Origin of the sequence: Aeromonas sp. 5HA1 (assembly GCF_029237245.1) — a bacterium.
GTDB lineage: Bacteria > Pseudomonadota > Gammaproteobacteria > Enterobacterales > Aeromonadaceae > Aeromonas > Aeromonas salmonicida.
The window spans coordinates 1-230,686 of the sequence record NZ_JAACFW010000002.1 but is presented as its reverse complement, the minus strand read 5'-3'; the positions used below and the strand labels follow the sequence as shown (position 1 = coordinate 230,686).

At 57.8% G+C, this 230,686-nt stretch carries 199 protein-coding genes, 2 tRNA genes, 3 pseudogenes and 2 riboswitches (1 of these 206 cut by a window edge); of the genes and pseudogenes, 108 read left to right on the top strand and 96 right to left on the bottom strand.

Annotated features, from left to right (window positions below):
- The 3 genes from rtxA to GWQ27_RS03260 all read right to left on the bottom strand — a co-directional run.
- Positions 1-14,456, bottom strand: the 5' portion of a protein-coding gene (rtxA, locus tag GWQ27_RS03270) for an MARTX multifunctional-autoprocessing repeats-in-toxin holotoxin RtxA (RefSeq protein WP_275906664.1). Its footprint begins 70 nt before the window's first position; the window shows 14,456 of its 14,526 coding nt (coding positions 1-14,456); it begins with the start codon at positions 14,454-14,456; its stop codon lies off the left edge, out of view.
- Positions 14,457-14,473: 17 nt separating this feature from the next.
- Positions 14,474-14,869, bottom strand: coding sequence for a toxin-activating lysine-acyltransferase (locus tag GWQ27_RS03265; protein ID WP_275906663.1), 396 nt, complete (start codon positions 14,867-14,869; stop codon positions 14,474-14,476).
- An 85-nt stretch (positions 14,870-14,954) separates the two neighbouring features.
- A complete protein-coding gene (locus GWQ27_RS03260) occupies positions 14,955-15,353 on the bottom strand; it encodes a peptide chain release factor 1 (RefSeq protein WP_113721692.1) in 399 nt (132 codons plus the stop codon).
- A 317-nt stretch (positions 15,354-15,670) separates the two neighbouring features.
- Between GWQ27_RS03260 and GWQ27_RS03255 the strand changes: the two genes are divergently transcribed.
- The 5 genes from GWQ27_RS03255 (at position 15,671) to GWQ27_RS03235 (ending at position 23,488) form a co-directional block, all read left to right on the top strand.
- On the top strand, positions 15,671-17,758 hold the full coding sequence (locus GWQ27_RS03255) for a type I secretion system permease/ATPase (protein WP_275906662.1): 2,088 nt from the start codon (positions 15,671-15,673) through the stop codon (positions 17,756-17,758).
- Positions 17,755-19,119 carry an HlyD family type I secretion periplasmic adaptor subunit gene (locus tag GWQ27_RS03250; protein WP_275906661.1) on the top strand — a complete coding sequence of 455 codons (1,365 nt, stop codon included), beginning with the start codon at positions 17,755-17,757 and terminating at the stop codon, positions 19,117-19,119. The genes GWQ27_RS03255 and GWQ27_RS03250 overlap by 4 nt, the downstream gene beginning before the upstream one ends.
- A 2-nt stretch (positions 19,120-19,121) precedes the next feature.
- The gene (locus tag GWQ27_RS03245) at positions 19,122-21,299 is read left to right on the top strand and encodes a type I secretion system permease/ATPase (RefSeq protein ID WP_275906660.1); all 2,178 of its coding nucleotides are present in this window, start codon (positions 19,122-19,124) and stop codon (positions 21,297-21,299) included.
- Positions 21,300-21,428: 129 nt separating this feature from the next.
- On the top strand, positions 21,429-22,103 hold the full coding sequence (locus tag GWQ27_RS03240; protein WP_005319361.1) for a response regulator: 675 nt from the start codon (positions 21,429-21,431) through the stop codon (positions 22,101-22,103).
- Positions 22,103-23,488, top strand: coding sequence for an ATP-binding protein (locus GWQ27_RS03235; protein WP_275906659.1), 1,386 nt, complete (start codon positions 22,103-22,105; stop codon positions 23,486-23,488). Before GWQ27_RS03240 ends, GWQ27_RS03235 begins: the two co-directional genes overlap by 1 nt.
- Before the next feature lie 362 nt (positions 23,489-23,850).
- Here the strand turns inward: GWQ27_RS03235 and glk are convergent, their stop codons facing one another.
- Positions 23,851-24,819 (bottom strand): glucokinase, encoded by a 969-nt coding sequence (gene glk, locus GWQ27_RS03230; RefSeq protein WP_005319365.1) that lies wholly within the window; start codon positions 24,817-24,819, stop codon positions 23,851-23,853.
- 349 nt (positions 24,820-25,168) lie between these two features.
- On the opposite strand from glk, the gene GWQ27_RS03225 reads away from it, so the two are divergent.
- Both GWQ27_RS03225 and pyk read left to right on the top strand, forming a co-directional pair.
- Positions 25,169-26,023: a MurR/RpiR family transcriptional regulator gene (locus GWQ27_RS03225; protein WP_165484139.1), complete on the top strand. Its 855-nt coding sequence runs from the start codon at positions 25,169-25,171 to the stop codon at positions 26,021-26,023.
- A gap of 163 nt (positions 26,024-26,186) precedes the next feature.
- Positions 26,187-27,626 (top strand): pyruvate kinase, encoded by a 1,440-nt coding sequence (gene pyk, locus GWQ27_RS03220; protein ID WP_017412636.1) that lies wholly within the window; start codon positions 26,187-26,189, stop codon positions 27,624-27,626.
- A 60-nt stretch (positions 27,627-27,686) separates the two neighbouring features.
- On the opposite strand, the gene GWQ27_RS03215 is transcribed toward pyk, so the two are convergent.
- The 4 genes from GWQ27_RS03215 to GWQ27_RS03200 form a co-directional block, all read right to left on the bottom strand.
- Positions 27,687-28,733: an efflux RND transporter periplasmic adaptor subunit gene (locus GWQ27_RS03215; RefSeq protein ID WP_275906658.1), complete on the bottom strand. Its 1,047-nt coding sequence runs from the start codon at positions 28,731-28,733 to the stop codon at positions 27,687-27,689.
- Between the two features lie 15 nt (positions 28,734-28,748).
- Complete coding sequence (locus GWQ27_RS03210; RefSeq protein WP_275906657.1) at positions 28,749-31,814, bottom strand: efflux RND transporter permease subunit; 3,066 nt, start codon at positions 31,812-31,814, stop codon at positions 28,749-28,751.
- Positions 31,815-31,986: 172 nt separating this feature from the next.
- The gene (locus GWQ27_RS03205; RefSeq protein WP_125607569.1) at positions 31,987-34,311 is read right to left on the bottom strand and encodes an acyl-CoA dehydrogenase; all 2,325 of its coding nucleotides are present in this window, start codon (positions 34,309-34,311) and stop codon (positions 31,987-31,989) included.
- Between the two features lie 48 nt (positions 34,312-34,359).
- Complete coding sequence (locus GWQ27_RS03200; protein WP_021138409.1) at positions 34,360-35,013, bottom strand: TetR/AcrR family transcriptional regulator; 654 nt, start codon at positions 35,011-35,013, stop codon at positions 34,360-34,362.
- A 466-nt stretch (positions 35,014-35,479) separates the two neighbouring features.
- Between GWQ27_RS03200 and GWQ27_RS03195 the strand changes: the two genes are divergently transcribed.
- The 3 genes from GWQ27_RS03195 (at position 35,480) to GWQ27_RS03185 (ending at position 37,999) form a co-directional block, all read left to right on the top strand.
- Complete coding sequence (locus GWQ27_RS03195) at positions 35,480-36,220, top strand: phosphatase (protein WP_275906656.1); 741 nt, start codon at positions 35,480-35,482, stop codon at positions 36,218-36,220.
- Positions 36,221-36,307: 87 nt separating this feature from the next.
- A tRNA-Thr gene (locus GWQ27_RS03190) sits at positions 36,308-36,383 on the top strand.
- Positions 36,384-36,790: 407 nt separating this feature from the next.
- Complete coding sequence (locus GWQ27_RS03185) at positions 36,791-37,999, top strand: tyrosine-type recombinase/integrase (protein WP_275906655.1); 1,209 nt, start codon at positions 36,791-36,793, stop codon at positions 37,997-37,999.
- A 44-nt stretch (positions 38,000-38,043) separates the two neighbouring features.
- Here GWQ27_RS03185 and GWQ27_RS03180 read toward each other — a convergent pair whose 3' ends face one another.
- From GWQ27_RS03180 to GWQ27_RS03170, 3 genes are all read right to left on the bottom strand, one after another.
- Positions 38,044-39,411, bottom strand: coding sequence for an SEL1-like repeat protein (locus GWQ27_RS03180; protein ID WP_275906654.1), 1,368 nt, complete (start codon positions 39,409-39,411; stop codon positions 38,044-38,046).
- Between the two features lie 246 nt (positions 39,412-39,657).
- Positions 39,658-40,044, bottom strand: coding sequence for a hypothetical protein (locus GWQ27_RS03175; RefSeq protein WP_275906653.1), 387 nt, complete (start codon positions 40,042-40,044; stop codon positions 39,658-39,660).
- Between the two features lie 99 nt (positions 40,045-40,143).
- Positions 40,144-40,728, bottom strand: coding sequence for a hypothetical protein (locus tag GWQ27_RS03170; RefSeq protein ID WP_275906652.1), 585 nt, complete (start codon positions 40,726-40,728; stop codon positions 40,144-40,146).
- Positions 40,729-41,028: 300 nt separating this feature from the next.
- Here GWQ27_RS03170 and GWQ27_RS03165 point away from each other — a divergent pair.
- Positions 41,029-42,059: pseudogene (locus GWQ27_RS03165) on the top strand (IS630 family transposase).
- 76 nt (positions 42,060-42,135) lie between these two features.
- Here GWQ27_RS03165 and GWQ27_RS03160 read toward each other — a convergent pair.
- The 6 genes from GWQ27_RS03160 to GWQ27_RS03135 all read right to left on the bottom strand — a co-directional run bounded on the left by GWQ27_RS03160 (position 42,136) and on the right by GWQ27_RS03135 (position 48,993).
- Positions 42,136-42,576 carry an SMI1/KNR4 family protein gene (locus tag GWQ27_RS03160; protein WP_275906651.1) on the bottom strand — a complete coding sequence of 147 codons (441 nt, stop codon included), beginning with the start codon at positions 42,574-42,576 and terminating at the stop codon, positions 42,136-42,138.
- 169 nt (positions 42,577-42,745) lie between these two features.
- Entirely contained in the window at positions 42,746-43,231 is a 486-nt protein-coding gene (gene comJ, locus GWQ27_RS03155) for a competence protein ComJ (protein ID WP_275906650.1), read from the bottom strand.
- Between the two features lies 1 nt (position 43,232).
- Positions 43,233-43,631: a NucA/NucB deoxyribonuclease domain-containing protein gene (locus GWQ27_RS03150; protein WP_275906649.1), complete on the bottom strand. Its 399-nt coding sequence runs from the start codon at positions 43,629-43,631 to the stop codon at positions 43,233-43,235.
- A 14-nt stretch (positions 43,632-43,645) separates the two neighbouring features.
- On the bottom strand, positions 43,646-44,269 hold the full coding sequence (locus GWQ27_RS03145) for an RHS repeat-associated core domain-containing protein (protein ID WP_275906648.1): 624 nt from the start codon (positions 44,267-44,269) through the stop codon (positions 43,646-43,648).
- 337 nt (positions 44,270-44,606) lie between these two features.
- On the bottom strand, positions 44,607-45,143 hold the full coding sequence (locus tag GWQ27_RS03140) for a DUF1629 domain-containing protein (protein WP_275906647.1): 537 nt from the start codon (positions 45,141-45,143) through the stop codon (positions 44,607-44,609).
- A gap of 16 nt (positions 45,144-45,159) precedes the next feature.
- Complete coding sequence (locus GWQ27_RS03135) at positions 45,160-48,993, bottom strand: RHS repeat-associated core domain-containing protein (protein ID WP_275906698.1); 3,834 nt, start codon at positions 48,991-48,993, stop codon at positions 45,160-45,162.
- On the opposite strand from GWQ27_RS03135, the gene GWQ27_RS03130 reads away from it, so the two are divergent.
- Positions 48,964-49,671 carry a hypothetical protein gene (locus tag GWQ27_RS03130; protein WP_275906700.1) on the top strand — a complete coding sequence of 236 codons (708 nt, stop codon included), beginning with the start codon at positions 48,964-48,966 and terminating at the stop codon, positions 49,669-49,671. The two genes, GWQ27_RS03135 and GWQ27_RS03130, sit on opposite strands and share 30 nt — an antisense overlap.
- Before the next feature lie 378 nt (positions 49,672-50,049).
- Here the strand turns inward: GWQ27_RS03130 and GWQ27_RS03125 are convergent, their stop codons facing one another.
- The 8 genes from GWQ27_RS03125 to GWQ27_RS03090 form a co-directional block, all read right to left on the bottom strand.
- A complete protein-coding gene (locus GWQ27_RS03125; RefSeq protein ID WP_275906646.1) occupies positions 50,050-50,967 on the bottom strand; it encodes a DUF4123 domain-containing protein in 918 nt (305 codons plus the stop codon).
- Between the two features lie 3 nt (positions 50,968-50,970).
- A complete protein-coding gene (locus GWQ27_RS03120) occupies positions 50,971-51,912 on the bottom strand; it encodes a hypothetical protein (RefSeq protein ID WP_275906645.1) in 942 nt (313 codons plus the stop codon).
- A 181-nt stretch (positions 51,913-52,093) separates the two neighbouring features.
- Complete coding sequence (locus GWQ27_RS03115) at positions 52,094-52,873, bottom strand: ankyrin repeat domain-containing protein (RefSeq protein ID WP_275906644.1); 780 nt, start codon at positions 52,871-52,873, stop codon at positions 52,094-52,096.
- Entirely contained in the window at positions 52,870-54,258 is a 1,389-nt protein-coding gene (locus GWQ27_RS03110; RefSeq protein ID WP_275906643.1) for a PAAR domain-containing protein, read from the bottom strand. Before GWQ27_RS03110 ends, GWQ27_RS03115 begins: the two co-directional genes overlap by 4 nt.
- Before the next feature lie 9 nt (positions 54,259-54,267).
- Complete coding sequence (locus GWQ27_RS03105; protein WP_275906642.1) at positions 54,268-56,304, bottom strand: type VI secretion system tip protein VgrG; 2,037 nt, start codon at positions 56,302-56,304, stop codon at positions 54,268-54,270.
- A gap of 327 nt (positions 56,305-56,631) precedes the next feature.
- Positions 56,632-57,150 carry a type VI secretion system effector Hcp1 gene (hcp1, locus tag GWQ27_RS03100; RefSeq protein ID WP_265434871.1) on the bottom strand — a complete coding sequence of 173 codons (519 nt, stop codon included), beginning with the start codon at positions 57,148-57,150 and terminating at the stop codon, positions 56,632-56,634.
- 229 nt (positions 57,151-57,379) lie between these two features.
- A complete protein-coding gene (locus GWQ27_RS03095) occupies positions 57,380-57,919 on the bottom strand; it encodes a LuxR family transcriptional regulator (RefSeq protein ID WP_275906641.1) in 540 nt (179 codons plus the stop codon).
- Positions 57,920-58,049: 130 nt separating this feature from the next.
- Positions 58,050-59,426, bottom strand: coding sequence for a hypothetical protein (locus tag GWQ27_RS03090; RefSeq protein WP_275906640.1), 1,377 nt, complete (start codon positions 59,424-59,426; stop codon positions 58,050-58,052).
- 335 nt (positions 59,427-59,761) lie between these two features.
- On the opposite strand from GWQ27_RS03090, the gene GWQ27_RS03085 reads away from it, so the two are divergent.
- Together GWQ27_RS03085 and GWQ27_RS03080 are read left to right on the top strand one after the other, a co-directional pair.
- Positions 59,762-59,974, top strand: coding sequence for an AlpA family transcriptional regulator (locus GWQ27_RS03085; RefSeq protein WP_275906639.1), 213 nt, complete (start codon positions 59,762-59,764; stop codon positions 59,972-59,974).
- A gap of 258 nt (positions 59,975-60,232) precedes the next feature.
- On the top strand, positions 60,233-61,111 hold the full coding sequence (locus tag GWQ27_RS03080) for an inovirus-type Gp2 protein (protein ID WP_275906638.1): 879 nt from the start codon (positions 60,233-60,235) through the stop codon (positions 61,109-61,111).
- A 143-nt stretch (positions 61,112-61,254) separates the two neighbouring features.
- On the opposite strand, the pseudogene GWQ27_RS03075 reads toward GWQ27_RS03080, so the two are convergent.
- Positions 61,255-62,470: pseudogene (locus tag GWQ27_RS03075) on the bottom strand (IS256 family transposase).
- A gap of 462 nt (positions 62,471-62,932) precedes the next feature.
- On the opposite strand from GWQ27_RS03075, the gene GWQ27_RS03070 reads away from it, so the two are divergent.
- From GWQ27_RS03070 to GWQ27_RS02985, 18 genes are all read left to right on the top strand, one after another.
- Positions 62,933-63,505 carry a TetR/AcrR family transcriptional regulator gene (locus GWQ27_RS03070; protein WP_059169814.1) on the top strand — a complete coding sequence of 191 codons (573 nt, stop codon included), beginning with the start codon at positions 62,933-62,935 and terminating at the stop codon, positions 63,503-63,505.
- A 21-nt stretch (positions 63,506-63,526) separates the two neighbouring features.
- The gene (locus GWQ27_RS03065; protein ID WP_265434643.1) at positions 63,527-64,336 is read left to right on the top strand and encodes a winged helix-turn-helix domain-containing protein; all 810 of its coding nucleotides are present in this window, start codon (positions 63,527-63,529) and stop codon (positions 64,334-64,336) included.
- A complete protein-coding gene (locus GWQ27_RS03060; RefSeq protein WP_059169812.1) occupies positions 64,336-64,842 on the top strand; it encodes a FidL-like protein in 507 nt (168 codons plus the stop codon). Before GWQ27_RS03065 ends, GWQ27_RS03060 begins: the two co-directional genes overlap by 1 nt.
- A gap of 774 nt (positions 64,843-65,616) precedes the next feature.
- Complete coding sequence (locus GWQ27_RS03055; protein WP_010634659.1) at positions 65,617-65,895, top strand: BMC domain-containing protein; 279 nt, start codon at positions 65,617-65,619, stop codon at positions 65,893-65,895.
- A 16-nt stretch (positions 65,896-65,911) separates the two neighbouring features.
- Positions 65,912-66,196, top strand: coding sequence for a BMC domain-containing protein (locus GWQ27_RS03050; RefSeq protein WP_011705244.1), 285 nt, complete (start codon positions 65,912-65,914; stop codon positions 66,194-66,196).
- A gap of 14 nt (positions 66,197-66,210) precedes the next feature.
- On the top strand, positions 66,211-66,489 hold the full coding sequence (locus tag GWQ27_RS03045) for a BMC domain-containing protein (RefSeq protein WP_042658414.1): 279 nt from the start codon (positions 66,211-66,213) through the stop codon (positions 66,487-66,489).
- A 53-nt stretch (positions 66,490-66,542) separates the two neighbouring features.
- Positions 66,543-68,126 carry an acetaldehyde dehydrogenase (acetylating) gene (locus GWQ27_RS03040; RefSeq protein WP_265434799.1) on the top strand — a complete coding sequence of 528 codons (1,584 nt, stop codon included), beginning with the start codon at positions 66,543-66,545 and terminating at the stop codon, positions 68,124-68,126.
- Positions 68,127-68,152: 26 nt separating this feature from the next.
- A complete protein-coding gene (locus GWQ27_RS03035; RefSeq protein WP_059169809.1) occupies positions 68,153-68,410 on the top strand; it encodes a EutN/CcmL family microcompartment protein in 258 nt (85 codons plus the stop codon).
- A gap of 15 nt (positions 68,411-68,425) precedes the next feature.
- On the top strand, positions 68,426-69,580 hold the full coding sequence (locus GWQ27_RS03030; protein WP_059169808.1) for a 1-propanol dehydrogenase PduQ: 1,155 nt from the start codon (positions 68,426-68,428) through the stop codon (positions 69,578-69,580).
- A gap of 21 nt (positions 69,581-69,601) precedes the next feature.
- On the top strand, positions 69,602-72,991 hold the full coding sequence (gene cutC / locus GWQ27_RS03025; protein ID WP_275906637.1) for a choline trimethylamine-lyase: 3,390 nt from the start codon (positions 69,602-69,604) through the stop codon (positions 72,989-72,991).
- Between the two features lie 113 nt (positions 72,992-73,104).
- On the top strand, positions 73,105-74,052 hold the full coding sequence (gene cutD, locus GWQ27_RS03020; RefSeq protein WP_275906636.1) for a choline TMA-lyase-activating enzyme: 948 nt from the start codon (positions 73,105-73,107) through the stop codon (positions 74,050-74,052).
- Between the two features lie 12 nt (positions 74,053-74,064).
- Positions 74,065-74,517: a BMC domain-containing protein gene (locus tag GWQ27_RS03015; RefSeq protein WP_275906635.1), complete on the top strand. Its 453-nt coding sequence runs from the start codon at positions 74,065-74,067 to the stop codon at positions 74,515-74,517.
- Complete coding sequence (locus GWQ27_RS03010; RefSeq protein WP_265434803.1) at positions 74,514-75,134, top strand: phosphate propanoyltransferase; 621 nt, start codon at positions 74,514-74,516, stop codon at positions 75,132-75,134. Before GWQ27_RS03015 ends, GWQ27_RS03010 begins: the two co-directional genes overlap by 4 nt.
- A gap of 11 nt (positions 75,135-75,145) precedes the next feature.
- Entirely contained in the window at positions 75,146-75,850 is a 705-nt protein-coding gene (locus GWQ27_RS03005) for a hypothetical protein (protein ID WP_265434804.1), read from the top strand.
- A gap of 20 nt (positions 75,851-75,870) precedes the next feature.
- Positions 75,871-76,224 (top strand): multidrug efflux SMR transporter, encoded by a 354-nt coding sequence (locus tag GWQ27_RS03000; protein ID WP_265434805.1) that lies wholly within the window; start codon positions 75,871-75,873, stop codon positions 76,222-76,224.
- A gap of 73 nt (positions 76,225-76,297) precedes the next feature.
- The gene (locus tag GWQ27_RS02995; protein WP_275906634.1) at positions 76,298-76,627 is read left to right on the top strand and encodes a multidrug efflux SMR transporter; all 330 of its coding nucleotides are present in this window, start codon (positions 76,298-76,300) and stop codon (positions 76,625-76,627) included.
- Between the two features lie 193 nt (positions 76,628-76,820).
- Positions 76,821-77,771, top strand: coding sequence for a DUF932 domain-containing protein (locus tag GWQ27_RS02990; protein WP_275906633.1), 951 nt, complete (start codon positions 76,821-76,823; stop codon positions 77,769-77,771).
- Positions 77,772-77,782: 11 nt separating this feature from the next.
- Positions 77,783-78,352 (top strand): lecithin retinol acyltransferase family protein, encoded by a 570-nt coding sequence (locus tag GWQ27_RS02985; protein WP_275906632.1) that lies wholly within the window; start codon positions 77,783-77,785, stop codon positions 78,350-78,352.
- Here GWQ27_RS02985 and GWQ27_RS02980 read toward each other — a convergent pair.
- Positions 78,341-78,685 (bottom strand): helix-turn-helix transcriptional regulator, encoded by a 345-nt coding sequence (locus GWQ27_RS02980; RefSeq protein ID WP_275906631.1) that lies wholly within the window; start codon positions 78,683-78,685, stop codon positions 78,341-78,343. The two genes, GWQ27_RS02985 and GWQ27_RS02980, sit on opposite strands and share 12 nt — an antisense overlap.
- Positions 78,686-78,832: 147 nt before the next feature.
- Here GWQ27_RS02980 and GWQ27_RS02975 point away from each other — a divergent pair, with 147 nt between their 5' ends.
- The 20 genes and pseudogenes from GWQ27_RS02975 (at position 78,833) to GWQ27_RS22245 (ending at position 93,410) form a co-directional block, all read left to right on the top strand.
- On the top strand, positions 78,833-79,624 hold the full coding sequence (locus GWQ27_RS02975) for a hypothetical protein (RefSeq protein ID WP_275906630.1): 792 nt from the start codon (positions 78,833-78,835) through the stop codon (positions 79,622-79,624).
- Positions 79,625-79,843: 219 nt separating this feature from the next.
- The gene (locus tag GWQ27_RS02970; RefSeq protein ID WP_275906629.1) at positions 79,844-80,122 is read left to right on the top strand and encodes a hypothetical protein; all 279 of its coding nucleotides are present in this window, start codon (positions 79,844-79,846) and stop codon (positions 80,120-80,122) included.
- Positions 80,123-80,206: 84 nt separating this feature from the next.
- The gene (locus tag GWQ27_RS02965; RefSeq protein ID WP_263685710.1) at positions 80,207-80,632 is read left to right on the top strand and encodes a DUF2787 domain-containing protein; all 426 of its coding nucleotides are present in this window, start codon (positions 80,207-80,209) and stop codon (positions 80,630-80,632) included.
- Positions 80,633-80,642: 10 nt separating this feature from the next.
- Positions 80,643-81,035: a hypothetical protein gene (locus GWQ27_RS02960; protein WP_275906628.1), complete on the top strand. Its 393-nt coding sequence runs from the start codon at positions 80,643-80,645 to the stop codon at positions 81,033-81,035.
- Between the two features lie 10 nt (positions 81,036-81,045).
- The gene (locus GWQ27_RS02955) at positions 81,046-81,348 is read left to right on the top strand and encodes a hypothetical protein (RefSeq protein ID WP_275906627.1); all 303 of its coding nucleotides are present in this window, start codon (positions 81,046-81,048) and stop codon (positions 81,346-81,348) included.
- A gap of 87 nt (positions 81,349-81,435) precedes the next feature.
- Positions 81,436-81,933 carry a DNA repair protein RadC gene (radC, locus tag GWQ27_RS02950; RefSeq protein WP_275906626.1) on the top strand — a complete coding sequence of 166 codons (498 nt, stop codon included), beginning with the start codon at positions 81,436-81,438 and terminating at the stop codon, positions 81,931-81,933.
- Complete coding sequence (locus GWQ27_RS02945; RefSeq protein ID WP_275906625.1) at positions 81,930-82,070, top strand: hypothetical protein; 141 nt, start codon at positions 81,930-81,932, stop codon at positions 82,068-82,070. Before radC ends, GWQ27_RS02945 begins: the two co-directional genes overlap by 4 nt.
- A 76-nt stretch (positions 82,071-82,146) precedes the next feature.
- The gene (locus GWQ27_RS02940) at positions 82,147-82,485 is read left to right on the top strand and encodes a hypothetical protein (protein WP_275906624.1); all 339 of its coding nucleotides are present in this window, start codon (positions 82,147-82,149) and stop codon (positions 82,483-82,485) included.
- A gap of 116 nt (positions 82,486-82,601) precedes the next feature.
- Entirely contained in the window at positions 82,602-83,108 is a 507-nt protein-coding gene (locus GWQ27_RS02935) for a hypothetical protein (RefSeq protein ID WP_275906623.1), read from the top strand.
- A complete protein-coding gene (locus tag GWQ27_RS02930; protein ID WP_275906622.1) occupies positions 83,108-83,323 on the top strand; it encodes a hypothetical protein in 216 nt (71 codons plus the stop codon). The genes GWQ27_RS02935 and GWQ27_RS02930 overlap by 1 nt, the downstream gene beginning before the upstream one ends.
- The gene (locus GWQ27_RS02925) at positions 83,320-83,682 is read left to right on the top strand and encodes a hypothetical protein (RefSeq protein ID WP_275906621.1); all 363 of its coding nucleotides are present in this window, start codon (positions 83,320-83,322) and stop codon (positions 83,680-83,682) included. Before GWQ27_RS02930 ends, GWQ27_RS02925 begins: the two co-directional genes overlap by 4 nt.
- Positions 83,683-83,760: 78 nt before the next feature.
- The gene (locus GWQ27_RS02920) at positions 83,761-84,303 is read left to right on the top strand and encodes a hypothetical protein (RefSeq protein ID WP_275906620.1); all 543 of its coding nucleotides are present in this window, start codon (positions 83,761-83,763) and stop codon (positions 84,301-84,303) included.
- A gap of 1 nt (position 84,304) precedes the next feature.
- On the top strand, positions 84,305-84,661 hold the full coding sequence (locus tag GWQ27_RS02915; protein WP_275906619.1) for a hypothetical protein: 357 nt from the start codon (positions 84,305-84,307) through the stop codon (positions 84,659-84,661).
- An 84-nt stretch (positions 84,662-84,745) separates the two neighbouring features.
- Positions 84,746-85,060: a hypothetical protein gene (locus GWQ27_RS02910; RefSeq protein WP_275906618.1), complete on the top strand. Its 315-nt coding sequence runs from the start codon at positions 84,746-84,748 to the stop codon at positions 85,058-85,060.
- Positions 85,061-85,062: 2 nt separating this feature from the next.
- Complete coding sequence (locus tag GWQ27_RS02905; RefSeq protein ID WP_275906617.1) at positions 85,063-85,470, top strand: type IV toxin-antitoxin system YeeU family antitoxin; 408 nt, start codon at positions 85,063-85,065, stop codon at positions 85,468-85,470.
- 370 nt (positions 85,471-85,840) lie between these two features.
- On the top strand, positions 85,841-88,234 hold the full coding sequence (locus GWQ27_RS02900) for a class I SAM-dependent DNA methyltransferase (RefSeq protein ID WP_275906616.1): 2,394 nt from the start codon (positions 85,841-85,843) through the stop codon (positions 88,232-88,234).
- Between the two features lie 16 nt (positions 88,235-88,250).
- Positions 88,251-89,567, top strand: coding sequence for a restriction endonuclease subunit S (locus tag GWQ27_RS02895; RefSeq protein ID WP_275906615.1), 1,317 nt, complete (start codon positions 88,251-88,253; stop codon positions 89,565-89,567).
- A 142-nt stretch (positions 89,568-89,709) separates the two neighbouring features.
- On the top strand, positions 89,710-92,742 hold the full coding sequence (locus GWQ27_RS02890) for a type I restriction endonuclease subunit R (protein WP_275906614.1): 3,033 nt from the start codon (positions 89,710-89,712) through the stop codon (positions 92,740-92,742).
- A pseudogene (locus GWQ27_RS02885) lies at positions 92,742-93,275 on the top strand (UPF0149 family protein); the annotation flags it as partial. The gene GWQ27_RS02890 and the pseudogene GWQ27_RS02885, both read left to right, overlap by 1 nt.
- 51 nt (positions 93,276-93,326) lie before the next feature.
- Positions 93,327-93,410 (top strand): SEC-C metal-binding domain-containing protein, encoded by an 84-nt coding sequence (locus GWQ27_RS22245; protein ID WP_345893530.1) that lies wholly within the window; start codon positions 93,327-93,329, stop codon positions 93,408-93,410.
- A 198-nt stretch (positions 93,411-93,608) separates the two neighbouring features.
- Here the strand turns inward: GWQ27_RS22245 and GWQ27_RS02875 are convergent.
- Positions 93,609-93,698: transfer RNA gene (locus GWQ27_RS02875), tRNA-Ser, on the bottom strand.
- Positions 93,699-94,140: 442 nt separating this feature from the next.
- Between GWQ27_RS02875 and GWQ27_RS02870 the strand changes: the two genes are divergently transcribed.
- A complete protein-coding gene (locus GWQ27_RS02870; protein ID WP_275906613.1) occupies positions 94,141-95,058 on the top strand; it encodes a L,D-transpeptidase family protein in 918 nt (305 codons plus the stop codon).
- Positions 95,059-95,088: 30 nt separating this feature from the next.
- Complete coding sequence (locus GWQ27_RS02865; protein ID WP_275906612.1) at positions 95,089-96,087, top strand: DUF481 domain-containing protein; 999 nt, start codon at positions 95,089-95,091, stop codon at positions 96,085-96,087.
- A gap of 136 nt (positions 96,088-96,223) precedes the next feature.
- Here GWQ27_RS02865 and GWQ27_RS02860 read toward each other — a convergent pair whose 3' ends face one another.
- From GWQ27_RS02860 to GWQ27_RS02850, 3 genes are all read right to left on the bottom strand, one after another.
- Positions 96,224-96,931, bottom strand: a complete 708-nt coding sequence (locus tag GWQ27_RS02860) for a MaoC family dehydratase (protein WP_021138405.1) — start codon at positions 96,929-96,931, stop codon at positions 96,224-96,226.
- 243 nt (positions 96,932-97,174) lie between these two features.
- Positions 97,175-98,131, bottom strand: a complete 957-nt coding sequence (gene rlmF / locus GWQ27_RS02855; protein WP_275906611.1) for a 23S rRNA (adenine(1618)-N(6))-methyltransferase RlmF — start codon at positions 98,129-98,131, stop codon at positions 97,175-97,177.
- A gap of 150 nt (positions 98,132-98,281) precedes the next feature.
- The gene (locus tag GWQ27_RS02850) at positions 98,282-98,746 is read right to left on the bottom strand and encodes an NlpC/P60 family protein (protein WP_059113016.1); all 465 of its coding nucleotides are present in this window, start codon (positions 98,744-98,746) and stop codon (positions 98,282-98,284) included.
- Between the two features lie 298 nt (positions 98,747-99,044).
- Between GWQ27_RS02850 and GWQ27_RS02845 the strand changes: the two genes are divergently transcribed.
- Positions 99,045-99,767 (top strand): 4'-phosphopantetheinyl transferase superfamily protein, encoded by a 723-nt coding sequence (locus GWQ27_RS02845; protein WP_275906610.1) that lies wholly within the window; start codon positions 99,045-99,047, stop codon positions 99,765-99,767.
- Positions 99,764-100,612 carry a tetratricopeptide repeat protein gene (locus GWQ27_RS02840; RefSeq protein WP_275906609.1) on the top strand — a complete coding sequence of 283 codons (849 nt, stop codon included), beginning with the start codon at positions 99,764-99,766 and terminating at the stop codon, positions 100,610-100,612. The genes GWQ27_RS02845 and GWQ27_RS02840 overlap by 4 nt, the downstream gene beginning before the upstream one ends.
- A 143-nt stretch (positions 100,613-100,755) precedes the next feature.
- On the opposite strand, the gene GWQ27_RS02835 is transcribed toward GWQ27_RS02840, so the two are convergent.
- Both GWQ27_RS02835 and ribB read right to left on the bottom strand, forming a co-directional pair.
- Positions 100,756-100,998: an Lpp/OprI family alanine-zipper lipoprotein gene (locus tag GWQ27_RS02835; protein ID WP_005334342.1), complete on the bottom strand. Its 243-nt coding sequence runs from the start codon at positions 100,996-100,998 to the stop codon at positions 100,756-100,758.
- Positions 100,999-101,223: 225 nt separating this feature from the next.
- Positions 101,224-101,877, bottom strand: a complete 654-nt coding sequence (gene ribB / locus GWQ27_RS02830) for a 3,4-dihydroxy-2-butanone-4-phosphate synthase (RefSeq protein WP_021138400.1) — start codon at positions 101,875-101,877, stop codon at positions 101,224-101,226.
- A gap of 104 nt (positions 101,878-101,981) precedes the next feature.
- A riboswitch (FMN riboswitch) is annotated at positions 101,982-102,141 on the bottom strand.
- Between the two features lie 209 nt (positions 102,142-102,350).
- Between ribB and purU the strand changes: the two genes are divergently transcribed.
- Positions 102,351-103,187, top strand: coding sequence for a formyltetrahydrofolate deformylase (purU, locus tag GWQ27_RS02825; RefSeq protein ID WP_059113012.1), 837 nt, complete (start codon positions 102,351-102,353; stop codon positions 103,185-103,187).
- Positions 103,188-103,256: 69 nt separating this feature from the next.
- Here purU and GWQ27_RS02820 read toward each other — a convergent pair whose 3' ends face one another.
- Both GWQ27_RS02820 and cls read right to left on the bottom strand, forming a co-directional pair.
- Positions 103,257-104,519, bottom strand: a complete 1,263-nt coding sequence (locus tag GWQ27_RS02820) for a DUF945 family protein (RefSeq protein WP_058393397.1) — start codon at positions 104,517-104,519, stop codon at positions 103,257-103,259.
- Positions 104,520-104,614: 95 nt separating this feature from the next.
- The gene (gene cls, locus GWQ27_RS02815) at positions 104,615-106,096 is read right to left on the bottom strand and encodes a cardiolipin synthase (protein ID WP_275906608.1); all 1,482 of its coding nucleotides are present in this window, start codon (positions 106,094-106,096) and stop codon (positions 104,615-104,617) included.
- Between the two features lie 96 nt (positions 106,097-106,192).
- Between cls and GWQ27_RS02810 the strand changes: the two genes are divergently transcribed.
- Entirely contained in the window at positions 106,193-106,735 is a 543-nt protein-coding gene (locus GWQ27_RS02810; protein ID WP_005316771.1) for a DUF1439 domain-containing protein, read from the top strand.
- Between the two features lie 4 nt (positions 106,736-106,739).
- On the opposite strand, the gene GWQ27_RS02805 is transcribed toward GWQ27_RS02810, so the two are convergent.
- Positions 106,740-107,180 (bottom strand): GNAT family N-acetyltransferase, encoded by a 441-nt coding sequence (locus GWQ27_RS02805; protein ID WP_005316773.1) that lies wholly within the window; start codon positions 107,178-107,180, stop codon positions 106,740-106,742.
- Positions 107,181-107,653: 473 nt separating this feature from the next.
- On the opposite strand from GWQ27_RS02805, the gene GWQ27_RS02800 reads away from it, so the two are divergent.
- From GWQ27_RS02800 to GWQ27_RS02790, 3 genes are all read left to right on the top strand, one after another.
- Complete coding sequence (locus tag GWQ27_RS02800; RefSeq protein WP_275906607.1) at positions 107,654-108,817, top strand: M23 family metallopeptidase; 1,164 nt, start codon at positions 107,654-107,656, stop codon at positions 108,815-108,817.
- A 192-nt stretch (positions 108,818-109,009) separates the two neighbouring features.
- Positions 109,010-110,407 (top strand): alpha-amylase family protein, encoded by a 1,398-nt coding sequence (locus GWQ27_RS02795; RefSeq protein ID WP_275906606.1) that lies wholly within the window; start codon positions 109,010-109,012, stop codon positions 110,405-110,407.
- Between the two features lie 156 nt (positions 110,408-110,563).
- Positions 110,564-111,325 carry a lytic transglycosylase domain-containing protein gene (locus tag GWQ27_RS02790; RefSeq protein WP_169047564.1) on the top strand — a complete coding sequence of 254 codons (762 nt, stop codon included), beginning with the start codon at positions 110,564-110,566 and terminating at the stop codon, positions 111,323-111,325.
- A 67-nt stretch (positions 111,326-111,392) separates the two neighbouring features.
- Here GWQ27_RS02790 and aqpZ read toward each other — a convergent pair whose 3' ends face one another.
- From aqpZ to GWQ27_RS02770, 4 genes are all read right to left on the bottom strand, one after another.
- Positions 111,393-112,079 carry an aquaporin Z gene (gene aqpZ / locus GWQ27_RS02785; protein WP_099994737.1) on the bottom strand — a complete coding sequence of 229 codons (687 nt, stop codon included), beginning with the start codon at positions 112,077-112,079 and terminating at the stop codon, positions 111,393-111,395.
- A 347-nt stretch (positions 112,080-112,426) separates the two neighbouring features.
- Positions 112,427-112,948 carry a crossover junction endodeoxyribonuclease RuvC gene (gene ruvC / locus GWQ27_RS02780; RefSeq protein ID WP_017412842.1) on the bottom strand — a complete coding sequence of 174 codons (522 nt, stop codon included), beginning with the start codon at positions 112,946-112,948 and terminating at the stop codon, positions 112,427-112,429.
- Positions 112,949-113,131: 183 nt separating this feature from the next.
- Positions 113,132-114,043: a Gfo/Idh/MocA family oxidoreductase gene (locus tag GWQ27_RS02775; protein ID WP_275906605.1), complete on the bottom strand. Its 912-nt coding sequence runs from the start codon at positions 114,041-114,043 to the stop codon at positions 113,132-113,134.
- Between the two features lie 63 nt (positions 114,044-114,106).
- Positions 114,107-114,346: a hypothetical protein gene (locus GWQ27_RS02770; RefSeq protein ID WP_275906604.1), complete on the bottom strand. Its 240-nt coding sequence runs from the start codon at positions 114,344-114,346 to the stop codon at positions 114,107-114,109.
- A gap of 393 nt (positions 114,347-114,739) precedes the next feature.
- Here GWQ27_RS02770 and GWQ27_RS02765 point away from each other — a divergent pair, with 393 nt between their 5' ends.
- From GWQ27_RS02765 to GWQ27_RS02755, 3 genes are all read left to right on the top strand, one after another.
- Entirely contained in the window at positions 114,740-115,771 is a 1,032-nt protein-coding gene (locus GWQ27_RS02765; RefSeq protein WP_275906603.1) for a DUF4917 family protein, read from the top strand.
- Between the two features lie 545 nt (positions 115,772-116,316).
- On the top strand, positions 116,317-116,880 hold the full coding sequence (locus GWQ27_RS02760; RefSeq protein ID WP_275906602.1) for a hypothetical protein: 564 nt from the start codon (positions 116,317-116,319) through the stop codon (positions 116,878-116,880).
- A complete protein-coding gene (locus GWQ27_RS02755; protein ID WP_275906601.1) occupies positions 116,880-117,419 on the top strand; it encodes a hypothetical protein in 540 nt (179 codons plus the stop codon). The genes GWQ27_RS02760 and GWQ27_RS02755 overlap by 1 nt, the downstream gene beginning before the upstream one ends.
- A 109-nt stretch (positions 117,420-117,528) precedes the next feature.
- Here the strand turns inward: GWQ27_RS02755 and GWQ27_RS02750 are convergent, their stop codons facing one another.
- From GWQ27_RS02750 to GWQ27_RS02735, 4 genes are all read right to left on the bottom strand, one after another.
- Positions 117,529-119,883, bottom strand: coding sequence for a YgiQ family radical SAM protein (locus GWQ27_RS02750; protein ID WP_275906600.1), 2,355 nt, complete (start codon positions 119,881-119,883; stop codon positions 117,529-117,531).
- A 138-nt stretch (positions 119,884-120,021) separates the two neighbouring features.
- Positions 120,022-120,393, bottom strand: coding sequence for a hypothetical protein (locus GWQ27_RS02745; protein ID WP_155603120.1), 372 nt, complete (start codon positions 120,391-120,393; stop codon positions 120,022-120,024).
- Between the two features lie 94 nt (positions 120,394-120,487).
- On the bottom strand, positions 120,488-123,607 hold the full coding sequence (locus tag GWQ27_RS02740; RefSeq protein ID WP_275906599.1) for an efflux RND transporter permease subunit: 3,120 nt from the start codon (positions 123,605-123,607) through the stop codon (positions 120,488-120,490).
- On the bottom strand, positions 123,607-124,656 hold the full coding sequence (locus GWQ27_RS02735) for an efflux RND transporter periplasmic adaptor subunit (RefSeq protein ID WP_275906598.1): 1,050 nt from the start codon (positions 124,654-124,656) through the stop codon (positions 123,607-123,609). The genes GWQ27_RS02740 and GWQ27_RS02735 overlap by 1 nt, the downstream gene beginning before the upstream one ends.
- A 208-nt stretch (positions 124,657-124,864) precedes the next feature.
- Between GWQ27_RS02735 and GWQ27_RS02730 the strand changes: the two genes are divergently transcribed.
- Positions 124,865-126,418 (top strand): sensor domain-containing diguanylate cyclase, encoded by a 1,554-nt coding sequence (locus tag GWQ27_RS02730; protein ID WP_275906597.1) that lies wholly within the window; start codon positions 124,865-124,867, stop codon positions 126,416-126,418.
- A 33-nt stretch (positions 126,419-126,451) separates the two neighbouring features.
- Complete coding sequence (gene rssA, locus GWQ27_RS02725) at positions 126,452-127,318, top strand: patatin-like phospholipase RssA (protein WP_011898481.1); 867 nt, start codon at positions 126,452-126,454, stop codon at positions 127,316-127,318.
- A gap of 77 nt (positions 127,319-127,395) precedes the next feature.
- On the opposite strand, the gene GWQ27_RS02720 is transcribed toward rssA, so the two are convergent.
- The gene (locus GWQ27_RS02720; RefSeq protein ID WP_111587445.1) at positions 127,396-128,757 is read right to left on the bottom strand and encodes a sodium-dependent transporter; all 1,362 of its coding nucleotides are present in this window, start codon (positions 128,755-128,757) and stop codon (positions 127,396-127,398) included.
- 204 nt (positions 128,758-128,961) lie between these two features.
- A complete protein-coding gene (locus GWQ27_RS02715) occupies positions 128,962-129,228 on the bottom strand; it encodes a helix-turn-helix transcriptional regulator (RefSeq protein ID WP_005298604.1) in 267 nt (88 codons plus the stop codon).
- Positions 129,229-129,487: 259 nt separating this feature from the next.
- Here GWQ27_RS02715 and GWQ27_RS02710 point away from each other — a divergent pair, with 259 nt between their 5' ends.
- The 4 genes from GWQ27_RS02710 (at position 129,488) to GWQ27_RS02695 (ending at position 134,112) form a co-directional block, all read left to right on the top strand.
- Positions 129,488-130,084: a hypothetical protein gene (locus GWQ27_RS02710; RefSeq protein WP_169045653.1), complete on the top strand. Its 597-nt coding sequence runs from the start codon at positions 129,488-129,490 to the stop codon at positions 130,082-130,084.
- Positions 130,085-130,392: 308 nt separating this feature from the next.
- Positions 130,393-131,412 (top strand): porin OmpAI, encoded by a 1,020-nt coding sequence (gene ompAI / locus GWQ27_RS02705; protein ID WP_059111567.1) that lies wholly within the window; start codon positions 130,393-130,395, stop codon positions 131,410-131,412.
- A gap of 430 nt (positions 131,413-131,842) precedes the next feature.
- Positions 131,843-132,844: a porin OmpAII gene (ompAII, locus tag GWQ27_RS02700; protein WP_265433855.1), complete on the top strand. Its 1,002-nt coding sequence runs from the start codon at positions 131,843-131,845 to the stop codon at positions 132,842-132,844.
- 209 nt (positions 132,845-133,053) lie between these two features.
- Positions 133,054-134,112 (top strand): OmpA family protein, encoded by a 1,059-nt coding sequence (locus GWQ27_RS02695; protein ID WP_111587441.1) that lies wholly within the window; start codon positions 133,054-133,056, stop codon positions 134,110-134,112.
- A gap of 84 nt (positions 134,113-134,196) precedes the next feature.
- Here the strand turns inward: GWQ27_RS02695 and GWQ27_RS02690 are convergent, their stop codons facing one another.
- The gene (locus tag GWQ27_RS02690; protein WP_058393415.1) at positions 134,197-135,891 is read right to left on the bottom strand and encodes an NAD-dependent malic enzyme; all 1,695 of its coding nucleotides are present in this window, start codon (positions 135,889-135,891) and stop codon (positions 134,197-134,199) included.
- A 68-nt stretch (positions 135,892-135,959) separates the two neighbouring features.
- Complete coding sequence (locus GWQ27_RS02685; protein WP_275906596.1) at positions 135,960-136,817, bottom strand: AraC family transcriptional regulator; 858 nt, start codon at positions 136,815-136,817, stop codon at positions 135,960-135,962.
- Positions 136,818-136,937: 120 nt separating this feature from the next.
- Between GWQ27_RS02685 and GWQ27_RS02680 the strand changes: the two genes are divergently transcribed.
- Together GWQ27_RS02680 and GWQ27_RS02675 are read left to right on the top strand one after the other, a co-directional pair.
- Positions 136,938-138,317: an MATE family efflux transporter gene (locus tag GWQ27_RS02680; RefSeq protein ID WP_275906595.1), complete on the top strand. Its 1,380-nt coding sequence runs from the start codon at positions 136,938-136,940 to the stop codon at positions 138,315-138,317.
- A 144-nt stretch (positions 138,318-138,461) separates the two neighbouring features.
- A complete protein-coding gene (locus tag GWQ27_RS02675) occupies positions 138,462-138,710 on the top strand; it encodes a DUF2498 family protein (protein WP_219598608.1) in 249 nt (82 codons plus the stop codon).
- 30 nt (positions 138,711-138,740) lie between these two features.
- Here GWQ27_RS02675 and GWQ27_RS02670 read toward each other — a convergent pair whose 3' ends face one another.
- Positions 138,741-139,880 carry a GGDEF domain-containing protein gene (locus GWQ27_RS02670; RefSeq protein ID WP_275906594.1) on the bottom strand — a complete coding sequence of 380 codons (1,140 nt, stop codon included), beginning with the start codon at positions 139,878-139,880 and terminating at the stop codon, positions 138,741-138,743.
- A gap of 246 nt (positions 139,881-140,126) precedes the next feature.
- On the opposite strand from GWQ27_RS02670, the gene GWQ27_RS02665 reads away from it, so the two are divergent.
- Both GWQ27_RS02665 and GWQ27_RS02660 read left to right on the top strand, forming a co-directional pair.
- Positions 140,127-141,524, top strand: a complete 1,398-nt coding sequence (locus GWQ27_RS02665) for a nucleobase:cation symporter-2 family protein (protein ID WP_275906593.1) — start codon at positions 140,127-140,129, stop codon at positions 141,522-141,524.
- A 129-nt stretch (positions 141,525-141,653) separates the two neighbouring features.
- Positions 141,654-142,355: a protein ligase gene (locus GWQ27_RS02660; protein ID WP_275906592.1), complete on the top strand. Its 702-nt coding sequence runs from the start codon at positions 141,654-141,656 to the stop codon at positions 142,353-142,355.
- 92 nt (positions 142,356-142,447) lie between these two features.
- Here GWQ27_RS02660 and GWQ27_RS02655 read toward each other — a convergent pair whose 3' ends face one another.
- The gene (locus GWQ27_RS02655; RefSeq protein ID WP_275906591.1) at positions 142,448-143,824 is read right to left on the bottom strand and encodes a sodium:alanine symporter family protein; all 1,377 of its coding nucleotides are present in this window, start codon (positions 143,822-143,824) and stop codon (positions 142,448-142,450) included.
- 106 nt (positions 143,825-143,930) lie between these two features.
- A riboswitch (glycine riboswitch) is annotated at positions 143,931-144,046 on the bottom strand.
- 507 nt (positions 144,047-144,553) lie between these two features.
- On the opposite strand from GWQ27_RS02655, the gene GWQ27_RS02650 reads away from it, so the two are divergent.
- On the top strand, positions 144,554-145,705 hold the full coding sequence (locus tag GWQ27_RS02650; protein WP_021138798.1) for a type III PLP-dependent enzyme: 1,152 nt from the start codon (positions 144,554-144,556) through the stop codon (positions 145,703-145,705).
- Between the two features lie 113 nt (positions 145,706-145,818).
- On the opposite strand, the gene GWQ27_RS02645 is transcribed toward GWQ27_RS02650, so the two are convergent.
- Entirely contained in the window at positions 145,819-146,787 is a 969-nt protein-coding gene (locus tag GWQ27_RS02645) for a calcium/sodium antiporter (RefSeq protein WP_021138797.1), read from the bottom strand.
- A 126-nt stretch (positions 146,788-146,913) separates the two neighbouring features.
- Positions 146,914-147,387, bottom strand: a complete 474-nt coding sequence (locus tag GWQ27_RS02640; RefSeq protein ID WP_021138796.1) for a redoxin family protein — start codon at positions 147,385-147,387, stop codon at positions 146,914-146,916.
- 125 nt (positions 147,388-147,512) lie between these two features.
- Between GWQ27_RS02640 and GWQ27_RS02635 the strand changes: the two genes are divergently transcribed.
- On the top strand, positions 147,513-148,439 hold the full coding sequence (locus tag GWQ27_RS02635; protein WP_275906590.1) for a phenylacetate--CoA ligase: 927 nt from the start codon (positions 147,513-147,515) through the stop codon (positions 148,437-148,439).
- A 77-nt stretch (positions 148,440-148,516) separates the two neighbouring features.
- On the opposite strand, the gene yfcD is transcribed toward GWQ27_RS02635, so the two are convergent.
- Positions 148,517-148,999, bottom strand: a complete 483-nt coding sequence (gene yfcD / locus GWQ27_RS02630; RefSeq protein ID WP_111587432.1) for an NUDIX hydrolase YfcD — start codon at positions 148,997-148,999, stop codon at positions 148,517-148,519.
- 208 nt (positions 149,000-149,207) lie between these two features.
- Between yfcD and GWQ27_RS02625 the strand changes: the two genes are divergently transcribed.
- Positions 149,208-149,423, top strand: a complete 216-nt coding sequence (locus tag GWQ27_RS02625; protein ID WP_021138793.1) for a DUF1107 domain-containing protein — start codon at positions 149,208-149,210, stop codon at positions 149,421-149,423.
- Positions 149,424-149,478: 55 nt separating this feature from the next.
- On the opposite strand, the gene GWQ27_RS02620 is transcribed toward GWQ27_RS02625, so the two are convergent.
- From GWQ27_RS02620 to GWQ27_RS02555, 14 genes are all read right to left on the bottom strand, one after another.
- Entirely contained in the window at positions 149,479-149,793 is a 315-nt protein-coding gene (locus tag GWQ27_RS02620) for a DUF2845 domain-containing protein (protein ID WP_005316840.1), read from the bottom strand.
- A complete protein-coding gene (locus GWQ27_RS02615) occupies positions 149,790-150,803 on the bottom strand; it encodes an ABC transporter permease (RefSeq protein WP_275906589.1) in 1,014 nt (337 codons plus the stop codon). The genes GWQ27_RS02620 and GWQ27_RS02615 overlap by 4 nt, the downstream gene beginning before the upstream one ends.
- A gap of 94 nt (positions 150,804-150,897) precedes the next feature.
- A complete protein-coding gene (locus GWQ27_RS02610) occupies positions 150,898-151,779 on the bottom strand; it encodes an ABC transporter ATP-binding protein (RefSeq protein WP_087755178.1) in 882 nt (293 codons plus the stop codon).
- 141 nt (positions 151,780-151,920) lie between these two features.
- Positions 151,921-152,532, bottom strand: a complete 612-nt coding sequence (locus GWQ27_RS02605) for an FKBP-type peptidyl-prolyl cis-trans isomerase (protein WP_021138790.1) — start codon at positions 152,530-152,532, stop codon at positions 151,921-151,923.
- Positions 152,533-152,713: 181 nt separating this feature from the next.
- Positions 152,714-153,460, bottom strand: a complete 747-nt coding sequence (locus GWQ27_RS02600; RefSeq protein ID WP_265422652.1) for a copper homeostasis protein CutC — start codon at positions 153,458-153,460, stop codon at positions 152,714-152,716.
- A 41-nt stretch (positions 153,461-153,501) separates the two neighbouring features.
- Positions 153,502-154,404, bottom strand: a complete 903-nt coding sequence (locus GWQ27_RS02595; RefSeq protein WP_111587429.1) for an ROK family protein — start codon at positions 154,402-154,404, stop codon at positions 153,502-153,504.
- Between the two features lie 110 nt (positions 154,405-154,514).
- Positions 154,515-155,021 carry a GNAT family N-acetyltransferase gene (locus tag GWQ27_RS02590; RefSeq protein WP_087755177.1) on the bottom strand — a complete coding sequence of 169 codons (507 nt, stop codon included), beginning with the start codon at positions 155,019-155,021 and terminating at the stop codon, positions 154,515-154,517.
- A complete protein-coding gene (locus GWQ27_RS02585; RefSeq protein ID WP_011898477.1) occupies positions 155,009-155,815 on the bottom strand; it encodes a M48 family metallopeptidase in 807 nt (268 codons plus the stop codon). Before GWQ27_RS02585 ends, GWQ27_RS02590 begins: the two co-directional genes overlap by 13 nt.
- Positions 155,816-155,983: 168 nt before the next feature.
- The gene (locus GWQ27_RS02580; protein WP_111587428.1) at positions 155,984-156,958 is read right to left on the bottom strand and encodes a phosphate ABC transporter substrate-binding protein PstS family protein; all 975 of its coding nucleotides are present in this window, start codon (positions 156,956-156,958) and stop codon (positions 155,984-155,986) included.
- A gap of 176 nt (positions 156,959-157,134) precedes the next feature.
- Positions 157,135-158,430 (bottom strand): phosphate regulon sensor histidine kinase PhoR, encoded by a 1,296-nt coding sequence (phoR, locus tag GWQ27_RS02575; RefSeq protein WP_099994015.1) that lies wholly within the window; start codon positions 158,428-158,430, stop codon positions 157,135-157,137.
- 8 nt (positions 158,431-158,438) lie between these two features.
- On the bottom strand, positions 158,439-159,128 hold the full coding sequence (gene phoB, locus GWQ27_RS02570; protein ID WP_005316860.1) for a phosphate regulon transcriptional regulator PhoB: 690 nt from the start codon (positions 159,126-159,128) through the stop codon (positions 158,439-158,441).
- 102 nt (positions 159,129-159,230) lie between these two features.
- Positions 159,231-159,641 (bottom strand): VOC family protein, encoded by a 411-nt coding sequence (locus tag GWQ27_RS02565; protein ID WP_021138783.1) that lies wholly within the window; start codon positions 159,639-159,641, stop codon positions 159,231-159,233.
- Between the two features lie 147 nt (positions 159,642-159,788).
- Complete coding sequence (locus GWQ27_RS02560) at positions 159,789-161,099, bottom strand: GGDEF domain-containing protein (protein WP_192873233.1); 1,311 nt, start codon at positions 161,097-161,099, stop codon at positions 159,789-159,791.
- Positions 161,100-161,427: 328 nt separating this feature from the next.
- Positions 161,428-163,086 (bottom strand): sigma-54-dependent Fis family transcriptional regulator, encoded by a 1,659-nt coding sequence (locus GWQ27_RS02555; RefSeq protein WP_275906588.1) that lies wholly within the window; start codon positions 163,084-163,086, stop codon positions 161,428-161,430.
- A gap of 247 nt (positions 163,087-163,333) precedes the next feature.
- Between GWQ27_RS02555 and GWQ27_RS02550 the strand changes: the two genes are divergently transcribed.
- Positions 163,334-164,851 (top strand): aldehyde dehydrogenase family protein, encoded by a 1,518-nt coding sequence (locus GWQ27_RS02550; protein WP_131729717.1) that lies wholly within the window; start codon positions 163,334-163,336, stop codon positions 164,849-164,851.
- Between the two features lie 45 nt (positions 164,852-164,896).
- On the opposite strand, the gene GWQ27_RS02545 is transcribed toward GWQ27_RS02550, so the two are convergent.
- Complete coding sequence (locus GWQ27_RS02545; RefSeq protein ID WP_275906587.1) at positions 164,897-165,718, bottom strand: helix-turn-helix transcriptional regulator; 822 nt, start codon at positions 165,716-165,718, stop codon at positions 164,897-164,899.
- 104 nt (positions 165,719-165,822) lie between these two features.
- Between GWQ27_RS02545 and GWQ27_RS02540 the strand changes: the two genes are divergently transcribed.
- Positions 165,823-166,722, top strand: coding sequence for a DMT family transporter (locus GWQ27_RS02540; protein WP_234593133.1), 900 nt, complete (start codon positions 165,823-165,825; stop codon positions 166,720-166,722).
- Positions 166,723-166,847: 125 nt separating this feature from the next.
- Here the strand turns inward: GWQ27_RS02540 and GWQ27_RS02535 are convergent, their stop codons facing one another.
- Positions 166,848-167,273, bottom strand: a complete 426-nt coding sequence (locus GWQ27_RS02535; RefSeq protein WP_059111542.1) for a carboxymuconolactone decarboxylase family protein — start codon at positions 167,271-167,273, stop codon at positions 166,848-166,850.
- The gene (locus GWQ27_RS02530) at positions 167,270-168,253 is read right to left on the bottom strand and encodes an aldo/keto reductase (RefSeq protein WP_111587423.1); all 984 of its coding nucleotides are present in this window, start codon (positions 168,251-168,253) and stop codon (positions 167,270-167,272) included. The genes GWQ27_RS02535 and GWQ27_RS02530 overlap by 4 nt, the downstream gene beginning before the upstream one ends.
- 96 nt (positions 168,254-168,349) lie before the next feature.
- Here GWQ27_RS02530 and GWQ27_RS02525 point away from each other — a divergent pair, with 96 nt between their 5' ends.
- Entirely contained in the window at positions 168,350-169,258 is a 909-nt protein-coding gene (locus GWQ27_RS02525) for a LysR family transcriptional regulator (RefSeq protein ID WP_111587422.1), read from the top strand.
- A 105-nt stretch (positions 169,259-169,363) separates the two neighbouring features.
- On the opposite strand, the gene GWQ27_RS02520 is transcribed toward GWQ27_RS02525, so the two are convergent.
- The 5 genes from GWQ27_RS02520 to GWQ27_RS02500 form a co-directional block, all read right to left on the bottom strand.
- Positions 169,364-170,056, bottom strand: coding sequence for a response regulator (locus tag GWQ27_RS02520; RefSeq protein ID WP_159166893.1), 693 nt, complete (start codon positions 170,054-170,056; stop codon positions 169,364-169,366).
- Positions 170,057-170,059: 3 nt separating this feature from the next.
- The gene (locus GWQ27_RS02515; RefSeq protein ID WP_005316878.1) at positions 170,060-171,628 is read right to left on the bottom strand and encodes a sensor histidine kinase; all 1,569 of its coding nucleotides are present in this window, start codon (positions 171,626-171,628) and stop codon (positions 170,060-170,062) included.
- A gap of 17 nt (positions 171,629-171,645) precedes the next feature.
- Positions 171,646-173,196, bottom strand: a complete 1,551-nt coding sequence (locus tag GWQ27_RS02510) for an NAD-dependent malic enzyme (RefSeq protein WP_111587420.1) — start codon at positions 173,194-173,196, stop codon at positions 171,646-171,648.
- Between the two features lie 10 nt (positions 173,197-173,206).
- Entirely contained in the window at positions 173,207-174,508 is a 1,302-nt protein-coding gene (locus GWQ27_RS02505) for a 2-hydroxycarboxylate transporter family protein (RefSeq protein WP_059111539.1), read from the bottom strand.
- Between the two features lie 554 nt (positions 174,509-175,062).
- Entirely contained in the window at positions 175,063-175,254 is a 192-nt protein-coding gene (locus GWQ27_RS02500; protein WP_275906586.1) for a hypothetical protein, read from the bottom strand.
- A gap of 320 nt (positions 175,255-175,574) precedes the next feature.
- On the opposite strand from GWQ27_RS02500, the gene slyA reads away from it, so the two are divergent.
- From slyA to GWQ27_RS02475, 5 genes are all read left to right on the top strand, one after another.
- Positions 175,575-176,045 (top strand): transcriptional regulator SlyA, encoded by a 471-nt coding sequence (gene slyA, locus GWQ27_RS02495; protein ID WP_111587419.1) that lies wholly within the window; start codon positions 175,575-175,577, stop codon positions 176,043-176,045.
- A 4-nt stretch (positions 176,046-176,049) separates the two neighbouring features.
- Entirely contained in the window at positions 176,050-177,105 is a 1,056-nt protein-coding gene (locus GWQ27_RS02490) for an HlyD family secretion protein (RefSeq protein WP_017411357.1), read from the top strand.
- Between the two features lie 10 nt (positions 177,106-177,115).
- The gene (locus tag GWQ27_RS02485) at positions 177,116-178,144 is read left to right on the top strand and encodes a DUF2955 domain-containing protein (protein ID WP_275906585.1); all 1,029 of its coding nucleotides are present in this window, start codon (positions 177,116-177,118) and stop codon (positions 178,142-178,144) included.
- Positions 178,145-178,299: 155 nt separating this feature from the next.
- Positions 178,300-179,058 (top strand): transporter substrate-binding domain-containing protein, encoded by a 759-nt coding sequence (locus GWQ27_RS02480; protein WP_219592834.1) that lies wholly within the window; start codon positions 178,300-178,302, stop codon positions 179,056-179,058.
- A 123-nt stretch (positions 179,059-179,181) separates the two neighbouring features.
- Positions 179,182-179,541, top strand: coding sequence for an MliC family protein (locus GWQ27_RS02475; RefSeq protein ID WP_021138767.1), 360 nt, complete (start codon positions 179,182-179,184; stop codon positions 179,539-179,541).
- A 103-nt stretch (positions 179,542-179,644) separates the two neighbouring features.
- Here GWQ27_RS02475 and GWQ27_RS02470 read toward each other — a convergent pair whose 3' ends face one another.
- The 4 genes from GWQ27_RS02470 to nrdD form a co-directional block, all read right to left on the bottom strand.
- Complete coding sequence (locus tag GWQ27_RS02470) at positions 179,645-179,815, bottom strand: YqaE/Pmp3 family membrane protein (protein ID WP_010673454.1); 171 nt, start codon at positions 179,813-179,815, stop codon at positions 179,645-179,647.
- Positions 179,816-179,915: 100 nt separating this feature from the next.
- Positions 179,916-180,428: an anaerobic ribonucleoside-triphosphate reductase-activating protein gene (gene nrdG / locus GWQ27_RS02465; RefSeq protein ID WP_275906584.1), complete on the bottom strand. Its 513-nt coding sequence runs from the start codon at positions 180,426-180,428 to the stop codon at positions 179,916-179,918.
- A gap of 2 nt (positions 180,429-180,430) precedes the next feature.
- On the bottom strand, positions 180,431-180,706 hold the full coding sequence (locus tag GWQ27_RS02460; RefSeq protein WP_005316902.1) for a hypothetical protein: 276 nt from the start codon (positions 180,704-180,706) through the stop codon (positions 180,431-180,433).
- Positions 180,707-180,760: 54 nt separating this feature from the next.
- Positions 180,761-182,878, bottom strand: a complete 2,118-nt coding sequence (nrdD, locus tag GWQ27_RS02455; RefSeq protein WP_275906583.1) for an anaerobic ribonucleoside-triphosphate reductase — start codon at positions 182,876-182,878, stop codon at positions 180,761-180,763.
- 442 nt (positions 182,879-183,320) lie between these two features.
- Between nrdD and GWQ27_RS02450 the strand changes: the two genes are divergently transcribed.
- Complete coding sequence (locus GWQ27_RS02450; protein WP_258394155.1) at positions 183,321-184,292, top strand: ABC transporter substrate binding protein; 972 nt, start codon at positions 183,321-183,323, stop codon at positions 184,290-184,292.
- A gap of 67 nt (positions 184,293-184,359) precedes the next feature.
- Here the strand turns inward: GWQ27_RS02450 and ligA are convergent, their stop codons facing one another.
- The 3 genes from ligA to GWQ27_RS02435 form a co-directional block, all read right to left on the bottom strand.
- Complete coding sequence (gene ligA, locus GWQ27_RS02445) at positions 184,360-186,366, bottom strand: NAD-dependent DNA ligase LigA (protein WP_275906582.1); 2,007 nt, start codon at positions 186,364-186,366, stop codon at positions 184,360-184,362.
- 100 nt (positions 186,367-186,466) lie between these two features.
- Positions 186,467-187,594 (bottom strand): cell division protein ZipA, encoded by a 1,128-nt coding sequence (zipA, locus tag GWQ27_RS02440; protein WP_017411362.1) that lies wholly within the window; start codon positions 187,592-187,594, stop codon positions 186,467-186,469.
- Between the two features lie 15 nt (positions 187,595-187,609).
- A complete protein-coding gene (locus tag GWQ27_RS02435) occupies positions 187,610-190,984 on the bottom strand; it encodes an AAA family ATPase (RefSeq protein WP_275906581.1) in 3,375 nt (1,124 codons plus the stop codon).
- A 108-nt stretch (positions 190,985-191,092) separates the two neighbouring features.
- Here GWQ27_RS02435 and cysZ point away from each other — a divergent pair, with 108 nt between their 5' ends.
- Both cysZ and GWQ27_RS02425 read left to right on the top strand, forming a co-directional pair.
- A complete protein-coding gene (gene cysZ / locus GWQ27_RS02430; protein WP_059111529.1) occupies positions 191,093-191,857 on the top strand; it encodes a sulfate transporter CysZ in 765 nt (254 codons plus the stop codon).
- 139 nt (positions 191,858-191,996) lie between these two features.
- Entirely contained in the window at positions 191,997-192,611 is a 615-nt protein-coding gene (locus tag GWQ27_RS02425) for a trimeric intracellular cation channel family protein (RefSeq protein ID WP_005316916.1), read from the top strand.
- A gap of 96 nt (positions 192,612-192,707) precedes the next feature.
- On the opposite strand, the gene GWQ27_RS02420 is transcribed toward GWQ27_RS02425, so the two are convergent.
- From GWQ27_RS02420 to GWQ27_RS02405, 4 genes are all read right to left on the bottom strand, one after another.
- Complete coding sequence (locus tag GWQ27_RS02420; RefSeq protein WP_059169847.1) at positions 192,708-192,959, bottom strand: hypothetical protein; 252 nt, start codon at positions 192,957-192,959, stop codon at positions 192,708-192,710.
- A 117-nt stretch (positions 192,960-193,076) separates the two neighbouring features.
- Positions 193,077-193,622 carry a DUF882 domain-containing protein gene (locus tag GWQ27_RS02415; RefSeq protein ID WP_125597956.1) on the bottom strand — a complete coding sequence of 182 codons (546 nt, stop codon included), beginning with the start codon at positions 193,620-193,622 and terminating at the stop codon, positions 193,077-193,079.
- A gap of 149 nt (positions 193,623-193,771) precedes the next feature.
- Entirely contained in the window at positions 193,772-195,256 is a 1,485-nt protein-coding gene (locus GWQ27_RS02410) for a L,D-transpeptidase family protein (protein WP_159166903.1), read from the bottom strand.
- Positions 195,257-195,336: 80 nt separating this feature from the next.
- Entirely contained in the window at positions 195,337-196,107 is a 771-nt protein-coding gene (locus tag GWQ27_RS02405; protein ID WP_021141070.1) for a transporter substrate-binding domain-containing protein, read from the bottom strand.
- A 327-nt stretch (positions 196,108-196,434) separates the two neighbouring features.
- Between GWQ27_RS02405 and GWQ27_RS02400 the strand changes: the two genes are divergently transcribed.
- The 4 genes from GWQ27_RS02400 to GWQ27_RS02385 are packed head-to-tail and all read left to right on the top strand — an operon-like array spanning position 196,435 to position 199,613.
- Positions 196,435-196,980, top strand: a complete 546-nt coding sequence (locus GWQ27_RS02400; protein WP_021141071.1) for a hypothetical protein — start codon at positions 196,435-196,437, stop codon at positions 196,978-196,980.
- 55 nt (positions 196,981-197,035) lie between these two features.
- Entirely contained in the window at positions 197,036-198,070 is a 1,035-nt protein-coding gene (locus GWQ27_RS02395; RefSeq protein WP_275906580.1) for a glycosyltransferase family 2 protein, read from the top strand.
- Positions 198,067-198,438, top strand: coding sequence for a GtrA family protein (locus GWQ27_RS02390; protein WP_005316930.1), 372 nt, complete (start codon positions 198,067-198,069; stop codon positions 198,436-198,438). Before GWQ27_RS02395 ends, GWQ27_RS02390 begins: the two co-directional genes overlap by 4 nt.
- A complete protein-coding gene (locus GWQ27_RS02385; RefSeq protein WP_059111525.1) occupies positions 198,438-199,613 on the top strand; it encodes a hypothetical protein in 1,176 nt (391 codons plus the stop codon). The genes GWQ27_RS02390 and GWQ27_RS02385 overlap by 1 nt, the downstream gene beginning before the upstream one ends.
- Positions 199,614-199,974: 361 nt before the next feature.
- On the opposite strand, the gene tyrS is transcribed toward GWQ27_RS02385, so the two are convergent.
- Positions 199,975-201,174, bottom strand: coding sequence for a tyrosine--tRNA ligase (gene tyrS / locus GWQ27_RS02380; protein ID WP_265434424.1), 1,200 nt, complete (start codon positions 201,172-201,174; stop codon positions 199,975-199,977).
- 110 nt (positions 201,175-201,284) lie between these two features.
- Here tyrS and GWQ27_RS02375 point away from each other — a divergent pair, with 110 nt between their 5' ends.
- From GWQ27_RS02375 to GWQ27_RS02365, 3 genes are all read left to right on the top strand, one after another.
- Positions 201,285-202,607 carry a peptidoglycan DD-metalloendopeptidase family protein gene (locus tag GWQ27_RS02375; RefSeq protein ID WP_275906579.1) on the top strand — a complete coding sequence of 441 codons (1,323 nt, stop codon included), beginning with the start codon at positions 201,285-201,287 and terminating at the stop codon, positions 202,605-202,607.
- Between the two features lie 88 nt (positions 202,608-202,695).
- Positions 202,696-203,799: an anhydro-N-acetylmuramic acid kinase gene (locus tag GWQ27_RS02370; protein WP_275906578.1), complete on the top strand. Its 1,104-nt coding sequence runs from the start codon at positions 202,696-202,698 to the stop codon at positions 203,797-203,799.
- Positions 203,800-204,628: 829 nt separating this feature from the next.
- Entirely contained in the window at positions 204,629-205,894 is a 1,266-nt protein-coding gene (locus tag GWQ27_RS02365; RefSeq protein ID WP_275906577.1) for a RidA family protein, read from the top strand.
- A 398-nt stretch (positions 205,895-206,292) separates the two neighbouring features.
- Here the strand turns inward: GWQ27_RS02365 and GWQ27_RS02360 are convergent, their stop codons facing one another.
- Positions 206,293-206,790: a hypothetical protein gene (locus GWQ27_RS02360; RefSeq protein ID WP_275906576.1), complete on the bottom strand. Its 498-nt coding sequence runs from the start codon at positions 206,788-206,790 to the stop codon at positions 206,293-206,295.
- A 161-nt stretch (positions 206,791-206,951) separates the two neighbouring features.
- Positions 206,952-208,943, bottom strand: coding sequence for a transketolase (gene tkt, locus GWQ27_RS02355; RefSeq protein WP_096118073.1), 1,992 nt, complete (start codon positions 208,941-208,943; stop codon positions 206,952-206,954).
- Between the two features lie 342 nt (positions 208,944-209,285).
- Between tkt and metK the strand changes: the two genes are divergently transcribed.
- The 5 genes from metK (at position 209,286) to gshB (ending at position 213,669) form a co-directional block, all read left to right on the top strand.
- Entirely contained in the window at positions 209,286-210,437 is a 1,152-nt protein-coding gene (gene metK, locus GWQ27_RS02350; RefSeq protein WP_021140072.1) for a methionine adenosyltransferase, read from the top strand.
- Between the two features lie 68 nt (positions 210,438-210,505).
- Complete coding sequence (locus GWQ27_RS02345) at positions 210,506-211,039, top strand: SprT family zinc-dependent metalloprotease (protein ID WP_275906575.1); 534 nt, start codon at positions 210,506-210,508, stop codon at positions 211,037-211,039.
- A gap of 73 nt (positions 211,040-211,112) precedes the next feature.
- A complete protein-coding gene (locus tag GWQ27_RS02340; RefSeq protein ID WP_058393851.1) occupies positions 211,113-211,802 on the top strand; it encodes an endonuclease in 690 nt (229 codons plus the stop codon).
- A 130-nt stretch (positions 211,803-211,932) separates the two neighbouring features.
- Positions 211,933-212,664, top strand: a complete 732-nt coding sequence (gene rsmE / locus GWQ27_RS02335; protein ID WP_058393850.1) for a 16S rRNA (uracil(1498)-N(3))-methyltransferase — start codon at positions 211,933-211,935, stop codon at positions 212,662-212,664.
- A 51-nt stretch (positions 212,665-212,715) separates the two neighbouring features.
- Positions 212,716-213,669 carry a glutathione synthase gene (gene gshB, locus GWQ27_RS02330; RefSeq protein ID WP_021140068.1) on the top strand — a complete coding sequence of 318 codons (954 nt, stop codon included), beginning with the start codon at positions 212,716-212,718 and terminating at the stop codon, positions 213,667-213,669.
- Positions 213,670-213,759: 90 nt separating this feature from the next.
- Here the strand turns inward: gshB and GWQ27_RS02325 are convergent, their stop codons facing one another.
- Complete coding sequence (locus GWQ27_RS02325) at positions 213,760-215,385, bottom strand: methyl-accepting chemotaxis protein (RefSeq protein ID WP_058393849.1); 1,626 nt, start codon at positions 215,383-215,385, stop codon at positions 213,760-213,762.
- Between the two features lie 117 nt (positions 215,386-215,502).
- Here GWQ27_RS02325 and GWQ27_RS02320 point away from each other — a divergent pair, with 117 nt between their 5' ends.
- Positions 215,503-216,057, top strand: a complete 555-nt coding sequence (locus GWQ27_RS02320) for a YqgE/AlgH family protein (protein ID WP_005316953.1) — start codon at positions 215,503-215,505, stop codon at positions 216,055-216,057.
- Between the two features lie 46 nt (positions 216,058-216,103).
- Entirely contained in the window at positions 216,104-216,526 is a 423-nt protein-coding gene (gene ruvX / locus GWQ27_RS02315) for a Holliday junction resolvase RuvX (RefSeq protein WP_005316956.1), read from the top strand.
- A gap of 142 nt (positions 216,527-216,668) precedes the next feature.
- On the opposite strand, the gene yidZ is transcribed toward ruvX, so the two are convergent.
- From yidZ to ampC, 3 genes are all read right to left on the bottom strand, one after another.
- Positions 216,669-217,631, bottom strand: coding sequence for an HTH-type transcriptional regulator YidZ (yidZ, locus tag GWQ27_RS02310; protein ID WP_271774974.1), 963 nt, complete (start codon positions 217,629-217,631; stop codon positions 216,669-216,671).
- Positions 217,632-217,649: 18 nt separating this feature from the next.
- Positions 217,650-218,822, bottom strand: a complete 1,173-nt coding sequence (locus tag GWQ27_RS02305) for an MFS transporter (RefSeq protein ID WP_271774418.1) — start codon at positions 218,820-218,822, stop codon at positions 217,650-217,652.
- A 301-nt stretch (positions 218,823-219,123) separates the two neighbouring features.
- Positions 219,124-220,272, bottom strand: coding sequence for an FOX/MOX family class C beta-lactamase (gene ampC / locus GWQ27_RS02300; protein ID WP_275906574.1), 1,149 nt, complete (start codon positions 220,270-220,272; stop codon positions 219,124-219,126).
- Between the two features lie 225 nt (positions 220,273-220,497).
- Between ampC and GWQ27_RS02295 the strand changes: the two genes are divergently transcribed.
- From GWQ27_RS02295 to GWQ27_RS02285, 3 genes are read left to right on the top strand one after another with little or no spacing between them, the layout of a single operon-like run.
- On the top strand, positions 220,498-221,418 hold the full coding sequence (locus GWQ27_RS02295) for a MoxR family ATPase (RefSeq protein ID WP_234576443.1): 921 nt from the start codon (positions 220,498-220,500) through the stop codon (positions 221,416-221,418).
- Positions 221,418-222,422, top strand: coding sequence for a DUF58 domain-containing protein (locus GWQ27_RS02290; protein WP_275906573.1), 1,005 nt, complete (start codon positions 221,418-221,420; stop codon positions 222,420-222,422). Before GWQ27_RS02295 ends, GWQ27_RS02290 begins: the two co-directional genes overlap by 1 nt.
- Complete coding sequence (locus GWQ27_RS02285; protein ID WP_275906696.1) at positions 222,409-224,382, top strand: DUF3488 and transglutaminase-like domain-containing protein; 1,974 nt, start codon at positions 222,409-222,411, stop codon at positions 224,380-224,382. Before GWQ27_RS02290 ends, GWQ27_RS02285 begins: the two co-directional genes overlap by 14 nt.
- A 100-nt stretch (positions 224,383-224,482) precedes the next feature.
- On the opposite strand, the gene GWQ27_RS02280 is transcribed toward GWQ27_RS02285, so the two are convergent.
- The gene (locus GWQ27_RS02280) at positions 224,483-225,925 is read right to left on the bottom strand and encodes a sodium:alanine symporter family protein (RefSeq protein WP_021140062.1); all 1,443 of its coding nucleotides are present in this window, start codon (positions 225,923-225,925) and stop codon (positions 224,483-224,485) included.
- A gap of 743 nt (positions 225,926-226,668) precedes the next feature.
- On the opposite strand from GWQ27_RS02280, the gene tal reads away from it, so the two are divergent.
- Both tal and GWQ27_RS02270 read left to right on the top strand, forming a co-directional pair.
- The gene (gene tal / locus GWQ27_RS02275) at positions 226,669-227,619 is read left to right on the top strand and encodes a transaldolase (RefSeq protein WP_005316974.1); all 951 of its coding nucleotides are present in this window, start codon (positions 226,669-226,671) and stop codon (positions 227,617-227,619) included.
- A gap of 159 nt (positions 227,620-227,778) precedes the next feature.
- Positions 227,779-227,961 carry a DUF3545 family protein gene (locus GWQ27_RS02270; RefSeq protein WP_005316976.1) on the top strand — a complete coding sequence of 61 codons (183 nt, stop codon included), beginning with the start codon at positions 227,779-227,781 and terminating at the stop codon, positions 227,959-227,961.
- A gap of 48 nt (positions 227,962-228,009) precedes the next feature.
- Here GWQ27_RS02270 and GWQ27_RS02265 read toward each other — a convergent pair whose 3' ends face one another.
- Positions 228,010-228,558, bottom strand: a complete 549-nt coding sequence (locus GWQ27_RS02265; RefSeq protein WP_021140060.1) for a hemerythrin domain-containing protein — start codon at positions 228,556-228,558, stop codon at positions 228,010-228,012.
- Between the two features lie 246 nt (positions 228,559-228,804).
- Entirely contained in the window at positions 228,805-229,473 is a 669-nt protein-coding gene (gene ung, locus GWQ27_RS02260; RefSeq protein ID WP_005316980.1) for a uracil-DNA glycosylase, read from the bottom strand.
- 631 nt (positions 229,474-230,104) lie between these two features.
- Here ung and grcA point away from each other — a divergent pair.
- Positions 230,105-230,485, top strand: coding sequence for an autonomous glycyl radical cofactor GrcA (gene grcA, locus GWQ27_RS02255; RefSeq protein WP_005316999.1), 381 nt, complete (start codon positions 230,105-230,107; stop codon positions 230,483-230,485).
- The last annotated feature ends 201 nt before the right edge of the window (positions 230,486-230,686 follow it).

The window sequence follows — 230,686 nt, the reverse complement described above, 5'->3', positions numbered from 1 at the left end:
TCGAGGCGATTGAGCAGTCCCATGTCGCCCGCTTCGGGGGCGAAGCTGCTCATGGCCTGGATCAGGCTGTCGACCGCATGGTGAGAGAGCGCCGTGTAGGCGCGCTCGCCCTCTGCCTGCTGCTCGCCAAGACCTATGACCAGCTGGGCCCGGTTGTCGGCAAAGTAGTTGCTGAAGGTGGCGCTGCCCAGTTGCTCGAACTTGCCCTGCTCGCTCGCCCCGTCGGTGTGACGGTTGACCAGCAGTTGCAAGTCGTAGCCGCTGCGCTTGAACCAGAGATCCCGCCAGCTGACGTCGTTGAAGACGATGAAGTCCTCCTTGCCGATGTCCTGCACCAGGTTCTCTATCACCTCGCCACTGAACACGAAGCTGTCAACACCGGTGCCGCCACTGAAGCGGTTCTGATAACCCCCCAGCACCAGCAGGTCATCGCCGTCCCCGCCATCGAGCTGGCTGAACTTGGCGACCCGGTCGGCGATCAGCCGATCCCGGCCGTCACCGCCCCGGATGCTGGCGTGATAACCCATCAGCTTGACCTGATTGTTGCCATGCTCCGCCAGCAGGCGGTTGTGGTTGCCAAACACAATGGCAACGTCATCCCCCTCACCCAGCCGGATCTGGTTGTGATGGCCTATGGTCACCGCAAAGTCCTGATCCGCGCCGGCATCGATCTGGTTGTAGTTGCCGGAGGTGACCAGATAATCCTGGCCAGCGCCCCCTTCCACTATCCCCTCTTCACCGAAGATGAAGGCCTGATCGTTGCCCTCGCCCATGAAGGCGCGGTTGACACGGCCGGCCAGCACGGCGACATCGTCACCCTGCCCGCCAAACATCATGTTCTCCCGTCCCATCATGATGCCAGTGTCCTGACCGGCACCGCCGGTGAAGATGTTGGAGGTACCGGTGGCATAGAAGACATCGTCACCGCGACCACCCCAGAAGTTGTTGTTGTCGCCGAGGTAGGCCCCCAGATCCTTGCCGTCTCCCCCCCAGTTGAAGTTGTAGTTGCCAAGGGAGACGTGCATGTCGCCATCCCCCTGCAGGTGACCACTGTTGCGCAGGAAGTCGAAGGTCTGCTCCTTCATGTTGAGCAGATCGGCCGTCAGGTTCTGCTTGAGGTTGCTGGCCAGCGTCTTGAGCTCCGCCTGCTTGTCGCCGTTGAACAGGGCCGCAAACAAGTTGGGCAGGCTCAGGGCATTGAAACCGAACGCTTTCTCCTGTGCGGTGGCCGGCTGGGCAGCGGCCTTGGCTGGGCCTTCCCCCTGCTGCACCGACACCTCACCTGGTTTGGCCTCTTCGGGGGCCGCCTCCTGCAAGCCGTGGGTGCGGGCAAAATCGCCGAGGGCATCTGTGCCCAGATCCAGCCCGGCCTTGAGGCTGTCGAGCCACTTGGCAGGATCGGTCAGGCTCTTGAGCTGATCGCCACCAAATTCGGCGATGACCCCCAGCATCTCCTGCAACAGCGCAGGCGCATTGATGGCTGCGCCATCGCGCGCCACCAGCTGACCCCGGGCGTTGTAATCCACGCCGAAGATATCTGCCAGCGTGGTGTCGGCACCGACCCCGGCCAGTCGTCCCAGCAGCCGGTTTTGCAGCTGGCGCGGCAAATCAGTCGGAGTGAAGGTAAAGGTGGTCTTGGCCTGCCCGGTCGACGTGAACTCCTGGGTCAGGATCCCGAACAGGGAACCCAGGTTGGTGTCCAGCATAGCCTGGATGTTGTCACCAAACACAAAGTTCCAGTTGCCCGTGGTGACCTGGATATCGGCCCCCTGCCCGGCAACCGCGAAGTTGAACGCCAGCTTCTCGTTGGCCTGGCGCAGCTTGTCCGCCCGGCTCAGAGGCCCCTTTTCACCCTGGCCGCCGCCCAAGACGTGCTGGTTGAACGCCTTGTTGAGGGTTGCTTCCAGATCGCTCTTGAGGCCGCGACTGCTGCGCTCATGGTCGCTGTCCAGAGCCGTGAGCGAGCCGTACTTGACGCTGCTGGTCTGATCCAGCCCGGCCATGTCCGCCACGAACTTGTTGGCCCCAGCCAGGGTCCACTGCTCCCACTGGCTGGAAACCCAGTTCGGCTGAAAGCCGTCACCGGCTATCTGCTGCAGGGCACCGGCGATACGGGCCGCCCCACCAAAGGGGTTGACCATGGGCGGCGTGGGGATGGATTTCTCCAGCATCACGATGAGATCGTTGCTGCGCCCCTGGTTGAAGCTGACGTTGCGTTGGCCCACGAACAGCTGGGCCCCCTCCAACGCCTGGTAACCAGCGATGTCGAGGCTGTGTTTGCTGTCGCCATCCCCGATGTGCACCATGACGTTGTTGTCGCCGAAGGCCAGCGACTTCATGCCCCCTGTACCCACTTTGACACCCAGGTTGCTGGTACCCCAGTTGATGGCGGTGAACTCGCCATCCCCCACGTTGACCTGAATGTTGCCGGAGTAGCTGACGGCATTGTCGGCCTCTCCGGCGGCAGGCTCGGACTGACGCTGTTTTTCGGGGGCGACAAAGGTCTCGTCATTGTCGGCGATCGCGCCACGGGCGCGACTCTCGCCGTCACCCCGGCCCACGTTGGCCAGATCGATATCCCCTTCGGCCACGCCGCCGCGCACCAACTCGGTGTGCGCCACAGGCTCGCCGGCTTCGTTGAGGGTCAGCACCACCTTGTTGCCGGCCACCTTGCGGGCCCAGACATCATCTTCACCACGGGTGTGCTTGCGACCAGCCAGATCGACCGCCACCTCGCTGCTGCGGGCCGATACCTGGGCGTTGATCCCCTCGTTTTTCAATGCCTTGATGAAGCGGCTCGCAAACCCTGTCTGCTGGTCGTCGCTCACCAGGGAGCAACCCACCAGGCTGACATAGCTCGGCTTGATCGCCACACCCGCCTCTTGCAGGCGCTCGCCGAACCGGCGCAGACGCCCGGCCAGCTCATCGGCACTGTAGCCACTGAGTCGGCTGTTGTTCTGCTCGTCACCGTCACGACCGTGACCCACCACCTGCCAGCGAATATTGCCAGCCAGCTGAGCAGGATCGCCATACACCACCCGATAGTTGCCATCCGCATCCAGCTGCACCACCAGGCTGCGATCGGGGTGCTTGCCCGCCAGACTGGCCGCCGCTTTGGCGGCAACCGGATCATCTTCGGTCTGGATGATGATCTGGCCATCGAAGCGGGTCTCGCCCCCCTGGCGGCCCGGTGTCACCTCAGGCTGCTGCCACTGGGTAACCTGCTGGTTGCGTACCGGCTGATCCGCACCGTCCAGGCCCGCCACCGGCGTCCATTTCCTGGCGACATCGCCGTACTCGACCCGCTGGCTGGCGTCATCCTCCTGCAAGCGGAAGCGGTTGTCCGCATCCACCTTCAGGGCGGGCAGCCCCAGACGGTGGGTAATGCCCGGCACAAAGCCTTCGATCCCCTTGTGGGAGGCCAGGTGCGCGCTGCCGTAGATGGCGACGAACTTCTCGCCAGCCGGCAACTTGCCCAGCACGTCGACGGCGACGTTGTTGGCCGCCCCGGCGCGATACATGAGGCCGTGCTCAGTCCCGGCAATCGCGGGTCTTGCCGTGCTGCCGTCGTCCAGCGCCACAATCCGCAGCCCTTTCTCACGCGCTCGCTCGAACAGGGAGGGATCCAGATGCTTGGTTTTCAGCATGGTTGCCAGCTCGGGGGACATGTCTCCCCCCGCCAGATAGCGGTCGATCAGCGGCTGTGCCAGCTCGCCGCGCAGGTGCTCCAGACCGATGACGGTCACCCCCTGCGCCTTGAGGGCATCCATCTGCTCGTGGACGAAGCGCAGACCATTCACGTCGCTGCCATGGGTTTCCCCGATCAGCAGGCCGTTGCGGTTCTCCAGCAGGCGTGACAGCTGTCCTGCCAGCGTGCTCTCCTGCGCCACCTGATCGTTCAGATCCCGCAGGGCATTGCCAGCATAGCGGGCATCCCAGGCCGCTATGTCTGTCTGCTTGCTGCTGTGATAGATGTTCTCAACCTGCTCGATGCGGCGGGACTCCAGCTCGCCGAGATAGCGGCGGTCGGCAAACTTGTCCAGCATGATCATCTCGGCAGAGAGCTCGGAGCCGGGCGCCGCCTGCTTGGCTGCCTCCTTGATGAAGTAGACAGTCATCTGGGCAGACTGATCCCCCGTCATATCCTGCAACTCCTGATAGGAGTAGCCCAGGTGCAGCACCTTGCCGGTCTCGTCCAGCACGGCCTTGCTCAGCAGCCCCTTCGACTGGGCATCTGCCAGCCACGTCTTCAGCTCGCCATACTGCTCGCCGAGCGCGACATGGAAGCTGGCATCAAACGGCAGATCCGCAGGCGCCTGCCCCTGGTATCCCCCCTTGGCCGCCAGATAGGGATCTTGTGCCACCCAGCGCAGCAACATCTGGGTGAGACCCGGATGCTTGCCATTCGCCTCCTCGGCAGCCTTGCCGATGACGAGGGCAGCCAGATCGGGGCGACTCTTGGCCAGTGTCGCGACATCGGTTTGCAGCGACGCCAGCTCACCGCGATAGAGCCCGCCGTTGAGCTGGCTCTGCAACTGGGTCAGCGCCGGGTTTCTGCCGGAGCCTTCGTGCCTGGTCTGGTAGTCGTCGATCAGCTTGTTCAGCCGCAATGCGGCCTCCACCTGCGCCTGACCGGTGGCGCCGTGCAGCACGGCGAGCTGATCCAGGATCCCCTGATAAGACTCGCCAATGGGCTTGGTAAATACCTGGGCGGCTTTTTTCAGCTCATCCGGGCTGTAGGCGTCGGCAAACAGGCTGGTTGCCCGCTCCTGCGTCACCACTTTGCCCGGCAGCCCCGTCATCGGGCTCTCATCAAACACCGGCAACTGCAGGATCTCCTGCAGCGTGACCTTGTTGGCAAGATCCTTGGACGGCTTGAAGCGGGCAAGCGCATCCCCGTTCATCTCGGTCACCCGGAAGAACAGCGGCTTGCCATCCGCTCCCGGCGTCAGGTGGTAGCCGTTCGCCATGTCGAGCCCCTCCTTGCCAAAGAAGCGGGTCATGTAACGACTGAATTTCTCGGCGGAGGAGAACTCGACTATGCCCACATTGGGATCGTAGAAACCGTAGACTCGGCCCGACTCACCCTGTTTGGACCAGGCGGCCATGGCGTGGCCCGGCGCATCCAGCTCCAGCAGCACGGGGGCGGCATTCCCTTTGGCGGTCAGCTTGCCGAGCACGCTATCGAGCGAGATGGCGCTCTTGCCTTCCCACTTATCCTTGACGATGTCGTACTTGATGCTGCGCAGGCTGTCGTAGTTGTAGGACGCCGGCGTGTTGTTGTGGATCTCGGCCAGACTGCCCACCAGCTTGCGGGCGTTGTCCAGCTCGGCAGCCGAGTAGCGATCCGGATTGTTGATGACGGCGGCCGCTGAGTAGAGCTTCTCCATCATGCGCCGCGCCAGATCCGGCTGCCCCTCGCTCTCCAGCTGCTTGGCGACCAGCACCAGCTTGGAGAGGGGATCGCAGCGGCCACCGAAGCCGTCATCCGCCAGATTCAGCAGTAGCAATTGGGGAGCCAGATGCTCCCTTGCCAGCGGATCTGCGCCCCCTTGCGAGGCCACGTCACGGAACAGGCGGTTGAACTGTTCAACCTTGGGTTTGATGGTGCTCTTGAGCGCCCGGTTCTCGATCTCCCAGGCGAGCGCCCCCTGCTGCTGTGGCGTCAGGGTCGGCTGGGTGAACAAGTCGACCAGCTGGGTCATGCTCATGTCGGGCTGGAAGCCGTCAACCACCTTGCCGGCCAGCCCCTGCTGGTAACCCGCGAGGAACGCCTTGGTGGTACGTATGTCCTTGGCCACGCCGTTGCTGCCCACCTGTGGGGCGAGCGCCTCCTGGTAGCGCTTGAGATCGCGCTTGATACCCTCGATGCCCTTGAGCGGCGCCTCGGCACCCGCCTCTGACTGACTGCGGTTGAACAGATCGCCGACTATCTGCTCGGCATATTGGCCCATCAAGCGGTTGCTGGCCAGATGGCCATAGAAGGTCTGCTCACCGCTAACCTGATAACCGGCCACGGCCAGCTTGGCCCGCAGTTTTTCACCCTCGCTGCCAAGCCCTTCGTTGTCGGTCAGCAGCATGATGGGCGTGCTCTTGGGCAGGCCGTCGAGGTTTTTCTCTACCGAGAAACGGCCGTTGACCGCCTTGGCGATCGCCCCGACCAGACCGCCCGGATTGGGCAGCTCATGGGCCGTGATCGCCTTGCTCATGCTGGGCATGGGGCGATCGAGCAAGAGGGCGCCCACCGGCTTGCCCTGCTCGGCGGCATAACGGGCCAGATCGGCGGCGATGGGGCCGCCCATGGAGTAGCCGTGGATCAGGATCTTGCCGGGCGCCACACCGCGCTCTTCCACCAGATAGCGGAACATGGTGCGGGCATCCTGATAGACCCCCTGTTCGCTGGGGCCGCCATCGCTGGCCCCATAGCCGCGCAGGTTGACCGCCAGCATGTCGATGCCCTGCTTCTGGTAATGACTGCGAACGGCATCGGCCTGCTCCTCGGCAGAAGAGCCTGAGCCATGCAGGAACAGCACCACCTCGGGCTTGCCATCTTCCTGCGTCCCTTGCCGTTCGGTCCCCTTGTGCAGGTAACCGGACAGGCGGCCGGCGTCCCCTTGCAGGGTCACTTGTGCAGCCTCCCCTTTGCTCACCGCATGGTCGAGCAGCTGCCGGGTGATGTCGCCCACCTGGCGGCGCTCATCACGGGTGCCATACAGGTTGTCGTTGAGGAAACGGGTCAGGGGATTGAGCGGCTGCCTGTCTACCGGTGCCGAGCCGTCGTTCTCCATGGAGACGGGCTTGCCGGATGAGGCGGGGTCAACCACCTCGACAGGGGCACTGACCTTGCGCGGCGACCCGAGTGCGGCCAGCTCAGCCAGCTGCGCCGAGTGGGCGTGTTGCTGATAAAAATCGAGGGTGCGGCCGAAGGCACGATCGAGGGCATCCTGCACCGCCGCCTTGCCGGCATCACCCGCCAGATCCACCAGATCCCGGTAGTTGGCGGTGTAGCTCTCCAGCACCTGCTTGCGCGCATCCCCGCTCGCCTGCAAGGCCTGATAGACCGCCAGACTCTCGTTCACCGAGTGGCCGCCATCGAACACCAGGAAGGCAAGGGTGTTGAGGTAGGCCTGACTCGGGGAGTAGCCAGGCTCCTTCGCCGCTAGGTAGTTGTTCAGGTGCACCATGATGTTGGTGGAGCCGGAGGCCCCGGTCACCACGGGCAAGCCCTTGTCCAGCGCGTTGCGCTCGAAGGTGGTCTCCTTGCCCGGCGTCAGTATGCGGCCATCGGCCACGCTGCGCCCGCTCAGGAAGTCGTCGTACTTGTCGCCGCCGGGCTGATAGTGCAGACCCGTGCCGTAGTCGCTGGTGGTGCGACCCGGCAAGTCGACTTGCAGCAGACCGTCCTTGGCAGAGGCGATCTCGGTGCTGGTCGAGCGCGCCTTGGTAATGACGCTGCCATAGAAGCGATCCCCCTCTCTCTTCCAGTCGGCCGTGTCCATGCCGAGCTCGGGATGGGTGGCCATCTTCACCGCCAGGAAGGGCACCTTGATGACATCGAAGCCGTTGTCGACCCGGGTCATCATCTGTTTGAAGTTGGCCAGATTCGGCTCGGCCAGGAAATCGGTCAGGCTGGGCACCCGGCTGAACCAGGGACGGGTGTCTTTCTTGATGGCCTCGGCGAATGCCGCCATCTTCTTGTCGATGCGCTGGCTCTGGGTGGCTTCGTCCAGCTGCAGTGTCTGGATCCAGTCGCCGAACTCCTTCACCAGCCTGGCGCCCAGTTGCGCCGAGGTATCGATCGCCACCTGCGACGGTGAGGTCACCAGCGCATGGGCAATCTCTGAGTCGAAACGACGGCCAAACAGATTGTCTATGTACTGGCCGGTCGCCTTGCTCTTGTTCGCATCGGCCAGCAAGGCTTGTGCCAGCACCTGCAGCTGCGGCTGATCCCACAGCGTCTTGCAGGCAGTCTCAAACAAGGCGATGGTACTAGGTCCATTCACCTCGCCAGAGAGCCAGAGCGCCTTGACCTCTGCGGCCAGCTGGCGGGTTTGCGGCGTGTCGAACTGACCCAGCTGATGGGCAAACGCGATCAGACTGTCATGCTCGGTACGGGGCGCCTGCCGCTCGGCGTTGGAGTTGGTGTCGGTGAGCGGACGAATGCTGAGCTCGGTCACCCGGGCTATGTCGGTGGCACTCAACTCACCCACTACTCCTGTGATCCGGCCTATGCCGTCGAACACCAGCTGATGTTCAAAGCGGGTTGTCTGTTCAGGCGGCAGTGCCAGACCATGCACACCGGCAGCCTTGGCCCTGAAGGCGAAGGTGTGGCTCAGCAAGGAGGCGACCTCGAAGCGCAGCGCCTTCACCTGTTCACCGCGCAGGGCAAACTCTTTGGGGTCGCGAACCTGCCACTGGGACAGGCTTTGCTCCAGCAGCCCCAGATTCGCCTCCGATGGCTGTTGTTGCACCCGAACCACGGCCTCGCGTACCGCCTTGAGTCGATCGCTTGGCAAGTCGGTCGAGAGCTTGCCCAGCTGGCGACGGGTAGAGTCAATGAAGTCACTGTCTTCGCGCTTGAGCAGCTGGAAGGCAAAACCGGCGGTCTCGGGGACGGCTACGGCCGGGCCTCGCACCGGGCTTCCCAGCCCGGCCAGGAAGACCCCGGACAGGCCCAGCTCGGCGCTGCGGCGCGAAGACGCATGGCTCGTCGGCACAGTGGCACCCGACTCGTGCTCACCGACCATATCGGGCAGGGTGATGGCGGGCGTGCCGTGAGTACGGTTCCCGGCATTGATCTGCAGGCGGTTGACCGCAGCCAGGGCGCCATCGAGGACGGATTGCTCCTGTTCACTCAAGCCATTGGCGGCATCGATGGCCGATGGCTGGGCGCTGGCCGACGCGTCGGTCGACAGACCGCTGGCATTGGGCACATCAAGCTCACCAACCTGCGGCAACCGGGGTGCCGCCATCGGGCTCTGGCCGTTATTCACTCCCTGGCGGCTCGGCTTGTCGCCGCTTTGTTTCAGGCTTGCCGCATTCTGCCTGGCCTGTGTTGCCTGTTGGCTGGCCTGGCTGCTGGCCTGCTCGCCTGCGGCCTGGGCCTGGCTCGCGCTCGACTCTCCCTCTTGCTGCCGCTGCCGGGCATCGGCCTCGCGTGTCAGGGCATCGAGACGATGCTGCTCGGCCTGCTCGGTCCGGCTCTGCCCCTGCGCCAAGGCCTCGCCCTGCAACTGTTCGCTGCGCTGCTGGCCAGATTTGGACTGGGCAAGGGCGGCCTCGACCTGCTGGTTCTGCTGCTCGCGGCGGGTTTTGGCATCCGCGATCGCCTCGCCTGCCCTGCCGCTGGCCTCTTCCAGATCTTCCTGTGCATCGGTCAACAAGCGGTCGGCAAAACCATTGCGCCAGTGCTGGCCGGACGGGATGGTGGCCGCTTCGGGCTGCTTGAGCTGTTCAAACTGGCGGGCCAGGGTGTCGAGCTGGGCCGTCATGTCGCGGGCTTCCGCCTCGATGGTGGCACGCTGCTGCTGGCCATTCTCCGCCAGCTTCTGCTGGTCGGTAGCCTCCAGCTGGGCCTGAGTGCCCGAAATGGCGGCGAGCTGCTGCGCCTTCTCCTGCTCCAGCCGCTGTTTGTCGGCATCGGCACTGGCCCGATCGGCTTGGGCCTGGGCGGCGTTGCCGTCTTGCGCCAGCTGGGCACTCACCTGGCCTATCTCGGCCTTGCCAGCCGCAGTGGCGACCACGTTGTCGAGCAGATAACCAAGGCCGTTGTTCTCCCCCGTGCCCCGGAACGCCAGACTATTGCGGCCCTCTCTGGCAGTCAGGGTCAACTGTTTGGTCTGCCAGCTGTCGGCGTCGCCTTCGCTGGCAAAGACACGCTCGCCGTTCCACAGCACCTCGATGCCATGCTGCAGCGAGATGTTGGCCCGACGGGCAAAATCGAAGTTCAGAGTGACAGTCTCGCCCGCCTTGAGGCCGGCAAGATCCTGGGAGATTTGGGTATTTCTGTCGGTAGAGAGTTCGCTGACGCGAGCGCCGTGCGCCTCGGTGGCCAGCCCGTAGGCGCTGGCGGAATGATCTGCTTCGATCCCGTCACCGGCATGCTGCCAGCCGTGGGCGCCCTGTTCGAAATCGCCGTTGACGATGAGGTTTTCGCCCCCTCTGGCCAGGCCTTGCTCATCGAGCTGCAACGCCTTGTTCATGGCTTGCTCATCCCGCTCGCCGGTCTGGCTCACCTGACCGGTCAGGCCGTTCGCCAGCGAGGATTTCACCTCGCCAATCTCGTCCAGACCAAAGCCGCTCAGGGCCTGTACATCCCCCAGGCTGGCCGCTTGTGGCGTCTTGACCGGGCCCTCTTCGTCGCCCTGTACCAGGTAGTTGATCGCCTGGTTGCCTGCCGCACCGAACAGGGTCTGCTTGATGTTGTCAAACAGGGTACCGAGCTTGTTGCTGCTGGTGTTGCTGCTGGCGATGGCCAGGCTGTAGAAGTCGCCGTTGCCTATCTTGATGGCCACGTTGTGGCGGGCATAGGCCGCCGTAACGTCAAGCCCGTCACCGATCTGGACATTGGCATTGCCCTTGCCCTTCATGACGGCGACGTTGAGCCCGTCCCCCACCTTGGTGTTGAGGTTGTAATCACCCCAGGCCAGGTTGATGGAGGTGCCGTCGCCGACCTTGATGTTGTTGTTGAACTTGCCGTAGGCGGCGGTGACGCTCAGGCCATCCCCCACTGTGGTGGTCTGGTTGATCTCCCCCTTGGCGAGGGTGACCTGGATGCCGTCTCCCACCCGGGTGACGACGTTGGCCTTGCCGAGCAGGGCCTGGTAGCTCTCGCCATCCCCCACCTGGGTGACTATGTTCGCATCCCCCTTGGCCAGCACGACCTGACGGCCATCCCCCACCTTGGTGATGATGTTGGCGCGACCCCAGGCACCTGTGTAACTGTCACCGTCACCGACCTGAGTGACCAGGTTGGCCTCCCCTTGCAGCACCGCCAGCTCGCGGCCATCGCCGACCTTGGTCAGCACGTTGGCGCGGCCCTTGGCGAAGCTGTAACGGTCACCGTCACCGACCTGGGTCAGCAGGTTGACATCCCCCCAGGCCCCTTGCACCACCAGTCCGTCGCCCACCTTGGTGATCAGGTTGGCGCGGCCCTTGGCCAGGCCTATGGTGCTGCCGCCACCGACATGGGTCATGACGTTGCCTACCTCGGAGATAAGCAGGCCCACAGTGGTACCGTCACCTATCTTGGTCAGCAGATTGCCCTTGCCCCACAACACCGCAGCCGTGGTGCCATTGCCCACGTGGGTCAACACGTTGGCATCGGCCTTGGCAATGACGCCGAGGAAGTCATCCCCGACCTTGGTGATGATGTTGGCTTTGCCCAGCGCCAGTACCCCGGTCAGACCGCTGCCCACATGGGTCACTATGTTGGCCTTGCCAAACAGAGCCGCCAGTGTGGTGCCATCACCCACCTTGGTCATCACGTTCAGCTCGCCGGCGAACAACCCCAGACTGGTGCCGTTGCCGATGTGGCTGTAGATGTTGGCCTTGCCAATCATCAGCGCAGCGGTCAGGCCATCGCCCACCTTGGTCATCAGGTTCGCCTGCCCCAGCATGGCGGCGAAGGTCTCGCCAAGGCCGACATGGGTGAAGACGTTGGCATTGCCCACCATGGCAGCCAGCGTCATGCCGTTGCCCACCTTGGTCGCCAGGTTGCCCTGGGCCAGCATCAGGGCGACGGTCAGGCCGTCACCGACATGGGTGAAGATGTTGGCCTTGGCCACCATCAGCGCCAGGGCATTGCCATCCCCCACCTTGGTGAAGACGTTGGCCACCCCGCCCATCAGGGCCCAGGCGTCGCCCTGACCTATCTGGGTAAACAGGTTGCCCGCACCTATCATGGCGGCAATGGCCGTGCCGTCACCCACCTTGGTGAACAGGTTGCCGGCGGCCCCCATGACCCCCAGGGTGGCGCCATCGCCGACATGGGTCAGCACGTTGCCCGCCCCCAGCATCACGGCCGAGAGATCGCCGTCACCGACCCGGGTCAGTACGTTGGCCGCCCCCAGCAGCAGCGCCTGGGTATCACCCCGGCCAATCTGGGTCAGCACATTCACGCCGCCCCCCAGTATGGCCTGCACCTTGCCGTTGCCCTTCTTGGTGAGCACGTTGGCGCCCCCCAGCAGCACGGCGCGGGTATCGGCAGCTTCATCCCCTTGGCTGATGTGGGTCAGCACATTGGCGCCCCCCAGCAGTCCGGCGGTCAGCTGGCCGGCACCCAGCTTGGTCAGCACGTTGGCACCGCCGACCAGCATGGCATCGAGCTGCCCCTTACCGGCCTGGGTCAGCACGTTTGCCCCACCGCCAGCCAGCCAGAGACCATTGCCATCGCCGATCTGGGTGTGGGTGTTGTAACCGCCCAGCATCACGACCTGGCTGTCGCCACGCCCCTGCTGCACCGAGATGTTGCCATAGGCCAGCAGGCGGGCCAGATACTCCCCGTCCCCGCTGCGTACCAGCACGTTGGCCGCGCCAACGGCATAGACATCCATCTTCCCCTGCGCGCCCTGATGTACCAGCACGTTGGCAAGACCGGCGCCACGGAACACCAGATCGCCGAGCTGACCGCGCTTGATCAGCACGTTGGCGGCCCCGGCGCCGTTGAAGTGGATGTTGCCCTCGGTCACGTCGGACTCGATCACGTTGCCGCCACCGGCGCCGTCGAAGAAGATGTCGCCCTTGCTCTTGCCGCCGCCTTGCTGGCGGGGGAGCAACGGCTGGGAGTCAAACTCCCGGGTGGCAGGCAGCCGATCCGACACAGCTGTCACTGTGTCGAGCTGGTAGTGCACCTCGCTCAGGGAGTAGCCCCCCGTGCCCATGGCGCTGAAACCCGTCTGCTCCGAGATGACCTGATCGGCCAGGCTGGCAATGTGGTTGCCCTCCTTGTACCAGGCCCTGGCCAGGTACTTGAGCGCACCGGTTTCCCTGTCGTTGGCCAGCTCCACCACCACTATCTTGGTGTAGGGGCCAAGCTGCTTGGCAAACACATAGGTGTTGGCCTGTACCCGGGATTTCACCGCGCTGACAGCGACCTTGGTGCCATCTTCATAGATGGCATGACCACTCATGTTGGCCGTGGAGAGGGTGACATCGGCGGCGGCCACAGTCACGCCACCGCCGTAGTTGATCCAGCTGTTTTCGGTCAGATCCGCTTCCACCGCCTGCAGTGTGATGCGCTGACGCCGTTCAAACACCAGATCCGTCAGGCGATAAGCGCCGTCGGTCCGGGTCGAGGTAAACCCTTGCTGTTCATTGATCTGGCGGCTGGCCAGGCTGGCGAGGTGATCGCCTTCCTTGTACCAGGAGGTGGAGAGGTAACGCAGGGGACCCTGCTCGCCCTCGTTGGAGAGTTCGACCCGATTTATCTTGGTGTACATGCCATCGAAGAAGGCAAACAGGTAGGTATTGGGTTGCAGGGTCGACTTGATGGCCGTGACCGCCTGGGACTTTTGAATCCAGCTACCGCCCATGGTGGCCGTGGTCAGCACTATCTCGTCGGCACTGGCACCCGCAAAGGGCGAGCTGTCGCTGCCAGACCCCTTGCGGGAAAGGTGGTTGTATCCCCCGGCTCCCTTGAAGTGAATGTTGCCCTCGGCCACATCGGACAACAGGCGGTTGTAACCCCCGGCGCCGTTGAAACGGATGTCGCCACGGGTCTGCAGATAGGCATCATCCTCATGGCGCAAACGGGAGATCTCGTTCCAGCCACCGGCGCCGTTGAAGGCGACATCCCCCTCGCGTCCCTTGCGGAACACCTTGTTGTAGGCGCCGGCCCCGTTCAGGGATATGTTGCCGGATTCCAGCTGGGAGCTGATGATGTTGGCCGCACCAGCGCCATAGAAGCTGATGTTGCCGTGCGATCCCTGATACTGGCTGTGCCAGGTACGATCTATCTTGTTGGCCGCACCGGCACCGCTGAAGGTCAGATCGCCCCTGTCGGTCTGGTGCCAGAGCTTGTTGTAACCCCCGGCCCCCTCGAAGCTGACGTTGCCACTGATCCCCTTGCGGGTCAGGAAGTTGGCAAGAGCCGCCCCCTGATAGCGGATGTCGCCCTCGCGCCCTCGGTGATCGATATTGGTGCCGCCGCTGGCGCCGGCAAAGTGGATATTGCCTGACTCGGACTTGCTGATGTCCGCGTAGCCCGCCGCCCCCTTGACGGTCAGGTTGCCGGAGTCGTCGACCACCTTGAGGTAGGCGGCGCCGCCGTACACGCTGTCATTGCCCGTGCCGGTATAAACAGTGGCGCCAATGGAGCCGACCTTGATGGTGTCGTCACCGCCATAGGCACGGATGACGCCACCGAAGCCAAAGGCATTGATGTCATTATTGCCATCATCTGCCGTGTAATTACCGGTAAAGAAGTACTCAATACTTCTCCATACACTCTTTCCCATGTATTAACTCATTATGATTAAATGGAAAACCACTGCACCCTGCGCACACAATGGCCAAGTTCGGCATGAACATGACCACGCACGGTACAGACCCGCTGCCCTTTCCATGGCAGAAATATCCGGCGACGCAGATCGCTCACCACGGTGCGGGCATGTCCGTATGGCGCTATCATCTCCGGAATAAAAATATGGTCGCCGGATTGCCAATCCTCACGGATCAGCTCCCGCTCGGCGGCCAGCAAGGTGTCACGAATGGATAAAGAGACAAACGCCCAGTTGCAAAATGCAACCGGGCGCCCGTGTGAGTCTTCATAATAGCTGAACTGGTTCAATTCGAAGGCAGGCAATATTCGCTGCTGCCACTCGGCGACGGAATAACGCCGGTGCAGGGAGGAGTGCTGACTCAGCAGCATGACTCCCCCCAGCATATGTTGATTTTGTTGCCAGTTCGGTTCCGTTGATTGCAATACCAAGCTCATTGGATCCCCAACCGGAACATTATTTTTTCTTGCGCGGCGCGGCCTGTGCTGTGGCAGCCGGTGCGGCTTGCTGCTCGTCAGAAGGGGCTGCCGGGATCAGGCCTGCGGCGATCAACTTGTCAAACTCGGCGGCCATTCGCGGATCTTCAAGCATATTTTTTATCATTGAAACCATATACATAAAGCCAGCGGCAGGCATATGGACCGTCTGTTTCAGCGCCAATTCGTTGTCACTTTCTGCCATGACCCCTTGCGCCATCTTCAGCGGATCTTGTCCGACGAAATAGAGGGAGAAGATCCCCTTGTTATAGTTGACGCTGGATACTGTCTGTACAAACTGCTCTGTCATATAAATTCCATTATCAATAAATATAAAGAAAAACAAAAATGAAAAATAACACCCCAAGCGAGACAACATGGGCTTAACATTTCGCATTTCACATTTCACTATATTTACCATATTTGAAATTATTATCATGTTCAATTAAACAATGACCCAAAAAATAGAGCAAATACGTCAATAAAGATATCAACTCAATCATTAAGGTTAATACATCCATATCCAAAGATTAGCCTGATACGGTACTCAAGCCAGTACTTCTATTATGAGATTTATCAGCCAATATAATATTTGACAGTAAAATAATGGCTCGCTAGTATGCGCGCCCCGCCTGCAACAGGCCACCTTGCCCCATATAAACAGGAGGGGTGTCACAGCGGCAAACGGATATTATTATGACGGCGAGTGAAGAGTCTGTTTTAGCGTGTATCAATATTATTATCGGGATGCTGGGTTGTCCCTCTAAAGATATAGCACCCACGCCAGACGACACCTTTGACAATATTGTCGATACGCTACAGCAACAGACAGGAACCCGCATTCGTCAGCGTCATATCCCCCCTCGAAAACTCGATAAACTGACTCTGCCTGTGGTACTGCTGAGCCCCTCTGGCGAGGCGTTCGTGCTGGCCCAGCGCCAGGGTGAGCAGGCGCTGATCCTGGATCCGGCCGTGGGCAAGCCGCAAGTCATAGCACAAGACAGACTGCTGGCACGCTGGGATGGCCGCCTGCTCGAGGTCGGCAAACGGCAGAGTCGCTTCGACATCCGCTGGTTCATCCCCGCCTTCTTGCAGCAAAAACGCCTGCTCGGCGAGATACTGCTGTTCTCGCTGGTGTTGCAGATCCTGGCGCTCATCTCACCGCTCTTCTTTCAGGTGGTGATGGACAAGGTGCTGGTGCATCAGGCCTGGGCAACCCTGGATGTGCTGGTGTTCGGGCTGCTGATCACGGCCCTGGTGGAGGTTTGTCTGCGGGGGCTGCGGGAATACCAGTATGCCCACACCGCCAACCGGATCGATATCCAGCTCGGTCTGCGCATGGTGCAGCACCTGTTTGCCCTGCCCCTGCTCTATTTCAAGAGTCGCCAGGTGGGCGCCATTGTGACCCGGGTGCAGGAGCTCAACACCATACGCGAATTTCTGACCGGCACCCTGTTCACCCTGACGGTGGACGTGCTGTTCATGTTTGTCTTCCTGGCCGTCATGGCCAGCCTCTCCGGCATGCTGACCCTGGTGATCCTGCTTTCCATTCCCGCCTATGTGCTGATCGCCTGGTGGATCACGCCGCGCATGCAACAGGCGGTCGAGCAGCAATTCGGCCATGCGGCCACCAACACCGCTTTCTTGAACGAGACGGTCGCCGGGGCCGAGACCCTGAAAAGCCTGGCGCTGGAGCCGCGCTTCGTGCGGCGCTGGGATGAGCAGACCCGCCAGATGGTGGAGGCCGGCTACCGGGTACAGCAACTCAACAATGCCTCCCAGCACGGGGTCATGTGGCTGCAAAAACTGGTGACAGTCATAGTGCTCTGGCTCGGTGCCAGCGAGGTGATCGCGCTGCAGCTCACCATAGGCCAGCTCATCGCCTTCAACATGATGGCCAGTCATGTGGCGCAGCCGCTATCGCGCCTGGTCGAGCTGTGGGGCCAGTTCATCCAGACCCGGATCGCGGTAGACAAACTCGGCGACATGCTCAACCTCCCCCCGGAACATAAGCGCGATGGAGATGGCCGCATCCACGCCGGCGCCATAGTGCTCGAGCGGGTGCATTTTCGCTATCAGCCGGATGCCCCTCTCATCATCGACGATCTCTCCCTCGCCCTGGCGCCCGGCGAGACGCTGGGGATTGTCGGCGGCTCCGGCTCGGGCAAGAGCACCCTGGCCCGCCTGCTGCTGCGGCTCTATCAGCCGGAGCAGGGGCAGATCCTCATCGATGGCCAGCCCATCCAGCAGATCCCCCTCCACCACCTGCGCCAGCAAATGGGGGTGGTATTGCAGGAAAACCACCTGTTCAACAAGTCGGTACGCGACAACATAGCCCAGTCGGTGCCCCACGCCAGCCTGGACGACATCATCCGAGCCGCTACCCTGGCTGGCGCCCACGACTTCATTTTGCGACTGCCCCTTGGTTACGACACTGTACTGGCGGAAGGGGGCAGTTCGCTCTCCGGCGGCCAGCGCCAACGGCTGGCCATCGCTCGCACCCTGCTGGCCGATCCCAGGATCCTCATCTTTGACGAGGCCACCAGCGCCCTGGATGATGAATCCCAGGCGCTGATCCAGCACAACATGCGCCACATCGCCAGCGGCCGCACCGTCATCACCATAGCCCACCGCCTCTCCACAGTGCGCCACTGCGACCGCATCATAGTCCTGCAGCGCGGCAAGATAGTGGAGCAGGGCGACCACGCCAGCCTGCTGGCACTGGGGCAGCACTACGCCCGCCTGTGGCAGCTGCAACAAGACTTGCACGAGGAGACCCCATGAATCTGCGCACCTGGCTGAACCGCTGGCGCCGACCCGGTCCAGCCTGGCAGCAGGAGACCCACTACGGCTTCCTGCCCGCCCATCTGGCGCTGGCCGAGACGCCGCCCTCCCCCTTTGCCCGCATCACGGCGCTCACCCTGAGCGCCGGTGTGCTGCTCACCCTGCTCTGGGCCTGCTGGGGCCAGCTCGACATCCAGGCCACCGCCAGCGGGCGCCTGCTGGTATTTGGCCGCAGCCAGATGATCCAGTCCTACGAGCAGGCCAGGGTGATCACCATTCACGTGGAAGATGGCCAGGCGGTCGCCGCCAACGCGCCGCTGCTGACCCTCAACACCCTGGGGGTCAGCCAGGATCTGAGCCGGTTGCGTGAGCAACAAGCGTTCCAGTATCAGACCCTGATCCGTTATCAGGCGCTCTATGGCAACCAAGCCGTCACCCAGCACCCCGACTACACCAAACTCACCCTGACGCAGCAACAGGCGCTGGCGGAGAACCACCAGAGCGAGCTGCACGAATACCAGAGCACCCTCAACAACCTGCAGGCCGAGCTTGGGGTCAATCAGGCCAATCAGGCCGCCCGACGGGGAGACATGGCCTCCCTCACCACCCTGCTGGCCAACATCCGGCCGCGCCTGCAAGCGCGCCAGACCCTGAGTCGGTCCCAGGCCATCTCACGGGTCGAGTATCTGGAACAGGAGAAGGAGCTGCTGGAAACCCAGCGCCAGCTCGCCCAGCAGAGAGCCGAACTCGAGGTGCTGCAATCCCAGCAGCAGAGCCTGCAGGAGCGGCTGGCCGGCTTCAAGGCGCAGAAACAGCGGGAGTGGATCGAAAAACGCCAGCAGGCCCAGCTGCAGCTGACCGCCATCGAGCAGGAGCTCGCCAAGCTGAGCGAGCGGGAGCACCTGGAAGTCATTCGCGCCCCGGTGGCGGGCACAGTGCAGCAGCTGGCAATCCACACCCAGGGCGCCGTGGTGCAGCCGGCCCAGCAGTTGCTGGTCATAGTGCCCAACGAGGGAGTCCAGTACGCCGAGGTGAAGATCCTCAACAAGGACATAGGCTTCGTGCACGAAGGGCAGACGGTCAGCATCAAGGTGGATGCCTTTCCTTATACCCGTTACGGCACCATAGACGGCGAGCTGGTCAGCGTGTCGCGCGATGCCACCACAGATGAGCAACTGGGGCTGGTCTTTCCCGCCAGGGTCAAGCTTAGCCGGGGCGAGATGCAGATAGACAATCAGCCTGTGCGGCTCACCCCGGGTATGTCGGTGGTGGCCGAGGTCAAGACGGACAGGCGCCGGGTGATCGACTACCTGCTGAGCCCGATCCGTGAGTACCAGGCCGAGGCACTGCGGGAGCGATGACAATGACACAGGCTTTGCCGGCCTTCGAGGCTCCCGTGAACGAGTCAGCCCCCATCGCCAATGGCGCCCTCGCAGCCCTCGCCCACGCGGCCCATCAGCTGATGATGGCCGCGGATGCCGGGCAACTGGCCCACGCCATGGGTTGCGATCTGGCGCCGGAAGATCTGACAGTGCGCGAGGCCGCTGCCCGGCTCGGCCTGCGCAGCGCCCTGTCACAGGGGCCGGGCTGCCCGCTGGCGGCGCTGCCACTGCCGGCCCTGCTCAAGCGGGAGGGGCGCTGGTACACCATTACAGCCATCGAGCCTGAGGGCTGGCAGCTGTTTGATCCGGCGACAGGCAACAGCAGCCTGCAACTGCTGCCGAACCCCACACAGGCGGAACAGTGGCACTATCTGTTGCTGGCCCAGCAGGATCTCACCCCGGCCGAGGTCAAGTTCGGGTTGGGCTGGTTCAGCCCGGCGGTGCTGCGCCAGCAGAAGCAGGTGCGAGACGTCTTCTGCTTCGCCATTGTGTTGCAGCTCATTGCCCTTGCCAGCCCGCTGCTGTTTGAGAACATCATCGACAAGGTGCTGGTGGGGCGCAGCCTCGGCAGCCTGCAGGTGCTGGCCCTGGCCATGCTGGCGCTGGCCTGCGCCGAGCCGCTCTACAGCTTTCTGCGCGGCCAGGTGTTCGGCCATCTGGCCAACCAGGTCAATGCCGAGCTCTCCGGCAAGCTCTATCGCCATCTGGTCGGCCTGCCCATCGACTATTTCAAGGCGCGCCAGACCGGCCAGATCATAGCCCGGGTCAAGGAGATGGCCCAGATCCGCCAGTTCCTCACCGGTTCCACCCTGATGCTGGTGCTGGACCTGGTGTTCATCCTGCTGTTTGTCGGCGTCATGTTCCATTACGCCCCCGTGCTGACCGGCTGCGTGCTGGGTTCCTTGCTCATCTATTTTCTGCTGTGGCTGCTGATTGGCCCCCTGGTGCGCAAGCGGGTCGAGGCCGAGTATCAGGCAGATGCCGATGCTACCAGCTTCCTGACGGAGGCAGTCACCGGCATCGAAACCATCAAGACCACGGCCACTGAGCCACGCTTTTATCGGGAGTGGCAGCGTCTGCTGGCGCGCCAGTTGCGGCGGGGGTTTCAGGCCAGAAAGGTGGGACTTGCCGCGGGACAGGGAATAGATCTGGTGCAAAAGCTCACCGCCGCCCTGCTGCTCTGGCTCGGGGTCGGCGAAGTGCTGAACGGCCGGCTAAGTCCGGGGGAGCTGGTGGCCTTCAACATGCTGGCGGGTCATGTCACCCAGCCGGTGCTGCGGCTGGCCCAGGTGTGGCAGGACTTCCAGCACACCCTGATCGCCCTGCGCCGGGTGGGGGACATACTCGACGAGGCGCCCGAGCACGGCAATGGCGGGCTCGCCTCCGTCCCCGCTCTCAAGGGGGCCATCGAGTTTCGTCACATCCGCTTTCGCTACCAACCGGATGCCCCCGAGGTGCTGGCCAATCTCTCCCTCTCCATCGAGCCCGGGCAGTTCATCGGCATCACGGGCCCATCGGGTTGTGGCAAGAGCACCCTCACCCGCTTGCTGCAACGGCTCTACGTGCCCCAGCACGGCCAGGTGCTGGTCGACAACATGGATCTCGCCATCGCCGACCCTGTCTCATTGCGCCGCAACATGAGCGTGGTGCTGCAGGAGAGCATTCTGTTTTGTGGCTCGATCGTCGACAACATCCGTATCTGTCGCCCCGGTGCCAGCCAGGCCGAGGTGGAGCAGGCGGCGCAGCTGGCCGGCGCACTCGGCTTTATTCGCGAGCTGCCCCAGGGCTTTGAGCAACAGGTGGGCGAGAAGGGCGCCCGCCTGTCTGGCGGACAACGCCAGCGGATCGCCCTGGCCCGGGCCCTGCTGGCCAACCCCAGGATACTGCTGCTCGACGAGGCCACCTCGGCCCTCGATTACGAATCCGAGGCTGCCATCATGGCCAACATGGCTGCCATTCGCCGTGGCCGCACCCTGATCAGCATCGCTCATCGCCTCAATACACTCCGCCATGCTGACCGCATCCTGGTAATGGATGAGGGGCAGATAGTGGAGTCCGGCAGCCATGATGAGCTGCTGGCACAACAGGGGCTCTATGCCCGATTGTGGCGTCAGCAAACTGGAGACCAGGCCGAGTCAGCCGCAATCTCGCCCAGCTAGTGACTCACAAATCAGTAAAGGTTCCCCCCGATTCAGTCCCGATACAGGCGCGCCTGCTAGGATCCGGATTGACTCGCCCTGGCATAAACCCTCTAATTGACAGCCTGGATTCCCATGATCGCGCACCTAATGAAAATATTGTTGGTCGAAGACGACAAGCTGCTCAATCACCACCTTGCTACCCTGCTGACCGAGGCCCAGAATCAGGTCCACAGCACGGACAACGCCCAGGTGGCCCTGCATTACGCCACCGATTATCCCATCGATGTCGCCATCATAGACTTGGGGCTGCCTGACATGGACGGCCTGCAACTCATCAGGCAGTTGCGCGAGCGGCAGATCCCCTTCCCCATCATAGTGTTGACTGCCCGTGGCAACTGGCAGGACAAGGTGGAAGGACTGGAGGCCGGTGCGGACGACTATCTGGTCAAGCCTTTCCAGAAGGATGAGTTGCTGGCTCGCCTCAATGCCTTGGTGCGCCGCAGCGCCGGTTTCATCTCCCCCAGGGTCAAGGCGGGTGACTATGAGCTGGATCTCTCCCGCAAGGAGCTGACCATTGGCGGCGAGCCTGTGGTGCTCACCAGCTTTGAATACCTGATCCTCGAGTACCTGATGCGCAACGCCCGCCAGGTGGTCTCCAAGCAGCAACTGCTGGACCAGCTCTATGGCGATGGCGAGGGTGATCCCAACACCATAGAGGTGATGGTGAGCCGACTGCGCAAGAAGCTGGACCCGGAGGGGAACATACAGCCCATCTCCACCATCCGGCGCCAGGGTTACATCTTCAACCTCTCGTGCAATTGATGGGTCTTCGCTTGTTGTCACGCCCCATGCAGCTGCTGCAGCGCTCGCTCCACATCAAGCTGATGCTAAGCGCCATGCTGGTCATAGCGCTCATCATGGCCTTCTCCGTCTATATCCTCTATCTGGGTCACACCGAAGAGCAGGCCCAGAAGGCCAGCACCCGCATGCAGGAGAACCTCTCCAAGCTGTTCTCTTCCAAGTTGCCGGAACCCCACTCCACAACCGACCTTGGCAAGATAACGCCGGATGCCATCGACCCCAATCTGGACACCCTGATCTGCAGGGCGGATGGCCAGCTGAGCTGGTCCAGCCTGCACATGCCAGAGGTGGTCCAGGCCAGGGACACCATCTGTCAGGATCTGATGAATTACCTGGGCGGACTGGATCAGGATTACTTCTTCAAGCGCCACACCATCAAGAACGGCGAGAGCTACTTCATCTACAGCCTGCGTTTTCTGCGCAATCACGGCGATGGCCCCACCACCTACTATGTGGTGATGGTCGATTCGGCCAAGCGTTATCTGGCCCAGACCCGCGACTACCTCTACCAATGCATTCGTCAGGCACTGCTGGCCTACTCGCTGCTCGGTGCCCTCTTGCTGCTCACCAGCTTCTGGAGCCTCACCTCCTTGCGCACCATGGCGCGCCAGATAGACGAGATCAGGGCGGGCAAGCGGGAGGCCCTCTCCAATGACTACGAGCGGGAGCTGACGCCACTGACCGAGTCGGTCAACCAGCTGCTGGAGAACGAACGCCAGCAAAGCCAGCGCTATCAGCACGCCTTGAACGATCTGGCCCACAGCCTGAAAACCCGGCTGGCGCTGATCCAGATAACGGCGCAGGAGGTCAAGCTGGGGCACGACATCCACGACAACATCAATGAGCAGATCCTGACCATGGATCAGATCATCCAGTACCAGCTGCGCCGCGCCGTCACCGGCCGCCAGCGCCTCGCCAGCAAGGGCACAGAGCCGGTGCCGCTCATCGAAAAGCTGCTGGCCAGCCTCGCCAAGGTCTATCGCCACAAGAAATTGCAAACCCGCTTCAAGTTCGATGACGACGTCTTCTTTGCCGGTGAACAGGGGGATTTGATGGAGCTGATGGGCAACCTGCTGGATAACGCCTTCAAGTTCGCCATCAGCGAAATCCAGGTCACTGTGAGTCGCCGCCTGGATCGGCTGCGCATAGAGATTGAGGACGATGGCCCCGGCATAGACCCGGACAAATCGCAACAGATCTTCCAGCGCGGGGTGAGGGCCGACAGCTCACCCGGCCAGGGCATTGGCCTGGCGGTGGTCACCGAGATAGTGCACAGCTACGGCGGCCAGATCATGGTGGATGAGTCCCCGCTGGGGGGTGCCCGCTTTACCCTGGACCTGCCTTAAGTCACTCGGCTCATGCCGCCTCACGCCAGCCCATTCAGCACGCCTGCCCCTTCGCAGGCGTGCTTGCTGTTGCCTTCCTCTTGATGCCCAGATAGACACCCGCAACCCTCGTCATATCGATCACATATCAGCAAGGAAGCGACACACAAAAGCAGAATGGAGATCAGAAGATAAAAAAAACCGGCCTCAAGGGCCGGTGAAACAGTTCAGGCTTGTCAGGTGACAAACGTACCCAGCGGATGAAGACAAGTTCCAACTCCCTGTGGAGCCCTGGCCTCTTGAGTACGTGCGGTCACTTTATGCCATGGTCACTGAATCAAGGCTGAACCATGACGCAGTTGGCATTCCCTCCCTGTTTCTGCTTACAACTTGATGCCGAGCGACTGGCGCAGATAGGCACCGGCGCCAAGCAGACCCGGCCCCTCGTGAGTAATGAGGAAGACGGGGATATCCTTCAGATAGGATTTGAAACGCCCCTTGTCTTCAAACGCCACCCGAAAGCCCGAGCCAATAAAGAACTCCTGAAAACGCGGTACGATGCCGCCTGCGATATAGACGCCGCCGAAGGTGCCCATGTTGAGCGCCAGGTTGCCGGCAAAGCGACCCATCAGCACACAGAACAGGCTCAAGGTACGGCGGCAATCCAGGCAATCCCCCGCCAGCGCCCGCTCAGTGATGTCTTTGGGGGCCAATGCCTCTGGCTCGCGCCCATCGGACTTCACCAGACCGCGATAGATGTTCACCAGACCAGGGCCGGAGAGCAGCCGCTCGGCCGAGACATGACCAAGCTCGGCGCGCATGACCTGCAGCACCGCATCCTCTTCTTCGCTGTTGGCGGAAAAATCCACGTGACCGCCTTCGCCCGGCAGGCTCAGCCATTGCTCACCCGCCTGCACCAGGTGGGCGACACCAAGGCCGGTCCCCGCCCCATAAATGGCGATGGGTTTGTCCGCCACAGGGGCCCCGCCCCCCAGCTGGATGCGATCGGCTTCTGCCAGCACGGGCACCGCCATTGAGACGGCGGTAAAGTCATTGATCACCTGCAAGCGGGTCAGGCCCAGATTGGCCTGCATCTCGCCGATGGAAAACTCCCAGCTGTGGTTGGTCATGGCGACCCAGTCGCCGTTGATGGGGCAGGCGATGGCGATGCAAGCCTGGCTCACCTGCGCAGCGTGTTCGTCCAGATAGAGGCGCACCACGGCTTCGAGGCTGGGATGAGCCAGCCCGGAATAGGTCTTGGCCCGGGAAATGGTGCCGGTCGCCAGCTCGCACAGGGCCAGCCGTGCATTGGTGCCACCGACGTCACCGACCAGCGCATGGGTATGCTGCATAACATAACTCCTTCGTTACTTGGGTCGGGGCGGCGCTTACCGTCCCGCAATTATTATTTGGCAGCAATTCTACCCGAGCCCCTCCCCCGGCGGCGTGTTTGATCAATGCAACTGTGCGCCCGCTCACAGTGTTGTTGCTTTGCAACATTTGTAAGCGTTTTCATGGAGTGGATGGAAGTTTGTAACCAAAAAGACGAAATAATTAGACATGAGTCATACTTTGCAGGGCCGAGATTAGTTTCAATAAGAGCTTGTCTTGTATAGTCATCCAGTTGATTGGAAACATGCTTAGCCGTGAATTTAGTGCAAAGACACTGAAGCTAAATTACAAAAATGCCTGGTGGTGATGATGAATACCCTTGATAAAATTACTAACAATTTGGAAAGTTTCAGTAAATCAGAGCGTAAAGTGGCCGAGGTCATTCTGGCCTCGCCACAGACGGCCATCCACTCCAGTATCGCCACCCTCGCCAAGATGGCTGACGTCAGCGAGCCGACCGTCAACCGTTTCTGCCGCCGTCTCGATACCAAAGGCTTTCCCGATTTCAAACTGCATCTGGCCCAGAGTCTGGCCAATGGCACGCCTTACGTGAATCGCCACGTGGAAGCGGAAGACGGTCCCGAGACCTATACCGCCAAGATCTTCGAATCCACCATGGCCTGTCTGGATGCCGCCAAGAACAGCCTGGATATCTCCGCCATCAATCGCTGCGTCGATATTCTGACCCAGGCCAACAAGATCAGCTTCTTTGGCCTGGGCGCCTCCTCCGCCGTGGCGCGTGACGCCCAGAACAAGTTCTTCCGCTTCAATATTCCGGTAGTGAGCTTCGATGACATCGTCATGATGCGCATGAGCTGCATCAACAGCAGCGAAGGGGATGTGGTGGTGCTGATTTCCCATACCGGCCGCACCAAGGCGCTGGTGGAGATAGCCGCGCTGGCCCGCGAGAACGATGGCACAGTGATCGGCATCACCGCCAAAGACTCGCCGCTGGCCCGTGAGTGCAATCTGGTGCTCTCCATGGATGTGCCGGAAGATACCGACGTCTACATGCCGATGGCGTCACGCATCGCCCAGCTGGCGCTGGTGGATGTACTGGCGACCGGTTTTACCCTGCGCCGTGGCATGAAATTTCGCGAAAACCTGAAGAAAGTCAAAGAAGGTTTGCGCGAATCCCGCTTTGATACTCCCCACTCCTCCTGAGGCAACGGGGGCCCCGGCCCCCGGCTGTCTATGCCACCCACCTTGGTGTAGTATTGTAATTTAGTAACAGAAGCCACCCAGATGGCTTGCAAGCGGGTGCTATGGGTCATGCGCTTGCCGGGGCAGTATTTCAAGTCATATCAACTTCAAACTGGAGTCTTTCATGCCAAGACGTACAAAGATTGTAACCACACTCGGTCCGGCGACCGATCGCGAAGGGATCCTAGAGGCGATCATTCGTGCCGGCGCCGACATGGTGCGGATGAACTTCTCCCACGGCACCGCTGAAGACCATATCTTGCGCGCCAATCAGGTGCGTGACATTGCCGCCAGGCTCGGCCGCCACGTCGCCATCATGGGTGACCTGCAAGGCCCCAAGATCCGCGTTTCCACCTTCAAGGATGGCAAGGTCTACCTGGCCATCGGTGACAAGTTCATTCTCGATGCGGCGCTCGGCAAGGGTGAAGGCTGCCAGGAACAGGTCGGGATCGACTACAAGAGCCTGCCCGACGACGTGATCGCCGGTGACATACTGCTGCTGGACGATGGCCGCGTGCAGTTGAGAGTCGAGCTGGTCGAAGGCACCCGCATCCACACCACAGTGACAGTGGCGGGCCCGCTCTCCAACAACAAGGGCATCAACAAGAAAGGCGGCGGTCTCTCCGCCCCGGCCCTGACCGAGAAAGACAAGGAAGACATCAAGACTGCCGCCCTGATGAACGTGGATTACCTGGCCGTCTCCTTCCCCCGTTGTGGCGATGACCTGCGCTATGCCCGTGAACTGGCCCGCGAAGCCGGCTCCAACGCCAAGATTGTCGCCAAGGTCGAGCGCGCCGAAACCGTCGCCACCGACGAGGCGATGGAAGACATCATCCTCGGCTCCGATGCCGTCATGGTGGCCCGTGGCGATCTGGGCGTCGAGATCGGCGATCCCGAGCTGGTCGGCGTGCAGAAGAAGCTGATCCGTCACTCCCGCCGTCTGAACCGCGTCGTCATCACGGCGACCCAGATGATGGAGTCCATGATCAACGCCCCGTTGCCGACCCGTGCCGAAGTGATGGACGTGGCCAACGCCGTGCTGGATGGCACAGACGCTGTGATGCTCTCCGCCGAGACCGCCGCCGGCCAGTTCCCCATCGAGACTGTCATGTCCATGGCCAGCGTCTGTGTGGGCGCCGAGAAGCACCCAAGCCTGAACGTTTCCAACCACCGCATGAGCTACACCTTCACCTCGGTGGAAGAGGCGGTCGCCATGTCCACCATGTATGCCGCCAACCACCTGGAAGGGGTCAAGGCAATCGTGGCGTTGACCGAATCCGGCACCACACCGCTGCTGATGTCCCGCATCAGTTCGGGCCTGCCTATCTTCGCCATGTCTCCCCACAACAAGACTCTGGCCTGGACCAATCTCTACCGCGGCGTCACCCCTGTGCTGTTTGACGGCGACGAGACCAAGCCGGTCTACGAAGTGTGCCGCGACGCGCTGGATGTGCTTAAAGCCAAGGGGCTGGTCCAGAGCGGCGACATGGTGTTGCTGACCCACGGCGACAAGATGGAAACCGTGGGCAGTACCAACACCTGCAAGGTGATGATGGTCGAGTAACTTCCCCCATCAACAAAAACGGCTCCCGCGGGAGCCGTTTTTAATGGACGGGTCTGGACCTCATCCGCGAAACAGTTCGACCTTGTCACCATGGCGCAGGCTACCTGCACCGCGCACCACCACCCTGTCTCCCTGCTTGAGCGCCCCGCTCACCGCCACCTGCTGACTGTCACCAAACAGCACTGTCACCGGCACCCGGTTGACCTTGAGCCCCTTGCCGCTCTGCTCCACCTGATAGACAACACTCCCCTCGGTGTTGAGCACAAGGGCATCCCGCGGCAGCAGCATGGTGTGCTGCTCACCCAGCGGCAACGCCACCCGCACCGGCGACCCTATGATGAAGCTGGCCGATTCTGGCTTGAGGCGCAGCTCGATGAGACGGGATTTGGGATCGGCACTCGCCGCCCTTTGGTAATAAATGCCATGGCCGCTGAGCTGATCACCCTCAACCCGCAATCGGGTCCGGGGCTCCAGGCGCTGAGCCCAGACGATGGGGGCCTGCAGGCGGATATCAGGCTGATCCGGGTTGACCAGCTCCAGCGCCTGCTCGCCGGCATCCACATGCTCCCCCGGCTGGATGAAGTGGTTGTTCACCACCCCATCGAACGGGGCGAAGATATGGCTACGACGCAACTGCTCCTCGATCTGGCGTACCTGCACCCTCGCCAGCCGCTCGGCAAGCTCTGCCTGCTCCACCTCGTAACCGGCCTTGTCATACTGGCTGGCTGAGGCACTCTTCTGTTGGTGCAGTCGGTCGAGACGCACAAACTCGGCCTTGGCATAACGCACATTGCTGGCCCACTTGGCCTGCTCGGCCCTAGCCTGTTCCAGCGATAGCTGCAACGCAGCGCTGTCGAGACGCAGCAGCTCGTCCCCCGCCTTGACCCGGCTGCCGAACTCGGCAATCCACTCCACCCGTCCGCTCACCTCGGCACTCAATGCCGCCTGCTGACGGCTTGCCACAGTGCCACTGACCCAGATGCTGGCCGCCGCATCCCCTTGGGTCACGTCGGCAAGGGTCACCATCTTGCCTTGTGCCGGGGCGGGAAGTACACCCCCCGCCAGCAGGGCCGCGCCCAGTACCATCCTTGTGAAAGTTCGTTTCATTGATGAGCTCCTTGCTCAGGCCCGCTGCCGCAGGGCGAGCGGTGGCTGTTCAGTCTGCTCCCCCAGCCGCAGAAAGGCGGGTAACAGGATCAGGGTAAACAGGGCGCTGCAACTCATGCCGCCGACGATGACGGTGGCCAGTCCCCGGTAGATTTCGCTGCCCTCGCTCGGGCTCAGCATCAGCGGCAACATGCCAAAGATGCTGGTGAGGCTGGTCATAGCGATGGGTCGCATCCGGCTTTGCAGCGCATCGGCTACCGCACATTGGCGACTCATGCCGTCCCGCTCGGCCGAGCGGGTCTGGTGCACCAGCAAGATGGCGTTGTTGACTACCAATCCCAGCAGAATAACGAAGCCGATGATGGTCAAGAGATCCATCGGCAGCGGCACCAGCAGGCCGCTCAGGTGCAGCGTCAGCACACCGCCGACCGAGGCGAGCGGCAAGGTCAGCAACACCAGAACGGCATCCTTGAGAGAGGCAAACACGCCCCACAGCAGGATCAGCAGTATGACCACGGCGAACAGGAAAATGGCACCCAGATTGTCCAGCGCCTGTTGCAGACTGTCGGCGTTGCCAGCAATCCGCAACTCCCCACCGACGGGCAGCAGCGGGCGGATGGCGGCGAAGCTCTTGCCTTGAAGGGTGTCGAGCACCTGCTCCATGCTCATCCCCTCAGGCGGGGTGATCTGCAGGCTGATGCTGCGCCGTCCATCGACCCGCAGTATGCTGGCCGGCCCCATGTCGTGTTCCACCCGCAGCAACTCACCCAGGGGGACGATCCGGCCGGACGGTGTCGCCAGCGGCACCGCCTTGAGCTCATCGGGGTTGGCGGAGGTCTGCCCCATCAGCATGATGTCGAGCCGCTCCTCCCCATCAAAATACTCCCCGACCCGCAGGCCGTCGCCGAAGGTCTGGATGATGGCGGGCATGGGAGTGCGATCCCAGCCCACCTCGGCGAGGCGCCGGTCTTGGGGCACCAGCCGCAGCTCGGGGGCGGTGAAGTCGAGATCCGGCTCGGGCCGGACCTGGGCTCCCGGCAAATCCCGCTTCACGATGGCCATGCTCTCCCGGGCCGCCTGATAGAGCTCGGGCAGATTGCCTCCCTGCAGCAAGAGAGAAATACCGTTTTCGCTGTCAAAACCGCCGAACAAGGAGCCCTGGCCACCGAATGTCTGGGTATCGGGAATGCCCACCAGCAGTTGCTTCATCAGTAGGCTTTCCAGCTCCTTGATGCGATTCTCATCCTTGGGCCTCACCCCGATCTGGGCACCGCCCGGGTAGCGCATTATGTAGTAGTTCTTTAGGGCCGGCTCCTTCTCCCCCTTCATGTAGGGAGCGAGCCGGGCGATCAGGGTGTCGATCACTTCTTCCCGCTGGGCCTTGAGATTAAAACCCGGGGTGAAGCTCATCCAGACATCCACCGCGTCCCGTTTTACATCCGGCAGGTAATCCATCTTGGGCAGCAGGGCCCAGGTCGCCAGGGCTGGCAGACTCATCATCACGATGATGATGCTCCAGCGGCGAGGCGCCGTACCAGTCCAGCGGATCACATGGCGGGTCGTGCGCTGCCACAGTGAGTCATAGGGATCGACCAGTCGCTCTCGCCCCATCCAGCGCGCCGCTACCGCAGGCAGTACTGTGACCGCCACCAGCATGGAGACGGTCACGGCGCAGGCGATGGTCAGCGCCAGATCGGCAAACAGTTGACCCTCCACGTCGTTGAGCAGCAGTACCGGCAAGAAGATGGCCACAGTGGTCAGAGTGGAAGCCACCAGCGCCGTCCACACCTGTCGGGTACCCTCCAGCGCCGCCCCGGCCTTGCTCAAATCACCCCGCTCATGGCGCCGGTAGATACTTTCCAGTACCACTATGGCGGCATCCAGCACCATGCCGACCGCAAAGGCGATGCCCGCCAGCGAGATGACGTTGAGGGTCCTGCCCAGTACCTTGAGCAGACAGAAAGTGAGCATGATGCTGATGGGAATGGCGAGCGCTATCATCAAGGTCGCCTTGAGCTGGCGCAGAAACAGCCAGAGGATGGCGCAGGAGAGCAGCACGCCGAGCCCCAGGTTGGCCGTCACCATGCCCACCGCCCGGTTGATGTAGAGGGAGGCATCGAACGACTGCTCCATGTGCAGCCCGACCGGCGCCAGCACGTCGCGGTTGAGATCGCTCACTTTGACCTTGATCGCCTCCAGCGCCGCCAGGGCATTGGCACCGCTCTCCTTGAAGATCTGCGCCGCTATGGCGGTATTGCCATTCTGGATGCGCAGTACCGGGTTCTCTTCCCGGGACAGCCTGATCTCTGCTACATCACGCAGATAGATGGGCAGACCATCGCGCCAGTCCACCACCTTGTCCCCCAGGGTATCGACGTCATAACGCCCTGCGAAGCGCAGCTTGTATTCCCAACGGCCTATGTCGAGGGTACCCGCAGACACATCCCAGCCGGTACTGGCCCGGCTGGCGAGCACGGGGATCTCCACCCCCAGCTCGGCGGCACGATAGGGGTCGAAACGTATCTGGATCTGGCGCTCGTTGATCCCCTCCACCTCCACGGTCGATACCCCGGGGATCCGCTCCAGCTCAGGCTTGACCCGCGCCTCGATCAGCGCCTGATGATCGTCAATCTTCCCTTTGGCACCGGGCAGTTGCTGGATAAAAAAGAAGGTGAGGGTGTCGTTGCTGCTGTAGTTGTTGACGTAGGGGCCACCTATGTTGTCCGGCAACCCGGACACCCGGTTAAGGCGGGAGATGACGTCAAGCTGGGCCCGCTGCATGTCGGTGCCCAGCGCAAACTCCAGATCGATCTCGGTGAAGCCGGGAAAGCTGTTGCTGGTGAGGTTCTTGAGTCCCTGCACCCCTTGCATCTCCTGCTCGATAGGATCGGTGATTTCCGACTCCATCTCCTGAGGGGAGGCAGAGCGCCAATCCACCGAGATATTGAGGTGCGGGCGGTCTATGTCGGGGAACAGCTGGATGGGCAGCCCCCGAATGCTGAGCAGGCCCAGCAGAAAAATCAGCACGATCGACACCACCACCCAGATGGGGCGTTCGATCGCCGTTTTGGCGAGGTTCATTCACTCTTCCTGAGTTGTTGTTATCGGCCATTCCGCTGGCCTTGCTTCCTGCCCCAAGGGTGGGGGCCATTGCATTAAACTGGAATTAATCCAGGTTGTAAATCCATGGTTAACAAACAAAAAACCGGCCAGATTGGCCGGTTTCTCGTCAGGTTCAGTGCCAGCGACTCAGTCAGGCGGCGTGCACCACAGGGTTCGGCTGAGACAGACCTTCCAGCTCGCCAGGAGCAAAGTTGTCCACCTGGATGGCTTCGTAACGCAAGGCATCGGCAGCCAGCAGCTTGTCGGCCTCATCCTTGCTCAGGATGGACTGGGACAAGGCGGCATCAACCAGCTCGGGCAACGCCATCTTGCGGGGCAGCTTGCCCTCTTTCTGGGCCTGCACCAGCTTCTTCTCGTAGGGCTGCACCGCCACCATGGCCAGGAAGGCACGCTCCATCAGACCGACGGGATCCGCGTCATCCTTGCCCACGTAGCACAGTGCCGTCAGACGGTCGCGGAATTCACCCGGCTTCATCATGGCCAGGCAAATGGCATGGCAGCGATCATCGGCCGGCATCTGGTAGCCGACGCCGAACGGGAAGACGACCCGCTTGAGCACGACACCCACTACCTTGTTCGGGAAGTTCTGGAAGAAACCATCGAACGCCTTGCCAATCAGGTAGAGGTTGCGCTCCACCGCATACTGCACGAACGGCAGATCGGAGACCATGCGGCCCTGATCCTCGTAATGCTTGAGGGTGGCTGAAGCCAGATAGAGGTGGCTCAGCACGTCACCCAGACGGGCGGAGATCATCTCCTTGCGCTTGAGATCGCCACCCAGCATCAGCATGGAGACATCGGCGCACAGGGCCAGCCCTTTACTCATGCGAGCGAGCTGCTTGTAGTAACGGGCGGTCTCGCCCCCTACCGGGGAGCCATTGAACTGACCCAGGGTCAGCCCCTGGAACAGGGCGCCGAAGAAGTTGCCGGCACCAAACGCGATATGTTTGAGAAGCAGGCCGTCGAACTTCTCGAGGCCACGCTCAAAATCAGGATCGGCCGCCGCTTCCATCTCGCCAAACACATAAGGGTGGCAGCGGGTAGCCCCTTGCCCGAAGATCATCAGGTTGCGGGTCAGTATGTTGGCCCCTTCCACCGTGATGGCCACAGGAATACCCATGTAGGCGTAGCCGGTGTAGTTCTTCGGGCCCAGCTGGATGGCACGACCGGCGTGGATGTCCATGGAGTCATCCATGATCTGGCGCGCCATTTCGGTCATGTGGTACTTGGAAATGGCAGTGACGATGGCCGGAGCCTGACCCAAGTCCAGGGAACCTGCGGTCATGCGACGGGCGCCTTCCAGCTGATAGGTAAGGCCGCCGATGCGGGCCAGCGCTTCCTGCACCCCTTCAAACTTGCCGATGGACATGCCGAACTGCTTGCGCACGTAGGAGTAAGCCCCCACTGTACGGCTCGCCATGTGACCACAGGCGGTGCCGAGCGCAGGCAGCGAGATGCCGCGACCGGCGGAGAGACACTCCACCAGCATGCGCCAGCCACGGCCGGCGTAATCCGGGCCACCGATGATCCAGTCGAGCGGAATGAACACATCCTTGCCGAAGGTCGGGCCGTTGAGGAACGCCAGCCCCATGGGGTAGTGGCGATCGCCAACCCGCACCCCAGGGTGACTGGTCGGGATGAGCGCGCAGGTGATGCCGAGCTCTTCCTTGTCACCCAGCAGTTTTTCCGGGTCAAACAGCTTGAACGCCAGGCCCAGCACGGTAGCCCGCGGGGCCAGCGTGATGTAACGCTTGTTCCAGTTCAGGCGGATGCCAAGCACTTCCTCACCCTTGTACTGACCCTTGCAGACGATCCCCTTGTCAGGGATGGCGCCAGCGTCAGAACCGGCTTCCGGGCCGGTCAGGGCAAAACAGGGCACTTCCTTGCCATTGGCAAGACCCGGCAGCCAGAAATCCTTCTGGGCCTGGGTGCCGTAGTGCATCAGCAGCTCGCCCGGGCCAAGGGAGTTCGGCACCATGACGGTGACCGCCACGCTCAGACTCTTGGTGGCAATGCGGGTCACTATGGTGGAGTTGGCAATGGCTGAGAACTCGCGACCGCCATAGGATTTCGGGATGATCAGGGAGAAGAAGCCCTCCTTCTTCAGATAGTCCCACACCGGCTCCGGCAGATCTTTGGTTTCGTTGACGATCTTGAAGTCATCCACCATGGCGAGCAGGGTCTCGACCTGATTGTCGATAAAGGCCTGCTCTTCGGCGCTCAGTTCGGCCTTGCCGTAACCGTGCAGTTTTTTCCAGTCGGGGTTGCCGCGAAACAACTCGCCATCCCACCAGACGGAGCCGGCCTCCATGGCCTCCCGCTCGGTGGCCGACAAGGGCGGCAATATCTTCTTGAAGATGCCGAACACAGGACGGGTTACCACCTTTTTACGGATGGAGGGCACGCCGAGCACCACGGCTATCGCCAGCACCAGCAGGATAAGCAATGTGATCATACCGAAGTTCCTTCTATTTCACTGTTTCCGTTGATTTATTGTTGGTCTTTACACGGCCAGGGAGAGCCTGGTCGACTCCACGGGCGCCCCGACACCAGACGCCAGATAAGGAATTACATTGCGCACCAGCCCTTCCACATCGAGCTGCTGGCCAAAGTCGGCCAAGGCGATGTCGCGCAGGGCATCGGCGGAGGCCATGGTGAACACGACGGTGCCCAGAGTGAAATGCAGCCGCCAGAAGAGGTCTGCCGGTGACAGAGCCGGATTGGCCTTGGAAATCGCCTGAGTGATCCGCAACAAGATGGGGCCATAGTGAGCCGTGATGAAGCGGCGCAAGTGACCCTGGCTGTCGATGTAGCCACGTCCCAGCAGCTGCATGAAGATGGCGGGGCCATTGGCTCGCACCGCAACCAGCTTCATCAAGGGATCAACAAAGCTTTCAAATACCTGCAGCAGGGTCAACTGCTCCTGCTCCATCAGGGTATGCAGTCGTGCATCCAGATCCGGCATAAACAAGCTCAGATAGCGATCAAGCACAGCCTGGATCAGCTCCTTTTTGGAGCCGAAGTGATAGTTGACCGAGGCGAGGTTGACATTGGCTTCACTGGTGATCAGACGCAAAGAGGTATCGGCGAATCCCCGCTCGGCAAACAACACCTCGGCGGCATCGAGAATACGGTTTTTGGTATCGATTTTACTCACAGGACACCTCACTTAAAACGAATGTTTAAAAAGTACGTTTCACAACCATTTGTGTCAAGAGAATGTGAACATGTGTTAGTGAAATGTTTTTGCTAAAAAGGGGGGACAAGGCGGGAACTTAGCTGACAAACAGCACTCTATATCTATGCCACTGCAATTAAACATTAAGTCTCGCCCAACCTGCTCCATGCTAGTTGGGCATTTTTTTGCCCTGTTGGTATTGGTGCCGATACGGGGGCAAAAAAAACCGTCGCTGGGAGCGACGGCGGGGAAAAGAGGTTGCACCATCCTGATCCAACCCATCGATGCGAGTTCAGGCTTTCATCGATTTGCCCATCATGGCGGCCAAGCGTGTTCAAACTTTGTCAGCGCCCCCGCAATTTGTGACAAAGTATGACAAGCCACAACATGGTCTCGACCCGCCACCTTTGTTATGCTGGCGCCTCACGCCAGAAGGGGAGAGAAGATGAAGTATACGGTCGATACCCACACCCATACCGTCGCCAGCACCCACGCTTACAGCACTATTCACGACTATCTGCCCATCGCTCGCGCGAGGGGGATCAAGCTGTTTGCCACCACTGATCACGGTCCCGACATGGCCGATGCCCCTCACTTCTGGCACTTCGTCAATCTGCATGTGTTGCCACGGGTGGTCGACGGGGTCGGCATACTGCGCGGCATAGAAGCCAACATCAAGAACATTGATGGCGAGATCGACTTCCCCGAACGTTACGAGTCACGGCTAGACATGATAATGGCAGGCTTCCACGAACCTGTGTTTCCCCCCTGCGATCAGGCAACTCATACCCAGGCCATGATCAACGCCATCAGGAGCGGTCGGGTCGACATGATAAGCCACCCTGGCAATCCCGCCTTCCCCATCGACATCCAGGCCGTGGTCAAGGCCGCCGCGCAATACAGAGTGGCGCTCGAACTTAACAACTCCTCGTTCAGCCATTCCCGTCCGGGTAGCGAGAACAACTGCCGTGCCATCGTTGAAGCGGCGCGCGACCTCGGTGCCTATCTCACCTTCGGCTCCGACTCCCACGTTGCGTTCAGCCTTGGGAATTTCGAACACTGCCACCGACTGGTGACCGAGGCACACTTCCCCGAGGACAGGATCCTGGCGCGCGCTCCCCGCGCCCTGCTCGATTTTCTCGAGAGCCGCGGCCGAGCCCATATCCCGGAGTTTGCCGATCTCTGATCGTTTGGCCGTAACACAATGAGCCAACTCATAAAAGTGAGAAAGGCTCATTGACTTGAACCTGCATTTTCGGGAATCTGGCCACACGCCGGTATAGCTCAGTTGGTAGAGCAGCGCATTCGTAATGCGAAGGTCGGGGGTTCAACTCCTCTTACCGGCACCAGATATAAAGGGTTAACCACATATGAGGTTAACCCTTTATGTCTTTTGGCTGACACACAAGATGTGTCATCACAGTTGACGCCGAGTGCCCCATTGGGAACAAGATGACTATCTGATGCCATCAGGTCAGTCTAGAGAGCTCTAACGCCTATCAACACAGGCAACAAAAAGCCCGCAATGCTTGAAGCGATGCGGGCTTTTTATGTTTGTCGGCTTGCATTAGACAACTGAATGGCGGAGAGACAGCCCGCCATAACACAGTCTAAAACCATCCACACAATTTCAATAAGTAAATTCAAATCAATATCTTATATATAAACATCGTCCAATCCATTTCAATCTTATATCATCAAAACCTATATGCAATGGCATACTGATTGGCATACTCACATCTACAGAGGTGACCTCATGGCGACACTCACCGATACCAAGGCGCGTAGCTTAAAACCAGAAGATAAGCCGTTCCCTCATGGGGGAATCACAGGCCTGGCGTTACATCCATCTACGATAAAAGGAAAAGGAAAGTGGGTGTTGCGATATGTCAGTCCCATCACCGGCAAACGCCGTAATGCTGGCTTAGGTTCCTACCCAGAAATCTCGGTTGCAGATGCAGGTAACCAGGCTCGTCTGATGCGTGAGCAACTGTCCAAAGGGCTGGACCCCTTGGAGATGAAGAAAGAAGAAGCCAGTAAGCCTACGATACCCACAGTCGAAATTGCGGCTCGCCAGGTGCACCAACAGCTACTTCCAGGCTGGCGTAATCCCAAACATGGGAAGCAATGGATCTCGACCCTAGAGCAATACGCCTTCCCGATCATCGGTCGGCAGCCTATCAACACCGTCACTCCGGTGCATATAGCCAGCGTACTACAGCCTATCTGGTTGGCGATCCCGGAAACCGCCACCCGCGTGAAGCAGCGGCTACATGCAGTGATGGCTTGGGCTTGGGCTCATGGCTTCTGCCAAGCAAACCCTGTAGATGTCGTGGATAAGCTCCTGCCACTGCAGCCCAGTAAAGCAATTCGCACCCAGCACCAACCAGCTATGGACTGGCGCATACTGCCTGAGTTCTACCACAAGCATTTGGCAAACTACGAGCGTTTTGATGTCAGCCGAGCCCTACTTTCGTTCGTGATCCTGACCGGCTGCCGCTCTGGCGAGGCCAGAAGCATGCGCTGGGAAGAACTCGACCTCGAGGCTGCAATATGGACCATTCCGGCTGATAGGATGAAGACCCAAGTCATTCACCGAATTCCGTTATCTCTTCAGGCTATGGCTGTATTGGATAAGGTGCGGGGGCTTCATGGTGAATGGGTTTTCCCGTCTCCACGTAAACAAGTGCCACTGACGGATATGGCTCTGACCACCTTGCTCAGAAGAGTCGAGGCCCCAAGCACGACGCCTGAACGGCTGGCCACTGCTCATGGCTTTCGCTCCACGTTCCGGGACTGGTGTAGCGAACAAGGCTATCCCAGAGACTTGGCTGAGCGAGCGCTCGCACACCTTATCCAGAACAAAGTTGAGGCGGCTTACCATCGGACTGACTTGCTAGACCAACGGCGGCCAATGATGGATGCCTGGGCTCAATTTGTGACTGATAATTTACCAACCGAATAAGAAGGAAGCGGCCCTGATGGGCCGCTTCCTTCTATGTTCTTTTTTTAGCTTTTCTTAGCCGTTGATGACATCTTGCCAAACCAGTGCTCGGACAGCTTTTGAGCCTGCTTTACTTCTGGCTTGGTCATGGCTGCCTCCAGCTCGTCACGCGCCTGCACGGCTTCAGGCATCCCTTCGGTGGCTGCCAATGAGAGCCAGGCATAGGCATGCACCCGATTGCGCGGCGCCCCCAAGCCTTTCTCACGCAGTGTCCCCATCCGGTATTGGGCCATGCAGTCACCTTGCTGGGCTGCCAAGCGATACTGCTTGAGAGCCAGCGTGTAATCCTCTTTTCCCCCTTGCCCCAAACGCAGCATTTCACCGTAGGCGTATTGCGCTGCCGTGTAGCCCTGTTGGGCTGCCTTGGCATAGCTGGCTCTGGCTTGCTCAAGGGCTCCTTGCTTATGCTGTAGCTCCGCCAGCTCGAACAATGCTTGGGTTACACCACCGTCAGCTGCCTTCTCTAACCAGTAAATCTGCTGCTTCTGGTCTACCTGCTGCAAGCTCAGTTGGTACTCGGCTTCATGGGAGCCGTGCCCTGCAGCCAGCTCCAGCCAGTAACGTCCCAAGTTCGGGTCTACTGGGACCGTTTCTCCCGTTAGGTAAGTCATCCCTAGCCAAAGCTCTGCCTCGGCAGAACCCGCATTGGCAGCGCGCTGATAGGCAGCGAAAGCATTGCAAGGAAGCGCCTGTTTAGCTTGCAGTAACAGCGCATCCCGTTGCAACTGAGCAGCAGCCTTGTCATTCCAGCGTTGAGCAAGGTCTGGTCGTTTGGCTACCCCTCTGCCTTGCTCATAACGCTCGCCCACCAGGTACTGGGCATCACGATTACCCAGTTCTGCCGCTTTTTCTAACCATTTGACAGCATCATCATCAGCCCCCGGTTGCTGGCTGTACCACCGGGCCAGGATCAACTGAGCTTCGGCATGATCCCGCTTGGCGGCTTGCTCAAACCAATCGAGGCATTCACTGACCAGTTTTCCCTGATGTTGCTCCTGGCACATCAGTCCCAACCGATAGCTGGCATTGGTGTTGCCAAGACGAGCCGAACGTTGCCACCACAGTGTAGCGAGCGCCGGATTTTTGGGCTCACCGAGCCCAGCCTGGTACCAGTCACCGATTTGCCATGCTGCGTTAGCACGGATCTGCTGATCGGCGGCCAAAGGACCCGACTGCTCTGTAGCCTGCTGCATCCAATGCATAGCGTTGGGGTAATCGGGCTGGTTTGCCAGACGTTTAGCCAGCTCATACTGGGCTCGGCCATCTCCCTGCTTTGCGGCTTGGGATAACTCAGCATCAGTGAATGACGTAGTGGAGGTACAGGCTGCAAGCATACTGGCTGCCAGCGCCAGCCATAAGGCTCGGTGTGTCATGGAGAAAATTCTTCTTAGAGTGAAAAAGTGACGGGTGAGGCACTGCTGTATTGCAGGCTGATCCGTTATGCTACGCAGCCACCTGATGGGCATAAAGCTGATACGGCGCCTTTCCCTAGCTATTAGCCTTGTCTATCAGGTGGTTAAATTACTAAACGATGAGATAAGCCTCGTATAAAGTTAATCATCCTTGTCAACGTGTCAGAGTCAGGGCTAGTAACCTTTCATGCTAACCTATATATCAAACTATCTAAATGATGTTTCCGCAGGTCCAATATCAATAACAACACCATCGTCTTTTACTCTCACGCCAATGCCATGCTCTGTATCCCCCCCCCAGCTAAATAACAGCCCAAACTCTCTCTTAACATCGTGAGATGTATAAACTTTCATTAACTTGAAGTTGTGATTATTAGACTGATACTTTTTACGTACATACATAGTAACACCGGCGATCACACTCCGCTGTATCTCCAATTGACTTTCATAAATGAACTTAACCTCTTCTTTGAATTTATCATCAAGCGCATAGCACTCAAGATTGATAATTTCAATTGGTTCATTGCCAAAACACTCCAGAACGATATCACAACAAACCCCTTCGTCACTACTATAAGGTTTTATAAACTCCATAGATACAAAATCAACCTTTTAAGCGTTTTTCAAAAAAATTAAATACCTATAAAAACAGTCGCAAGCATATAATCCCATGCATTTTAAAACTAGCAAAGATCATACTTCAACAAGAGTATCACTCGTTATTTTAACATATCCCTTAGGAGGTAATGGAAGTTCCGGATATAATATTTCCTTTTGCTTGTCCCAGTTAACTCCTGTTTTATAAAAATTGCTAACACGCTCTAGTAAAACGTCTGACTTCCCCACCACGCCATGGCATTCAAATGAATATAATATATCACGGTGCTTTTCAGCATCCAACAAAGGCACTATCACATCAACATTATTTGGATCATATATTTTACCATGTTTTTCAAGTCTTAGGCCAGGCAGCCCTGTAGACGGCCTTACCTCTGAGCTGAATGCCAAACTCATTGAAGGCTGTGGTCTATCGTTGATTTTAACTATATTTATCACTTGCATTGAGAATAGTTTTAATAGCCTATGTGCCGCAACCACAATGGTGAATAAAATGGGGGCAGTGCTGAGATCCTCGCCTTCCCATGAGTTATCTTCTCTCAGGTTATCGAAAAAATCCATACAACAATCTTCTCTCAACTGAGCCAAAATGTATCCATACTCCGGAACTTCAATAGAGAAAACAGTATCAACTTGTAAGTCTTTTTTCCTAACGACCATATTAGCCTACCCTCTTAACACCCTTGTTTAGGTGGTTCAGCTCGCTGTCATAGCCAAACAACCGGGCCTGACGCTCGTGGCCGCGCTTGCTGCGCTCGGCCACCACCTGACCGTTGCCATTGAGCTTCCAGCCCTGTTCACCCCAGTGGCTGTTAAAAAAACACCGGCAATATGCCGGTGTAAGGTGATAACTAAATAACTGTTCCGAATAGTAGATCACTGGAGGAAGGGAACTCAGTCCAGTTTGTGCGATCTCATTAGTCGCCAAACAATACAAGCCACACCCAAAGGACTGAGTTGATGCCTATCCTACCACCCCTGCCACGGCCACAGCGGCGCCGCATTCACAAAATCATCCATGCCACACGTGATAAAGGGCATGCTCGTCGCTTGATGGCCATCTTGCTGTTACATGAAGGACGCACTATCACTGATGTTCATCACCTTACCGGCGCTGCTCTCTCGACCATCGGCCGTTGGCTTCGGTGGTATCGGGATGAAGGTGTGGGGGCTCTAGAAGCCTTACCGGCTGGTCGTGAACCGGTCTTGCCTGTTGCCAACATAGTCACCTTACTGGTGCTGCTCATGCAGTTTTCTCCGCAAGATTTTGGTTATCAGCGCAGCCGCTGGTGTACCGAACTATTGGCTATCAAAATCAATCGGTTAACAGGCCTCAATATGGCAGCCTCCACGCTCCGCCGATGGTTACCTCGTATGGGCATTGTCTGGCGCAGGCCCGTGCCGACCTTGCGGATAAAAGACCCCGCTTATCAGGAGAAAATGGCGAATATCGACGCTGCACTGGCCCGCTGTGATGCCGCTAATCCGGTGTTTTATGAGGATGAAGTCGATATAGACCTCAATCCCAAATTAGGGGCCGACTGGATGTTCAGAGCGCAGCAAAAGCGGGTTGTCACACCGGGACAGAACGCCAAACATTACCTGGCAGGCGTTCTCCATGCAGGCAACGGAAGAGTGCTTTACGTCAGCGGGATAAAGAAAAACTCATCGCTGTTTATCGCCATGCTGGAAAAGCTGCGTCACCACTACCGACGAGCCAAAACCATCACGCTGATCCTCGATAACTACATCATTCACAAAAGCAAGCAGACCGAGCGATGGTTGAAGAAGAATCCCAAGTTCTGCCTGGTATTCCAGCCAGTTTACAGTCCTTGGGTTAATCACATCGAAGGCTGTGGCACAAGTTACATGAAACCATCACACGCAATCATCAATGCAGAGGAATGGCCAACCTGCTGGCTCGAGTGAAACACTTCATGGATACCGTGTCTCCTTTCCCCGGGAATGGCTATGGCACAGCGAAGGTGTAGCACTATTAGGATCAGTTATTTAGATCTGTACAGATTGTACTGCTGAAGATTCCCCACAAATTTTTTTCGAAAAATACTAATCCATTTTATATAGGCGTTTCAAAAAGGATGAAAAACTCGAATCGACATGACATATGTTATTTCCGTCCGAAGCATAAATATATATTTCACCAAAATCACTATCTCTCAACGACATAAATATGGTGTTACCACCAAAATCACAAGCAAAAGGTAAAAATCTATTAGGCTCCCAAGAACCATACTGCATATCGCTTGGTTCTATCTCATGAATATCTTCTATTAGTTCTTCAATAGTCAGCTGACCATATTTAATTGGATTAAAACCATTTGCTGGCAAGCCCCATAGCTCAGCTTCTACATCCTCCTCTGAAACAAACCCTCCATTTATCTTGAGATAATGTTCTTTAAATGAATCTGGAATAGTCATTGTAAATATTGACTCAAACTCCTTCATGTCCTGCTCTGTTATTTTTTGAGAAAAAACAAGCTCAACCATATTTAACTCTCACTGCATGTTAAAAACATACATCTTACGACCTTACTCTTACTGAATGCCATACCAGGATTGTCAGCTAATACAATATTAAGGAAAATATAAAATGCCGGTACAACACCGACATTAAATCACAAGAGAATGCTTTTGAATTTAATTCAAAAACATATAGTCAATCATCTATTTTACCTGGATAGACGGTGGAACCTTCAACCCCACCAAAATCATCATTTATGACATAAAAAGCCCCTCTTGAAGCCTGGCTGGACTCAGTTATTGTAAACTTATAATACACTTCGTCCTTCTCTATTATTTCAAAATAAAGATTGTAAACGCCACTTTCCAAAGAAACACTTAAATCAACTCTTTCAAAAGCTGAAGATATCACAAGTGGAAACTCACTAGTATAGTGAAAGTTCGTCACTATACATCTCTGACAATCCACATCGACCTCAAATCTGCTAACAACAGAGAAGTGTACATATGCACCAAAAGTGCCATCAACAATGGGGTCGAATATTACAAAGCCATCATTAATAACACACCCTTGACGGATATTTCCCGTCCCCCAATCACAATAGGCATCATCAAAAGGCCTATTCTCAAGCCTAATCTGACGATGAGATACCAACAAATCAACTTTATGTTCTTCAATCATATCACTTAATCCTAAAGAGTACTTTAGTGCCATCAGGAAGGTCTGCAAGTGCTTTACCTATACTGGAACCTGCGCCTCTATTATCAGACGGGTCGATATGCTTCACACTAGCACCGACACCACCTTCTTCAAACATTGCCATTGGCCACTCATCTCGATCTAAATTTGGTTTGGCTTTAATCCCTTTAAGACTTTTCGCTCTATTAGATTTTGCACCGGACCTATCAATTGTCACGATGTATGGATGCCCATTATCCATAGCTTCTTGAATATGTTGAGTGGTTTGTGGATATACCGAACTATCAACATCGAGTTCATAATCACAATCAGAGCGAGAGCTCTTTTTTAAAATACATCCCGCCAACCCCAGCGGATCTACCCACTCCAGCGGGTTATGCACATACCCCTGTGGCCTCAGCCCCCCGCAAAACCTATCGGGTCTGGCGAGATATATTGCCCCAACTCCGGGTCAAAGTAACGGTGCCGGTTGTAGTAAAGCCCCGTCTCCTGGTCATAAATCTGCCCCTGATAGCGCAGCTCGCAGTAGGTCTCTTCGTTGGCTGCATCCCCAAGGAAGCGTCTGAGCGGTTGTGGGATAACATCGGTTCGATGGTTGCCCCACAGCCGCTGTTCACCACGCCAGATAATGTCACCGGCTTCGCTGCACAGCTCGCGGGCGGTGCCCGCCACATCGGTCACGATATAGTGCAGACGCTCGTCCTGTTCACCAGCTTCCCACTGGGCCAGCGGCCTGAAGCTGCCCGGCTCATAGACCCACTGCACCTGACGGGTGGCGTTGCCATCGGCCCGGTAGCTTTGTTGCTGCACCAGCTGGTCACCGTCCCAGCGATAGTGGACGCGGGTTATTGCGGTGAGTTGGCTCACCTGACCCTCTCGCTCCTTGCCGATACGCCGACCAAAGGGGTCGTAGCGGTAACGCCAGCGGCTGCCATCTGGCAAGATGACCCGTTGCAAGCGGTCAAAGCCATCCCACTCAAATTGGGTGGTCTGAGGCCGGAAACCGGGGCGTGATACCACCCTCTCACTGAGCCGTCCGCACTTGTCGTAGCGGTATTGATTGTGCCCTCTATCTGGCTGACCCGGCCCGCAGCGTCATAACGGCGCAGGGGCTCGGACTGCGCCTGTTGGCTGGACAGCGGTTGCCCATTGCTGGGGAGAATATGGGAGAGCTCGCAGAGGTTCAGTTCGCTGTCATAGCCAAATAGCCGGGCCTGACGCTCGCGGCCACGCTTGCTGCGCTCGGCCACCACCTGACCGTTGCCATTGACCTTCCAGCTCTGTTAGCTCAGTGACTGTAAAAAAACACCGGCAATATGCCGGTGTAAGGTGATAACAAGATCTGTACACTTTGCCGTTAATCACAGACGGGTATTAAATCAATACCATTTAGACCTGTAAGTGCCTCGCTCACTTCATCATTAATGATGATATAACCATTCTTTTCTTTGAGGGAAAAAATTTTTGCGCCACTTACCCTTTCCTTATTTATAACCAAGCGATCTATTACCATGAATGTTTTTGGACCGAGTTTTTTATATGAAATATCGGATCGCTCCATATCAACGCACTCATATTTATCCAAAACAAAAAAAGCATAAAACCTATTATTAAAAGCCCCATTGGAGTCGGATATTATTGTAGAGATGAACTCAACATTCACGCCTTTTAGCCCAGATAGTGCATCAACAAAACGTTGACTCACCAGTAAAGGCCCTAGTGTGGGAAGGATATCATAGCAATGCATTCTATCATCTATCACATCTACTTCATAAAAAAACAAAGAACAACCGGCACTCTTTCCACTTAAGACCTCATAATAGGAGATTTCATTTTTTTCAGAAAACTCAAAGCATATATCCCTATGGTAAAAACTATTCATTTTATAAAACATACCCCCCCCTTCTCATTTATCCACAACATACCTTACCTCTTCTGAGTCCCTGCCTTGTATCCCTCCTCAAGTCATCAATAGCTTCAGAGAACTGTTTCTGTGTCCACCCTTCCTCTTTTCCAACGGAGTATATCTCATCCAGCTGCTCCCTCATGCTTATATTGTATTCAGAGTGGGATTTATTCCAACCATTATGAATACTGCGAACATCATGTACACTTCTGTCCTTGGGTAAGTAAATCAAGTTCTTAGGTGCATCGATATCAAATCCCGCAGCTTTCAAGGCCGGGTGATTCCCCATGGAACGAGGTATTACATGGTGATTTTGGTATCCATTAATGGTTGGCATATTTGTGTAACTCCAACCAGAGGCTGGCCTTCCTTTTCCTAAAACCAACCCCAGTGGATCTACCCATTCCAGCGGGTTATGCACATACCCCTGTGGCCTAAGCCCTCCCGCAAAACCTATCGGGTCTGGCGAGATATATTGCCCCAACTCAGGGTCAAAGTAACGGTGACGGTTGTAGTAAAGCCCCGTCTCCTGGTCATAGAGCTGACCCTGATAACGCAGTTCGCAGTAAGTTTCTTCGTTAGCGGCATCCCCAAGGAAGCGCCTGAGCGGTTGAGGGATGGCATCTGCGCGATAGTTGCCCCACAGCCGCTGTTCACCACGCCAGATAATGTCACCGGCTTCGCTGCACAGCTCGCGGGCGGTGCCCGCCACGTCCGTCACGATATAGTGCAGACGCTCGTCCTGTTCACCAGCTTCCCACTGGGCCAGTGGCCTGAAGCTGCCCGGCTCATAGACCCACTGCACCTGACGGGCGGCGTTGCCATCGGCCCGGTAGCTTTGTTGCTGCACCAGCTGGTCACCGTCCCAGCGATAGTGGACGCGGGTTATTGCGGTGAGTTGGCTCACCTGACCCTCCCGCTCCTTGCCGATACGCCGACCAAAGGGGTCGTAACGGTAACGCCAGCGGCTACCATCGGGCAAAATGACCCGTTGCAAGCGGTCAAAGCCATCCCACTCAAATTGGGTGGTCTGGGGCCGGAAACCGGGGCGTGATACCACCTTCTCACTGAGCCGCCCGCACTTGTCGTAGCGGTACTGATTTTGCCCAATCTGACTGACCCTACCCGCTGCGTCATAACGGCGCAGGGGCTCGGCCTGAGCCTGCTGGCTGGACAACGGTTTCCCATTGCTTGGCAGGATATGGGCGAGCTCGCAGAGGTTCAGCTCGCTGTCATAGCCAAACAGCCGGGCCTGACGCTCGTGGCCGCGCTTGCTGCGCTCGGCCACCACCTGGCCGTTGCCATTGAGCTTCCAGCCCTGTTCGCCCCAATGGCTGTCGTTGACCCCAACCAGCCGGTCAAGGGCATCATACTGATAGTGACGCGACAGGGTGTCTGGCACGGCGCCGCTTGCTGGCACCAGGGATTGAGAGAGCAAGAGCCCGGTGGCGCTCCACCCTTGATTGAGGGCAAACCCGGCCTCGCTCTGACGTACCTGTTCGCGACCTTGCCGGTTGTGGGCAAACTGCAGGGGCTGGCGGCTACCCACAGTAAGTTGGGTCAGTCGCCCTTGCTGCCAGGACAGCCCCAGCGGCGCCAGCAAGCCGGTGATGGCCTCACGCTGGCCCGCCTCGCCATAATGGCTCTCTATCGTCTCGCCATTGACGCGCTCGCAGACCACCCGGCCCAGTGCATCCCACTCGTATTCCACCACCGCATCGGCGTTGCTGGCCCGCAGCAGACGAGCGGCGGCATCATAGGCAAAGTGAGTTTCACTCTCTTTTGCACTCGCCGTCGGGTCATTAAGCTCGCCCTGGGCACGCCAGGCTTCAATTCGAGCCAGTCGCCCGAGTACATCATAGTGATAGTGCAGCTCGCGATTATCCGGTGCCCGGCGCAGTACCAGCTGCCCCGCCACATCGTAGCGGTAGTCATAGCGACGCCCGTCATAGTGCACTTCCGCTGCGACCCGGCCACAGGCATCAAACTCATAACGCCAGTGATGCCCCTGGCTGTTGGTGACACCGGCAAACTCGCTCTCGGTGTTGTAGTGATAACGCGTGGTGGCACCCAGCGGGTCAGTTACGCTCTGAAGATTGTCGAAGGCGCCATAGGTCAGTTGGTGGTGATGGCCCAGCGCATCGGTCAGCCGTACCAGATTGCCTTCGATGTCGTAATCGAAGCGACTCTCGGTACCATCTTCATAGATGACCTTGCTGGGTTGCCGGGCGTGGTGACGATACTCCCAGCGGCGTACAAGGGCGCCTTGTTCGTCCTCCTGATAACGGGCGACCAGACGGTCTTGCTGGTCATAAACAAACCGCCAGGGGGCGCCGTTAGCTGGCTCGTAACGAACCGGCAAACCTTGCTCCCCATAATGCCACTGGCTGCGCTGACCAACCGGGTCGGTTACCGCAGCCAGCAAGCCCTGAGGAGTATATTCATGACGCCAGCACTGACCCAGCGGGTTGGTCACCCCTTCAACGAGCCCCTGAGGGTTATAGCTGTATTGCCAAGGCTGACCGAGTGGGTCGATATAGGCCAGCAGCCTGCCTGCGTCATCGTAGCCATAACGATGGGCACTGCCATCGGGCAAAGTCACGCAAGTCACTTGCCCCCACGCGTTGCGTTCAAACTCGGTGCGCTGACTCAAGGGGTCGACCAGTGCCGCCAACTGATTGTTCACCCATTCAAAGCGGGTCTCGCCGCCATCCGGCTCACGGCGCAGCAAGATATTGTTGCGCTCATCGCGCACATAGGCGGTGACGCCACCAAAAGCGCTGTGGTAATAGCTGGTGAGATTGGCATCGTCATAACTGAAATGGTCTTTCCAATAGCCGCCTGCACAGCGGTTGGCCAGACAGCGGCCTTGCGAGTCATAGTCGTGTTCGACCCAGGTTTGGGCCAGGTCATTCCAACGGGTGAGCCACCCTTGCGGCGAGTATTGGTAATCAAAGCTGCGCCCGGCACCCGCCCTGACCCGCAGCAAGGCGCCGCTGTCGTCATATTCATAACGAGAAAGCTCGCGAGGTGGGTCAAACTCTGACACCACCAGGGTAAGCGCAGAGACGTTGCGCCCCTGATGGCTGACCCGAATATGGCGGCCATCGGCCAACAAGACTCGCACCAGGCGGCCCCGCTCCCACACCCAACGAACCTGGTTGCCACTGGCATCGCTCATGGATGTGAGATAAAGATGGGGGCCACGGGCATGCTCGAAACCATAACGACGGCCATCCAGATGGTGCAGTTGCAGCAGACCGTTGATACGGGTCAACCGCCACTCGGGGTTGGAGGGGCTGTATGCCCATTCACCTTCGTCAGGCAGGATAAAGAAGGCCTGGTTAAACTCGCCATCGGTGAAGATGACCATGCCCTCTTGCAGCTCCAGCGACATGTCCCATTCCGTGCGCCAGAGGGTCCCCAGAATACCCGGACGACGTTGCCCACCCGAGCGGTAGTAACGGGCCAATCCGACCGGCAACAAGCTGGCCAGGCGCCAATCTTCACGCTGTTCAAACACGAAACCGGTGGCCATATCGACTGGCTCACCTTTCTTTTGGCACGTTTTTGTGGGAGCGCAGTTATTGCCATCTGCCTGCCCGGTTTGGGTTGTGTCGGCGTGTGGTTTATCAGCATGCCTATCACCTGTGTTACGACCAGCGTTGACGCTATTCGGTGGCGCATCGACCAGTTTGCTTTTAGGCGAGCTCGTCACGCGAGTCACCACCTTGCCAATAAATTCGTTAAATTTCGCAGCGATATAGGCAAGTGATGCGTCAAACTTTGCCGAGAGTTTTTCCAGTGCATGGATAATCCCGGTAATTTGCTCCTTCATCATGGCAATCAGCCAGCGGTTGCTCGCCGGGTCTATCAGCATTTTCTTCAATGCCGCAATCACCTGCAGCAAGATGGCTTTGGCTTGTTGACCGTATGTCGCTATCTCGGCACGCAGCTTCATCAATCCTTTAATCAGGTTGCCATTGGAAAGGCTACGAATAATTCGTATCGCCTTCTGGATTTCTTTCACATCCCCCAATGCCCTGATAATGGCTCGTCCACTGATTTTGATGGCATCCCCAAAGCCTGGAATGATGCCAATCAGGCACAGCGCGCCTTCTGCGAGATGCATATTATCATCGAGCTTCACCGGCTCCTTGTAGGAGACATAACCCCACTCACCGATGGAATAGAGGTCGATGACCTGACCGACCACTGGAACAAACCCCAGCAGTACTTCACACACCAGGAGCACAGCTTCATTGCTACTGGCCTTGTCACCCAATTCAGCGGCAAGACTATGGTGTATCTTGTTGACCGCCACTTTGAGCTCGCGGCTGCCCTTGTTAATTTTTTTATCCAGCGCCCAAAAGCGCTTGTAAGCCTGGTTGTACTTATCCGGAACACTATTGAAAATTCCACCGAGCATGCCGACGTCATCGACATCCACCTCATCTGCATCACTGTCAGAGGCGTCATACTCAATCAATCCTTGCTGACGCAGAATGAGAAATAACGTGAAGTATTCACCAGCCAACGCAGCATAAGCGGGGTTGGATTGAAACACCGGGTTATTTTGCACAGTTTCCTGGGGTTTGAAATCATCGCTACCTTCGTCAAGTAACAACTCAAAGGTTTCGCAGCCCATATCATAAATTCGGCATAATCCCTTGCTATCGGTTTTGCCTTTAATAACAGTGCCATTACTGTCGGTCAGGACAAATGGCGCATTAGGAACGGGTTTCCCATCATCATAGTGATAATGAATGGTGACTTCGCAACCACATTTTACGCAACCACCAGAGATGATGTTATCTGTCGAAAAATTCTGTTTGGCAGCTTCATCGCTGGACATCAGACTTGCTGTTTTATTTTTACTCATGAGTCCCTCAACCTATCCCTTATCCAATGCGTGAAGGGCCTGCTCAAATAGCCTATCCATGCGGCTTTGCTGCCCAATTAATTCAGCCGGTTCAGCCATGATTTTTTTTGCCCAGGGAAGCGCCATAAAGCCCACTGGCATTTCCAGCTTTAAACTCAAGAAGCGAATAACATCCTGCTGGTTTTTGAATCCATGGGAGAGTGCTTCTCGCTCACCCTCTTTGACGAAAGAAAACAATTGCTCTGGTTGCCACCCCTTAACCACCTGATGATGCGCCTGGATATGCGCGACATACTCATCGTGTGCAACGCTGTCTGACAGCGAGTTCAATGCAGTCCACTGTGCGGGTGATAACTGTTGCGGAGCACGCCCAGCGAGGTCATGTTCGACCCGTTCAATAAGCTGGAGATAATCACAACCACCCTCCGGTGATATATCGATAATCTTGGCGATAGGACCAAACAGCGCAGTGGCTTCGGCAGGAGAGCTTGCCATCAAGAGGGGCTTGACCACCTGCCAGTCACTGAGCCGCAAGATGGCGGTCTCATGTTCAGGTGTATCTATCCAGGACCACTGCCGCAGATGTGCCAGCAATGCTTGCAACTGCTGGAGCGGCGTATACGCCAGCATGAACCAGTCGAGCTGAAACATCAGGCCCCATCCGGGTTGATGGGTTACAAGGCGCTGAAGCTCTGGCCAATTGTGTCGATGAACAGGGATGAGATAGGGGGAGATAGTGCTATGCAGCTTTCCCGTCTCCCCCCAATACAGCCTGGTCTGCTCAAGGCTACCGCCCCATTTTTCTGCCAGGCCAGGCACAGCCTCGTTGATGGCCGCTTCGGCAAACATGAACAGACCTTGCCCATCAAGCAGCTGTTGCCAGTCATCATCCTGATACTTGCCAGATATCATCATCTTGCTTGCGTTCACGCCTTACGCTCCTTTATCGCCTACCAGGCCAAACAGCCATTCATGTCGATGGAAATGGGCCCGTGAATCACTGACCAGCGCAGCATCCATCTTGAATTTTTTAATGGCCATCGATAACGAATAGTGAGAAACCAATTTAATAAACTGAGGGTGCCGATAATAATCTGAGCCTATAATCCAGCGATGCGCCGACCAGGACTCCCTCTCATCCTCCGATGCAGAGGGATATAACTCCCTTGCCAACGCAATACCGCTGATAAAGCGTCGTTCCAGCCACTCAATACTCAACTCAAAGGGATAATACTCGCTGGCTCGGATAAACAGGGTCTTGGCCAAATATTGATAGCGAGCCTGATTGGTCAGCACTCGATAACTCTCGGTACTCAGTCTGTTCTCATACCCTTTTGAAGGCAGGTTGGTATACGAGGTTGACTCTCCGAGACATTCAAATTGCAACGTTGAATAACTTGCATCGACCACCTCAGGTACATACATCGCCAGAAATGGCGATTCAAACTGCTGCCTTGTTGGCAAGTCAGCCATTGCTAGCCATGTCTTTAGCAGGGTGGGTTCGTGAAAGGGGAAAAAGACATGTCGTCCATCCGGGTAAATACAGGCATGGCGAGCAATGCAAGCTTGCCGAACCTCATCGATGCCGGCTGTTGTCGTCAGCAGCACAATACCCACTTCAGGGTAACGTTCATGAGACAACAGCCACAACAGCAGACTTTCCGTTGCTGCACCTTCTTCGATAAAGAGCAGCAGTAACTCAGAACCTGGATAGCACTGTACATCATGTTCATTGGGCAATAAGCGCCAATCCTCTGAACATCTATGATGTAACGACTTCCAGTAATCAACGCCACCATTAAACTGACTTACATCAATGACGACATATAGATTGGATGTCTCATCCCTGACAATATCGAATATAGGTAACGACATCGAAATGCCTATCTAATTATTGCATTAACAGGACGTATTAAGCTCATTAACACATGCCTACAGCATTGCATTAAAAATGCCGACTAGAGTGACAGCAGAGCACGATGGACATGATTAACAGAACAACATATTTTTATAGTGAGGCAGTGGTCTGGTATTCCGAGACCACTGCCTCACATCACTACACTTTTTCTCCGCGAGCCCAACGCTCACGCACTTCAGCTGGCGTCAGTGGGGGAAATTTTACGCCTTTTTCTATCAAGAACTGTTTCACCTTGAGTGCCCAAGGGTACTGAGGAGAGGACTTATCCATCAGTGACAGGCTATCTTCTACGATGTAGGCCAGATCGGCGCCTACAGCAGCTCGTATCCTAAAATCGGCGCCATGCTGTAACAACCAGTAGACAACTTCATATTGATTGATAAATGCACCATATAACGCACTATTACGGCCAGGACCATCAGTCAAATTAAGATCTGCACCACGTTCCACCAATAACTTGATATCAGCCCAGCGGGTCTCACCAATAGCATTGAAAATGGCCGGCTCACTATTCCTGTCCAGTGAGTTTGGGTCACCTCCCGCATCTAGGACAACCTGAAGCAGTTCGGGATATTTAGAACCCGCAACAGAGCAAACAGCATTATCACCAAATCCATCTTTATAGTTGGGATCTGCCCCCACTTTTAGGGCAAGTTCAACCGCCTTGTAGTCTTTGGTCTCAAGGATTAACCATAATAACGGGGTAATGCCCTCTTCATCTTGAATATTGAGGTCAACCCCCTGCGCAATCTGACGACGGGCTGCAACTTCATCACCACGTTGGATGGCTTCCAGCACTTTCACTACCGGGGCGGGGAAAAACTCACTGGCTTGCATACTTTTTCCTCCCACTTGGCATGCCGATAACAAACCCAGCGCTCCTACGCAGAGCACTTTTAAACGAGAAAGCCATATCATTTTACTCCTCCAAGTTTGCTGGTAATAGTACCGATATCCTCACTCTTCTGTGCTTCAATACCGGCAATCACTTGATCCATACCATGGCGAGCTATGGGATTTCCCCCTTGCGAGGGCAAGGGTAACATCTTGCCAGCAGCAGGGGGGAGCGCCCCTCCTGCCAGCAGAAGGCTTCCCAAGGCCCCACCAACAGCTGCCCCCCCCGAGCCTCCTATCGCACTGCCAATACCGGCAAATAGAGTGGGGACGGCCAGCTTTCCCACCCCTTGCACCATGGTAAGCACCTCGCCGTCCACTGCCTGGGTTGTCATCAGCTCACCTACTTTGTCCAGAGGCAGGCCACCCTTGCGGCTGACGGTATTGGCGTGTAACCCGGCCGCGTTGAATGTGTATCCAGGTAAGCCAGTAACACCAACTCCCGCTGAAGCCAATCCTCCACCCAATGAGTGACCAACCGCGACAAGCGACGAAGATGGCGAAGCCACCGCAAGTTGCACTTGCCGCGCCAAATCCATCGCCTGATTGTATTGCTTAGTTTCCGAACCAATCCCCTGAGCCCCATTGGTCATCCAGTCCATTTTACCGGTCACCGCGTTGTTAGTGCCCCGGTAGGTGAGCATGGTCTCGTTGTTGATGGAGGATTTGAACAGGGCGGAACCAAAACCGCTCTTTTTATCGGTAAAAACAGCCTTTTCCAGGCCGGGTATTTTTTTGGTATCTACCTGAGAAAGGCCAACAGGAGCCGCAGGCAAGTCAGTTCGCGTACCGCGATTAAATTCATCGACGGCATAGACATACTGCGCAGCCTCAGCACGCAGGATACTGTCATTGTTAAAGCCCAGACGTTTACCTGCATCCGCCAACCCTGGCACCTTGGCTGCACGCTCGGATAATTGTTTACGCGCCTGATAGCGCAGCTTGCGCTGTGCCTCTGTCAAAGTTTTTTCCACCTCTGGCAGGGCAACAGGAGCAGCCCACTCAAGCAGTGTTTGCCATGGCACCAGCATGGGCGAGAGCGCCAACAGTGGCAGCCGTTTTTTGGCGGCTTGCTCGGCGCAGCTCTTGGCTGGTGATTGATAGGGGCTATCCCCAATGATCACATTGCCACTGCCTGCTGCAACAGAACCGCCACAGCCGATGGCATCTCCCACCCTTGCCGCCGCCTTGCCGTTGATAAACACATTGCCGGAGCCACCCGAGATGGCGCGACTGTGAATGCCATGGGGCATGTTGGGACATGGGCAGGCATGGAGCAACACAGCATCACCTTTACGTGCAGCAGGCTTGCCATTAATGATGACATCACCACTACCTGCAATGATGGGGGTCGCCGGAAAACAGCCATGACCGGCACAGCTATCACCTAATCGGGCAGCACTTGGCATAATGACTCCTTAACGACGATCCGGTGCATCCGGCAGGGTGGGCTTGTTGGGTGCCTCCGGTTCGATGGCGACAGGAGCTGTACCGGCACCAGGTGAACCGCCATCGTTGATCTTGACCACATTGCCCGAGATGGTTACCCCAGCGCCATCAAGCTTGATAAAACCACCTGGCCCCTTGATGGTCAGCGCTTGCCCCGCCTCCAGCACAATGTCGGTGGCTTTGAGATAGCTGTCTGTGCCAACCACCACTCGCTGATGTGCCCCTACGACCAACTCTTCCCCACCAGAAATAGAGGTCTGGCGGCTACCATCCAGATGAGTGATCTCTCCCCCACCAATGAAGCGCTTGAATGAGGCCATGACTTTTTGCACAAAATGGCGACCAATCAGTTGGTGATGATCCTGCCCAATTTGCTCAAAATCATCTTGAGCTACCGTGCGATGACTGTGACGGTCCACTCGCTGGAACTGATCCTGATTGACCGTCAGGTGCTGATCCAGTCCCACACTTTGACGATGAATGTGGTTGATGACGACGTCCATATCCTTTTGAGCATGAATGTAGATCTGCTCTCTCGACGCTTCATCCTCAAAGCGCAGTTCATTAAATCCTTTGCCTTTATGCGTGTCCGTTCGCAGCAGCGTACGTGTCTTATGTTCGGGTAACACGTAGGGGGTTTGGTTTGTGGCGTGATAGGTACGACCGGTCACGATGGGCTGATCAGGATCGCCTTCTAAAAAGGAGACGATGACCTCATGACCAATACGGGGCACTGCCATCATGCCATATTGGCCGCCAGCCCAACCTTGGCTGACGCGTACCCAACAGGAACTTTGATCATTACTGGCACCGTATCTGTCCCATGGGAACTGCAGCTTGATCCGGCCATATTTATCGCAATAAATCTCTTCACCCGACGGGCCAACTACCGTGGCAATTTGGGGACCATCAACCATGGGTTTATGCGGTAAGAGTGGTCGCCAAGTTTGTAGCGCTTTGACTACTGTGAACTCATTAGTAACAGTTGTGGCCCCATCTCCTCCTTCCTCTTCCAAGGCTTGAGGTTGTTTACCTGTATGGAGAATGCTGACGACTTGCCAATGGGTATTCAGGACAGCATTTGGATGCTCACTCAATGCAAAGGTCTGACCGGGTAACAACGCCGCACAGTTCGACTGACCTCGGCTCGCCATAGCATCGCTGCGCAACGCATCGAGCCGGTATTGGGTGAAGGATTTGCCACTGGGATCTTGCTTGAAACGCCCTGGGTAATCGAAGTGCTGATAAGTGTCACGCTGGTGCTCAAGTTCACTCCCCAGCTTTTTATGGGACAGGCCATATGCAGGGGTTTTAAAGCTGTAGTCCTTGAGTTCAACCTCAGCCTGGCGCACCGCTTCTCGATAGTGAAACTGGCGTACATAGGGCCCTTGCTCTAGCGAGCGGTTACCTAAATTGAAGAAGAGCGCAGGGCCATCGGTGAGCGCTGCGGCATCGTCTGCAAACACGAGACGATGCTTGCCGGCTTCAAACTCATGGAAATAAAACATCCCCTCTTCTGCTGCGAGGCGATTGATGAATTCAAGATCGGACTCCCGGTACTGTACGCAGTACTCCCGCTGAGCATGGGCGTTTTTGAGTGCAAAGGCGTAATCAGTAATGCCATGCTCCTGCAGCAAGGCCCCCATGATTTCTTCCGGTTTTTGTGCCTGGAAGATGCGGGCATTGTGGCGCAGACCCAACCGCCACAGGGCTGGTTTGACTTCCATGCTGTAGCGAGTACGCCGAAAACCACTGTCACCTTGTTCGAACTGACTCACCACGCCGTTAACACGTCGCTGCAACTCGCCGTTGTACCACACCAGCAACTCACAAGGTTGATCCAGTACCGCACCGAAGTCGATATCCGGCTGACTACTAGCCAGTTGCAGTGAAAGGATGAACGGATCGCTTAACGCCTCATGCAGCGTAAAGCTTGCCACAACAAACGTGGTGGCAGGCAGCGCGCCCACCTTAACGGTGAATTGCAATCCGGTCTGATTAGCCATGATATCTCCCTATCACCTCTCGAAACTGCGCTAGAAACCTGTCAAAACACCACGCTACCGCCCTCTCTGGTACACAAGCGGCCACCAAAGATAAGTAACATGACGGGTAATACGATGTTTGTGTCTGCATAACAGGACACCCCTTATTGCTTTGCCATCACCCCGCACTCACTACCACGGTATCAGTACCTGGACAGGGGGATGGCAAAACATAAAAGCTCCGGCAACCAAAGACCGACCGGAGAAATTGCGGGATAAAAGGCCGGTGTACACCGGCCACAAGATACGAGATTACATACAAGGAATAGCAAGGTAACAACGCGAGGCTTATGCCTCGCTAGGGGTCCGCCAGTCGTCAGAACCAGAGGTACCGGCAACAGTGTGCTCCCAGTCAATCTTGCGATACGCCAGAGAGACCTGAATAAGCTGGGTAAAATCAGACTTTGCAGGGTCTTGGCAGTGTGGCATCTGGCAGTCGATGTCGACGATGGTGGCGTCGGTCAGCACGGTAGAGAAGAAGTGCTCCTGCTTGCCCTCAACAGAGGTGCGATACCACTTCAGGGTCACTTTCGGCAGCATTTCACCGGAGGCCAGGGCGTTGTACATCAGCGGCACGGCTTTGTTCAGCGCTACGGTGAACTTGAACGGCTTGTGGACACGCTGGCCGGCAGGCTGACCGGATTGCGGGTCAGTCGGTACGGTCACAACGTGTTGGAACTCTTGTACCAGCATCTCGTCTTCGTGGCCTTGCACGAAGATGTTGCCGACGGAATCGGAGGTGAAGGCGGCGGCAGTGATGTTGCCCTGAGTTTTACCTTCAATGCTGATATAACATGGAGTTGGCATAGGGTTGCTCCTAAATAGATTGGTTAAATGAGTTAGCACTCAACTAGCCTAATAGCAGCGGCCATGCCAACTTTTAGTGTTGTTATTTATCAAAGACTTATCGTAATCCACCTTCCTAGCTCGCCCTGGGTCGAGCAACCCTTTGCTCAAACCACGCATATTCACCAGCGAGAGTTGCGGAAAAAGTGGGGATCACCAGAAAGTGAGCTATATATTGCGCCAGTTAGCATCATTCACTGATTTCGCTGATATTTCCTACTTCTGCAGCACCGATATTCAGACGTACCAATCCCTGCTTGAGGGCCCAGGAGATTGCCTGGCCCTTGCTGCTCGCCCCCAACTTCTCGGCTATGCGTTCCAGATGAAAGGTGACTGTCCGAGGGGTAATGCCCAGGATTTGAGCGATATCACTGACTTGCTTTCCCTCTGCTGCCCACTGACAGACCTCCAACTCACGCAAGCTCAAAGGGGCACGGGGTGTTATTGTTGACGTCGTACACACCCGTACAACGGCTTCGAAGACGTGATTTGATAGCCAACTCAGAAATGGGATCGCGCTGAGCCATTGATGTTCAGTACGTGGTGTGCGTGTGATGAGAGAGAGCAACCCGACATGACCATTAGGCCCATGCCAGGGGATGGTGATGCCATCACGCAGCCCAGCCTTTTGGGCTAGCATCATGACCTCCAACCCAGCTGCATCGAGTTGATCGCAACACTCAGTGATGAGGTCTGCCCAGAGAATAGGTGTGCTCTGGGTCGGAATCAATATTTCACACTAACGTAACACCGATATTCGTCTCTACTTAAACGCCTAGCAGATTCCCTGGTTCTTACTGATCGCCCCAGGCTTCCTGCTGATACACTCCATTTGAAAGGCCCATGTCCACTTTCAAAAATTACCGTTTTTCAGATTGTGGCTTGGGTGTATTTTTAGCTTTCAGATTGACGTCAACCTCCAACGCGGGAGAATACAAGCCATTCTCTTCATCATACGTTATACCGAAGCATGCATTATTTTGCTCAGACTTGTTAAAGGTTTTTCTGTATTCTTCATCAATAAGAATGGAAATAAGCCCTCTCTTAGTTAATTTATTATTGCCTTTACGCTTTTCCAAGTATAATTCTTCAAATCGCTCCTTCACTAGAGGTGGAACATCAAAAGTAAGTTGTTCTACTCTTTTTTGTTCTTTATTCTTTTTTGTGCTATTGGCAGATTTTATACTATTTAACAAGCTATCTATCTGCTGATATGTCATAAAGAAGGAATTCAGGAGAGCTTTTAAGTAAACAAATTTATCCTGCTTGTTTTCTGCTGATGCCATTAACTCAGAAAACCACCAGCATGACTTGATGCGTGAAAAAACAGTTTTAGATAAACGCTCAATGGTATGTTCATCTGAGTAGACTAAATTTTTTAGCTTATTTGATAAACGCTCATCGATCACAGTTAATGCTAGCTGCTTAGCACCAAGTATTATTGCCATTATAGCTTTTTTACGAGCAAGCCTTGATGTATCATCAATACTTGCGGATATAATTATTGCGTCTATTAAAACCTGAAGCATTCCTTCAACACGTTTATTGTCTTGAGACAGCAACAAGTTTTTTCCACCCAAGGAGAAAAAACGCTCGGCAACGACATTGCTTCGTAACGCCATATGGTTTTTATCGCTCTCAGACATCTTCATTAAATTAATGAATACCACTGACAATGTATCCATTGATGGGGTTTTCTCAAAGACCCCTTGAACAGTGTAACATTTGCTATCAAGCGCTCTCGAGAAATAAGAGAAAATAGTGCTCAAAAATAAATTGATATCCTCTACGGATAAATTTTGCTTGTATATTTCAATAGCGCCTTCTATCTTTTCCATTGAGATGTGAAGCCAATCATGAATAATTAAATCTAGTCTTTCTAGGTCAGCGTGAGCATTTTCTAGCCTAAATGCAGTGTTAACTTTATTTTTAGGGATAAGCTGGAAAAGCATATTTCCACTCGCACGTCGAAAGTGGCATACATCCTCAAAGTCCAATTTAAATTGAGGGGGGTGGGGTGATGATATGGGATATCTCCGCTTGTAGATAAGATATCTGTAGATAAGATATCTGTAGATAAGATCATACACCGCACGTTCTTTTTTTTCAATAAGAGGTGACATTATTGATATATATGCCGCGTCTCTCTTGTATTTTTCACATCCTCCATTTATTTTATTGGATTTAAATAAAAAACAATGAAAAATAAAATTAATTACCCTATGTTCTGTATTCAAATGAATCTTCTCGTTAATAAATTAAAAACAAAAAAAGATATGGTCACCTAGGTGACAGATAGCAGCTTTATCATAGCCTCTGCAGACGATTGTTTCCATACATTGCACAGCCCAATCCTATGTCAGTCACATTGACTATCACATGAGTTATCCTTCAAAGACACACCGCGTAGCATCCCACTTCCCCTCAATCAATCTTGCTCTACAACACCATACAGCCTTGTTATGACAGGCCATCATTAACTTGCTATCGCAGCCACCCCTCCTTAAAGCCAGTTTTTTTCAACCCCCAATCCCTTCTGGTGAACGAAACCCCCAACTACCAGGAGAACACCATGAACACTTCCGCCAAAGTACTGCGCATCAAAGACGTTATTCAAAAGACAGGGCTTGCTCGCTCGACCATCTATGACCGCATCAGCGATAAATCTCCTCGCTATGACTCGAGCTTCCCTAAACCATTCAAGATTGGGCTGTCTGCTATTGGTTGGTTTGAACATGAAATTGATGCTTGGTTACACGTACAAGCATCAATAAGAGCATTTTAATTTAATGCCATAAAGGCTCCATAAGTTAATCTGCTGATTGTTTATACCCAAATAACAGCTATAACGACAAACACACATTGTTAAACATATTTATCTTCGTAAACATATCTACTGCAGAACGCGGATTCAGTTACGCTAGTTAAGGTGTTTATATTATTAAATGTCAATCAATAATATACCCATCTAATAACCACCTAACCTCAGTTAACCATACACTCCCCTTAGAATATTTAAACACTCTTCAATGAGGGATTACTCATGTCTGCCCATGTCCTGAAATTTATTAAAAGCTTAGAATCTGACTATCCAACTATAAACATCCATGCTTTCCAAAAAGTAATGGATACTGTTACCAGACATTACTATCACTACAGAGAGGCTAAGTCTGCTCATCCCTCGGTTGAACTGTTCTTGAGATACTTTTATCCTTATCGAGATATATATGCAGATAATAAATTATCTCCCGAGCTAAAAAACGTTATAGAGGAGTTCTTGGTGGAGTTGGATATGCCTCTGCATCAGAAGCGATTACGCAATCTGAAACGGTATGAGGCACGTAATAGCACTAGTGTCCACGACTATATCAACAAACTATTTAGGTTGCATTCTAAAATCCTAGTGGTCAGGGTGGATGTTCACTATGGTGATGAAATTAAAGACACCATGACTATCGAGGAAGCGATAGATGATAGAGATACGTATCTAAGAGCTGTAAAACGTCGCTATCGCAATCTTTTAGGGTATGTATGGAAGTTAGAGTATGGAGTGGACAGGGGCTATCACTACCATATGGCATTTATATTCAATGGCAATAAAGTTCAGGGGGATATTAGTCTTGGGCGTAAATTGGGTGAGGAATGGAAATCACTGAGTCGTGAACCCAGAACATATTACAACTGCAATGCAGACAGGGATAAATATGAGGAGTGGGGAGCATACGGTATTGGGATGGTGCATCACGATGACTTAGAAAAACGTCATCTGCTATTACATAATGCACTGAGCTATTTGCTCAAGTTTGATGAAGCGCTACTGGCTGAGATGCATGAGCGCTTTAGGAGCGTGGGTAAAATGGAAGTGCCGCGTAGAAGAGGAAAAGGTGGGAGACCCAGGGGTCTCAGGGAACGCTGGGAGTAGTATCTTATTGACTCCCATATCTTCTAATCGGGTGATACGGTTAGGTAGACGACTGGTGTAATACAGGATGTTGATTACGACACATCTTCCTGCGGAACTACGTGTGAGAGCCTGTAAATAATTCTGTGTAACTGCCCACCCCATTACAGGCGACCGTTCAGGCGATCACCGAACTCGATAATAAAGCGATTCAGGGCAGGCTTCCAATTCTGGATCGGCATGGTCCATTTCTTAGAAGCTTGCTGTATCGCGAGGAACGCCACTTTTAACGCCGAGTCATCGGTCAGGAACAGCTTCCTTTGTTTAGTCGCTTTGCGCAGCACGCTGTTCAGTGACTCGATCGCATTGGTGGTGTAGATCACCTTCCGGATTGCGGGGGGATAATCAAACAGCGTGATCAGATTGTCCCAGTTATTCTGCCAGGAGCGCGCTATCTGCGGGTACTGGCTATCCCAGCGCTCGCCGAAGTTCGCTAGTGCCTGTTGAGCTTCACGTTCCGTCGCAGACTGGTAGATCTGCTTCAGTTCAGCCGTCACCGCCTTGTAGTCCTTCCAGGAGACGTAGCGCAACGAGTTGCGGACCATGTGGACGGATACACAGTTGCACCTTGGTCTGGGGATACTCCACGGCAATGGCATCAGGGAAGCCCTTGAGACCATCCACACACGCGATCAGGATGTCTTCCTGGTCGCGGTTCTTCAGCTCGGTCAGGACCGATAGCCAGAACTTTGCCCCTTCGGTCTCGGCCAGCCACAGGCCCAACAGCTCCTTGTGCCCATCCATATTGATGCCCAGTGCCAGATAGAGCGACTTGTTGATCACCCGCTGGTTCGCGCGGATCTTCAGCACAATGCAGTCCAGATAAACGATGGGATAGAGCGGATCCAGCGGCCGGTTTTGCCATTCGTGGACCTGCTCGATGACACGTTCGGTCACCTTCGATACCAGCCCCGCCGAGATGTCGGCGTCATACATCTCTTTGAACGCGTCCACGATATCCCGCGTGCTCAAGCCCTTGGCGTAGAGGGCGAGGATCTGGTCGTCCATCTGGGTCAGGTGGGACTGGCCCTTGCGGACAAACTGAGGTTCGAAGAACGAGTTACGGTCACGAGGCGCCTGGATGGTGACCTCTCCGTGCTGTCCTTTTAGGCGCTTGGTGGAATAGCTATTGCGATTGTTGCCGGTCCCGCGGCCTTGTGGGGCGTGTTTCTCGTAGCCCAGATGCTCGTCCATCTCGGCATTGAGGGCGGTTTCAACGGTGAGCTTGATCAGCTGTTGGGTGAGGGTGCCGAGATCTTTTTCAGACTTGATGTCTTTGGCCAGCTCAGCAGCCAGCGCTTTGAGTGTGTCTTGGTCCATTTGCTTACCCACGAAGGTATCCTTTTGAAAAAGTTACTTACTCGTGGGCAGTTACACAATTGGATTTACAGGCTCATTTTATTGGCTCCTCTACTCGGAGCCTCAAATGACCGTCGAACAACTTGCCAGAGCCACACGCAGTGTATTTGAACTACAAGTTTGTGCGATCGTGTCAGGCTGGATGCTCTGGATGCTATAGCACTCGTAAGCCTCCCGGACCAGCTGACTGGAGAGGGCGCCATCCTCTTTACGCAACAATATTTCATTAACAACACTGTTAGCACCATGACGATACAAACCCCTTGCTCAATCCAAAATGTAAAAGTGGGCAGCCTGATACCATTATCACTTGAATGGGTAATTGTGACCCACAACACAATAATGACATCCCGCCTCCGTACACGTCCTCTCAGTTGATAGCGATCAAAAACTATCATACCGTCTGGTCGGTATGATTTAGTCATGAGCATGGAAAAATCACACCGCAAAAAGGATCCAGTCCGTTTGCACGAGCTACTGCTGGAATCGGCAGCCACGATTGCTGGTCGGGACGGTATCGCGGCTCTATCGTTGAATGCCGTAGCCAAAGAAGCTGGGGTAAGCAAAGGTGGTTTGCTACACCATTTTCCCAACAAGCAGGCACTAATATTTGCCCTCTTTGCTCGTCTGTTGGCAATCATGGAAGACGCCATCTCAGTATTAATGGCCGCAGATAAGATCACCCATGGCCGTTTTACTCGGGCTTATTTTCACTATCTTTCTGCCCCTGAATTAACGGATACCCAAGAGAGTCGCCAGCTGATGGTGCTATCACTAGCAATGCCGGATGAACCAGTACTAAGAAAATGCTGGCGTGACTGGATGCAGGAACATCTGGAGAAAGGCGATGAACTGGATAATAGCTATATCGGCACGCTGGTACGTTATGCAGCGGACGGCATTTGGCTATCCGAGTTGACCGAAGGGCGGACCATGAGCGCCGAGCACCGTCAGGCGCTGGTGGAAACACTGTATAAAATAACGCTTCCAACGTGAAGCCCATGTACTGAGGCCGAGATGCGCTACAACATCAATGCCCGTTTCATTTATGATGCTACGGATGGCTCTCTGACTCAGCGGGAAAGTACTGAGCCAGATAGTCAGCTGTCCATCACAGCCAACGCGCTGCTTTATTTTTTCTTGCGAAATACGGGGATCGTCAGCCGAGAAGAGGTACTTAAAAAAGTCTGGGATGACAATGGATTAACCTCATCGAACAGCAATCTGAACCAATACCTGAGTATATTGCGCAAGGCATTTCGCCACTACGATATCGACAACATTATCGTCACAGTATCACGTGGTTATTTGCAGCTAAATCCCGACGTTATCATCGAGCCAATTAATGATATCTCTCATCATCCCACTGACACACCAGTACACCAACCCGTTACAGCAACGCCCGATCTGGCACTCGATCAAGAAGAGTGGAGTGTACCCCTCAGTCCACATTCTCGAGGGATATGTTGGTATGTCGCAGGTGGTTGCCTGCTCGTTTTTTCACTGATGTTGGTAGCTTTAGGCCTATTTAACTCCCGCGATCCTAGCCCCATCGCTTTAACCCGCATTTCTCATAATCAGTGTGAGCTGCTGGCCAGTGATGAGATGTTGCGCTCGGTCAGTGCCGACGTGTACCGCAAACACTTCGATGACGTGCGGCAGCGGTTAGGAGTTACCTGCAAACCCGGCGAACGTTTTTTGTTGTTTTACGGCGACAGGTTGGAAACCAATGGCTTGGGACGCGTGTATCTGGCCCACTGCGCTATGCATGAAGATAACCCATTTAGCTATTGTGATAACTACTTCTACTACTCTTGGAAGCCTTGATGAGACTAACGCCGCGTGCCTTCTTTCTCTTGTCCTGCATAATGCTCATCGCTGCAGCGGTCTATGCAGTGTATCAGCTACCCAAAGAAAATGACGGTGTCATGAGCTGCACGACCAAAGGTATTATGCGGTTTGAAAACATGGATAAAGAGAACGTCAATGGCAATATCCACTTTAACTTCGACAGGCAGGGAAAAGGCTCTATGGTGGTTGAAGGCTATACCGACTCAGCCGCAGGTTGGCTCTACCTCCAGCGCTACGTCAAGTTTACCTACAGCACTAACCGCGTTTCCGCCACCGAACGCCATTACCGTATAAATAAATGGGAATCCAGCGCCTCATCCATTGATCAGTCACCGGATGTGATTTTTGACTATTTTATGCGCGAGATGTCAGACAGCCACGATGGACTGTTTCTTAGCGCACAACGGCTGAATAACCAGGCTATGATGCTGAGTTCGATTAACTCGCCGCTCTGGATCTGTACGCTCAAATCCGGCAGCTAGCTGAACTAGTTCCACCAATATGGTTGATGCAGTGGCATAACTACCGATGACGCCTGTGCATATCCCTCTGTCCCAACGGCTTGGAATGATCGACCACGATTGATGGCCTTGCCATTATGTGGGTTGCCTGTACCTCTGTTGTGATAGCAATCCGTTTGTAATTGGCTCCTCTCCCAACCCCCCTACACTCCTACACCTTTGTCCCATGCTCAATCTCATTACCAGCAAGGCTGGTGTGCACATTACATATCAGATGGCAGCCAACCACACCTACCCCTCGAGGCCGTCGCATGCATCCCTGATACCGTTCTGAGCATGTCTCGACCTGATATCTGAGAAACAACTTCCCTGGTCATTGTTCAATTGTCGCCGTCACGTACTACATTCCCACTTCTGCCAGCACAGTGCTCAGTTTTTACATTTAGCTTCGGCGGAAAAACATGAGCGCCTCCACAGTTAGGGCTAGGCCAAATTACCTCTTCGCGCCTATCAATCAACAAGCTCATAACATCTGAAGTCGACTTTTTTCTGAGCCTGAATTCGGCCTTATATAAGGTGAGAACACAACATCAAAAAAAGCATAAATACATAAATATGGCTTTAATTAATAAAAGATTCAGGACAAAAAACTAATTTATAGGTTTTTGTGGATTTAAGTTCCATTGCCACCACCAATACCTATAGTGGCCGTTGAACGCCGCAACCGTGGCTGAACGCTGTGACACGGACGGTTTTCCTTAATCACATAACACAACCTGTTCTGAGGAGATCACCATGGGTGATGCATTGGGGCTTATCGAAACCAAAGGTCTGGTGGCCTGCATTGAAGCCGCGGATGCGATGTGCAAATCCGCCAACGTTGAGTTGATCAGCTATGAAAACATCGGCTCAGGCCTGGTCACCGTCATGGTGAAGGGGGATGTCGGTGCGGTGAAAGCTGCGGTGGATTCCGGCGTGGAGTCGGCACAACGCATCGGTGAAGTAGTGACTTCACTGGTCATCGCCCGTCCGCACAACGACATCAACAAAATCGTCATTAAACACAAAGCTTAAAGCTGGGGGAGCTCAAATGGGTGATGCATTAGGTTTGATTGAAACCAAAGGTCTGGTGGCCTGCATTGAAGCGGCAGATGCCATGTGCAAAGCCGCCAACGTCGAACTGATTGGCTATGAGAACGTCGGCTCCGGTCTGGTCACCGCGATGGTGAAAGGTGACGTCGGGGCAGTGAAAGCCGCGGTGGATTCAGGCGTGGAGTCTGCCCAGCGCATCGGTGAAGTCGTGACCTCGCTGGTCATCGCTCGTCCACACAACGACATCAGCAAGATTGTCGCTCACTACAAAATTGCCGAGTAACGGGAGATAGCATGATGAAAGAAGCGCTTGGTCTCATTGAGACTAAAGGTCTGGTGGCCTGTATTGAAGCGGCAGATGCCATGTGCAAAGCCGCCAACGTCGAGCTGATCGGTTATGAGAACGTCGGTTCTGGTCTGGTCACTGCGATGGTGAAAGGTGACGTCGGGGCCGTCAATGCGGCAGTTGAGTCCGGTGTAGAGGCTGCAAAGCGCATTGGTGAAGTGGTTACCTCTCGCGTCATCGCTCGTCCGCACAACGACATCGAAAAAATCGCGGCACAGCACAAAGCATGACCTGACAGGGCACGCCCCGTTCGCACTTTATACGTCTGATGAAGGATAGTTTCATGATTGAACTCGATACCGATTTGCTCTCCCGCCAGAACGCGAGAGAACTGGTGCGCAATGCCAAAAAGGCGCAGGTGATTATGGCCACCTTTTCGCAGCAGAAAATCGACGCCATCGTGAAGAACGTGGCCGAGGAAGCTGCGCGTCACGCCGAAGTTCTGGCAAAGATGGCCGCAGAAGAGACCGGTTTTGGCAACTGGCAAGATAAGGTTCTGAAGAACCGTTTTGCTTCGCTGCGCGTTTACGATGCCATCAAAGATACGAAGACCGTCGGTATCATTCATGACGATCAGGAAAAAAAAGTGATGGATGTGGGTGTGCCACTCGGCGTGATCTGCGCGCTGGTGCCGTCGACTAACCCAACTTCTACGGTGATCTACAAAACACTGATTGCGTTGAAAGCTGGCAACGCCATCATCTTCTCACCGCATCCAGGTGCTCGCCAGTGTAGCTGGAAGGCGATTGAAATCGTTAAACGCGCAGCTGAAGCCGCCGGTGCCCCGGTGGGGATCGTCGACGGGATCACCGAGCTAACCCTGGAAGCTACATCCGAGCTAATGCACAGCAAGGATGTGTCACTGATCCTGGCAACCGGTGGTGAAGGCATGGTGCGTGCGGCCTATGCTTCCGGCACTCCGACCATCAGCGGTGGCCCGGGAAACGGTCCTGCCTTCATCGAGCGCAGCGCCGACATTCCTCAGGCGGTGAAAGACATCATCACCAGCAAAACCTTCGATAATGGTGTGATCTGTGCCTCCGAACAGTCGATCATCGTCGAACGCTGTATTTACAACGACGTTCATCGTGAACTGGACGCTCAGGGCGCCTACTTCATGAACGAAAGCGAGGCTGCCAAAATGGCCGCCCTGCTGCTGCGGCCGAACGGCACCATCAACCCTAAAGTTGTGGGCAAAACGGCGATCTATCTCAGTCAGCTGGCAGGCTTTAGCGTTCCCTCCAGCACCCGCGTGCTGGTTGCCGAGCAGACCACAGTCTCCCATAAAAACCCCTATTCCCGTGAAAAACTGTGCCCGGTACTCGGCCTGTACGTGGAAGAAGACTGGCGCGCAGCCTGCCATCGCGTGGTCGAGCTGCTGACCAACGAAGGCCTGGGCCACACCCTGGTGATCCATACCCGCAATCAGGACGTGGTCCGTCAGTTTAGCCTTGAAAAACCGGTTAACCGCATTCTGATCAACACCCCCGCCGCCCTAGGTGGCATCGGTGCAACCACCAATATCACACCGGCGCTGACGCTTGGTTGTGGTGCCATTGGTGGTGGCTCCAGCTCCGATAACGTCGGGCCAATGAATCTGCTCAACATCCGCAAGGTGGGCTACGGCGTTCGCTCTATTGAGGAACTGCGTGCACCGGATCACAAGGTTGTTCCGCAGCCTGTTTCCACCCCGACTGAGGGCCAGCGCTGCAGCATCCTTGATGACGCCCGTTTCACTGCTCCGGTACAGGCAAATACGGCTGCCGATGACCGCTTTGCCTGCGTTGCAGCAGGCGTTGAGGGTGATATCAGCGAGCAGAACGTGGAGCGCGTCATCCGTCAGGTGCTTGAGCGCCTTGGCAAGTAACGCATTGAGATAAGGCGATAAAAACGATGATTCTCGCAAAGGTAACCGGACATGTCGTTGCCACGCAGAAATGCGATGAGCTGCGCGGCAGCAACCTGCTGTTGATAACCCAGCTGGACGACGAGCAAAAGCCGATGAAGGACCGTTCCTGGGTTGCTATTGATAGCGTAGGTGCAGGCATGCACGACATCGTACTGGCCGAGGAGTATCTCGCGCTCAACAGAGACCGCTACAAAGCCATGTCAGTGGTCGCCATTGTCGAGAACGTGTTTCGGGACGCTTAAGGAGTGGATAGCCCAATGAGTGAATTTTTGCTGAAACCCCGGATCCGCTTTGGTCAGGATGCGCTCGCTGTTCTGACCGAGTTGCCCGCCAGCAACGTACTGCTGGTCACTGACAAGATGATGGTGAAGTTTGGCCTTGCTGACCGGGTGACGCAGATCCTGCGCCAACGCGGCCTTGCCTTCCAGACTTGGGATGATGTCGTCGCCGATCCGGATATCGCCACAGTGGTACGCGGTATGAAGCTCATGGACAGCTGCTATCCGGACCTGGTGATCGCGCTGGGCGGCGGTTCGGTGATTGATGCGGCCAAAGCGGTTATTTTCGCCCTGGCGCAAACTCGTCCGGACCTGAGTCGCGAGCGTCCCTGCTTCGTAGCCATCCCGACCACCAGCGGTACCGGGTCGGAAGTCACCAGTTTCTCCGTGGTGAAAGCCCACGCCGAGAAGCTGGTGTTGGTAGACCCGTCGCTGCTGCCGGATATCGCCATTCTCGATCCGTCGCTGGTGGCATCGGTGCCGCCTGCCATCACAGCAGATACCGGGATGGACGTGTTGTGCCATGCGCTTGAGGCTTATGTCTCTCGTGCGGCCAGCGACTTTTCCGATGCGTTGGCCGAGAAGGTTGTGCAGCAGGTGTTTCGCTACCTGCCCACCTGCTGGCGAAACGGTCACGATTTGCTAGCACGGGAAAAGATGCACAACGCCTCATGCATGGCGGGCATGGCATTTACTAACGCATCACTCGGTATCACCCACAGTCTGGCCCATGCCCTGGGCGGTGTGTTCCGCGTACCACACGGCCGCGCCAACGCACTCCTCATGGCGCCGGTAGTGGCATGGAACGCTGATTATCAGGGGCAGTGCGATACCCAGGCTGCTCATAAATATGCCCGTCTGGCTCACCTGCTGGATCTGCCCGCCCACACTCCGCGCGAAGGCGTTACCAGCTTGCTGGTAGCCATTCAAGCACTGAAAGATGAAATGAACATGCCGACCGGGATTGGTGATACCGATGTCGTCGCGGTCGACTTTGACCTGCGTCTGGCAGAGATGGTCAACCAGGCGCTGCGCGACAACTGTACCGCGACCAATCCACGCACACCGGATGCACAGGCATTAACCGAACTCTATCGCCACGCATGGAGCGGCAGCGCTGCTCTGGATTGCTAAGAACAAGAACTGGAGAACTTCATGGCACACTACAGCTTAACGCCGCGCGTCAAAGTGCTGGCTGAACGTTTACTGGCGCATACCAGCACCCTGTGCTCAGAACACGCAACGATTCTGAGCGGGCTGGACAGCGATATCGCGGGTATGCCCGCTGCCGTAAAACCGGCGCGCCGTTTCTATGAACTGATGCGCCAGTTACCGCTTGCCATCAGCGCTGACGAGCTGATTGTTGGTAACCAAACCCGTAAACAGCATGGTGCGATCTTCCACGACGAACACGTCATGCATCGCCCCTCTACATTCCAGTTCCTGAATCTGAATAGCGATATCGACTCCCCCGACTACAAGCTGGTGGTGGAGAAGGGCGTGTTGGCCATCAAACACCAGCTGGAAGAGAAAACCCGTACCTTGGGCAGTGCCGTTAGCCGCAGTGGCATGGACGAAGTGAACGGCTGCCGTGCTGCCATCTACGCCTGCGATGCCCTCATGGCGCTGGCGCAAAACCTGGCCAACAGTGCCGAAACGCTGGCCGCCGCAGAGAGCAACCCGTTCCGTCAGGCCGAACTGCGTGAAAGTGCCGCCATTTTACATCACGTCCCGGCCCACCCTGCACGTAACTTTAAAGAGGCATGCCAAGCGTTCTATCTGTTCCAGCTGGCACTTCAGTTGGATAACGGCAGCTACGCGGTAAACCCGGAAGGGGCGGACAAGGCGCTGCTGCCCTACCTCCAGCACGATATGGCCAGTGGCATGCTGAACGGGCAACAAGCCTATGAAATTGTTGAGAGTTTGTGGTTCAAGCTGGCGGAGTTAAGCGAAGTACGTGCCAACTGCGCCATCGACGGTTACCCGATGTTTGATGCTTTGCTCCATGGCGCCAGCCTCGAGAACGCGCGAATTAACGAACTCTCCGACATGTTCATGAGTGCGCAGCAAAACCTCAGCGCGCTCAATTTGCCAGTGCGCCTGTTTAGCGGTGTGCAGCAGGTTTCGACCCTGCCGTTCGCCGCCTGTGCAGAAGATCCGGCGGTGATGGAGGGCTTAACGCCGCGTCTGCAACGCCTGCGTAATCGCTATCTGACCGTGCGCCCCAGCGTCTCTATCTATCGCGCGCTCGCCTTTACCGAAGTCGTCAAAGCCAACCCGGGCATGCCGACCATTTTGCTGCGGGCCAAAGCCTTCCGCCACGCCTGCGAAACCGCCCCGATCCTGATCCAGGACGACGAGCTGATCGTCGGTCATCCATGTGGCAAGCCACGAGCAGGCGCATTCTCACCAGATATCGCCTGGCGCTGGGTTCACGATGAACTCGATACCATGAGCACCCGTCCGCAAGATCCTTTTGAAATCAGTGAAGCGGATAAAAAGACCATCCGTGAAGAGATAGTGCCGTTCTGGGAAGGCCGCTCGCTCGATGAGGTCTGCGAAGCGCAATATCGCGAAGCTGGCATCTGGGCATTCAGCGGTGAGACCTTCGTCAGCGATCTCTCCTATCACCAGATTAATGGTGGTGGTGATACCTGCCCTGGCTACGACGTTCTGCTGTTCACCAAAGGGATGAACGGCATCAAGGCTGATGCCCAGGCTCATCTCGACCAGCTGAGCATGGAGAACCCGGAAGATATCGACCGTATTTACTACTACAAAGCTGCGATCGAAACCTGCGAAGGGGTGGTCAACTACGCTCGGCGCATCGCAGCCCATGCCCGTGACCTGGCTGCGAAAGAGCAAAATGCCCAGCGCCGCGCCGAGCTGCTGACCATCGCCGAGGTGAACGAGAATGTACCGGCCAATCCGCCAAAAACCCTGCAAGAAGCACTGCAGAGTATCTGGACTGTAGAGTCACTGTTCGAGATTGAAGAGAACCAGACCGGACTGTCACTCGGTCGCCTTGACCAGTACTGCTACCCGATGTTCGAAGCCGATATTCGTGAGGGACGCCTGACCCACGATAGTGCGTTGGAAATGATGCAGGCGTTCATCATCAAATGTGCCGAACTGATGTGGATGTCGAGCGAGCTGGGGGCGAAATACTTCGCCGGTTATCAGCCGTTCATCAACCTGACCGTGGGGGGGCAGAAGCGCAGTGGTGGCGATGCTTGTAACGACCTGACCTACCTCATCATGGATGCCGTACGCTTTGTGAAGGTTTATCAGCCGTCACTGGGTTGCCGTATTCATAACCAGTCGCCGCAGAAATACATGGAGAAAATCGTCGACGTCGTGAAAGCGGGGATGGGTTTCCCTGCCTGCCACTTCGATGACTCCCACATCAAGATGATGCTGCGCAAGGGCTTTGATTTTGAAGACGCTCGCGATTACTGCCTGATGGGTTGCGTCGAGCCGCAAAAGTCGGGGCGTATCTATCAGTGGACCTCCACCGGATACACCCAATGGCCTATCGCCATCGAGTTCGTGCTCAACCGTGGCCGCATGGTGCTGTTTGACAGCTACCAGGGGCTGGATACCGGTGACTTGCGTGATTTGCGTACCTTTGAGGAGTTCGATGCTGCGGTGAAAAAGCAGATTGCCCACATAGTGCGTCTCTCGGCAATCGGGACTGTGATCAGCCAGCGGGTACACCGCGATGTTGCCCCGAAACCGCTCATGTCTCTGATGGTGGAAGGTTGCATGGAGAGCGGAAAAGATGTCTCCGCTGGTGGCGCGATGCTCAACTATGGGCCCGGACTGATCTTCTCTGGCCTGGCAACCTATGTCGACTCTATGGCCGCGATCCGCAGGCTGGTGTTTGAAGACAAAAAGTACACGCTTGAGCAGGTCCGCGATGGACTGCTGGCCAACTTCGAAGGGCATGAAGCGCTGCGCCGCGACTGCTTGAATGCACCGAAATACGGTAATGATGACGACTATGTTGACCAGTATGCGCTGGATATCACCGAGTGGACGGAGAAAGAGTGCGGCAAGTACAAGATGCTCTACTCGGTTATGAGCCACGGCACCTTGTCTATCTCCAATAACACGCCTATTGGTCAGTTGACCAACGCCACGCCGAACGGTCGCTTGGCATGGATGCCGCTCTCTGACGGCATCAGCCCGACCCAGGGGGCGGATAAGCAAGGTCCTACGGCTGTCATCAAGTCTGTGAGCAAGATGAATGTGGAGACCATGAACATCGGCATGGTGCACAACTTCAAGTTCCTCAAGGGGTTGCTGGATACCCAGGAGGGACGTCACGGTCTGATCACTTTGTTGCGTACTGCCTCGATTCTCGGTAACGGCCAGATGCAGTTCAGCTATGTCGACAATGAAGTGCTGAAAAAAGCGCAGCAGGACCCGGAGAAATACCGCGACCTGATCGTGCGTGTCGCAGGTTACAGCGCCTATTTTGTCGAGCTGTGTAAAGAGGTGCAGGACGAGATCATCAGCCGCACCGTGATAGAGAAGTTCTAGTCGAGGCGTTGAGAACAATTTCTCTGTATTGAAGAATAAATCTGAAGTACTCCGTGATGGCAGGTCTCAGAAAATGAGACTGTGGCCTGCCATATCCGGAGATGGAGGCAAGCGTGATTGAAAATACTGAATTGACCGGGCGTATATTCAATATCCAGAAATACTCCATATATGATGGAGATGGCATTCGCACGCTGATTTTCTTTAAGGGCTGTAATCTTCGCTGCCCCTGGTGCGCGAATCCTGAAGGACTTAATAGTCAATTTCAGGTGATGTTCTCGCACGATAAGTGTATTAACTGCGGTGATTGCGTTAACGTTTGCCCGGCCGGGGTTCATTACCGGGCCGAAGAAAATGGGGCCATTAAACATTTTGTTGACCGAAATAAAGATTGTGTCGGTTGTCGAAAATGCGAAGAGATCTGCACGCAGAATGCACTGGATATAATGGGTAAAGATGTCACTGTCAGCGAGCTGATGGAGATCATCATGCAGGACTATGACTTTTACATTTCCTCTGGCGGTGGTGTCACCATCGGTGGCGGTGAAATGAGTCTGCAAACGGATTTTGCCGTCGCCTTATTTGGCGAATGCAAAAAGATGATGATTAATACGGCCATTGAAACTCAAGGCACCACTACCCTGGAAAATTATCAAAAGCTAGCCTCCGTCACTGATACTTTTTTATTCGACATCAAGCAGATCAACAGCGAATACCATAAAGCGATGCTGGGCATCGGTAATGAAGGTATTCGTCGCAATCTGGAATGGTTGGTTGATTACGGTGCCAAGGTGATTATCCGGATGCCGCTGATCCGCGGCTATAACGATTCGTGGGATGCCATCACTGGCGCAATCGAGTACGTACAAAAGCTGGCGAAGCGGGGGAATATCCTTCGTATCGACATGCTGCCATACCACCAGCTGGGGCGTAAAAAATATGAGCGTCTGGATATGCCCTACCCAATTACTCAGGACCCGTCTTACACCCCGGATGAATTAGACCGGTTGGAGACGTTCTTTAAGCAATTTGATTTTGATATTCGCTTAGTCCGTCATTAACAGGAGCCGAAAATGAAAAGTTTAGGCGTAATTGAAACGCGAGGATTAGTCGCCGCGATTCAGGCCGTGGACGCTGCTTGCAAATCTGCAAGTGTCAACTGCATTGGTTATCGCAAGGTGGGGGCAGGGTTAGTGAGTGTCTGCTTTGAAGGCGAAATCAGCGCCATTCACAACGCCATCGAGCGTGGCGTCGCGGTGGCTGCCACCATCGACCAGCAGGTCCATTCACTAGTGATTGCCCGTCCGGAGCCAAGCGCGGTAGCGGCCCTCAGCAACCTCAAGGGCTACCCGCTGCGCGTGCCGACCAGCACCAGGACCGAGATGGCGCCCGCAACGGGCGCAGCCCCGACCCTGCCACCGCAAAGCAGTGCCGATGCCGAACCTGCCACCCCACAGACCACACAGCCCGCACCGGATCTGGCGGAAGACAGACACGCCGCGGCAAGAAAAGGGAAGAAAGCATGATCGATCCCCAGCTGCATCAAAAGATCGCAGCCCGTCTGAGCCTGGTCAGCCCGACGATCCCGGTCGGCATCTCGAATCGCCACGTTCACCTGGCACAACAGGATGTCGAGGCCCTGTTCGGCAAGGGCTACACCCTGACGCCGCTCAAACCGCTGCACCAGCCGGGCCAGTTTGCCGCCGAGGAGTGCGTCACCGTGGTCGGCCCCAAGGGCTCGCTGACCCGGGTGCGGGTGCTCGGCCCGACCCGGCCGGTTTCACAGCTGGAGATCTCCCGCGCCGACTGCTTCACCCTCGGCATCAAGGCGCCAGTCCGTGAGTCAGGCCAGCTGGAAAATACCGGCAGCGCCCTGCTCATCGGCCCCGCCGGCCACGTGGAGTTGCGATCCCAGGTGATCTGCGCATGGCGGCATATCCACCTCTCGCCACAAGACGCTCGCCAGCTGAACGTGACCAACGGCCAGAAGGTGAGGGTGCGCAGCGACGGCGAGCGCCAGTTGACCTTCGATGAGGTGGTGGTGCGGGTGCGCGACGATTTCGCCCTGGAATTTCACATCGATACCGAAGAGGCCAACGCCGCCGGCTTGAAAAACGGCGCGCAGGTCAGGCTGCTCGGCTAACGGAGATCCCCATGACCGACGAACAGATCGAACGCCTGGTCGAACAGATGCTCAGGCGCCTGCAGCCACCGCTGCTGGTGATGGTGACCGCGGCCCAGGGCTATCGGCAGGCCATTCGAAACCGTCTGGCCGGCTGTGGACAGCCCCTGCAGCTTGCGCTGGCAGCAGACATCGAGGATGGGGCGCTGTGGCAACCGCTGGGAGAGACGGTGCCGGCCAGCATCTGGCAACAGGCCCTGCCGCAAATACCGTATCGCGCGCTGGTGCTGCCATTTCTCGACTATCCGCTGGCGATGGACCTTCTAAGCGGCACGCTCCGCAGTCCCGTTGCCCAGCGTTTACATGATGCCTTGTTGACTGGATTACCGGTGTTCGCGCTGCGCTATCACTGCGATCCGGCTAGCGAACTGAACCAGCTGCTGGGGGCGCAACCAAATTCAGCTTACGCCGGCCATATGCATGCTGCACTGACCCGCCTGAGTGAGATTGGCGTCACTTTGTGCAACATAAATGAGCTGCTGGAGACGCTGGCATCGGGTGATGAAGCAGCTCCAGTGCCGGCAAGCACCACGAGCACCGCCCGGCGCTATCTCACGGTCAGTGATGTAGAGATGAATCCGCTGCTTGCTAGTGCACCCGAAGCGCAGCTGACCGATGCAGCAATCGACTTTTTGAAAAGTAACAGAAAAGAAAAGAAAAAATCTTACCTTAAATAACAAACCTGGAGTTTTAACTTATGTCTTCAAAAACAAAATGTTGGTTATGGATGCTGTTGGTTATTCTTTCAGAAACCTCAGCAACGTCGACCTTGAAAATGTTTGGCAGCAGTGAAGGTAATACCAAGATGATGCTGCTCGGTCTGCTCGTGCTGCTGTATTGCACCTGTTACTACTCGCTATCTCGAGCGGTAAAAGATATCCCAGTTGGACTTGCTTATGCTACTTGGTCCGGCACCGGTATTTTGGTTGTGTCTACCTTGGGTATGGCATTTTACGGACAGCACCCAGATATGGCAGCTATTATCGGCATGGCAGTTATTGCTAGTGGCATTGTTATAATGAATCTGTTCTCAAAAATGGGTAGCGAATAAAACGAGACCTCTTCAGTTGAGTTAACAAATTCATTAAATGAAAAAATGCCAATTAATATAAAGGGAGTTGTATATGTTTAATTTAGGTTTTTTGTGGCTGGCGCTTTCCATTGGCTCTGAAATTACCGGCACATCAATGATCAAAAAAACAGATGGATTTAGAAAACTAGCTCCGTCGGTATTAGTGGTTTGCGCCTACAGCCTGTGTTATTTCGCACTAACACGCGCAATGAGTACGATTCCGGTGGGGGTCGCCTACTCGCTATGGTGTGGGTTTGGCATCGTCGGAGTTACTATCTGTTCAATGATCCTGTATAAGCAAAAACCGGATTTCCCTGCAATATTGGCTATGGTTCTTATTATTGCTGGTGGAATAATCATGAACGTCTTCTCATCGATGTAAATACGGTAAGAGCCATAAATGAAGGCGTTTAACATCCCATCGTAATAAGTGCCACCGGTATCACTTACTCAAGCCATAATTCGTCGCGTAGGCCACAGATTGAATCTTGATGAATAAAATCTCAGACATATGTTATCTCCATGAACCTACCTCAGGGACTGCTTCGGCAGTCCCTTTTTCATTGGAGATCTCTATGGCTCATTTGATTGATTCCATGGCCTACACAGGCCAAACCCCTTGGCATGGTCTCGGCAATGTCTTACCCCCACAACAGTCCCTTGATGTCTGGCTGCAAGCCGCCGGGATGAACTGGACCATCGAGCAAAGCGACGTGCTGTATCAGGGCTCGCCTGACAATCCGATCCTTCATATCTACCCAGACAGCAAAGTGCTCTACCGTTCCGATACCCTGGCCCCCCTGTCGGTGGTCTCACAGCGCTACAACGTGGTACAGCCCCATGAGGTGCTGCACTTCTATCAAGATCTGGTAGAAGCGGGTGGTTTCGAGCTGGAGACCGCAGGCTCACTCAAAGGTGGGCGCAAACTTTGGGCCTTGGCCAAGACAGGCCAGGACCTGATGCTCAAAGGCGGAGATCTGGTGAAGTCCTATCTGCTGCTGGCGACCAGTTGTGACGGGACGCTCTGCACCACGGCGCAGTTCACCTCGGTGCGGGTAGTCTGCAACAACACCCTGCAGGTAGCAGTCGGTAACCAGTCCGCTGCCATCAAGGTGCCGCACTCAACCCAGTTTGATGCAAGTGCCGTGAAACAAGCGCTGGGGCTGGGGGTAAGCCAGTGGGACCATTTCGGTCAGCATGCCAAAGCGCTCAGCCAACGCTCTGTGGCTCCTCAAGAGGCGCTGCGCTTTTTCAGTGGCCTGCTGGCACAGCCTTTGGATGAAGAGAGCATTGTGCTCACCCGGCCTGTACAGCGTTTACATGAGCTCTATCAAGGGGCTGGGATGGGGGCAGAGCTGGCCAGCTCGCATAACACCGCGTGGGGATTGGTCAATGCGGTGACCGAGTATATCGATCACCATCGCCGTACCCGCAGCCAGGATCATCGGCTGGATTCCGCCTGGTTTGGCCAAGGGGCGCAACTCAAATCCCGTGCCTTGGTGCAAGCCATCACTCTGCTGCAGTAGGAGAGACCAACATGTCCGCATTGAACTATGGCGACCACCTTATCTCCCCACGCATCGGGTATGAGCATCACGGGATCTACGTCGGTGACGATTGGGTGATCCACTACCAGGGCCCGTTTTCTGGTCATGACTCGTGTCAGGTTGTCATGTCTACGTTAGGGGCGTTTTGCCAGGAGAAGGACTTTACTATCAGGAGCCATCCTCAGCGACTGAGCCCGGAGCACAGTGTCAATCGAGCGCACAGCCGTCTGGGCGAACGCAGTTATAACCTGCTGTTCAACAACTGTGAGCACTTCGTGATGTGGTGTATCAAAGACCAGCACCACTCGGCTCAAGTCACGGAGGTCGCAGCCACGTTACTGGCGGCTCAAGTCACGCGCTCTTCACTGGGGCACCTGACCTCCGTGACTACCGCAGGGATAACAGGCGCCTCCCTGAGCTCATCCGTGGCAAGTGGTGCCACCACGGCGGCACTGACATCATTGGTAGGGGTGTCCACTGCGCCAGCATGGGCACCGTTGGCCGTCGGTGCAGCTGCAGCCTACGGCGCCCACAAGCTGTGGAACTGGTTAACGGATTAGCCGGCTCATAAGTGCCGTCATGGTATCGGTGACCCACTGACGATCATCGTCGGTGAGTTGCTCTAGTTGGTGAGCTAATCTGACGGCTTGCTCAAGGGGTCGCGAACTGGTTTCACGGAGCAAGTCCGTCAGCTCACATCCAAATATCTGTGCTAACTCAGCCAGTCGCACGATAGTGGGCACCACAATCCCCCGCTCCATGCGAGATACTGCCTCCATCCCAATCTGCAGTCGTTCAGCGACTTCCTCTTGGGTCATTCCCCGTTGTTGACGTTGATAAGCAATGGCTCTGCCCACGGCTTTGGCTAACACGTCCTGATTGATATCCATCACACCTCCAGATTCAACTTTTAAAGTTGACACCTAGACCTGTTGACATGAAGGACTCAAAAAGATGAGGATCGCCTTTTATGGTTGGCTTTGGTTGAGTGTGGACCGAATGGGTCGAATTACATCAATACAATTTAGAAGGAAATAAACATGAAAAAATCCATGCTATTGCTAGTAATGCTGGCAGCCACTCAGCAAGCGCATGCCCTCAGTGAGTCAGCCGCTGATGCCCCAGGCTGGAAGCAGTTTGGTAACGCTGCTACGGGATACAGCTATGGTGTCTATAACCGGGCGGATTCATTCACCATTCGGTGTCATCCTAACAAACCCGCCACCATCAATGTGGACATCATGAGTGTCGGAAAATACGGCTCTCAGGACTATCAAAGTGATTTCGTTTTTGAAGTGGATGGCAAGATCTTCATTGGCCACCGGGTTCTTCAAGACCAGAAAAGTTTTGAGGAACTCTGGACCGCACTGAGAAATGCGAAAGAACTAGGCGTATATCAACGCGAAAAAGGCAGCCGCAAATTTTCGTTCCCAACAGCGAACATTGCAAACACGTTACCGGCGCTGGGCTCGCCAGGCTTTCCTTGCCAATCACAAGAGACCTATGACGCCGCAGTCCTCGACGAAGACCTGGCTAACATCGAACCGCTGAAGAAGGGCGATGTACAGTTGAGAAAACGCGGTAATCCCTATTACGGCAAGACTACTTGGAACAAGTACCTGCTCGATATCACCAGCCGCAGTAACCGGATGGTGATCACCGACCTCAAGATCAACCGGGGCAGTTGCACGATCGATCCGAAAGCCAAGCTGCCATTTCGAATGGGCTTTGGCGGCAAAGTAACGCTCTCTCTGCTGCCGGAGGACTGCGACCCCCTGGAGGTCACTGTGACCACACTCGGTGGCGAGCAGACTCTGTCGTTTGACCAATAACCCAACCCAGGGAGGCAACAGCCTCCCTGTTATTTTTAAAAGGTAACCACAATGAACCGAGTTATCGCGCTGCAGGTGGCAAGCGCCACCAGTGGTGTAGGGGCAGAGGAAAATGGCTGGTCTCGCAGTTGAGGACCAGGCTCACAAGCGAACTACACCGTCACCCTCGCTGGCACCACACTGCTCACCATCATCTGTCGGGATGATGCGCCGCTCACCATGCTGGCGACGGTGAACGAGCGCGATGATGGCAGCGACAGCAAGCGTCAGTTTGCCTTGCTGGTGAACGGGCAACGCTACGATGCCCCTTACCGGCAAGGGGAGTTCAACTCGTTCTGGGAGGTACTTCGCAACGCGACGTCAGTGGCGCTATTGCTGCCATCAAACAAGCTCATCTATTTGCCCACCAGCCACCTTGCAGAGGTTCTGCCAGCCATCGGCACGCCGGATAACAATTGCGTGGCGCCAGAGTCATCACAGGCCTTTCGCACACCATGACGATGACTTAGACCAACCATTGCAACCACACCCAGAGGGAGGCTAATGCCTCCCTCGCTTTTTTGGATATGACAAGGAACGCTTATGACTATTCCCTTTTTCCGAGACGGCTTTGCCCTGCCCGTGGCCCAAGCGCTGCTCGCGTTACTCAATCAGGAGGTCGCCAATATTGGCCTCAACCTCGAGCGCCTGACCCAACTCACCTTCAACTTTCGCAGTCCCACCTACAGCCCCGAGCAAGGAGGGGCTCACCCCGTCGAGATACGCCTGATACGCGGTCTTGATGGCTGGCTGTTCGATTATGTCACCGACTTCAGCTACCAGGGACTGGGTCAGGATGCCGAGCTTTGCAAGGAGCTCGATTTCAACTTCCTGGATGACGAACACTATTTGCAAGGATGGGGGCCTATCCAGCGCTCAGAGGCTCATGAGTTATTCACTCTGTGGCAGACCAACTTTGTTGCCTACTGCCGGATGGCGTACTTCACAGTCACAGTCAGTGGGGATTAGGAGATATGTGATGACTAACGAACTGCCGCTCTCCCACACCTTGCGCCAGTGGTTAGGGCTAGTCGCCGCCAAGGCCAAGCTGATACCTACTCGCCAGGGTGAGCGCTGGTTGCTGCACCTGACTCCGGGTCGCCCACATGCCCGTACCGTCACGCTGCATCTGCGCTGGTCTGGGGTGCAGTGGCAACTGTTCTCCCTCACTAATGCCGAGGACTGGCGCACCATGAGCCAGCCGATAGATGAAATCTGTGTGGACCCCACGCGTCGCTGTTTCTGGCGCTGCCAAGCAGGACCGGTTTCTCTCACCGAGCAACCCCGTGTGTTGGCAAGTTTCCTGGCTGACCTGCAGCGTGCCTGCATTCATCACGGTTATCGCGTCGATAGTGACTCCTTACCCCAATAGGAGGCGCACGATGCCCAAACAACCGATAGCCGTTGAGCTGGAAGCCATCAACCGAGAGGGAGAGACGCAGGTAGTGCGGGACAGTGGATTGACGGTTCAGGGCTACAGCGTATACCTGCGGGCGGTAGAGGCCAGTGGGCTGGCACTGGCCACCTGGGTGGCAGACTACGCCGCCATTGGTCCAGCCTATGAACTGGCGGAACGGCTGAGCATTGCGCTTGCTATCTCGCTCAACGTACTGGTACCCGAATCGCTGATGCCGGTGAAGTGGGAACCCACAGCCAGGGCAGGCATCACCACCACGGACAACTGAACTACTCTCACAGTGAACCAACAACTTCTCTGCATTTAGCCCCGGTATGCCTCGCGCTGCCGGGGTCTTTCTTTTTGGAGACCTCACATGCGTTACCACAAACTGAAAGCCGGGGAATGCCCCGGCACCTATGTCGTCACCGAGCCCGTGACCGAGCAAGACCTGTTGCGTATCGCCAATCAGATTGCTCGTAAGCGGCTGGCCAAAGGTACCGCCATCACCAGTACCACAGAGGCCGCCGAGCGACTGCAAACATTACTGCAAGACCGGGAGCACGAAGTGTTTGGGGCTCTGTTCCTCGACTCCCAGCATCGTGTCCTGGCCTTTGAAGAACTGTTTCGCGGCACTCTCGATAGCGCAAACATCTATCCACGGGAAGTGGTCAAGCGGGCCTTGCTACTCAATTGCGGGGCCATCATCGCGGTCCATAATCACCCCAGTGGTGACCCAGAACCCAGCCACTCCGACCGGGTCTTTACCCGAGCCCTCAAAGAGGCCTTGGCGCTGGTGGATATCCGATTGCTCGACCACCTGGTGGTCGGTGCTGAGGGCGTGGTCTCGCTGGCTGAGCGAGGTCAGCTATGACTCTAACCCCAGGTAAGTCACACCTCACCGCCCTCGATATCCTCCTCGAATTGCGTTGCTGGCTTGCTAACAACATCGAGATGCAGGCAGAGCCCGCCATCGTGGCTCACCTGCCTAACGGCTACCTGCTCACCTAGGCTGACTGTATCGAGGCTATCGATGCGCTGCTACATCAGCTACGCCAATTAGCCAACCCAAGAAGGGGCGAGCACCATGCGATTACCCAATCCCTATTCCCTTGAGAAAACGCTCGAGAAGCTACGCCATGGCCTGACAACCGCCAGCAACCAAGCGGCGCTGGCGTTATTGGAGAAGGCGGTCACCAAGGCCCGTGACGACGAGGGTTATGCCATGCAGTTTGAAGAGACCTTGCAGCGGGGATCCACCATCGAGATCCGCGAGTGCCTCAGTTGCTTTGGCGACTACTTCGAGCACTCCCGAGACACACCGCCCTATTACCCGCATCACGATGCCGTCAACGGCATTGATTGTGCGCTCTACACCATCCTGTTTGATGTTGCTCACCCAGACGCAGAGCAGGCACACGAATAACGCCAGCATCCCCAAACCCGGATCATCAGCGCCAACACCATGATCCGGATATCCCGACATCACTCACAAGGCCACCTCACCAAAGGTGGCCTTTTGCATTTCAAGGAGCTATTTCCATGTCTGCCTTCATGATCGATCGCAAGGACTACCTTGCCTTTGCCGTACAGTTACACCGTTTTTGCAATGCCCCGATGCCACCGCACTACACCTTGGAGCTACTGCGCACCCTCTGGTGGCTGCCGCCAGCAGACACGACCAGTACCTGGACGTGGCGGGTAGACCGACTGGTACGGCTGATGATGCTCGCCAACCGGCGGGCAGTCTGGCATCGCTATCAGCTGGGGCGTCAGCAGAACCGCAAGGAACCACATCAGCACTGCTCGACTAAGCGGAGTTCGCTTAAACCTGCCCACCGCTACCACCAGATACCACTCACCGATGCCGAACTGGTGGCGCTGTACAAATTCACCTGCTGCGCCCTGTACCAATCGAGCGAATGGACCGGGAGTCCTGAGCAGGCACCTCGGCTTGTAAAGGTACTACAGCAGTTGCAACAGGCTCTCGCACAAGACGTGCTGACCCGGCTGTCACTGTGGGACCAAGCCCCTTGGGGAGAGATGTGATGAATATCTCCATCACCCTGACCATGACGACTTCACCACCGGACGGTACAGCCCAGATAGCTCAACGTATCGCCGATGACATGGCACACCTGCATCATCGTCTGGGTGATGGGGTCAGTGATGAACTGGGAATCAGCATCAGTTACCTGGTCGAACAGTTTGCGCTGCTGGCAGCGGCCTACCGTTCACCTGCTGAAAGGGAGAAACACCCATGATCGAATTTAACGACAGCTTTAGCCAGGCCGCCGTGGCAGAGGCCATGTGTGCCCATCCAGGACTTGCCAAGCTCATCAGTCAGCAGTTGATGCTGCCGGGCTTTGCCTATGCCCACGATGTGGAGGGACGGCGTATTGGTGGCCCACTGGTAGCGCCCAACCCGGTACTGCACAAGACCACGCTCTTTGTCAGTCCTCGTGATATGCGTGAACACCTGCCACGAGAGATTAACTTCGTCCGCTTTCGCTGTGTCTGTAATGCAGCAGGTCAACCGGTCGACGAGTGGCAACGGGTGATTGTCGGAGCTTACGTCAACCATGGCAGCAACGACGCGCCGGATTGGAGTAGCCACACCTGAGCCACGGCAACCAGCACACACAAGACCCCATGCAGCACCTCACACCGAGGGGCTGTTTGCATTTTAAGGAACCCAACCATGCATGACTTGCGTGACTACAAGACCCTGACCGCTCGGCAACTCACCGCCGCTATTGGCAAGCTCAACCACAACACTGCACCGAAGATAATGACCCACCTGGCATTGCGGGCCAGACAGCAGTACCCGCTCGGTAATGGCCGCAGCAGAGCCAAGGCCCTCAAGCTGCTGCGCCGGGTCAAAAAAGCCCACAAAGTGCGGCGTATCCCACTTGAGCTCACCGTGACCGGCTGCCGCATCGACCGAGGGAGCCATCAGGCAGACCGCTACTACTACGACCGCACGCTACTGGCCCAAGGCTGGCAGCAATACGATACCGAGGAAGACGCCTGGTACTTTGGCATCTGGATTCTCACCGAGAAGCTCGAGACCTTTACCTACGCCGAAGGGGATACCAGCCATGTGATTGCGCCAAACGTCGAGGCGTTTCGTGCCGAACTGGCGCGGCTCTATCAGTACCACCCGCAAGCCCCGGCGTTTATCAGCATCGACCCGGAAGCGGGCACGGTGACCCACCACTTTGAAGCCAAGCCGGAGGTGTGAGATGGCGAAGAACATCACCATCAAGGTGCCGGGCAAGCATCCACAGACCGGCGAGCTCACCACCTTTGAGCTCAAGGGCCAGCGCATGGATATCGACATCGGTGGGCAGGCCGTGCCTTTCCTTATTCATGGGAGGGGGATAGGCACCTCGCTCACCCACATCCCGAGCGGCTACCGCATAGCCCTGCTCGGTGGCTGGCTGACCGCACGTTACGCCATGCCTGAGAATAAGCCCAGCAGAGCGGCCTGCGCCCAGATGGCCATAGACCGGCTGGTAGCCCAATACGGCTCGCGGCACCTGCTGGACCGACTCAACTGCAAGCCGGTTATCAACGAGACCGCAGACTGCACTCGTTGACGTCCCACAATCTTGCTCATCCACACACAGCATAAAGGGCCAGCCCTCTCAGGCTGGCCCTTTGCATCACTGGAATCACCGAACATGACCCGTCTTATCACCGCGCTCGAGGTGCATCGCTATGCCCCCGAGCTTAACAAACTGCATCTGCGCAACCGACAAACGTTACCAGCCCCCGGCATCACCACCATCAAAGAGGCTAAAGCCCGCCTGTTTGGCCGCTGGCTGCCGGGGCATCAGGTGACCATCACCGTGAGTCACCCTGACTACGTCAATCTTGCCCGACTCTACCGGGGGCGACTGGCAAACCTGACAGACCTCCCAGCGCATCTGGCCAGACTACGTCAGCGCCACAACGTGCCTGGCACTATCATCTACACCCAGTTGAGGTATCGCTAATCATGACCACAACCCATCCCACATGTCCTGCCACACAGCAACCTGAGGCCCCAGCTTTCACGCCGCCCCCCAGCATCAGCTGGGGTCTGCCGCGTGATACCTCTCCACGCTTTGGCGCTCGTCTGATACAGAGTCGCTACCGGCTCGATTTTCTATCCGATCGGGCCAGTCTGATAGGTGAATGGAGTGAGGCGCAGATAGCCAAGCTCGACCTGGCTTTCCCGGAAATCATCAAAGCTCTGGAGGCCAAACTACTGACCGGCGAGCTAGATGCCCAGCGTCAGCACTGCATCACTATCCAGCACGGCGGCTTTACCTGTGAAGCCGATACCTTGGGCAGCCATGGATATCTGTATATCTGCATTTACCCTGCAACGAGCATGGATGCCAATCCTGACAGCAAGGCGTGACCACAAATCCGCTTGTGGTAACATTTTGGCGCCTATTCGTCCGTGATAAGTGGGTAGGTCTTGGGGAAGGCCAATTCATGGCCTTCCCTTTGTTCTTGTCCCGCATTTTCCTGTTAATTAAAACAGCAGCTTGCCTGCAATCGGTCAGCCATTCTGGTAGACTGGCGGCCATTTTGAGGCTGTGCCAACCCGCTCGAACCATCACGAAAAAACATCCATTTGAACCTCGTGATAAACGGTGGCGCTACTCCTCCACCTGACATCCGCTATCGCTTCCCATCATCCGGCGACACCAGAGCCATGCGTATGCGGTTAATTCCTCAGGCCACACTTTTTGCATTCCGGGGTAACCCGGAGACAGGAAAACAACATGGATCACAGTGTTCATAACAAACTCGTCTCTTTTATCTGGAACATCGCTGACGACTGCCTGCGCGACGTTTACGTCCGTGGCAAATACCGTGATGTGATCTTGCCGATGGTGGTATTGCGCCGCCTGGATACCCTGCTCGAACCCACTAAGGAAGCAGTCCTGGAAGAGGTCCGCTTCCAGCAGCAGGAGATGAACGCAGTCGAGCTGGACGAAGAGCCGCTCAAGGCAGCTTCTGGCTATGTCTTCTACAACATCTCCAAGTGGACGCTCAAATCCCTGTTGAACGCCGCCACCAACAACCAGCAGATCCTGCTGGCAAACGTCAATGAATACCTCAATGGCTTCAGCGATAACGTCAAGGAGATCGTCAACTGCTTTAACCTCAAGGCGCAGATCCGCCATATGGCTGACAAGCAGGTGCTGCTCGATGTGATTGAGAAGTTCGTCTCCCCTTATATCAACCTTACCCCCAACGATATTGAAGACCCGGAAGGCAACAAGCTGCCCGCCCTCAGCAACCTCGGGATGGGGTATGTGTTTGAAGAGCTGATCCGCAAATTCAACGAAGAGAACAACGAAGAGGCCGGGGAACACTTTACCCCGCGCGAGGTGATCGAGCTGATGACCCACCTGGTGTTTGATCCCATCAAGGATCAACTGCCGCTCACCATGACGATCTATGACCCCGCCTGTGGTAGCGGTGGCATGCTGACCGAATCCCAAGGCTTTATCGAAGAGAAATACCCGGCTACCGGTGTCAGCCGTGATATTCACCTCTATGGCAAGGAGATCAACGACGAGACTTACGCGATTTGTAAGTCCGACATGATGATCCGGGGCAATGACCCGGCCAACATCAAGGTGGGCTCCACCCTGTCGACCGATGAATTCTCCCATATGCGCTTTGACTTTATGCTCTCCAACCCGCCCTACGGAAAAAGCTGGGCGTCAGAGCAAAAGCACATCAAAGATGGCAGTGACGTGATCGACAGCCGCTTCAAGGTAAAACTGGCCGATTACTGGGGTGTGGTTGACCCCAAAGGCTGTGACGCCACCCCGCGCTCCAGCGATGGTCAGCTACTGTTCCTGATGGAGATGGTCAACAAGATGAAATCCCCATCGACCAGCCCGCTGGGTAGCCGTATCGCCTCGGTGCACAACGGCTCCAGCCTGTTTACCGGCGATGCGGGCAGTGGTGAGAGCAATATCCGTCGCTATCTCATCGAAAATGACATGCTCGAAGCCATTGTCCAGCTACCGAACAACCTGTTCTATAACACCGGCATCACCACCTATATCTGGCTGCTCAACAACCACAAGCCTGCCCATCGGCAAGGCAAGGTGCAGCTTATTGATGCCAGCCTGCTCTATCGCAAACTGCGCAAGAACCTGGGTGACAAAAATTGCGAATTCTCTCCCGAACAAATCGAGGAGATCACCAACACCTACCTCGCCTGTGCCGATGTAGAGCGCCAGCTGGATAGCAATGACGATCCGATCGGCATCGCCAGCAAGGTGTTCAATAACGAAGACTTTGGTTACCACAAGGTGACGGTGGAGCGCCCTGATCGTCGCAAGGCCCAGTTCAGTAGTGAGCGTCTCAACGCCCTGCGTTTTGACAAATCCTTAAACGAGGTTATGGCACACTGCTTTGCCGAGTATGGTGAGCAAGTCTATCAGGATGGGTTCCTGACCGGGCACAGCAAGCAGATCCTCGAGTGGTGCGAGAAAAACGAGATAAGCCTGAACACCAAGGCCAAAGAGAAGCTGCTGAGCACCGATTTCTGGTGCGCTGCCCGCACCCTGTTCGGTACGGCTCATACCCTGATGCAGGAGATAGGTGAAGCCGAGTTTAACGACTTCAACCTGTTTAAGGCGCAGGTCGAGGCAACGCTCAAGGCTCATAAGCTCAAACTCTCCGTCACAGAGAAAAATGCCCTGTTCAATGCCGTGAGCTGGTATGACGAGACCGCCGCCAAGGTGGTGAAAAAGGTGGTGAAGCTCAGTGCCGACAAGCTGGGGGAACTGCTGGATCTCTACAGCTGCGAAGAGGCCGACTTGCCCGATTTTGGTTACTACTCCACAGGCAAGAAAGGCGAGTTCGTCACCTATGAGAGCAGCAGCGATCTACGCGATAGCGAGTCGGTGCCGCTTACCCAGAGCATCTACCAGTACTTTATCGACGAGGTGCAACCCCATGTGGCAGAGGCCTGGCTCAATATGGAGTCGGTCAAGATTGGCTATGAGGTGAGCTTTAACAAGTATTTCTACCGCCATAAGCCGTTGCGCTCACTCGAGACCGTAGCCGAAGAGATCCTGGCGCTGGAACAGCAGGCCGATGGACTGATAGCTCAGATCCTGGGTCTCACAACACCCCAACCCCAGGCATAAGCAGGAGACGATACAGATGATGCTAACTGCTATGCCGCAATATGATACCTATAAAGACTCTGGGGTGGAGTGGATGGGGGATATTCCAGATCACTGGCATGTTATTCGATTAAAAAATGCAGCACTGATCAACCCTGTTTCTAATATATCAAAACTGCATCTAGATGATGAGATTTGTTTCCTGCCAATGGAAAAGGTTGGGACTGATGGTATCGTGGAATACGACCTGCGACGGTCGCTTCGTAGCGTAAAACAAGGATTTACCAGTTTCCAAGTCAATGATGTTCTTATTGCGAAAATAACTCCTTGCTTTGAAAATGGGAAAGGAGCTTATCTTAAGAACATGCCAACTAAGTTTGGATATGGCTCAACAGAATTTCATGTTCTAAGGGCCTATGAAAGTTTCGAACCTGCATTCCTATACTACTTGTCCAAAAGTCATGTATTTATGGACCTTGGCGAAAAAATGATGACAGGCTCTGCAGGCCAAAAACGGGTACCTACGGATTTCATTGCTGAATTTCGCTTTGCATCGCCCTCGTTCGTTGAACAAAAAGTAATAGCTAGTTTTCTTGATAAAAAAACTACCCAGATTGACGAGGCTATTACCATTAAGGCGCGGCAGATCGTTCTGCTTAACGAACGCAAGCAGATCCTGATCCAGCAAGCCGTCACCCAGGGGCTCGACCCCACTGTACCGATGACAGACTCAGGCGTTACTTGGATTGGCAAGATTCCTGCTCATTGGGAGGTTCGCCGTAGTAAGTTTGTTTTTTGTCAGCGAAAGGAGCGTGCAAGGGCTGGCGATGTACAACTGTCTGCAACTCAAGCCTATGGTGTAATTCCTCAAGAGCAATATGAAGGAATGATTGGTAGAAAAGTTGTTAAAATTTCTTTCCACCTTGAAAAGAGAAAACATGTTGAAATAGATGACTTCGTGATTAGTATGCGCAGTTTTCAAGGTGGATTAGAGCGGGCATGGGCATCGGGTTGTATTCGCTCCTCGTATGTTGTACTTCGCCCTGTGAATAAAGAGGAAATTGATGCAGGTTTTTTTAGTTACATGCTAAAACTTCCAACATATATAAATGCGTTGCAGATGACAGCTAGTTTTATTCGTGATGGACAAGATTTGAACTTTGATAACTTTGCTCAAGTTGATTTGTTCATTCCTCCAATTGAAGAACAGCAGGCTATTTTTTCTGCGATTCAATCTAAAGTTGATGGAATAAATAAATCGATAGTTCTCCTCATGGAGCAAATCACTAAGTATCAAGAATACAAAACCACCCTGATTAATAGTGCCGTCACCGGTAAAATTAAGGTGGTGTAGTCATAGCCAGCTAGGTGCGTCAGTTACAGCATCTGGCTGGTATAGCTCGAGATGAGCAAAGCCCAAGGGGCCGTAGTTTTATCAGTGCCAACTCAAGATGGCCACGGGCAGGTAAACGAGAACAAGAAAGCAGGGAGTATTGATGGTCAGCAACACCAAAGAACAGGCCCTTGAAGCGGCCATCGAGCAGGCCCTGACCGGCCAGTGTCTGGAAACGCTAGGCAATGGCATTGGCGAGGGGGCCGCTGTCTACGCCAAGCCACACCATGGTTTTGTGTTGGGGCAGGCCTGCGATTTTGACAAACAGTACGCCATCGATAAGCGGCTGTTCTGGCAGTTTCTCGAAACCACCCAGGCCATGGAGCTGGCCAAACTCCAGCAACATCACCCTCACGACTGGCAACGCAAGGTGCTCGAGCGCTTCGATCGCATCATTAAAAAGCAGGGGGTGCTGCACCTGCTGAAAAAGGGCCTGAGCGTTGATGATGCTCACCTGACCTTGATGTATCCGGCGCCACTGGCCAGCAGCAGCGCGACGGTGAGCCAGGATTTTGCCGCCAACCTCTTTAGCTGTACCCGGCAGGTGGCCTACTCGGCGCAAAACCCCAAGCAAGAGATCGACATGGTGCTGTTTATCAACGGCATCCCGCTGATAACCCTTGAGCTGAAAAACCACTGGACCGGCCAGAATGCCTGCTATCACGGCCAGAAGCAGTACCGTGAAGATCGCGATATCAGCCAACCCCTGCTGCACTTTGGTCGTTGTCTGGTGCATATGGCGGTAGATACCGACGAGGTCTATATGACCACCAAGCTGGCTGGCAAGGCGACCTTCTTTCTGCCCTTTAACAAGGGGCATCGCCATGGCAAGGGGAATCCGCCAAACCCCTACGGCCATAAGAGCGCCTACTTGTGGCAAGAGGTCTTTAGCAAGGAAAGCCTGGCCAATATCATCCAGCACTTTGTGCGTCTGGATGGGTCTGCCAAAGAGTTGCTGAGCAAACGCACCCTGTTCTTCCCCCGCTACCATCAGCTGGATGTGGTACGCAAGCTGGTGGACCATGCCGCTCACCATGGTGTCGGCCAGACCTACCTCATTCAGCACTCGGCGGGCTCTGGCAAATCCAACTCCATCACCTGGGCTGCGTATCAGCTGATCGAGGTTTACCCGCAGAGCACTGACGTGCATGGTGCCAAGGCCGTCTATCAACCGCTGTTTGATTCGATCATTGTGGTTACCGACCGGCGATTGCTGGACAAACAGCTGCGTGAGAACATCAAGGAGTTCTCCGAGGTCAAGAACATCATTGCACCAGCCAACAAGTCATCCGAGCTCAAGTCGGCCCTTGAGAACGGCAAGAAGATCATCATCACCACCATCCAGAAGTTCCCGTTTATCGTCGATGGCATCAGCGATTTGAGCGACAAGCGTTTTGCGGTGATCATCGATGAGGCGCACAGCTCACAATCCGGTGATGCCCACGGCAAGATGAACGCGGCGATGGGCAAGCTACAGGACGAGGAGATGGAGGACACTCAGGATCTGATCCTGCAGGCCATGCGCTCACGCAAGATGCGTGGCAACGCCTCCTATTTCGCTTTTACCGCCACGCCGAAGAACACCACGTTGGAGAAGTTCGGCCAGTTGCAGCCGGATGGCACCTTCCAGCCATTTCACCTCTATTCGATGAAGCAAGCCATTGAGGAGGGCTTTATCCTCGATGTGGTGGCCAACTACACCACCTATCGCAGCTACTACGAGATCAGCAAGTCCATCGAAGAGAACCCGTTATTTGACAGCAAGAAGGCGCAGAAGAAGCTGCGAGCTTATGTGGAAGGCAGCCAGGAGACGATCGACGTCAAGGCCGAGATCATGCTCGAACACTTCATCCCCCATGTGGTGAATGCCAAGAAGCTCAGGGGCAAAGGCAAGGGGATGGTGGTGACGCAGAACATCGTCTCTGCTATCCGCTATTACAAGGCCATCACCCGCCAGCTGGAGGCGATGGGGAACCCGTTCAAGGTGCTGATTGCTTTCTCCGGCAGCAAGGAGGTGGATGGTGTTGAGTACACCGAGGCTGATCTCAACGGCTTTGCCGAGGGCGATACCCGCGACAAGTTTGATACCGATGAATATCGCCTGCTGATCGTGGCCAACAAATACCTGACCGGTTTCGATCAGCCCAAGCTGTGTGCCATGTATGTCGACAAAAAGCTGAACGGTGTTCTGTGCGTGCAAGCGCTATCCCGCCTTAACCGGGCTGCGCCCAAATGGGGCAAGAAGACCGAAGACCTCTTTATTCTCGATTTCGTCAATCCGGTTGAAGAGATCAAGGCATCGTTCGATCCCTTCTACACCGCGACTTCACTCTCTGGTGCCACCGACATCAATGTGCTGCATGAGCTCAAAGATGCGCTGGACGATACCGGTGTTTATGAATGGTTCGAGGTCGAGGAGTTTGTTGCACGTTACTTCAATAACGAAGATGCTCAACTGCTCAGCGCCATCATCGATGTGGCCGCTGACCGCTTCAACCATGAGCTGGAACTGAGTAACGAAGAGAAGGCCGATATCAAGATCAAGGCCAAGCAGTTCGTGAAGATCTACGGCCAGATGGCCGCCATCATGCCTTACGACATGCTGACCTGGGAGAAGCTGTTCTGGTTCCTCAAATTCCTGATCCCCAAACTCAAAGTACAGGACCCGGATGCCGACCTGCTTGATGAGTTGCTCGAGTCAGTGGATCTCTCCTCCTACGGCCTGCAGCGCGTGAAGCTCAACCATGCGATCACCCTGGATGACGAAGAATCTGAGCTGGAGCCACAAAACCCCAATCCACGCGGCGCCCACGGCACAGAGAAAGAGACCGACCCGCTGGATGAGATCATCAAGAGCTTTAACGAGAAGTGGTTCCAGGGCTGGAGCTCGACACCGGAAGAGCAGCGAGTGAAGTTCGTGAATATCCTCGATAGCGTGAAGAAGCACCCGGACTTTGAATCAAAATATCAAAACAATACTGATCCAATTAACCGCGAGCTGGCCTTCGAGAAGATCATGAGAGAAGTCATGCTGGCACGAAGAAAAGACGAGCTGGAGCTATATAAGCTGTTCGCTAATGATCCGGCATTCAAGGCATCCTGGATGCAAAGCGCACAGAGAATGGTGGGGATGTAATGCAACCTTTTGAAATCTTGAGTGATGAAGAGTTTGATGAGCTGGAGGCACTGCTTGAGCGCTACGGCAGTGATAACAGCATTGCCTCGATGTCGATGCTCGATGGCTTTTTGACGGCGGTGGTCTCTGGCCCCCATCTCATTATGCCGAGCACCTGGCTCCACGCGATCTGGGGTGGTGAGCAGGATTAACCCGAGTGGCAAAGCGAAGCCGAACTGGAACGTTTTATCGACCTGGTGATGCGCCACAGCAACGACATTGCGACCACTCTGACCTATGCGGCAGAAGACTATTTCCCGGTCGCGCCTGAATTTGAGCGACATGGTGAGTGGGTTCCTCTGATCCACGACTGGTGTGGTGGTTACCTGGGAGGTATTGAGCTGGCTCCATGGCCCACGCTACCCGCTGCAGAAGCTGCTGCACTGGCGATGATAAGTGAACCGCTGGAGACCATGCCTACATCGCTGGAAGCGCTCAGCAATAAGCATCTGCAAGAGCAAGCCACCAAGGCTCGCTTTGCTGCTCGTATCCTGCATGCCCACTTTCTGGCGCAACGTAGCGAGCGACCGGTACGTTCTCAACCCGTGGTGGCGCCTATCAAGGTCGGTCGCAACGAGCCGTGCCCCTGTGGCAGCGGCAAGAAGTACAAACAGTGTTGTTTGCACTGACCAATAAAATAGATAACAAGAGAGGGCCACAGGCCCTCTCTTGTTTTGGGTAACTTGAAGGGAGTAGTGGCAACGACCTGTCCAAAGGAGTGCTATCAAGGAGTAGGGCAGCCAACACCTAATGGCACACTCACTGGCATACCGAAAAAACCACTAAAATAAAAAACCCAACCTTTTCAATTGGTTGGGTCTTTAAGATGGCGGAGAGACAGGGATTCGAACCCTGGGTGGCATTGCTGCCACAATTGATTTCGAGTCAATCCCGTTCGGCCACTCCGGCATCTCTCCACGGGGCTTAACTTTTACCGGACCAGGCCTGATAAATCAACTTGAATCTCTTTAAAGATCAAATGACTGTCGATAAAAAAGACTATGCTACTGCGTTTGTTACCATGGCTGCTGTTATGGCCCGGGCCACGACACGCAGGCACAGTCCTGAAAGGAGATCCCACGCTCCTGGTACCTTACTGGCGCCCACGTCGCCAGACACAGGCTATGACAGATACCGGCTTGTTCACAGTCCTGCTCTGCACATGACCCCATTCGCCACATTATCCGGCACTGTCATAACAAAGTACGAAAATTCCTCAAAATAGTCACTTATCCAGAGCAGACTCCTCTGTACCCCTTGCGGGACAGGCTGGTAATCACGAGTGGATTGGTTAACAATTTCACTTCTTTTTTCTGGGTGGGTAGTGACCCGCCTTCACGCGATCTGATAGGAAGTACCATGTTCAATGCTCGAATCGTCTCACTGCTGCTGGTGGCAGCCAGCCTCTGGACAGCGCCAAGCTGGGCTACAACCTATCCCTTGCCACCGGCTGGCAGCCGCCTGATCGGTGAACTTGAGGACTACATAGTCCAGCCAGATGAACACCTTGAGCTTATAGGCAAGCACACCCAGATTGGTTTTTTGGCACTGCTCGAGGCAAATCCCGGGGTTGACCCCTATTTACCCACACCTGGCACACGCCTGACCCTGCCGACCCAGATGCTGCTGCCGGATGTGCCCCGGGAGGGCATAATCATCAACCTGCCAGAACTGCGCCTCTACTATTTTCCCAAGGGGAAAAATGAGGTGGTAGTGCTGCCCATCGGGATTGGCGATATCGGGAGAGAGACGCCAGAAATGACCACGACAGTGATCGCCAAGAACCCCAACCCGACCTGGGTCCCCGGCCCCATGGTGCGCAAATCCTGGCTGGAGCAAAAGGGGATCTCCCTGCCTGCCGTCGTGCCGCCGGGTCCGGACAACCCCCTCGGAAAATTTGCTATGCGCCTCGGTTACGGCAATCGGGATTATCTTATTCATGGTACCAATCAGGAGTTTGGCGTTGGGCTGCGGGTCAGTGCTGGCTGCATTCGCCTGCGTCCTGCTGACATCGAGGCCCTGTTCAAACTGGTGCCTGTCGGCACGACAGTGCGCGTGATCAATCAACCGGTCAAGACCGCCATCGAACCCGATGGCAGCCATTGGCTGGAGGTGCATTCACCGCTCTCGCGCACCGAACTGGAGCTGGCGCACGGCGCCCCCCTGATCCTCTCACCCGAGGTAGAGGCCTTTATCGCAGCGTCCGAGATCGACGGTGACAAGGTGGCTGCCGTGCTGAACAATAAGAACGGCATTCCACGCCCCGTCAGCGGCTAACGGCAACCCTGTGTTCATGAAGGACTTTCCATGAGATACCGCTTCTGGCTCTTGCTCTCTCTGTTGCTCAGCCCGATGGCGCTGGCCGATATCCTCTGGATGCACAACGGCGATCGGCTGACCGGCACCATAGAGGAGATCACGAATGCACAGGTGCGCATAGCGCTGCCCTATAGCTCACCGGTCACGGTCAAGCGCGAGGCGGTGAAACGCTGGCGCCTCGACAAGCAGGACAAACCAAAACCGACTGTAAAAACTGGCATCACCTTCCTTGCGCTCACTCCGGATGACGAACACGCCTGGCTCTGGACAGGCAGCAGCGATCTGAACGTGAAGCTGAAGCACAGCGAGAAGAAAACCAACAACGTCAACCTGAAGGCCACAACCGAGGTTGCCAATCTCGACTGGCGATACAGCCTGGATGGGGAGTACATCTACGAAACCGCCAACAACATCACCAACAGCCATGAGTACCGGCTCAAACCCATGCTGGACTTCTTCTTCGATGAGAACTGGTTTGTGCGCTCCACCATCGACTATCAATACCAGATGCTTGACCCAGACTACATGAATCTGGGTTATGCCTCAGGCCCGGGGTACAGGTTCTGGAACGACAAGCGGCGACGGCTGGAACTGATAAGCCAGGCCGGATTGGAGCGTTCCTACTTCAGGCCGGGTTATTGGGACGACTTCATCATTCCCGATATCTTCAACGACAGGATCATAAACTATCCCCTAGTGGGCCTTGGCTGGGACTACCGCCAACCCGTTGCGCTCTGGTCGGAGCAACTGGAGCTGTTCAGCAAGGGCACCTACAAGCGCTATCTGGACCAACCCTCACCCTACATCACCCGGGAACAGGCCGTGCAGGGCAGCCTGGGGATGCGCTACTACTTCAACGATCACCTGCGCCTCTCCTGGTCGAGCGAGCTCGATTGGGAAGAGTCCAGATTGGATTATCAAGGTGTTCAGACACCGTTATCAGGCAAGGAGTGGCGCCATCTCATCAGCCTGGGAGCCAGCTTCTAGCCATCGGGGCAAACCATTCGGCGAGTGGATGAGCCCCAGACAGGCGGCACAACGCCAGAAATAAAACAGGCTCACCGAGGTGAGCCTGTTTTATTTCAATACTATTTACGCTACGGCGGTGACAACCGTCACGACATCAGAAGTAGATCCGGGTGACGGATTCAATGACACAGCCGGGACGACGAATGCCCTCAATCTCGACCTTGATCTCCTTGAGCAGCTCAAGACCGCCCTTTATCGGTGTCACCCTCAGCAACTTGGTACGTGCACGGATGTTGCTGTCCACCTTGATTGGATAAGGAAAACGCACCTGATCCAGACCAAAGTTCACCACCATGCGGGCAGCAGGAAACTCGGGGGTAGCTTCATTGATACTGCCCGTCAGACGTGGCAACAGCGCCAGGGTCAGAAACCCGTGGGCTATGGTGGTCTTGAACGGTGACTCGGCAGCAGCACGCTCAGGGTTTGTGTGGATCCACTGGTTGTCGCCGGTCACGGCGGCAAACTCATTGATCATCTGCTGACTGACCAGCAACCACTCTCCCACATGGGTCTCTTCACCAATGCTCGGCTGCAGCGCAGCAAACAGGGCCGCCGCCTCACCACTCAGTTCAACCGCAGTCTCGTCAGTCTGCACTGGCTGACCATTGGCGGTCTGCACTTGCCGTACTGACTGGCTGTCAGCTTGCAGGTCCAGCACACGACCCAACAGAGGGTGGAGGTGTGCCTTTTGCTGAAACTCACGCCAGTAGTCACGGATCGCCGGAGAGAGCCAATCCTTGAGCTCAAAGGGGTGCTGCGCCAGGATTTCGCGCTTGCGCTTCAGAAAATCGACAACCTTCATCTACCGATCCCTATTCAATTCAAAGCCTGTAAAGAGGTCTAACCAGTCCTATTTTATGAAAGTTTCAACTGCAAGTGCAAAAAAATCTCAGCGTACAGCTGTACCAAGCAAAGAAGTAGTCACTAACACAAGTACGGCAAGCCTGATGGAACAAGGAGGAAAACGATTATCATGGCAGGTGCTTGCCACCGTGAGTACAGATATAAAGAGGGGGATACCGACAGGAGGCAGCCCCTCCCCCCGTCAAACATCGCCACGAGGCGCAGGTTGCCACCATTGCCCACAGGCGGCCTCATCCAGGAAAGACCAAGCGAGGATCCGGCTCACCTTGTTGCCTTGCGCCATGTCGATCACCCGCACCTGGCGGGCCCCGACCTGGGCCAGCGTCTTTTTCGCCGCCGGCAGGTTCTCCTTCTTCGACACCAGCGAGCTGAACCAGAGACACTGGGCAGCAAACTCCTTGCTCTGGGCAATCATGGTGGCAAGAAACCCGGCTTCTCCCCCTTCACACCAGAGCTCGGCCTTCTGGCCGCCGAAGTTGAGCACTGGCTGCCCCTGCACGGCTTTACCAAGATTGCGCAGCTTGCGCTCACTGCCCTTGCTGGCCTCATCGAGCGATCCATGGAACGGCGGGTTGCAAAGGGTCAGGGCGAAGCGCTCCTGCGGGCTTATGATGCCGCGAAAGACGTGTTTGGCATTGCCCTGATGGCGGCACTCTATCTGCCCGCCCAGACCGTTGCTTTTGGCCAGCAGAGCCGCCGCCTTGACGGACACGGGGTCGATATCGGACCCAACAAAACGCCAGCCATACTCGCGAGCTCCCAGCAGCGGGTAGATGCAGTTCGCCCCCACCCCTATATCCAGTACCCGCACGCCCTTGCCGGTCGGGACGCTGCCCGCACTCTCGGCGAGCAGATCCGCCACCCGATGCAGATAATCCACCCGTCCCGGAATGGGCGGGCAGAGATAACCCGCCGGCAGATCCCAGTGCGCAATGCCGTAGTGCAGTGCCAGCAAGGCCTTGTTCAGCGCCTTGACGGCGGCAGGATCGGCAAAATCCAGAGTCTGGGTACCGTGCTCGTTGACGAATACCAAGGGCCGCAACTCGGGGGTACGCTTGCAGAGCGCATCGAAATCATAGGGAGCCTGATGGCGATTGCGTGGGTGCAATCCGGATTTGCGATCGGAGTGGGTCTTCATGCTGGGCCTGCCGAGGGAAAACGGGCCCACACTATAGTGATTTGGCCCCAGAAAGTCTAAATCGCAGCCACAAAAAACCGGGCTTCAGGAGCCCGGTTCAAGTGAGGTTGGAAAAACAGTCCGTACTGCGAGCCGTTTGTCCAGCCTGACTCAGATATCGATCCGGCGTGCTTGCCAGAATCTGCTGCGCCAGTAGGAATTGTCCAGCTTGGAGCGCGTCACACCAGCACGGGTAGAGGCATGGATGAATTCACCATTGCCCACATAGATGCCCACATGATTAAGACGACGATTGATCTTGAAGAAAACCAGATCACCTTCGACCAGGTCTTGTTTGGAAACGCGAGTGCCTTCATGGACTTGGGAGCGGGTATCACGGGGTAATTCGATGCCGACGGCATTGCGGAACACTTCACGGGCAAAAGCGGAACAATCTATGCCGCGTTCGCTGGTACCGCCAAAACGATAAGGGGTACCACGCCACTCTTGGAACACTGTCAGGATTTCATTCACATCTGGGGTTTGCGAAGCTTCCGGTTCAATCACGGGTTCCATCATGGAAACTTCAATCTTGCTCGCGACCTCGGGCTGGGGTGCAGATGCACAACCCACCATTCCGAGCGCGACCAGTAGTAGTATCAGGTGGCGCAATCCTTTATCCCCGCAATGAGTAAAACTTGTTAAAATACGGCCCGGAAGGGCAATTTATAAGGCAACAGCACCCGACTATATCCAAGAATTCTATCGAGGCAAGCGAAAATCCCTATCGACATCACATTTTCGCAAGGAAATGCATTATTTTTCATGATTAATGTGATCATGGCCAAACAATATACAATCTCGAAAGCGCCCGTGCAGACTCGATCAAACTGACTTTTATCGCTGTTTCAGTCCTCTTTTAAAGTGAAAAATCATGATCTCTGTGGATCTCTATTTGTTAAAACCCGCCCGGGTCAGCGCCGCTCAGTTGGCCCTGCTGCCAGAAACGCTTTCAGCAACAGAACTGCAACAGTGGCAGGAGATCCAGCATCCGGATCGGCGCCAGGAATTTCTGGTCAGTCGGTCACTGCTAAGGTGCTTGCTGGCCGATCGCCTTCAATGCCAGGCCAGCGAACTGCTTTTTTGTACCCATCTCCACGGCAAGCCGGCGCTGAGTGGCTCGCGCTGGCAGTTCAACCAGAGCCACAGCGGCGACTGGCTGGTGATCGCACTGTGTGCCACGGGACCGCTCGGGGTAGATATAGAGATGGGCAGGCGCCGCCGGCAGACGTTGCCACTGGCCAGACGCTTCTATGCCACCAGCGAGTATGAGTGGCTCGCCGCCCTACCGGCAGAAGAGCAGGACGGCGCCTTCTACCGGCTCTGGTCACGCAAGGAGGCGGTACTGAAGGCCCATGGCGGCGGCATTGCCGCCGGGCTCGACAAGGTTTGCTTTCTGCCGCAAGAGGGGTGGCGCCTTGATAACCGGCTCGATGAGCACGAATACCAAGTGCAGGATTGGCCTATTGGCAGCGGCTGGCTCAGCCTCGCCGCCCCTACCCTGGCCGTCAACGGTTACCTGCTGGATGAAAACTTGAAATCCACCGCTATCAACCCCATGTTAACTCACACCATTTTCCAAGAGTCAGCCTCATGATCGTCGACATCAATCCCCAGAATTTTCAAGCCGCACTGATCGATGCTTCCATGAAAAAGCCGGTCGTCATCTATTTCCACGCCCCCCAGATGCCGGAATGTCAGGGCATGACCCCGCTGGTGGAGTCACTGGTTGGCCCGGACAACCCCCAGGTAACCCTGGCCAAGGTCGACATGAACGATCCGCAGCTGCAACCATTGGCCAGCCAGCTCGGCCTGCGTGCCCTGCCCGCTCTGGTACTGTTCCATCAGGGGCGCCCGGATGAACAAGCCATTCTGGAAGGGCCGCAGGATGAAGCCACCTTGCGCCACTACTTTGCCGCCTTCGCGCCCAAGGAAGAGGAGCTGCTGTTCGAGAAGGGGCAGCAGGCACTGGTAGATGGTCAGGCGGATGTGGCCTATGCCCATCTCACCAAGGCCCACCAGCTGGCGCCGGATCGCCACGACATCAGTCTGTGGCTCATTCAGGCGGCGCTGGATATCAACCTGCTGGATGAAGCCCAGGAGCTGCTCGGCAAGATCCCCATGGCTGCACAGGATGACCACTACCATACCCTCAGCTCTCGTCTGGCGCTGGCGCTGCAGGCCGCAGACAGCCCTGAGCTGCGTGCGCTGGAGGCCCGTTACGAGCAGGAGCCGGACAATTTCGCCCTGACCCAGGAGCTGGCGGTGCAATACAGCCAGGCGGGCCGTCAGGAGGAAGCACTGGCGCTACTGTTCACCATTCTCAAACGCGATCTGGCCTTTGGCGATGCCAAGAAGACCTATCTGGACATTCTGACCACCATGGGCGCCCATCCGGCCGCGCAGAGTTACCGTCGCAAGCTATACAGCCTGCTCTACTGAATAATGAAGGGATAAAAAGTGAGAGTGATGCCGAGAGATCGGCATTGCTCTGGCAAGACAAGAACATATGGAAGAAAAGCGGGGAATTGACGAATTTCAGGCAAAAAAAAATGGCGCATGAATGCGCCATTTTTTCGCATGGATTACTTCTTGTAGGAAGTAGCCATGTTGTCGATGCGCTGGTTAGCACGCATAGCTTCTTGCTTGGCTTCTGCAACATCAGCAGCAATCTTGGATTGATCAGCACGAACTGCGCTAACATCTTGAGCCAGTTGGTCAACTTTGTTAGACAGATTCTGAACGGAGGTTTCCAGTTCGCTGGTGTTTGCACAACCGCCCAGCAGAGCGGACAGACCAACAACACCTACCAACAACAATTTTTTCATTTTTAAAAGCTCCCTTTAACTCGCCAGACGTTTAGCAAGCGGCGTGATTATGGCACAAAAGAATCATACTTTGGATAGGCCTCATCACAGATAAATGCATTAAAACCCTCATTTTTTTTTAGCCGCACACTTTATGTGCAAACTTTAAGCAAAAACGAGTGCCTCTGGATGAGGTTCGCACAGAGCGTAACCAAATTTTGTACTTATTACAATTTCGTATGAGGCTCAGGCAGAACGTTCTGACAGCAATTGACGATACTGCACCAGGTCTTCGATGGTCAGTACCGGCATCTGATGCCGGCGGCCGAAGGCAACCAGGTCTGGCAGGCGAGCCATGGAGCCATCTTCTTTGGTCAGCTCACACAAAACCCCGAACGGTTTGAGGCCGGCAAGCTGCATCAGATCGACGGTTGCTTCGGTATGGCCGCGGCGCGTCAGCACACCACCGGTACGTGCCCGCAACGGGAAGACATGGCCTGGGCGATGCAGGTCGGACGGTTTGGCACCATCGGCGATGGCCGCGCGAATGGTCGTGATGCGATCGGCCGCTGAAACGCCCGTGGTAACCCCTTGCGCCGCCTCTATGGTGACGGTGAAAGCGGTCTGATAGTGGCTGGAGTTTGCCTCCACCATCATGGGCAACGCCAGCTGGCGAACGCGCTCATCGGTCAGACAGAGGCAAACGATGCCGGAACACTCGCGGATCATCATGGCCATCTGTTCATTGGTCATGGTTTGTGCGGCGAAAATGAGATCCCCTTCGTTCTCCCGATCTTCATCGTCGGCTACCAAAACGCCGCGACCGGCGCGCAAGGCCGCGAGCGCCGCTTCGACGCGCGCAAGGGGATCACCAAATTCACTGAGTAGAGACTGATTCATGGTAAGACTCCTAAATAAGACAAGGACCAGAATCAGGGCATGGAAAGGCAGACAGAGATAGGTATGCAGCGGCCGGCCCGACGGGGGCATGCCTGCAATATCTGTCTTATCCTCTTTCATCCGGACTATGACCGTCGGCTCCGGCATCTCACCGGATCTGCTGACCCCGACTCAGGTGTGACACCAAAGTCGGGCGCTCGCGGGCTCCCCGAGTCAGATCGGGATACCGCCGGTGGGGAATTGCACCCCGCCCTGAGAATAAGCGCAGACAGCCTAAAGAAAAAAAACGCAGGATACCAGCCCAAAACCCATCAAAGATGAATACGGAACCGACCAGCACCCGCAGACAACGACTTGACCCAAGGACGCACGGCGCGCTGTCTTTTCTGATTTTGTTTATGGCATAGTGCCTGAAAAAACGCGCTGCCTGCGCAGACTCAGGCGCCAATACCACAAACGGAATCATGACAGAGATGGAAAAGAAAATACTGCTGACGGACTGTCCGGACGCCAAGGGCCTCATCGCCAAGATCACCAACATCTGCTACAAGCACCAGCTCAACATCAACAAGAACGACGAGTTCGTGGATCATGAAAACGGCCGTTTCTTCATGCGCACCGAGCTGGAGGGGCGTTTCAACGACGAGACCCTGCTGGCGGATCTGGATGATGCCCTGCCCGCCGGCGCCCAGCGCCGCCTGGTCAAGGCGGGCAAGAAGCGCATCGTCATCCTGGTGACCAAGGAGACCCACTGCCTCGGCGACATATTGATGAAGAACTATGCTGGTGCGCTGGACATGGACATAGTGGCGGTGATCGGCAACTACGATACGCTCGCCGAATTGACGGGCAAGTTCGACATTCCGTTCCACACCGTCAGCCATGAGGATCTGAGCCGCACCGAACACGAGGAGCAGGTACGTGCCATCATAGACGGCTACCAGCCCGACTATGTGATCCTGGCCAAGTACATGCGAGTGCTGACCCCGAGCTTCGTCGAAGCCTATCCGCGCAAGATCCTCAATATCCACCACTCCTTCCTGCCCGCCTTCATCGGTGCCCGTCCCTACCGTCAGGCCTTCGATCGCGGAGTCAAGCTGATTGGCGCCACCGCCCACTTCGTCACCGACGATCTGGATGAGGGTCCCATCGTCGAGCAGGACGTGATCCATGTCGGTCACGCCTTCAGTGCCGATGACATGGCCAAAGCCGGTCGTGACGTGGAGAAATCCGTACTGAGCCGCGCGCTGGAGCTGGTGCTCAACGAACGGGTGTTCGTCTACGGCAACAAGACGGTGGTGTTCAAGTAACCCACCTGCCGCACCACGCCAGAAACAACAAAGGCTCCCGAGGGAGCCTTTGTTGTTTCTGCCACCGACTTACAGCGGCAGGCCATTGATGGTCATGGCACCCTTGTCGAGCTTCAGCTCGGCGGTCAGCCGGGCCTTGTCCGCTTTGAGATACCCCATGGCGGCGAACTGTTCCAGCATGGGGGCCAGCTGCGGCACCGCCTTGCCCAGTTTGTCACTGAGATTGGCATGCATCAGGCCGGAGAGGGCATGCATTCCCTGTTCGCTATTGAACAGCTGTTCCAGAGAAGTCGATGCCAGCTTGACGTCCCCCTTCATGGAGACAGGCTCGCCGTTGAGCTGGGCGCTCAAGTCCACCAGCTCCAGGGTCGCGCCGCGCTTGAGCAGCTTGTCCAGGGCTTGCTGGATGGCTTCATCTTCCACCCCTTGCCCGCTGGAGGCTTGCAGTGCCTGATAACCTTCCAGATCCAGCCCTTTCAGATTCAGGGCCAGCTTGCTCTGGGTCAGCGCCAGATTATCGGTCTCGTTCTCCAGATTGAGAGTATCCACCTTCATCTGATAGCTGCTGGAGAGGGTCTGGGCATCATCGCCTTCCAGTTGGGTTTCCGTGGTCAGCCCCTGCAGTGACACCTTGACGCTGTCTGGCAGTTGCACCGACAGCGCAGAGAGGGTCATGTCGCTACGGGGAGAGAGCCAGATCCCGCTGATCTCGGCCATGTCGGCGCTGCCCTTGAGCTCGGCCAGCACCATGTCCATCTTGCTTTGCTCTTCATGCAGTGTCATGCCCTGCCAGTGGAAGGTAACGTGACCGTTGCCATCCATATCGCCGCGGTAGTCGCCCGTCATCGGCAGGAAACTGAACTCGTCGAGCCCCTGCTTGACCTTGAACTCGTTGGCCCAGAAGCGGCTGCTGTTGCTCATGGTCCAGAGGCTGCTGACCGACTCTATGCCAAACTGCCACTGCTCCAGCTTGAGGGCGCTGAACACAGTGGCCAGCGTGCCCTGCTTGGTGTCGAGCAGCATGTTGCTCTTGATATAGAGCGGCAGAATGCGACTGTTGACGATGAACTGCGCCTCGACCGGCTCGCTCCCTTCCAGCTGACCATCCAGGCTGGCCAGAGTTTGCGGTGTGACCACCACCTTCAAGATGCCGTCACGGGTGAACAGGTTGCTGGCGCCAGGCACCCAGCTCAGCTCGACGCCGCTCTCCTGCTTCACCTTGGCGATCTGCTCGTCCATGATGCGGTCAAACGTATTGCCCGTGTACCAGCAGGCACCCAGCCCACCCACTACCAAGGCCGCACACACGGCCAGCGTTACTCGCTTCTGCATTTTTATATGATTCTCCAAAGGCTCATTGCCGCACTCTACGGGGCGATATCGGGGCTAGGCAAGTCCAATTCAGCATCGATCGCAATTATGTAATGTCACAGCAAGGGACTGAACAGATAGAAGATGTTCTCCATTACCTTCTTGTACCTGGGGCGATCGCGCCACTTGGCCAAGGACATGGGTGTCGCCTCCGTCATATAACCCTGTACCAGATGGGTCATCTCGGCGACAAACAGCGGGTTGTCGATGAGCAGGGTCACCTCGAAGTTGAGCCAGAGGCTGCGTCTGTCCAGGTTTACCGTGCCCACCAGTGCGAAGTCGTCATCCACCAGCACGCTCTTGGTGTGGAGCAGTCCGGCATCGTAGCGATAGACTTCAACCCCGGCCTCCAGCAGCTCCTCCATGAAGGCATTGCAGGCATGGTTGGCCATGATGGAGTCATTGCGCGCGGGCAACACCAGTTGCACCTGCACCCCTCGCGCCGCCGCCGAGGAGAGCGCCGCCGCCAGGGGATCGTCCGGCACGAAATAGGGAGTGGTCAGCACCAGGTGGTGACGGGCCTGGTAGATGGCCAGCAACAGACTCTGCTGGATGCAGTCACCACCAACGAAGGGGCCGGACGGGATCAGCTGGGCCCGGTAGTTGCTCTGGGGCCAGGCTTCCGGATCATGCTGCAGGCTGTCGAGCAACCGCTCGCCGGTCTCCATCTCCCAATCCCAGACGAAGATGGACCACATCAGCGGCACCACGGGCCCCTGCACCCGGATCATGATATCGACCCACTGGCCTACCCCGGCGTTCTGCTTGAAGAAGCGGGGATCCACCATGTTCATGGAGCCGGTGTAACCCACCCTGTCATCGATCACCACCAGCTTGCGGTGCATGCGCAGATCCTGGCGCTGGAACGGGATGCGCCAGGCACCGACCGGCAGCACCTCCACCAGTTTGACCCCGGCCTTGCGCAGCTTTTTGGGCCAGTGCGAGCGGAAAAACGTCTTGCTGCCCATGGAATCGAGCAGCAGACGACAATCCACGCCGCGCGCCGCCACTTCCATCAAGGCGTCGCACACATCGTCGGTATCGCCGCCGGGGTGCCAGATGTAGAACTCCAGATAGCAGGACTGGGAGGATTGGCGGATGTCGCGCGCTATCTCGCGCAGTATCGATTCGGGTTGGCTCAGCAAGGTCATGCGGTTGCCGGAGAGCATGGGCATGGCCAGCCGCCCCTGGATCAGATCGTGCAATGGCTGGGCCTTGCTGCCCACCTCGCAGCAGTGCTGGGGAAAGAGCCTGGCCAGCTGCCGGATCCAGATAGCGTAGGGGCGGTACATGGCCTTGGCCCGTTCTGCGCGGCGGCGACCGAGCCGGATCTCGCCAAACAGCACATAGAAGCCGACCCCGGCAAACGGGATGGCATAGATGAGCGCCAGCCAGGCCAGCGAGACGCCGATGGGGCGCCGCTTCATCACCACCCGCAAGGAGATCCCTGTCACGATCACGGTGTGAAATAGCAGCAGCAGCCAACCAAGAAACCGGGAAAACAGCAGCTGGATGTCGTACTCCAAACCGTTGATCAAGAGGACTCCTTTTACATCAGGGTAAATGCAGTGGGCAGACCCCACGGGGCCAGGATGGTATGCTGTGAAACACATCCATTCTATCAGGTCGTTAGCATGATCCTGCAATCTATGCTGCTCAGTCTGGCCATGCTAGGTCAAGGCTCATATGACATCAATGAGCAACAGATAAATCAGTACCTGCAATCCCAGGTACAAGTGAACAAACAGCTGGAATTACCCGGCATCATCAAGGCCCACGTACAGCTTGAGCAGAGCGACGTCCAGATCGGGCGTCAGAGCCCGGATACCGCCCGTGTCTATGGCAAGGGAAAACTGAGGATCGCCCTGCCGGACCAGACCGAATACGATGCGCGTCTGAACATGACCTACGAGGCCAGACCACGCTATGACAAGGCTCAGAGCGCCCTCTTCCTCGACAACATCAAGTTGATTGAGTACAAGCTGGAACCGGAAGCGGCGCAGCAGAAGTTCGGCTTCATGCTGGGCATGCTGTTGCAAAGCATGGAGAAACGGCTGGAGACCCAGCCCGTCTATCGGCTGAACGACAAGGACCCGAACCAGGCCTGGCTGAAAGAGAATCTGCTGGGGCTTGAGTTGTCACCGGGCAAGATCCACCTGCTGACCAAGCCGCAGTGAGTCGTCAGTTGTAGACGGGAGTGTTGGCCTGACGCACCAGCAGCTCGATCTGGTAACCCTGTTCGCGCTGCTGGTCATAGAGAGAAAAGAGGGGGCCATCGAGCTCATGCAGGGGAAGGTCAGCAAAACCGGCCTTGAGGTAAAACGGCTTCTCGAATGGCAATGCCTGACACACCACGGGCTTGTCCACCAGATCACTGCAGGCATGTTGCAGCAAACGGGAGCCCAGCCCCAGTGACTGATAGTGGGGCAGCAACCGAAAACCGCACAGGTGGTAGTAATCCTGTTCGTCGCGCAGGCGTACGGCGCCCACCAGCCAGTGCGCATCGCGCACCACGAAGATACGCTCAGCCAGATCCGGCACGTAATGGGAGAAAGTCGTTTCGTAGTAGTCCCTGATCAGGGAAAGATCCGCATCACAGTACTCTTCGAACGTGAGTTCCATCGCCCGCTTGCTTATCACACCCGTTCCATCCTTGGCCGCTCGGCCAGTCTTCAAATGTCAGTGGCTGCCCGGAAAGAGATCCGACCAGACAAGTCAGCAAGATATCACGCCTTTTAGTAACAAAAAAGCCAGTAACCGCGCCTGTTTGTACACTTTTTAACACACTGCTGACCGCATAAATCACAGGCAATGCTACCACGGTATCCCAATGTGGGCACGGCTTGCTCGCGGCGATTAATTTTACGGCAAGGGACTATTTAATCGCACGTAAACCTATGATTTAAAATATTAAAATCACTTCGTAAACATTTGTTAACAAGCCTGATGAGTTACACCCAGCCATAAAAAGCCTCAATCGAATAGCAATCTTGGTGTTTCACCCTATGGTGAAGCCTTGGCATAGCATCGCGCTGTCGTTGCCTGAGTGGGACAACCCCCACGCTGTCACCTCACCACTTTGCCAAGGAGATACCATGTTCAAACCTATCCCTTCCCTGCTGATGCTGGCACTGCTGCCCACCGCCAGCTGGGCCGGCGACATCCACATCCCGATTGCTCCCTACCACTTCACTCAGCAGCAGCTCAACGCCACCGGCGGCGCCACTGTGCCACTGGACGAGGCCCACTTCGTGTTTGGCGAGGCAGCCATGGCGTTCGATCTGCACGACTTTCTGCTGCAACAGGCGCCTCACCTGCTGCCGAAGGAAGAGGTGATCCTGCACTGGAGCGGCATTACCAGCCTCAACCCCCAGCTGCTGCTGGCCCTGATGGAGGCAAGCAGCCAGCTCATCTCGGCCCCCTCGGATCCAGCCATGGCGGCTCCCTTCGCCAAGCTGGTCAAGGCCCGGGGATTCGATAACCAGCTCGAACAGATGGCACGCCAGCTCTCCGAGCGGTTCTACCAGGCCAAAGCCCAGCTGCGGCTGAGCCAGCGCAGCGTCCCTGCCCTCCCCCCGCTGGCGGCACACCAGGCCGCCCTGGGCAGTCTGCTCACTCCCCACGACCAGCAACAGTTGAGCGAGCAGTGGCAGAGCCTGTTTGGCAAGGAGGCCATGACGTCGCCCAAAGCCCCTGCTGCGGTTCCCTCGGCCCGGCTGGCCGGTGGCCAGTTCCAGCTGCCCTGGCGCCAGGGCTACAGCTGGAAGGTGAACGGCGCCCACTCCCATACCGGTTCGGGCTACCCCTACTCCTCCATCGACGTCTCCTACGACTGGCCGGGCTGGGGCGGTGCCACCTACACGGTCACCGCCGCCAACAGCGGCACAGTCACTGTCTTCTCCCGCTGCCAGGTGCGGATCACGGCCCCCAACGGCTGGGCCACCAACTACTACCACATGAGCGGCATCTCGGTGCGCAGCGGCGACTATGTGGCGGCGGATACCCCCATAGGCACTTATGCCAGCAACCGCAACGAGGCCCTGTGCGAAGGCGGCTCCTCCACGGGCCCGCACCTGCACTTCTCCCTGCTCTACAACGGTGTGTTCCAGTCCCTGCAGGGACAGCGCCTGAGCAGCTATGCCGTCAACGTCGGCGCCAACAACTACGACGACAACTGCAACCGTTTCTGGCTGCAGAACAGCCGCAACGGCCAGCGTTTCTGTGCCTGGCAGCCGCTCTACAACAACGGCCTCGACTGAGTTGCCAGTCAGCCGCTGAAATAATGGAAAACTCAGTAATGACGGGGCCAGGCGGTTTTATGCAAGCCGTCACAGATCCGCACAGTCTGCTTTGAAAACGCTCACAAAACAGTCAAAAGGAGATTGCCGGCCCGAAGGGCCGGTGTGAGGCTCTGGGTGCCCACATGGGCACCCAAACAAGGACAGACAATAATGAAAAAAACAGCGGGAATCTGGGTGATCGCAGGCATGCTGATCGCCCCTCTGGCACACGCCGACGTCATACTGCACGCCTTCAACTGGCAATACAGCGAAGTCACCGCCAAGGCCGATCTCATCAAGGCCGCCGGCTACAAGCAGGTGCTCATCTCACCGCCCCTCAAATCATCGGGCAACGAGTGGTGGGCACGCTATCAACCGCAGGATCTGCGCCTCATCGACACCCCCCTTGGCAACAAGCAGGATCTCGAGCAGCTGATCGCCGCCATGCAGGCACGAGGCATAGCCGTCTATGCCGATATTGTGCTCAACCACATGGCCAACGAGAGCTGGAAGCGCCAGGACCTCAACTACCCCGGCAGCGAGCTGCTCGGCCAGTATGCGGCCAACCCCGCCTACTTCGAGCGCCAGAAGCTGTTCGGCGATCTGGGCCAGAACTTGCTGGCCGGATCGGATTTTCACCCCGAAGGCTGCATCACCGACTGGAGCGATCCGGGTCACGTCCAGTACTGGCGCCTGTGTGGCGGCGCCGGTGACAAGGGGCTGCCGGATCTTGATCCCAACAACTGGGTAGTGAGCCAGCAGCAGGCCTATCTCAAGGCGCTCAAGGGGATGGGGATCAAGGGCTTTCGGGTCGATGCGGTCAAGCACATGAGCGATTACCAGCTCAACGCCGTGTTCACCCCCGAGATAAAACAGGGCATGCACGTCTTTGGCGAGGTGATCACCACGGGGGGCGCCGGCAGCACGGATTACGAGCGCTTCCTCAAACCCTATCTCGACAACAGCGGTCAGGGGGCCTATGACTTTCCGCTGTTTGCATCCCTGCGCGGGGCACTGGGTTATGGCGGCAGCATGAACCTGCTGGCCGACCCCGGTGCCTACGGTCAGGCCCTGCCGGGCAGCCGCGCCGTCACCTTCGCTATCACCCACGACATTCCCACCAACGATGGCTTTCGCTACCAGATCCTGAACCAGACCGACGAGAAGCTGGCCTATGCCTACCTGCTCGGTCGCGATGGTGGCTCGCCGCTGGTCTATTCCGATCACGGCGAGACCCAGGCCAAGGATGGGCTGCGCTGGCAGGATTATTACCAGCGCGCGGATCTCAAAGGCATGATCCGCTTCCATAACGCGCTGCAGGGCCAGCCCATGCAACTGGTCGGCAGCGGCGACTGCTTCGTGCTGTTCAAACGGGGCAAGCAGGGGCTGGTTGGTGTCAACAAGTGCGAGTACGAGCAGGAGTACTGGCTCGATACCGCCAAATTCGAGATGAACTGGTATCGCAATTACCGGGATGTGCTCGATCAAAACGCCGTCATCAATGTGCAGAGTCAGTGGGTGCGGGTCGCCATTCCCGCCCGCAGCGCCCGGCTCTGGCTGCAAGAATAAGGAGTATCACTCTGCCAGGGGCCGCCACTGCGCGGCCCCGCTTGTTTACTCCGCCTATTTCAACCCGGCGCTCATCGGTGGCTTGTTCTGCCACCATCAGGATGCTTTACTCAACAAAGCCAATCAGGCTGAAGGAGCAAGCCGTTGAAAGCATGGATGTTGATGGGGCTGATCCCGCTGTTTTCCCCGCCCGGCTGGAGCCGGACGCCACCGCCGGCGGAGGTGGTGATCCTGACCGCCGAGACCCAGGCTCCCCTTCACATTCCCAAGGCGGCGCCTGCCCCCGGCGTGTCACCCTCCCCTGTTTCTGCACCTGCCCCAGCGCCTGCAAAAATCACGCAACCATCCGGCACTCGCCAGATCCAGGTCTACAAATCGGTGCAAAAAAATGGCGTGGTGCGCTATTCCGACATGATGCCGGATCAGGGTCACTATGAGTTGCTGCTGTTCAACGACTGCTACGCCTGCAACCCGGCCTCAAAGGTCAACTGGCACACAACGGGTCTCTTTCTCTATGACTATGCCAGCACCATACAGGCGGCGGCCAAGGCCTATCAGGTCGAGCCCGCGCTCATACGGGCGCTGATCCACGCAGAGTCGGCCTTCAACCCGCAAGCCATCTCCCGCAAGGGGGCCATGGGATTGACCCAGCTGATGCCCGCCACGGCCCGTGAGCTGGGGGTCGGTGATGCCCTGATGGCGGAGCAGAATATCTTTGGCGGGGTGAAATACCTGGCAGGTCTGCTCAAGCAATATGGCGGCAACATAGCGCTGGCGACCGCCGCCTACAACGCCGGGGCCGGTGCGGTACAAAAGCATGGGGGGATCCCCCCTTACGCCGAGACCCGCGCTTATGTGGAACGGGTGCAACTGCTGCACCTGCGCTACAAGGAGATGCTGAGCGCTCGGGGTCTTTGAATGCCTCCACCCTGAAACGAAAAAACACGCCCGGGGGCGTGTCGATACCACACTTTTTCGTCACGGATCACGCTTTCGTTGCAATCACGCGATAGGCCAACGCACCCAGAATGGCACCGACGATCGGAGCAACCCAGAACAGCCACAGCTGGCTGACGGCCCAATCCCCCACAAACAGGGCGACCCCTGTGCTGCGCGCCGGGTTGACCGAGGTATTGGTCACCGGAATGCTGATGAGGTGGACAAGCGTCAGGCACAGACCGATGGCGATGGGGGCAAACCCGGCCGGGGCACGGCTGTCGGTGGCACCCATGATGACGAACAGGAAGAAGCCGGTCATGACCACTTCACACACCAGCGCCGCCAGCAGGCTGTAACCGCCCGGCGAGTGCTCGCCATAGCCGTTGGAGGCAAAGCCGGCACTTACATCAAAGCCGGCCTGACCGCTGGCAATCACATAGAGCACTGCCGCGGCAGCAATCCCGCCCAATACCTGAGCGACTATGTAAGACAAGACGCCGGATGCCGGGAAGCGGCCACCGGCCCACAGCCCCAGTGTCACGGCCGGGTTCAGGTGACAACCTGAAACATGGCCGATGGCATAGGCCATGGTCAGCACAGTCAGACCAAATGCCAGCGCCACGCCCAGCAGGCCAATCCCCACGTTCGGGAAGGCGGCGGCCAAGACGGCACTGCCACAGCCCCCCAACACCAGCCAGAAGGTGCCCATAAACTCAGCTGCAAAAGGTTTCACATTTATATCTCCCAATGATGGATGGAACATGAGCCAGGGCTCATGAGGTCGCCGTTATTAAACGGGCGACACATTATGGGAGTGTGAAATAACAAGGCGAAGTGGGTCTGCCTTATTCCTGAAATGTGATGAAAGTCACAAGTTATTGATTAATTGGGGGGGATTGCCGTCAAGATGCAAACTGCACCAGACGGAGCTCATCCATGCCATGCGACAACTTGTGACCCTGCTGACTCTTTTGACAACAAGTCAGTATGCGAGTGGATAAATGGCGCGGATAAACGAGGAGGGCGCACGGGCACCCTCTTCTCACACTGGTCCTCAGACACAGTCAGCGTCGGCAGGGGTTAGCGATAGCGGCCGCGCACCGAGCTGGTGGCCCGCCCCGCCATCTTGATCAGGCTCTGGCGGGTATGGAAGTGGCAGATAGCCACCCCCAGCGCATCCGCCGCATCCGCCTGGGGCGTGGCCGACAGCTTGAGCAGATGGGTCACCATGTGCTGCACCTGCTCCTTGGCCGCCCCACCCGTACCCACCACCGCCTGCTTGATCTGGGTCGCCGAGTATTCGCTGACCGGCAGCAGGGCATTGACCGCCGCGACTATGGCACTCCCCCTGGCCTGACCCAGCTTCAAGGCCGAATCGGCGTTGCGGGCCATGAAGACCCGCTCGATGGCGAACTCGTCGGGCTTGAACTGGGTGATGATCTCGCTCACCCCGTCATACACCTGCTTGAGGCGCGACGGCAGCTCGCCCAAGTCGGTGCGAATGCAGCCGGAGCCCAGGTATTCCGCCTTGCCTGCGACTATGCGGATAACGCCGTAGCCTGTGATCCGGGAACCTGGGTCTATGCCCAAAATAATGCTCATGACACTCTGTTGCTCTGAAGGCAGTTCATGGGCGCCAAGATAGCAAACAAGCGCCCGCTTGGCTCGCTCGGCGGCGCCCTTGCCGGCTGACTGCGCAGGGATCCGTCATCTTGTACAGTGGTCTGCCTGTTCCTTCACCCATGCGGGCCCGCCAAATCAGGCGGGGTAGGCGCAGGAGAAGGGTCAGTCCGCCAGCGCCACCAGCCGCTCGGCCAGTCGATGGCCGTGCAGATAGCTCTCGATCAGAGCCCCATCGGCCTTGCCCAGCTCGATTTGCCGATACCAGTGATCGAGCATAGCCACGAAGCCTCGCTGGGCCAGCACCGGCTGCCAGTCGTCCGGCGCCAGGGTCTGCAGCGTTTTGTCCCGGGCAATCGTGCCCCGGGTGCAGTTTTCCAGGTGCAGGGAGAGGTTGTCGCCGTAAGCATCGACACGCTCCTCCGTGATGCCTGCGCTGCGGTTCATACTGCCGCTCACCGCCACCTGCCCGCTTTGCCAGGCGACGCTCACTCCGGCCAGCAGTTCGGGCTGCTGGGAACTTCGCCGCAGCACCGCATGCAGATCCCCGGTAGGCGCGCCGCCATAGAAGCAGAGGCTGTCGAGCACATGGATAAAGTCGTCGAACAGGAACTGGCGCGGCAGCCCCGGCAAGGCGTGTCTGTGTTTTTGCCAGTTAAGCTCGGTGAGCGGCTGATTATCTGTACGGACGGCGCTCATGGCGGGCAGATAGCGTCGGTTGAAGCCGACAAACAGCGGGCAATCCTGCGCCAGGGCGAGGTTGGCGAGCGCCTCCACCTCGGCTGCGTTGTCACAGAGCGGCTTGTCGACAAAGGTAGGGATGCCAGCACGCAGGCACTGCTCGGCAATCTCGCGGTGAACGGCAGTAGCTGCGTGGATCATCACGGCATCCGGGCGGCTCCCTAGCAGCCCATCCACCTCGGTAAAGCATTCGGGGATCCGGTACTGGCAGGCCAGCTTGCCCAGCACTGCCGGATTGCGGGTGCAGAGCAGCGGGGTGACTCGCTCGTCGCTGGCCAGCAGCGGCAGATAAGCCTTCTGGGCGATATCGCCAAGGCCAATCAGGGCAATGCGCATGGGAACTCCTTGTGATGGATGCGATGGCACAGGGTAACATCCGACCTTTCTATAGAGAGCTTTCTATTCGAGCTCTTTCCCCAGCCCCTTGGCCTGCTCTCTGGCATCAAGCCACTTGCCCACTCTGGCACCCAGCTCGGAGCAGATAAGGACACTGACAATGGCCCCTATCATTCGGTTTGCCTCGGAGAGCACTTTTGTCTCAACAAACTGGTAGGCAATCAGATTGAAAATGAGGATCCCGAGCAACAGCCCCAGCCCGCTGCCCATCTTCTCTCTTCTGGATTTGGCTTTCACCGCCATCTATTGCTCCTGTGCAAGGGAGCCGGCCATTCAGCCCCTCCCCTTATCCATAGGCCGAACAAGATAGCAAAGCCGTGCCTGCTTGCCCGCCTTTATCGCACCTGCTTAAGCGCTTTGATGACGCAGTTCAAAAAACGATGATTTTCTGATGGTTACCTCCGTTTTGTGCTCGCTGGCCCAGCTTCGTTTGACTTACCATAGCCATCCAGAACCTGTTGAGCCGCGATGGGTTGCTGCCCTCGCTGGTCAATGGAGCATATTGGAAGCTGTCATCCAAGGGCGGTAGCGTAGGATTTGGTGGTGATACGCCTCATACAAACAGCGGGTGTCCCAGATTTCCCTCCCAAATTTTTTCTCTAAAAGTTTGGTTTCAACATATTTGCGAGATATTAAATGAACATTAAAAGCTTTGCTGAATGTTTAGCCATTGCTGGAAATACTAAAAAACACCTAATGTTAGGTAATGGTTTTAGCATATCACTATTCCCTAAAATTTTTAATTATAAGACATTATCAGAAAATATTGACTCAGAAAGGATGAGAGATCTATTTAGCTCTATTGGTACGTATGACTTCGAATTTGTTATGCGACGTCTTCTAGAGACTCTTGATATAATACAGCACTATGATACAGATGGGGTTATATCAGACTACATTAGCAATGACATTGAAGAGTTAAAACAAACATTAATTCATGTAATAAGTAAAGCCCACCCGCCTAAGCCATCAGAAATCACTGATAGACAATATAATAGTTGTCGTGAGTTTCTAATGCATTTTGATGGTGGCAAAGTATATACATTCAACTATGACCTCCTTTTATACTGGGTGTACATGCATTTTATGGATATGCCGAACCAGAAGTTGAAATGTGATGATGGTTTTCGATATCCATATCAAGATGAATATCTTCCCCTTGAGGAAAGAGACACATCACTCCACTGGGAGATAGGCATGGAACAAGGGCAATCTGTTTATTATATACACGGAGCCATGCACATTTTCAGTGATGGTTCAGATATTGAGAAGCTCTCTTATTCTAGCACTGGCATCCCCCTTGCAGAACAAGTCAAAGTATCTATTGCACAAAATAAATTCCCCGTTTTTATATCTGAAGGTTCAACAAGTCATAAGCTTGCAAGAATAAAGAAGAATGGTTATCTATCTAGAACATTTTCATCATTAAAAAGCATTACAGGATCTTTATTCATATTCGGACATTCAATTAGGGATGAAGATAATCATGTCTTTGACTTTATAAACCATAATAATAGCAAACTTACTATTTTCATTGGAGTTTTTGGCGACCTTGAGCAAGAACATAACAAAAGGATATTGAATAAAGTAGAAATGTGGCGTGAAGCATTCCCTAAAAAGAAATTTGAAATTTATGATACAGCCACTGTTAACGTATGGAATAAATAATTGATCCTCACAAAAACTGGGGCACGCACCATTTAGATGACCAGAATTAACACCCTCACCGTACAAGAAAGCCTGCAGCACGCAGGTAGTAAGGCGTATCCTGCAAACTGGCTTGATGTGAATGGGCAATGGTCATGGCGCATCCCTCGACTGTGACAAGAATAGCACTACCCTGCAGTCAAAAAGGTGGGTGTCCCAGATTCCCGCTGCAGGTCAAGGGAGCATATTGGAAGCTGTAATCCACGGGCGGTAGCGTCAAATTTGGTGGTGTTACGCTTCACACTGAAAGTGTGGATGTCCCAGATTTTTCTGATTTTATTCTTTTTCTAGATTTTACCCTTCCTCCGGAAAGTTACTATTCTGAACAGCTATTTATACTTATGTGAATTTCATATTTTTAATAAAAGTCTGAACTCTCAAGGTATTTATTATATCGACTTTTCTAAAGCAACACATTGCATATTTATCAGAAATAAATTTATAATGACATGTGGTTATTTAAAATAGTATAATGAGATAGCTATTAATGTAAGTAGGTGTTTTATATGTCACTGATAGAACTGAAGGATTTAATTTCTCGATTTGATGGGCGCCGTGATAGTACCCCCATCTCATTGAACGATAATGAGTCTCGTATATGTGGCACTCAAGAAATATTTGATATGAACTTTGGGGATGTATATCTTTTTATATTTTTTGATGAGTTCGATGATAGCAAAGCATTTGATATAATATCGAACGAATCAGTGAGTAGAAAAATATCAAAGATATCCATGAACTCTACTATAAACATTTTAACAAACAATGCCAATAAAATTAAATCCCTTAACTTTCTGAGTAAATCTTCAGCCGAAGTAAATAAAAGGATTCGTGTTCAAGCAATACCAAAAAAATTAGCAGAAGAAATTATTAATGACACTCTAGACAATGATTTTATTTTGTCTTCACCTTCACACGTTCTTTTTATTGGTAGATATTCTGGCCCAGAAAAAGCAAGACTTTCTGAGGTTAGCTCATTTCTAACTCTCCATGACATGGATTTTTTTAATGCTCTTAAAAATTATTTTTTAAGTATTGTTTCTCGAGCAGAAAAAGGGGAGTTTCGTTAATGTCATCCCCTGCTGAAGCCAGTGTGGTCGCTACATTTTTACTATATGACTTCGCACCATTCTTAAGTGTCGCGATGGCAATAAACTTTGTATCTTCATTTTGGGATGGAGTAAAAGATAAGGCCATAAATAACTTCGACAAACATAAAGAAGGTGTTATAAAAGATCTAAATGCTGTTTATAGCAGTGGCAATTGTGAGAGTTCAGACTCAATTTCAGACTTAGACACTGAGGCTAATGGTTATAAATCATTTTTAAAATGGCTATCTTTAATAGCTACGATTCTTGGCATTATCATATCTATACTTTTATTCATAGCTCTAGCATGGATTGGTTTTTATCCAAAAACCATGCTTACAAATATTGAATCAATATTATTAGTTGTGATTAGCATATTTCCGTCAACTATATTTAGAGTTTGGGGGGCGATTTATTCAAAAAGCTCCATTAAAAAACTTGAAAAAACCAGTAATACAATAAAAACTGCAGCAAAGGCAGCTATAAGAGATAACCAACAAGCTGCATATACAGCTAAGTAGCTGTTATATGTTTGGCAAAAAAAATACAACCAATACATTTAAGTTAAAACTTAAAATATAAAAGGCGACCATTCGGTCGCCTTTTATATCGTTTTCCAATCAGGAAAACTCAACGAGCCGGTCGCTTGGCACCATTGCCTTTAGCCGTAGGCTTGCCACCCTGAGTGGCAGATTTGGCGCCCGGATTGGCGGTGCCAGCGCGAGTCGGGGTTTTACCCTTGTGCATGGGTTTCCCCTGCCCTGCCGCTTTGCCTTGAGAAGCTGGCTTGCCATTGCCAGCACCTTTCTGCAACTGAGAACCAGCCGGTTTGCCATTGCCCGCCTTACCACCAGCAGCCTTGTTACCAGCCCCATTACCCCGCTGGTGAACAATGTTGCTGTGACGCGTCAAGGCCGGTTTCAGCGCCTTGTTGATGCTGCGCTCGGCCTTGGCCTCGCCGCGTCCTTCCGGCGGCACCAGGCAGTTGGGGCCGTTGCCGATCAGGTGACCCTTGCCCATTTCCAGCAAGGCTTCGCGGATCATGGGCCAGCCGGCCGGATCGTGATAGCGCAGCAGCGCCTTGTGCAGGCGACGACGGCGTTCCCCTTTCACCACGAACACGTCCCCACCCTGGCGGCTCACCTTGTTGAGCGGGTTTTTCTCGGTGTAATACATGGTGGTGGCGTTGGCGAGCGGCGACGGGTAGAAGTTCTGCACCTGATCCAGCTTGAAGTTGTTGGTCTTGACCCAGAGCGCCATGTTCACCATGTCTTCATCCGTGGTACCCGGGTGGGCGGAGATGAAGTAGGGGATCAGGTACTGCTGCTTGCCCGCCTCTTTCGAATACTTGTCGAACAGCTCCTTGAAGCTGTAGTAGCTGCCCATGCCCGGCTTCATCATCTTGGAGAGCGGGCCCTCCTCGGTGTGCTCGGGGGCAATCTTGAGGTAGCCGCCGACATGGTACTTGGCCAGCTCCTTGATGTAGCGCGGATCTTCCACCGCTATGTCGTAACGCACCCCGGAGGCGATCAGTATCTTCTTGATCCCCTTCACATCCCGCGCCTTGCGATAGAGGTTGATGGTCGGGGTATGGTCGGTATCCATGTGCGGGCATATGGTCGGCCAGACGCAGGAGGCGCGGCGGCAGGTCTGCTCGGCCCTGGGGCTTTTGCAGCGCAGCTTGTACATGTTGGCGGTGGGGCCGCCGAGATCCGAGATGACGCCGGTAAAGCCCGGCACCTTGTCGCGGATCTCTTCGATTTCTTTGATGATCGACTCTTCCGAGCGGCTCTGGATGATGCGCCCCTCGTGCTCCGTGATGGAGCAGAAGGAGCAGCCGCCGAAGCAGCCACGCATGATGTTGACCGAGGTCTTGATCATCTCGTAGGCCGGGATCTTCTCCTTGCCATAAGCCGGGTGCGGCACCCGCTGGTACGGCAGGCCGAACACGCCGTCCATCTCGTCGGTTTCCAGCGGGAAGGCGGGCGGGTTGACCCAGACGATGCGATCGCCGTGGGCCTGGGAGAGCGCGCGGGCACAGCCCGGGTTGGTCTCGTGGTGCAGGATGCGCGACGCGTGGGCGTAGAGCACCTTGTCTTCCTTCACCCGCTCGAACGCCGGCAGCTTCACATAGGTTTTTTCCCATGGCTTCTGCTTGGGCGGCTGCACCAATACCGGCTTGGCCTCCTGCGCCGCCGGCGCCGTGCCTTCGTCGTCACTGCAGGGCGCCCCTTCCATATAGGGGTTCATGATGGGGTCGATGCGGCCAATCTGGTCCAGCTTGCTGGAATCCACCCCGCGCCACTCGGGCAGCGGCTCCTTGCGGATAACCGCGGTGCCGCGAATGTCCTGCATGGTGTCCATGGTCTCGCCATTGGCGATGCGGTGCGCCACCTCGATCAGCGGCCGCTCGGCATTGCCATAAATGAGGATGTCGGCCTTGGCATCGAGCAGGATGGAGCGACGGATTGTCTCGGACCAGTAGTCGTAGTGGGCGATGCGGCGCAGCGACGCCTCTATGCCGCCGATGACTACCGGCACCTCTTTGAAAGCTTCTTTACAGCGCTGGGTATAGACCAGGGTGGCGCGGTCGGGCCGCTTGCCGCCTATGTCTCCCGGGGTGTATGCATCGTCGTGGCGCAGCTTCTTGTCGGAGGTATAGCGGTTGATCATGGAGTCCATGTTGCCCGCAGTGACGCCATAAAACAGGTTCGGCTTGCCCAGGCGCATAAAGTCATCTTTCGATGACCAGTCCGGCTGGGCAATGATGCCGACCCGAAAGCCCTGGGATTCCAGCATGCGGCCTATGACCGCCATGCCGAAACTCGGGTGGTCCACATAAGCGTCACCGGTCACCAGGACTATGTCACAGCTGTCCCAGCCGAGTTTGTCCATCTCCGCTCTGGACATGGGCAGGAAGGGCGCTGTGCCGTAGCACTCGGCCCAGTAGCGGGGATAGGAGAAAAGGTGGGTAACCGGCTGCATTTTGAACACCTGGAACAATTCGGGTCGCGCATTATACCGGCAGAGCGAAGCGGGGGCGATGGCTTTTTGCCCCTACAGAGCAAGAGGGAAAGGCGAGCCAGTGACTGGCTCGCCTCAATAATGCGGGGTTGAACGGGATCAGGCCAGGACGCGGGCCAGCACTATGCGGCTGTAATGGCGCTGCAGCAGCTGATAACCACCGAGCAGACACCAGACCAGAGCCGGCGCCAGGAAGATCGGGTGGGTCGCGAGACGCAGCATCAGCAAACCCAGCAGGATCAGCGCAAACGGACGGATCTCGTAGAGCCAGAGCGGCCAACCCTGCTTGCGGGCAGGGTGTGGCTTGTCGATGCGTCGATGGGCACTGCGCCTGAACCAGGCCAGGGAACCGGCCAGATAGAACGCCAGTCCGGCCAGCAGCAGACCCGGTTGCTCGGCAACCCCCAGCAACAGCAAACCGCTGCCCATATAGGCAAAAGGCAGCGGCTCATAGATAGCAGATGGCAACATAGTTCACCTCAAGGTTAAAACTGGTTACATATTAACCGCAGACTGCCGTGATACCATCCGCTTTCTGCGGCTTGCACCTATATGGGTGTAGGTATCAGGCCGCCGGTTTATCCTCGGCTTTCACCGCCAACTCGGCTGCCAGCGCCTCGTCCACCAGCAGATCCCGCGCCCCTGTCATGCCCGCCCGTTTGGCCAGCAGATGATAGATGGCAGGCACCATCAGCAGGGTCACCAGGGTCGCGAGAGACAGCCCGAAGAACACCACAGTCCCCACTGCCATCCGGCTCTCGTAACCCGCCCCCATGGAGAGCATCAGCGGCACTGCCCCTATGATGGCGGTCAGCGACGTCATCAGAATGGGCCGCAGGCGGCGCACCGAGCCGGCAATGATGGCCTCATCGAACGCTTCCCCACGCTGGCGAAGCTGGTTGATGAACTCCACGATCAAGATGCCGTTCTTGGTCACCATGCCGATCAGCATGATCATGCCGATCTGGCTGTAGATGCTCAGCTCCTGTCCCGTCAGCCAGAGGCCGAGCAGGCCGCCGAAGATGCCAAGGGGAACCGTCACCATGACCACAGCCGGGGTCAGCATGCTCTCGAACTGGGCCACCAGCACCAGATAGACCACCAGCAGAGCCAGACCGAACACCATTACCATCTCGCCCTGGTTGTCGCGATAATCCTTGGACTCACCGGCATAATCCACCGTCATGCCGCTCGGCAGATTGGCATTGGCCCAGCCATCGAGGAAGTCCAGCGCCTCCCCCAGGGTGCGATCCGGCGCCAGATCGGCGGTGAGGGTCACCGCTTTTTGCCGCTGGTAATGGTTGAGCCGTTGCGGGCTCGCCACCTGTTTGACGGTGGCCAGGGTGGAGAGACTCACCATTTCGCCACTGGCCGCCTTGAGATAGATGCGGCTGAGATCGGACACACCGTTGAAGTCGTTCTGATTGGCGCGCAGATAGACGTCGTACTCCTCGCCCCTGTCCACATAGGTGGTCTGGCTCACGCCGCCGAGCAGTGCCTGCAACGAGCTGGCTACGGTCGACACCGGAATGCCGAGCTGGCTGGCCCTGTCACGCTCTATGGTCACTTGCAGCTCGGGGGTCTTCTCGGCGTAGTCGAGATCCGGCATAGACATCAGGCCGCTCTGGGCCGCCGCCTCTTTCAAAGCCAGCCCCTGCTGATAGAGCTCGGCATAGTCGGAGCCCTGCAGCACGAACTGGACGGCCGCGGTGGAGCCGCCCCGAAAGCCCGGCTGGAAGGTGCGGATCATCACATCAGGGATCCCCGCCAGTCGTCCACTCAGGGACTGGGCAAACTGGGTGGCGGTTTCGTCCCGCTCGGCCCAGTCGGTGAGCTGAATGATCGCCATCCCGGTCTGATCGCCGCCACGACCGAAGGCCGGGGTGCTGAAGCTCATGGCCTGCACCACTCCCTTGCCCAGCAGCGGCATGATGGCGGCCTCCACTTGCTGCATGTTGCGCTTCATCCGCTCTATGCTGGTGCCCTCGGCCCCCTTCACGAACACATAGAGCACCCCCCTGTCTTCGGTGGGGGTCAGACTGGTGGGCAACTGGCCAAACAGGGCGCCGATGCCGCCAAGGCAGAGCAAGAGCACCAGCGGCGTCCAGGCCGAACGACGCAGCACCCAGCCCAGCAGGCGTCGGTAGTGTTTCTCCACCCAGCCGAGGCCGCGATCGAGCGCCGCCGTCAGCACATTGGGTTTGTCTACGGAGCGCATCAGCCAGGAGCCCATGGCCGGCGTCAGGGTCAGTGCCACCAGGGAGGAGAAGAGCACGGCCAGGGAGAGCAGGATGGCGAACTCGGTGAAGAGCCGCCCCACCATGCCATCCATGAAGGCGATGGGCACAAACACCATCACCAGCACGGCCGTGGTCGCCACCACGGCAAAACCCACCTCGCGGGTGCCGTGCCAGGCCGCCATCAGCGGTGGCTCACCCCGTTGCAGGTGGTGGTGAATGTTCTCCACCACCACAATGGCGTCATCCACCACCAGACCGATAGCGAGGATCAGTGCCAGCAGGGTAATGAGGTTGATGGAAAAACCGAGATACCAGGCACCGATAAAGGCGGAGATCAGCGACACAGGGACCGTAATGGCCGGGATCAGTGTGGTACGCCCCTGCCCCAGAAACAGATAGAGCACTGCCACCACCAGCACGGCGCTGATGGCCAGCGTCTCGTACACCTCGTCGATGGCCTGCTTGATGAAGATGGTGGAGTCATAGTCGACCTCGAGCTTGGCCCCTTCCGGCAGGAAGCGCTGCATCTCGGCGACCTTCAGCTCGATGCCCTGCGCCACCGCCAGGGGATTGGCGGTAGACTGGGCGACGATGCCGATCCCCAGACTCTCGCGACCGTTGCGCTGATAGGCGCTGTCTTCATTCTTGGCGCCCACCTCCACATCGGCGATATCCGCCAGATAGATGCTCTGACCGTTGTCGGCACTGCGCACCTGCAAGGCCTGAAAATCGGCGGCTGTGTGGTAGAGGCGGGCAATCTGCACCGCCATCGTCATGCTGTTGTTGCGGATCTCCCCACCGGGCAGCTCGATATTCTCCCGCTTGAGGGCATCCTGCACGTCCGCCACCGTGATGCCACGGGCAGCCATGTCCGCCGGGCGCAGCCGCACGTACATCACCTGGGTCAGATCGCCGGAGAGGGCCACCTCGCTCACCCCGTCCACCAGACTCAAGGGGTCGACCAGCACGCGGTTGGCGTAGTCGGTCATGGCGGTACGGTCCATCTGGGTGCTGCTGAAGTTCAACCAGACAGCAACATCGCCGTTGCCGTTGTCCTTGGTGACCATGGGTTCATCCACGTCGTCCGGCAGCCTGGGCCGGGCACGGGAGAGGGCATCACGCACATCCGAGGTACCCTCCACCATGTTCCAGCCGAGCTTGAACTCCACCGTGATGACGGAACGCCCCTTGCGGGTCACCGAGTTGATGTTCTTGATGCCGCTGATGCCGGAGAGCTGATCCTCGATGGGCTTGGTGACCTGGCTCTCCATAACGGCGGGAGCCGCCCCCTCGTACATGGTGGTGATGGAGACGGATGGCGTCTGCACATCCGGCATCTCGCGCACCGTCAATTTGCTGAAAGCCACCAGACCGAACACGGTCAAGAGGGCACTCAATACCACAGCCACCAAGGGGCGACGAACAGATACATCGGAGAGCCACATCAGCCTTTGACCTCCGCCAGATCGTGCACACTGATGCCGTCACGCAGATTGACCAACCCCTCTACCACTATGCGATCGCCGACCTTCAAGCCCTCGGTGACCCACACCTCTTCACCATGGGTATCCCCCAGCACCACGGCCACCCGCTTGACCCGACCATCGGGCTCGAGGCGATAGACGAAGCGCTGTTCACCGGCGTACTCCACCGACTGGGCGGGGATCAGTGTCATCTTCTGGGGCGGCAGGGAGAGCTCCACATTGAGCAGCATGCCGGGCCGCAACTGACCGTCAGGATTGGGAATGATGACACGGGCCTTGATGTTCTGGGTATCGTTGGACACCCGGCTGTCGAGGGTCTCCAGCACGCCATGAAATGATTGCTCCGGCCAGGCCGAGCTGGTGGCTGTCACCGCCATGCCGGGGCGCAGCAGGGAGAGGTAGCGCTCGGGCACCGCCAGATCGAGCCGCAGCCTGGCAAGCTCATCCAGATGGAGCAGGGTGTCACCACTGTTCACCAGGGCCCCTTCACTCAAGTCGATGAGGCTGACCGAGCCGTCAAATGGCGCTTGCAGGGTGCGCAAGGAGAGCTCGTAACGTGCGGCATCCACCCTTGCCTGAACTTGCGCCACTGTGGCCTCCTGCCCTTCCAGCTCTGACTGGGTCACGGCGCCGCGCGCCACCAGCCGGCGCATGTCCCGCAGCTTGCGAGCCTCATCGCGCGCACTGGCACTCTGCTCGGCGAGCTCCGCCTGCTGCTTGCCCGCATCCAGCGCTATCAGGGTATCGCCCTGCTTGACCTGCTGACCGGAACGCACCGCTATCTTGACGATACGTCCTGTCACCTCGGGGCTTATCACCACGAAGCGATTGGCGGCCAGCTTGCTCACCAGCTTGATGGAGGGTTCAGCCAGACTCTGCTTGACCGTTTGCGCCCTGATATTGACCTGCTTGGGCTGGGGTTTGCTAACGGCTTCACCGCTACGGTAATACCAGACACCCAGCATCAGCAGGGAGAGACAGGCGATCGACAGCCACATACGCATTTTCATCAAGCAATCCATGAAATTAGGGAAAAAGGAGGCACTTCATCAATGGTGGGCATCATGTTACCCCCTGACTATGCCGTGACTATGTATAAATGTGACAAAACGTAACAGAAGCGGTGGAAGATCACCGAAATCGTCGCCACAGGAGACGTTCTTGATGGTTCTGCCCTAAACTGATAAACCGAACCAGTTCAGATCAGGCCGGCCGCCTATGCCAGAAAAGCGCATCCATATCGTCACACGCCGCCTGCAATGGCTGCTGGGCTCCCTCGTCATGCTGCTGCTTGCCCTCACCCTCCATCAGACCCTGAAGCAGGTCACCGAACTCAACGAGCAAGATACTCTCCGTACCGCGGCTCACTTGCAATCCCAGTTCCAGCAGATAGCGACCTTTCTCGAAGCCATTCGAGGCCAGGCCGAGGAGCGGCTGCGCAGCAATCCGCGGTCGGCCCTGACTCGCCAGCTTTATCAAGCCCTGCACACAGATCCCGAGCTGGGGTTCTCGCTGGACAAGGTTCCCGCCAACCTGCCCGCCGGGCTCAGCGGCAATCTGACCGGGCTGGGCAGACTGCCCGCCCCGGGCAGCGAGCGAGAAGCCAGACTGCATCTGGCGCTCAGTCTGTCCCCTTTGCTCTCCACCGCAGCCAAACTGCTGGAGGACAAGGTCGCCTGGGTCTATTTCACCGGGGTAGATGACTTTATCTATGTCTACCCATGGGTCTCCTCAAACCACTTTCACTTTCAACGAAGACTCTATAAGCAATCCTACTGGCTGGATGCTCTGAAACCGCAAAACCCCAGCCAGCGCGTGATCATATCGCGCCCCTATGCCGATACTGCAGGTAAAGGAATGATGGTCACACTGTCAAAACCCATAATTAAGGATCAAACGCTGATGGGGGTCATCAGCATGGATATTTTACTCTCACACATCGAGCACATGCTGAGGGAGCACGCACCACATATTGGTACCCTGTATCTGGTCAATCAAGATCATCAGATCTTGGCCAGCAGCGCACAGGAGGCTAACTTTATCCCACAGCCCCAGGCTGACAAGAATCACTATCATTGGCGACAATGGAGCCTCCAGAGGGCCCATGTCATGCCTAATACGCAACTCACCCTGAACCATCACATTACGCTACGTACCGTCATTCAAACCCTGCTCTCGCAATCGGCTCCGACCCTGATCGCGATGCTATGCATGGTGCTAGCCACCCTATTCAGCCTCAAAGCCCGTCGTCTGAACCGGCAACTCGACTACCTATCCAGTCACGATGCCCTGACTGGCGCCTACAATCGCCACTATTTCGACGAATTCGAGCGTCTTCATCTGCGAGCCAAAGCCCGTGAAGTCGGAGTTGTCATGTTCGATTGCGATCACTTCAAACAGGTCAACGACCGCTTCGGTCACGAGGTTGGCGATCAGGTGCTGATCCGGTTGGTCACACTCTGCCAGCCTCTGCTGAAGAAAGAGGATGCCCTGATCCGCTGGGGTGGCGAGGAATTTCTGCTGCTCGCCAGAGGGAGCGAGCCCCTCGAACAACTGGCCGAGCGGCTGCGCCTGCAGATAGCAGAACATCCATGGGAGGAGATAGCGCCAGATCTTGCGGTCACCATCAGTCTGGGCTATCACCATTGCCGTGCCGGGACTCCACTGAAGGAGGCTATCCACCGGGCGGATCTCGCCCTCTATCAAGCCAAAGCCAATGGACGCAATCGAAGCGAAGGCTGGCAGGATGACGGCGCCAAAAACACGGGGTAAGCTGGGAGCCTCACTCACCTCAGGAGAGACAAAGTGTCACGAAAACCCCGCGTGGGATTGGCTCTGGGCAGTGGTGCTGCCCGAGGATGGGCCCATATCGGCATCATACGGGCGCTGGAGCGCCTGGGCGTCAAGCCGGATCTGGTGGCAGGTTGCTCCATCGGCAGCTTTGTCGGTGCCGCCTATGCTGCTGGCGAGCTGGACAAGCTGGAGTCCTGGGTGCGCGGCTTCAGCCGGTTGCAGGTGGTCAGCCTGCTCGACCCCGCCCTCTCCGGCGGGCTGTTTCGCGGGGAAAAGGTGTTTGGCATCGCCGCCAATCACCTGGGCGACCCCGTCATCGAGAGCCTGCCCCTTCCCTTCGCCTGCGTTGCCACCGAGCTTGATACCGGCCGCGAGATCTGGTTGAAAGAGGGGCCGCTGCGCCAGTGTGTGCGCGCCTCCTGCGGCATGCCTGGCATACTCACCCCCACCCTGGTCGAGGATCGCTGGCTGGTAGATGGCGCCGTGGTCAACCCCGTGCCCATTTCGCTGGCCCGCGCCATGGGTGCCGAGGTGGTGATCGCCGTCAACCTCAACGCCGACATGCACCAGCCCTGGACAGATGAACCGGACGAGCCCGTCACCGGCAACCGCTTCAGTCAGTGGCTGAACCGGGGTGATGGCCCCAATACCCCTGGGATGTGGAGCGTGATGACGGGTTCCATCAACATAATGCAGGAACGCATCACCCGCGCCCGTATGGCGGGGGATCCGCCCGAAATCCAGCTCTGCCCGCGCCTTGGCAGCTTTTCCATCATGGACTTCCACCGGGCCTCCGATGCCATCAACGAAGGGGAAGCCTGTGTCGAACGCAACATGGAGCAGCTCAAGGATGAGCTTTCCCGTCTCGGTTTAATTTGACGCCAGACGCCAACCTGACGAGCCCATAAAAAAGAGCGCCCACGGCGCTCTTTTGCTTTCTTGCGGCGGGCAAGCCATCAGAACAGCCCCAGCCCCTTTAACATCACGATCAGGATCAGCAGCGGTGACACATAACGGATGATGAAAAATAGCGGCTTGAGGATGGCCAGCTCCAGTTCGCCCTCGTTGGTCAATGCTGCCTTCATCCGCTCGAAACCCCATACCCAGCCCACGAACAGGCAGAGGAAGATACCGCCAAGGGGCATCAACACATTGGATGAGACGAAGTCGAACAGATCGAAGAAGGTCTTGCCGGCGATCTGCACCTCTGCCAGCGAACTGTTGGAGAGCGCGCAGGTTGACCCGACGGCCCCCAGCACCAGCAAGTTGAGCAGGGTCGCCTTGGGACGGCTCATGTGAAAACGCTCGGACACCACAGACACAGGGACTTCCAGAATGGAGAGCATGGCGCCCGTGGCCGCAATGGCGGAAAGCACGAAGAACAGCACCATGAACAGGTGACCGAAGGGTATGCTGGCGAACACGGCTGGAATCGTGATGAACAGCAGGGAGGGACCCGCCGTTGGCTCGAAACCGAACGCAAACACAGCCGGGAAGATGGCGATCCCCGCCAGCATGGAGACGAACAGATCGGCGCACATCACCCGGAAAGTAGTCAGCGGTATGTTCTGATCATCCCGAAAATAGCTGCCATAGGTCATCATGCAGCCCATGCCGATGGAAAGCTTGAAAAACGCCAGCCCCATGGCGGTCAGCACCACACCGGCGGTGATCTTGGAAAAGTCCGGCGAGAACAGAAAATGCAGCCCTTGACTCGCCCCTGGCAGGGTCAGACTGCGAATGCCGATCACCAGCAGCAGGATGAAGAGCACGGGCATCAGCTTCTTGGTAACAGCCTCTATCCCTCTGGAGACCCCCATCAGCAGTATGCCCCCCATCAGCACCAGCACCAGCCACTGCCAGAGCAGACTCTGTAGCGGATTGGTGATAAGCGCATTGAAGGCTGCCCCCGTGACCGCAGGATCGGTCGACAGTATCTCGCCGCTGGCCGCCTTGAAGATATAGGCAAACACCCAGGCCGCGACCTCGGAATAGAAAGACATGATGAGGAAGGCCGCAACCACCCCCATCAGGGCAATCAGCCACCAGGGCTGGCCGCTGGGTGCCAGCTTGCTCAAGGTCGTCACCGCATCGGCTTTGCCCTTGCGGCCCAGCATGATCTCGGAAATCATCACCGGCAGACCCACCAGCAGGGTGGCAATGACATACACCAGCAGGAAGCTGGCGCCGCCGTTTTCACCGGTCAGGTAGGGAAATTTCCAGATATTGCCGAGCCCGACGGCAGAGCCCAAAGTAGCGGCAAGGACACCGAATTTGCTGGTAAAGCCATCTCTGGCCTTGGGAAGGATTTGACTCATGCTTGTCTCACTGTGCGCATCATGCAAGGGATACCCCTAATTTCAGGGTCAGAATTTTCTGAGGATTAATCCGGCTTGCCAAGATATTTTCGTTAAAATCCCGGACGAGAGCACAATTAGCCAAATTTAATTAATTGATGTCATTATTTGATGGATAAAAAAATGCCGCCTCAATGGCGGCATTTTTGTCAAAGCCCAATTAAATCAAGCCTTGGCAATATCGTCCGGACCGATCTGGCCGATTTCGGCGACTTTTTTGTCAGCCAGCAGCCAGAGGGTGAACTTGTGCAGTTCCGGGTGATGAGCCAGTGCCACCAGGAAGGCGCCACCTACTTCACGATAACCCAGTTCATAGTTCTTCAGGGTGGTGGGGGGAACGCCCAGCAGATCGGCAAATTTAGGACGGCTCAAACCGACCGCTTCACGGATCTGACGGATCTTCTTACCAACAGTTACGATATTTGAATTCATATTGTTCCATACTCCGTACGGCGGATTGACTCCACCTTTATTTTTCGCGACGACTCGTAGTCAAGTGTATCAGTTTTGAACGGACTCGTTATGGTCGAGCCTCTATCTTTAATCAGCGTCTTTCGACGACAACCCTTGTAAACCTCGGGGATGGTAATCGCTCAACCGCCTCAGGTAAACAGTCTCGAAAAGAAACCTTTATTGTTGCCGCCAGAATAACTCGTATAATCCGCCAGCTATCCCTAAAGAGTAAGAACTCATGGCGCTTCCCGGCATAATCTCCTGTTTACACCCAGTTTCAGATCCCGAAGCTCTCACCCGCCAGCTGATGCAAGGCCAGCAGACACGCGCCGAAGCGTTCTGGTTACCCGCCAGCATGCATGAACAGGCGACAGCGGTTTTGACTGCGCTCGATGACAAATGCAGTCTATTTCTTGAGCAGCCCGTTGCGGACCTCCCCCTGCGCAGTCACGATGGCATGGTGCAAGAAGCGCACACTCTGCTGCTTGGCAACGGCAACCGCATCGCCCTTGCCAAGGTGCCGGGAGATGGAGGCCTGGTGCCCGCCTCCGGGCTCGCCGAAATGGGGCAATGGCTGGAGTCGGGTCACCTGCACTTTCGCTGTTCAGCCGCGGTGCAGCCCGTAGCTCGGGCCATCCTCAATATCTGGCCTCTCGACCCCTATCTGGCTCGTCATTTCCTGCTCAGCTTTACCCCTTTACTGTGCAAAGCAACCGACGCCGACTATCTGGCGGTGTTCCAGGCGCGCGAATGTCCCGCCATGGCGCAATCTGACTGGGTTCAGTCCTATATGAAACTCGAAAAGAAGCTGCACAGAGCCTATTTGGATCACTAATTAATTTGGATAAACAGCCAGTTATCCACACGACACAATTTGCCATATGGGCTATTTGTGAGCTTGATCATGTTTTGAAATCGGCATAGAGTGCGCCTCGTCATCGGAATGACATTGGCTGTTCGTGAAGGGTTGATTGCATCCCATGTGATGCCAACCGCTCGCTTGTGCACCAGGAATGAGTGCCTCTCGGATGGAACCGGGATCCCTGCCCGCTTCAACACTGTTGTTCGGCAGAGCCTGCAGCTTACATAAATTAAAAAGTGCGAAGCACGTAACCAACGTGCCATCTCAACGAGGATTTTTTTATGATGAAAATGGCTCCTTCCCTGATCGCCATCGCCATGGCTGCCATGGGTGCAACTGCAGCTCACGCCGCTGATGATATCTACTTCGGTGCCGGTGCCGGTGCTGCTCACTTCAACGGTCTGAACAAGATCGAAGGCGTGAAAAATGGTGAAGAAAACGCTGCGGCGGCCAACGCCTTCGTAGGTTACAACTTCAACGAGTACTTCGGTTCCGAGCTGGGCTACCAGTACGCCGGCCGTGGTAACACCGATGGCAACCGTTACGAGAACCAGGGCGCTACCTTGTCCGGTATCGCTCGTCTGCCGCTGGGCGGCGACTTCTCTGCCTTCGCTGAAGGCGGCGCCTACTGGGCTCACACCGATGGCATGGGCACCAGCGATACCAAAGTATCCCCGCTGGCCGGCCTGGGCGTGACCTACCAGGTAAACGACGCGCTGGATCTGCAAGCTCGCTACCGCTACATGTGGGACGTGGCTGATCTGCACGCCGACAACGTACGCTACAAGTCCAACCAGAGCGTTGCGACCCTGGAAGCCGTATACCACCCGTTCCGCTCTTCCTACGTAGCCCCGGCTCCGGCCCCGGTTGTTGTTGAAGAAGCGCCGGCTCCGGCTCCGATTGTTGAGAAGAACTTTGCCCTGAACTCCGACGTGCTGTTTGCCTTTGGCAAAGACAGCCTGAAGGCCGAAGGCATCGAAGCACTCAACTCCCTGTACCAGCAGATCGTTGACTTCCAGCCGAAAGACGGCAGCGCCGTTGTTGTTGGTTACACCGACCGCATCGGTTCCGACGCTTACAACCAGAAGCTGTCTGAAGCCCGTGCCCGTACCGTTGCCAACTTCCTGGTCAGCAAGGGTATGGCTGCCAGCAAAGTTGCTGTTGAAGGTCGTGGCGAAGCCAACCCGGTCACCGGCAACAAGTGTGATGGCGTGAAAGCCAAAGCTCAGCTGATCTCCTGCCTGGCCCCGGACCGTCGCGTTGAAATCCGCGTATCCGGTGTACAAGTAGTTCAGCAATAATCTGACACCGTTCAGATAATGCGAAAAGGGGATGCCACGGCATCCCCTTTGTCTATCCACTTTCCGCAGCCTGACTAAGAACGCAGCAATTCGCGTCACTTTCTGTCAAACCGTTTCCCCCATCACATTGCCCGCCTGTTCGTGCAAGCCCGCACCAGCGCTGGATATCTGTACAGAAACTTGATCAACCCGAGTCAAAGGAATACAGTAACCCCGCTTGTAAGGCATTGGATGAACTATTAAAAGTGCTTCTTGCCCGGTTAGTTGTCCATGAAGCAAAGGCTTCATGAGTATCCAGGAACCATCCATTTTTTACTTCGTACCACCCGTGGTCAGCCACGGAGGTCGCCGCAAAAATGTCACTTGCGACCGGTATAACTGAAGAGTGCGCAGTACGCCCTAGCACGGCAAACTCAACGAGGATAAAACGATGAAAATGAAAATGGCACCCGCCCTGATTGCTCTGGCCATCGCGGCCATGGGAACTTCTACCGCTCAGGCAGCCGACGATTGGTACACAGGTATCGGTGCAGGTTGGGCTTATGGCCACGACCTGAACGACTTTGGCAAAGACGCCGACAAGGATGCTACAGCGCTCTCCCTGTTTGGTGGTTACAACTTCAATGATTACTACGCTGCTGAGCTGGGTTATCTCTATGCCGGTAAAGCGGGCGTCGACGGTGTCGACTTCAAGACCCAGGGTGCCACCCTGTCCGGCCTTGCCCGTCTGCCCCTCAGCGACATCTTCTCCGTGTTTGCAGAAGGCGGTGCCTACTTCAACCACGTCAACGGCAACGGCAACAGCGACAACGGCACAGCGCCGCTGGCGGGTGTTGGCCTGACCGCCAAGCTCTCCGACCTCATCGACGTACAAGCCCGCTACCGCTACATGTGGAACCTGGGTGATGAGCAGAAGACCTGGGAAACCAACATGAGTGTGGCCACTCTGGAACTGGTGATGCACCCGAATCGCACTTCCTATGTGGCCCCTGTCGCTGCGCCAGCGCCCGAGCCGGTACCTGAGCCTGTCGTGGTCGACAAGAGCTTCTCCCTGAGCTCCGACGTGCTGTTTGCCTTTGGCAAATCCACTCTGAAGCCGGAAGGGGTTGCATCGCTGAACACCCTGTATCAGCAAATCGTCGACGTGCAGCCCAAAGATGGCAGCGCCGTGGTCGTCGGTTACACCGACCGCATCGGTTCTGATGGCTACAACCTGAAGCTGTCAGAAGCGCGTGCCCGCACTGTGGCGGACTTCCTGGTCGGCAAGGGTCTGCCAGCTGGCAAGGTATCCATCGATGGTCGTGGCAAGGCCGAGCCCGTCACCGGCACCCAGTGTGACGGCATCAAGGCCAAGGCTCAGCTGATCGCCTGCCTGGCCCCGGATCGTCGTGTTGAAGTGCGCGTCACCGGCATTCAGGAAGTGACTCAGTAACAAGCCCTCAAGGCATATGAAGGAGGCCGGACGGCCTCCTTTTTTATTGTGTTTTTACTGCATTCAGCCCCATCCCGGCGCCATTTCGTGATCCTCTCCCCATCCTTGTCGCCCAACATGGTCAAACACCCTTTATCGCCTATAAATAGTGGTGGTTGTACATAACAGGGAAGGATCCCTACGACACCATGCATCGACGAGGATACGCGATGAACATAAAACTGAAACCTGTTTGGATTGCTTTGGCACTGGCGAGCACGGGGGCGCTGGCGGCACCGGTCAACGACTGGTATGTCGGGGCTGGTGGAGGCTGGGCCATCGCCCACGATCTGGGTGATTTTGGCAAGGATGCGAGCAAGGACGCCACAGCGCTCACCTTGTTTGGCGGCTACAACTTCACCGAAAATCTGGGGGCAGAGCTCGGCTATCTGTCGACCGGTGACTGGGATGTGCAAGGCACCGACTTCAGCAGCCAGGGGGCCACCCTGTCTGTGATAGGCAGGCTGCCACTGGGTGACGTCTTCTCGGTGTTTGCCGAGGGTGGCGGTTACCTTTACCACGTCAAATCCATCAACGGTGGTGATGACAACCTGGCTCCGCTGGCGGGCCTTGGGCTGACGGCCAAACTGCACGACTGGGTCGATATCCAGGCGCGCTACCGCTATCTGGTGCGAGTCGGTGATGACTCGGACAACGACAAGGTAGGCAGCGGCACCCAGCGCTGGGTGAGCAACATCAGTACCGCCACACTGGAGCTGGTGATCCATCCCAATCGCAGCAAGACGGTCGCACCAGCTCCCGCCCCCGTCCTGGTTCCACCACCACCTCCCCCCGCCCCGGAACCTGTGGATCAGACCTTCAACCTGAGCTCGGATGTACTGTTCGCGTTCGGCAAGGCAGAGTTGAAACCGGAAGGGATGCAGGCACTGGATGCACTCTACCAGCAGATAGTGGATGTTCAGCCCAAGGATGGCAGTGCCCTTGTGATGGGTTACACGGATCGCATCGGCTCGGATATCAACAATCTGGCGCTGTCGGAAGCCCGAGCAAGCACTGTGGCCAACTTCCTGATCGGCAAAGGTTTGCCCGCCGACAAGGTGAGCATCCAGGGCAATGGCGAGAGCAATCCGGTCACCGGCAGCCAGTGTGATGCCATCAAGGCCAGAGCAGCCCTCATCGATTGCCTTGGGCCGGATCGCCGGGTCGAAGTCAGGGTGACAGGGGTGCAAGGTACTCCCGAAGCACCGGTGGCAGAAGCTGAGATGTAACAGGCCAGACTCGTCAGCCGTGCACAAAAAAGGGATGCCGAGGCATCCCTTTTGCATTGTCGCTTGTTGCACGCAGCGAGAGGATCAGAAGGAGGTACGACGATAGCGCCGGTACTCGGGCCGCCAGAAGTTGGCTTCGATGGCCTGATCGATCACCTCGTCCGGGGTCTGTACCGCCTTGCCCTGCAGCATGGCGGTCTTGGCTACCATCTTGGCGATGTAGCGGGAGACCTGATGGATGTCTGCCAGATCCGGCAGCAGGGAACCTTCAGCCCCCTTCACCAGCGGCGAGCACTCCGCCAGGGCGCGGCTGGCCGACATCAACATGGCATCTGTCACGCGGGTGGCACCGGAGGCGATGACGCCAAGGCCTATCCCCGGGAAGATGAAGGAGTTGTTGCACTGGGCGATGACGTAACGCTTGCCCTTGTACTCCACGGGGGCAAACGGGCTGCCGGTGGCGACCAGCGCCTGACCGTCGGTCCAGCGAATGAGATCCGCCGGCGTCGCTTCCACCCGTGAGGTGGGGTTGGAGAGCGGGAATATAATGGGACGGGTGCAGTGCTTGTGCATCGTCTTGACCACCTCTTCGGTGAACAAACCCGGCTGACCGGAAACCCCGATCAGGATATCCGGACGACCATGCTCCATCACCTCCAGCAGGGAGATGTTGTCCCCCACCGGCCAGTCAGCGATGCGATCCACCGGCTGGGAGAGGCGGCGTTGGAAATCGAGCTGGTTGGGGATCTTGTCGGTAATGAGACCAAAACGATCCACCATGAAGACCCGGCCACGGGCCTGGGCGTCAGTCAGCCCTTCGGCCTTCATCTGCGCCACTATCTGCTCGGCGATGCCGCAACCTGCACTGCCCGCACCGAGGAAGGCGACCCGCTTCTCGGAGAGCTTGGCACCGGAGGCCTTGCAGGCGGCGATCAGGCTGCCGAGCGTCACGGCGGCCGTGCCCTGAATATCGTCGTTGAAGCAGCAGAGCTCGTTCTTGTAGCGGTTGAGCAGCGGCATGGCGTTGTTCTGGGCGAAATCTTCGAACTGCAGCAGGATATCGGGCCAGCGACGCTTGACCGCCTGGATGAAGGCATCGACGAACTCGGCATACTCTTCCCCCGAGATGCGCGGATTGCGCCAGCCCATGTAGAAGGGGTCGCTGAGCAGCTGCTGGTTGTTGGTACCCACGTCCAGCACCACAGGCAGGCAGTAAGCAGGCGAAATGCCGCCACAGGCGGTGTAGAGCGACAGCTTGCCGATGGGAATGCCCATGCCGCCGATCCCCTGATCCCCCAGACCCAGGATCCGCTCGCCGTCGGTGACCACTATCACCTTGACGTTCTGCTTGGTGGCGTTTTGCAGCATGTCATCGATCCTGTCCTTGTCCGGATAGGAGATGAAGAGACCGCGGGCGCGGCGATAGATGTTGGAGAACTCCTCGCACGCCTTGCCCACGGTCGGGGTGTAGATGACGGGCAGCATCTCGGTCAGGTGGTTGTGCAACAGACGGTAAAAGAGCGTCTCGTTGGTGTCCTGGATATTGCGCAGATAGATGTGCTTGTCCAGATCGTTGCCAAACGCCATGAACTGGCGGTAGGCACGCTCGGCCTGCTCTTCGATGGTCTCTATATTCTGGGGCAGCAGCCCTTCCAGATTGAAGCTGCTGCGCTCCTCGCTGGTGAAGGCGCTGCCCTTGTTGAGCAGCGGTGTCTCCAGCAGGGCGGGACCGGCATAAGGGATGTAGAGGGGACGTTTCTGATTATTATCTTCAAACATGTTTCTGGTACCTAAACGATGGCCTGGACGAAGGAACCTGCCGATCCTATGAGCTTGCGCCACGAATTTCAAAGAGTTTGCACATTCGTTGCAAAAGGTTTGCGACCCAGGCGGCGAAAGGCACCAGGGGTCTGACCAGTCAGCTGGCGAAAGCGGTTCGCAAAGTTGGCACCATCGCTGTAACCAACCCGACTGGCCAGCTCGGCAAGGGGCCAGTTGGTGTAGAGCAGCAACTGGCGCGCCTTGTTCATTCGCAGTCGGGTAAGCCAGGCCATGGGCCCCATGTCGAACACCTGCTGGCAGAGGCGATGTAGATGAGGAACAGAGCAGGCCATCTGGCCAGCGAGCAAGGCCACGCTCCAGGGCTCGTCAAGGCGCGCCTCCACCCGGCGAAACAGCGCCTGCAACCTCAGCTCGGGGGTGCCGCGTACCTCCCCTTGCAGAGTGCGTTCCAGCAGCGCCAACAACAGGCTAAGCAACTGGGGTTGCAGGGGTGAACGGACTCCCTCCCCCTGCATCAGACTGAGCAGATGGTAGAGCTGCTCCCCCTCATCCCCTTGCCAGATACGGTGACCAAGCCGATGCAGGTGCTGCCAGCGCGGCACGTCATCGAGCAAAATCCAGCTGATCTGCCAGCACTCCCCAATCAGCTTGAGGCCACCGGGCACGGCGGCGGGCAGGAAAATCAGCGACCCGGCCGGAATGGCTTGCTCCCCCGCGTCGGTGAGCAGGGCGCCTCCCTCGTCGTGGCTCACCATCAGGATGTGGAACTCGGGCCGATTGCGGCGAATGAGGTAGTGATCCCTGAGCCGGGAGAGACCGCTGAGGAAGATCCCCGCCTCACCGAGCAGGGGCAGCCCTTCGCGCCCCAGCATCCGCTCCTCGCAACCGGGGGCAATTTCCAGACACTCGCTGACAAATGCCATAACGCCTCAACAAGATAGTTTTGCACAAGAAAGCCGAGAGATGCTCACAGTGAACCCTCTCTCACCAGCCCCTATCATACCCATGACAAACCTTGCTTTTCACATACCCGGTTAACATAAATGAATTATTGGCAAGCGATTTTAAAACAAACCACCGATCGCGACTTCATGGGCCGACTGTGGCGACTGGCCCTGCCAGTGTCACTGCAGTCCATGATGTTCTCCCTGCTGGGTCTCATCGACATCATGATGGTGAGCCAGCTTGGCACCACGGCAGTGGCGGCGGTCGGCTTGGGTAACCGGGTCTTCTTCTTCAATCTGCTGGTGATAGCGGGGCTCTCGGGGGGAGTCTCTGTATTGGCAGCCCAATATTACGGTCGCGGCGAGCTGGCCGGGGTGCGCCGCTCCCTGGCGCTGGCGCTGGTCGGTGCCCTGCTGGTGAGCCTGCCGTTTGCGCTCATCTATGTACTCGCGCCGGGCTGCGTACTGGGCTTTGCCAGCCAGGACCCCGAGCTGCGCCTGCTGGCCGATGAGTTCCTGATGATCACAGGCGCCACCATACTCTGCACCGCCATCGTAGTGCCGCTGGAGGCGGCCCTGCGATCCGTGGGCAACGCGGCAGCGCCGACCCGGATCGGCATCATTGCCATCATCGCCAACGTCATCCTCAACTATGCCCTCATCTTCGGCCATTTTGGCTTCGAGGCCATGGGCGTGGCAGGCTCTGCCTGGGGCACCACGATTTCCCGCCTGCTGCAGACAGCACTGCTGCTCTTCTATCTGGTGCGTCAGGAGCCCCGCCTGATCCCGCGTAAAACCGACTGGCGGGCCGCCTTTCGGCGCAAGGAGGTGGTGCGTTTCACCCTGATCGCCCTGCCACTGCTGTTCCACGATGGGCTCTGGGCCTTCGGCATGCTGATCTACGGCTTTCTCTATGCTCATCTTGGCACGGATTCGCTCGCCATCATGACCACGCTGGGGACGCTGGAGAGCATCCTCATCTCCCTCTTCTTCGGGCTGGCGGTGGCCTGCTCCACCCTGCTCGGCCACCGGCTCGGGGCGGAAGAGTACGAAGCCGCCTGGCAGCACTCCCAGCTGTTCCTGCTGCTGGCTCCCATAGGCGCTCTGTTGGTGGGGATAGCTGTCTGGCTGCTGCAAACCAATCTGCTGCAGTGGGTCGGCAACCTGCCGGGCGCCCTGATGGGAGAAGCGAGTCAGGTGCTCGCAGTCATGTGTCTGGGCATGCTGCTCAAAGTGTTCAACATGGTGGGCATCATAGGCGTGCTGCGCTCAGGCGGCGATGTGAACTACAGCATCTTCATCGACATCATCGCCATGTGGTGCATCGGCCTGCCGCTGGCCTGGGTGGCTGTCAGCCTGCTCGGCTGGCCCCTCTCCTGGGTGGTGGCCGTGGTGCTGCTGGAGGAGCTGTGCAAGGTGTTGCTGGTACTGCGCAGGATCCGCCAGCGTCACTGGCTCAGAAATCTGGTGCTGGGGTAAAGCGGGAAGGGGCAAAACACGGGGTCATATCAATGACAGAAAAACCCTGTTTGCAGTATGCTTTCCACCTCTTCAATCAGAGACAGGGCACCACTGTGTGAAGTGGTGCAATGCCCTGTCCAGTAGTCGTTTAAGGAGACGAGCATGCAACCACAAAAAGAGCTGATCACCGAGACTGCCCTGCTGGAGATGGCCAACGGCATCATCAAGAGCCACGAAGACTTCATCCACGGCATGCACGCCGATTCGGTGGAACAGAAAGGGGATATTCTGGTGTTCAAGGGGGAATTCTTCCTGGCCGAAGATGGCACTCCAACCGGCAAGACAATGGCGGTGTTCAACATGTTCAAGCTGCTTGCCCAGCAGCTCTCTGGCAAATATCAGCTGAGCTGAGATAACCAGGCTGCCAGCAAGATGCCGCCCTCAGGCGGCATCTGTCTTTGCAGGCGGGTGCAGACCATGCTCACCCGCCAGCTCCCCGACCACGCAGTTGCGCCCCGCCATCTTGGCCATGTAGAGGCATTCGTCAGCCCGATTGAGCAGATCTTCGACGCTCTCGCCGCGCTGGGCCAGGGTCAGACCGATACTGACCGTTACCTCCAGCAGCTCATCCGAGGTGGGGCTCTTCACCAGTCGCGCCTCTACTGCCACCCGCAGCCGCTCCGCCACCCGCTTCGCCTGGGTCAGCTCGCCGCAACGGGGCAACAGGATGGCAAACTCCTCGCCACCATAGCGGCCCAGCACCATGCCGGGCTCCAGCTGTTCTGCCAGGGTCGCCGCCACCTCTTTCAGTACCGCATCCCCCGCCAGATGGCCGAAGGTGTCATTGATGCGCTTGAACCTGTCCAGATCCAGCAGCATGACGGCAAAGGGGGAGTGCTTGAGATCCATGGTCACCCTGGCTTTGTCGAGCTGCTTCATCAGCAGGCGGCGGTTCATCATGCCGGTCAGTTCGTCCGTGGTGGACTCCCGGTAGAGTTGCAGCAACATATTGAGCTGGCCACACTGCACCCAGGCGCTGGCCAGGGCAAACAACCCCAGCAACCAGATCTGATTGAGGGTCTGCATGCTCCACAGCGGCTGCCCCACCAGCAACCAGTTACCCACCAGCGTGGTCACCATAATGCCCCCTGTCAGCTGCAAACTGAGGGAGAGCGGAATGGGGAAGATGGCAAACAGGCTGATGAGCAGATAGGGAAAGGCCATGTAGCCCGCTTGCAGCTCCTGATCCGCGCCAAAGCTGTGCAGGCAGATGAGGGCAAACAGCAGCATCACCGTCATCAGATAGCCCAGCGCCCACTTCATGCGCTCACGCTGGAAATGGATGAGATAGGAGAAGGGAATGAGCGGAGAGAGGGCCAGCAGGCAGAAAATCCGGGCCTGAAGCAGCGCATCAAACTGGGCGGCTGGCAGGGTCAGCCAGTCCACCAATGCCCAGGCGGGCAGCCCCACCATCAGTAAACAAGTGAGCAGACGCAGACGCACCGTCATAAAGCCCATGCGGGTCAGGGTAAAATCTTCGGAGTGGGCACGGGCACTCCAGAACTCCGACAGCTTCAGCATCCAGAGCCTCCAAATCACGAGAGAGGGCTCATTCTACGCCGTGAAAGTACAAAATCCTATGTAACAGACGCCATTTCAGGGCGAGCACCGTCACACAAACCGGCGGATCATAAACGCCATGCGCAAACGTTTCAACCCATGGAAAAATAAACCGGTTTCAGCCCGAATTAGCGCTGGTCAGTCTGATTTCAATCACTAAAATAGCGCCCAATTTTCTCCCCCCTCACCCACACATTCGAGGTATTTATGGAACAGGCTGCCGCCGCGCGCGCAACCCGAGAGGCACATCCCCCCAGACGTGCCCATAGCGAACTGGTCTATGGCATAGACGATGTCCCCCCCCTGCCCCAGACCCTGTTCGCCGCCCTGCAGCATATGCTCGCCATGTTTGTCGCCATCATTACCCCGCCCCTCATCATCGCCAATGCCCTCGGCCTCCCTGCCGCCGACACCCGTTATATCGTCTCCATGTCGCTGGTCATGTCCGGCATCGCCTCCTTCATCCAGACCCGCCGCTTCGGCCCCATCGGTTCCGGCCTGCTCTCGGTACAGGGCACCAGCTTCAACTTCCTCGGCCCCATCATCGCCAGTGGCCTCGCCCTCAAACAGGCAGCCATGCCCACCGAGGATCTGCTGGGTACCCTGTTTGGCACCATGCTGGTGGCCGCCCTCACCATGGTGGTGATGAGCCGCTTCCTCCATCTGGTCAAGCGGGTGATCACCCCGCTGGTGACCGGCATAGTAGTGCTGCTGATCGGTCTGACCCTGATCAAGGTGGGGCTCATCAGCATGGGTGGCGGTTACGCCGCCCTCTCTGACGGCAGCTTCGCCAGCCACAGCAACCTCTTCCTCTCCCTGCTGGTGCTGGGTCTTATCGTGCTGCTGCAGCGCAGCCGCAACCCCTGGCTGCGCCTCTCAGCCATCATGATCGCCATGCTGGTGGGTTATGCGGCAGCCCTGCTGCTGGGCAAGGTCACGGCACCCACCTTCGACGGTCCTCTGGTGATGGTGCCCATTCCCCTGCACTACGGTCTTGGCTTTGACTGGCAGCTGTTCGTACCGCTGGCAATCATCTTCGTGGTGACGGCGCTGGAGGCCATCGGCGACATGACGGCCACCTCGGACATTTCGGGTGAGCCTGTCAGTGGCCCTGTCTATCTGGAACGTATCAAGGGCGGGGTACTGGCCGATGGCTGCAACTCAATGCTGGCTGCCCTGTTTGCTACCTTTCCCATGTCTACCTTCAGCCAGAACAACGGCGTCATCCAGCTGACCGGGGTGGCCAGTCGCCATGTCGGCCTCTTCATCGCCGCCATGCTTGCCTTGCTCGGCCTGTTCCCGGCGGTCGCCAGCCTGGTGCAGCAAATCCCGGAACCCGTGTTGGGCGGCGCCACCATCGTCATGTTCGGCACCATAGCCGCAGCCGGGGTGCGTATCATCTCCCGTGAGGAGCTCGACCGCCGCGCCCTCATGATACTGGCGGTGTCGCTGGCCATGGGACTGGGTGTGGCTCAGGTGCCTGAAGTGCTGCAACATCTGCCTGAGCTGGCCAAAAGCGTGCTCTCCTATGGCGTCGCCACCGGTGGCCTCACTGCCATCATAATGAACCTGCTGCTGCCCAAACGCGGCATGGCTCACCCATGAGTGACCTCTCGCTGATAACGCTGCACATTGCCTGACCCAGGTAGATGATCCAGGCCCCGCACTGCGGGGCTTTACCTTGCCGGTTCCCGCAGGTAGTGTGCTGGGCAGCCTTTTTCCAAGGATGCCGTCATGCCCTATGCCCTGCTCCCTCCTCAAGCTGATGCCCACACTCCCGACCTGATTTTGGCGCAAGAGCAACGCTGGCTGCGCGACTGTGCCCGTGACGGCCAAGTCCGAGCCCACCTCTGGCAGGCCCCCCAATGCCTGATTGTCACCCGCAAGGACACGCGACTCCCCCGCTATCAGGCCGCCTGCGAACAGCTCGCCCGCGAAGGCTGGCCCGTCCATGTGCGCGACAGCGGTGGCACCGCCGTGCCCCACGGCGCAGGCATTCTCAACCTGTCACTGCTGCTGCCCCGCACCACCACGGATCTTGGCCACTACTACCTGCTGCTGGGCGCCCCCCTGCTGACCCTGCTGGCCGACCATGGCCTGAGTGGCGGCTACGACTTCGTGCCCGGTTCCTTTTGCGATGGCCAGTACAATCTGGTGATCGGGGGTCGCAAGATAACCGGCACAGCCCAGCGCTGGCTGGCACCGGGTCAGGATCACGGCGGCGCCGTGTTGGCGCAAGCCATGCTGCTGGTGGCAGGAGATGTGGATGAGGGCACCCGGATGGCGAGCCGTTTCTATGAGCTGGCGGGCGGGGAGCTGCGTTTTATGGCCGGCACTTCGACGACCCTGGCTCACTGCATTGCATGGCAGGGGAGCGATGAGGCGTTGGTGGAGAAGGTGCGAGGACGGCTGGAGACCCTGCTGACCGAGCAATAGGCATCTCACTCACCAAGGCTGAGAACGACTAGGGCACCAAAAACAAAGCCACGACCCGGGTCGTGGCTTTGGCTTTTTCGGTACAGATGAAATCAGGCCGTCTGCGGCTCTGGCTCAGACTCCGTATCGCGGTCACGGCCAAAGTAGGCACGGGTCTCGGCAATCACCACGTGGCGCAGACCGATGAGGCCGATGAGGTTGGGTACCGCCATCAAGCCGTTGACGATGTCGGCCAGCAGCCAAATCATGTCCAGATGGAGGAAGGCGCCGCTCGCCACCAGCACCAGATAGATGAGGCGATAGGGCTTGATCGCCTTGACCCCGAACAGATACTCGGTGCAGCGCTCGCCGTAGTAATTCCAGCCAAGGATGGTGGTAAAGGCGAAGAACAGCAGGCCAATGCTCACCAGATACTGGCCGATATGGGCATCCAAGCCTTGCGCAAAGGCGGCACTGGTCATGGCGGCGCCGCTCAAGTCTCCCCCCCACACACCCGTCACCACCAGGGTCAGACCTGTCATGGTGCAGATGATGATGGTGTCGATGAAAGTCCCCGTCATGGAGACTAGCCCCTGCTCTACGCAGGAGTTGGTCTTGGCCGCCGCCGCCGCTATGGGGGCCGAGCCCAGGCCTGACTCATTGGAGAAGACTCCCCGCGCCACACCGGACTGGATCGCCAGCATGATGCTGGCGCCGACGAAGCCGCCGGTGGCCGCATGGCCGGTAAAGGCGCTGCTTATCACCAGACCAATCGCCTCGGGCAAGGCCCCGGCGTTGTTCACCAGCACACCGAGGCAGGCGGCGATGTAAAAGATCGCCATGAAGGGTACCACCTTGCTCGACACGCTGGAGATGGACTTGATCCCTCCCAGGGTCACCAACGCCACTGTCAGGGTCAGCACAACGGCGGTCGCTTCACGGGGCACCGAGAAGGAGAGGCTCATGGCGTCAGAGATGGCGTTGACCTGGGGGAAAGTACCGATGCCGAAGAAGGCAACGCCAATGCCGAACAGGGCAAACAGCTTGGCGAGGAGTTTGGAGCCGAGCCCCATTTCCAGGTAGTACATGGGGCCGCCCGCCATCTGGCCGTTGGCATCCTGCTGGCGATATTTCACTGCCAGCAGACACTCGGCGTACTTGGTCGCCATGCCGAACAGGGCCGCCATCCACATCCAGAACAGGGCCCCCGGGCCGCCGAGCTTGATGGCGGTAGCGACGCCGACTATGTTGCCTGTGCCAATGGTGGCGGAGAGTGCGGTACAGAGAGCGCCGAAGCTGGAGACGTCCCCCTGCTTGCCCTGGCCCTGATCGCGACCAAACACCAGCCGCAAGGCGAGCGGCAAACGCACCACCTGAAGCAGACCCAGACGCAGGGTGAGATAGACACCGGTCCCGACCAGCAGGATCAGCAGAGGCGGACCCCAGATAAAACTATCGATGGCGGTTAACGCCGATTGAATTGATGACATGCATCCTCCTTAAAAAACAAAAATTAAGGAGGAGAAGGATGATCTTCCCAAATAGTCGCGATCACCAGAGGGTAATCGGATGCGGGCCAAGCCCAGGTACAACCATCCCATCCCCTCTGTCCTTTTGCCTGAGAGTTTCCGGCGCCAGCCTGCGCTTTCGTGCAGTCATGGTGCCTTGCTCCTTCGGCGCCCGATTCAACGGGTCTCTCCAGAGTATCGTCCAGTAGCAGTCCACACCGGTTGCCCGGTACCTGAAAGATTCACTTCTTCGGTGGATGGTCCCCCATCGCTCTCCTGCTACCTTCATCCGAACTAGTTTGGATTAGGAAGCGGGCATGTTAATCCAAAAAATGTGAGCTGTCTCGCACCCGGCCATCCTGGCCCCGGCTTTTTTTCCGTTCAGTCCATCTCCGGGATAAATGTTACTTGTTCGTTAACTATCAATAACTTAACGCGCACTATGCTGGATCAATCTGATCAACATCATTGACCGGCTCGCGTATCAAGATGATCTTTCGTCTCGACCAGAAAAACTTGCCGACATATCCAATCAAAATGCTTGCACAGAAACGCAATAAGCCGATAATCCCGCGCATAACTAAGCACTTTGCGATGGAGTTATGCACAGTGTTTGGTTGGTCCCTCCGGACCACTCGCCTGAGCCGGCCGCTGCCGTCTCAACAAACCAAGGCTAGGGCAAATCTGCCCCCTAAGGACTTTCAAAAGAGAATGAACGAGACCCTGATCGCACAAGATTACCGTCAACTGGTTGAACAATTCGGCTCTCCCCTGCTGCTGCTCGACAAGGAAGCCGTTCGCAAACAGTATCGGGCCCTGGTTGCCGCCCTGCCCGATGTGCGATTGCACTATGCACTCAAGCCACTGCCCCATGAGGCTGTGGTCTCTGTCTTGAAGGAAGAGGGGGCCTGTTTCGATCTCGCCACCAATGGCGAAGTGGATCTGGTGCGCAGCCAGGGGGTTCGCCCGGGACGCTGTATTCATACCCACCCCATCAAGCGCGACAGCGATATCCGCTATGCGCTGGAGTACGGCTGCACAGTGTTTGTCTATGACAACCCGCTGGAGCTGGAGAAGTTCATTCCCTACAAGGACGAAGTGAAGCTGCTGCTGCGGGTCAGCTTCCCGAACCCCGAGACCAAGGTCGACCTTTCCAAAAAGTTCGGCTGCACCCCGGAGCAGGCGCTGCCGCTGCTGCAACTGGCCCACGCCAAGGGGATCAAGGTGATGGGACTGTCGTTCCACGTCGGCTCCCAGGTGCCCCACGCCCGTCGCCACGTACAGGCCATCGACGCCTGTCGCGAGATCATGGAGCAGGCCTGGGATCTGGGGCTCAAACCCTGGGTGCTGGATATCGGTGGCGGTTTCCCGGTGGATTATGATGGCGGCGAGTTCGACATCGACGGCTTCTGCGCCCCGATCCGCGAGGCGCTTGCCAAGCTCCCTGCCACAGTGCAGAAGATTGCCGAGCCGGGCCGCTTCATCAGTGCGCCAGCCATGACTTCAATCTCCAGCGTGATGGGCAAGGCCCACCGCGGCGACAAGATCTGGTACTACCTGGATGACGGCCTGTATGGCAGCTACAACGGTCAGCTCTATGATCACGTCACCTATCCGGTCTCGACCCCCTATGCCCGTGGCGAGCAGCACAACTCAGTGCTCTCCGGCCCGACTTGTGACAGCGTGGACGTGATCCGCGAGGGGATCATGCTGCCGGATCTGGCGATCGGCGAACTGGTGGTAGGACGGGTCATGGGTGCCTACACCTGGGCATCGGCCTCGACCTTCAACTTCTTCCCCAAGGCGAGCATCCTGATCCTGGACAGCGCCCTGCAAGGTCAGAAGCTGGTGGCAGCTGCCTGAGCCTGCACCAGAGGAAAACAACGGAAGCGGGTGCTTGTTGAGCCTGCACCTGTCAAAAACAAGAGGGGGAAGCCGATGCTTCCCCCTCTCTCATTGCGCTTTATCCAGGCTGGCTAGATAAATTGACTGGTCAGCAACCAGCCGGTGTAAGCCACAAAGATGGCGAGCAGTATGCCCCCTTCCAACCGGTTGATCCGCCCCTGTCCCTTGCGACCCAGGCACATCACCAGCAGCAGCAGGGTCAGCCCCATCATGATGCTCCAGTCACGGCTGAGCACCTCGGGCGCCACATCCAGCGGCGCTATGCCTGCGGCTATGCCCACCACAGCCAGGGTATTGAACAGGTTGGAGCCGAGCACGTTGCCAAGGGCAAGGTCGTGCTCCTTCTTCTTGATGGCCATCAAGGAGGAGGCCAGCTCGGGCAAGGAGGTACCTATGGCGACTATGGTCAAACCAATCACCAGATCGCTGATGCCAAAAGCCTGAGCTATGGTGACGGCGCCCCACACCAGCAAACGGGAAGCCCCCACCAGCAGCACCAGTCCGACGATGAGCCAGAAGATGGCTTTCTTCAGCGGCATAGCCTCACTGTCGATATCTTCATTGACTTCGGCGTCAAGGGCGTCACCTTTACCGGTGATACCGGCCCAGATGGACCAGCCCATCAGCACCACAAACACCAGCCCCAGGATCAAGGCATCGGTGCGCCCCAGATGGCCGTCAATCAGCAGGGCACCGGAGAGCAGGGTAATGCCGAGCAGGATCGGGATCTCCTTGCGCACCACCTGGGAAGAGACGGCGATGGGGCTGATGAGGGCGGTAAGCCCCAGGATCAAGGCGATATTGGTGATGTTGGAGCCATAGGCATTGCCCAGGGCCAGACCCGGATTACCCTGCATGGAGGCCAAGGCCGAGACCACCATTTCAGGGGCCGAAGTACCAAAGCCTATGATCACCATACCGATAAGCAACGGCGGCATGCCCGCATAACGGGCGGTCGCGGCAGCGCCGTCCACAAACTTGTCTGCACTCCAGACCAGCAGCGCCAGTCCGGCAATCAGGGCAACAACAGCCAGAGTCATAATTTCTCTATCTCATCAGATGAAAAAACAGGAGCCAGGTTTTGAACCTGACTCCCTTCCAAGTTGGGCACAGTGTAACGGTCCGACTTGCCTTTTCAAGGGGAAATCAAACGTCGATTGATGATTTCAAAGTGCAGCCAGCAGACTGGAGGCATCGGAGACCTCGAACTTGCCGGGCGCCTCAACAAACAGGCGGGTGACCACACCATTCACGGCGATCAGGGCAAAGCGCTGGGCCCGCAAGCCACCGAAGGCGCCAGTCTCCTTGGCAAGGCCCAAGGCTTGCGTCCAGCTGCCGTCGCCGTCCGCCAGCATGGTGATGGCGTCGGCGTTCTGGGCCACCTGCCACGCCTTCATCACAAAGGCATCGTTCACCGACAGGCAATAAATGGCATCCACCCCTTTCGCCTTGAACTGGTCGGCCACTACCACGTAACCGGGCAGGTGGGCATTGGAACAGGTGGGGGTAAAAGCGCCGGGCACAGCAAACAGTACCACCGTCTTGCCGGCAAACAGGGCCTGGCTATCCTGCACCTGCTTGCCCTCGGCGGTGATAAAGGTAAATTCGCCCGCAGGCAGGGTCTGGCCAATGGCAATCATGATATCTCGTCCGTGATGAAGATAAGGAACCACAGTCTACCCCAGCCAGTGAGCCGGCAACACACCCCCATCTGCATCGCCATTTGAACTAACCTTGAGCAGGATCAGCCGACCAAGGAGGCCTCATGCAGCACTATTACGACGGACTGGAAATTCGTCCCTCCCCCTTGCGAGAGCAACAACAACTGGAGCAGCTCAATCAGCTGCTCACCCATGTCGGCCAGTATTGCGCCGGCTACTCAAGCGCCTATCGCCAGCGCCGTTTGCAGGAGTTGGGCGAGCTGGCCACACTGCCCCTGCTCGACGCCGCCGACCTGTTTGCCGCCCAGCAGGCCCACCCGCCCTTCGCCGGCCTCACGGGTCGGCCGGCCAGTCAGGCGCTGCGGGTCTTCGCCTGTCCCGGTCAGCTGGCCATTCCCGAATATGCGGGCGCGGACTGGTGGGGCGCGGCGCGGGCCCTGTTTGCCGCCGGTTTCAAGGCGGGGGAAGTGCTGCTCAACGGCCACGACTACCACATCAGCCCCACCGCCTTCATTTTCGACAATGGCGCTCGCCAGCTGGGAGCCCCCGTAGTGCCTTGTGGTCCCCACGATACCCGCCGTCAATTGGAAGCCCTGCGACGCTACGAGCCGACAGGATTTGTCGGGCCACTGGCGGCGCTGCTGGATCTGCTGGAAGCGGCGGAGCTGGCCGGGATCCCGAGCGACAGCCTGCGCTCTGCCCTTTTGTGCGAAACCTCCCACCCCGACACGGCGCCACTGCAGGCGGTCCACGGTATCCGTGCACTCAACTGCCTGGTGTTGCAGGATCTGGGAGTGCTCGCCTACGAGAGTCAGCCCGGTCAGGGCTTTATCGTCAACGAAAGCTGCATCGTCGAGATCATCGATCTCGCCACCTCGGAGCCGGTCATCGGCGATGTGGTCGGTCAGCTGGTGGTGACCCGGCTCGACCTGGAATATCCCCTGTTGCGGCTGGTCACCGAATGGCAGGGTCACTGGCTGGCGGGGGCCAGTCCATGCGGGCGTACCAATCGGCGCCTCAGGCTGGTGTAACCAATGCAAAAAATGCAAACGGGCAGCCAGTGGCTGCCCGTCTTGTCTCCGGCGAGGAGAATATCTGAAGAAGAGGCTTACCGCCTCGCCTGCCAGGTGGCGATGGCAAGCAGGGAATCCGGGGTAAACTCGGTGGCGCGGGCGGCAATCTCGGCCTGGCTCATCCAGTGCACCTCGCTCACCTCCTCGGCCTGCAGCTGCAGTGGGCCCTGATAGTGGCAACTGAAGAGCCCCCCCCAGACCCGGTAGCCCTCCCCCTCGGCATAGAAGTGACCCAAAGCCTCAAGGGGAACGTCAACTATCCCAAGCTCTTCGGCCAGCTCGCGACGGGCAGAGGGCTCCATCTGTTCGCCCGTGGTCACCACACCACCGGCGCAGGCATCCAGCATGCCGGGGCAAAAATCCTTGCTGAGAGTGCGCCGCTGCACCAGGATCCGATCCGTCTGGTCGAGCACCAGAATATAACTGGCGCGATGGCACAAGTTCTCCCGCCGCACCCTGGCCCGTTCGGCCACGCCGATCACCTTGTTATCCGCATCAACCACATCCACCCATTCCACGCGCAGGCCCTTTCGCTCATGTCGTTCAATTGCCCGCAGTATATCGGGGCAAGGAGGAGTCAGGGCAGCACTTTTTCACCTCATGGGTACAGACACGCTCCCCGGATACCCGCCGCGACACGGATTCATACAAACCTTTATTAAATGTCACATTAGTGTCACCCATGGACGGCATAGTGTGCCCTGTCCAAGCAACAGGTGTTTTGTGATGAAGGTGTTCAAGAACTTGTCTCCCCGCCAGATTGCCCGCTACATCAAGAGCTTCCATCGCGGCAGCTTCATGGTGGAGGCGCTGGGGCGATTCGAATTCAGCGGCGGAGAGATCAATCTGCAGAGCCTGACCTGCCGTCAGACCCTGAGTCTGGCCCGGCAGATCAATCTGGAGGTTCGCGGCCTGCGTCACACCAGCCTGCTGTTGGGGTAACTTCCATAGTCCTTTCTGTTTGTAGTCTGCTTCCATACTGGTTTTTGCCCGCCGGCTAGTCGCCGCGCGGGCCATTTTCTATGTCGGTGACCACACCGTTGCGCACTGTCACGAAACGCATGAAGGCATTCTTGCCAAAGTTGTAGGTCCAGCGCTCACCGTATGTGACCTGCACCAGATTGCCAAACTGGTTCACCTCGTTGCGGGTCAAGGTTTCACGCAGCATGGGCTCGCCACACTTGAGCAGCATCTCGGCGGTGCTGTCCCCCTCTGTGATGAGGGCGTTCTTGCAACGCATGGCATCGGCACTGGCCGGTATGCTCAGCAACAGCAGGGCCAGGGCGGCTCCCAGATCCAGAGGTCGTTTCATTGGCTATTCCATTTAAACAGGGCACTGCCCAGGGTGAGACAAGAGAGGGTAAACAGTACAACCCAGCCCAGCGGTGCGGCCACCTCGGCCCAGCCAGCTCCCTCAAGCATGACGGCACGGGCCTCCGTGATGATCTGGCTGAGCGGTAGCCAGGCCGCCAGCTGTTGCAGCCAGAGAGGCGCCCCTTCCAGCGAGAACCAGACCCCGGAGAGAAACATCATGGGCATGCTGATGACGTTGAGCAGGCCGCTTGCCAGCTCTTCGTTCTGAGTGCGGGCGGCGATGAGCAGACCCAGTGACGCCATGGCGGCCCCGCCCACCAAGGCGATAAGAAGCAGCAACCAGCCTGAGCCGAGCAGGGGCACACCAAGCAGGCCGTAGGCCACCAGAAACACCAGCAGGCTCACCACCAGGGTAATCAGGATCCGCGACAACAACTGGGCACAGAGAAACTCGGCGGCGGAGAGCGGCGTTGCCCTCAATCGCTTGAGCACACCGTTCTTGCGGTAACGGACTATGACGAAGCCGACCCCGAACAGGCCGGAAAACATCAGGTTCATGCCGATCACCCCGGGCAACAGCCAGTCACCATAACGGATCGCCTGACCGCTCAGAGTCTCTTTCACCAGTGGCTGAAAAATCGCCTGGCGCAGCAGGTATTCGGCCAGCGCCCCCTGGGCGGCATCCGGGTTGACCCAGTAGCGACCCGAACCGGGCGAGAGCAGCAGATCCAGCTGATGGTGGCGTACCTTGAGTCGCCCCTTTTGCTCATCGTCATAGGGAATGAGTTTGAGCAGCGGAATGGCGTTCAGGGGCGCATAGGCAGCAGGCAAGTCCCCCACTACCCCCATCTGCACCAGCGGCTTGGGCGGGCCGGAGAAGATGAGGGAGAAACCTATCACCAGCAACAGCGGGAAGGCCAGATTCCACACCAGGGCCGCCCTGTCCCGCACAAACTCCAGATTGCGGGCATAAAAAAGCGCACCGATCCGTTTTATGGCGCCTTTCATGCTCCGCTCCTTGTGCACCAAGCTGACGAGCGGCGCGACCACCGCAAGTCTCGCGTATGGAGGTGGGTGCCAACACGGCGTCTTGTCATGCTGCTCATGCGCCACTCCTCAGGCTATGGCCGGTCAGGTGCAAAAAGAGATCCTCCAGGTTGGGAGAGCGTACCTGCATGCCGGTCAGCGGGACTCCAAGGCTGAGCAACTGCGGCAGCAGGAGTGCCACGTCGGGACAGGTCAGCTCAACCTGATCGCCATGAGGCAAGAGCGGATAGCCCAGGCTGGCGAGGGCCGGGTGATCCGGCAATCGCACCAGCACACCGTCAAAATGCTGGGCCAGCAAGGCCGTGGGGGTATCCAGGCTGAGCAAGTGGCCGTGATCGACGATGGCGATGAGATCGCACAACTGCTGTGCCTCGTCCATATAGTGGGTAGTGAGCACCACCGTCTTGCCCTGGGCCTTGATCGCTTCAATGCGCTGCCAGAAGTGGTGGCGGGCCTGGGGATCCAGCCCGGTAGTGGGTTCATCCAGAAACAGCAACTCGGGGTCACCGAGCAGGGCGAGCGCCAGCAGCAGGCGCTGACGCTGACCGCCGGAGAGCTTGCGGCTGTCACGGTCGATGAATTCGCCCAGGGCGCACAGCTCGATGAGCCGCTCCTGGGGCAAAGGATGGGGGTAGAGGCTGGCAAACAGGCGCAGGGTATCGCGCACAGTCAGAAAATCCTGCAGCGCAGTGTGCTGGAACTGGATGCCGATGCGGGAGCGGTAATCGGGGCCGCGAGGGGCGCCATGGAACAGGATCTGGCCGCTATCCGGGGTGAGGACTCCCTCCAGCAACTCTATGGTGGTGGTCTTGCCCGCCCCGTTCGGGCCGAGCAGACCGAAACAGCAACCGGCTGGAATGGCAAAGCTGAGCCCGTCCACAGCCTTGACGCCGGGAAAGTGCTTGATGAGATCGACGACTTCGATGATGGCTGCCATGACTTGTCTCCCAGGAGAAGCCCTGACTATATCCAAATCTTTTGCAAAGGCACATTGTCTATCGACAAGGGCCCGCCAGGCAGAGGTACATCAAAAAGAAACGGCGACTTGTAAGTCGCCGTTTGCATCAAGCCAGCCGGATCACAGAATGTCCAGCAGCTCCACTTCGAATACCAGGGCAGAGTAGGGCGGGATGGAACCGGCACCACGAGCACCATAGGCCAGATCCTGCGGAATATAGAGCTTCCACTTGGAGCCAACCGGCATCAGTTGCAGGGCTTCAACCCAACCGGCGATGACGCCAGTCACCGGGAATTCAGCCGGCTCGCCACGGGCGACCGAGCTGTCAAACACGCCACCGTGGGTGAAGGTACCGTGGTAGTGCACGCGCACGGACTGACCGGCCACCGGCACGGCGCCATCGCCTTCTACCATGACTTCGTATTGCAGACCCGAGTCGGTCACCTTGACGTCGGCACGCTTGGCGTTGTCAGCCAGGAAGGCTTCGCCATCGGCGGCGGCCGCCTTGGCAACGGCTTCCTGCTCTTCCTGCATGCGTGCAGTGATAACCTGGAAGGCATCATTGATATCGTCACGGCTGACCGCGAACTCCAGACCATTCAGGGCATCTGCCAGACCTTGTTGCAGGGCCGGGATATCCAGACCGGCGAAGGCTTGCTGCGCCAGTTGCTCGCCCATGTTGCGGCCGATGCCATAGCTGGCCTTCTGTTCGATAGAGTCGTATTGGGACATTGAGATGTTGCTCCAGATCCAAGTAATAAAGAGGCGGGATAATATCAGACTTTTTGGCCAGGTGCTGCCGCCGGTCGCCCTGATTTCCCCGCCCGTGGGAGCGAGTTCACACCAGTCAGGTACGAACGCCGCCCATCGGCGGCGATCTTGTCAGGCACAATGACGCTGTGAGCCTTTGGACTCAAACCTCACTTGCTGTGACATCAGCGCGATCCAGCAAAGCCCGCACAGCAGCCACCTTGGCGCCGTCGGTGATATTGACCCGGCCGTCATCAGAGGTACCCATATTGACTCCATGCGGTACCATACCGCCGCGCCAGCCCATGCCGGACATGTGCACCTCGTTCACCCCGGTAAATTCGATGATGGTGCGCACGTTGTCGGCATTGATCCCGGCACCTGGCATCAGGGTGGCCCGGCCTGCCAGCGCCTGTTGCATGGCCTGCAAGGTCTCGAGCCCCGCCAGCGCGGTCGGTGCATGACCTGACGTGAGGATCCGCTCACAACCGGCCGCTATGATGACCTCAAGATCGGCACGCCAGTCGGAGCAGAGATCGATGGCACGATGGAAGGTGACGCCAAGGGGACCGGCTGCCGCGACCAGTTGCCTGAGCTGGGCAGCAGGCACCCGCCCCTCTTCATCCAGCAGCCCCACCACCACACCTTGCAACCCGGCGGCGCGAGCGGCGGCGATATCCTGCAGCATCATCTCGAACTCCCCTTCGCTGAAGCAGAAATCCCCGGCACGGGGACGGATCATGGCATAGACAGGGACGCTGGCGTGGCGGGCGGCCAGCTGCATGAAACCATAGGAGGGGGTCAAACCACCCAGCCCCAGCGCAGAGCAAAGCTCAATGCGATCCGCGCCAGCTTGCTGGGCGGTGAACAGGGATTCCAGGTTGTCGATACAAATTTCAAGACGGGTCATGATGACTCCTTTATTGGAGAGATCAGACAGCACATCTGATCTCATAAATTGAGCAAGGCCGCACCCCGCACCCCACCGGCACCGCCGAAGCGGGCCTGGCGGATCTCGGGCAGAGCGACACCGGGCAGCAGGTGGCCGGGCAGACGCAGCGGCAACTGTTGGTACAGGGCGGGCAGACCGCTCAAGCCGCCCCCCAGCACGACCACCTCGGGATCAACCACAGAGATGGCGGTAGCGAGTCCGGCAGCCATGATCTCGAGCCAGCAGTCGACCGTGGCCACCGCATCAGGCTCATGAGCCTCGAAGCGTTCCACTATCTGGTGGCCGCTGGCACGCTGACCGTGAAAATGGTGGTAGAGCCGCTCCAGCCCGCTGCCGGACGCATAGGTTTCAAAACAGACCAGGCGGCCACAGCCGCAACGGAGACGAGGCAGGTCGGGATACTTCATCAGCATGGTCGCAGGCAAGGGATAGTGACCTATCTCCCCCGCCAGCCAGTTACGGCCCTGAATGAGTTTGCCAGCAAGGTAGACGGCACCACCTATGCCGGTGCCTATGGTGACCCCCAGCGCACTCTCGGCACCTGCCGCCGCGCCCTGGTGCACCTCCGACCAGAGGAAGCAGTTGGCATCGTTGTCCACCTTGACCATACGACCCAAACGCTCGGCCAGATCGGCGCCCAGATGGCGACCATTGATGGAGGGCAGGTTCGCCGCCACTATGCTGTGATCGTGCCGATTGAGGATACCGGGAAAGCCGATGCCCACGGCGCCTCTTGCACTGAAGCGAGCGTCAGCCTCGAGTACCCGCTGGCAGATCAGCTGCTGCAGCCCCTCGTAATCATTGCCGGGAGTGCTCATGCGCACCTCATGACAGAGATTCAAACCGCCGTCATACACAGCGAACGCTATCTTGGTGCCACCGATATCAAAGCCGTAATACATGCTCACACTCCCTTGTCGGCGAGTTGCCTCACCTCAGCCTGTCCAGAGGGGCACATTGTATTAATTCGCAAAAAAAATAAAGTGACCGAGGGCGAAAAACGGGAGCTGGATCAAAGCAAACGGAACATTTGCCGTTGCAGGCAAGCCTGGCCAAGGCTCATCAGAGTGCGCTCCTGGCCGTCAAAGGCGAAACCGCGACGCAGGTAAAACCCCTCGCCAACCCGATTGCCATCGAGCAGCCACAATCTGACGCCTTCACAACCGGCGCGCCGCATCTGCATGGCCACCGCCTGCCACAGCCGCTTGCCATAACCCTGGCGCCAATGATCGGGGTGGAGGTAAAACGCCCGGATCCAGGCGGTGGGATATTCACCCTCTTGCGCCAACTGCCAGTAGAGCAGGCCGATGACCACCTCATCCAGACAGAGCAGCATGGGTCTTGGGCCCGGCTCGGCGAGCCGGCTGCGCCAGATTTGCAGATGTTCGGTCACCGCCAGCTGGGCCAGCATGTCGTTGCCAAGCACCTCACCGTAGGCAGCGAGCCAGCTGGCCCGCTGCATCACCGTCATGGCGGGGGCATCATCAAGCCGCGCCATGCGCAGGCTTATGCCTTGCATTGGGGTACCAGACCGGAGGCGCGCGCCTGCTCATAGAGTGGCCGGGCCTCGGCCTGCTGGGCCTGCAACTCGGCAATCCGGTTTTCGTTGCTGGGGTGGGTGGAGAGCAGCTGCGGCGGCGCCTTGCCACCGGCGGCGGCGCTCATGTTCTGCCACAGGGGAACGGCTTCGGCAGGATTGAAACCGGCACGGGCCATCAAGTCCAGACCCAGCCTGTCCGCTTCGCTCTCCTGCTCGCGGCCATAGGGCAGCATGACGCCCACCTCGACCCCGAGCCCCAGCGCCGTCATGGTGGCACCGCGATATTCGCTGCTGCCCATGGCGATATCCGCCGCCGCCAGACCAAGACCGGTCAGCTGGCTGCGGGAGAGTCGCTCGTTGGAGTGCTGGGCCAGCACGTGGGTCAGCTCGTGACCGATGACGGTGGCGAGCTGATCCTGATTCTTGGCGACCTTGAGCAGGCCGCTATAGACCCCTATCTTGCCACCGGGCAGGGCGAAGGCGTTGACCTGCTTGGAGTCAAACACCACCACCTCCCAACTGGTGATGCCATAACTGGCAGGCACCTGGGCGGTGACGGCCTTGGCAACACAGGAGACATAAGCATTGAGCTTGGCATCCTTGCTCACCTTCTCCTGCTTTTTCATCTGCTCGAAGGAGTCGGCACCCAGCTTGCTCATCTGCTGGGGAGAAAACAGCAGCATCTGGCTACGACCGGTAGGAGACTGGGCACAGCTGGCCAGCAGGGTAGAGCAGAGTGCCGCCAGGCCGAGCTTGAACAGGGGAGATGTCATGGAGGTGTCCTTCACCATAAAGATGCCCTATTTTCGGAAATGCAGGCGTCCGGCGCAAGTCGACAAATCGCCAGGTTCGGCGAAAGCGGTCACATGGCGTCACTCCAGTCTTGCTCAAAAAGAAAACGGGCCCCGCTGGGGCCCGCCTGTGAGAGGAGGAAAACCGGCTTACATAATGCCCAGTTTCTTCAGGTCAGCTTCGACCACTTTGGCCGGGACAGGCACGTAACCATCTTTGGCGACTATGCTTTGACCCGCCTTGGAGAGCATCATCTTCACGAACTCCTGCTCCATCGGGGCCAGCGGCTTGTTCGGGTGCTTGTTCACGTAAACGTACAGGAAGCGGGACAGCGGATACTTGCCGGTGATGGCGTTATCAGCGCTCGCTTCGATGAAGGTCTTGCCATCTTTGGACAGCGGCACGGCGCGTACACCCGAGGTGACATAACCGATACCTGAGTAGCCGATGCTGTTGAGGGACGCAGAAACGGACTGCACCACGGAAGCGGAACCAGGCTGCTCGTTCACACTGCTCTTGAAGTCGCCATCACACAGGGCGTGCTCCTTGAAGTAACCGTAAGTACCGGATACTGAGTTGCGACCGAACAGTTGCAGATCCTTGGACGACCAGTTGCCATCCAGACCCAGATCAGACCACTTGGTGGCAGCCTTGGCTTCGCCGCACTTGAGGGTGCTGGAGAAGACAGAGTCCACTTGCTGCATGGTCAGCCCCTTGATGGGGTTGTCCTTGTTGACGAACACGGCCAGGGCATCGACCGCGACGCGGATGGCGGTTGGCTTGTAGCCATAACGCTTTTCGAAAGCCTCTTCTTCACCGGACTTCATGGCGCGGCTCATGGGGCCGAACTGGGCAACACCCTCGGTCAGCGCGGTCGGCGCGGTTGAGGAACCGGCAGCCTGGATCTGCACGTTGACATTGGGATAAACCCGCTTAAATTCTTCGGCCCACAAGGTCATCATGTTGGCCAGGGTGTCAGAGCCGACAGAGGACAGGTTGCCCGAGATGCCGCTGGTCGGAGTGTAATCCGGCAGGTCTTTATCCACACCGGCAGCCAGGGCGCTGACAGAAAACAGGGTTGCTGCGGTAAATCCGATTACACCAGCCAGTTTGTTGAGTTTCATCCAATCTCTCCAAAGTTACAGAAGGTCCGTTCTTAAGACGGCGCCAGTATCTGACCTGGCAGTGACAAATTTATGGATTTAATGTGACACTTTAATGACATGACAAGACTTTTGACCAAATGAAGAGAGAGCAGCGTCTGCTGCCCTCTCTTTCGCTAACTTATTGCCAGTAAAGACTATTTAACTACTACCATACGGGCTGGAATGAGAAAGCTGAAACGGCTGCCAGCACCGACCCGACTCTCGATATCGAGCTGACAGTCGTGATGGCTCAAGGCGTGTTTGACGATGGCGAGTCCCAGTCCGGAGCCACCAGTATGCCGTGAACGAGCCTTGTCGACCCGATAGAAACGTTCGGTCAGACGCGCCAGATGCTCGGCCGGGATCCCCTCCCCCTCATCCTCCACCGCAAACAGCGCCATGGCGCCCTGCTTGCGCCACGCCACGCTGATCTTGCGACCCGCCGGTGTGTAGTGAATGGCGTTGTAGACTAGGTTGGAGACGGCGCTGCGCAGTTGATCATTATCTCCTCGCACGAAAAGGTTCGGTTGCACCAAAAATTCAATCTGGTGTGCACGCTCCCCCGACAGCGCCCGTGCCTCCTGCTCCAGCAATCCCAGCATGGCGGGCATGTCCACCAGATGGGAGAGATCCACGGTCGGAGCCGCCTCGATACGGGACAAGGTAAGCAGCTGATTCACCAGATTGTCCATGCGGATGGTCTGTTCCATCATCACCTTATGCGCCTTGGCCCACATGGCGGGCGGCGGTGGCTCCTCCGTCATCTCCAGATAGCCCTTGAGCACGGTGAGCGGGGTACGCAGTTCATGGGAGACGTTGGAAACGAAGTGCTTGCGGGTCTTCTCCAGGCTGCGCAGCCGGGTGACATCCCGCACCACCAGCATGGCCTGATCCTCGGCGTAGGGCATGATGCGAAACTCGAGAAACTTCTCCTCATTGATGGGAGAGTTCATCTCGAACGGTTCGTCATACTGCCCCTTGCCCAGATAGGCGCCAAAGGCCGGACTGCGAATCAGATTGCCGATGTGCTGACCGGCATCTTCCGGCCAGCGAAAACCAAGCAGTTGCTCCGCCAGCCGATTGCACCAGAGGATGCTGCCGTCGGTGCGAAACACCACTGCGGCATCGGGCAGTGCCTCGGCACCTTCCCGAAAGCGGCGGATAAGACCCGCCAGCTCGCGGCGACGGGCCCGGTGACGCTGCTGCAACTTGTAGATGCCGTTGAAAATATACTCCCAGCTGCCGCTGCCATTGGGGGGAACCAGGCTGCGATCGTGCCACAGCCAGTCCGACAGCCGCTTCAGGAAGCGATAGTGCCAGCCCAGATGCAGCACAGTGGCTGCCAGCAGGCAAAGGGCGAGGGTATTCGTCAACCAGCCGACCAGAACGAAGGGCGCATAGAAGAACGCCATCCGCCACAACTGTCGCCGCCAGGCATAAGGTTGCAACATAACTTCCTCTACAGACGGGTTGAGAAGCGATAGCCTGCGCCGCGCACCGTCTGAATCAATCGATCGTGACCCGTCTCTTCAATGGCCTTGCGCAAGCGACGAATATGCACATCCACGGTTCTGTCCTCGACATACACATTGGTACCCCAGACATTGTTGAGCAACTGCTCGCGGCTGTACACCCGCTCGGGGTGAGTCATGAAGAAGTGCAGCAACTTGAACTCGGTCGGTCCCATGTCCAGCGCCCTCTCTTCGGCACTGACTCTATGGGAAACCGGATCCAGCTTGAGCCCCTGCACCTCGATCACCTCGTCCACCGAGGTGGGGGAGACGCGGCGCATCACAGCGTGCAGGCGGGCGGTCAACTCCTTGGGGGAGAAGGGCTTGGTGATGTAGTCATCGGCGCCGGCCTCCAGGCCGCGTACCTTGTCCTCTTCCTCACCACGGGCGGTCAGCATCACCACAGGGATCTGGCGGGTCACCTCATCCTGCTTGAGTTGCTTGATGAACTGAATGCCACTGCCACCGGGCATCATCCAGTCCAGCACTATGAGTTCGGGGTAGGGTTCACACACCTTAGCCAGTCCATCGGCGTAATCTTCCGCCTCGATTGTTTCGTATCCCTTTTGCTCAAGCACGAAGCAGAGCATTTCGCGGATCGGTGCTTCGTCCTCGACCACCAGAATTCGCTTAGCCATATCCCTTCTCTCTCCTGTGTGAAGATGGGTGCGCCAATTATTAGAATTTTCTGTGACACTTTTATGACTTTATGACAGGCGAGATGATAAACGTTTTCAGATTCAGTTGGCAGCAGTGAGTTGCAGCAGGTCCCAGCGGTTGCCACTGATATCCTCGAACACCACCACCATGCCGTATGGCTCGCTACGTGGCTGTTCACAAAAATGAACACCGTAGTCCAGCATGCGCTGGTAATCAGCCCAGAAATCGTCGGTTTCGAGGAACAGAAATACCCGGCCACCGCCCTGCTGACCGATGGCGGCCTGCTGCTCGGGCGTGGCGGCGCGAGCCAGCAAAAGCGCCGAGCCGGGCGCGCCGGCAGGCGCAACCCGCACCCAGCGCTTGCCCGGTTTACCCGGTTCATCGAGGGGGGTGTCTTCCAGCAATGTAAAACCCAACCCCAGGGTAAAGAAGGCGATGGCCTCGTCATAGTCGGCCACCAGCAGGGCCAAAGCGCCAATGTGTTGTGCCATGGGGAATACCTCAGCAGATGAATGAAGGGGGCTAACGCCCCGGCTGGCGCGCATCATAGCGGCTTGGGGACTTGGGCTCCAGCAGCAATGCCCCGCTCGAAGGAGCAGCCCTTCCCCGGCCGCCAGACCTGCGTTCTATTCCACCTCCTATTCCACCTCGACCCGGTTGCGCCCCCGCTTTTTGGCCTGATAGAGCGCCTCGTCGGCTCGCTTGAGAACCTGCTCAAGGGGATCCCCACGCCGCTCCGCCACCCCGAACGAGGCCGTGATGGACAGCGCCAATGGCCAGTGCGGATAAGCCACCAAGGCGGCTCGCAGCTGCTCCGCCAGTGCCTTGGCACGGGCCTGTTCGTAGTGCAGGCAGACCAGCACGAACTCCTCCCCGCCCCAGCGCACCAGCCGGCACAAGCTATCGCAGTGGCGCAGGACTTCGCTCACCATGTGCTTGAGCACCTCGTCCCCAACCGGGTGACCATGGCCATCGTTGACAAGCTTGAAGTGGTCTATGTCGATATAGATGAAAGAGAGGGGCATATCGCCGAGCTCGGCCAGCAGCTTGTTGCCACCGAACCGGTTGAGGGCACCGGTCAGGGGATCGTACCTGGCCTCCTCCTCGGTGCGCCGGGTCTGCTCGCAGAGGCTCTGGCTGCGCGCCTCCGCCACCTGTCTGGCCTCACGGGCCTTGCGCAATCGATCCCGCATCAGCAGGTGCTGCACCATAAACAGCAGCAGGCCGTAAACCAGCCAACTCAGCAGCAGGGGACGATAGAAGGCTCCCGGTTGCACCCAGCGACCATAGAACTCCATCCGCTCCAGCACCAGCCGGTAGTGACCAGGCTGCATGCCGACGCCGGAGGCGATTTCCACTGCGTAGACATGGCGCAGGTCCTCCCCTTGCTGGGCCAGCGGAATGCGGTACTGCTGGATCCACCAAGTGGCAGGCGTGAAGACCCGCAGCGGCACGTCCTGCAGCCGCCCGTAATCATCGGGACGAAAGATCACCTCGTTGAACTTGTGGGAGGTGGCATCGCCCGCCCGAGAGTAAATCGGGTGGTAGTTGCGCAGATAGAGGCGCCAGAACTGGGGCTCTGGCCCCTCGACCTGCAGCTGGATGCGCGCCCCCTCGAAGCGGGAGAGATCAATGCCCTGCTCCGGCAGACTCAGCGTCAGGATCAGTTCACAGAAGGGGTACTCATAGCCTTCGCGCAACTGGCAGTCGATGGCTGGCTTGTCCGTCGGCAAAGGGTAACCGCTTTGCTGGCCGGCGGCCGACAGCAAGGTAGTGACAGAGGCGCCGCCATGGATCCTGTCATCCTGTACCGCCACCGACAGGCGGGCATTGGCCAGCATGTCGAGCCGCCGATCCGGCCCGAATTCAAACAGCAGGATCGCCAGCAGGCTCAACCCCAACAATACCCAGAACAACACATTGGCCAGACGAGAATAGGAAAAGGTCATATAGGCTCCACCCGACTAGGTGCTCTGACTCCATACCCCGAGATCCGCACGCCCGGCTCCCGTGGTTATTACACGCGCCGACACCGGCGCCATACTGTATTTCTTCAGCCGGGTACCGGCAGACAGACCCGGACCAACCCGGGATCAGGCGCAGCCGTACTGCAGCAGGCTGGAGGCGCCAGGTTGGCGCCCCGGAAAGCCACGCGCTTGCCAATCAGATTGTGAATCTCAGGATAGAACACTCCATGCCATGAAAAATAAAGAGAAATCAATAAAAAGGGCCCTGATGGCTCATCTTGCACAAGGGGAATGGCGGGCAACAAAGCCCTCAGGGTCCTTCACGCAGCGCCCGGTAGAGGGTGGTGCGACTGATACCGAGCTGGCGCGCCGCCTCACTCACATTGCCCCCGCACGCCGCCAGGGTCTGCCGCACCCGCAGCCGGTTCTGTTCACGCAAGGTGGAAGTACTCGCCTGCGACGAGGCCGCTGCCGATGCAGCGGGCAGATGCAGGTGAGCGGGCTCAATCCAGCCCAACCCTTCCGCCAGCACGCAGGCCACCTCCAACGCCTGCTTGAGCTGGCGCACGTTGCCGGGCAAGGGATGGGCCAGCAGTTGCTGCTCCGCCTCCGGCGTCAACTGCAGGGCCGGGTCCATCTCCGAGAGCAGGCGCTGGATCAATCCCTGGCGCTCGCCCTGTGGCCATGCCCGCAGCGGTGTCAGCTGCTGGCGCCAGCCGCAGACTCGGTAATAGAGGTCCTCGCGAAACGTCCCTGCCTGCACCATGGCCGCCAGATCCCGGTGGCTGGCGCTGACCAGCCAGAAATCCACCGCTTCGGGCTTGTGGCTGCCGACCGGGGTAACGCTGCGCTCCTGCAGCACCCGCAGCAACCGGGTCTGGGCCAGCAGCGGCAGCTCGCCGATTTCATCCAGCATCAGGATGCCGCCGTGGGCGGCGCGCAGATAACCCTGACTGCCCTGGCTGCGGGCGCCACTGAAGGCCCCGCCCACATAGCCAAACAGCTCGGCCTCCACCAGATCTGCCGGCAGGGCGCCGCAGTTGACACACACCAGGGGCTTGTCCTGCCGGCTCGACGCCCGATGCAGGGCACGCACCAGGTGCTCCTTGCCGCTGCCGGTCTCCCCCTCGATGAGCAGCGAGATACCGCGCTCCAGCATCTTGAGCGGCACCTGTGCCGCCCCTTGTTGCGCTGTTTGCCGGGGCGCCACAACCGGCTCTGACACCAGCCGCAGGCCACGGTGTTCGCGCAGCAACTGCTGGCCATCGAACCTGTGCTGGCCGAGCCAGAGTCGTCCTGCCCGGTTGGCGCCGAGCAGCTCGCCCCCCTCCCCCAGCAGCAAACGGGCGGACCAGAGACTCTGGGGATCGAGATCCACCAGCCAGCCTGGCTGGCGCGCCAGCAGCGCGTTTTCGAGGGTCATGGCCAGGAGCCGAACCGTGCCCAGCATGTCGCCATCGTGGTGGGCCGCATCGGTGGAAATGTCGAGCACCCCGAGCAATTGCCCGTCCGGCCCGAGCAGGGGGCAGGCGCTGCAACTGAGGAAGCTGTGCTGGGCGAAGAAATGCTGATTGCCGAGCACCTGCACCTCGCTCTGCTCGGCGAGCGCTGTACCTATGGCGTTGGTGCCCTTGCTCGCCTCCCCCCAGCGGGCGCCGCTGCGCAAAAAGATGCGCTCGGCGTGGCGGGCGAAGCCATCGTCACCGCTGGCGGCCAGGATGGCGCCCTCGCCGTCACACAGCAGCAGGCGACAGGGCCTGCCCGCCAGCAACTGGGCAAACAGCGGCAGCACGAAGCGCTGGAAGCAGGCAATCAGCGTCTTGTGCTGCTCCTGGCGGGCCGACAGCTCCCCCTGGGGAAGCAAGTCCAGATCGGCGCTCTGCTGGCGATGCAGGCCCTGATGCAGGCAGCGCTGCCAGGAACGCTGGATCGGACTGGGGCTGGAACTGTGCTGCGGTAACTCGCTCATCACGCCTCCTGTTCAAAAACGGCACGACTGTCGCGGCCACTGTCCAGAAACGGCACAGTTTTATCGCCACAGCCTTGGTCATTGGTTAACCAAGATACGCTGCCGCACCCAGTTTGATAACGTTTTTGTAACCTTTTGTGTGCTGGTCAGACCCTTTGGCATGGCCCTTGCGATAACCCCTGCGTACCACCCCGGTCAGCCAGCGCGTGCAGCCGGGCAGGACCTTCACACACATAAGGATGATGAGATGATTTATACCGCTCCCGGTCAGGCAGGCGCCCTGGTCAGCTTCAAGTCCCGTTACGACAACTTCATCGGGGGCGACTGGGTAGCCCCCCGCGCCGGCCGCTATTTCGAGAACATCTCGCCGGTGGATGGCAAGGTGTTCTGTGAGGTGGCCCGATCCGACGCCGCCGACATTGAGCTGGCGCTGGATGCCGCCCACAAGGCGTTCGCCAGCTGGAGCAAGACCAGCGTCACCGAGCGCAGCAACCTGCTGCTGCGCATCGCCGATCGCATCGAGCAGAATATCGAAGTGCTCGCCATCGCCGAGACCTGGGAGAACGGCAAGGCGGTGCGCGAGACCCTGGCCGCCGACCTGCCGCTGGTGGTGGATCACTTCCGCTACTTCGCCGGCTGCATCCGTGCCCAGGAGGGCTCGGCCGCCGAGCTGGACCAGCACACCGTCAGCTATCACTTCAAGGAGCCCATCGGCGTGGTCGGCCAGATCATCCCCTGGAACTTCCCGCTGCTGATGGCGGCCTGGAAGCTGGCCCCGGTGCTGGCGGCTGGCTGCTGCAGCGTGCTCAAACCCGCCGAGCAGACCCCGGTCACCATCATGCTGATGATGGATCTCATCAAGGACATACTGCCCCCCGGCGTGGTCAACGTGGTCAACGGCTTCGGCGCCGAGGCGGGGCAGGCCCTGGCCACCAGCGATCGGATCCAGAAGCTGGCCTTTACCGGTTCGACTGAAGTCGGCGCCCATATACTGCGCTGCGCCGCCGACAAGCTGATCCCCTCCACCGTCGAGCTCGGCGGCAAATCCCCCAACATCTATTTTGCCGATGTGATGCAGCACGAGAGCCAGTACATCGACAAGGCGGTGGAAGGCATGCTGATGACCTTCTTCAACCAGGGCGAGGTGTGCACCTGCCCCTCCCGCGCCCTGGTACACGAGAAGATCTACGATGACTTTATGGACAGGGTGCTGGCCCGCGCCCGCACAATCGTGCAGGGCAACCCCCTGGACACCGCCACCCAGGTCGGTGCCCAGGCGTCCCGCGAGCAGTTCGACAAGATCCTGAGTTACATGGAGATAGGCCGTGGCGAGGGGGCCAAGATGCTGATAGGCGGCGGCCCGGCCAAGGTGAGCGGCCTGGAGGGGGGCTTCTACATCCAGCCCACCATCTTCTCGGGCCAGAACAAGATGCGGGTGTTCCAGGAGGAGATCTTCGGGCCGGCGCTCGGGGTCACCACCTTCAAGGACGAGGCGGATGCGCTGGCCATTGCCAACGACACCCAGTACGGCCTGGGGGCGGGTCTGTGGACCCGGGACAGCAACCTGGCCTGGCGCATGGGGCGCGGCATTCAGGCCGGCAGGGTCTGGGTCAACTGCTACCACGCCTATCCGGCCCACGCGGCATTTGGCGGCTACAAGAAGTCGGGGATAGGCCGTGAGACCCACAAGATGATGCTGGATCACTACCAGAACACCAAGAACCTGCTGGTGAGCCACGACATCAACCCCCTCGGCTTCTTCTAGTCCGATCACCTGCCATGAGAAGGGCGCCTGCGGGCGCCCTTGTTGTTATGGTTCGCCAGGCGCCCCTTCCCGCTCTATCCCCATGCCTCCCAACTGCTGGCGATAGCGCTGGGGTGAGCAGCCCAGCTCACGGTTGAACATGGCGATAAAGGCCGAGGTGGAGCCGTAACCGAGCCGCCAGCCAATTTCCTGCACTGGCAATTCCCCCTTGAGCCAGGCCAGCGCCTTGAGCAGCTTGAGCCGGGCCCGCCACTGGCCGAAGTTCATCCCCAATTCCCGCACGCAGCGCCGGGCCAGGGTGCGCTCCGTGCTGTGCAACTGCTCGGCCCACTGGGCCAGGGTGCGCGGATCGGCAGGGTCACTGCGCAGCGCCGCCAGCATGGGGGCCAGCAGCTTGTCCTGGCTCATGGGCAGGTAGCTATCCTGGCAGCGGGTGCGGGTCAGCTTCTCCACCAGCAGCTCGGCCTGGCGCACATCCCATTCATCCTGCATGTGGCCCAGCTTGCGCTCGCAAAAATCCGCCAGCATGGCCCGGATGAGTGGTGTCATCTCCAGCAGGCAGGGCTCGGCCGGCAGCCTGGCCGCCAGGGCGTGATTGACATAGATGGAGGTATAATCGAGGGCCTGCTGGTTGTAGGAGGCGTGCTCCAGATCCGCCGGCACCCAGATGAGGTAGTCGGCGGGAGCCACCAACCGATGATCATCCAGCACTATCTCCATCACCCCCAGGCTTATCAGGCTGAGCTGGCCCCAGGGGTGGCTGTGGGGCGCGCAGGCACTCTCGGCCTGGATCTGCTGATAGCGCAGATAGAGGGGATTGGGCTCGGGCAGGGCTATGTCCATCGAGTGATAGTGATGTAGTGCCATATCAGGGCAACTTGTCCTTTCTGCGGGATGAATTGTCAGTTTTACGTTACTTGATAACAGAAAGACAAGGATAGACTGGCCATCTCGATAACAAGGAGCCTTTGATGCGTATCTTCTTCCCGCTTATGTTCCCGCTGATGGCCGTACTGATCTGGGCCACCAATACAGTGGTGTCCAAGGCCGCCGCCGATGTGCTGGATCCCGCCGCCATCTCCTTTTACCGCTGGGTGATCGCCGCCCTGGCGCTGACCCCCTTCTGCCTGCCACAACTGTGGCGCCGCCGTCACGAAATCCGCCCCTGGCTCGGCAAGCTGCTGGTGCTGGCAGCCCTTGGCATGGTGCTTTACCAGTGCCTCGCCTATTACGCCGCCCACACCACCTCGGCCACCAACATGGGGGTCATAGGTTCGCTCATTCCGCTGCTGACCCTGCTGCAGAGCGCCCTCTTCTTCGGCCAGCGCCCCGGCAAGCAGGCGCTGCTCGGCATGAGCATCTCCCTGTTCGGGGTGTTCTGGCTGCTGAGCCAGGGCCAGCCGCTGGCCCTGCTGCACGACGGCATCACCCCCGGGGACGGGCTCATGCTGCTCGGCTCCGCCAGCTACGCCCTCTATGGCCTGCTGATCCGCCGCTGGCAACTGCCGTTTGGCCCCTGGCTCAACCTCTACATGCAGATCCTGCTGGCTGTGCTGCTGCTCATCCCGGTCGCCCTCAGCGCAGACTCCCTGGCAGTGCCCGCCGAGGGCTGGGGTCTGGTGCTGTTTGCCGGGCTCGCCTCCTCCCTGCTGGCGGCCTACTGCTGGATGCGCGGCCTCGCCTGCATGGGAGCGGAGCGCACCTCTGTGTTCATGAACCTGATGCCGCTGTGCACGGCGCTGATCGCCGTCATCACCCTGGGGGAGCCCATTCACGGCTATCACCTGCTGGGTGGCGGCCTGATCCTGAGCGGCGTCATGCTCTCCCAGTTCAAGCCCAGGGTGCGCCCCGCCCTTGTGGAAGAGGCATAAACCGGCGAGACCAGCCGCTGCAGCACAACACAAGAAGGGAGCCTCGGCTCCCTTCTTGTTCGCTAAAAACCACAGGCTCGGTTATCCCGGCGCTAATGGTAAGCCCCTCCCGACACAACTGTGATTCAGGTTTGCTCGTGGTGCGCCTTGTGCGGGTCGCGCCGGGCCTTGTCATGAGCAGCAAAGGCTTTTCGGGCCGCGCTGATGCCATTCATGCAGGCCGGGACACCGGCATAGACGGCTATCTGGAGCAGGATTTCGATGATGGTTTCCCGGCTGACGCCCACATTCAACGCGGCCCGGATATGAAATTCGAGCTGCCCGGGTGCATTGCCCATCGCCATCAGCGCAGCAACGGTAAGCATCTCACGGGTGCAGAGATCAATACCGGGACGGGAGAGCACATCGGCAAAGGCAAATCCCAACACCAGTTCGGCAAAATCTGGCGACAGGGCATCCAGATTCGCCGCGACCTGATCCGGCGCCTGCGGGTCGAGCCGGGCCAGCAGCGCAAAGGCCTGTTCACGCCGCTCGGACGATAAGCCGCTCATGCGTTCACCCCCTTCATGCCTTCTCGGGTATAGCGATCCCCTGCCACTGGCAAGGCCCTGATGGCACTGTCCAGCGCGGCGAGATCCCCGGCCTCCAGACGCACCGACAAGGCGCCCAGGTTGTCCAGCAGATGGGGGATCCGCCTTGTGCCGGGGATGGGCACTATGTCGTCCCCCTGCGCCAGCAGCCAGGCCAGGGCGATCTGCGCCGTTGTGCACTGCTTGCGTGCCGCCAGGGCCATGATCACCTCCACCAGCGAGCGGTTGGTGGCGATGTTTTCCTGTTGAAAGCGCGGCAGGTTGGCCCGAAAGTCACCCTCTTCAAACGCCGTATCCTGCTGGAAACGTCCGGTCAGAAAGCCGCGCCCCAAGGGGGAGTACGCCACCAGACCTATGCCCAGCTCGCGGCAAGCTGGCAGCACCTGGGCTTCGACATCCCGCGTCCAGAGGGAATATTCCGTCTGCACCGCCGCCACCGGATGCACGGCATGGGCACGCCTCAAGGTGGCCGCGCTGACCTCGCACAGGCCGACACGGGCAATCTTGCCCTCCTGCACCAGCTGCGCCAGCCCTGCCATCGTCTCTTCGATGGGGTGCGCCGGATCGATGCGATGCACATAGTAGAGGTCTATCTGCTCGACCCCGAGCCGGCGCAGCGAGGCTTCACAGCTCTGCCGTGCATATTGGACGCTGTTGTCCAGAGTGCGCCTGTACTCGCCGCTCTGACGCACTATGCCGAACTTGGTGGCGACCTTGACCCCGGCTCCGTGGGTCGCCAGAAAGCGGCCGATCAGGGCTTCATTGTGGTGCGGGCCATACATGTCGGCGGTGTCGAGAAAATCGATCCCCATCTCGACAGCCCGGGCCAGCACCCGCAGCGCCTGCTCATCATCCCGCGGACCATAAAACTCACTCATGCCCATGCAGCCGAGGCCCATGGCGGATACGTCCAGATCAGTGCCCAGTGTTCGTCGTTGCATACATTTCTCCTTACAAGATGGAGGTTAGTATGGTCTTCCGAATATGATTCAGGTATAGACTGGATTGGTAGTCAGCTTTCCGATTTTGGAAGATACATGAACGCTCTCTTGCTATGGGATGACGCCCGGGTCTTTCTGGCCATCGCCCGCAGCGGCACCTTGAGTGGCGCCGCCCTCGCCCTTGACATGGGCATTGCCACTGTCTCTCGACGGCTGGATCGCCTGGAGTCGGCACTGGGTCTGCCGTTGTTCAGTCGTCATCAGCACGGCTATCGGCTGACCGACGATGGGGATGCCCTGCTGGCGCGGGCCGAGGCGCTGGAACATGCCGGGCATGCCTTTGGCGAAGCCGGGCAGCAGCAGGGACAAGTGGCCGGATGCGTGCGCCTCGCCACCGCAGACAATCTGGCCAATCCGCTCATTATTCCCTCCCTGGCCAGGCTGTTTGCCATTCATCCCGACCTGAGGGTGGAGCTGGTCACAGGCGTGCAAACGGTGAACCTGCACAGGCGCGATGCCGATCTGGCCGTGCGCATGGTCAAGCCTGACGCCGGCAACGTCACCATCAAGCGGCTGGGCACCCTGGGCTTCGGCCTCTATGGGGCCAGCAGCTATGTCGATAGCCGTCAGCCAGGCACAGATGCCGCCAGCTTCGATGAGGATGCCTTTATCGGCTGGGGGGAATCCCACAGCCATTTGCCCGCAGCCAAATGGATTGCACGCATGCTGCGTGGGCGCCCCTGCAGGGTGGAGACCAATACCCTGTCGGCCCAGCTGGCCGCCGCCACCGCCGGTCTCGGGCTGGCGGTACTGCCCCATTATCTGGCCAAAGAGACGGACCTCGTCTGCCTCCTGCCCGAGCTGGGGGTAGATCAGCCGATCTGGCTGGTGATCCACACAGATCTCGCCCACTCCAGACGGGTGCGGGCCGTCGCGGATCACCTGATCCAGCTGTTTGAAGAGGCCGAGTCGGCCCTCCACCCTTTCCCTCTGGGCGCACTGTGAACCGGGAGGATGGAAAAGGCTGCCATCCATGTGGCAACGGGCAAACAGCAAGAAGGGAGCCGAGGCTCCCTTCTTGCATTGCATCTGCGCGCAAAAACCGCCGGCTCAGTTGCCCCGGCGCCAGTGGTAACGCCGCTCGGGCCGGCCACGCTGACCGTAGTTGAGATCCACATCGACCCTGTCTTCGGACTCCAGATACTCCAGATAACGGCGCGCCGTGGTGCGGCTGAGCGACAGCCGCAGCGCCACCGTATCGGTGGAAAATGCGGTATCCGGCTCGCCGGCCAGCAGCTCCAGCACCTGGCGCAAGGTGATGGCGTCGATCCCCTTGGGGGTATCGCGCACCTCCCTGGCCTGGGGGCGCCCCTTGCCCATCAGCCGATCCAGATCGCTCTGCTCCAGGGAGCCACGCTCGCAGATGCGCCTGTGCAGGGTAAGGGTCTCGTCCAGGCTCTGCTGGATGCGAAACAGCCGCAGCGGCTTGATGATGTAATCCTGCACCCCCAGGTTGAGGGCCTGCTGTATGGTCTCAACGTCGCAGGAGGCGGTCACCATGATGACGTAAGCCTCGCGGTTGTGGCTGCGCAGCCGGTTCACCCACTCCAGGCCCGAGCCGTCAGGCAATGAGATATCCACCAGCAGCAGTTGTGGTTCGGTCGCACGCATCATGAGATCGGCCTGGGTCAGGCTTTCGGCCCGACCCAGCAGGGAAAATCCGGGGGTGGAGGAGACCAGCTCGGCCAGAATGGATCCAATCCGTTCGTCATCCTCGATCACCAGAGTGAAAATGGGCTCCATAGATCACACCAATTGGTTTTTATTCAAGTAGATACCGAACAGGGTTGTCTGTTCGGCGGTGCGGCGCCATTCTATCACACCCCCTCGCCTGGCCACCGTCTCCTTGACCAGGAAGAGACCGACCCCGTGATCGCCGGTCTGGCGGCTGATGCCGTAATCAAACAGATGATCCGCCAGCGCCTCGTCCACCCCCTCGCCACTGTCCTCCACCTCGATCACCAGCCGGCGACCAAAATCGTTGAGGGAAATCAGCACTCGCGGCGGACAGACCTTGCGCCGCGCCCAGGCGGCGCGAATGCCGTTGTCCAGCAGGTTGCCGATGAGGGTGATGAGATCCGCCGACACGGCCGCCGGATATTCCGCCAGCGCCGAGTCGGGATCCAGCACCAGCTCCACCCCCAGCTCCCGCGCCCGGCTGAACTTGCCGAGAATGAGCCCCGCCACCGGCTTGTCCTCAATGGCCCGCAGCAGCCCCTGCAGCATGGTCTGGCAGGCCTCGCTCTCCTGCTGAATGAGCTCCACCGCCTGATCCACATGACCAAGCTGCAACAGGCCGGAGAGGCTGCTCAGCTTGTTGGCGAACTCGTGGGTCTGCATCCGCAGCATCTCGGCATACTGTCGCAGATGCGTGACCTGCATGCCGAGGCTGCCAGTTACCTCGGGGCGACTGAAGATCAGCAGGCGCCCGGGCACCTTGCCCTCCACCGCCTGCCAGCGGCCCACGAAGGATTCTCCGTGCACGGTAAAGCCAAGCTCGGTCTCGACCTGGGTCAGGGCAGGTGCCAGCGGCGGCGACAACTCGGCGAGCGGCTGCCCCAGCAGGGCATGACGCCCTGTGCCCGGCAGGCGCAGTTGATAGAAGGCGGCACTGTTGAGCATGCGGATGTTGCCCCTGTTGTCGAGCGCTATCACCCCCTCCGAGATGTGCTCCAGCACCAGCTCCTGCAGCACGAAGCGATTGACGATGGCCTCGGGCTCCAGATCCAGCAGGGTGCGGCGCAACAGGTGCTGCACCCAGAGCGCGAGCAAGAGACCACACCCCAGCACGGCAAGGATGGCGCTGACCAGCAGGGCGATCCGCTCCAGATAGATGCCTTCCACAGTCCGCATCAGGTAACCCACTACCACGGCCCCCATGGCACGGCCATCGGGCCCGAGCACGGGCGCAAAGCAGCGGATGGCCGGGCCGAGGGTGCCCTCGTCCTCTGAGCAGTAGCTGAGCCGGTCATGGAGGGCCGGCCAGATATCTTCACCACGGAAGAGACCGCCGATGAGCTCTGGCGAGGGGTGACTGAGGCGACGGGCGTGTTCGTCGGTCACCACCATGTAGGCAGCGTCGGTACGATTGCTGATCCCCTCCACATAGTCGCGCAAACCGGGATCGCTGCCCTGCTGCAAGGCCTGCACCACCCGGCTGTCCGCTGCCAGCACCCGCGCCAGATCGGCGCCATTCTCCTGCAGATTGCTCTCCAGCAGGTGGCGGATAAAGAGGGCGAGCAGACTGCCCAGGATCACGATCAGCAGCAGTGACAGCCCCAGAGAGAGGGTGACCAGTTGGTGGCGCAGTTTCATCGATTAGCCTTGCAACATCAGGAAGCGGACCAATAGTGCGGGCGCCACCAGGTCTGGTCAATCAGTGGCGCGGGATCGCCGTCAAAATCCGCCAGCCCTTCGTCACGGGCAGTCAGCGCCACCGCCCTAGCGACCGCGCGGGCCACTTCCCCCACCTGCTCGATGGGAGGCAACAATCTCCCCTCGGCCAGCGGATAGGCGCCCACGGCCCGCACCGCCGCCTGCAGCATGCCGTCACTGATGCGGCGCGCCTTGACGGCGCAGGCCCCCAGGCCAATGCCGGGGAAGACATAGACGTTGTTGCACTGGGAGACCACCCTTGCCTCCCCCGCCACAGTGACTGGGGCAAAGGGGCTGCCAGTGGCGAGCAGGGCGCGCCCGTCGGTGGCCTGCCACACCTGCTCCGGCGTCGCTTCGGCACTGCGGGTCGGGTTGGAAAGCGGCAGGATCACAGGGCGCTCGCATACCCCCCCCATGGCCCCGAGCACGGCCTCGGTAAAGAGCCCGCCCTGGCCACTCACCCCAATTAGCACCCCGGGGCGCAGCCGCTCAATGAGCTCGGGCAGGGTGGCGCAAGCCTCTTGCGCCGGACGGGCAAAAGGTCGTTGGGATTGGGTCAGATTGGCGCGATCCAGGCAGACCAGCCCATCTTGATCAAACAGTTGCACCCGATCCGGGCTGCCCGCCAGCTGGGCCAGCATGGCGGCGATGCCGCACCCCGCAGAGCCGGCGCCGACGATGAGCACGGGGGTGTCGGCCAGAGTAGTACCCGCCTGCTGCAAGCCCGCCAGCACGCAGGCCGAAGCCACCGCAGCCGTTCCCTGGATGTCGTCGTTGAACATGCACAGCTCATCTCTATAACGGGCCAGCAGATTGGCGGCATGCTTGCCAGCGAAGTCTTCAAACTGCAACACCACCTGGGGCCAGCGCGTGCGAATGGCTGCCACCACCTTGTCCATGAAGTGGTAATAGGATTCACCATCCACCCGGTTGGCCTGCCAGCCGAGATAGGAGTCATCCTCCAGCAGTTCGGGATTGTTGGTGCCCACATCGACGCACAGCGGCAGGGTGCGCGCCGGGTTGATGCCGCCAGCAGCGGAATAGAGCGCCAGTTTGCCGATGCAGATCCCCATGCCGCCGATGCCAAGATCGCCGAGCCCCAGCACCCGCTCACCGTCGGAGATGACGATGACGTCCACCTCCTGCTCCACCGCGGCGAAGATGGCGTCCAGATCGTCTCTGTCATGCCAGGAAAGATAAAGCCCGTGGCTGCGCAGATAGAGGTCGCTGTGGCGCTGGCATGCCTCCCCTACTACCGGGGTGTAAATGATGGGCAAGAGCTCCGGCAGGTGGTGGCGCACCAGATCGTAAAACAGCACAGGGTTGTCTTCTTGCAGCTGGCGCAGCAGCAGGTGCTGGTCGAACGGGCTCTGCATGGCAGAGACCAGACGGTAGATGCGGCGCCGTTGCTGGGCCAGGGACTCCTCTTTATGGGGCATGCGCCCCATCAGGCCCTGTCGCTTGCGTTCGGCATAGGGCAGGCTGGTGCCCATCATGATGTCGTTCATTGTCGATTCCTTATGCCAGCAGCGAGATGAGCAGGGTGGCCAGGATCAACATGACGGCGCCCCCGAGACGGGAAGAGATCTGGGCAAACGGCATCAGCTTCATGCGCTGGGCCGCCGACAGCACGGCCACGTCGCCCGTGCCCCCCATGTTGGCCATGCACAGACCGCCTGTGATGGCCGCCTCTATGGGATAGAAACCTATCATGCGCCCCACCAGGGCCGCCCCCAGAGCGCCGCCGACCACAGTCACCAGCACCAGCACGAAGTAACTGACGGAAAAGGCGCTGATGAGTTCCGGGATGCTGGTATAGGCGACCCCTATGCCCACCAGCAGGGAGGGCGTCAGATTGGTCACGACGAACTGGTACCAGTCGGCCGCCGCCTGCTCGTAGCGACGTGGCAGCACGCCACTCACCTTGATGAAGGCCACCGCCAGTATCATGAGCGCGAAGGGATGCATGGGGATGAAGTTGCCCAGCAGTGAACCCAGCACGAACATGCTGGAGCTGATGAAGAGCCCCATGCCGAGGCTTTCCAGCGTCGGCGCTTGGACCTGCTCTTCGGCCACATTCTGGCTGCTCTGATTGATCATCAGCTGGCCGTTGCCAGTCAGGGAAGGGTAGCGGCGGCCCAGGCGTACCAGCAGAGTGCCCACCAGAATGGCCAGGGTATTGGCGATCACAACGGCAGGCACCATGCGTGACAGCAGGTCGGCGCTGGACATCTGCATCGGGCCAGAGAGGATCTCCACCAGAGGCACTGCACCGGCCCCCATGCCGCCACCCATGATGGGCAAACCTATGAGCAGCACGGCATTCTTGAAACCATAACCCATCAGGGAGCCGACCAGACCGACACTCAGCAGCGCCACTGCAACACCGCCCAGGATCACCGGCAGGTAACGCATGGCGGCATTTTTCAGCAGGGCACTGCTCATGCCCAACACTGAACCCGTCACCAGGCTGGCGATGAAGAAGTTGAGAAAGCCTCCCTCCTTCATGAAGCCGATGATCACCTGACCCGCCTCGACCGGCAGGATCCTGTATTCAAACAGAGCAGCACCGCCGAAGATGGCGAGTATGGTACCGCCCCCCAGGTATTCACGTATGGGGGTGATGCGCTCGCCCAGCTCGCAGAGCAGGGTGCCCAGCACGAACATCAGTGCCAATGCCCCGACCATGCCGAGCGGCAGTGAGCCGTTCCAGCCGGAGAAAAGCACGCAGGTGGCAAGCCCGAGGAAGATCATCATGGGCATGCCGGCTATTTGTTGACTGCCCCAGGGGGCGGCTTTCGGGGTAGAGAGGTTTTTCATTGTTATGCTCCAACGTGTGAGGTGGCGCTACTCTAGTGATCCTCCCCTCGCCTGTCGGTTAGCCCCGCTACAAAGACATATAAAAACATTAAAATCTTAAACGCTATGGCGAGGATGCTGTCATTCAATACAAGACAGCCTCTCCATTCACAGCATCTGAAAGATTGGGTACACACAGAAATACACGAATGCGGACAAGGTTTGACCCTCACTTGGCTGGCAATGGTGAGGCTCAGATTAAGTGTTATCCATGGAAAGAGAGGGAGTAAACGGGCAGCAGGCTGATGACAGTCGCGTCATATTCATGCTGATCATTCATATCAGAGAGGCCACGATCCTGACGATCGCACAACTGACATGACCTGCCCGTATGCAGGTGGATAACAGGGCAGGCAAGGATGACTGGCAACTTGTATGTCATGCCGGGGATGCATTATCAACACAGCGCCATAGCGTGTATTTTCAACTGACAAGGCTGTGCAGATGGGCAAAGAGTGCCTACCTGTCAGTCACACCTTGACAGCCAGCGTCTCATTTAAACCTGTTCGGTTGGCTTATTCTGCTAATAACAATGGAATATTGGCAGGGTCAAATTCATGACAGAGATCGCTTCCTTCCCGGCTGAAGCCATAATGGATTTCGGCAGTATATTCGACATCGACCAGCAGACTCTCGATTGAGAAATGGGCGTCACCCGATTCATATCGTTCCACAGCTATCGTCTCCCTGTTTAGCTGACCCATCAATATTAGTGGATAAAAAACAGACTGCCGAATTTATATGACACCTTGCTGACCAGAAAATAATAGTAAACGGGATCCCTTCCTTATTTTTGCCTCCCCAGCAGTCCGGTGTTTATTTCTCCAGCCCGCGTATTTCACCCGATTTGGCACACCCTGTGCGTATTTCAGACACAGACAGCCCCTTACGCCCCCCTTTACTGACCAAGTTAAGCCTCATAAGAAGCTCATTCATCATTTTCATAAACAAGATCTTGATCACACTATTTACTTAGCCTGCTAAATAACTACAATGCTTAGCAGGCTAAGTAAATGAAGAGCACCTCATGATGAAGGATCTGGAAATGTTGCGCGAGTTGTCCCTCGCCGAGCGGGTCGGACGACTGCATCGGCTGTGGCGCACAGTGGCAGACCTGGAACTGGCGCCCCTGGGTCTGACCCATCCACGCTGGACAGCGCTGTGGAAACTCAGCCGCCTCGGTGGTCATCTCAGCCAGAAGACCCTTGCCGAAGCGCTGGAGATAGAGCTGCCGTCCCTGATGCGCACTCTGGGTCAGCTGGAGGAGCACGGACTGGTCGAACGCCATTGCTGCAGCCAGGACAAACGGGCCCGCATCGTCACCCTGACCCTGGCTGGCAAGGCGCTGCTCGACAAGATAGAGGATCGCATCATGGATATACGCCGTGAACTGCTCGCCGGCATCAGCCAGCGGGAGCTGGAACAATTTGAAGACATAGTGCACCGCATCTGTGCCAACGCCCTCGGCAAGATAGGTTCACAGAGTGAAGAGAGATAATAAGATGACCCCGGATCAACAATTCAAACGCTGGATAAAATGGGCCATGGGCGCCTTTATTCTGGTCTTTGGCTACTTCCTGCTGGCTGACATCAAGATGCCGCTCACCCCGCAAGCCATGGCTACCCGTGTCGTGACCAAGATGGCCCCCCAGGTCAGTGGCAAGGTGATACAGGTTGCTGTTGGCAACAACCAGCATGTCAAACAGGGGGATCTGCTGTTCTCACTCGATCCCGCCCCGTTTGAACTGGCCGTCGAACAGGCCCGCCTCGCGCTGGCTCAGGCCGAGCAACAGAACCGCCAGCTCGACGCCACCCTCAACGCCGCCGCCGCCGATTTCAGCTCGCTGCAAACCCAGACCTCCCTGAAGCTGCGGGAAGCGGAGCGTATCGACGCCCTCTATCGTCGCCACATGGTCTCTGAGCAGCAAAAAGACGACGCCGACAGCGCATTTCGCACCGCCCAGGCCAACTTGTTGGCCAGCAAGGCCCGCATGACTCAGGCCCAGGTGAACCGCGGTCTGCACGGTGACGACAACCTGCTGCTGCGCCAGGCTCGCAATCACCTGGCCCAGGCCGAGCTCAACCTCGCCTACAGTCAGGTGCACGCCAGCCAGGATGGCATCATCACCAACCTGCAACTCAAGCCGGGCAGCTTCGCCGCGGCGGGTGCGCCGCTGCTGGCGCTGGTCTCCGAGCAAGTAGACATCATCGCCGATTTTCGCGAGAAGAGTCTGCGCCACGTCAACACGGACAGCCAGGCACTGGTCGCCTTCGATGGCGAGCCGGGCAAGCTCTATCCAGCACGGGTCACCAGCCTGGATGCCGGCGTCAGCGCCGGCCAGTTCGATGCCAACGGCCTGCTGGCCAGCCCCACCGAATCGGATCGCTGGGTCCGGGATGCCCAGCGCCTGCGCCTGCATCTGACCCTTGAGCAGTTGCCGGCACACCTGCCGGCTGGCGCCCGCGCCACAGTGCAACTGCTGCCGGACAACGCGCTAAGCGCGCTGTTTGCCCGCGGCCAGATCCGTCTGCTCAGCCTGTTGCACTATATCTACTAAGGTGGCAGCGATGAATCTGTGGCACAGGCCCCTCACCGCCAACGAGCTGCGTCAATGTCTGCGCATCGCCTTTGGCAGCACCACCGGCTTTTTGCTCTGCAAGTTGTTTGGCTGGAACTACGGCGTCTTCTACACAGTGACACCGGTATTGCTGCTGGGCATGGTGCCAGTGATGAACGGCCATGCGGCACGCCAGCTGATCGCTGCCGCCGTCATCTGCGGGGTGGAAGTCGGTCTGCTGGGCGGGCTGTTTGGCAGTCATCCCGGCCTGATGATCCCCATCGCCTTTTTGCTGTTTCTCTACCGTTTCGCCGCCATGTCACGGGGCAGCCTGTTTCTGTTCGGGGCCAACGGTGTGCTGAGTCTGAGCATAATGCTGCATTTTGCCAGCTACCCGCAGACCGATCTGAACGACCTCATCTTCAGCAACCTGTGGGCCAGCATACTGTCGGTACTCATCGCCTACCTGATGACGGCGCTGATCCCGGATGTAGAGGAGCGGCCCAAGCCTGCGGCGGCCCCCAAGGCACCGCACCGGATGAGGCACGAGGCCCTGCTCGGAGCCAGCATAGCCACCCTCTCCTTCATGGTGTTCCAGATCTTCGACTTGCGTGACTCCATGTCTGCTCAGGCCACCACACTGCTGCTGCTGTTTCCCATGCACTGGAATGGGGCCTTGAGCTATGCCCGCAAACGGGCCATGGGCACACTGCTCGGCGTGAGCTTTGGTCTCGTCAGCCAGCTGGTACTCTACGACTGGTCAGGTTTGCTGTTGCTGGTCGCCCCCATGCTCTGGCTCGGGGCCATGCTGTTCAGCTACGCCCATGTGAAGGAGGCCAGCGGCTCAGGTGTCGGCTTTGGCGCCCTCACCACTCTCGGCATCCTGTTTGGCCAGTACCTGACGCCGGGCAACGATCTGGTATTCAGCGCACTCTATCGAGTCAGCAGCATACTGTTTGCCATCGTTGCCACCCTGCTGGCCTGCTATCTCATTCACCAACTGCTTAACCGTTTCGAGGCCACTCGTTTCGGCTATTGACCCCCTGTTGTTAGCTCAAGGATGTGCTGCTTTTCGCCCCGTTATGCCTACCGGGGCGTTTTTTTGTCTGCATTTTGCAAGCTGGCACAGCGGGTCTTGTGACTGCAGCCACTATGCTTGCAAGAGCCGTTCGCAATAGCAGCAGGAGAGACACGATGGCACGAGTACACGGACGCTGGCTGGCGTTTGGTCTTTTGCTCGGGATGAGCAGCGTCTGGGCCAATCCAGTGCTTGTCGCAGCCGAAGATGACTGGGCCCCCTATTGCGCGCTGGACAAGGAAAGCGGCCAGCCACAGGGGTTGGCACCGGCCTTGGTGAAAGCTGTTTTCGCCATCGAGGGCATAGCGCTTGAGTTTCGTACCATTCCCTTCGCCCGCTGCATGCACGAAGCCAAGAGCGACAAGGTGCTGGCGTGTTTCAATGCCACCATCACAGAGGAGAACCGCTATCAGTACCACTGGCACGAGACCCCCATGTTCGAGGAGGATCTCGCCATCTTCGCCCTTGCAGGCGGCGGGCACCATGACCTCAAACTCACCGCCCTGGAGGGCAAGACGGTGGGCATTACCCTGGGTTACACCTATCCCACCGATTTCATGGATAACCCCAGGATCACCCGCTTTCAGGCCAAATCGGATGCCCAGATCATAGAGATGCTGGTACGCGGACGGGTCGACTACATACTGATGAACGAGATGCCTGGCTATCTCAAGATCCAGCAGAAATCACTGACCGGCCGGGTCGTCAAGGTAGGCAAGATCTCTACCGATGGCTTCTGGCTCGCCTTCTCCCGTGCCCATCCCCAGGGAGAAGCCATGGCAAAACGCTTCGAGGAAGGGCTGCAGAAGATCAAGAACAACGGCACCTATGAGACGTTGGTACGCGACTTCGAACACAGCCTGGGCCTGCATTGAATGCATTTCGCCCCCTGCACCTTGCCTCGGGACGCATATAGACGCAATAGAGACAATTGAGCATTGAACCTTCTCCTCAACCTGTTAGGCTCAAGCCCGGATGACACCGATGGAGAATTCAAGATGAAACACGCCAATATACTCTTGCTGGGCATCACGACCCTGGCTCTGCTGAGCGGTTGCGAACGCGGAGCCTCCACATTGAGCGTGACCGGCGGCGAGCCCATCACCTATCAGTGCGAGCAGAACAAGAAGGTGCAAGTGAGCTACTTTGCCCTTTCCGACCAGAGCCTGAATTTCATCAAACTGGCACTGCCAGATGGCAAGGATTACACGCTGCCACAAACCATTTCAGCCTCCGGCGCCCGCTATACCGATGAGCATGAGGCCGTCTGGTGGAACAAGGGAAATGAAGGCTTCGTCGAAATGCGCGACAAGAACGGCGAGTGGCAGAGTGTCTACAACGACTGCAAACAGCAGTAATGAAAAATCCCGGCCTGGCCGGGATTTTGCTATTTAACCTCTGTATCCAGACAAGCGACCATCTTCACAGCGATAGCACGCAACCTGTGTCCGCTTGCCTCGTTCAGGCGCGCTTGTCGCTCACCACCAGCCAGAGCGCATGCACCATACCTGGCAAGCCGCCGAGCAGGGTCAGTACTATGTTGATCAAAAAGTGCAGGCTGAAGCCTACCTGGATAAAGGCGCATACCGGAGGCAAAAAGATGGCCAGCAGTATCTTGAGCAGATTGTTCATCTCGCACTTCCTCGTCAAAGATGTTTCACGGTTCGGGATGAACTCACCATAAACAGCCTTGACCTCAACTGCAAACGAAACAAGGGCCCACTCGCGGCTCTCACACCTGAGTCAAACAGGGGATCCGCTCCCCCAACTGCTCGCGCCAGACTTTGAGGTCGTGGATCTGCTGGTTGCTGCTACCACGCCAGAGCAGACCGGGATCTGCCAGCGCCTGATCGAACTTGCCATCCACCAGCACGTCCAGCAGGGCGACCAGCTCGCGCTGGGCCTCTGACAGTTCGCCGAGCAGATAGCCGGTCCAGCACCAGATGTCCTTGCCGGGGCACTCGGCCCGCACCCGCTTCACCAACGCCAGCACCTGGGGCACGTTGGCGGGGTGGAGCGGATCGCCGCCCGAGAGCGACAGACCACGCCGTTTGATGCGGGTGTCGTTGAGATCCTGGATGATGCGCTCACTCATCGACTCATCAAACGGCTTGCCGCCATCGAGCCGCCAGGTGCTCTGGTTGTAGCAACCCGGGCACTGATGCTCGCAACCCGACACAAACAGGGTGGCGCGGGTGCCGGGCCCGTTGATCACATCGACCGGGTAGTATTGGTGGTAGTGCATTCTTAGAGATTCTTTGTGAATTGAAGGTAATCCAATACATTCCGCATAAAACCTACCCTCTCACAGGCAAGTCTTTGGAAATCGTCATCTTCACGACGGTCCAAGATAAACAGAATTTTTTCCCGAAGAAGAGCTTCATCAAGCTCGTAACCATGTTCTTCAACATAGGCATGAATAAAGCGATAGAAGACTCTAGTGTCGCTGTCATGACCTTCATGCCAAGAGTCTAGACTGACCCATTGCTGTAATAACTGCTCCGACATTGGCTTCAGAAACATTTCACATTCCCTCAAAGAGAGACTCCCTGCTACACAGGGAGTCTCTCTATCGATTCACATATGCTTGACGCGGCGTTTCACTTCTTCCTGCTTGCCCGCATTGAAGGGGCGCGCATCCGGGCTGCCGAGGTAGCCGCAGACACGGCGGGTCACAGACACCTTGGCGGGATCGTGGTTGCCGCAGCGCGGGCAGGTGAAGCCCTTGGAGGTGCACTCGAACTCGCCGGTGAAGCCGCAGTCGTAGCACTCGTCAATGGGCGTGTTGGTACCGTAGTAGGGCACCTTGTCATAGCTGTAGTCCCAGACGTTTTCGAGCGCTTCCAGGTTGTGCTGGATATTGGGGTACTCGCCGTAGCAGATGAAGCCGCCGCTGGCGATGGGCGGATAGGGCGCCTCGAAGTCCAGCTTGTCGTACGGGTTGACCTGCTTCTCCACGTCGAGGTGGAAGCTGTTGGTGTAGTAACCCTTGTCGGTCACACCAGCCACCACGCCAAACTCCTTGGCATCGATGCGGCAGAAACGGGTACAGAGGTTCTCACTCGGGGTGGAGTAGAGGCTGAAGCCGTAGCCGGTCTCCTCCTTCCACTCGTCGGTGGCCGCCTTGAGCCGCGCTATGATGGCGACGGCCTTCTGGCGCAGGGTGTCGCTGTCGAACAGATGGACATCGGCGCCAAACAGGGCGTTGATGGTCTCGTGTACCCCGATATAGCCGAGCGAGATGGAGGCGCGACCGTGCTTGAAGATCTCGCTGACGTTGTCATCTGCCTTCAGACGCACGCCACAGGCCCCTTCCATATAGAGGATGGGGGCGACCCGCGCCTTGACGCCGTCGAGGCGGCTGATGCGGTACATGAGTGCCGTCTTGGCCACGCGCAGGGCGGTATCCAGCTTGTCCCAGAAATCCGCCTCGTCGCGGGATTTCAGGGCGATGCGCGGCAAGTTGAGGCTGACTACCCCCAGGTTGTTGCGCCCTTCATGGATCAGTTCACCATTTTCCTCATAAGCCCCGAGGAAGGAGCGACAGCCCATGGGGGTCTTGAAGGAGCCGGTCACCTTGACCACCTGGTCGTAGTTGAGGATGTCCGGATACATGCGCTTGGAGGCACACTCCAGCGCCAGCTGCTTGATGTCGTAGTTGGGATCACCCTGTTTGTGGTTGAGGCCATCCTTGATGGCGAACACCAGTTTCGGGAACACGGCGGTCTTTCTGTTCTTGCCAAGGCCGGCGATGCGGTTGCTGAGGATGGCGCCCTGGATCATGCGGGACTCCCAGCTGTCGCCAAGGCCGAAGCCGAAAGTAACGAAGGGAGTCTGGCCGTTGGCGGTGTGCAGGGTATTGACCTCGTACTCCAGCGACTGGAAGGCGTCGTAACACTCCTTCTCGGTACGGGCCATGGCATAGGCGTCCGCATCCTTGATCCCCCACTCCTCGGCCACTTCCCTGTGTTTCTGCCAGCTGATGGTCACATAAGGAGCCAGCACCTCGTCAATGCGGTTGATGGTGGTGCCGCCATAGATGTGGCTCGCCACCTGGGCGATGATCTGGGCGGTCACGGCGGTGGCCGTGCTGATGGATTTGGGGGTATCTATCTCCGCATTGCCCATCTTGAAGCCGTGAGTCAGCATCCCCTTCAGGTCGATCAGCATGCAGTTGAACATGGGGAAGAAGGGGGAGTAGTCGAGATCGTGGAAGTGCAGATCGCCGCTCTCGTGGGCCTGCACCACGTCGCGGGGCAGCATGTGGCTGGTGGCGTAATGCTTGGCGACGATACCGGCCAGCAGATCGCGCTGAGTCGGTATCACCTTGGAATCCTTGTTGGCGTTCTCGTTGAGCAGGGCCGCGTTGGTCTGCTCCACCAGGCCACGGATCTCCTGAGCCAGACGGCCGCGGGCCTCGCGAGCCTGATCCCGGTCGTGACGATACTCGATATAGGCACGGGCAATGGCCTTGTCGTCGGAAGCCATCAGATGGTTCTCGACCCGGTTCTGGATCTCGTGGATATCCACCTCGCCACGCCCTTCCAGCTCCTGAGTAACGGCGGCGGCAACGCGCTCACCCAGGGTCGGATTGGCCTGGCTGACCGCCTCTGCCGCTCGGCCCACTGCCTCGGCAATCAGCTGGGCATTGAATGGTGCGCGACATCCATCACGTTTGATCACAACCGGTTTCATGCGTTTTCCCCGTTTAAAAGGCCAGGCTATCGCCTTCGGCTTACCCTTGTTTGGTGCCCTTCTCCACGCCTCGTCCTGGGCGCAAATAAATTCAGCCGAGGCTTGACAAGCCAGGGCTGACGATGAGAAGAGAACAGCTTGTACACAGCTTAATAACACAACATATAGGTGTTTTATATAAATGCGTCCCTATATGTGGTGTCTATTAGGCACCAAAGCGCGGCCTCATTTCTTGATCCAGAACAGGGTTTGAGGCGAGTGGCGCAGTTCCCGACCAGTGAAAAACAGCCCCATTCAAGGCGATCCCCAAGCCTGCTGCGGGCTGGCGTGCCATAGGGTACGGGCCCAAAAAAAGATCCCCCTGCGACAGTCATTGACGAGGGCGTATCGGTGCAAAATGCCCATAATGAGTCAGGTATCATCTTTCTCAATGGGAGCCGACATGGCCAAGACCCTGCTACTGCTGCTGTGTATCCTCCCCTGCCGGTTGTGGGCTGCCGAGATCCTGGTGATCAGCAGCTATCACGCCGAATACCTGTGGGATCAGAGTTACAACGCCAGCCTGCAAACCCATCTGAACGGCAAGCACCACATCAGCCACTTCTACATGGATACCAAGCGCCGTCCCCATGACGAGTTCGACCTGATGGCCGAGCAGGCTCTCGCCTTCTACCGGCAGCTCAAGCCCGATCTGGTGGTGCTCGGCGACGACAACGCCATCAATTACCTGGCCACCGAGATTGCCTCCCTCGGTACGCCCGTGGTGTTTCTCGGCATGAATGAAAACCCGCGCCACAAGGGACTGGTCGGCCACCCCAAGATCACGGGCGTGCTGGAGCGCCCCCTGCTCAAACGCAACATCAGCGAAATGAGTCAGCTGATGGGGGGCATCAAGAAGGCGCTGGTGCTGTTTGATTCCAGCAACGTGGCGCTTACCGCCATTGAAGATGAATTCAAGACCCAGACCGACCTGCGGGTCGGCCATACCCGGGTCAACAGCCAGCTCATCGGCGATTACAGCCTCTGGCAGGAGGCTGTGCTCAACGCCAAAAAAAATGGCTACGACGCCATCTTCATCGGTCTCTACCACACGCTGGTGGACGATACAGGCAAACATGTGAGCGAACAGACAGTCCTGGCCTGGGCGAGTGTGCACAGCCCTGTGCCCCTGTTCTGCTTCTGGGAGTTTTCGGTGGGTACGGGCAAGGCAATAGGTGGCCTGGTGCTGGATGGCCGCGATCAGGGAGCCAAAGCAGCAGAGCTCGTCAACGCCATACTGGCGGGTGCCCAGCCCAGAATGCTGGCACCTCGTGCCGCCGTGCGAGGCGAGTATGTGTTCAGCAAGCAGGAGCTGGCCCGCTGGCAGCTGACGGTGCCAGAGAAGTGGCAAGGCAAAACCCAGTGGCGCGACTAACGCCCTGAAACAACAAACCCGGCTGGATGGCCGGGTTTGTTGTTTTCAGCGTATCGTCATCGCCAGATCATGACTGAAGGGCTGCCTGTAACTGCTCTTCGGTCCAGATGGTGATGCCGAGCTCCTGGGCCTTGGCCAGCTTGGAACCGGCCGCTTCCCCCGCCACCAGCACATCTGTCTTGGCCGACACAGACCCGGCTACCTTGGCCCCCAGCGCCTGCAGCGCCGCCTTGGCATCGTTGCGAGAGAGCAGGTTGAGGGTGCCAGTCAGCACAAAGGTCTTGCCGGCAAAGGGCTGTTCGCTTGCTTCCTTCTTCTCGATGGCCGGCCAGTGGATACCGGCGGCCAGCAAGGCTTCCAGTACCTCGACGTTATGGGGTTGACGCAGGAAGTAATAGAGGTGCTTGGCCACCACTTCCCCCACATCCGCCACCGCCAGCAACTGCTCCACTGTGGCGGCACGCAGGGCATCCAGGGTGAGGAAATGGTTGGCCAGGTTCAGCGCTGTCGCCTCCCCCACCTCGCGAATACCCAGGGCAAACAGGAAACGCGGCAGGGTAGTGCTGCGCGCCGCATCGATGGCCGCCACCAGATTGAGCGCGGATTTCTGCCCCATCCGCTCAAGGCCGGCGAGCTGGATGGCGTTAAGGCTGAACAGGTCTGCCGGTGTCTTCACCAGCCCCTTGTCGACCAGTTGCTCGACAATTTTGTCGCCGAGGCCATCCACATCCATGGCACGCCGCGCCGCGAAGTGCTTGATCGCCTCCTTGCGCTGCGCCTCGCAGAACAGACCGCCTGAGCAGCGGGTGACAACTTCCCCTTCCAGCCGCTCCAGCGCCGAGCCACAGACCGGACATTGGGTAGGAAAGAGGATCTCGCGGGCATCCGCGGGGCGCTGGGCCTCCACCACAGCAACGATTTGCGGGATCACATCCCCTGCCCGGCGCACGATCACGGTATCGCCGATCATGACACCAAGGCGTTCAATCTCGTCGGCATTGTGCAAAGTGGCGTTGGAGACGGTGACGCCACCAACGAACACGGGTTTAAGCTTGGCAACCGGGGTCACGGCGCCGGTACGACCCACCTGAAACTCGACGTTCTCGAGCAGTGTCATCTCCTCCTGGGCCGGAAACTTGTGGGCAGTGGCCCAACGGGGAGCGCGTGCCACAAAGCCCAGCTCTTCTTGTACGGGGATGGCGTCGACCTTGTAAACCACGCCGTCTATCTCGTAAGCCAGCTCGCCGCGGCGGGCCAGAATATCGTCGTGGAAGGCCTGGCATCCGGCCGCGCCTTCCTTGAGTTTCACCTCCGGGCTCATGGGCAGACCCCAGGCTTTGAGCTGACACAAGCGGCCGAAATGGGAATCCCCCAGCTGATCGCCGCCCACCCCGACGCCATAGGCGTAGAAGTTCAGCGGACGACTGGCGGTAATGCGGGAATCGAGCTGACGCAGGCTGCCAGCCGCGGCATTGCGCGGGTTGACAAACACCTTCTCGCCAGCGGCCAGTGCTTTGGCATTCATCGCCTCGAAACCGGCCTTGGGCATAAATACCTCGCCACGGACTTCCAGCCGGGCGGGCCAGTCGCTGCCGCGCAGGGAGAGCGGGATCGCCTTGATGGTGCGCACGTTCTCGGTGATCTCCTCACCGGTCGCACCATCGCCCCGGGTAGCGGCCTGCACCAGCTGGCCATCCACATAGAGCAGGCTCACTGCCAGACCATCCAGCTTGGGCTCACAGCAGAAGGTGAAGCTCACCTCCCGCTTCAGGCGATCCTTCATGCGCTGCTCGAACGCCTGCAACTCTTCGCTGCTGAAGACGTTGTCCAGGCTCAGCATGGGGATCTCGTGACGTACCTGTTTGAAGGCGGTCAGCGGTTGACCACCAACCCGAACACTGGGGGAGGCTGGGGTTTTCAGTTCTGGATGCTCGGTCTCGATCGCGATCAGTTCCCGCATCAGGCGATCGTATTCGGCGTCAGGGACGGTGGGGTTATCCAGCACATAGTACTGATGACCGTATTCGGTCAGCAGATCACACAGTTGACGGTGGCGGGAGAGGGTTTCGCTCATGGAAAAGTCTCGGACTGTGGTTGGAATAATAAGTTAACCGCACAAACAAAAATGCGGCACCTGGGTACCGCACTTTTGATGTACTCGACCCCGTGGAGTCTTAGTCTCGATTGGCCTCGTAGGCGGCCAGTTCGTGCCGGTAACGGGCTATGGTCTCGTCGCTCAGCGGGCTGCGATCCATGTCAGTCAACATGGCATCGAGATCGCTGGCCAGCTGGTCGGCAGCCTGCAGCATGTGCTCGAAGGCAAAGGCTGCATTGCTGCGCAGCGGCAGCTGCATGAACAGGGAGACACCCGGGGTGTTGAACTGCTCCATCCGGTACGGATTGAAGGTGCCCGGCTTGACCATGTTGATCATGGAGAAGAGCACTTCACCCTTGCCGTTGAGATCCTCGTGGCGATGGAAAATATCCATTTCACCAAACTTGAAGCCTAACGCCATCAGGGAAGCCAGCAGAGTCGCCCCTTCCAGATCGTGACCGGGGCGCGCCATCAGGTTGATGACATAGACATCCTGCCAGATCTTCTCGACCGGCTGGGTATCCATCAGCGGCTCACCAACGGGCTCCTCATACACAGGCTCCTCGTAGGCAGGCTCGGGGGCCACATAACGGGGCTGCGGCTTGTACTCAGGCGCTGGCACATGAGCAGGTTCGCGGGCACCGAAGGTAGGTGCGGTCGCGTAGGCCGGCTCGACCAGAGGTTCATCATCCAGCTGTTGCAGCAGCGGCTCGCGCTGGGAACGAGAACGGTGTACCGGGGTACGACGGATCACCTGGGCGGGCTTCCGCACCGGGGCGGCAGGCACTTCCTCTACTGTCTCGGCGATGGGCTCCTCGAACTCCTCCTCGTCTTCTTCGTAGACGGGGGGCGGGGCAACCGGGCGAGCGGCAGGCTTGCGCACCACAGGGGTTGGCAGCTCGACCTCGTCATCCTCGTCATCGAAAGCGGTGACGGGTGCACGGCGGCTGACATCCGGCTGGCGAGCCTCCTCGCTGTGGAGCTTGGGCTCGGCACGACGGCTACCGCTGACCACACGCACCTGACCGACACCATCGTTGTCGAAGGCGTCACTGTCGCGACCACGTGATTTGGATTCCATCCGGCCCAGAGGTTTCTCTTTGATCGGTGCCTGACGATTCTTTCTGTTGCTCCACAACCCGTGAATGAGCAATGCCGCAATAGCAATACCGCCCAGGGCAACCAAGATGTAACGCAATTCCTGCATTAGCTGCTTCTCTTTCTAGTTTTGCTCAGCCAAAGCGACGGCTTCACCGATATCGACCGACACAATGCGAGAAACCCCGGGCTCTTGCATCGTAACGCCAACCAGCTGCTCAGCCATCTCCATGGAGACCTTATTATGACTGATGTAAACGAACTGTACTGTGCTCGACATCTCTTTGACAAGAGAACAGAAGCGACCGACGTTCACTTCATCGAGCGGTGCATCCACCTCATCCAGCAGACAAAATGGTGCTGGGTTGAGTCTGAAGATGGCAAAAACCAGCGCAAGTGCGGTTAACGCCTTCTCCCCCCCGGAAAGCAGGGCAATGGTAGCATTCTTCTTACCCGGAGGTCTTGCCATGATGCTCACTCCGGCCTCCAAAAGATCATCCGAGGTCAGCTCAAGCCAGGCACTGCCTCCCCCAAACACTTTTGGAAAGAGGGATTTTAAATCTTCGTTGACCTTATCGAAAGTGTCACGGAAGCGTATTTGTGTTTCTTTATCAATTCTTTTAATGGCTTGGCTCAAGGTTTCCAGCGCTTGCTCGAGATCCTGACACTGGTTTTCCAGGTAGGTTGAGCGGGTTTTCGCCTCTTCGTACTCCTCCAGCGCAGCCAGGTTGATGGCGCCAAGTGCCTCCACTTGTGCCTCCAGCGTCTGGATCTCCTGACGCAACTTGCCGCGATCGGCGGCGATCAAGACAGCCTGATCGAGATCCACCAGCCGTACCCCCAGCTCCTCGAACTGCTCATGCAACCCCTGACGGCGGGTCAGGTTGCGCTCGCGCTCCAGCCTCAGGGTCGCCAGCTTCTCCTGCAAGGTCAGCAGCTGCTTGTGATCAACGCTGCGTGCCTGTTCCAGTTCGGTCAATTGTCGCTCCAACTCTGCCAGCCTTTGATGGCAGGCAAGTTGCAATGCTTCGAGGTTGCGTTGCTCGACCAGCAGGGGCGACAGATCCTGACCCGGCGTGGCTCCGGGCTCCTTGAGTTCGGCCAATTCCAGCCCGAGTCGGGCCAGTTCCTGCTCCCGCAGGCTGATGAGCTGGCTCTGATTCTGCTGCTCCAGCTGCCAGCGCTGGCAGCTGGCTTGTTGCTGCTCACGGCGCAGACGCGCCTCTTCCACCGCCCGCTCGGCATGGGTGACTCGCTCCTGAGCAAGCTGCAGCGACTCGGTCAAGGGCTCACCCTGTTCCTGCAATTCGCCAAGCCGCTCCTCAGCGAGCTCAAGCTGCTGTAAAGCCGCTGCCAGCCGCTGCGCCTCGCCAGCTTGCTCCTTGTCCAGCCGGATCAGCTCTTCGCCAAGCTGACCAAGCCGTTGCAACCGCTCCTGACGCTGGCCTTCCCGCAGGCTCCAGGCTTCACGCAGTTGCTGCCACTGCTGTTCCTGCTCGCGCACTGTACGCTGGCTCAGTTCGAAGGCACTGTGCAGCTGGGCGCGCGCGGCATCGGCAGTGCCCAGTTGTTCATTCAACCGGCCAAGGGCCTGCCGGCATCCCGCCAGTTCTGTGTGTAACCGCTCACGTTCACCGAGCAGGGCCAGAGTGCCAAGTGCCCCCCCCTGGCCGAGATCGGCCCAATTGGGGCCAAACCAGTCTCCGGTCGGGGTCAGTACCGACTCACCGGCCAGGAGGCCAGGCTGGCGGGCCAGCGCAGCGTCTCTATCTTCAACCAGCCAGATGGCGTTGAGGAAGGCGGGAATATGCGCCCCCTCAAGCCGGGCCGCCAGGGTACCCGCCACCGCAGGTCGGGATGGACCAATCCAGAGTCCGCTCTGCGCCAAATTGCACTCGTCGCTGGGCTGAGCGGTGAGCCAGCGGCCGAGCACCTTGTCAAGCGCCTGTGCCCACTCGGGCGCCACCTGCAGACTGTCCGCCAGGGTGGCGCCCACCATCTGCTCCCCCAGCATCTGATTAAGAGTGGTGAGGCGGGCTTCAAGCTCCCGCAGCAGGCTGCTCTGCTGGCTTTGCTGCGACTTGCACTCTTCATGGCGGGCCACGCTGGCCTGCCACTGCTGCTCCAGCTCGGCGTGGCGAGCCCGGGAGCATTCCAACTCGGACGCCAGGGCGTCGAGCCCGGGCTGCAACGACTCCCCTTCCCCGCCGAGTGGACCTGCGCGTTCATCCTCCAGCTTGAGCCGTGCCAGCCGGGTCTTGGCTTGCAGCTCCTGCAGACCGTTCACTTGCGCGCGAGTCTGGTTGAGCTGCCCCTGCAACTGGCCGAGTTGTTGTTGCCACTGCTGCTGGTGTTGACGCGCCTGCTCCAGCTGCTCGCCGGCGGCAAGACGCAACCCCTGCTGATCGGTGAGCAACTGCTCACACTGTTCGAGTCGCGCCGACTCCTGCTCCCCCTTGAGGGTACCTTCGGTCAGCTGTTCCTGCTGGCTCGCCAGTTGTGCCCTGATGCCCTCTATCCGCTCGCCAAGCGCCTGACGCCTGATCTGCCAGTCGCGACCAAGCTCGGTCTGATGAAGTTGCTGCTGTTCGAGGCGGGCGATGGCCTGGCCACCGAGAAAAATTTGTTGCTGGCGGCTCGCTTGCTCGGCCTGAGCCTCCTGGCGGGCCACCGACAGGGTGACGTGACGTCCCTCATCCTGGGTACGCTTGGCATCCAGCGCCGCCAGGGCCTGTTCTGCCTGGGCCAGCTCGGCCTTGGCCTCACCCAGGCGAGTCTCCAGCGCCCACAGCTCGGAACCGATAAGCTCGGCCCGTGCGGCGCGCGAACGGCTCTTGAGCTGCTTGTAACGTTCGGCCGTCTCGGCCTGGGCCTTGAGATGTTCGAGGCGGGAGCCCAGCTCACCGCGAATGTCGCCGAGCCGCTCCAGATTCTCCTGGGTATGGCGAATGCGCTGCTCGGTTTCGCGTCGCCGCTCCTTGTAACGGGAGACACCCGCCGCCTCCTCCATGAACAGCTTGAGATCGGCGGGGCGCGACTCCACCAGCCGACTGACGGTGCCCTGCTCTATGATGGCGTAGCTGCGCGGCCCGAGGCCGGTACCGAGGAAGAGGTCGGTGACATCTTTGCGGCGGCACTTCTGGCCGTTGATCTGGTAATGGTTGGAGCCGTCGCGCAGCACCTCGCGGCGCACCGAAATTTCGGTAAAGCGGCCAAATTCACCGGGTACCCGGTTGTGGGGGTTGTCGAATACCAGCTCCACCGAGGCGCGACCGTGAGGGCTGCGGTTGATGGAGCCGTTGAAGATGACGTCCGTCATGTTCTCGCCGCGCAGATGGCGGGCCGAACTCTCCCCCAGCACCCAGCGCACGGCGTCGATCACGTTGGACTTGCCGCAGCCATTGGGCCCCACCACGGCGGTCATGTCGGCCGAGAACTCGATGCGGGTTGGCTCGACAAACGACTTGAAACCGGCGAGTTTGATCAATTTCAGACGCATGGGGGCCTATTGGGTAACGAAATAAAGAGAAGGCGGGCAGGCGACTTTACCAAATCCAAACCTTGTTTGTAATATGCTGGCACTTTCCCATGAACAGATGGAGCTCAGATGAGCCAATCACCCCCTATGGTCAAAGACTCAATCAGCGGCGCAGACTACTTCCTGCGCGGTTTCTCCCTCATTCGCCAGCCCGGCATCCGCACCTTTGTGCTGATCCCGCTGCTGGTCAACTTCGTGCTGTTTGCCGGGGCCTTCTACGCCCTCTTGTTGCAGCTCGATGGTCTGTTCGGCTGGCTGCACCAGCAGATCCCCAGCTGGCTCAGCTGGTTGGACTATCTGCTCTGGCCCATCGCTCTGGTCACCATACTGGTGGTCTTCTCCTTCCTGTTCAGCTCGGTCGCAAACTGGATAGCGGCCCCCTTCAATGGCCTGCTGGCGGAGAAGGTGGAACAGACCCTCACCGGCGAAGTGGTCAGCGACACCGGCATGCTGGACATAGTCCGGGATGTACCCCGCACCTTCGGCCGTGAATGGACCAAGCTGAAGTACTACCTGCCCAAGGCCATCGGCTGCCTGATCCTGTTCCTCATCCCCGTGGTCGGGCAGACCCTGGCCCCCGTGCTCTGGTTCCTGTTCAGCGCCTGGATGATGGCAATTCAGTACATCGACTATCCGTTCGACAACCACAAGATAAGCTTCATCACAATGCGCGATGCCTTGAAGCAGCGCCGCGGCAAGTGCCTGAGCTTCGGAGCCCTGGTCACCCTCTTCTCCGCCATTCCGGTGGTGAACCTCTTTGTGATGCCGGTCGCCATCTGTGGTGCCACCGCCATGTGGGTGGATCACTACCGCGCCGAACAGCTCAAACGCTGATCCCTGCCCCAATGAAAAAGGCACCTCATCGGTGCCTTTTACTTTTTGCATTATAAAAAATAATGAATAGCCTTCATTCCTTGTCCCATATAGCTTGAATTGATAGGATGCGGGCCTTTCTCGCACCCTGGGATATCTCATGTTACATACACTCTTCTTGCTGGGCCTGGTGGCCGAAGGAATGACTGGCGCACTGGCAGCGGGTCGGCGACGGATGGATCTGTTTGGCGTGGTAATCATCGCCTCGGCGACGGCCATCGGTGGCGGTACCATCCGGGATGTATTGCTTGGGCACTATCCCCTGCTCTGGGTTGAACATCCGGAATATGTGCTGCTGGTGGCAGGCGCGGCCATGGCCGCCGTCATATCGGCACCGCTGATGCGCTACCTCGGCAAGCTGTTCCTGGCGCTCGATGCGCTGGGACTGGTGGTCTTCTCCATCTTCGGCGCAGCCAGGGCCCTGGAGATGGGCCATGGCATCGGCATTGCCTGCATCATGGCGGTGGTCACTGGCGCCTTTGGCGGTGTACTGCGAGACCTGCTCTGCCAACGCATTCCCCTGGTGTTTCGTCGGGAGCTCTATGCTGCCATCTCGCTGATCACCGCCGCTATCTACTGCCTGGCGCTGGATCAGGGCCTGCCCAACGACTGGGCCGCCTTTGGCGCCATCGGGATCGGCTTCGTGTTGCGCTTGCTGGCGGTACGATTCAAGTGGGGATTGCCCACCTTCCACTATCAGTACGCAACCCACTGAGCGCGCCAGTTTCTGGCAAAGCAGTTCGGATTGCAGACAACAAAAAAGCGCCTGACAGGCGCTTTTTTGTATGGGGACACTGAGTACGTACGCGACTCAGTTAATCCCTTCCGAGCTGAAGAAGGTTGCCTTGTCGGCGATGAAGCGGATCTTGATGTTCTTGCCCTCCTCTCCCCAGATACAGCTGGTGGTGCCCAAGGCATCGTCGCAGCGCTCTGCCTTGCCGAGTATGGTGCTCGCTTCCGTGTAGCTGATCCCCATCTTCAACTTGTCGTAATTCTCGCGATTGAGCTTGCCACAACCGGTCAGCAGCAGGGCAATCATGCCCCCGAGCAAAATATGTTTCATCTGGTTCTCCTCTGGATAGTGTCCGGAGCCTAACAGCTCGGCCCCCCTCTTTGCCAGTGACCAGGCGCTGCAGCCCGCCATAGAGGCGAGGTGTCACTCGCCGGATACCGCCCACGACTACCAGCTGCGGACGGGCCCGGTGTCCAGATGAACGAAGTTGTCGCTCGGGTAGTAGCCAACCCCACCCACTTTGAGATTGAGCGCAGCCTTGCGCAGATGGGCCAGCTGAACACCCGGGATCCGCACATCCACCGCCTGACCCAGGGTGTGATAGCTGTGCTTGGCCACGCCGCGGCTCTTATTCCGCTTCTGGCGATTGGTCGCTGGCGAACGGTAGCCGGAAATAAGCTGGATCTCGCCGTTGCGGCCCAGCTTGTGCTGCAACAGATAGAGCTGATCGAACAGCTTCTTGTCGATGTTGAACACTTCGTTGCGACGATAGTCGCGGAAAATATGATTGAGCTCGGCCAGCCCGTCTTGCAGGTAGCGACCATTCTCCCAATAACTGGCCTGCACTCGCTCGCCGGTATTGAGATTGAAAAAACTGAGTTCACGTCCTGAGGTACTGCGGCTCGCCATGGCAGGGAATGAGAGCATGGCTCCCCCCAGCAGGCACCCAGCCCCCAGCAGCAGGCGACGTCGACTTATCTCTTGTTCCAGCATAAGGAGTTCGTCCATCGCAGATGTAAGCGACACTGTTGAGTGAATTTGATACAGGTGCTTGAAACTACCTTTCGAACCCTCCCATGTCAAACCGCCAGCACCAATGAAAAAGCCCGGCAAGGGCCGGGCTTTTCACTCTGTGGCAAGGATCACAGCAGGCGACTTTGGAAGCTGACTCGATCAAATCCATAGATGTCATTGCGCAGTTGCTGGCGACCCTCTTCGTCGATCCAGCTGCTCCAGTAGACGGTAAATACCGGTATGGGGGTGGTCAGCGGCAACCACTTTGTCTGGGTATTTTTCAGTATGCTGGCCACCTTGTCCGGCTGGTAGCGGGAGTCCGCCAGCAGCAACTCGGCCAGATCGTCGGCGTGCTCCACCCGGATACAACCCGAGCTGAAGGCCCGAGCCCCTTGCTCAAACAGCGCCTTGCGCGGAGTGGAGTGCAGGTAAATGGCATCGTTGTTGGGCAGATAGAACTTGTAGCGCCCCAGGGCATTGTGATCACCGGGCTTTTGCCGCAGGCGATAAGGGAAACCGGCGGCCAACGCCTGATACCAGCCCTCTTCGGTGAACTGCACAGGGTTGCCTTCGCCGTCGATCACCTCGAATTGCTCGCGATTCAAATACGCAGGATCCCGACCCAGCTTGGGCAGAATATCCTTGCTCAGGATGGAGCGCGGCACATGCCAGGGCGGGTTGAGCACTATGGAGCGGATCTCGCTGGCGAGTATGGGGGTTGCCCGCTGCTCCTTGCCAACGATGACCCGACTGGTAAACACCTCGTTGCCGGACTCCACCACGCTCAGACGGTAGTCAGGAATATTGACCAGCACATAACGGGCACCGGAGAGATGATCCACCAGATCCCGACGCCACAGGTTGCGCAGCAGCAGGCTGGCACGCACTTGCGGCCCGGTGTTGAGCCAGGTGCGAGTCTGGCGGCCAATGATGCCATCGGCGGTCAGACCGTGGCGGCGCTGGAACTGCTTGATGGCCTGCTGGGTGTCGACGTCATAGGTGGCGTCGTCATGACGGGGGGCGCCATCCCCCAGCTCGTTGAGGATGGTACGGATCTGCCCCAGTTCAGGCGATGCCTCACCCGCCCGCAGGGTCGGCATGGTCAGGGTCGGCCACTGCTTTGCCATGGGCATGGCGAGCAGTTTGCGCACTTCCTCGCGCACCGCCTCATACTCGGCGACCTGGGGTCTGAGCTGCTTGACCTGATCCAGCAGATTGTCGCCAACAGGCTCGTGGGCCAACGGCTGGTTCAAATTGAGCTTGAGGGTTCGCATCTGCTCGCGAGCGACCAGATCCATGGCACGCCAAGCCTGCTGAAAGCGGGCCAGCTTGCCAAAAACTTCATCATAAATGGCCCCACGCTGATCGGCCGGTTTGGCCTGCAGCTTCTTCCAGAGACTGAAGAAGTCAGGGTGCAACTGGGCCAGTACGGCCTCCTGCAACTGGTGCTCCAACTCAAGGCGAGCCTGCTCTGCGGTACTGTTCTGATACCAGTCATGCTGCACTGCAGCATTGGTTACCAACACCTGTCCTTCGCTTGCCTGCGCCATTGCCGCTGGCAAGCAGCCCAGCCAGATCAGGTTTGCCAACGCCAGCCAATACTTCTTCCCCATGCTTACCTCAAGATCGGTTCACTTCAACTGCCAGACCCGGCGGTCAAGGCGCTCATGATGCGTGAATGCCAGTGACTTTACTAGCTGGCGGGCGCGTAGCGCCGCCAGATAACGTCATACTCATTGGTTGCTTTAAATTCAGCCAGCTCCCGATTGAACGCCCTGACAAACGCTGGGGAAAGCCGTTGTTTGCTGAACATGAAAAAAGTGGGTGCTTCATATACGGCCATGCCGTGAGGCACGATCAGATCGTTTAACCCCTCTTCTTTCAGACCCCAGGGCGTGGCCAGAATATCCCCGAGAAAACCGTCGATCCGGCCGAGCACCAGCTTGCCGTAATTTTGATGATCATTGACCACGCTTACCTGGGCCGCATAACGGCGCAACAAGTCGGCTGTCTCGGCCCCATAGTAGTAATCCTTGGTCACCCCGAGAATATGACCACTGGCCAGCCAGCTCGCCAAATCGGTTTCAGGATAGGAGGAGGACTTGCGGACCCAGAGCACACTGCGCCCCGGATTATAGCCATCGGAAAACCAGGCATAGCGGCCACGCTCCTCGTTGGAGTATGCCTCCATGGCGATATCGAGCGAGCCCCGCGCCAGATCGTGCAGTATCCGCTTCCAGGGCCGCTCCACATAGGTGACCTGACAACCCAGTCGCGTGAGCATGGCATTGAGTGTTTCCACGGCAAAACCTTTCAGCACCTTGTCATCCGTCGTCGCGCTGTCGTAATAATGATAGGGCGGCCAATGGTCAAAACCGACCCGCAGCGGAGAGGGGCAAAAGCTGTTGGCGGATGCAGCCGGAGAGAGCAACCAGAGCGCACAGCAGAAGAGTATCAGCTTCATGGGTCATCCTTGACAACGCGATGCCTCATCATAAATCGGCCTTGGCCAAATGGCGACAGATCCTGCCACAGCGATCACCTGCATCGACACTGCATAGAGGGGGGGTATTTCTTCCCATAGGGACTCGGCCATGAAATGAGCCCATACCCCGCGCGGCACAAGGCTTGGTCAGGTCACAACCGGGTCAAAATGGGGGCATTTGGAGCACTGACTCGAAAGGGGTTAATATGTGACCAAATATATTTTTGTGATCCACTATGCTTTTTTTGCAATTGGATTAGCATATGCGCGAAATCAGCCTACCAATCGTGAGGCGTAGAGAGTGATATGACGTACAAAAAGTTCGGTTTTCTGACTGCCATCATGGCACTGAGTGGTTTCTACCTTTACACCCTCTATCTGGCTGCCCACCCCAATGTGAGCCTGGCCTACAAACTCTATTACCTGGAAGGCAAGACCCGCTTCTGGGAGCACAACTCCAGCATGACTTATCAGCCGGGCAACGAGCTCAACCTGACCAGGCCGAGCCGCTTCCTCTCCAGCGCAGGCTGGGCTACCAAGCCAAGTACCAAGGGTACCGAACTCAGCGGCCAGGGCGGCCTCTATTTCGTGCTGCCCAAACAGCAAGCTCAACCTGAACAGCTGACCATACAGGCCCGGGTCAACAGCCCGCAGGCCGGCACCCTGCTCAAGGTGGCACTGGGTCATGACTTCACCACGACAGTCCGCCTGGCCAAGGCTGGCATCAACGAAATCCGGCTCAATCTGCCGGGCGATTCGCTGACATCGGACCCCAAGCGCCCCAACTTCCTGGCACTGTCCGCACCGACTCCCCTCAATGTTCAGTCGGTACGACTGACCGTCGCCCAGTAAGACGTATTACCCGATACGCGGTTTATTAAATAATTTTCCAAGTAAGGAAATTTCCATGTCGCATGCCGATTTTCGACTCTCTCTGATCGTGCCCGTGTACAACGAGGAAGAGAGCATTGATGCCTTCATCAAGGCGATAGATAACGAACTGGCGCCTCTCAAGGATCGGCTGGAGATAGTGTTCGTCAACGACGGCAGCCGTGACAGCACCCGCGCAGTGATCGAGCAAGCCATCACCCGCGATCCCAGGGTGACCCTGGTCAACCTGGCGCGCAACTTCGGCAAGGAAGCGGCCATGACCGCCGGTCTGCATCATGCCAAAGGCGATGCCATAGTGCCGATGGACGTGGATCTGCAAGATCCCCCTGCCCTGATCCTCGAGTTCGTCAAGCTGTGGCAGACCGGTGACTATGACACCGTCTACGGCATACGGGTGGATCGCAGTGCCGATACCCCGATGAAGCGGGTCACTGCCGGTGGCTTCTACCGTTTTTTCAACGCTCTCTCCACCAGCACCAAGCTGCCGGAAAACGCAGGTGACTTCCGTCTGATCGACCGCCGGGTGGTGGAAGCTATCAAGCAACTGCCAGAGCGCAACCGCTTCATGAAGGGTCTGTTTGCCTGGGCTGGTTTTCGTGCCGTGGGCGTTCCTTACGAGCGGCCGGCCCGTCACGCCGGTGAAACCAAGTTCAACTACTGGAAGCTGTGGAACTTCGCCCTCGATGGCCTGATGAGTTTCTCCAGCTGGCCGCTGCGGGTGTGGAGCTATGTGGGGGTCGGTGTCTCCTTCGTTGCCTTCCTCTACATCCTCAAGATCGTCACCCAGGTGGTCTTCTTCGGGATCGATGTACCCGGTTATGCTTCCCTGATGTCAGTGGTGCTGTTCCTTGGTGGCATCCAGCTGCTGTCCCTTGGCATCATTGGCGAGTACATAGGCCGCATGTTTGTGGAAGTGAAACAGCGCCCCGTCTATCTCATCGAAGGGGTCTACGGCCAGTATGCCAAGCCGGCGGCAGACAAGCAGCAGGACGCTGACACACAGCAAGAGACAGAACAGCAACAAGACAAGAAGGAGCAAGCGCCTCAATGATCTCCCGCGAGGAATTCTGGCGCCTGTTCCGGTTCGGTCTGGTCGGCGGGGGGGCAACCCTCGTCGACCTTGGTACCTCTATCGCGCTGTTTCATACCTGGCCCGCCATCTCTGAACACTGGGTCACCACCATCGCCTTCATGATTGCCTTCTGGTTCTCATTCTTTGGCCATCGTTACATCACCTTCCAGAAACAGGGTGCCATCGGCAAGTTCTTGCTGGTTGCCCTCTTCTCGCTGGCGGTGAGAAACCTGATATTGAGCGGTCTGCTGTTTGCGGGTCTTTCTGGTCTGCTGCCTGTGGTGATCGCCACCCTGACAGTCACAGTGCTCACCTATATCCTCTCTCGCGTCTGGGTATTTGCCTGATGAATGACATTACAACATTGACTCCCGACAGCTCGACTCCCGGCTGTCAGGCTCCCTATCGCCCGTCACTGGCCATCAGCAGCCGTGACTGGCTGATGATCATCGCCGCCTTTCTGCTGAGCCGGGTTGCCCTCTATGGCATGGGTTATTTCGGCGTCCAGCTTTACGGCACCACCGACATAGGCCCGCTGCAAGCCTATTGCCAGTTCGACTGTGTCTGGTTCCAGCGCATCATCGAAAACGGCTACGATCTCTACCCGCGCTGGCTCAGCAAGGGCAATGCGGCCAACTGGGCCTTCATGCCGCTCTATCCGATGTTGTCAGGTTCGCTGTCAAACCTGCTCAATGTCGAGAGTCTGATCGGCCTGATGCTGGTGGCCAACCTTGCCTTCTTTGCCAGCCTGCCGCTGATGCTGCTGGTGCTGCGTCAGCTCAAGCTGGGTGACGAGACAGCCCGCTTCGGCGTCTGGCTGCTCGCCTTCTCCCCCTTCTCCGCCTATTTCGCCTCCGGCTATACAGAGTCGATGTTCATGGCCTTGATGCTGGGGATGTTCCTGTTTGCCTATCGGGAACAGTGGCTGATGGTCGCAGTGCTCGGCGTCTGCATCTCCGGCACCCGCAATCTGGGTGTGATGATGGTCTTCCCTGTGCTGATCCTGGCGCTGCAGGCCTACGGCTGGCGGGAGTTTTTCCGCTTCACCGAACGCGCCTTCAAGGTGGTATTCACCCTCTGGCTCATCCCCTTCGGCCTGTTTGCCTACATGGTCTATCTCTATCACCTCACAGGTGATGCGCTGGCCTTCAAGCATATCCAGGTGGCCTGGGGCCGTTACATGGACAGCCCGCTCGACTGGTGGCTGAGCGGCTTCGAGCTGGGGGGGCGCAAGGCTTACCTCTCCATCATGGTGATCTTCGGCTGGTGTCTGAACCTCTATCTGTTCAGCCAGAAGCGCTGGGCCGAAGCCACACTGATGTTCATCTGCTGCACCATACCGCTGATGACGGGCCTCAACGCCATGCCACGCTACATGTTCGGCCTCTACCCGACCCTGCTGGCCATTATCCTGCTGACCCATCGCTGGCCAGCCATGCGTCCGGCCGTGCTCTGCATCAGCGGCATGGTGGCCTCCTTCATCGCAGTGGCCTTCGTCAACGCCAAGTTCTTTACCGTCTGATGTGACGCCCCCAACGCCATATCCAAAAATGCCGGTCCCTTGACCGGCATTTTTTATGGTCTTCGTAAATCCACGGGATAGGTGGGTCTTGACTGAAGACGGGTAAACAAGACATCAACCACCCTGTTCCTATGGTGAAACAGCACAGCGTTCTCCGACGCTCGGTCAACGCACAAGAGGGCATAAGAACAAACGGACAAGGCGAATCAGGCAGGAAGAGGCGAGAGAGGGATAGACAGCCAGCAAGAAGGGAGGGGTTATCTTGCAAACCGTCGCGATGGGGCGGCTTGCAAGTGCTGTCTCCCGAACACAGGCAGTGCTCGGGAGACAGCCACAAAGCCAGTCTCGTAGAGAGGCTGGGTTACTTGACGGTGACCCGGGCAAACTTGCGCTTGCCGACCTGATAGACGGCGGTACCGGCACCTACCAGTGCCTTGCCATCTTCCAGCTTCTCGCCGTCACGCTTGACCGCGCCCTGCTTGATCATGCGCAGCGCTTCGGAGGTGGTGGCCACCAGATCGGCGTCTTTGAGCAGGTTGGCGATGGCCAGACCGTCACCTTCCAGCGCCAGTTCGACTTCCGGCATCTCGTCCGGAATGGCGTTCTTGGAGAAACGCTGGGTGAAATCTTCGTGAGCCGCTTCCGCTGCCGCTTCGTCGTGATAGCGAGCGATGATCTCTTTCGCCAGCCAGATCTTCACATCACGGGGATTCAGGGTGTTCGCGGCGATACCGGCCTTGAACGCTTCAATCTCGGCCAAGGGACGAGAGGAGAGCAGCTCGTAGTAGTTCCACATCAGGTCATCTGTGATGGACATGATCTTGCCGAACATCTCGCCCGGGGCATCGTGCACGCCTATGTAGTTGGCGGCGGATTTGGACATCTTCTTGACGCCGTCCAGACCCACCAAGAGCGGCATCATCAGCACGCACTGGGCGGCCATGCCGGCGTCTTTTTGCAGCTCGCGGCCCATCAGCAGGTTGAACTTCTGATCGGTACCGCCGAGCTCGACGTCCGCTTTGAGCGCAACCGAATCATAGCCTTGCAGCAGCGGATAGAGGAATTCGTGAATCGCGATGGACTGGCCGCCGGTGTAGCGCTTCTTGAAGTCGTCACGCTCCATCATGCGGGCCACGGTCTGCTTGGCCGCCAGCTTGATCATGCCGGTCGCGCCCAGCTCGCCCAGCCAGCTGGAGTTGTACTCGATGCGAGTCTTGGCGGGATCGAGGATCTTGAACGCCTGCTCCGCATAAGTGAGGGCATTGTGCTTGATGGCCTCTTCGGAGAGCGGCGGACGAGTGCTGTTCTTGCCGGAGGGATCACCTACCATGGCGGTGAAATCGCCGATCAGCAAAATGATCTCGTGGCCCAGATCCTGGAAGGTCTTCAGCTTGTTGAGGATCACGGTATGACCCAGGTGAATGTCGGGAGCCGTCGGGTCCATCCCCAGCTTGATGCGCAGCGGGCGCCCTTCCTTCAACTTGGCAACCAGTTCTTCTTCAACCAGAATTTCTTCCGCTCCGCGCTTGATCTCGGCTAGCGCCACCTCGAGCTGGGACATTTTTTGACACTCCAATCACGATTCCACAGGGCCAAACATATTACTGGAATGGCGAGCTAATTGGAAAGGCTGTAAAATCCGCTCATTCTGCCCGACTTCGTCAGCTTCTCATGGTCATTTGGAACGCCTTCAACTCTCTTCCCACCTGGCACCGCAAGATGGTGCTGATTTTGAGCATCATGGTGATGATGCTGGCGGCCTGGCCAAGCGAACGGGCGGTCGCCACCCGAGTCGATGACAACAGCAACGAGCTAGCCGTCGAGCCGCAGCCGGACGACAGAGATCTGTTGGCACAAGCCGGGCAAGCGGCCATTCCGCCCAAACCGAGCTATGTCACCAAACAGGTGAAAGTGCGCAGTGGCGACAACATGGGCGTCATCTTCCAGCGGCTGGGGCTCAGCACCACGGATCTGCACCTGATCGATCAGCTCGATGGCAGCGACCCCCTTCGCATGTTGCGCCCCGGGCAAGAACTCACCTTCAAGCTCACCAAAAATGGCGATCTGCACAGCCTCTATTACCCCCACAGCCTGGAACAGGCGTTGAAAGTGAGCCGCAAGGCCGAGAGCTTCGTGGCCAAACCGGTCAAGCTGGAACTCGATACCCGCGAGCAAGTTACCCGAGGCGAGATACGATCCAGCTTCTGGGGGGCCGCCGTCGAGGCGGGGATGACCGAAGATCAGATCATGGATCTCGCCGCCATCTTCGGCTGGGACATCGACTTCGCCCAGGACCTGCAACCCGGGGACAGCTTTCGGGTTGTCTATCAGGAAAAATTCCAGGATGACGAGCGGGTGGCCTCCGGCGACATTCTGGCCGCCGAGTTCATCAACCAGGGCGCCATCTATCGCGCCGTGCTGAATGACGATGGCAACTACTACACACAGGAAGGCAAGGCGATGCGCAAGAGCTTCCTGCGCGCGCCGGTCAACTTCAAATACATCAGCTCCAACTTCAATCCGCGCCGCCTGCACCCGGTCACCGGCAAGGTGCGTCCCCACAATGGCATCGACTATGTGGCACCGGTGGGCACCCCCATCATGGCCGCCGGCGGCGGCAGCGTGGTGGCGGCCGGTTACAACCAGTTCAACGGCAACTATGTCTTCATCAAGCACGCCGGCAACTATGTGACCAAGTACCTGCACCTCTCCAAGCGCACCGTCAATAAAGGGCAGCGGGTGAAACAGGGGCAGACCATTGGCACCCTGGGGGGCACAGGCCGGGTAACAGGCCCGCACCTGCACTATGAATTTGTGGTGGGCGGCATTCACAAGAACCCGCGCACCCTCAATCTGCCGCAGGCCGAGACCCTCACAGGGCGGGAGCTGGCCAACTTCAAACTGCTGGCAACGCCGCAACTGGCCAAACTCGACCAACTCGACAAGCCCGAGCTGCAGCTGGCCCAGAACAAACGAGATAGCAACGGCAGTTAATGCGTCATCAGCCTCTGACCACGCCGCAGAAAAAGGCGAACGCTGAACCCTTGTTCCACATCTTTATCTCGATAAATAAGGACATCTCATGATTGAGCGCTACATTGGGCTGATGTCCGGCACCAGCATGGACGGGATCGACGCCGTGCTGGTGATGATGGACGGGGATGAACTGCGGGTCGAAGCGGCCATCAGCCACCCCTGGCCCACCGCCCGCGAGCTGCACGAACTCTGCACCCCGAGCGACAACGAAATCGATCGCATGGGGGTGGCCGATAATCTGGTGGCCCGCGAGTTTGCCACCGCCACTCACGCGCTACTGGCCAAGGCAGGGCTGACCCCCAAGGATATTCGCGCCATCGGCAGCCACGGTCAGACCATCCGCCACCGCCCCCAACTCGGCTTTACCCTGCAGATCGGCAACGCCGCCCTGCTGGCGGCCCTGACCGGCATCGATGTCATCGCCGATTTTCGCACCATGGACATGGCCCTCGGCGGTCAGGGGGCACCGCTGGTGCCCGCCTTCCATCAGGCGCTGTTTGCCAAACCCGGCGCCCTGCGAGTGGTGCTGAACCTGGGCGGCATCGCCAATATCTCGGTACTGCCGGGCAACGCGGACGGTGTGTATGGCTTTGATACCGGCCCCGCCAACACCCTGCTCGATGGCTGGTATCGCCGTTATCAACCAAGCGGCGGCAACTACGATGCCGGTGGCCAATGGGCCGCCAGCGGCAAGCTTGTTCCCGCCCTGCTTGAGCAACTGCTGGCTCACCCCTACTTCGCCGCCCCGTGGCCCAAGAGCACCGGGCGGGAGATGTTTACCCTGGATTGGCTCGATGGCGAGCTGGCGGGCAGTGCATACGCCCCCGTGGATGTGCAGCGCACCCTGCAGGCGCTCACTTGCCACAGCATAGCCCGCCAGTTGCCTGCACTGGACGAGGCGCAAAGCCGGCCCGAGCTGTTTGTCTGTGGCGGCGGTGCTCACAATGGCCCCTTGCTGGCGGAGCTGGCCAGCCTGCTGCCCGGCTGGCGCATCGCCAGCACCTTTGATCTGGGGCTAGCCCCCGACTGGGTGGAGGGAGCGGCATTTGCCTGGCTGGCACAGCGTTTTATCCACCGCCAACCGGGTAACCTGCCCGCCGTCACGGGTGCCAGCCGTCTTGCAGTTCTGGGTGCCCTCTATCCTGCCTGATCGATAACCGGGATCACGGCCTTCTTATCAAGCATCTCGGGGCAAGGAGGGAAACCTGCCCTCCCATCTACACGGTCGCCAATCGCACAACCCTCTACCCCGCCGGATAAGTGACACTGTCTGCCACTGACCAGCGTCACCCAGGCGGGCAAGCCAGCATTTGGCCCCACTATCACGAGCCACCAACAGGACGACTGCACCCTTATGGCATATTTATCTCTCTATTTGGCGCGATAAATATCATCAGAATAAGCGAACAAGCGGCTATTCGAACGCAATATTAAGATATCGCCTATGCAATATATTGAATTATATTCCAGCCACATCTTTATTAGTCTTTGGATGACCTTGGGCTAGCATATTTTTAGCGGACTGGATAGATGCCAAAAACGATTTAAAATACATATCTATGCACAATAAAATCAGTTTACCGCAAGATGGCGCATATTTTTAACGCCTCATTCACAGCACAGCCCCTCCCCACTGGAGAGAAGAACCCAGTCCACACGGGCTCGCCCGCGATGCCAGACCTGTTTGAACCACCCAGGAATGGTATTCACCCTGAATTGAATAGCAAAACAGCTATATTTCCAAGCGTTGAGCCATCTCATAGAAACGCAATCACCAGTTTGCATCCCCTGATGGCCACTCATAGAATCGCCTCGTCTGAAATAATCAACCCTGTCCCTTCCTCTCTTATCCCATTCAGCTATTGAGTGGATTAAACATAATAATCGGAGATGCACCCGCTGGCGCAGTCGGCATGGCGCACTCGGACGGGACGAACCTGTACCTGAGTTAACAACGAATACTAAAAAGAGGAATATCTATGAGTGGCACCATCATCAAGGCTGCAAGAAATACCACCAATGCCCCCCAGGATCTGGGTCCCTATACCCAGACGGTGGCGTTCTCTCATTACAACAATATTTCTGCCCAGCTGCCGGTCGATCCCAAGACCGGCAAGATGGTGAGTGGCGACGTCAAGGTACAGGCCAGACAGTGCCTGAATAACCTCAAGGCGATCATAGAGAGCATTGGCCACGTGATGGACGATATGGTGAAAGCCACCATCTTCCTGAAAGATATGGCAGATCTGGAGGCGGTCGACGCCGTCTATCACGAATTCTTCCCGGGCTATCTGCCGACCCGAACCACACTCGCGGTGGCCGCCCTGCCGCTGGATGCCCAGGTGCAGATCGACGCCATCATCTCCAATGGCGAAGGCACCTTCCCGCAGGCGCCCTGCGCCCTGGTAAAACTGGCCCGCAACAGCGACAAGGCACCGCACAACCCGCTCTCGACCCATACAGTCGCCTTCTCTCACTACAACAACATAGGCGCGCAACTGCCGGTCGATGCGGCATCGGGCAAGCTGGTCGCCGGTGACATCAAGGAGCAGGCGGGTCAGTGTCTGCGCAACATCAAAACCGTGCTGGAAAGCATCGACGTGCCATTTGACGACATCGTCAAGGTGAACATCTACCTGACCAGCCTCGCGGATCTGGACGCCGTCAACGAGGTCTACACCACCTTCTTCCCCGATTCCGCCATTGCCCGCGCCGTCGCCTATCTGCCGGCCCGCTCCGTGATCAGCGCAACTGCCCTGCCGCTGGGTGCCAGGGTGCAGATGGATGCGGTCATCTCCCACGGTGACGGTACTCCGCCGCAACTGGTAGAAGACAGACACAATCTGGTGATCGCTGCCCGCAATACCGACAAGGCACCGCGCAGCCCGCTCCATTGCCAGACTGTCGCCTTCTCCCACTACAACCATCTGGCCGCTCAACTGCCGCTGGATATCACCACCGGCAAGATCCTGACTGGTTGTGTCAAAGAGCAGACAGCCCAGTGCCTGAGCAATATCAAGGCCATCGTCGAGAGCATCGACCATGTGATGGACGATATCGTGAAGGTCAATATCCAGCTGAAGAACATCGCGGATCTGGATGCGGTCAACGCCATCTACACCCAATACTTCCCGAGCTATCTGCCGGCCCGTACCGTGATTGGCGTCAGCGAACTGCCCGCCGGTGCCCTGGTGCAGATGGATGTCGTGCTCTCCAATGCGGAAAGTACTCCGCCACAAGCGTAAGGGTTGCGATAAACAAAAAGAGACCGGCTATATGCCGGTCTCTTTTTTGGTAACAGGGAGGGATATTATTTTTATGACATCGACATAAAAAACGCGAACGTTCGATTACGCTTCGCTAATCGAACCTACGAGCTGGTGCAGATTGATGCGGTGATGTCCAACGCGGAAAGCACCCCGCCGCAGATGTAAGACATGCCCTGAATAATAAAAAAGAGACCGGCTAATGGCCGGTCTCTTTTTATGTAACATGTGGGGCATTATTTTTATGGCGTCGACACAGATGCGCGAACGTTCGATGACGCTTCGCTAATCGAACCTGCGGGCAGCACACCCAGACCGTTGCCTTCCTCTACTACAACCTTTTCAAAAAAGATACATGTGTATCTCAAGACAATATTTTATCTATCATTTGCAATCATGTGATTAACAAGCAACCTAACTCCAATGGAAGAAATAACAGAAATCACGAGGGTTATTAAGCTAAAAAATAACATGTCATTTGTTATGTCACCACCAAGTTCAGGAGCAAAGCTGAATAACCAAATGCCGAAACTGACACCAGATAAAACCCTAAATATATTTATAGTTGCATTCCAAATGCATAGTGCTATTTTTCTCAGTTTAGCTCGTTCTTTACGAAGAGGACGAGAATATTCATTTATAATCCATACAAGAAATAGTAATGGGAAAACCATTGAAAATAGAAACTCAGCTCTATCAATGTCAAGCAGCCTCATAGTTACCCATTCAATGGGCCAACAAACCTGCGTATCTACATCAACCTTCCCACATAAAAACATTATTAAATAATATAGACATACAACAGGAAATATAGGCCATGTAAATAGCAAAGCCTTCAACTCCCCCTTAATTAAAACCTTGGTCATCCTATACATAAAAACTCCAAAATTATAGAACTCTCATTAACAATGACAAATTTATAGAATTTAAGAATAATTTAACTCTATTCTTACAACCCAATAAAATGCCCCCCATTTTGCGATGGAGGGCGTTTTATATTCCGGCTATTGGGCCATAGCGGCCCAATGGTCAGCTATTACAGGGACTCAGCGGTCGCAACCACGTTTTCCACGGTAAAGCCGAATTCCTTGAACAGCAGCTCGGCCGGTGCAGACTCACCGAAGGTGGTCATGCCGATGATCTTGCCGCCAAAGCCCACGTACTTGTACCAGTAGTCGGCGATGCCCGCTTCGATGGCCACGCGCTTGGTGACGGAAGACGGCAGGACGGACTCTTTGTATTCGGCAGACTGGGCGTCGAATACGTCGGTGGCCGGCAGGGAAACCACGCGCACGGCGCGGCCCTTGGCAGTCAGCTGCTCATAGGCGGCCACGGCCAGCTCCACTTCGGAACCTGTGGCGATCAGGATCAGCTCCGGGGTGCCAGCGCAGTCTTTCAGCACATAACCACCCTTGGCGGTATCGGCCAATTGCTGGGCGGTACGGTCCATCTGGGGCAGGTTCTGACGGGAGAAGATCAGGGAAGTCGGACCGTCGGTACGCTCGATGGCGTGCTTCCAGGCGATGGCGGATTCAACCTGGTCACATGGGCGCCAGGTGCTCATGTTCGGGGTCAGACGCAGGGAAGCGATCTGCTCGACCGGCTGGTGAGTCGGGCCATCTTCACCCAGACCTATGCTGTCGTGGGTGTAAACGAAGATGGCGCGCTGCTTCATCAGGGCGGCCATGCGCAGGGCGTTGCGGGCGTACTCCATGAACATCAGGAAGGTGGCACCGTAGGGGATGAAACCACCGTGCAGGGCGATACCGTTCATGATGGCGGACATGGCGAACTCGCGCACACCGTAGTGGATGTAGTTGCCTGCCGCGCTCTCGGGGGTAAGCGACTTGGAACCGGACCACATGGTCAGGTTGGACGGAGCCAGGTCAGCGGAACCACCCATGAACTCGGGCAGCAACTTGCCGAAGGCTTCCAGAGAGTTCTGGGACGCTTTGCGGGTCGCAATCTTGGCCGGGTTGGCTTGCAGGGTCTCGATGATCTTGGCAGATTCAGCGGCCCAGTTGGCCGGCAGCTCGCCTGCGGTGCGACGCTTGAATTCGGCAGCCAGCGCCGGGTGCGCGGCTTCATAGGCGGCAAACTTGGCAGCCCAGTCGGCTTCCAGCTTGGTGCCCTTCTCCTGACCGTTCCACTCGGCGGCGATGTCGGACGGAATGACGAACGGCGCGTGGTCCCACTTCAGGAAGGCACGAGCGGCAGCGATCTCGTCGTTGCCCAGCGGTGAGCCGTGGCAATCGTGAGAACCGGACTTGTTCGGTGAACCGTAGCCGATGATGGTGCGGCAGCAGATCAGGGTCGGCTTGCCGGTCTCGGCCTTGGCCGCTTCAATGGCGGCATTGATGGCTTCCGGGCTGTGACCGTCCACGGCCGGAATGACGTGCCAGCCGTAGGCTTCGAAACGCTTGGGAGTGTCGTCGGTGAACCAGCCTTCAACGTGACCGTCGATGGAGATACCGTTGTCATCCCAGAATGCGATCAGTTTGCCCAGTTGCAGGGTACCTGCCAGAGAGCAAGCCTCGTGGGAGATGCCTTCCATCAGGCAGCCATCGCCCATGAAGGCGTAGGTGTAGTGGTCAACGATGTCGTGACCCGGCTGGTTGAACTGCTCGGCCATGGCTTTTTCGGCGATCGCCATGCCCACGGCATTGGTGATGCCCTGACCCAGCGGGCCAGTGGTGGTTTCGATGCCTGGCGCATAACCGTACTCGGGGTGGCCGGGGGTGCGAGAGTGCAGTTGGCGGAAGTTTTTCAGATCGTCGATGGAGAGGTCATAACCGGAGAGATGCAGCAGAGAGTACAGCAGCATGGAGCCGTGGCCGTTAGACAGAATGAAACGGTCGCGGTCGGCCCACTTGGGGTTGTTCGGGTTATGCTTGAGGTGGCTGCGCCACAACACTTCGGCGATATCCGCCATTCCCATGGGGGCGCCCGGGTGACCGGAGTTGGCTTTTTGAACGGCATCCATACTCAATGCGCGAATGGCATTGGCAAGCTCTTTACGAGAAGGCATCTGTATCTCCTGCGATTGCTTCATTTGATGGCCAAGATTAAGGCGCGTTATTGTCCCAGCAGGGGGCGTGCGGTGCAAATATTATCTGGGCGAATAAAGTGGCTTTGGGAGCTCAATCGCTTTTCTTGCCGGGGCAAACGATTGAGTTGTCATCGGCTTGCACCCCAAATGGGGTAAAGCACGTATCTTGTTCGGCCAGCACGGGGCAAAACCAAAATAGTGCTGGCAATCGAGAAGGGCGCTAACTAAAATGGACGTCCAGATGTAGATACCTCTACAATCATCCTATCATCACCCGGTTATTGCTGTGGCGATAACCCCAGACAAGCTGAGAATCCCATCATGGCAAAGCTGTTTACTTCCGAGTCGGTCTCCGAAGGCCATCCCGACAAGATTGCGGACCAGATCTCCGATGCGGTACTGGACGCCATCCTCAAGCAAGATACCAAGGCCCGTGTCGCCTGTGAGACCCTGGTCAAGACCGGTATGGTCATGGTAGCGGGTGAAGTAACCACCTCTGCCTGGGTCGATATCGAAGAGATAGTGCGCGATACGGTGCGTGACATCGGCTACACCCACTCCGACATGGGCTTCGACGCTGACTCTTGCGCCGTGCTGAACGCCATCGGCAAGCAGTCCCCTGACATCAATCAGGGTGTTGACCGCAGCGACCCGCTGGAGCAGGGTGCCGGTGACCAGGGCCTGATGTTCGGCTACGCCACCAACGAAACCGACGTGCTGATGCCCGCCCCCATCACCTACTCTCACCTGCTGGTGAAGCGTCAGGCCGAAGTGCGCAAGAATGGCACCCTGCCGTGGCTGCGTCCGGATGCCAAGAGCCAGCTCACCTTCGCCTACGACGACGCAGGCAAGATCCTGGGTGTGGATGCCGTTGTGCTCTCTACCCAGCACAGCGAGTCCATCAGCCACAAAGATCTGGTGGAAGCGGTGCGCGAAGAGATCATCAAGCCTGTGCTGCCGGCCGAGTGGATCACCAAGGACACCAAATACTTCATCAACCCGACCGGCCGTTTCGTTATCGGCGGCCCCATGGGTGACTGTGGTCTGACCGGTCGCAAGATCATCGTCGACACCTACGGCGGCATGGCCCGTCACGGTGGTGGCGCCTTCTCCGGCAAGGATCCGTCCAAGGTTGACCGCTCCGCCGCCTACGCCGCCCGCTACGTGGCCAAGAACATTGTCGCCGCCGGTCTGGCGGATCGCTGCGAGATCCAGATCTCCTACGCCATCGGCGTGGCCGAGCCGACCTCCATCAGCGTCGAAACCTTCGGTACCGCCAAGGTGGCCGAGGATCTGCTGGTCAAGCTGGTACGCGAGCACTTCGAACTGCGCCCGTATGGCCTGATCGAGATGCTGGATCTGAAGCGCCCCATCTACCAGGCTACCGCTGCCTACGGTCACTTCGGTCGCGAAGAGTTCCCGTGGGAGCAGACCGACAAGGCCGAGCTGCTGCGCTCCGCCGCTGGCCTCTAAGGCACTCAGTTGTGATAAAAGGGGAGCCTGGCTCCCCTTTTGCTTGTCTGCTGACCGACGGAAATCCCATGTCTGCTACTCCTGCTCATCTCGAACAACTGCTGCATCAGCGGGTCGACGCCTGTTTCATGCAGGCCGAGGCGCGCCTAGGTCGCACCTTTTCCCGTCCGCGCATCCACTGCAATATGCGGGGCCGGGCGGCGGGTTCGGCGCGGCTGCAGACCTGGGAGCTGCGCTTCAACCCTGCCCTCTATCAGGCCAACCAGCAGGCGTTTCTGGACGAGGTGGTGCCCCATGAAGTGGCCCATCTGCTGGTCTATGCCCTCTGGGGTGAAGGTCGGGGCAAGCATAGGGTATTGCCCCACGGCAAGCAGTGGCAGTCGCTGATGCGGGAGCTATTCGGGCTTGAGCCCAGAACCACCCACAGCTTCGATCTGACGGTGCTGGCCCAGCGCACAGTGCCTTATCGCTGTCACTGCCAGCAGCATCAGCTGTCAGTTCGCCGTCACAACAAGGTGGTGCGCGGTGACGCCCGCTACCACTGCCGCCGCTGCAAGCAGCCCCTGGAGCGGGAACGGCAGGTGCCAGTGCCTGCACAGTGAGCCAGCCGGCGTCGCAACCCTGTGTTAGGGTGCCTTCTCTTTTCGTCCAACCGTTTCATTGCCAAGGATCTTCATGTTTCGTCCCCTGCTCTCTGTCGCCCTGACTCTGTTGGTCAGCCTGCCCCTTCATGCCCAGACTTTTCGCACCGCCAAGCAGGATCTGGTCAAGCTCTATCAAACCCAGCCCACAGTCACCACCTTCTACTGCGGCTGCGACATTCGCTATCAGGGCAAAAAAATGAGCCCGGATCTGGCCAGCTGCGGTTATGAACCGCGCAAGCAGCCCAAACGAGCCGCCCGTATCGAGTGGGAACACGTGGTACCCGCCTGGGAATTTGGCCATCAACTGCAGTGCTGGCAGCAGGGTGGACGCAAAAATTGCAGCAAGAGCGATGAGTTCAACAAGATGGAGGGGGACATGCACAACCTCTTCCCCGCCATCGGCGAGGTAAATGGCGATCGGGCCAACTACCGTTTCTCCGACTGGAACGGCAAGCCGGATCAATACGGCCAGTGCCAGATGCTGGTGGACTTCAAGGAGCGCCGGGTGCAACCACCCAAGGGGCTGGTACGAGGCCAGATCGCCCGCGCCTACCTCTACATGAGCCAGCAACACGGGCTGCGCCTCGCCGCGCAACAACGTAAACTGTTCGAAGCCTGGGACAGGCAGTACCCGGCAGATAGCTGGGAGTGCGAGCGCAACCGCCGCATCGGCAAGCTGCAGGGCAATACCAATCCCTTCATTGAAAAGCAGTGCCGATAACCCCATTTGACTAAGGAGGGGGAGCGCCCCCTCTCATCATGAACCCCTTCAACCTCTGCCGCGTGAGCCTTGCTCAACGCCTCGCAGTAGGATATTGAAGGGTTTCCAAGCAAGAGACTGATAATCAGCCATGCGCATTCCACGTATCTATGAAGCGGCCACCCTGCAAGTTGGCCAGACCCTCGCCCTGTCGGAAGACGGTGCCAACCACATCGGCCGGGTACTGCGCATGCAGCCGGGCCAGCAGCTCGAGCTGTTCAATGGCGACGGCAATCAATATGCCGCCACCATCACCCTGGTCGGCAAGAAATCGGTTGAAGTGACCATCGACAGTTGCGAGCAGCGCTCGGTGGAATCCCCCTTCGCCATCCATCTGGGCCAGGTGATCAGCCGGGGCGACAAGATGGACTTCACCATCCAGAAATCCGTCGAGCTGGGTGTCACCTGCATCACGCCGCTCTTCTCCGAGCGCTGCGGCGTCAAGCTGCCCGCCGACAGGCTGGAGAAGAAACGCGAGCAGTGGCAGAAGGTGGTGATCAGCGCCTGCGAGCAGTGCGGCCGCAATGTGGTGCCCGAAGTTCGCATGCCGATGGAGCTCGATGCCTGGCTGGCCGAAGAGACCCAGGAGCTCAAGCTCAACCTGCACCCGCGCGCCCCCTACAGCATCAACACACTGCCGGTGCCGGAACACGGGGTGCGCCTGCTGATCGGCCCGGAAGGGGGCTTGTCGAGCGACGAGATCGCCCGTACCGTGCAGGAAGATTTCAAAGAGATGCTGCTGGGGCCGCGGGTGCTGCGCACCGAAACCGCCGCCCTGACCGCCATTACTGCGCTGCAGTGCCGCTTTGGCGATCTGGCCTGAAACAGGTTTTAAGAATCTCACTCGCAATCGAGCCACAAGAAGGAAACTCGGATGACCATTAAACTCGGCATAGTGATGGACCCGATTTCGGCCATCAATATCAAGAAAGATTCCAGCTTTGCCATGCTTGAAGAGGCGCAAAAGCGCGGCTATGAGCTCTTCTATCTGGAGATGTCGGATCTCTACATGGAAGCCGGTCGCGCCTTTGGCACCATGCGCCCGCTGACCGTCAAATATGACTATGCCGACTGGTTCAACCTGGGCGAGGTGATCGATCAGCCCCTCTCCACCCTGGATGTGATCCTGATGCGCAAGGATCCCCCCTTCGACACAGAGTTCATCTACGCCACCTATATGCTGGAGCGAGCCGAGGATGAGGGCTGCCTCATCGTCAACAAGCCCCAGAGCCTGCGCGACGCCAACGAGAAGCTCTACACCGCCTGGTTTGCCGAGCACACCCCGACCACGCTCGTCACTCGCAGAGCAGACAAACTGCGGGCCTTCCACGCCAAACACAAAGACGTGATCCTCAAACCGCTGGACGGCATGGGCGGCGCCTCCATCTTCCGTATGAAGGAAGATGACGCCAACGTCGGTGTTATCATCGAAACCCTGACTGAACATGGCAGCCAGTACTGCATGGCGCAGACCTATCTGCCCGCCATCAAGGATGGCGACAAGCGGGTGCTGGTGGTGGATGGTGAACCCGTACCCTACTGCCTGGCCCGCATCCCGGCGCAGGGGGAGACTCGGGGCAACCTGGCGGCCGGTGGCCGTGGCGAGGCGCGCCCCTTGAGCGAAGCGGACTGGGCCATCGCCCGCGCCGTCGGCCCGACCCTGAAAGAGAAGGGCCTCATCTTCGTCGGCCTCGACATCATTGGCGATAGGCTGACCGAGATTAACGTCACCAGCCCGACCTGCATCCGCGAGATCGAGGCCGCCTTTGACGTCTCCATCACCGGCATGCTGATGGATGCCATCGAGCGTCGGCTGGCGAAAGCCTGAATCGCCACCGCCAAACGGCAATAAAAGAAGAGGCGGCCCCTGGGCCGCCTCTTCTTTTTCATCCTGTTACCTCATTTATCCCGGCACCCGTTAGCAGCGGAACTGCCCTACCTTCACCTTGAGATCGCTCGACAGCTGCTCCAGCTCGTGACAACTCTGGTTCAACTCGGACGCGGCCTTGGTCGACTCGGTCGCTATGTGGGCTATGTTGACCACGTTGCGGGTGATCTCCTCGGCGACCTTGCTCTGCTCCTCAGCCGCCGTGGCGATATGGGTGTTCATCTCGTTGATCACATTGACCGAGCTCACTATCTCGCCGAGGGCCTGACCACAGGCCAGTACGGTCCGATTGGACTCCTCAACCTGACTCAGCCCCAGTTCCATGCTGGAGGCAGCCTCGCTGGCCCCCTGCTGCAACTTGACGATGGTCTTGCCGATCTCTTCGGTAGAGCGCTGAGTTCGCTGGGCCAGGGTGCGCACCTCATCGGCCACCACGGCAAAGCCGCGACCCTGATCCCCGGCCCGCGCCGCTTCGATGGCCGCATTGAGCGCCAGCAGGTTGGTCTGCTCGGCAATGCCACGAATGGCATCCATCACGCTGCTGATGTTGCGACTGTCATCCGCCAGCTGGGTGATCATGGCGGCCGTGTTCTGGATCTGGGCGGAGAGGCCGGACATGCGCAAGATGGCATCTTCGACGATATGGTGGCCGTGACGGGCACTCTCGTGGGCATGGTGTGCCGCATCGGCGGCGCTGTTGGAACTGTTCGCCACTTCGGCCACAGTTGCACTCATCTGGTTCATGGCAGTCGCTGTCTGATCCGTTTCTGCCTGTTGCTCTGCGAAGCGCCCCCGGCTCTGCATGCCGATGTGGGCCAGATGGGCCGACGCTGTGGCAAGCTGCTCCGCCATGCCGTTGATCTGGGTGATGAGCTCACGAAAATGGCAGATCACCTCGTTGAGTGAATGAGCCAGCCCGCCCATCTCATCTTTGCGTAGCACGGGTACCAGCTTGCTCAAGTCGAGATCGGTCTGCATGCCGCGCAAGATCCCGCCCATGGCGACCAAAGGTTGACTGACGCTACGCCCTGCCCACACACCGAAGAACAGAATGCAGGCCCCCCCCACCACAAACATCAGGATAAAGAGCTGGAATAGTTGCTGCCGGAGATCATTGAGCTCGCCGATATTTTGCTCAGCCTCCTTGAGCTGGAACTCCACCAGCGCGCTCACACCGTCGCTCACCGGATCTATCACCCCGTAGAGGGGCATGATGCGGGCAGCCAGCAAATCCCGCGCCTCCCCCTGCATCTGATCCAGCACAGCCACCACGGCAGCAATCTGCTGATCGGCGGCACCAAACAAGGCCTGCACACTGGCGGCCTCCTGCTGTTCGGCCGCGCTCATCTCCCGACTCCTGTATTGCTGCCAGATCTGCGCTATCTCCCGCTGCGCCTGCTGCATGTCAGCCTTGGCGTTGGACGGTGCTATGCCCCCCACATTGGCTTTGTTGGCCGCATCGATCACCTTGACCGCGTAGAGATCGGCAATCTGCTTGAGCTCCTTGAGCTGTACCACCTCTCCCTGATACATGGCATTCATTCCCGCCATCAACTGGGACATCGCCTGGGTTGCACCGACCAGCAAGGCCAACAGTGCCAACAGGGGCACAACGCAACCCAGGATCAACTTCTGTCTGATCGAAATACCTTCCATGGCTTTCTCTCCACTCGAAATATATTGATAGCCTAGACCCTGCTGGTAAAAAGCGGTTTTGCCCAACGAGGCGAGCTGCCATAATTGCTTCAAATACCTTTGCAATATTTGGCCCATATGCAAACACTGCAAAATCATTTTCTGCTCGCCATGCCGAGCCTCTCCGATCCCTATTTCGAGCGTTCGCTGGTCTATCTGTGCGAGCACAATGAAGAGGGTGCCATGGGGTTGGTGGTCAATATCCCGGTGGACATGTCACTGGATGCCATGCTGACCCAGCTCAAACTCGCACCACCTCCCAGCCCGGAACTCAAACAGCCGGTGCTGCAAGGGGGGCCTGTGCATGCCGATCGCGGCTTCGTGCTGCACAGCTTCCGTCCCGGGTTCAACTCCACCCTGCAGGTGGGGGACGAACTCATGGTCACCACCTCCAAGGACATACTGGAAACCCTGGGCACCGAACAGGCACCGGATCACTGGTTGGTGGCGCTCGGCTACGCCGGCTGGAGTGCGGGTCAACTGGAACAGGAACTGGTGGACGGGGCCTGGCTGGTGATACCGCCCAACCCGGATCTGGTCTTCAAGACCCCCATTCATCAACGCTGGCAGCAAGCGGCCGCCAGCATAGGGGTCAATCCCATTCATCTATCCAGCGACATCGGCCATAGCTGATGCCGTTTGCCACGCATTTTGCGATGCGTTTTGAGGAAAACATTCAATGTCATCACGCAGTATCATGGGCTTCGACTACGGCACCAAGAGCATAGGGGTCGCCATCGGACAGGAACTCACCGGCACGGCCCAGCCCCTGCGCGCCATCAAGGCCAACGACGGTGTGCCCAACTGGGACGACATCGAAAAACTGCTCAAGGAGTGGCAGCCAGACCTGCTGGTGGTGGGATTGCCGCTGAACATGGATGGTACAGAGCAGGAGATCACGGTACGGGCTCGCAAATTCGGCAATCGCCTGCACGGCCGCTTTGGTAAGCAGGTGGAGTTCAAAGACGAGCGGCTCACCACCACGGATGCCCGCGCCCGCCTGTTTGAACGGGGTGGCTACAAGGCACTCGATAAAGGCAGTGTGGACGGTGTCTCAGCACAGCTCATTCTGGAAGCCTGGATGGAAGAGCAGTACGGCTAATCCAGAAACAACAAGGCAAGGGCTGCAGCCCTTGCCTTGCCACATACTCCCCCATCATGCCAGTGACTGATCAGGCGCCAGCGCCTCATCCTCTGTCAGACTCAGATGTTCCGAATGCCCCATGGGAACCGTGACTGCAACATTAGCGTGGCGATTCGTCGTTGTAGAGTCGCCGGATCTCGTTGCGCAGCCACATCACCTTAACATCCTGATTGTGGCGTTTGTGCCACAGCAGGATGAAAGCGATCTCCAACTGGGCGTAGAGCTTCTCCGGCAGCGGCAGCGGCATGGCAATCAGATTGCCGTGATGCCGACTGGCATAACCACCGCAGTAAGAGGGGGCCACCGCAATCAGCTCATGGCTCGACTGGGAGGCGATATGCAGCGCCTGCTCGAAGCTGGAGACCATGATGGGCACCTCCCGCTTCAGCCCCTCATCCTCCAGCAGGCTGTCGAGGGCCCAGGTATCGTTCGCTTCCCACACCATGCTGATCTGGGGGCAGGCCAGAAAGTTCTCCAGCGACCACTTCTGCTGGAGCAGGGGGTGATCCTTGCGCAGAAAAACCACCGGGCGATCGGTGAACAGCACCTCGTGATCTATGTAGTAGGGCAACCGGTTGACCTTGGCCTGGGAGCGGCCATGGGTCTCGCGGGCACAAAAGCCGAGATCCGCATCGCCGTTGACGATGTCGTTCAGGGAGTGGTGATCCCACCCCAGCATCCTGACCACCGAGTTGGGGTACTTCTGGTAGATGGTCATCGGCAAATCGCTCAGGAAGCTGATGTAGAAGGGGGACTCCATCACCAGGGTGAAGCGGGCACCATCGGGGATCGCCTCGCTATTGAGCGAGGTGATGGTGTCGGTGAGCTGGAACCAGACCTTCAGCTCCTCCTCCAGGGTCAGGGAGAGGTTGGTGGGCTGCAATCCCTGCCGCACCCGCACAAACAGCGGATCGTCAAACCACTCCCGCAACTTGGCGAGGGACTTGCTCACCGCCGACGGGGTGACACAGAGCTTTTTTGCCGCCCCAGCCACACTGCGCGCCTGCATCAGGTGCTTGAAGACCACCAACAGGTTCAAATCGAGTTCACCCAGATTGCGCATATCCCCTCTCATCTTTGGTTATCCTCGCGACCGCACTTCGCGAAGCGCGAGCCATGGTACCAGCCCTTTGACAGCCAGGTAACTGAGCAGTGCCAGCAACAGGGCGTAGATCAGCATCTCGGTCGGGGCAAAACCAAGCTGGCCCAGCAGCCAGATATAGAGGCCAGAGAGGCTGATCTGCATGATGCAGAGCACGGCGCTGGCGAACGCCACATTGTGCTGACAACCATCCAGTGCCTCCCCCATCGCCACCCCGAAGCCGCAGGAGAACCCGACACAGACCAACGCAAATCCCGGCAGCAGCAAGTGAATATCGCCCCCCAGTTGCCAGCACCCGAGCAGAAAACACGCAGCCAGCAGATAGGCCAGATGGGATACGGCCAGCACCTTGTGCTTGCCAAGCCAGCGCAGCAGCAGCGGCGTCAGGAAGGAGGTGGACATGCTCACCCCGGCCATCACCATCATCACGATAGAATACTGCTCGGTGGTGAAGCCGAACTCCTTCATCAGGATCAGCGGCGAGACACTGACATAGACCAGAATGGCGGTCACGCTGGCACTGGTCAGCAGGGAGAGCAACATAAAGCGCGGCGAGCGCAGCAGGGCAAAAGGCAGCGCCGCGCCACTCCCCGGTTGCCGGGCCGGGCGTGTCTCTTTTAGCAACAGCAGGTTAACCAGACCGCTAACGGCCGCCACCAGCGCCATCGCCACGAAGATCCCGCGCCAGTCAAAGTGGGACAGGATGAGATAACCGAGCACCGGCGCCAGCACAGGAATAACGCAGATGACGCCATTGATCATCGAGAGCGCCATCGCCAGCCGCTCCCGGCTCAATACATCCCGCAGCACGGTAAAGGTCATGATATAGAGCGCCCCCGCCCCGACGCCCTGCCAGAAACGGCCGAGATAAAACTGGCTGATCCCCGCCGCATTGGCCGCCACCAGCGAGGCAATGACAAAGATGAGGGCGCCCCCGATCACTACCCAGCGACGTCCGTAGCGATCCGCAATCATTCCCCCTAGCAGCACAGTCGCCGCCATACCGAACAGATAGATGGAGAAGGCGGTGTGGATCTGCGCCTCGCTCGCCTGCAGGGTGTCGGCAATCTGGGGCACCGCCACCAGATAGAGATCAATCCCGACCGGATAGAGGATGATCATCAGAAAACTGCACAACAGGAAAATACCCATGGATGCTCCATAACAGAGTGGCCCGCAAGCACCCGCCTGACGGCCGAAACAGGCTGCCAGAGTGGGCGGGGCTAAGGTGGTAACGAACATGACAACGAACAGGGTCGCAATGGGGGAACTATATGGGCGCCCCCCTCCTGCACCTAGTGAAGAGATGGCGATCGGTACATTCCAATTTGGACATTTTATTTTAAGTGCCGAGCTATTTGGGCATTAACGTGAACGATGGCCGTGCCAGGCAGCACCAAAAAGTACGCCGGGCAATCCCGGCGTATTCATCTCAATCAAAACAACCGCACTGTCACTCGGCCAGCTGGCTCAGGATGGCGTAAGCCGCCTTGACCCTGGCCTCGTTGGGATAGTTGCGGTTGGCCAGCATGACGATGCCTATTCCCTTGGCCGGCACGAACGCCACATAGGCGCCAAAGCCGCCGGTCGAGCCCGTCTTGTTGTAGAGTCGCGCCCCCCCCATCTCTTGGGACGTAGCAACTGATTTGACCGGGTTGGCATTGTAAATCACCGCCGATGAGTTGCCCGCCAGCAATGTCTGCTCGGTTACCGGATAGGCGTAACTCTCCCAGCCCAGTCCCTGGGTCATTTCCCCCACAGAGTAGAAACCTGTGTGGGTCAGCGCGATCGCGCTTTTTACCGCGGCATCTCCCTGATACCCCATGTTCGCCTCGACAAACTTCAGCAGATCCGCAGAGCCGGTCTTGATGCCATAGGCCTCGGCCGCCAGCATGCCCGGATTGACCCTGACGGGCTTGTCTTCCTTCGAGTAACCGTAGGCATAATTCGCCATGGCCGACTCCGGCACCTGGATATAGGTGTGATGCAAGCCCAGCTTGGGCAGTAAGGTCTGGCTCATCAGTTGCTCAAACGGCTGGCCCAGACTATTCGCGGCCAGGTGACCAAACAGACCTATGCTGGGGTTGGAATACTGGCGATGGGTACCCGCCGGGTAGGCTGGCGTCCACTGGCGATAGTAGGCACGCATCTTGTCGGTGGAATCCACCTCGTCGGGGAATTGCAACGGCAGACCGCCCGCACTGTAGGTGGCGAGTTCGGCCATGGTGATGCCGTCGAAGGCAGAGCCTTTCAGCCAGGGCGCATGCTGGCTCGCCTTGTCCTCCAGCTGAAAACCACCCTTGACCGCAGCATAGGCGCCAATCATTGCCGTAAGAGTCTTGCTGACCGAACCAATTTCGAACAGGGTCTGCTCGCTGACGCGAGCACCGCTCTCCCGATCCGCCACCCCGTAGTTGAAGTAGTACGCCTTGCCTTCTTTGAGCACGGCGACCGCCATGCCCGGAACCCTGTGCTCCTTGAGCAAAGGCTGGATGGCGCCATCCACCACGGCCGTCAGGGGCTCGGCTTCTTTTGCATGGGATAAGGGGGAGAGCAGCAGGGCACTCAGTACCAGCAGCGACCGGGTTGTAGCTTTTTCCATTTGATGAGTCTCATGATGAATGTAGGTAACGCCAACCCCATGGCTGGCACAGTCAATCCGTGCGTCAGCATAGATGAGCTCCATGTGCCCACAGTGAACCAGAGTGAAGTCTGTGTGAAGTCGCCCCAAAAATGACCCGGCTCAATGGCTTGCCCTCTAGTTGCCCCCCTCCTCCACCGCTGACGTATAAGCTGTAGGGGCAATCAGACACAAGGGGAAGCACGAGTGAAAGCACAAGAACAGATAGCAGGGCTGCTGGCGGCACTGGAGCAGGTGATTTTGGGTAAACCCTTGCAACTCAAGATAGCCCTGGTCACCCTGCTGGCCCGTGGCCACCTGCTGATCGAGGATCTGCCCGGCATGGGCAAAACCACCCTGGCCCACGGGCTGGCACAGGTACTGGGGCTCGACTGCCGACGGGTACAGTTCACCGCCGATCTGCTGCCCGCCGACCTGCTGGGGCTGCAGATCTTTGACACCCACCAGCAGCAGTTTCGTTTTCACCCCGGCCCCGTCTTTACCCAGGTGCTGCTGGCGGACGAGATCAACCGTGCCAGCCCCAAGGTGCAAAGTGCCCTGCTGGAGGCCATGGCCGAGGGGCGAGTGAGCATCGAAGGCCACACTCATCCGCTCCCCTCCCCCTTCTTCGTCATCGCTACCCAGAATCCGGCGGATCAGGCGGGCACCTATCCCTTGCCCGAGTCCCAGCTCGATCGCTTCGCTGTGCGCCTGTCGCTCGGCTTTCCACCACGGGAGGCCGAACGCCAGCTGCTGCGAAGCGGTAACCAGACCAGTCCCCTGACCCGGCAACTGGATGCTGCCGGGCTGGCCACCCTGCAGGCCGAGGTGGATGCCATTCATGTCTCCGATGCCACCCTCGACTACCTGCTGGCGCTGGTACACCAGAGCCGTTTCGATGCAGAGCTGCCCCAACCTCTCTCCCCCAGAGCGGCCCAGACCCTGCTGGCGGTGAGCCGGGCCTGGTCATTGGTGGCAGGGCGCCGTTTCGTCACTGTGGAGGATGTGCAGGCCGTCTTCCCCTACGTGGCCGAGCACAGGCTCAGAGGCAGCTTCGGGGTACAGCGCGGCGAGGCCAGCCCCCTGAGCCAGCGTCTGCTGGCCAGCGTCAGTCCGGACAATCCTTGATGAAACGCCCCCTACCGGGCTGGCGCCGGTTGAGGGAGCAGTGGCAGCAACGCTGGCTGACCCACCGTATCCCCCCCGCCCGCCAGATGGCATTGGGGCCACGCAGCCTGTTTATCCTGCCCACCCGCATGGGGCTGCTCTATCTGCTGGTAATGATCGCCATCTACCTGCTCGGAACCAACTACCAGAACAACCTGGTGCTACTGGTCTCTTATTGCCTCGGCAGCCTCTTCATGGCCGCCATGTGGCTTACCCATCGCAACCTGCTGGGGCTGGAACTGCTGGGCGGTTCGACCGTGCTGGGGGAGGCGGGCAGCCAAGTCTCCATCCAGGTGACGGTACGAAGCGTGCGCCCATGTCAGGCGCTGCACTTTGCCCTCAATGAAGGCTCGTTCTGGCTGGCGCAGGCAAACTCGACACCCCGGAGCCTGACCCTGCCGGTACGGGGGATGCAACGCGGCTGCTTGCCACTGGGCCGCCTTCGGGTAGAGAGCCGCTACCCACTCGGTCTGTTTCGCTGCTGGTCGCTGCTGGATCTGCAACTGGAAGCCTGGCTCTCGCCCAGGCCTCTCTATGGGCCACTGCGGGGGGGGTCGCCATCAGGGCAGAAAGGTACCCAGGGTCAAGCTGGTCCCGCCCCCCTCGGCGATTTCGACATGTTGCGGGCACACCAGATCGGGGAACCCTTCGGCCAGATTGCCTGGAAGCAGTTCGCTCAGGGGCGCGGCTTGCTGGTCAAGCAGTTCCAGGAACCCGAACAAGATGACACTCACCTCAGCCTGCAAGGCGTCACAGGCACGGATCTTGAGCAGCGACTGTCAGCCCTGGCCTGGTGGTGCGCCGATTATGGCAAGCGGGGCATCCCTTTCACCCTGACCCTGACAGGCCAGACCCTGGGCCCGGAGAGCGGCCCCGCCTTTCTTCGGCACTGTCAGCTGGCATTGGCCCGCTTCGATGACAGAGCCGGATCTGTAGATGAGGGCTCTCCCGATGCTGCTCGATAATCGCCGTCTGCTGCCCCTCATCGCCTTGCAACAAGGTGTGCTGGTGCTGGCACTCTGGCCCCAGCTGCAGCTCTGGGTCGTCGCAGTCGGCGCCATCACCCTGGGCGTGCGGGCCATGATGCTGTGGCAAGAGTGGCGATCGCCCCCCGCTCGCGTACTGGCACTGCTGGCCATCACGGGGGTTCTGCTGTTGGCATGGCAATGGCGGGCGCTGGGCACGCTGCCAGCCCTCATCAACCTGCTCTGGCTCGGCTACAGCCTGAAGATGATAGAGGTGCGGCGGGAGCGGGATATTGAGCAGGTACTGCTGCTCGCCTTCTTTCTCATCGCGCTGGCGCTGGTGCAACGTCAGAGCATGGGCTGGGCGCTGGCCATGGCGGGCACACTCTGGCTGACGGTGAGCACACTGGTGACTGCCGTGGCACCGGAGCAGAGACAGCCGTGGCGCAGCGCCGGTTCCTCCCTGCTGTTGGCCCTCCCCCTGCTGCTGACCCTGTTTCTGGTGCTGCCAAGACTGCCCCCGCTCTGGCAGATGCCGACCACCAGCCGCGCCCTGTCGGGGCTCTCGGAAGAGGTGGCCCCCGGCGACATCAGCGAGCTGGTCAACTCCTCCGAGTTAGCCTTTCGCGTCACCTTTGCCGATGGCCCGCCCCCCGCCAGCGAGCGCTATTTTCCGGTGATGCGCCAGGAACAGTTCGATGGCCGCCGCTGGCTGCTGAGTGCCGAGACCCGGCAGTGGCAGCAATCCCAAGCCATGCAGAACATACAGCTACAAACCGGCGCAGGTCCCCTGCCCCCTGCCAGTTACGAGGTGATCGCCGAACCTCAGCGCCACCGCTGGACGCTGGCCCTTGCCCAGCCCAGCGTCTTGCTCGGCCCTGTGCTGGTCAGCCCGCTGGCTACCCTGTATCGCCGCGATCGGGGGGATCAAAGGATCAGCTACCGGGTCACCACAGCGCCGACAGTGCTGCCTGCCGACAGCGCCACCCTGCGGCGCAACCTGCAACTACCCGCTGCCGGCAACCCAAGGGCCCGCGCCCATGCGCAGGCACTGAAGGCCCGCCATCCCGTGCGAGCAGAGCTCGTTGCAGCACTGCTCGACGGCTTTCGGCGCGAGCCCTTCTACTACACACTGCAGCCCCCTCTGCTGGGGCCTGACGGGGTGGATGACTTCCTGTTCAACAGCCGGCGTGGTTTTTGTGGTCACTATGCCATGGCAAGTGCCTTCGTGTTGCGGGCAGCCGGGATCCCGGCGCGGCTGGTGACCGGTTATCTCGGCGGGGAGTGGAATCCACAGGGCCAGTATCTGGAGGTGCATCAGTTCGATGCCCATGCCTGGGTGGAGTACCTGGATGACAGTGGCAACTGGCAGCGACTGGACCCCACGGCGGCGGTGGCACCGCAGCGGGTCGAGGGTGGCATGACGGCAGCCTTGAGCGAAGAGTTCACCGCCGCCGATCCTCTCTCCCTGAAGCGCTATCGCCAATGGGCCCTGCTCAACCAGCTGCGCTGGTGGGGAGCCAACCTCGACTATCAATGGACGCGGCGGGTGCTCAACTACGATGCGGCCCGGCTGTGGCAACAGGTGGGGTTGCGCTGGCCGGCCCTTGCCAGTCATACCCCCTGGTTGATCCTGACCTGCTTGCTGGGAGTCGCCACCCTGATCGGCACCCTGCTGCTGTGGCCGGGACGGGCTCTGCCACACCTGAGGGTATGGCAACCCCTGCTCAGACGGGCTGCCCGCCTGGGGTGGCAACCCCACGCAGGGGAGAGTCTGGCCAGCTGGTGCGAGCGGCTCATCACCCTTGACCCCGAGCTGGCGCGGCCACTGCAGCGCTGCGCCTGGCTCTATCGGCGCTGGCGCTATGCCCCTCTTTCCGAACAACGACAGCAACAAACCCTGCGACAACTGCAACGACGGCTACGCCAAACCAGCCAGCTATGGGACAAGCGCCGATAGTGACAAGCCAGCCAGCATGATATGCAGACAAGGATCCACCAAAACAGAAGGGGAGCCAATGGCTCCCCTTCTTCATCATCCCATGTTGACCACGCAGGGTTTAAAGCTGCTTGCCGTGCTGGGCCGGGTTGTCCCAGATCCCTTCTTCCAGTTGGCTGCGGATCTCGGGGTACTTGTTGGCATCGAAGGTGGGCAGTTTGCCCAGCTTGAGCTGATCGTTGTAATCCTTGGCCAGCTTGATGGCCACGCCGGAGAGCAGCAGGATAGCCACCAGGTTGACGATGGCCATCAATCCCATGGAAACATCCGCCATGGCCCATACGGTCGGCAGTTCACCCACTGAACCGAACATCACCATGCCCAGCACGAACATCCGGAACAGCATCAGGCCGCCCTTGTGGTTGTGCTCCAGGAACACCAGATTGGTCTCGGCGTAGGAGTAGTTCGCCACTATGGAGGTAAAGGCGAAGAAGAAGATGGCTGCCGCGATAAAGATGTTGCCGCTACTGCCAATCTGGGAGGAGAGCGCACGCTGGGTCAGCTCGACACCGGTTATACCCGAGCCGGGTTCGAACTGACCTGACATCAGTATGATGGCGGCAGTACAGGTACAGATGACGATGGTGTCCATGAAGACCCCCAGCATCTGTACATACCCTTGCGAGGCCGGGTGCGGCGGATAGGGCGTCGCAGTCGCGGCGGCGTTCGGGGCTGAGCCCATACCGGCTTCGTTGGAGAAGAGACCACGCTTGATGCCGTTGATCATCGCCTGGGAGATGGCATAACCCATGGCACCGGAACCCACCTGCTCGATACCCAGAGCAGACTTGATGATCAGGGAGAACACACCGGGCAATTCGCTGATATTCATTGCCACTATGAACAATGCCAGCAGTATGTAGGCCAGTGCCATGAAGGGCACCACCAGTTCGGCGAAGCGGGCTATGCCTCGAATGCCGCCAAAAATGATGAGGCCGGAGAGCACCACCAGCGTCAAACCGCTGACCCAGTCAGGAATGCCGAACGCTACCTTCATCGCCAGACTGATGGAGTTGGCCTGCACCGCATTGAACACCAGACCGAACGCCAGGATCAGACAGAGGGAAAACAGCACCCCCATCCAGCGCATGCCGAGACCGCGCTCCATGTAGTAAGCAGGGCCACCACGATAGTTGCCATCTTCATCCTTCACCTTGTACAGCTGGGCCAGGGTGCTCTCTACGAACGCCGTCGCCATGCCAATGAAAGCGATCAGCCACATCCAGAAAATGGCGCCCGGGCCACCCAGATAGATGGCAACGGCCACACCGGCCAGGTTGCCGGTGCCCACACGGGCGGCAAGGCTGGTACAGAGTGCCTGGAAGGAGGAGATGCCGGCCTTGTCTGATTTGCGGCTATTGCGCAAGACGGAGAACATGTGGCCGAAGTGGCGAACCTGAATAAAACCCAGGCGGAAGGTAAAGAAGATGCCGACCCCTATCAGCAGGTAGATGAGCACAGCTCCCCACATCAGGTCGTTTAGCATTGCGATCAAGGTGTCCATATTTCTCTCGTTGTTATCACATCCATGGCCAGTCTGCGCTGACCCCTTTCTGTCTATTTCTGAATTAGCGTTTCACTAAAGGGGCGGAATCTAGCATAGCGAGGGAGTTCAGAATAGTGATCCCGATCACTACAGAAACAAAAAACGAGCGTTTCAACGCAATAAAGCTTCATTTAACACGCAAAGTTTCAACAAAACTGAGAGTCAAATTTATCAGGCGACAAATTAGACCCAAAAGAGCATATTTTGGCAATTATCCACATAGAGGTAGCCGTGCTCGCCAGGAGGCAAACTATTGCGCAAGCGTTTACCTGAAATGGCTTTCAAAATGGGGCTGCTTCGCCAAACGTTTTACACGTAATAAAATTTCAAGTAGCTAACCACACAATTTATGTGATCGACTACACAAAACCGATAATCAACCAAAAAAGTTGTTTTTATCAGGGGATAAAACCGCTCACGAAAAATGGATAAAAGTCGTTTTTAATCAACCACTTTCACCCACTACTTCCCACCACTGGCGACCATTGGATGATAAGCATACAAGCCACCCTATTGCAGGATGAGCCACATCCGTATTAATTAGGCAGGCAGTGGCGATGGGCCTCCCCCATCGTGCTTTTCTGAGCCTGAGTCGCCGTGATTTTGTAATTTTATTTCAGAATGGTCGTCTCACGCCCGCCACCCCAGAGCCTGCGCCCTCACCAAGTAGAGTGCGCCCTCATAAAGAGATGATATTTGCCATGGCCGATAAATTAACCCAGCTGAAAGCCCTGACCACAGTTGTCGCCGATACCGGTGATATCGAAGCCATCAAGCGCTACCAGCCCATCGATGCCACCACCAACCCGTCCCTGGTGTTGAAGGCATCCGAGATCCCCGAATATGCGGCACTGATCGAAGACGCCATCAGCTGGGCCAAATCCCAGAGCCAGGACAAGGCACAGCAAATCATCGACGCGGGCGACAAGCTGGCGGTCAACATAGGCCTGGAAGTACTGAAAATTGTTCCGGGTCGCATCTCCACCGAGGTGGATGCCCGTCTCTCCTTCGATACCGAAGCCAGCATCGCCAAGGCCCGCAAACTGATCCGTCTCTATAACGAAGCGGGCATCGCCAACGATCGCATCCTGATCAAGCTGGCCTCCACCTGGGAAGGCATTCGTGCCGCCGAGGTACTGGAGAAAGAGGGGATCCAGTGCAACCTGACCCTGCTGTTCTCCTTCGCTCAGGCCCGTGCCTGCGCCGAAGCCGGTGCCTTCCTGATCTCCCCGTTCGTGGGCCGCATCCTCGACTGGTACAAGGCCAAGCACAACCGTGACTATACCCCGAGCGAAGATCCGGGCGTGGTCTCCGTCACCGCCATCTACGACTACTACAAGCAGCACGATTACCCGACAGTGGTCATGGGCGCGAGCTTCCGCAACACAGGCGAAATCCTGGAACTGGCCGGTTGTGACCGTCTGACCATAGGCCCTGCCCTGCTGGAAGAGCTGAGCAAAACCGAAGGCGCCGTGGTGCGCAAGCTGAACTACACCGGCGAGCGCAAGGCAAAACCGACTCCGATGTCCGAGGCTGAATTCCGCTGGGAGCTGAACCAGGACGCCATGGCTCACGAGAAGCTGGGTGAAGGCATCCGCATGTTTGCCGTCGATCAGGGCAAGCTGGAAACCATGCTGGCCAGCCGCCTCTGATAAGGCGTCAGGACCAGACAAAAACCGGGCTCCCGCGAGGGAGCCCGGTTTTTTTATGAGCGCTTGATCCCTTGTCATGAGTTCGTCACGAAAACGTTTTATTTTCAATGGCGTTATGTTATACGGGTGATGAAAACGAGAATAACCAAGGAGGGAGCCATGGAAATGTTCAACTTCGATTATGACGATGTAGTTGAGCTCGGTTCGCGTAGCCGCGGGACAACGGGAAAAAAACGTAAATGGCGTGAGATTGAGGCGTTGAAAGATAAACATCGCCTGCAGAAGGAGCTGCAATCCATCGACATCGCTTATGAAGGTCTCTCAGACGAGATCGAACTGTAAAAACAAGGCCCCGGTTCAACCGGGGCCTTGTTTTTGAGTACCTTGCCCTCAGGATGAGGGGGGCAGCGATAGCCGTTGGGCCAACTCCTGAAAATGCTGGCTGATCTCGGCGCCAAACAGGGGATCCCCGATGGCGCGATTCTGCCAGAGCTGCTCCAGGTGACGCCAGTCATCCTCGGTCAGTGAATCACGCAGATGAGGGAAGATGACCGCCTCTTCATAGTTCATGTGCGCCTCTTGCAGCGCCACAAACTGCTCCAGTCTGGCGGTGAACTGATCCAGCGGAATGACCGAATCCATCAGTATCATCTCCACCATCTCCTTGAGCTCGGCACCGGCACCCAACAATCTGGCATGCTCCTCCTGCAGCCTGTTGGCCACCTCCCCTTCCACCACCCGGTATTTCAGGTAGTAGTCGTAGATCATGTCCTCTTTCGGATGGTGGTACTTGTCAGAGACCTCTCGCAAGTAGTCCACCGCGTCCCGGATCAGGAAGTAGCTGACTGGCTGTTCATTGCGAATGGCGGCGAGCTTGTGTTTAAGCAGCTCCAGCAACCTGGCGATATTGAGATGGTCCTTGTGAAGACTGGATAACATAAGCACTCCTTGCGCTGAGATAGAAAGATACTTATTGAAGTATACGGTCATTTATCGCGCTAACTTTGCACTCAATCAAGTCAACAGCAGAGAAGGCGACAAGCAAGCGAGGCCTCAGACCTCCCATTTACGCTCGTCAAGACCCGCCAATTCGGCTCCTCAGCCCATATGCAGACAGCAAGCCGCCCTCACCAATATCCGTTCATGACGTGGCCAGAGCGGGCTTCCCCGCGACACTTATGGCCGTTACCCGCAGACCGAATGCCAGTTGATGGGGCTCATCCCCTGTTGGGACAGCAGACGATTGGTCTCGGAGAAGTGGCCGCAACCGATAAAACCGCGATGAGCCGAGAGCGGACTGGGGTGAGGCGCACTCAGCACATGGTGTCGGCTCCGGTCAATGAAGCGTCCCTTCTTTTGGGCATGGGCCCCCCACAGCAAAAAGACCACTCCCTGACAGCTGGCATTGATCTGCTCGATAACCCTGTCCGTGAAGGTCTCCCAACCCAGATGGGCGTGGGAGTGGGCCATGCCCGCCTGTACCGTCAGTACTGTATTGAGCAGCAAGACCCCTTGCTGGGCCCAGGATTCAAGAAAACCGTGGTTGGGTGTGACAAAGTCCGGCAGATCCCGCTGCATCTCCTTGTAGATATTGACCAGAGAGGGAGGCGTACGCACACCGGGCAGCACGGAGAAGCAGAGGCCATGGGCCTGATTTGGGCCGTGATACGGGTCTTGACCAAGGATCACCACCTTGACCTGATCCAGCTCGGTCAGCTTGAAGGCGTTGAACACCTCGGTCGCGGGGGGATAGATCACCTTGCCCGCTTCCCGTTCGCTCCTGACCGTCGCCAGGGTCGCCTTGAAATAGTCCTGCTCTTTTTCTGATCCAATCACATCTGTCCAGGTCCGCACCCCAATATCCTCAATTAATACGGCAAGGGGCTCAGGATAGGGGGCCAGACAGCAAGACGCAACCGTAGCGCCATCGTCTGAGCCCACTAAGCAAGGCCGCATCCTTGAGTGATAACACGCAGCAGAGGGCATCTCCCGGCCCCGGTATCGCAGGCCAGCGGCCACACTCGGTCACGCTTCCTCCCAGCGGGCTGTACAGCCCTTCTATATAGAAGAGAAGATCAATGGCTACAGGCCCCCTTTCCAGCGTCATGGCCCCCTGATCCATACTGCCGATGAACCAAAAATCTATCCCTTCAAGAGAGAACCGAGCGCCTTAATCACAGGGGAACACCCAATAAGATGTAGTTAAATTACTAGATTAAATTAATAAAAGATGCATAATTTGGATATCTTACATAATCAGAAAAATGATCTATTTTTGATTAATCTCAATGAATTAATCCCTTAACTCCTGCGCAAAACGCACATTTCTTGATTTGGATCAATTTTCGCAATATTACCATCGTGGTATATATGACCCAACGAAGTAAAGGTGTAAGGCAAGGGCCCTTTAAGTCATCCAGGTGGTTTAAATACATCAGGGTAATTTCCTTACAGTTGAATCCGCTTTCCTATGAGGAGTCATACCATGATCAAGGGCATCCAAATCACCCAGTCCGCCAACACAGCTTTGCTGAACTCTTTCTGGCTGCTGGACGAAGAGAAGCAACAAGCGCGTTGCATCTGCGCCAAGGGCGACACCTTCGCCGCCGATCAGGAAGTCAAACTGTCTGATCTGGGTCAGTTCGAATACCGTGAACTGCCGGTTCAAGCTGAACCTGCCGTAGAAGGTGGTCAGCACCTGAACGTCAACGTACTGCGCCGTGAAACCCTGGAAGACGCCATCGCCAATCCGGAAAAATATCCGCAGCTGACCATCCGTGTTTCCGGCTATGCCGTGCGCTTCAATGCACTGACCCCGGAACAGCAGCGTGACGTTGTGACCCGCACCTTTACCCAGAGCCTGTAATTCCCTCTGCGTGAATCTGCACACTGACAAACGGCCCACTCGGGCCGTTTTTGTTGGTACGCCATCACCTGTTGCCATGTCTAGTCCTGAAATAGGTTTACACATTTTCGGCTAGCATTTCTCCACTCAGAACCCCCGATGCACTGCATCGGGGGTTCTGTATTTCAACGCATGATGCGGCCGCTCCACGTTGTAGATATC

Bases quoted from the DNA above. Each gene is read 5' to 3' on its own strand.
- GWQ27_RS02895 (WP_275906615.1), top strand. From the start codon at position 88,251: ATGATGCTAACTGCTATGCCGCAATATGATACCTATAAAGACTCTGGG.
- GWQ27_RS03185 (WP_275906655.1), top strand. From the start codon at position 36,791: ATGGCGACACTCACCGATACCAAGGCGCGTAGCTTAAAACCAGAAGAT.
- GWQ27_RS03245 (WP_275906660.1), top strand. From the start codon at position 19,122: ATGACACAGGCTTTGCCGGCCTTCGAGGCTCCCGTGAACGAGTCAGCC.
- GWQ27_RS02690 (WP_058393415.1), bottom strand. From the start codon at position 135,891: ATGTTTGAAGATAATAATCAGAAACGTCCCCTCTACATCCCTTATGCC.
- ompAII (WP_265433855.1), top strand. From the start codon at position 131,843: ATGAAAATGAAAATGGCACCCGCCCTGATTGCTCTGGCCATCGCGGCC.
- GWQ27_RS02790 (WP_169047564.1), top strand. From the start codon at position 110,564: ATGTTGATGGGGCTGATCCCGCTGTTTTCCCCGCCCGGCTGGAGCCGG.
- zipA (WP_017411362.1), bottom strand. From the start codon at position 187,594: ATGCAGGAATTGCGTTACATCTTGGTTGCCCTGGGCGGTATTGCTATT.
- GWQ27_RS02580 (WP_111587428.1), bottom strand. From the start codon at position 156,958: ATGAAACTCAACAAACTGGCTGGTGTAATCGGATTTACCGCAGCAACC.
- GWQ27_RS02965 (WP_263685710.1), top strand. From the start codon at position 80,207: ATGACTATTCCCTTTTTCCGAGACGGCTTTGCCCTGCCCGTGGCCCAA.
- GWQ27_RS03175 (WP_275906653.1), bottom strand. From the start codon at position 40,044: ATGGAGTTTATAAAACCTTATAGTAGTGACGAAGGGGTTTGTTGTGAT.
- GWQ27_RS02560 (WP_192873233.1), bottom strand. From the start codon at position 161,099: ATGACCTTTTCCTATTCTCGTCTGGCCAATGTGTTGTTCTGGGTATTG.
- GWQ27_RS02865 (WP_275906612.1), top strand. From the start codon at position 95,089: ATGAGATACCGCTTCTGGCTCTTGCTCTCTCTGTTGCTCAGCCCGATG.
- GWQ27_RS02750 (WP_275906600.1), bottom strand. From the start codon at position 119,883: ATGCAGCCGGTTACCCACCTTTTCTCCTATCCCCGCTACTGGGCCGAG.
- GWQ27_RS03195 (WP_275906656.1), top strand. From the start codon at position 35,480: ATGAAGTATACGGTCGATACCCACACCCATACCGTCGCCAGCACCCAC.
- GWQ27_RS02605 (WP_021138790.1), bottom strand. From the start codon at position 152,532: ATGTCCCAATACGACTCTATCGAACAGAAGGCCAGCTATGGCATCGGC.
- GWQ27_RS03250 (WP_275906661.1), top strand. From the start codon at position 17,755: ATGAATCTGCGCACCTGGCTGAACCGCTGGCGCCGACCCGGTCCAGCC.
- GWQ27_RS02460 (WP_005316902.1), bottom strand. From the start codon at position 180,706: ATGTTTCTGAAGCCAATGTCGGAGCAGTTATTACAGCAATGGGTCAGT.
- GWQ27_RS02655 (WP_275906591.1), bottom strand. From the start codon at position 143,824: ATGTCATCAATTCAATCGGCGTTAACCGCCATCGATAGTTTTATCTGG.
- GWQ27_RS02405 (WP_021141070.1), bottom strand. From the start codon at position 196,107: ATGAAGCTGATACTCTTCTGCTGTGCGCTCTGGTTGCTCTCTCCGGCT.
- GWQ27_RS02960 (WP_275906628.1), top strand. From the start codon at position 80,643: ATGACTAACGAACTGCCGCTCTCCCACACCTTGCGCCAGTGGTTAGGG.
- GWQ27_RS03040 (WP_265434799.1), top strand. From the start codon at position 66,543: ATGATTGAACTCGATACCGATTTGCTCTCCCGCCAGAACGCGAGAGAA.
- GWQ27_RS03265 (WP_275906663.1), bottom strand. From the start codon at position 14,869: ATGCTGCTGAGTCAGCACTCCTCCCTGCACCGGCGTTATTCCGTCGCC.
- GWQ27_RS02665 (WP_275906593.1), top strand. From the start codon at position 140,127: ATGGAACAGGCTGCCGCCGCGCGCGCAACCCGAGAGGCACATCCCCCC.
- GWQ27_RS02745 (WP_155603120.1), bottom strand. From the start codon at position 120,393: ATGTTGCCATCTGCTATCTATGAGCCGCTGCCTTTTGCCTATATGGGC.
- gshB (WP_021140068.1), top strand. From the start codon at position 212,716: ATGACCATTAAACTCGGCATAGTGATGGACCCGATTTCGGCCATCAAT.
- GWQ27_RS02930 (WP_275906622.1), top strand. From the start codon at position 83,108: ATGAATATCTCCATCACCCTGACCATGACGACTTCACCACCGGACGGT.
- tkt (WP_096118073.1), bottom strand. From the start codon at position 208,943: ATGCCTTCTCGTAAAGAGCTTGCCAATGCCATTCGCGCATTGAGTATG.
- GWQ27_RS02550 (WP_131729717.1), top strand. From the start codon at position 163,334: ATGATTTATACCGCTCCCGGTCAGGCAGGCGCCCTGGTCAGCTTCAAG.
- GWQ27_RS02625 (WP_021138793.1), top strand. From the start codon at position 149,208: ATGAAGGTGTTCAAGAACTTGTCTCCCCGCCAGATTGCCCGCTACATC.
- GWQ27_RS02975 (WP_275906630.1), top strand. From the start codon at position 78,833: ATGAAAAAATCCATGCTATTGCTAGTAATGCTGGCAGCCACTCAGCAA.
- GWQ27_RS02955 (WP_275906627.1), top strand. From the start codon at position 81,046: ATGCCCAAACAACCGATAGCCGTTGAGCTGGAAGCCATCAACCGAGAG.
- GWQ27_RS02695 (WP_111587441.1), top strand. From the start codon at position 133,054: ATGAACATAAAACTGAAACCTGTTTGGATTGCTTTGGCACTGGCGAGC.
- hcp1 (WP_265434871.1), bottom strand. From the start codon at position 57,150: ATGCCAACTCCATGTTATATCAGCATTGAAGGTAAAACTCAGGGCAAC.
- GWQ27_RS02645 (WP_021138797.1), bottom strand. From the start codon at position 146,787: ATGACTCTGGCTGTTGTTGCCCTGATTGCCGGACTGGCGCTGCTGGTC.
- GWQ27_RS03140 (WP_275906647.1), bottom strand. From the start codon at position 45,143: ATGTTTTATAAAATGAATAGTTTTTACCATAGGGATATATGCTTTGAG.
- GWQ27_RS03080 (WP_275906638.1), top strand. From the start codon at position 60,233: ATGTCTGCCCATGTCCTGAAATTTATTAAAAGCTTAGAATCTGACTAT.
- GWQ27_RS02415 (WP_125597956.1), bottom strand. From the start codon at position 193,622: ATGCTGGAACAAGAGATAAGTCGACGTCGCCTGCTGCTGGGGGCTGGG.
- GWQ27_RS02565 (WP_021138783.1), bottom strand. From the start codon at position 159,641: ATGGCACAACACATTGGCGCTTTGGCCCTGCTGGTGGCCGACTATGAC.
- GWQ27_RS02870 (WP_275906613.1), top strand. From the start codon at position 94,141: ATGTTCAATGCTCGAATCGTCTCACTGCTGCTGGTGGCAGCCAGCCTC.
- GWQ27_RS02525 (WP_111587422.1), top strand. From the start codon at position 168,350: ATGAACGCTCTCTTGCTATGGGATGACGCCCGGGTCTTTCTGGCCATC.
- GWQ27_RS02775 (WP_275906605.1), bottom strand. From the start codon at position 114,043: ATGCGCATTGCCCTGATTGGCCTTGGCGATATCGCCCAGAAGGCTTAT.
- GWQ27_RS02755 (WP_275906601.1), top strand. From the start codon at position 116,880: ATGTCATCCCCTGCTGAAGCCAGTGTGGTCGCTACATTTTTACTATAT.
- GWQ27_RS03010 (WP_265434803.1), top strand. From the start codon at position 74,514: ATGATCGATCCCCAGCTGCATCAAAAGATCGCAGCCCGTCTGAGCCTG.
- ribB (WP_021138400.1), bottom strand. From the start codon at position 101,877: ATGAATCAGTCTCTACTCAGTGAATTTGGTGATCCCCTTGCGCGCGTC.
- cysZ (WP_059111529.1), top strand. From the start codon at position 191,093: ATGAGCCAATCACCCCCTATGGTCAAAGACTCAATCAGCGGCGCAGAC.
- GWQ27_RS03180 (WP_275906654.1), bottom strand. From the start codon at position 39,411: ATGACACACCGAGCCTTATGGCTGGCGCTGGCAGCCAGTATGCTTGCA.
- GWQ27_RS03000 (WP_265434805.1), top strand. From the start codon at position 75,871: ATGTCTTCAAAAACAAAATGTTGGTTATGGATGCTGTTGGTTATTCTT.
- GWQ27_RS03045 (WP_042658414.1), top strand. From the start codon at position 66,211: ATGAAAGAAGCGCTTGGTCTCATTGAGACTAAAGGTCTGGTGGCCTGT.
- GWQ27_RS02850 (WP_059113016.1), bottom strand. From the start codon at position 98,746: ATGGTGGGTTGTGCATCTGCACCCCAGCCCGAGGTCGCGAGCAAGATT.
- GWQ27_RS02545 (WP_275906587.1), bottom strand. From the start codon at position 165,718: ATGGCACTACATCACTATCACTCGATGGACATAGCCCTGCCCGAGCCC.
- GWQ27_RS02475 (WP_021138767.1), top strand. From the start codon at position 179,182: ATGAAACACGCCAATATACTCTTGCTGGGCATCACGACCCTGGCTCTG.
- GWQ27_RS02505 (WP_059111539.1), bottom strand. From the start codon at position 174,508: ATGAAAAACCTCTCTACCCCGAAAGCCGCCCCCTGGGGCAGTCAACAA.
- GWQ27_RS02370 (WP_275906578.1), top strand. From the start codon at position 202,696: ATGATTGAGCGCTACATTGGGCTGATGTCCGGCACCAGCATGGACGGG.
- GWQ27_RS02585 (WP_011898477.1), bottom strand. From the start codon at position 155,815: ATGACATCTCCCCTGTTCAAGCTCGGCCTGGCGGCACTCTGCTCTACC.
- GWQ27_RS02905 (WP_275906617.1), top strand. From the start codon at position 85,063: ATGACCACAACCCATCCCACATGTCCTGCCACACAGCAACCTGAGGCC.
- GWQ27_RS02400 (WP_021141071.1), top strand. From the start codon at position 196,435: ATGACGTACAAAAAGTTCGGTTTTCTGACTGCCATCATGGCACTGAGT.
- GWQ27_RS03170 (WP_275906652.1), bottom strand. From the start codon at position 40,728: ATGGTCGTTAGGAAAAAAGACTTACAAGTTGATACTGTTTTCTCTATT.
- ampC (WP_275906574.1), bottom strand. From the start codon at position 220,272: ATGGAAAAAGCTACAACCCGGTCGCTGCTGGTACTGAGTGCCCTGCTG.
- GWQ27_RS03255 (WP_275906662.1), top strand. From the start codon at position 15,671: ATGACGGCGAGTGAAGAGTCTGTTTTAGCGTGTATCAATATTATTATC.
- radC (WP_275906626.1), top strand. From the start codon at position 81,436: ATGCGTTACCACAAACTGAAAGCCGGGGAATGCCCCGGCACCTATGTC.
- GWQ27_RS02540 (WP_234593133.1), top strand. From the start codon at position 165,823: ATGCGTATCTTCTTCCCGCTTATGTTCCCGCTGATGGCCGTACTGATC.
- GWQ27_RS02900 (WP_275906616.1), top strand. From the start codon at position 85,841: ATGGATCACAGTGTTCATAACAAACTCGTCTCTTTTATCTGGAACATC.
- GWQ27_RS03215 (WP_275906658.1), bottom strand. From the start codon at position 28,733: ATGAAACGAACTTTCACAAGGATGGTACTGGGCGCGGCCCTGCTGGCG.
- GWQ27_RS03085 (WP_275906639.1), top strand. From the start codon at position 59,762: ATGAACACTTCCGCCAAAGTACTGCGCATCAAAGACGTTATTCAAAAG.
- GWQ27_RS02290 (WP_275906573.1), top strand. From the start codon at position 221,418: ATGAAACGCCCCCTACCGGGCTGGCGCCGGTTGAGGGAGCAGTGGCAG.
- GWQ27_RS03235 (WP_275906659.1), top strand. From the start codon at position 22,103: ATGGGTCTTCGCTTGTTGTCACGCCCCATGCAGCTGCTGCAGCGCTCG.
- GWQ27_RS02840 (WP_275906609.1), top strand. From the start codon at position 99,764: ATGATCGTCGACATCAATCCCCAGAATTTTCAAGCCGCACTGATCGAT.
- GWQ27_RS03055 (WP_010634659.1), top strand. From the start codon at position 65,617: ATGGGTGATGCATTGGGGCTTATCGAAACCAAAGGTCTGGTGGCCTGC.
- GWQ27_RS02365 (WP_275906577.1), top strand. From the start codon at position 204,629: ATGAGTGGCACCATCATCAAGGCTGCAAGAAATACCACCAATGCCCCC.
- GWQ27_RS03160 (WP_275906651.1), bottom strand. From the start codon at position 42,576: ATGGTTGAGCTTGTTTTTTCTCAAAAAATAACAGAGCAGGACATGAAG.
- GWQ27_RS03030 (WP_059169808.1), top strand. From the start codon at position 68,426: ATGAGTGAATTTTTGCTGAAACCCCGGATCCGCTTTGGTCAGGATGCG.
- GWQ27_RS02740 (WP_275906599.1), bottom strand. From the start codon at position 123,607: ATGTGGCTCTCCGATGTATCTGTTCGTCGCCCCTTGGTGGCTGTGGTA.
- GWQ27_RS03225 (WP_165484139.1), top strand. From the start codon at position 25,169: ATGAATACCCTTGATAAAATTACTAACAATTTGGAAAGTTTCAGTAAA.
- GWQ27_RS02480 (WP_219592834.1), top strand. From the start codon at position 178,300: ATGGCACGAGTACACGGACGCTGGCTGGCGTTTGGTCTTTTGCTCGGG.
- GWQ27_RS02345 (WP_275906575.1), top strand. From the start codon at position 210,506: ATGTCTGCTACTCCTGCTCATCTCGAACAACTGCTGCATCAGCGGGTC.
- tal (WP_005316974.1), top strand. From the start codon at position 226,669: ATGGCCGATAAATTAACCCAGCTGAAAGCCCTGACCACAGTTGTCGCC.
- GWQ27_RS02660 (WP_275906592.1), top strand. From the start codon at position 141,654: ATGCCCTATGCCCTGCTCCCTCCTCAAGCTGATGCCCACACTCCCGAC.
- purU (WP_059113012.1), top strand. From the start codon at position 102,351: ATGGAAAAGAAAATACTGCTGACGGACTGTCCGGACGCCAAGGGCCTC.
- GWQ27_RS02470 (WP_010673454.1), bottom strand. From the start codon at position 179,815: ATGAACAATCTGCTCAAGATACTGCTGGCCATCTTTTTGCCTCCGGTA.
- nrdG (WP_275906584.1), bottom strand. From the start codon at position 180,428: ATGCACTACCACCAATACTACCCGGTCGATGTGATCAACGGGCCCGGC.
- GWQ27_RS02410 (WP_159166903.1), bottom strand. From the start codon at position 195,256: ATGGGGAAGAAGTATTGGCTGGCGTTGGCAAACCTGATCTGGCTGGGC.
- comJ (WP_275906650.1), bottom strand. From the start codon at position 43,231: ATGATTGAAGAACATAAAGTTGATTTGTTGGTATCTCATCGTCAGATT.
- GWQ27_RS03210 (WP_275906657.1), bottom strand. From the start codon at position 31,814: ATGAACCTCGCCAAAACGGCGATCGAACGCCCCATCTGGGTGGTGGTG.
- GWQ27_RS02770 (WP_275906604.1), bottom strand. From the start codon at position 114,346: ATGGCGGTGAAAGCCAAATCCAGAAGAGAGAAGATGGGCAGCGGGCTG.
- GWQ27_RS02820 (WP_058393397.1), bottom strand. From the start codon at position 104,519: ATGCAGAAGCGAGTAACGCTGGCCGTGTGTGCGGCCTTGGTAGTGGGT.
- GWQ27_RS02735 (WP_275906598.1), bottom strand. From the start codon at position 124,656: ATGAAAATGCGTATGTGGCTGTCGATCGCCTGTCTCTCCCTGCTGATG.
- GWQ27_RS02765 (WP_275906603.1), top strand. From the start codon at position 114,740: ATGAACATTAAAAGCTTTGCTGAATGTTTAGCCATTGCTGGAAATACT.
- GWQ27_RS02340 (WP_058393851.1), top strand. From the start codon at position 211,113: ATGTTTCGTCCCCTGCTCTCTGTCGCCCTGACTCTGTTGGTCAGCCTG.
- yidZ (WP_271774974.1), bottom strand. From the start codon at position 217,631: ATGCGCAATCTGGGTGAACTCGATTTGAACCTGTTGGTGGTCTTCAAG.
- GWQ27_RS02945 (WP_275906625.1), top strand. From the start codon at position 81,930: ATGACTCTAACCCCAGGTAAGTCACACCTCACCGCCCTCGATATCCTC.
- GWQ27_RS03260 (WP_113721692.1), bottom strand. From the start codon at position 15,353: ATGTTGTCTCGCTTGGGGTGTTATTTTTCATTTTTGTTTTTCTTTATA.
- GWQ27_RS02915 (WP_275906619.1), top strand. From the start codon at position 84,305: ATGGCGAAGAACATCACCATCAAGGTGCCGGGCAAGCATCCACAGACC.
- GWQ27_RS02860 (WP_021138405.1), bottom strand. From the start codon at position 96,931: ATGAAGGTTGTCGATTTTCTGAAGCGCAAGCGCGAAATCCTGGCGCAG.
- GWQ27_RS02795 (WP_275906606.1), top strand. From the start codon at position 109,010: ATGAAAAAAACAGCGGGAATCTGGGTGATCGCAGGCATGCTGATCGCC.
- GWQ27_RS02515 (WP_005316878.1), bottom strand. From the start codon at position 171,628: ATGAAACTGCGCCACCAACTGGTCACCCTCTCTCTGGGGCTGTCACTG.
- GWQ27_RS02490 (WP_017411357.1), top strand. From the start codon at position 176,050: ATGACCCCGGATCAACAATTCAAACGCTGGATAAAATGGGCCATGGGC.
- GWQ27_RS02940 (WP_275906624.1), top strand. From the start codon at position 82,147: ATGCGATTACCCAATCCCTATTCCCTTGAGAAAACGCTCGAGAAGCTA.
- GWQ27_RS02520 (WP_159166893.1), bottom strand. From the start codon at position 170,056: ATGGAGCCCATTTTCACTCTGGTGATCGAGGATGACGAACGGATTGGA.
- GWQ27_RS02435 (WP_275906581.1), bottom strand. From the start codon at position 190,984: ATGCGTCTGAAATTGATCAAACTCGCCGGTTTCAAGTCGTTTGTCGAG.
- GWQ27_RS02800 (WP_275906607.1), top strand. From the start codon at position 107,654: ATGTTCAAACCTATCCCTTCCCTGCTGATGCTGGCACTGCTGCCCACC.
- GWQ27_RS02685 (WP_275906596.1), bottom strand. From the start codon at position 136,817: ATGGCATTTGTCAGCGAGTGTCTGGAAATTGCCCCCGGTTGCGAGGAG.
- GWQ27_RS02285 (WP_275906696.1), top strand. From the start codon at position 222,409: ATGCTGCTCGATAATCGCCGTCTGCTGCCCCTCATCGCCTTGCAACAA.
- GWQ27_RS02920 (WP_275906620.1), top strand. From the start codon at position 83,761: ATGCATGACTTGCGTGACTACAAGACCCTGACCGCTCGGCAACTCACC.
- grcA (WP_005316999.1), top strand. From the start codon at position 230,105: ATGATCAAGGGCATCCAAATCACCCAGTCCGCCAACACAGCTTTGCTG.
- GWQ27_RS03050 (WP_011705244.1), top strand. From the start codon at position 65,912: ATGGGTGATGCATTAGGTTTGATTGAAACCAAAGGTCTGGTGGCCTGC.
- GWQ27_RS02375 (WP_275906579.1), top strand. From the start codon at position 201,285: ATGGTCATTTGGAACGCCTTCAACTCTCTTCCCACCTGGCACCGCAAG.
- ruvC (WP_017412842.1), bottom strand. From the start codon at position 112,948: ATGAGCATTATTTTGGGCATAGACCCAGGTTCCCGGATCACAGGCTAC.
- GWQ27_RS02835 (WP_005334342.1), bottom strand. From the start codon at position 100,998: ATGAAAAAATTGTTGTTGGTAGGTGTTGTTGGTCTGTCCGCTCTGCTG.
- GWQ27_RS02320 (WP_005316953.1), top strand. From the start codon at position 215,503: ATGCAAACACTGCAAAATCATTTTCTGCTCGCCATGCCGAGCCTCTCC.
- ompAI (WP_059111567.1), top strand. From the start codon at position 130,393: ATGATGAAAATGGCTCCTTCCCTGATCGCCATCGCCATGGCTGCCATG.
- GWQ27_RS02805 (WP_005316773.1), bottom strand. From the start codon at position 107,180: ATGGAACTCACGTTCGAAGAGTACTGTGATGCGGATCTTTCCCTGATC.
- GWQ27_RS02280 (WP_021140062.1), bottom strand. From the start codon at position 225,925: ATGGACACCTTGATCGCAATGCTAAACGACCTGATGTGGGGAGCTGTG.
- GWQ27_RS02680 (WP_275906595.1), top strand. From the start codon at position 136,938: ATGAATTATTGGCAAGCGATTTTAAAACAAACCACCGATCGCGACTTC.
- GWQ27_RS03015 (WP_275906635.1), top strand. From the start codon at position 74,065: ATGAAAAGTTTAGGCGTAATTGAAACGCGAGGATTAGTCGCCGCGATT.
- ruvX (WP_005316956.1), top strand. From the start codon at position 216,104: ATGTCATCACGCAGTATCATGGGCTTCGACTACGGCACCAAGAGCATA.
- GWQ27_RS02845 (WP_275906610.1), top strand. From the start codon at position 99,045: ATGATCTCTGTGGATCTCTATTTGTTAAAACCCGCCCGGGTCAGCGCC.
- GWQ27_RS03110 (WP_275906643.1), bottom strand. From the start codon at position 54,258: ATGCCAAGTGCTGCCCGATTAGGTGATAGCTGTGCCGGTCATGGCTGT.
- GWQ27_RS03065 (WP_265434643.1), top strand. From the start codon at position 63,527: ATGCGCTACAACATCAATGCCCGTTTCATTTATGATGCTACGGATGGC.
- GWQ27_RS02730 (WP_275906597.1), top strand. From the start codon at position 124,865: ATGCCAGAAAAGCGCATCCATATCGTCACACGCCGCCTGCAATGGCTG.
- GWQ27_RS02425 (WP_005316916.1), top strand. From the start codon at position 191,997: ATGTTACATACACTCTTCTTGCTGGGCCTGGTGGCCGAAGGAATGACT.
- GWQ27_RS02715 (WP_005298604.1), bottom strand. From the start codon at position 129,228: ATGAATTCAAATATCGTAACTGTTGGTAAGAAGATCCGTCAGATCCGT.
- GWQ27_RS02985 (WP_275906632.1), top strand. From the start codon at position 77,783: ATGTCCGCATTGAACTATGGCGACCACCTTATCTCCCCACGCATCGGG.
- GWQ27_RS02360 (WP_275906576.1), bottom strand. From the start codon at position 206,790: ATGTATAGGATGACCAAGGTTTTAATTAAGGGGGAGTTGAAGGCTTTG.
- GWQ27_RS02555 (WP_275906588.1), bottom strand. From the start codon at position 163,086: ATGAGCGAGTTACCGCAGCACAGTTCCAGCCCCAGTCCGATCCAGCGT.
- GWQ27_RS02385 (WP_059111525.1), top strand. From the start codon at position 198,438: ATGAATGACATTACAACATTGACTCCCGACAGCTCGACTCCCGGCTGT.
- GWQ27_RS02325 (WP_058393849.1), bottom strand. From the start codon at position 215,385: ATGGAAGGTATTTCGATCAGACAGAAGTTGATCCTGGGTTGCGTTGTG.
- GWQ27_RS02635 (WP_275906590.1), top strand. From the start codon at position 147,513: ATGCAGCACTATTACGACGGACTGGAAATTCGTCCCTCCCCCTTGCGA.
- GWQ27_RS03070 (WP_059169814.1), top strand. From the start codon at position 62,933: ATGAGCATGGAAAAATCACACCGCAAAAAGGATCCAGTCCGTTTGCAC.
- GWQ27_RS02535 (WP_059111542.1), bottom strand. From the start codon at position 167,273: ATGAGCGGCTTATCGTCCGAGCGGCGTGAACAGGCCTTTGCGCTGCTG.
- tyrS (WP_265434424.1), bottom strand. From the start codon at position 201,174: ATGTCCCAGCTCGAGGTGGCGCTAGCCGAGATCAAGCGCGGAGCGGAA.
- rlmF (WP_275906611.1), bottom strand. From the start codon at position 98,131: ATGAAGACCCACTCCGATCGCAAATCCGGATTGCACCCACGCAATCGC.
- GWQ27_RS02395 (WP_275906580.1), top strand. From the start codon at position 197,036: ATGTCGCATGCCGATTTTCGACTCTCTCTGATCGTGCCCGTGTACAAC.
- GWQ27_RS02610 (WP_087755178.1), bottom strand. From the start codon at position 151,779: ATGGCAGCCATCATCGAAGTCGTCGATCTCATCAAGCACTTTCCCGGC.
- GWQ27_RS03205 (WP_125607569.1), bottom strand. From the start codon at position 34,311: ATGATCACATTGCTTATCCTGCTGGTGCTGGCGATAGCCGTGGTGCTC.
- GWQ27_RS02595 (WP_111587429.1), bottom strand. From the start codon at position 154,404: ATGTATTACGGCTTTGATATCGGTGGCACCAAGATAGCGTTCGCTGTG.
- GWQ27_RS02450 (WP_258394155.1), top strand. From the start codon at position 183,321: ATGGCCAAGACCCTGCTACTGCTGCTGTGTATCCTCCCCTGCCGGTTG.
- GWQ27_RS02615 (WP_275906589.1), bottom strand. From the start codon at position 150,803: ATGAAAGGCGCCATAAAACGGATCGGTGCGCTTTTTTATGCCCGCAAT.
- GWQ27_RS03115 (WP_275906644.1), bottom strand. From the start codon at position 52,873: ATGATATGGCTTTCTCGTTTAAAAGTGCTCTGCGTAGGAGCGCTGGGT.
- GWQ27_RS02995 (WP_275906634.1), top strand. From the start codon at position 76,298: ATGTTTAATTTAGGTTTTTTGTGGCTGGCGCTTTCCATTGGCTCTGAA.
- phoR (WP_099994015.1), bottom strand. From the start codon at position 158,430: ATGTTGCAACCTTATGCCTGGCGGCGACAGTTGTGGCGGATGGCGTTC.
- GWQ27_RS02485 (WP_275906585.1), top strand. From the start codon at position 177,116: ATGAATCTGTGGCACAGGCCCCTCACCGCCAACGAGCTGCGTCAATGT.
- GWQ27_RS02640 (WP_021138796.1), bottom strand. From the start codon at position 147,387: ATGATTGCCATTGGCCAGACCCTGCCTGCGGGCGAATTTACCTTTATC.
- GWQ27_RS02990 (WP_275906633.1), top strand. From the start codon at position 76,821: ATGGCTCATTTGATTGATTCCATGGCCTACACAGGCCAAACCCCTTGG.
- GWQ27_RS03105 (WP_275906642.1), bottom strand. From the start codon at position 56,304: ATGGCTAATCAGACCGGATTGCAATTCACCGTTAAGGTGGGCGCGCTG.
- GWQ27_RS02890 (WP_275906614.1), top strand. From the start codon at position 89,710: ATGGTCAGCAACACCAAAGAACAGGCCCTTGAAGCGGCCATCGAGCAG.
- GWQ27_RS02600 (WP_265422652.1), bottom strand. From the start codon at position 153,460: ATGACCCGTCTTGAAATTTGTATCGACAACCTGGAATCCCTGTTCACC.
- GWQ27_RS03035 (WP_059169809.1), top strand. From the start codon at position 68,153: ATGATTCTCGCAAAGGTAACCGGACATGTCGTTGCCACGCAGAAATGC.
- nrdD (WP_275906583.1), bottom strand. From the start codon at position 182,878: ATGAAACCGGTTGTGATCAAACGTGATGGATGTCGCGCACCATTCAAT.
- GWQ27_RS02390 (WP_005316930.1), top strand. From the start codon at position 198,067: ATGATCTCCCGCGAGGAATTCTGGCGCCTGTTCCGGTTCGGTCTGGTC.
- GWQ27_RS02675 (WP_219598608.1), top strand. From the start codon at position 138,462: ATGCAACCACAAAAAGAGCTGATCACCGAGACTGCCCTGCTGGAGATG.
- GWQ27_RS02620 (WP_005316840.1), bottom strand. From the start codon at position 149,793: ATGAAACGACCTCTGGATCTGGGAGCCGCCCTGGCCCTGCTGTTGCTG.
- GWQ27_RS02810 (WP_005316771.1), top strand. From the start codon at position 106,193: ATGATCCTGCAATCTATGCTGCTCAGTCTGGCCATGCTAGGTCAAGGC.
- GWQ27_RS03005 (WP_265434804.1), top strand. From the start codon at position 75,146: ATGACCGACGAACAGATCGAACGCCTGGTCGAACAGATGCTCAGGCGC.
- GWQ27_RS02970 (WP_275906629.1), top strand. From the start codon at position 79,844: ATGCTGGCGACGGTGAACGAGCGCGATGATGGCAGCGACAGCAAGCGT.
- GWQ27_RS03120 (WP_275906645.1), bottom strand. From the start codon at position 51,912: ATGTCGTTACCTATATTCGATATTGTCAGGGATGAGACATCCAATCTA.
- phoB (WP_005316860.1), bottom strand. From the start codon at position 159,128: ATGGCTAAGCGAATTCTGGTGGTCGAGGACGAAGCACCGATCCGCGAA.
- GWQ27_RS02760 (WP_275906602.1), top strand. From the start codon at position 116,317: ATGTCACTGATAGAACTGAAGGATTTAATTTCTCGATTTGATGGGCGC.
- rsmE (WP_058393850.1), top strand. From the start codon at position 211,933: ATGCGCATTCCACGTATCTATGAAGCGGCCACCCTGCAAGTTGGCCAG.
- pyk (WP_017412636.1), top strand. From the start codon at position 26,187: ATGCCAAGACGTACAAAGATTGTAACCACACTCGGTCCGGCGACCGAT.
- GWQ27_RS02530 (WP_111587423.1), bottom strand. From the start codon at position 168,253: ATGCAACGACGAACACTGGGCACTGATCTGGACGTATCCGCCATGGGC.
- GWQ27_RS03135 (WP_275906698.1), bottom strand. From the start codon at position 48,993: ATGAAGGAGCAAATTACCGGGATTATCCATGCACTGGAAAAACTCTCG.
- GWQ27_RS02510 (WP_111587420.1), bottom strand. From the start codon at position 173,196: ATGAACGACATCATGATGGGCACCAGCCTGCCCTATGCCGAACGCAAG.
- GWQ27_RS02925 (WP_275906621.1), top strand. From the start codon at position 83,320: ATGATCGAATTTAACGACAGCTTTAGCCAGGCCGCCGTGGCAGAGGCC.
- GWQ27_RS02935 (WP_275906623.1), top strand. From the start codon at position 82,602: ATGTCTGCCTTCATGATCGATCGCAAGGACTACCTTGCCTTTGCCGTA.
- slyA (WP_111587419.1), top strand. From the start codon at position 175,575: ATGATGAAGGATCTGGAAATGTTGCGCGAGTTGTCCCTCGCCGAGCGG.
- GWQ27_RS02265 (WP_021140060.1), bottom strand. From the start codon at position 228,558: ATGTTATCCAGTCTTCACAAGGACCATCTCAATATCGCCAGGTTGCTG.
- GWQ27_RS02420 (WP_059169847.1), bottom strand. From the start codon at position 192,959: ATGAAACATATTTTGCTCGGGGGCATGATTGCCCTGCTGCTGACCGGT.
- metK (WP_021140072.1), top strand. From the start codon at position 209,286: ATGGCAAAGCTGTTTACTTCCGAGTCGGTCTCCGAAGGCCATCCCGAC.
- GWQ27_RS02670 (WP_275906594.1), bottom strand. From the start codon at position 139,880: ATGCTGAAGCTGTCGGAGTTCTGGAGTGCCCGTGCCCACTCCGAAGAT.
- GWQ27_RS02720 (WP_111587445.1), bottom strand. From the start codon at position 128,757: ATGAGTCAAATCCTTCCCAAGGCCAGAGATGGCTTTACCAGCAAATTC.
- GWQ27_RS02590 (WP_087755177.1), bottom strand. From the start codon at position 155,021: ATGCAAGGCATAAGCCTGCGCATGGCGCGGCTTGATGATGCCCCCGCC.
- cutC (WP_275906637.1), top strand. From the start codon at position 69,602: ATGGCACACTACAGCTTAACGCCGCGCGTCAAAGTGCTGGCTGAACGT.
- GWQ27_RS02650 (WP_021138798.1), top strand. From the start codon at position 144,554: ATGAACGAGACCCTGATCGCACAAGATTACCGTCAACTGGTTGAACAA.
- GWQ27_RS02910 (WP_275906618.1), top strand. From the start codon at position 84,746: ATGACCCGTCTTATCACCGCGCTCGAGGTGCATCGCTATGCCCCCGAG.
- GWQ27_RS02270 (WP_005316976.1), top strand. From the start codon at position 227,779: ATGGAAATGTTCAACTTCGATTATGACGATGTAGTTGAGCTCGGTTCG.
- GWQ27_RS02305 (WP_271774418.1), bottom strand. From the start codon at position 218,822: ATGGGTATTTTCCTGTTGTGCAGTTTTCTGATGATCATCCTCTATCCG.
- GWQ27_RS03240 (WP_005319361.1), top strand. From the start codon at position 21,429: ATGAAAATATTGTTGGTCGAAGACGACAAGCTGCTCAATCACCACCTT.
- GWQ27_RS03060 (WP_059169812.1), top strand. From the start codon at position 64,336: ATGAGACTAACGCCGCGTGCCTTCTTTCTCTTGTCCTGCATAATGCTC.
- ligA (WP_275906582.1), bottom strand. From the start codon at position 186,366: ATGAGCGAAACCCTCTCCCGCCACCGTCAACTGTGTGATCTGCTGACC.
- glk (WP_005319365.1), bottom strand. From the start codon at position 24,819: ATGCAGCATACCCATGCGCTGGTCGGTGACGTCGGTGGCACCAATGCA.
- GWQ27_RS02710 (WP_169045653.1), top strand. From the start codon at position 129,488: ATGGCGCTTCCCGGCATAATCTCCTGTTTACACCCAGTTTCAGATCCC.
- GWQ27_RS03130 (WP_275906700.1), top strand. From the start codon at position 48,964: ATGGATAATCCCGGTAATTTGCTCCTTCATCATGGCAATCAGCCAGCG.